General features: G+C 62.3%; 203 protein-coding genes, 2 tRNA genes and 1 riboswitch (1 of these 206 only partly in view). Of the genes, 101 read left to right on the top strand and 104 right to left on the bottom strand.

The window, feature by feature from the left end; all coding sequences use genetic code 11:
• Nucleotides 1-423: 423 nt before the first annotated feature.
• The 5 genes from OKB87_RS08810 to OKB87_RS08790 form a co-directional block, all read right to left on the bottom strand.
• Entirely contained in the window at nt 424-1,014 is a 591-nt protein-coding gene (locus OKB87_RS08810) for a hypothetical protein (RefSeq protein ID WP_270827170.1), read from the bottom strand.
• Between the two features lie 11 nt (nt 1,015-1,025).
• Nucleotides 1,026-2,372, bottom strand: coding sequence for an MATE family efflux transporter (locus OKB87_RS08805; RefSeq protein WP_270827169.1), 1,347 nt, complete (start codon nt 2,370-2,372; stop codon nt 1,026-1,028).
• Nucleotides 2,373-2,518: 146 nt separating this feature from the next.
• Nucleotides 2,519-4,342: a SulP family inorganic anion transporter gene (locus tag OKB87_RS08800; RefSeq protein ID WP_024943826.1), complete on the bottom strand. Its 1,824-nt coding sequence runs from the start codon at nt 4,340-4,342 to the stop codon at nt 2,519-2,521.
• 70 nt (nt 4,343-4,412) lie between these two features.
• The gene (locus OKB87_RS08795) at nt 4,413-5,033 is read right to left on the bottom strand and encodes a nucleotidyltransferase family protein (RefSeq protein WP_270827168.1); all 621 of its coding nucleotides are present in this window, start codon (nt 5,031-5,033) and stop codon (nt 4,413-4,415) included.
• Nucleotides 5,023-5,280, bottom strand: coding sequence for a GNAT family N-acetyltransferase (locus OKB87_RS08790; RefSeq protein WP_011705401.1), 258 nt, complete (start codon nt 5,278-5,280; stop codon nt 5,023-5,025). Before OKB87_RS08790 ends, OKB87_RS08795 begins: the two co-directional genes overlap by 11 nt.
• Before the next feature lie 134 nt (nt 5,281-5,414).
• Between OKB87_RS08790 and cysM the strand changes: the two genes are divergently transcribed.
• Nucleotides 5,415-6,320 carry a cysteine synthase CysM gene (gene cysM / locus OKB87_RS08785; protein ID WP_270827167.1) on the top strand — a complete coding sequence of 302 codons (906 nt, stop codon included), beginning with the start codon at nt 5,415-5,417 and terminating at the stop codon, nt 6,318-6,320.
• Nucleotides 6,321-6,486: 166 nt separating this feature from the next.
• A complete protein-coding gene (locus OKB87_RS08780) occupies nt 6,487-6,768 on the top strand; it encodes a hypothetical protein (RefSeq protein WP_270827166.1) in 282 nt (93 codons plus the stop codon).
• A gap of 33 nt (nt 6,769-6,801) precedes the next feature.
• Here the strand turns inward: OKB87_RS08780 and OKB87_RS08775 are convergent, their stop codons facing one another.
• The 4 genes from OKB87_RS08775 to OKB87_RS08760 are packed head-to-tail and all read right to left on the bottom strand — an operon-like array spanning nt 6,802 to nt 10,543.
• Nucleotides 6,802-7,986, bottom strand: coding sequence for an iron-containing alcohol dehydrogenase (locus tag OKB87_RS08775; protein WP_044799643.1), 1,185 nt, complete (start codon nt 7,984-7,986; stop codon nt 6,802-6,804).
• A gap of 17 nt (nt 7,987-8,003) precedes the next feature.
• Nucleotides 8,004-8,519, bottom strand: a complete 516-nt coding sequence (locus OKB87_RS08770) for an SCP2 sterol-binding domain-containing protein (RefSeq protein WP_101148738.1) — start codon at nt 8,517-8,519, stop codon at nt 8,004-8,006.
• Nucleotides 8,500-9,102 (bottom strand): TetR/AcrR family transcriptional regulator, encoded by a 603-nt coding sequence (locus OKB87_RS08765; protein ID WP_270827164.1) that lies wholly within the window; start codon nt 9,100-9,102, stop codon nt 8,500-8,502. Before OKB87_RS08765 ends, OKB87_RS08770 begins: the two co-directional genes overlap by 20 nt.
• Nucleotides 9,103-9,112: 10 nt before the next feature.
• The gene (locus tag OKB87_RS08760) at nt 9,113-10,543 is read right to left on the bottom strand and encodes a coniferyl aldehyde dehydrogenase (RefSeq protein ID WP_270827163.1); all 1,431 of its coding nucleotides are present in this window, start codon (nt 10,541-10,543) and stop codon (nt 9,113-9,115) included.
• A gap of 211 nt (nt 10,544-10,754) precedes the next feature.
• Here OKB87_RS08760 and OKB87_RS08755 point away from each other — a divergent pair, with 211 nt between their 5' ends.
• The gene (locus OKB87_RS08755; RefSeq protein WP_005299095.1) at nt 10,755-11,048 is read left to right on the top strand and encodes a hypothetical protein; all 294 of its coding nucleotides are present in this window, start codon (nt 10,755-10,757) and stop codon (nt 11,046-11,048) included.
• Between the two features lie 59 nt (nt 11,049-11,107).
• Here OKB87_RS08755 and OKB87_RS08750 read toward each other — a convergent pair whose 3' ends face one another.
• Nucleotides 11,108-11,557 (bottom strand): C40 family peptidase, encoded by a 450-nt coding sequence (locus tag OKB87_RS08750; protein ID WP_011705408.1) that lies wholly within the window; start codon nt 11,555-11,557, stop codon nt 11,108-11,110.
• 854 nt (nt 11,558-12,411) lie between these two features.
• On the opposite strand from OKB87_RS08750, the gene ahh1 reads away from it, so the two are divergent.
• Complete coding sequence (gene ahh1, locus OKB87_RS08745; RefSeq protein WP_270827162.1) at nt 12,412-14,277, top strand: hemolysin Ahh1; 1,866 nt, start codon at nt 12,412-12,414, stop codon at nt 14,275-14,277.
• A gap of 66 nt (nt 14,278-14,343) precedes the next feature.
• On the opposite strand, the gene OKB87_RS08740 is transcribed toward ahh1, so the two are convergent.
• Nucleotides 14,344-15,252 carry a hydrogen peroxide-inducible genes activator gene (locus OKB87_RS08740; protein ID WP_011705410.1) on the bottom strand — a complete coding sequence of 303 codons (909 nt, stop codon included), beginning with the start codon at nt 15,250-15,252 and terminating at the stop codon, nt 14,344-14,346.
• 146 nt (nt 15,253-15,398) lie between these two features.
• On the opposite strand from OKB87_RS08740, the gene OKB87_RS08735 reads away from it, so the two are divergent.
• Entirely contained in the window at nt 15,399-16,001 is a 603-nt protein-coding gene (locus tag OKB87_RS08735) for a peroxiredoxin C (protein ID WP_005299113.1), read from the top strand.
• Nucleotides 16,002-16,181: 180 nt separating this feature from the next.
• Here the strand turns inward: OKB87_RS08735 and OKB87_RS08730 are convergent, their stop codons facing one another.
• From OKB87_RS08730 to OKB87_RS08705, 6 genes are all read right to left on the bottom strand, one after another.
• Nucleotides 16,182-17,147: an alpha-L-glutamate ligase-like protein gene (locus OKB87_RS08730; RefSeq protein WP_011705412.1), complete on the bottom strand. Its 966-nt coding sequence runs from the start codon at nt 17,145-17,147 to the stop codon at nt 16,182-16,184.
• A gap of 3 nt (nt 17,148-17,150) precedes the next feature.
• The gene (locus OKB87_RS08725) at nt 17,151-18,689 is read right to left on the bottom strand and encodes an inactive transglutaminase family protein (protein WP_011705413.1); all 1,539 of its coding nucleotides are present in this window, start codon (nt 18,687-18,689) and stop codon (nt 17,151-17,153) included.
• Between the two features lie 3 nt (nt 18,690-18,692).
• The gene (locus tag OKB87_RS08720; protein WP_039213166.1) at nt 18,693-19,481 is read right to left on the bottom strand and encodes an ATP-dependent zinc protease family protein; all 789 of its coding nucleotides are present in this window, start codon (nt 19,479-19,481) and stop codon (nt 18,693-18,695) included.
• A gap of 52 nt (nt 19,482-19,533) precedes the next feature.
• Nucleotides 19,534-20,511: a tRNA 5-methoxyuridine(34)/uridine 5-oxyacetic acid(34) synthase CmoB gene (cmoB, locus tag OKB87_RS08715; RefSeq protein ID WP_270827161.1), complete on the bottom strand. Its 978-nt coding sequence runs from the start codon at nt 20,509-20,511 to the stop codon at nt 19,534-19,536.
• Nucleotides 20,508-21,257, bottom strand: a complete 750-nt coding sequence (cmoA, locus tag OKB87_RS08710) for a carboxy-S-adenosyl-L-methionine synthase CmoA (protein ID WP_270827160.1) — start codon at nt 21,255-21,257, stop codon at nt 20,508-20,510. Before cmoA ends, cmoB begins: the two co-directional genes overlap by 4 nt.
• A gap of 393 nt (nt 21,258-21,650) precedes the next feature.
• Nucleotides 21,651-22,499 (bottom strand): DUF72 domain-containing protein, encoded by an 849-nt coding sequence (locus tag OKB87_RS08705; protein ID WP_270827159.1) that lies wholly within the window; start codon nt 22,497-22,499, stop codon nt 21,651-21,653.
• Nucleotides 22,500-22,931: 432 nt separating this feature from the next.
• Here OKB87_RS08705 and aspS point away from each other — a divergent pair, with 432 nt between their 5' ends.
• The 3 genes from aspS (at nt 22,932) to OKB87_RS08690 (ending at nt 27,432) form a co-directional block, all read left to right on the top strand.
• On the top strand, nt 22,932-24,698 hold the full coding sequence (gene aspS, locus OKB87_RS08700) for an aspartate--tRNA ligase (protein ID WP_211067287.1): 1,767 nt from the start codon (nt 22,932-22,934) through the stop codon (nt 24,696-24,698).
• A gap of 95 nt (nt 24,699-24,793) precedes the next feature.
• Nucleotides 24,794-25,534: a YebC/PmpR family DNA-binding transcriptional regulator gene (locus OKB87_RS08695; RefSeq protein ID WP_011705419.1), complete on the top strand. Its 741-nt coding sequence runs from the start codon at nt 24,794-24,796 to the stop codon at nt 25,532-25,534.
• Between the two features lie 281 nt (nt 25,535-25,815).
• Nucleotides 25,816-27,432 (top strand): phosphoethanolamine transferase, encoded by a 1,617-nt coding sequence (locus tag OKB87_RS08690; RefSeq protein WP_270827157.1) that lies wholly within the window; start codon nt 25,816-25,818, stop codon nt 27,430-27,432.
• Nucleotides 27,433-27,500: 68 nt separating this feature from the next.
• Here OKB87_RS08690 and nagC read toward each other — a convergent pair whose 3' ends face one another.
• The 3 genes from nagC to nagB are packed head-to-tail and all read right to left on the bottom strand — an operon-like array spanning nt 27,501 to nt 30,675.
• A complete protein-coding gene (gene nagC, locus OKB87_RS08685) occupies nt 27,501-28,715 on the bottom strand; it encodes a DNA-binding transcriptional regulator NagC (RefSeq protein ID WP_016350209.1) in 1,215 nt (404 codons plus the stop codon).
• Nucleotides 28,716-28,719: 4 nt separating this feature from the next.
• On the bottom strand, nt 28,720-29,865 hold the full coding sequence (gene nagA, locus OKB87_RS08680) for an N-acetylglucosamine-6-phosphate deacetylase (protein ID WP_270827156.1): 1,146 nt from the start codon (nt 29,863-29,865) through the stop codon (nt 28,720-28,722).
• A gap of 9 nt (nt 29,866-29,874) precedes the next feature.
• The gene (nagB, locus tag OKB87_RS08675; protein ID WP_011705423.1) at nt 29,875-30,675 is read right to left on the bottom strand and encodes a glucosamine-6-phosphate deaminase; all 801 of its coding nucleotides are present in this window, start codon (nt 30,673-30,675) and stop codon (nt 29,875-29,877) included.
• Between the two features lie 273 nt (nt 30,676-30,948).
• Between nagB and nagE the strand changes: the two genes are divergently transcribed.
• The 3 genes from nagE (at nt 30,949) to glnS (ending at nt 37,223) form a co-directional block, all read left to right on the top strand.
• On the top strand, nt 30,949-32,427 hold the full coding sequence (nagE, locus tag OKB87_RS08670) for an N-acetylglucosamine-specific PTS transporter subunit IIBC (RefSeq protein ID WP_016350212.1): 1,479 nt from the start codon (nt 30,949-30,951) through the stop codon (nt 32,425-32,427).
• A 122-nt stretch (nt 32,428-32,549) separates the two neighbouring features.
• The gene (locus OKB87_RS08665) at nt 32,550-35,213 is read left to right on the top strand and encodes a beta-N-acetylhexosaminidase (RefSeq protein WP_270827155.1); all 2,664 of its coding nucleotides are present in this window, start codon (nt 32,550-32,552) and stop codon (nt 35,211-35,213) included.
• 348 nt (nt 35,214-35,561) lie between these two features.
• Entirely contained in the window at nt 35,562-37,223 is a 1,662-nt protein-coding gene (glnS, locus tag OKB87_RS08660; protein WP_016350214.1) for a glutamine--tRNA ligase, read from the top strand.
• Nucleotides 37,224-37,468: 245 nt separating this feature from the next.
• Here glnS and fur read toward each other — a convergent pair whose 3' ends face one another.
• The gene (gene fur / locus OKB87_RS08655; protein WP_011705427.1) at nt 37,469-37,897 is read right to left on the bottom strand and encodes a ferric iron uptake transcriptional regulator; all 429 of its coding nucleotides are present in this window, start codon (nt 37,895-37,897) and stop codon (nt 37,469-37,471) included.
• A gap of 244 nt (nt 37,898-38,141) precedes the next feature.
• Here fur and OKB87_RS08650 point away from each other — a divergent pair, with 244 nt between their 5' ends.
• The gene (locus tag OKB87_RS08650; RefSeq protein WP_016350215.1) at nt 38,142-38,624 is read left to right on the top strand and encodes a DUF4442 domain-containing protein; all 483 of its coding nucleotides are present in this window, start codon (nt 38,142-38,144) and stop codon (nt 38,622-38,624) included.
• Between the two features lie 60 nt (nt 38,625-38,684).
• Here OKB87_RS08650 and fldA read toward each other — a convergent pair whose 3' ends face one another.
• The 4 genes from fldA to OKB87_RS08630 are packed head-to-tail and all read right to left on the bottom strand — an operon-like array spanning nt 38,685 to nt 40,607.
• A complete protein-coding gene (fldA, locus tag OKB87_RS08645) occupies nt 38,685-39,209 on the bottom strand; it encodes a flavodoxin FldA (protein WP_011705429.1) in 525 nt (174 codons plus the stop codon).
• Between the two features lie 39 nt (nt 39,210-39,248).
• Nucleotides 39,249-39,545, bottom strand: coding sequence for a LexA regulated protein (ybfE, locus tag OKB87_RS08640; protein WP_011705430.1), 297 nt, complete (start codon nt 39,543-39,545; stop codon nt 39,249-39,251).
• A gap of 20 nt (nt 39,546-39,565) precedes the next feature.
• Nucleotides 39,566-39,787, bottom strand: coding sequence for a DUF2788 domain-containing protein (locus OKB87_RS08635; RefSeq protein ID WP_011705431.1), 222 nt, complete (start codon nt 39,785-39,787; stop codon nt 39,566-39,568).
• A 55-nt stretch (nt 39,788-39,842) separates the two neighbouring features.
• Nucleotides 39,843-40,607 carry an alpha/beta fold hydrolase gene (locus tag OKB87_RS08630; RefSeq protein WP_270827171.1) on the bottom strand — a complete coding sequence of 255 codons (765 nt, stop codon included), beginning with the start codon at nt 40,605-40,607 and terminating at the stop codon, nt 39,843-39,845.
• A gap of 292 nt (nt 40,608-40,899) precedes the next feature.
• On the opposite strand from OKB87_RS08630, the gene seqA reads away from it, so the two are divergent.
• Together seqA and pgm are read left to right on the top strand one after the other, a co-directional pair.
• On the top strand, nt 40,900-41,409 hold the full coding sequence (seqA, locus tag OKB87_RS08625; protein ID WP_270798557.1) for a replication initiation negative regulator SeqA: 510 nt from the start codon (nt 40,900-40,902) through the stop codon (nt 41,407-41,409).
• Nucleotides 41,410-41,466: 57 nt separating this feature from the next.
• Complete coding sequence (gene pgm / locus OKB87_RS08620; RefSeq protein ID WP_041216614.1) at nt 41,467-43,116, top strand: phosphoglucomutase (alpha-D-glucose-1,6-bisphosphate-dependent); 1,650 nt, start codon at nt 41,467-41,469, stop codon at nt 43,114-43,116.
• 84 nt (nt 43,117-43,200) lie between these two features.
• Here pgm and OKB87_RS08615 read toward each other — a convergent pair whose 3' ends face one another.
• A complete protein-coding gene (locus tag OKB87_RS08615; protein WP_270827154.1) occupies nt 43,201-44,079 on the bottom strand; it encodes a DMT family transporter in 879 nt (292 codons plus the stop codon).
• A 96-nt stretch (nt 44,080-44,175) separates the two neighbouring features.
• Here OKB87_RS08615 and OKB87_RS08610 point away from each other — a divergent pair, with 96 nt between their 5' ends.
• On the top strand, nt 44,176-44,658 hold the full coding sequence (locus tag OKB87_RS08610) for a MarR family winged helix-turn-helix transcriptional regulator (protein WP_042066627.1): 483 nt from the start codon (nt 44,176-44,178) through the stop codon (nt 44,656-44,658).
• Between the two features lie 45 nt (nt 44,659-44,703).
• On the opposite strand, the gene mltB is transcribed toward OKB87_RS08610, so the two are convergent.
• From mltB to OKB87_RS08570, 8 genes are all read right to left on the bottom strand, one after another.
• On the bottom strand, nt 44,704-45,795 hold the full coding sequence (gene mltB, locus OKB87_RS08605; protein ID WP_270827153.1) for a lytic murein transglycosylase B: 1,092 nt from the start codon (nt 45,793-45,795) through the stop codon (nt 44,704-44,706).
• Between the two features lie 132 nt (nt 45,796-45,927).
• Nucleotides 45,928-46,542, bottom strand: coding sequence for a CDP-alcohol phosphatidyltransferase family protein (locus tag OKB87_RS08600; protein ID WP_270827152.1), 615 nt, complete (start codon nt 46,540-46,542; stop codon nt 45,928-45,930).
• A gap of 14 nt (nt 46,543-46,556) precedes the next feature.
• A complete protein-coding gene (locus OKB87_RS08595; protein ID WP_270827151.1) occupies nt 46,557-47,195 on the bottom strand; it encodes an ATP-binding cassette domain-containing protein in 639 nt (212 codons plus the stop codon).
• Nucleotides 47,196-47,218: 23 nt separating this feature from the next.
• A complete protein-coding gene (locus OKB87_RS08590; protein WP_270827150.1) occupies nt 47,219-48,901 on the bottom strand; it encodes an ABC transporter permease in 1,683 nt (560 codons plus the stop codon).
• Nucleotides 48,901-50,085 carry an ABC transporter substrate-binding protein gene (locus tag OKB87_RS08585; protein WP_270827149.1) on the bottom strand — a complete coding sequence of 395 codons (1,185 nt, stop codon included), beginning with the start codon at nt 50,083-50,085 and terminating at the stop codon, nt 48,901-48,903. The genes OKB87_RS08590 and OKB87_RS08585 overlap by 1 nt, the downstream gene beginning before the upstream one ends.
• Before the next feature lie 20 nt (nt 50,086-50,105).
• Nucleotides 50,106-52,259, bottom strand: a complete 2,154-nt coding sequence (locus OKB87_RS08580) for an FAD-dependent oxidoreductase (protein ID WP_270827148.1) — start codon at nt 52,257-52,259, stop codon at nt 50,106-50,108.
• Nucleotides 52,259-52,840, bottom strand: a complete 582-nt coding sequence (locus OKB87_RS08575; protein WP_270827147.1) for a carboxymuconolactone decarboxylase family protein — start codon at nt 52,838-52,840, stop codon at nt 52,259-52,261. The genes OKB87_RS08580 and OKB87_RS08575 overlap by 1 nt, the downstream gene beginning before the upstream one ends.
• Before the next feature lie 11 nt (nt 52,841-52,851).
• Nucleotides 52,852-53,526: a DUF1499 domain-containing protein gene (locus tag OKB87_RS08570; protein ID WP_270827146.1), complete on the bottom strand. Its 675-nt coding sequence runs from the start codon at nt 53,524-53,526 to the stop codon at nt 52,852-52,854.
• Nucleotides 53,527-53,577: 51 nt separating this feature from the next.
• Here OKB87_RS08570 and OKB87_RS08565 point away from each other — a divergent pair, with 51 nt between their 5' ends.
• The 3 genes from OKB87_RS08565 (at nt 53,578) to OKB87_RS08555 (ending at nt 56,324) form a co-directional block, all read left to right on the top strand.
• Nucleotides 53,578-54,138 carry a peptide-methionine (S)-S-oxide reductase gene (locus tag OKB87_RS08565; RefSeq protein WP_270827145.1) on the top strand — a complete coding sequence of 187 codons (561 nt, stop codon included), beginning with the start codon at nt 53,578-53,580 and terminating at the stop codon, nt 54,136-54,138.
• A gap of 274 nt (nt 54,139-54,412) precedes the next feature.
• Entirely contained in the window at nt 54,413-55,654 is a 1,242-nt protein-coding gene (locus tag OKB87_RS08560; protein WP_270827144.1) for an AAA family ATPase, read from the top strand.
• Nucleotide 55,655: 1 nt separating this feature from the next.
• Nucleotides 55,656-56,324: an HNH endonuclease gene (locus OKB87_RS08555; protein ID WP_270827143.1), complete on the top strand. Its 669-nt coding sequence runs from the start codon at nt 55,656-55,658 to the stop codon at nt 56,322-56,324.
• Nucleotides 56,325-56,363: 39 nt separating this feature from the next.
• Here OKB87_RS08555 and OKB87_RS08550 read toward each other — a convergent pair whose 3' ends face one another.
• Both OKB87_RS08550 and OKB87_RS08545 read right to left on the bottom strand, forming a co-directional pair.
• Nucleotides 56,364-56,642 (bottom strand): peptidylprolyl isomerase, encoded by a 279-nt coding sequence (locus OKB87_RS08550; RefSeq protein WP_011705448.1) that lies wholly within the window; start codon nt 56,640-56,642, stop codon nt 56,364-56,366.
• 81 nt (nt 56,643-56,723) lie between these two features.
• Nucleotides 56,724-57,098 carry a hypothetical protein gene (locus tag OKB87_RS08545; RefSeq protein ID WP_270827142.1) on the bottom strand — a complete coding sequence of 125 codons (375 nt, stop codon included), beginning with the start codon at nt 57,096-57,098 and terminating at the stop codon, nt 56,724-56,726.
• 574 nt (nt 57,099-57,672) lie between these two features.
• Between OKB87_RS08545 and tamA the strand changes: the two genes are divergently transcribed.
• Together tamA and tamB are read left to right on the top strand one after the other, a co-directional pair.
• Nucleotides 57,673-59,448, top strand: a complete 1,776-nt coding sequence (tamA, locus tag OKB87_RS08540) for an autotransporter assembly complex protein TamA (protein ID WP_024943793.1) — start codon at nt 57,673-57,675, stop codon at nt 59,446-59,448.
• Between the two features lie 209 nt (nt 59,449-59,657).
• Nucleotides 59,658-63,443, top strand: coding sequence for an autotransporter assembly complex protein TamB (gene tamB, locus OKB87_RS08535; protein ID WP_270827141.1), 3,786 nt, complete (start codon nt 59,658-59,660; stop codon nt 63,441-63,443).
• Nucleotides 63,444-63,571: 128 nt separating this feature from the next.
• Here the strand turns inward: tamB and OKB87_RS08530 are convergent.
• A tRNA-Tyr gene (locus OKB87_RS08530) sits at nt 63,572-63,656 on the bottom strand.
• A gap of 52 nt (nt 63,657-63,708) precedes the next feature.
• Nucleotides 63,709-63,793, bottom strand: a tRNA-Tyr gene (locus OKB87_RS08525).
• 125 nt (nt 63,794-63,918) lie between these two features.
• Here OKB87_RS08525 and OKB87_RS08520 point away from each other — a divergent pair.
• Nucleotides 63,919-64,434, top strand: coding sequence for a VC2046/SO_2500 family protein (locus OKB87_RS08520; RefSeq protein WP_270827140.1), 516 nt, complete (start codon nt 63,919-63,921; stop codon nt 64,432-64,434).
• Between the two features lie 81 nt (nt 64,435-64,515).
• On the opposite strand, the gene hpf is transcribed toward OKB87_RS08520, so the two are convergent.
• On the bottom strand, nt 64,516-64,854 hold the full coding sequence (hpf, locus tag OKB87_RS08515) for a ribosome hibernation-promoting factor, HPF/YfiA family (protein ID WP_016350234.1): 339 nt from the start codon (nt 64,852-64,854) through the stop codon (nt 64,516-64,518).
• 371 nt (nt 64,855-65,225) lie between these two features.
• Here hpf and OKB87_RS08510 point away from each other — a divergent pair, with 371 nt between their 5' ends.
• The 5 genes from OKB87_RS08510 (at nt 65,226) to yciA (ending at nt 72,517) form a co-directional block, all read left to right on the top strand.
• Complete coding sequence (locus tag OKB87_RS08510; protein WP_065478308.1) at nt 65,226-67,742, top strand: putative bifunctional diguanylate cyclase/phosphodiesterase; 2,517 nt, start codon at nt 65,226-65,228, stop codon at nt 67,740-67,742.
• Between the two features lie 84 nt (nt 67,743-67,826).
• Nucleotides 67,827-69,743 carry a transglycosylase SLT domain-containing protein gene (locus tag OKB87_RS08505; protein WP_270827138.1) on the top strand — a complete coding sequence of 639 codons (1,917 nt, stop codon included), beginning with the start codon at nt 67,827-67,829 and terminating at the stop codon, nt 69,741-69,743.
• Between the two features lie 179 nt (nt 69,744-69,922).
• Nucleotides 69,923-70,921, top strand: coding sequence for a LacI family DNA-binding transcriptional regulator (locus OKB87_RS08500; RefSeq protein ID WP_017409836.1), 999 nt, complete (start codon nt 69,923-69,925; stop codon nt 70,919-70,921).
• Between the two features lie 258 nt (nt 70,922-71,179).
• On the top strand, nt 71,180-71,992 hold the full coding sequence (locus tag OKB87_RS08495) for an NAD-dependent epimerase/dehydratase family protein (RefSeq protein WP_270827137.1): 813 nt from the start codon (nt 71,180-71,182) through the stop codon (nt 71,990-71,992).
• 129 nt (nt 71,993-72,121) lie between these two features.
• Nucleotides 72,122-72,517, top strand: a complete 396-nt coding sequence (gene yciA, locus OKB87_RS08490) for an acyl-CoA thioester hydrolase YciA (RefSeq protein ID WP_005299258.1) — start codon at nt 72,122-72,124, stop codon at nt 72,515-72,517.
• 6 nt (nt 72,518-72,523) lie between these two features.
• Here yciA and OKB87_RS08485 read toward each other — a convergent pair whose 3' ends face one another.
• Nucleotides 72,524-72,748: a hypothetical protein gene (locus OKB87_RS08485; protein ID WP_005299261.1), complete on the bottom strand. Its 225-nt coding sequence runs from the start codon at nt 72,746-72,748 to the stop codon at nt 72,524-72,526.
• Nucleotides 72,749-72,859: 111 nt separating this feature from the next.
• Here OKB87_RS08485 and OKB87_RS08480 point away from each other — a divergent pair, with 111 nt between their 5' ends.
• Nucleotides 72,860-73,705, top strand: a complete 846-nt coding sequence (locus tag OKB87_RS08480) for an endonuclease/exonuclease/phosphatase family protein (RefSeq protein ID WP_270827136.1) — start codon at nt 72,860-72,862, stop codon at nt 73,703-73,705.
• Between the two features lie 85 nt (nt 73,706-73,790).
• Here OKB87_RS08480 and OKB87_RS08475 read toward each other — a convergent pair whose 3' ends face one another.
• Together OKB87_RS08475 and gloB are read right to left on the bottom strand one after the other, a co-directional pair.
• A complete protein-coding gene (locus tag OKB87_RS08475; RefSeq protein WP_011705461.1) occupies nt 73,791-75,338 on the bottom strand; it encodes a LysM peptidoglycan-binding domain-containing protein in 1,548 nt (515 codons plus the stop codon).
• 70 nt (nt 75,339-75,408) lie between these two features.
• A complete protein-coding gene (gloB, locus tag OKB87_RS08470; protein WP_270827135.1) occupies nt 75,409-76,173 on the bottom strand; it encodes a hydroxyacylglutathione hydrolase in 765 nt (254 codons plus the stop codon).
• Nucleotides 76,174-76,244: 71 nt separating this feature from the next.
• Between gloB and OKB87_RS08465 the strand changes: the two genes are divergently transcribed.
• Nucleotides 76,245-76,967, top strand: a complete 723-nt coding sequence (locus OKB87_RS08465) for a class I SAM-dependent methyltransferase (RefSeq protein ID WP_016350242.1) — start codon at nt 76,245-76,247, stop codon at nt 76,965-76,967.
• A 55-nt stretch (nt 76,968-77,022) separates the two neighbouring features.
• Here OKB87_RS08465 and rnhA read toward each other — a convergent pair whose 3' ends face one another.
• Nucleotides 77,023-77,487: a ribonuclease HI gene (rnhA, locus tag OKB87_RS08460; RefSeq protein ID WP_135320153.1), complete on the bottom strand. Its 465-nt coding sequence runs from the start codon at nt 77,485-77,487 to the stop codon at nt 77,023-77,025.
• A 52-nt stretch (nt 77,488-77,539) separates the two neighbouring features.
• On the opposite strand from rnhA, the gene dnaQ reads away from it, so the two are divergent.
• Nucleotides 77,540-78,274: a DNA polymerase III subunit epsilon gene (gene dnaQ / locus OKB87_RS08455; protein ID WP_011705465.1), complete on the top strand. Its 735-nt coding sequence runs from the start codon at nt 77,540-77,542 to the stop codon at nt 78,272-78,274.
• Nucleotides 78,271-79,536 (top strand): TIGR03503 family protein, encoded by a 1,266-nt coding sequence (locus tag OKB87_RS08450; protein ID WP_065478297.1) that lies wholly within the window; start codon nt 78,271-78,273, stop codon nt 79,534-79,536. The genes dnaQ and OKB87_RS08450 overlap by 4 nt, the downstream gene beginning before the upstream one ends.
• Before the next feature lie 81 nt (nt 79,537-79,617).
• Here the strand turns inward: OKB87_RS08450 and OKB87_RS08445 are convergent, their stop codons facing one another.
• Both OKB87_RS08445 and fadE read right to left on the bottom strand, forming a co-directional pair.
• Nucleotides 79,618-81,135 (bottom strand): HD domain-containing phosphohydrolase, encoded by a 1,518-nt coding sequence (locus OKB87_RS08445; RefSeq protein WP_011705467.1) that lies wholly within the window; start codon nt 81,133-81,135, stop codon nt 79,618-79,620.
• A 165-nt stretch (nt 81,136-81,300) separates the two neighbouring features.
• Complete coding sequence (fadE, locus tag OKB87_RS08440; protein WP_049048830.1) at nt 81,301-83,757, bottom strand: acyl-CoA dehydrogenase FadE; 2,457 nt, start codon at nt 83,755-83,757, stop codon at nt 81,301-81,303.
• A gap of 244 nt (nt 83,758-84,001) precedes the next feature.
• Here fadE and lpcA point away from each other — a divergent pair, with 244 nt between their 5' ends.
• From lpcA to OKB87_RS08425, 3 genes are all read left to right on the top strand, one after another.
• Nucleotides 84,002-84,580: a D-sedoheptulose 7-phosphate isomerase gene (gene lpcA / locus OKB87_RS08435; protein ID WP_270827132.1), complete on the top strand. Its 579-nt coding sequence runs from the start codon at nt 84,002-84,004 to the stop codon at nt 84,578-84,580.
• A 141-nt stretch (nt 84,581-84,721) separates the two neighbouring features.
• A complete protein-coding gene (locus tag OKB87_RS08430) occupies nt 84,722-85,501 on the top strand; it encodes a class II glutamine amidotransferase (protein ID WP_146061384.1) in 780 nt (259 codons plus the stop codon).
• Between the two features lie 321 nt (nt 85,502-85,822).
• Entirely contained in the window at nt 85,823-86,158 is a 336-nt protein-coding gene (locus tag OKB87_RS08425; protein ID WP_017410426.1) for an Hpt domain-containing protein, read from the top strand.
• 51 nt (nt 86,159-86,209) lie between these two features.
• Here OKB87_RS08425 and OKB87_RS08420 read toward each other — a convergent pair whose 3' ends face one another.
• Nucleotides 86,210-87,121, bottom strand: coding sequence for a gluconeogenesis factor YvcK family protein (locus OKB87_RS08420; RefSeq protein ID WP_039213739.1), 912 nt, complete (start codon nt 87,119-87,121; stop codon nt 86,210-86,212).
• Between the two features lie 113 nt (nt 87,122-87,234).
• On the opposite strand from OKB87_RS08420, the gene OKB87_RS08415 reads away from it, so the two are divergent.
• Both OKB87_RS08415 and OKB87_RS08410 read left to right on the top strand, forming a co-directional pair.
• Complete coding sequence (locus tag OKB87_RS08415; protein ID WP_201903164.1) at nt 87,235-88,419, top strand: FIST signal transduction protein; 1,185 nt, start codon at nt 87,235-87,237, stop codon at nt 88,417-88,419.
• A gap of 18 nt (nt 88,420-88,437) precedes the next feature.
• A complete protein-coding gene (locus OKB87_RS08410; RefSeq protein ID WP_270827131.1) occupies nt 88,438-90,534 on the top strand; it encodes an ATP-binding protein in 2,097 nt (698 codons plus the stop codon).
• A 227-nt stretch (nt 90,535-90,761) separates the two neighbouring features.
• Here OKB87_RS08410 and OKB87_RS08405 read toward each other — a convergent pair whose 3' ends face one another.
• The 3 genes from OKB87_RS08405 to narQ form a co-directional block, all read right to left on the bottom strand.
• Entirely contained in the window at nt 90,762-91,337 is a 576-nt protein-coding gene (locus OKB87_RS08405; protein WP_011705475.1) for an LON peptidase substrate-binding domain-containing protein, read from the bottom strand.
• Nucleotides 91,338-91,440: 103 nt separating this feature from the next.
• A complete protein-coding gene (narL, locus tag OKB87_RS08400; protein ID WP_011705476.1) occupies nt 91,441-92,079 on the bottom strand; it encodes a two-component system response regulator NarL in 639 nt (212 codons plus the stop codon).
• The gene (gene narQ / locus OKB87_RS08395) at nt 92,079-93,791 is read right to left on the bottom strand and encodes a nitrate/nitrite two-component system sensor histidine kinase NarQ (protein ID WP_102989072.1); all 1,713 of its coding nucleotides are present in this window, start codon (nt 93,789-93,791) and stop codon (nt 92,079-92,081) included. Before narQ ends, narL begins: the two co-directional genes overlap by 1 nt.
• Nucleotides 93,792-93,870: 79 nt before the next feature.
• Nucleotides 93,871-94,010: riboswitch (molybdenum cofactor riboswitch) on the top strand.
• On the opposite strand from narQ, the gene moaA reads away from it, so the two are divergent.
• The 16 genes from moaA (at nt 93,998) to OKB87_RS08315 (ending at nt 107,034) form a co-directional block, all read left to right on the top strand.
• Nucleotides 93,998-94,993, top strand: coding sequence for a GTP 3',8-cyclase MoaA (gene moaA / locus OKB87_RS08390; protein ID WP_270827130.1), 996 nt, complete (start codon nt 93,998-94,000; stop codon nt 94,991-94,993). (Overlaps the previous riboswitch by 13 nt.)
• 249 nt (nt 94,994-95,242) lie before the next feature.
• Nucleotides 95,243-95,752 carry a ferredoxin-type protein NapF gene (gene napF / locus OKB87_RS08385; protein ID WP_270827129.1) on the top strand — a complete coding sequence of 170 codons (510 nt, stop codon included), beginning with the start codon at nt 95,243-95,245 and terminating at the stop codon, nt 95,750-95,752.
• Between the two features lie 29 nt (nt 95,753-95,781).
• Nucleotides 95,782-96,045, top strand: coding sequence for a chaperone NapD (locus OKB87_RS08380; protein WP_024943776.1), 264 nt, complete (start codon nt 95,782-95,784; stop codon nt 96,043-96,045).
• 148 nt (nt 96,046-96,193) lie between these two features.
• Nucleotides 96,194-98,683 carry a nitrate reductase catalytic subunit NapA gene (gene napA, locus OKB87_RS08375; RefSeq protein WP_077095558.1) on the top strand — a complete coding sequence of 830 codons (2,490 nt, stop codon included), beginning with the start codon at nt 96,194-96,196 and terminating at the stop codon, nt 98,681-98,683.
• A 16-nt stretch (nt 98,684-98,699) separates the two neighbouring features.
• Nucleotides 98,700-99,434 (top strand): ferredoxin-type protein NapG, encoded by a 735-nt coding sequence (gene napG, locus OKB87_RS08370; RefSeq protein WP_077095557.1) that lies wholly within the window; start codon nt 98,700-98,702, stop codon nt 99,432-99,434.
• Nucleotides 99,431-100,306, top strand: coding sequence for a quinol dehydrogenase ferredoxin subunit NapH (napH, locus tag OKB87_RS08365; protein WP_011705483.1), 876 nt, complete (start codon nt 99,431-99,433; stop codon nt 100,304-100,306). The genes napG and napH overlap by 4 nt, the downstream gene beginning before the upstream one ends.
• A complete protein-coding gene (locus OKB87_RS08360; protein ID WP_005299342.1) occupies nt 100,306-100,761 on the top strand; it encodes a nitrate reductase cytochrome c-type subunit in 456 nt (151 codons plus the stop codon). Before napH ends, OKB87_RS08360 begins: the two co-directional genes overlap by 1 nt.
• 11 nt (nt 100,762-100,772) lie before the next feature.
• Nucleotides 100,773-101,363 carry a cytochrome c3 family protein gene (locus OKB87_RS08355; protein WP_011705485.1) on the top strand — a complete coding sequence of 197 codons (591 nt, stop codon included), beginning with the start codon at nt 100,773-100,775 and terminating at the stop codon, nt 101,361-101,363.
• Between the two features lie 262 nt (nt 101,364-101,625).
• A complete protein-coding gene (gene moaB, locus OKB87_RS08350) occupies nt 101,626-102,132 on the top strand; it encodes a molybdenum cofactor biosynthesis protein B (protein WP_011705486.1) in 507 nt (168 codons plus the stop codon).
• A 9-nt stretch (nt 102,133-102,141) separates the two neighbouring features.
• The gene (moaC, locus tag OKB87_RS08345; protein ID WP_011705487.1) at nt 102,142-102,666 is read left to right on the top strand and encodes a cyclic pyranopterin monophosphate synthase MoaC; all 525 of its coding nucleotides are present in this window, start codon (nt 102,142-102,144) and stop codon (nt 102,664-102,666) included.
• Nucleotides 102,663-102,908, top strand: coding sequence for a molybdopterin synthase sulfur carrier subunit (gene moaD, locus OKB87_RS08340; protein WP_016350256.1), 246 nt, complete (start codon nt 102,663-102,665; stop codon nt 102,906-102,908). The genes moaC and moaD overlap by 4 nt, the downstream gene beginning before the upstream one ends.
• A gap of 2 nt (nt 102,909-102,910) precedes the next feature.
• The gene (gene moaE, locus OKB87_RS08335; RefSeq protein WP_011705489.1) at nt 102,911-103,384 is read left to right on the top strand and encodes a molybdopterin synthase catalytic subunit MoaE; all 474 of its coding nucleotides are present in this window, start codon (nt 102,911-102,913) and stop codon (nt 103,382-103,384) included.
• Nucleotides 103,385-103,487: 103 nt separating this feature from the next.
• Entirely contained in the window at nt 103,488-104,216 is a 729-nt protein-coding gene (gene modA, locus OKB87_RS08330; protein ID WP_270827127.1) for a molybdate ABC transporter substrate-binding protein, read from the top strand.
• A 223-nt stretch (nt 104,217-104,439) separates the two neighbouring features.
• Nucleotides 104,440-105,120 carry a molybdate ABC transporter permease subunit gene (gene modB / locus OKB87_RS08325; protein ID WP_017410444.1) on the top strand — a complete coding sequence of 227 codons (681 nt, stop codon included), beginning with the start codon at nt 104,440-104,442 and terminating at the stop codon, nt 105,118-105,120.
• Complete coding sequence (gene modC, locus OKB87_RS08320) at nt 105,117-106,193, top strand: molybdenum ABC transporter ATP-binding protein (protein ID WP_270827123.1); 1,077 nt, start codon at nt 105,117-105,119, stop codon at nt 106,191-106,193. Before modB ends, modC begins: the two co-directional genes overlap by 4 nt.
• A gap of 64 nt (nt 106,194-106,257) precedes the next feature.
• Nucleotides 106,258-107,034 (top strand): alpha/beta fold hydrolase, encoded by a 777-nt coding sequence (locus OKB87_RS08315; protein ID WP_270827121.1) that lies wholly within the window; start codon nt 106,258-106,260, stop codon nt 107,032-107,034.
• A gap of 81 nt (nt 107,035-107,115) precedes the next feature.
• On the opposite strand, the gene moeB is transcribed toward OKB87_RS08315, so the two are convergent.
• Both moeB and moeA read right to left on the bottom strand, forming a co-directional pair.
• Entirely contained in the window at nt 107,116-107,871 is a 756-nt protein-coding gene (gene moeB, locus OKB87_RS08310) for a molybdopterin-synthase adenylyltransferase MoeB (protein WP_270827119.1), read from the bottom strand.
• Nucleotides 107,868-109,094 carry a molybdopterin molybdotransferase MoeA gene (gene moeA, locus OKB87_RS08305; RefSeq protein WP_270827117.1) on the bottom strand — a complete coding sequence of 409 codons (1,227 nt, stop codon included), beginning with the start codon at nt 109,092-109,094 and terminating at the stop codon, nt 107,868-107,870. The genes moeB and moeA overlap by 4 nt, the downstream gene beginning before the upstream one ends.
• Nucleotides 109,095-109,399: 305 nt before the next feature.
• On the opposite strand from moeA, the gene folE reads away from it, so the two are divergent.
• Both folE and OKB87_RS08295 read left to right on the top strand, forming a co-directional pair.
• Nucleotides 109,400-110,056, top strand: coding sequence for a GTP cyclohydrolase I FolE (folE, locus tag OKB87_RS08300; RefSeq protein WP_011705496.1), 657 nt, complete (start codon nt 109,400-109,402; stop codon nt 110,054-110,056).
• Nucleotides 110,057-110,478: 422 nt separating this feature from the next.
• Nucleotides 110,479-112,134, top strand: coding sequence for a methyl-accepting chemotaxis protein (locus tag OKB87_RS08295; RefSeq protein WP_270827116.1), 1,656 nt, complete (start codon nt 110,479-110,481; stop codon nt 112,132-112,134).
• Nucleotides 112,135-112,374: 240 nt separating this feature from the next.
• On the opposite strand, the gene OKB87_RS08290 is transcribed toward OKB87_RS08295, so the two are convergent.
• On the bottom strand, nt 112,375-114,105 hold the full coding sequence (locus OKB87_RS08290) for a formate--tetrahydrofolate ligase (protein ID WP_270827115.1): 1,731 nt from the start codon (nt 114,103-114,105) through the stop codon (nt 112,375-112,377).
• A gap of 66 nt (nt 114,106-114,171) precedes the next feature.
• Between OKB87_RS08290 and OKB87_RS08285 the strand changes: the two genes are divergently transcribed.
• Entirely contained in the window at nt 114,172-114,588 is a 417-nt protein-coding gene (locus OKB87_RS08285) for a hypothetical protein (RefSeq protein WP_135320140.1), read from the top strand.
• Nucleotides 114,589-114,617: 29 nt separating this feature from the next.
• On the opposite strand, the gene OKB87_RS08280 is transcribed toward OKB87_RS08285, so the two are convergent.
• Nucleotides 114,618-115,520, bottom strand: coding sequence for a LysR family transcriptional regulator (locus tag OKB87_RS08280; RefSeq protein WP_005299405.1), 903 nt, complete (start codon nt 115,518-115,520; stop codon nt 114,618-114,620).
• Between the two features lie 110 nt (nt 115,521-115,630).
• On the opposite strand from OKB87_RS08280, the gene OKB87_RS08275 reads away from it, so the two are divergent.
• The 4 genes from OKB87_RS08275 to OKB87_RS08260 all read left to right on the top strand — a co-directional run bounded on the left by OKB87_RS08275 (nt 115,631) and on the right by OKB87_RS08260 (nt 118,585).
• Nucleotides 115,631-116,191, top strand: coding sequence for a YceI family protein (locus OKB87_RS08275; RefSeq protein ID WP_011705502.1), 561 nt, complete (start codon nt 115,631-115,633; stop codon nt 116,189-116,191).
• Nucleotides 116,191-116,928, top strand: coding sequence for a hypothetical protein (locus OKB87_RS08270; protein WP_270827113.1), 738 nt, complete (start codon nt 116,191-116,193; stop codon nt 116,926-116,928). The genes OKB87_RS08275 and OKB87_RS08270 overlap by 1 nt, the downstream gene beginning before the upstream one ends.
• A gap of 186 nt (nt 116,929-117,114) precedes the next feature.
• Nucleotides 117,115-118,236, top strand: a complete 1,122-nt coding sequence (locus OKB87_RS08265; RefSeq protein WP_215269294.1) for an adenosylhomocysteinase — start codon at nt 117,115-117,117, stop codon at nt 118,234-118,236.
• 37 nt (nt 118,237-118,273) lie between these two features.
• A complete protein-coding gene (locus tag OKB87_RS08260; RefSeq protein ID WP_270827111.1) occupies nt 118,274-118,585 on the top strand; it encodes a SelT/SelW/SelH family protein in 312 nt (103 codons plus the stop codon).
• Nucleotides 118,586-118,647: 62 nt separating this feature from the next.
• Here OKB87_RS08260 and OKB87_RS08255 read toward each other — a convergent pair whose 3' ends face one another.
• From OKB87_RS08255 to OKB87_RS08245, 3 genes are all read right to left on the bottom strand, one after another.
• Nucleotides 118,648-120,372, bottom strand: a complete 1,725-nt coding sequence (locus tag OKB87_RS08255; protein WP_201903145.1) for a lysophospholipid acyltransferase family protein — start codon at nt 120,370-120,372, stop codon at nt 118,648-118,650.
• 141 nt (nt 120,373-120,513) lie between these two features.
• Nucleotides 120,514-121,737: a peptidase T gene (gene pepT / locus OKB87_RS08250; RefSeq protein WP_270827109.1), complete on the bottom strand. Its 1,224-nt coding sequence runs from the start codon at nt 121,735-121,737 to the stop codon at nt 120,514-120,516.
• Between the two features lie 782 nt (nt 121,738-122,519).
• A complete protein-coding gene (locus OKB87_RS08245) occupies nt 122,520-122,777 on the bottom strand; it encodes a hypothetical protein (protein ID WP_270827108.1) in 258 nt (85 codons plus the stop codon).
• A 27-nt stretch (nt 122,778-122,804) separates the two neighbouring features.
• On the opposite strand from OKB87_RS08245, the gene speA reads away from it, so the two are divergent.
• Nucleotides 122,805-124,706 carry a biosynthetic arginine decarboxylase gene (gene speA / locus OKB87_RS08240; protein ID WP_029301340.1) on the top strand — a complete coding sequence of 634 codons (1,902 nt, stop codon included), beginning with the start codon at nt 122,805-122,807 and terminating at the stop codon, nt 124,704-124,706.
• A 275-nt stretch (nt 124,707-124,981) separates the two neighbouring features.
• Nucleotides 124,982-125,170 carry a hypothetical protein gene (locus OKB87_RS08235; protein WP_043166418.1) on the top strand — a complete coding sequence of 63 codons (189 nt, stop codon included), beginning with the start codon at nt 124,982-124,984 and terminating at the stop codon, nt 125,168-125,170.
• 55 nt (nt 125,171-125,225) lie between these two features.
• Here the strand turns inward: OKB87_RS08235 and OKB87_RS08230 are convergent, their stop codons facing one another.
• From OKB87_RS08230 to OKB87_RS08220, 3 genes are all read right to left on the bottom strand, one after another.
• Nucleotides 125,226-125,516, bottom strand: coding sequence for a hypothetical protein (locus tag OKB87_RS08230; protein ID WP_270827107.1), 291 nt, complete (start codon nt 125,514-125,516; stop codon nt 125,226-125,228).
• Nucleotides 125,517-125,802: 286 nt separating this feature from the next.
• Nucleotides 125,803-127,809: a methyl-accepting chemotaxis protein gene (locus OKB87_RS08225; RefSeq protein WP_270827106.1), complete on the bottom strand. Its 2,007-nt coding sequence runs from the start codon at nt 127,807-127,809 to the stop codon at nt 125,803-125,805.
• A gap of 188 nt (nt 127,810-127,997) precedes the next feature.
• The gene (locus OKB87_RS08220) at nt 127,998-129,293 is read right to left on the bottom strand and encodes an amino acid permease (RefSeq protein ID WP_041218311.1); all 1,296 of its coding nucleotides are present in this window, start codon (nt 129,291-129,293) and stop codon (nt 127,998-128,000) included.
• A gap of 248 nt (nt 129,294-129,541) precedes the next feature.
• Here OKB87_RS08220 and OKB87_RS08215 point away from each other — a divergent pair, with 248 nt between their 5' ends.
• From OKB87_RS08215 to OKB87_RS08200, 4 genes are all read left to right on the top strand, one after another.
• Nucleotides 129,542-129,925, top strand: coding sequence for a Rid family detoxifying hydrolase (locus OKB87_RS08215; protein WP_011705513.1), 384 nt, complete (start codon nt 129,542-129,544; stop codon nt 129,923-129,925).
• A 22-nt stretch (nt 129,926-129,947) separates the two neighbouring features.
• Nucleotides 129,948-131,237, top strand: a complete 1,290-nt coding sequence (locus tag OKB87_RS08210) for an L-cysteine desulfidase family protein (protein ID WP_043166427.1) — start codon at nt 129,948-129,950, stop codon at nt 131,235-131,237.
• 58 nt (nt 131,238-131,295) lie between these two features.
• Nucleotides 131,296-131,949, top strand: coding sequence for a helix-turn-helix transcriptional regulator (locus OKB87_RS08205; protein ID WP_005299461.1), 654 nt, complete (start codon nt 131,296-131,298; stop codon nt 131,947-131,949).
• Between the two features lie 144 nt (nt 131,950-132,093).
• A complete protein-coding gene (locus OKB87_RS08200) occupies nt 132,094-132,681 on the top strand; it encodes a histidine phosphatase family protein (protein ID WP_270827103.1) in 588 nt (195 codons plus the stop codon).
• Nucleotides 132,682-132,735: 54 nt separating this feature from the next.
• Here the strand turns inward: OKB87_RS08200 and OKB87_RS08195 are convergent, their stop codons facing one another.
• Entirely contained in the window at nt 132,736-133,413 is a 678-nt protein-coding gene (locus OKB87_RS08195; RefSeq protein WP_270827102.1) for an HNH endonuclease, read from the bottom strand.
• Nucleotides 133,414-133,669: 256 nt separating this feature from the next.
• Here OKB87_RS08195 and OKB87_RS08190 point away from each other — a divergent pair, with 256 nt between their 5' ends.
• Together OKB87_RS08190 and OKB87_RS08185 are read left to right on the top strand one after the other, a co-directional pair.
• Nucleotides 133,670-134,137 (top strand): hypothetical protein, encoded by a 468-nt coding sequence (locus tag OKB87_RS08190; RefSeq protein ID WP_270827101.1) that lies wholly within the window; start codon nt 133,670-133,672, stop codon nt 134,135-134,137.
• A 153-nt stretch (nt 134,138-134,290) separates the two neighbouring features.
• On the top strand, nt 134,291-134,659 hold the full coding sequence (locus OKB87_RS08185) for a VOC family protein (RefSeq protein WP_269383705.1): 369 nt from the start codon (nt 134,291-134,293) through the stop codon (nt 134,657-134,659).
• Nucleotides 134,660-134,782: 123 nt separating this feature from the next.
• Here the strand turns inward: OKB87_RS08185 and OKB87_RS08180 are convergent, their stop codons facing one another.
• Both OKB87_RS08180 and gdhA read right to left on the bottom strand, forming a co-directional pair.
• Entirely contained in the window at nt 134,783-136,366 is a 1,584-nt protein-coding gene (locus tag OKB87_RS08180) for an alpha/beta hydrolase (protein WP_270827100.1), read from the bottom strand.
• A gap of 198 nt (nt 136,367-136,564) precedes the next feature.
• A complete protein-coding gene (gene gdhA / locus OKB87_RS08175) occupies nt 136,565-137,911 on the bottom strand; it encodes an NADP-specific glutamate dehydrogenase (RefSeq protein ID WP_270827099.1) in 1,347 nt (448 codons plus the stop codon).
• 619 nt (nt 137,912-138,530) lie between these two features.
• On the opposite strand from gdhA, the gene rluF reads away from it, so the two are divergent.
• Complete coding sequence (gene rluF, locus OKB87_RS08170; protein ID WP_270827098.1) at nt 138,531-139,565, top strand: 23S rRNA pseudouridine(2604) synthase RluF; 1,035 nt, start codon at nt 138,531-138,533, stop codon at nt 139,563-139,565.
• A 73-nt stretch (nt 139,566-139,638) separates the two neighbouring features.
• Here rluF and OKB87_RS08165 read toward each other — a convergent pair whose 3' ends face one another.
• A complete protein-coding gene (locus OKB87_RS08165) occupies nt 139,639-140,874 on the bottom strand; it encodes a cyanate transporter (RefSeq protein ID WP_270827097.1) in 1,236 nt (411 codons plus the stop codon).
• Nucleotides 140,867-141,370, bottom strand: a complete 504-nt coding sequence (locus OKB87_RS08160; protein WP_024943740.1) for a nucleoside deaminase — start codon at nt 141,368-141,370, stop codon at nt 140,867-140,869. Before OKB87_RS08160 ends, OKB87_RS08165 begins: the two co-directional genes overlap by 8 nt.
• Nucleotides 141,371-141,475: 105 nt before the next feature.
• Here OKB87_RS08160 and OKB87_RS08155 point away from each other — a divergent pair, with 105 nt between their 5' ends.
• Nucleotides 141,476-142,324: a LysR family transcriptional regulator gene (locus OKB87_RS08155; protein WP_043166442.1), complete on the top strand. Its 849-nt coding sequence runs from the start codon at nt 141,476-141,478 to the stop codon at nt 142,322-142,324.
• 22 nt (nt 142,325-142,346) lie between these two features.
• On the opposite strand, the gene OKB87_RS08150 is transcribed toward OKB87_RS08155, so the two are convergent.
• The 5 genes from OKB87_RS08150 to OKB87_RS08130 form a co-directional block, all read right to left on the bottom strand.
• Nucleotides 142,347-143,546 (bottom strand): MFS transporter, encoded by a 1,200-nt coding sequence (locus tag OKB87_RS08150; protein WP_270827096.1) that lies wholly within the window; start codon nt 143,544-143,546, stop codon nt 142,347-142,349.
• Nucleotides 143,547-143,657: 111 nt separating this feature from the next.
• A complete protein-coding gene (locus OKB87_RS08145; RefSeq protein WP_270827095.1) occupies nt 143,658-144,125 on the bottom strand; it encodes a GyrI-like domain-containing protein in 468 nt (155 codons plus the stop codon).
• Between the two features lie 39 nt (nt 144,126-144,164).
• Nucleotides 144,165-144,320, bottom strand: a complete 156-nt coding sequence (rsmS, locus tag OKB87_RS08140; protein WP_005299504.1) for a pleiotropic regulatory protein RsmS — start codon at nt 144,318-144,320, stop codon at nt 144,165-144,167.
• A gap of 81 nt (nt 144,321-144,401) precedes the next feature.
• On the bottom strand, nt 144,402-144,872 hold the full coding sequence (locus tag OKB87_RS08135; RefSeq protein WP_270827094.1) for an acyl-CoA thioesterase: 471 nt from the start codon (nt 144,870-144,872) through the stop codon (nt 144,402-144,404).
• Between the two features lie 20 nt (nt 144,873-144,892).
• Nucleotides 144,893-145,204, bottom strand: a complete 312-nt coding sequence (locus tag OKB87_RS08130; protein WP_270827093.1) for a hypothetical protein — start codon at nt 145,202-145,204, stop codon at nt 144,893-144,895.
• A 141-nt stretch (nt 145,205-145,345) separates the two neighbouring features.
• Between OKB87_RS08130 and OKB87_RS08125 the strand changes: the two genes are divergently transcribed.
• The 3 genes from OKB87_RS08125 to OKB87_RS08115 all read left to right on the top strand — a co-directional run bounded on the left by OKB87_RS08125 (nt 145,346) and on the right by OKB87_RS08115 (nt 147,403).
• On the top strand, nt 145,346-145,996 hold the full coding sequence (locus OKB87_RS08125) for a tellurite resistance TerB family protein (RefSeq protein ID WP_270827092.1): 651 nt from the start codon (nt 145,346-145,348) through the stop codon (nt 145,994-145,996).
• A 195-nt stretch (nt 145,997-146,191) separates the two neighbouring features.
• The gene (locus OKB87_RS08120) at nt 146,192-146,650 is read left to right on the top strand and encodes a GNAT family N-acetyltransferase (protein ID WP_270827091.1); all 459 of its coding nucleotides are present in this window, start codon (nt 146,192-146,194) and stop codon (nt 146,648-146,650) included.
• 372 nt (nt 146,651-147,022) lie between these two features.
• Nucleotides 147,023-147,403 (top strand): DUF4354 family protein, encoded by a 381-nt coding sequence (locus tag OKB87_RS08115; protein ID WP_270827090.1) that lies wholly within the window; start codon nt 147,023-147,025, stop codon nt 147,401-147,403.
• A gap of 96 nt (nt 147,404-147,499) precedes the next feature.
• Here OKB87_RS08115 and OKB87_RS08110 read toward each other — a convergent pair whose 3' ends face one another.
• Nucleotides 147,500-148,927: an aminotransferase-like domain-containing protein gene (locus OKB87_RS08110; RefSeq protein WP_270827089.1), complete on the bottom strand. Its 1,428-nt coding sequence runs from the start codon at nt 148,925-148,927 to the stop codon at nt 147,500-147,502.
• Nucleotides 148,928-149,046: 119 nt separating this feature from the next.
• Between OKB87_RS08110 and OKB87_RS08105 the strand changes: the two genes are divergently transcribed.
• Genes OKB87_RS08105 through cydX form a run of 3 tightly spaced genes read left to right on the top strand, consistent with a single transcriptional unit; the run spans nt 149,047 to nt 151,886 of the window.
• Nucleotides 149,047-150,618, top strand: a complete 1,572-nt coding sequence (locus OKB87_RS08105; RefSeq protein ID WP_252376892.1) for a cytochrome ubiquinol oxidase subunit I — start codon at nt 149,047-149,049, stop codon at nt 150,616-150,618.
• Complete coding sequence (gene cydB / locus OKB87_RS08100; RefSeq protein ID WP_011705533.1) at nt 150,618-151,745, top strand: cytochrome d ubiquinol oxidase subunit II; 1,128 nt, start codon at nt 150,618-150,620, stop codon at nt 151,743-151,745. The genes OKB87_RS08105 and cydB overlap by 1 nt, the downstream gene beginning before the upstream one ends.
• A gap of 27 nt (nt 151,746-151,772) precedes the next feature.
• Complete coding sequence (gene cydX, locus OKB87_RS08095; protein ID WP_005310033.1) at nt 151,773-151,886, top strand: cytochrome bd-I oxidase subunit CydX; 114 nt, start codon at nt 151,773-151,775, stop codon at nt 151,884-151,886.
• 62 nt (nt 151,887-151,948) lie between these two features.
• Here the strand turns inward: cydX and OKB87_RS08090 are convergent, their stop codons facing one another.
• The 5 genes from OKB87_RS08090 to OKB87_RS08070 all read right to left on the bottom strand — a co-directional run bounded on the left by OKB87_RS08090 (nt 151,949) and on the right by OKB87_RS08070 (nt 155,566).
• Entirely contained in the window at nt 151,949-153,121 is a 1,173-nt protein-coding gene (locus OKB87_RS08090) for an MFS transporter (RefSeq protein WP_270827088.1), read from the bottom strand.
• Nucleotides 153,122-153,495: 374 nt separating this feature from the next.
• Entirely contained in the window at nt 153,496-154,299 is an 804-nt protein-coding gene (dkgB, locus tag OKB87_RS08085; RefSeq protein ID WP_270827087.1) for a 2,5-didehydrogluconate reductase DkgB, read from the bottom strand.
• A 47-nt stretch (nt 154,300-154,346) separates the two neighbouring features.
• A complete protein-coding gene (locus OKB87_RS08080; protein ID WP_029301317.1) occupies nt 154,347-154,643 on the bottom strand; it encodes a putative quinol monooxygenase in 297 nt (98 codons plus the stop codon).
• A 175-nt stretch (nt 154,644-154,818) separates the two neighbouring features.
• Entirely contained in the window at nt 154,819-155,181 is a 363-nt protein-coding gene (locus OKB87_RS08075; RefSeq protein ID WP_049048765.1) for a VOC family protein, read from the bottom strand.
• Nucleotides 155,168-155,566: a DUF6404 family protein gene (locus tag OKB87_RS08070; RefSeq protein WP_270827086.1), complete on the bottom strand. Its 399-nt coding sequence runs from the start codon at nt 155,564-155,566 to the stop codon at nt 155,168-155,170. The genes OKB87_RS08075 and OKB87_RS08070 overlap by 14 nt, the downstream gene beginning before the upstream one ends.
• A gap of 194 nt (nt 155,567-155,760) precedes the next feature.
• Between OKB87_RS08070 and OKB87_RS08065 the strand changes: the two genes are divergently transcribed.
• Nucleotides 155,761-156,663 (top strand): LysR substrate-binding domain-containing protein, encoded by a 903-nt coding sequence (locus tag OKB87_RS08065; protein ID WP_270827085.1) that lies wholly within the window; start codon nt 155,761-155,763, stop codon nt 156,661-156,663.
• 166 nt (nt 156,664-156,829) lie between these two features.
• On the opposite strand, the gene glpK is transcribed toward OKB87_RS08065, so the two are convergent.
• Both glpK and OKB87_RS08055 read right to left on the bottom strand, forming a co-directional pair.
• The gene (gene glpK / locus OKB87_RS08060) at nt 156,830-158,332 is read right to left on the bottom strand and encodes a glycerol kinase GlpK (protein ID WP_270827083.1); all 1,503 of its coding nucleotides are present in this window, start codon (nt 158,330-158,332) and stop codon (nt 156,830-156,832) included.
• A 54-nt stretch (nt 158,333-158,386) separates the two neighbouring features.
• Nucleotides 158,387-159,235, bottom strand: a complete 849-nt coding sequence (locus OKB87_RS08055) for an MIP/aquaporin family protein (RefSeq protein ID WP_029301314.1) — start codon at nt 159,233-159,235, stop codon at nt 158,387-158,389.
• Nucleotides 159,236-159,722: 487 nt separating this feature from the next.
• Here OKB87_RS08055 and glpT point away from each other — a divergent pair, with 487 nt between their 5' ends.
• Together glpT and OKB87_RS08045 are read left to right on the top strand one after the other, a co-directional pair.
• Nucleotides 159,723-161,078 carry a glycerol-3-phosphate transporter gene (gene glpT, locus OKB87_RS08050; RefSeq protein ID WP_011705541.1) on the top strand — a complete coding sequence of 452 codons (1,356 nt, stop codon included), beginning with the start codon at nt 159,723-159,725 and terminating at the stop codon, nt 161,076-161,078.
• A 101-nt stretch (nt 161,079-161,179) separates the two neighbouring features.
• Nucleotides 161,180-161,938, top strand: a complete 759-nt coding sequence (locus tag OKB87_RS08045; protein ID WP_011705542.1) for a DeoR/GlpR family transcriptional regulator — start codon at nt 161,180-161,182, stop codon at nt 161,936-161,938.
• Between the two features lie 7 nt (nt 161,939-161,945).
• Here the strand turns inward: OKB87_RS08045 and OKB87_RS08040 are convergent, their stop codons facing one another.
• Nucleotides 161,946-162,155: a hypothetical protein gene (locus tag OKB87_RS08040; RefSeq protein ID WP_270827081.1), complete on the bottom strand. Its 210-nt coding sequence runs from the start codon at nt 162,153-162,155 to the stop codon at nt 161,946-161,948.
• A gap of 104 nt (nt 162,156-162,259) precedes the next feature.
• Between OKB87_RS08040 and glpD the strand changes: the two genes are divergently transcribed.
• The 4 genes from glpD (at nt 162,260) to tyrA (ending at nt 167,579) form a co-directional block, all read left to right on the top strand.
• Nucleotides 162,260-163,747, top strand: a complete 1,488-nt coding sequence (gene glpD, locus OKB87_RS08035; RefSeq protein WP_270827080.1) for a glycerol-3-phosphate dehydrogenase — start codon at nt 162,260-162,262, stop codon at nt 163,745-163,747.
• A 101-nt stretch (nt 163,748-163,848) separates the two neighbouring features.
• A complete protein-coding gene (gene glpQ / locus OKB87_RS08030) occupies nt 163,849-164,928 on the top strand; it encodes a glycerophosphodiester phosphodiesterase (protein WP_270827079.1) in 1,080 nt (359 codons plus the stop codon).
• Between the two features lie 319 nt (nt 164,929-165,247).
• Entirely contained in the window at nt 165,248-166,321 is a 1,074-nt protein-coding gene (locus OKB87_RS08025) for a 3-deoxy-7-phosphoheptulonate synthase (RefSeq protein WP_011705545.1), read from the top strand.
• 118 nt (nt 166,322-166,439) lie between these two features.
• The gene (gene tyrA / locus OKB87_RS08020) at nt 166,440-167,579 is read left to right on the top strand and encodes a bifunctional chorismate mutase/prephenate dehydrogenase (protein WP_076359821.1); all 1,140 of its coding nucleotides are present in this window, start codon (nt 166,440-166,442) and stop codon (nt 167,577-167,579) included.
• A 72-nt stretch (nt 167,580-167,651) separates the two neighbouring features.
• Here tyrA and hdfR read toward each other — a convergent pair whose 3' ends face one another.
• From hdfR to OKB87_RS07970, 10 genes are all read right to left on the bottom strand, one after another.
• Entirely contained in the window at nt 167,652-168,527 is an 876-nt protein-coding gene (gene hdfR, locus OKB87_RS08015; RefSeq protein ID WP_201903123.1) for an HTH-type transcriptional regulator HdfR, read from the bottom strand.
• Nucleotides 168,527-168,889 carry a DUF413 domain-containing protein gene (maoP, locus tag OKB87_RS08010; protein WP_270827078.1) on the bottom strand — a complete coding sequence of 121 codons (363 nt, stop codon included), beginning with the start codon at nt 168,887-168,889 and terminating at the stop codon, nt 168,527-168,529. Before maoP ends, hdfR begins: the two co-directional genes overlap by 1 nt.
• Nucleotides 168,890-169,191: 302 nt before the next feature.
• Nucleotides 169,192-169,674 (bottom strand): serine protease inhibitor ecotin, encoded by a 483-nt coding sequence (gene eco / locus OKB87_RS08005; protein ID WP_005299572.1) that lies wholly within the window; start codon nt 169,672-169,674, stop codon nt 169,192-169,194.
• A 231-nt stretch (nt 169,675-169,905) separates the two neighbouring features.
• Entirely contained in the window at nt 169,906-170,463 is a 558-nt protein-coding gene (locus OKB87_RS08000; protein ID WP_215783101.1) for an Lcl C-terminal domain-containing protein, read from the bottom strand.
• On the bottom strand, nt 170,460-171,833 hold the full coding sequence (locus OKB87_RS07995) for an Lcl C-terminal domain-containing protein (protein ID WP_270827077.1): 1,374 nt from the start codon (nt 171,831-171,833) through the stop codon (nt 170,460-170,462). The genes OKB87_RS08000 and OKB87_RS07995 overlap by 4 nt, the downstream gene beginning before the upstream one ends.
• Nucleotides 171,834-171,892: 59 nt before the next feature.
• Entirely contained in the window at nt 171,893-174,307 is a 2,415-nt protein-coding gene (locus OKB87_RS07990) for a proprotein convertase P-domain-containing protein (protein WP_270827076.1), read from the bottom strand.
• A gap of 30 nt (nt 174,308-174,337) precedes the next feature.
• The gene (locus tag OKB87_RS07985; RefSeq protein ID WP_270827075.1) at nt 174,338-176,416 is read right to left on the bottom strand and encodes a prolyl oligopeptidase family serine peptidase; all 2,079 of its coding nucleotides are present in this window, start codon (nt 176,414-176,416) and stop codon (nt 174,338-174,340) included.
• A complete protein-coding gene (locus OKB87_RS07980; RefSeq protein WP_270827074.1) occupies nt 176,416-178,578 on the bottom strand; it encodes a TonB-dependent hemoglobin/transferrin/lactoferrin family receptor in 2,163 nt (720 codons plus the stop codon). The genes OKB87_RS07985 and OKB87_RS07980 overlap by 1 nt, the downstream gene beginning before the upstream one ends.
• A gap of 307 nt (nt 178,579-178,885) precedes the next feature.
• A complete protein-coding gene (locus tag OKB87_RS07975; RefSeq protein ID WP_016350314.1) occupies nt 178,886-180,736 on the bottom strand; it encodes a DUF3413 domain-containing protein in 1,851 nt (616 codons plus the stop codon).
• Between the two features lie 43 nt (nt 180,737-180,779).
• The gene (locus OKB87_RS07970) at nt 180,780-181,007 is read right to left on the bottom strand and encodes a DUF1414 domain-containing protein (RefSeq protein ID WP_011705556.1); all 228 of its coding nucleotides are present in this window, start codon (nt 181,005-181,007) and stop codon (nt 180,780-180,782) included.
• A 73-nt stretch (nt 181,008-181,080) separates the two neighbouring features.
• Here OKB87_RS07970 and yejK point away from each other — a divergent pair, with 73 nt between their 5' ends.
• The 5 genes from yejK (at nt 181,081) to OKB87_RS07945 (ending at nt 187,544) form a co-directional block, all read left to right on the top strand.
• Nucleotides 181,081-182,130 (top strand): nucleoid-associated protein YejK, encoded by a 1,050-nt coding sequence (yejK, locus tag OKB87_RS07965; protein ID WP_270827073.1) that lies wholly within the window; start codon nt 181,081-181,083, stop codon nt 182,128-182,130.
• Between the two features lie 395 nt (nt 182,131-182,525).
• A complete protein-coding gene (gene malE, locus OKB87_RS07960; RefSeq protein WP_011705558.1) occupies nt 182,526-183,707 on the top strand; it encodes a maltose/maltodextrin ABC transporter substrate-binding protein MalE in 1,182 nt (393 codons plus the stop codon).
• Between the two features lie 75 nt (nt 183,708-183,782).
• Entirely contained in the window at nt 183,783-185,435 is a 1,653-nt protein-coding gene (gene malF, locus OKB87_RS07955; protein ID WP_270827072.1) for a maltose ABC transporter permease MalF, read from the top strand.
• A gap of 12 nt (nt 185,436-185,447) precedes the next feature.
• Complete coding sequence (gene malG, locus OKB87_RS07950; RefSeq protein ID WP_005299600.1) at nt 185,448-186,338, top strand: maltose ABC transporter permease MalG; 891 nt, start codon at nt 185,448-185,450, stop codon at nt 186,336-186,338.
• Nucleotides 186,339-186,407: 69 nt separating this feature from the next.
• The gene (locus OKB87_RS07945) at nt 186,408-187,544 is read left to right on the top strand and encodes an ABC transporter ATP-binding protein (protein WP_201903118.1); all 1,137 of its coding nucleotides are present in this window, start codon (nt 186,408-186,410) and stop codon (nt 187,542-187,544) included.
• A 115-nt stretch (nt 187,545-187,659) separates the two neighbouring features.
• Here the strand turns inward: OKB87_RS07945 and ppk2 are convergent, their stop codons facing one another.
• A complete protein-coding gene (gene ppk2, locus OKB87_RS07940) occupies nt 187,660-188,475 on the bottom strand; it encodes a polyphosphate kinase 2 (RefSeq protein WP_270827071.1) in 816 nt (271 codons plus the stop codon).
• 112 nt (nt 188,476-188,587) lie between these two features.
• On the opposite strand from ppk2, the gene OKB87_RS07935 reads away from it, so the two are divergent.
• Complete coding sequence (locus tag OKB87_RS07935) at nt 188,588-189,388, top strand: alpha/beta fold hydrolase (RefSeq protein ID WP_252376901.1); 801 nt, start codon at nt 188,588-188,590, stop codon at nt 189,386-189,388.
• Between the two features lie 83 nt (nt 189,389-189,471).
• Here the strand turns inward: OKB87_RS07935 and OKB87_RS07930 are convergent, their stop codons facing one another.
• Genes OKB87_RS07930 through OKB87_RS07920 form a run of 3 tightly spaced genes read right to left on the bottom strand, consistent with a single transcriptional unit; the run spans nt 189,472 to nt 191,643 of the window.
• Nucleotides 189,472-190,275 (bottom strand): MipA/OmpV family protein, encoded by an 804-nt coding sequence (locus OKB87_RS07930; RefSeq protein ID WP_270827070.1) that lies wholly within the window; start codon nt 190,273-190,275, stop codon nt 189,472-189,474.
• A gap of 39 nt (nt 190,276-190,314) precedes the next feature.
• The gene (locus OKB87_RS07925) at nt 190,315-191,385 is read right to left on the bottom strand and encodes an AI-2E family transporter (protein WP_029301299.1); all 1,071 of its coding nucleotides are present in this window, start codon (nt 191,383-191,385) and stop codon (nt 190,315-190,317) included.
• A 15-nt stretch (nt 191,386-191,400) separates the two neighbouring features.
• Nucleotides 191,401-191,643, bottom strand: a complete 243-nt coding sequence (locus tag OKB87_RS07920; RefSeq protein WP_206819746.1) for a sulfurtransferase TusA family protein — start codon at nt 191,641-191,643, stop codon at nt 191,401-191,403.
• A 128-nt stretch (nt 191,644-191,771) separates the two neighbouring features.
• On the opposite strand from OKB87_RS07920, the gene OKB87_RS07915 reads away from it, so the two are divergent.
• The gene (locus tag OKB87_RS07915; protein WP_348981351.1) at nt 191,772-193,226 is read left to right on the top strand and encodes a beta-barrel assembly-enhancing protease; all 1,455 of its coding nucleotides are present in this window, start codon (nt 191,772-191,774) and stop codon (nt 193,224-193,226) included.
• A gap of 119 nt (nt 193,227-193,345) precedes the next feature.
• Here the strand turns inward: OKB87_RS07915 and OKB87_RS07910 are convergent, their stop codons facing one another.
• Nucleotides 193,346-193,828: a TlpA family protein disulfide reductase gene (locus OKB87_RS07910; RefSeq protein ID WP_270827069.1), complete on the bottom strand. Its 483-nt coding sequence runs from the start codon at nt 193,826-193,828 to the stop codon at nt 193,346-193,348.
• Between the two features lie 60 nt (nt 193,829-193,888).
• Here OKB87_RS07910 and arsC point away from each other — a divergent pair, with 60 nt between their 5' ends.
• From arsC to OKB87_RS07895, 3 genes are all read left to right on the top strand, one after another.
• Nucleotides 193,889-194,239 carry an arsenate reductase (glutaredoxin) gene (arsC, locus tag OKB87_RS07905; RefSeq protein WP_270827068.1) on the top strand — a complete coding sequence of 117 codons (351 nt, stop codon included), beginning with the start codon at nt 193,889-193,891 and terminating at the stop codon, nt 194,237-194,239.
• Nucleotides 194,236-194,631, top strand: a complete 396-nt coding sequence (locus tag OKB87_RS07900; protein WP_016350325.1) for a DUF2069 domain-containing protein — start codon at nt 194,236-194,238, stop codon at nt 194,629-194,631. Before arsC ends, OKB87_RS07900 begins: the two co-directional genes overlap by 4 nt.
• Before the next feature lie 294 nt (nt 194,632-194,925).
• The gene (locus tag OKB87_RS07895; RefSeq protein WP_270827067.1) at nt 194,926-195,996 is read left to right on the top strand and encodes a linear amide C-N hydrolase; all 1,071 of its coding nucleotides are present in this window, start codon (nt 194,926-194,928) and stop codon (nt 195,994-195,996) included.
• Nucleotides 195,997-196,032: 36 nt separating this feature from the next.
• Here the strand turns inward: OKB87_RS07895 and OKB87_RS07890 are convergent, their stop codons facing one another.
• Entirely contained in the window at nt 196,033-196,653 is a 621-nt protein-coding gene (locus OKB87_RS07890) for an acyl carrier protein phosphodiesterase (protein ID WP_270827066.1), read from the bottom strand.
• Nucleotides 196,654-196,829: 176 nt separating this feature from the next.
• Between OKB87_RS07890 and iadA the strand changes: the two genes are divergently transcribed.
• Nucleotides 196,830-197,960, top strand: coding sequence for a beta-aspartyl-peptidase (gene iadA / locus OKB87_RS07885; protein WP_270827065.1), 1,131 nt, complete (start codon nt 196,830-196,832; stop codon nt 197,958-197,960).
• Nucleotides 197,961-198,069: 109 nt separating this feature from the next.
• On the opposite strand, the gene OKB87_RS07880 is transcribed toward iadA, so the two are convergent.
• Entirely contained in the window at nt 198,070-198,972 is a 903-nt protein-coding gene (locus OKB87_RS07880; RefSeq protein WP_043119622.1) for a lysine exporter LysO family protein, read from the bottom strand.
• A 533-nt stretch (nt 198,973-199,505) separates the two neighbouring features.
• Here OKB87_RS07880 and OKB87_RS07875 point away from each other — a divergent pair.
• The 4 genes from OKB87_RS07875 to OKB87_RS07860 all read left to right on the top strand — a co-directional run bounded on the left by OKB87_RS07875 (nt 199,506) and on the right by OKB87_RS07860 (nt 202,756).
• Nucleotides 199,506-200,276 (top strand): ABC transporter ATP-binding protein, encoded by a 771-nt coding sequence (locus OKB87_RS07875; RefSeq protein WP_011705574.1) that lies wholly within the window; start codon nt 199,506-199,508, stop codon nt 200,274-200,276.
• Nucleotides 200,277-200,341: 65 nt separating this feature from the next.
• Nucleotides 200,342-201,115, top strand: coding sequence for an ABC transporter substrate-binding protein (locus OKB87_RS07870; RefSeq protein ID WP_011705575.1), 774 nt, complete (start codon nt 200,342-200,344; stop codon nt 201,113-201,115).
• A gap of 204 nt (nt 201,116-201,319) precedes the next feature.
• Complete coding sequence (locus tag OKB87_RS07865; RefSeq protein ID WP_011705576.1) at nt 201,320-202,060, top strand: ABC transporter permease; 741 nt, start codon at nt 201,320-201,322, stop codon at nt 202,058-202,060.
• A gap of 3 nt (nt 202,061-202,063) precedes the next feature.
• Nucleotides 202,064-202,756, top strand: a complete 693-nt coding sequence (locus tag OKB87_RS07860; RefSeq protein ID WP_011705577.1) for an ABC transporter permease — start codon at nt 202,064-202,066, stop codon at nt 202,754-202,756.
• A gap of 50 nt (nt 202,757-202,806) precedes the next feature.
• Here OKB87_RS07860 and OKB87_RS07855 read toward each other — a convergent pair whose 3' ends face one another.
• The 3 genes from OKB87_RS07855 to OKB87_RS07845 form a co-directional block, all read right to left on the bottom strand.
• Complete coding sequence (locus tag OKB87_RS07855) at nt 202,807-203,448, bottom strand: energy-coupling factor ABC transporter permease (protein ID WP_270827064.1); 642 nt, start codon at nt 203,446-203,448, stop codon at nt 202,807-202,809.
• Nucleotides 203,449-203,534: 86 nt separating this feature from the next.
• Nucleotides 203,535-204,353 (bottom strand): pyruvate formate lyase 1-activating protein, encoded by an 819-nt coding sequence (gene pflA, locus OKB87_RS07850; RefSeq protein ID WP_011705579.1) that lies wholly within the window; start codon nt 204,351-204,353, stop codon nt 203,535-203,537.
• 65 nt (nt 204,354-204,418) lie between these two features.
• Entirely contained in the window at nt 204,419-207,358 is a 2,940-nt protein-coding gene (locus tag OKB87_RS07845; RefSeq protein ID WP_270827063.1) for a sensor domain-containing phosphodiesterase, read from the bottom strand.
• A 134-nt stretch (nt 207,359-207,492) separates the two neighbouring features.
• Here OKB87_RS07845 and OKB87_RS07840 point away from each other — a divergent pair, with 134 nt between their 5' ends.
• Nucleotides 207,493-209,181 (top strand): FAD-dependent oxidoreductase, encoded by a 1,689-nt coding sequence (locus OKB87_RS07840; protein ID WP_270827062.1) that lies wholly within the window; start codon nt 207,493-207,495, stop codon nt 209,179-209,181.
• 89 nt (nt 209,182-209,270) lie between these two features.
• Here OKB87_RS07840 and OKB87_RS07835 read toward each other — a convergent pair whose 3' ends face one another.
• The 5 genes from OKB87_RS07835 to OKB87_RS07815 are packed head-to-tail and all read right to left on the bottom strand — an operon-like array spanning nt 209,271 to nt 214,455.
• On the bottom strand, nt 209,271-209,699 hold the full coding sequence (locus OKB87_RS07835) for an ion channel (RefSeq protein ID WP_016350335.1): 429 nt from the start codon (nt 209,697-209,699) through the stop codon (nt 209,271-209,273).
• A 1-nt stretch (nt 209,700) separates the two neighbouring features.
• Nucleotides 209,701-210,729 carry a hypothetical protein gene (locus tag OKB87_RS07830; protein WP_270827061.1) on the bottom strand — a complete coding sequence of 343 codons (1,029 nt, stop codon included), beginning with the start codon at nt 210,727-210,729 and terminating at the stop codon, nt 209,701-209,703.
• A gap of 7 nt (nt 210,730-210,736) precedes the next feature.
• Nucleotides 210,737-211,843, bottom strand: coding sequence for an HlyD family secretion protein (locus OKB87_RS07825; RefSeq protein WP_270827060.1), 1,107 nt, complete (start codon nt 211,841-211,843; stop codon nt 210,737-210,739).
• Nucleotides 211,836-213,356 (bottom strand): efflux transporter outer membrane subunit, encoded by a 1,521-nt coding sequence (locus OKB87_RS07820; protein ID WP_270827059.1) that lies wholly within the window; start codon nt 213,354-213,356, stop codon nt 211,836-211,838. The genes OKB87_RS07825 and OKB87_RS07820 overlap by 8 nt, the downstream gene beginning before the upstream one ends.
• Nucleotides 213,357-213,360: 4 nt before the next feature.
• Entirely contained in the window at nt 213,361-214,455 is a 1,095-nt protein-coding gene (locus OKB87_RS07815; protein WP_270827058.1) for an AI-2E family transporter, read from the bottom strand.
• An 806-nt stretch (nt 214,456-215,261) separates the two neighbouring features.
• Here OKB87_RS07815 and OKB87_RS07810 point away from each other — a divergent pair.
• The 3 genes from OKB87_RS07810 (at nt 215,262) to pbpC (ending at nt 224,146) form a co-directional block, all read left to right on the top strand.
• Entirely contained in the window at nt 215,262-216,659 is a 1,398-nt protein-coding gene (locus OKB87_RS07810) for an amidohydrolase (protein ID WP_024943695.1), read from the top strand.
• 187 nt (nt 216,660-216,846) lie between these two features.
• Entirely contained in the window at nt 216,847-221,736 is a 4,890-nt protein-coding gene (locus tag OKB87_RS07805) for an alpha-2-macroglobulin family protein (RefSeq protein ID WP_429075710.1), read from the top strand.
• A gap of 10 nt (nt 221,737-221,746) precedes the next feature.
• The gene (pbpC, locus tag OKB87_RS07800; RefSeq protein WP_270827056.1) at nt 221,747-224,146 is read left to right on the top strand and encodes a penicillin-binding protein 1C; all 2,400 of its coding nucleotides are present in this window, start codon (nt 221,747-221,749) and stop codon (nt 224,144-224,146) included.
• A gap of 101 nt (nt 224,147-224,247) precedes the next feature.
• Here the strand turns inward: pbpC and OKB87_RS07795 are convergent, their stop codons facing one another.
• Nucleotides 224,248-225,207 carry a hypothetical protein gene (locus OKB87_RS07795; protein WP_270827055.1) on the bottom strand — a complete coding sequence of 320 codons (960 nt, stop codon included), beginning with the start codon at nt 225,205-225,207 and terminating at the stop codon, nt 224,248-224,250.
• 178 nt (nt 225,208-225,385) lie between these two features.
• Between OKB87_RS07795 and thiI the strand changes: the two genes are divergently transcribed.
• Nucleotides 225,386-226,820, top strand: partial view of a tRNA uracil 4-sulfurtransferase ThiI gene (thiI, locus tag OKB87_RS07790; protein WP_270827054.1) — the 5' portion only. Its footprint extends 14 nt past the window's final position; 1,435 of the gene's 1,449 nt are visible here — the first part of the coding sequence; its start codon is at nt 225,386-225,388; the stop codon falls past the right edge of the window.

Raw genomic sequence — 226,820 nt, 5'->3', positions numbered from 1 at the left:
TGATCTCGCACCTCGATAACTGTACGTAAGATCAGTATAGTTCGTGGTAACTGACTGCTAATCATGGGTAATCAGGTTTGGAAATGGACATCACTGCTCTTCAGTTGCGAGATGAGCTCTCTGTACTCTGGGAACATGTAATGCGGCCTCCTTGGTTTCGTTTGATTGTGCCTGCAAGACCAAACTACCGCGTCCCCCGCGAGATAAATGTGATCCGGCTCCAATTCGGGACCAATGATTTGCTGCATGGGATGGGCGATTTTTAACTGTTTGAATCACAAGCTGATAAGACTTTTATCGGTAAGCAGAGAGTCTGAAAAGTGCCGGATGGATCACAATTGTGACGACCGGATGACAGCTTGTGGCCGCCGGGCGGGCAGCAAAAAGGGGCGCAGGGCCCCTTCTTGGTAACAGGTGCAGCGTTTACTCTTTTTTCTTTTTCTTCTCGGGCAGCGGCTTGCCATCGCGGGCGATCACCTTGCCCACCTCGAAGCCGATCTGCGCCGCCAGCTCTTCCAGATCCGCGGCCTTGGCTTCGTTGCCGATGGCGTACTGGTAGTTGGCGATGGTGATCCGGTCGGCCACCGGGGTACCCGGGACGATGGGCTCACGCCAGCCCTGACCCACATGGGCCACCAGGGTGCCGTTCATGATGAGTTCGCCGACGATCTCCTGGGTGGGGATGCCCTTGCCGTAGGTGAGGCCCTGCGGGTGCTTCTTGCCGACCAGCGGCTCTTGGCTTGCGGGCATCAGCTTGGTGCGGATCAGCCACTTGGGCGATTTGCTCTTGCCCACCGCCTTGCCGGTCTGGTACTCGTTGATCTTGATGGTCTTGATCATCTGGGCCATGAAGTCCTTGGTCAGCGCTTTTTGCGCTTCGCTGGTTTCATCGATGGCGATGGGGGCCACATACCAGGTCTGGGCCGCCTGTGCCTTGGGGGCGGCGGGGGCGGTTTGCGCCATGGCGAGCGGGCTGAGCAGGATGGCCGCCAACAAGAGTCCTATCTTCTTCATTGTGATTCCGCTTATGTTTCAACAAGAATTTTGTTTTGCCAGCGACGACTGCGCCAGCGCCAGAACATGGCCAGACCGCGCACCCACTCGTCGCAGGCGAGCGCCAACCAGATACCGACCAGTCCATAACCCTGCATGATACCAAGGAAATAGGCCAGTGGAACGGCAATCCCCCACATGGAGACGAGCGCCATGTAGAGCGGGAAACGGGCGTCCCCGGTGGCGCGCAGGGCGTTGATCACCACCAGATTGAAGGTTCGGCCGGGTTCCAGAATGAGGCTTATCAAGAACAGCTGCGCCACCTGGGTGATGATGTCGGCATCATCGGTGAACAGGCTGATGATGGTGCGGCCGTTGAGGGCCGCCAGCAAGGCGATGAAGGCGGTGACGACGAGCCCCAGCTTCAGGCTTTTGAGCAACTGGCGGTAGGCCTGCTCGAAGCGGCGGGCCCCTGCCAGATGGCCGATGATGATCTCGTTGCCAAGGCCGATGGAGAGGCCGAACAGCAGGATGAACAGGCAGATCTGGAAGAAGTAGGACTGGGTTGCCAGCGCCTTGTCGCCGAGCAGGCCGACGAAGGCGGTCACCACCATGAACTGCAGCATCCAGGAGAGGTTCTCGCCGGCGGCCGGCAGGCCGATGTGCAGCACCTTGCCCAGCATCAACCGGCTGGGTTTGACGATCTCCGGCAGGCGCAACCGGATGCCGGTCTTGCGCGCCACCAGCCATATCAGCAGTACCACCCCGACGATGCGACCCGCCACCGTGCTGATGGCGACCCCGGCCACCCCGAGCTGGGGCAGGCCGAACCAGCCGTAGAGCAGCAGCAGGTTGCCGACGAAGGTGATGAGGTTGACGATGAGGGTCACGTACATCGCCTGACGGGTGTGGCCGTGGGCGCGCAGGGTGGCGGCCAGGCAGAGCGCCGCCGCTTCCGGCAGCAGGCACAGGCCGATGATCTGCAGGTAGAGGGTGGCATCGCTCATCAGGTTGGCGGGCAGGTTCATCAGCGCCAGCATGGTACTGGCCCCGGCGATGACGCCGACGGCGGCCACCAGCCCTACCAGCAGGTTGAAACCGATGGCGGTGTGGATGACGATGCGGGCCTTCTCCTTGTCACCGGCTCCCAGATACTGGGTGATCACCACGCTGGTGCCGATGCTGACGAAGCTGAACAAGGTGATGGCGAGATCGAACACCTGGTTGCCGACCGCGAGTGCTGCCACCCCCTGATAGGAGACGTGACCCACCATGAAGGTGTTGAGGGCCCCGGTCAGAAAGTGCAGGGCGAGATCGATAAACAGTGGCCAGGTCAGGGAGAAGAGGGTGCCCGGACCTGCGTGGGATTGAGTTTGCATGGGGTGTCCAAATACTGGGGATGGCCCTCGTCAGCGCCATCTGGACGGGCATTTAACACCAAGCGGGTGCGAGGCGCAATCGTGGCGGTGACCAAGAGGGGGAAGAGAGCGGGGGCCCTGCCACCATGGGCAGGGCCCGCTCGGGATCAGGCCGGGGTGGCGCCCGCCTCCTGTTCGCTGGGCAGGGTGAGGCGCGCCGAATCGGGCAGGGCGTCATCCTGGGGCCAGTGGGAGAGGATGGCCTCGGTGGTGCTCTCCACCACCTCGTCATCCTTGAACACCGGCTCGCGGTAGCAGCGGGTCATCCGCAGCGCCTGATACATGTCGGGGCAGAGGATGATCCCCTCGTCGCCGACCCGGATCCCGGCCTGCTTGAGCCACAGGCTCATCTGGCCGTGGCGGCCGGCCATCACCATGTGGATGCCGCGCCGTTTCAGATCCTTGTGCAGCTCCCCCAGCATGCTCATCACGCTGATGTCCTGATGGGTGAAGCAGGCCACCGCATCCACCACCAGGCATTTGGGGCTGTGGGGATCCTGCACCAGCAGCGCCAGCACCCGCCGTTTGAAGTAGGGGGCGTTGAAGTAGGTGAGCGGCGAGTTGAAGCGATAGACCAGGATGCCGGGAATGGCCTTGGCCTGCTCGTTGTCCCCCAGGGTGCGCACCACGCCCTCGTCGTCCATGCCGAGCAGCTGGTCGGTGGGGCGCATCACGTTGCGTAGGAACTGGAACAGCCCCAGCAGCACCGCGAGGGTGATGCCCGGAATGACCCCCATGGCCAGCACGCTGATGAAGGTGATGAGCGCCAGCCAGAAGGCGGAGCGATCGGAGTGGCGCAGGGCCCACAGGCCGCGAAAGTCGGTGAGGGACAAAGAGGCCATCACCAGCACTACACCGAGGGCGGCGGTGGGGATGTATTGCAGCGGCGCCGTCAGGTAGAAGGTGACCAGGGCGATGACGGCGGCGGCGATGATGGAGACCAGCTGGCTCTTGCCGCCGTTGGCGTCGTTGACCGCAGTGCGCGAATCCGCGCCGCTGATGGCAAAGCCCTGGGAGGCCGCCGCCGCCAGGTTGGCCATGCCGAGGGCCCGGAACTCCTTGTCCGCATCGATCTCGTAGCCGTTCTTGGCGGCAAAGCTGCGGGCGGTCAGCATCATGGAGACGAAGCTCACCATGGCCAGGTTGAGCGCCGGCAGCACCAGTTCCCGCATCAGGCCGGGGGGAAACTCCGGCATCTGGAAGGCGGGCAGGCCCGAGCCGATGGCGCCCAGGGTAGCGATGCCGAACTGGCCCAGATCGAGCGCCCACACCAGCCCCGCCGTCACCACCATGGCCACCATGGAGGAGGGCCAGGCCGGCTTGAAGCGCTTGGCCAGCAGCAGGGTGAGCAGGGCGGTCAGGCTCATGGCCAGGGTGGGCAGATGGGTCTGGGTGATGTAGCTGGCACCGCCGGCGATCCGCTCGATGAGGTAGCGTTCGCTGAAGGTGAAGCCGAAGATCTTGGAGAGCTGGCCCACCATGATGGTGATGGCCACCCCGTTGAGCAGCCCCATCAGGATCGGGCGAGAGAGAAAGTCCGCCAGCACTCCCAGCTTGAAGCGGCTGGCGATGAGGCACCAGAAGCCGGTCATGGCGGTCATGGTCATCACCAGTTGCCAGTGGCGGGTGGCATCCCCGGCGGCGAGCGGGGTCACCACGGCGGCGATCACCGCGCAGGTGGCGGCGTCCGGGCCGACGATGAGCTGGCGGGAGGTACCGAACAGGGCGTACACCAGCATGGGCAGGATACAGGAGTAGAGGCCGACCAGCGGCCCCACGCCGGCCAGCTCCGCATAGGCGATGGCCACGGGCAGAGCCACGGCGGCCACCGACAATCCAGCGCGCATATCCGGCATCAGCCAGGCCCGCTGGTATTGCAGCAGGGCGGCGAGGCCCGGTAGCCAGCGTTCGAGTGAGAAGAAGTCGCGCATTATTTAACCCATTGAGTTACAAACAGCTTTTCCTTAGTGTGCCCAAGGTTATCGAAACATTGCAATCAGGTTATGGCCAGTTCACCACCAGGTCAGGCCACAGCCGTTGCCACTCCTTGGCCTTGACCCGCTCGGTAAAGACCCGGCGCTCCTGGCGGCAGCGCGGGTTGGGATCCACCTGCAGGGACCAGTTGGGGGCAAAGCCGTAGGGGGCCAGCCACTCGAATGAATCGTCTGCCAACAGCCGGACTCCGATGCAGGTGGGCACCTCCACCCAGTGGCTGAGGGCCGAGAGCGAGCTGGTGAACGGGGGCACCAGCTGGCGCACATGCATGCGGGCCTGGTTGCGCACCTCCCACTGCTGGCTCGGCATCTTGGCGGCGAGCCAAGCTTCGTGTTCGGCCTCCTGCAATCCAGTGGGGTCAGCACTGTCCAGATAGATAAGGTCGATGTCGTTGAGGGCGGTCGGCACCGCTTTGTGGTGCAGGTGATCCCAGATGAGGTTGCGGATAAAACCGGCCCCCAGCGCCCAGTCGGGCAGTGCCAGTTCACGGGCTGCCCGCAGGCAATCCATGCGCTGATCATCGGCCCGCAACAGGGCTTCGGTCTGTGCCTGCAGGTCGGCTTCCAGGGCGCTCTGGCGAGCGTGCGAGGCTGACGTGCTGTGACGCGTCTGGGGGTCAGCCGGCATTGCGGCGCAACCAGACGTCGATGTAGCTGCAGCTCGGCACTATGGTGAGCCCTTCTGCCTGGGTCCAGCTGTAGAAGGTGCGAGCCAGCTGATCGGCGATCCCCTGCACCCTGAGCTCGGGCGGGACGAAGGTGCTGTAGGCGTCGATGGTCTTGGCGTCTAGCCGCCGGTAACGCAGCCTGGACTCCTTGCCATCCACCACACAGATGAATTGCTGCTGGTTGGCCTGATGAATGATCTCGCTCATGCTTGCTCCTCGGTACGGGGGATGGGGTTATCTGACCATGTTGGCGCCCCTTTGCCAACTGTTCGGGGTCGCTTACACTGCGAGCCCGGCCGGGTACATACCCGCTAGCCAAGGTATAGAACAGTTCACGAAGGATGGATCCCATTATGGCTTTTGCCACGCTGGAAGAGTTGATCGGCAATACCCCCCTGCTGGCGCTGCGTCGCATCAATCCCCACCCCGGTGTCACCCTGCTGGTCAAGCTGGAGGGCAACAACCCGGCCGGCTCGGTCAAGGACAGGCCGGCGCTGAACCTCATCAAGTGCGCGGAGGCGAGCGGTCACTTAGCGCCAGGGGCGCGGCTCATAGAGGCCACCTCCGGCAACACCGGCATCGCGCTGGCCATGGTGGCGGCGGCGCGGGGCTACCGGATGCGGCTCATTATGCCACATACCATGAGCCAGGAGCGGCGCGATGCCATGCAGGCCTATGGCGCCGAGCTGGTGCTGGTGGAGGGCGGCATGGAGGCCGCGCGCGACCTCGCCCTGGCGATGCAGGCACGGGGCGAGGGGCTGGTGCTCGATCAGTTCAACAACCCGGCCAACCCGGATGCCCATTACCTCTCCACCGGCCCCGAGATCTGGCGCCAGAGCGAGGGTGCGGTCACTCACTTCGTCTCGGCCATGGGCACCACGGGGACCATCATGGGGGTCTCCCGCTACCTCAAGGAGCAGAACCCGGTGGTGCAGGTGATCGGCCTGCAACCGGCCGAGGGGAGCCAGATCCCGGGGATCCGGCGCTGGCCTGCGGCCTATCTGCCGGCCATTTTCGAGCCTGCCCGGGTCGATCGGGTGCTGGACGTGACCCAGCAGGAGGCACTCGTCATGATGCGCCGGCTGGCGCGGGAGGAGGGGATCTGCTGCGGGGTCAGCTCGGGGGGCGCCGTGGCCGGCGCGCTGCGGGTGGCGGCAGAGATCAAACAGGGGGTGGTGGTGGCCATCATCTGCGATCGGGGAGATCGCTACCTCTCCACCGGGGTGTTCAGCGACGAGCAGGCGTAAGAGCGCTGCGCCAGCGCGATGATTAACGTGATATGTATCAACAGCTTGCTGATACATTGCACTGTGTACCCCTTGTAACAATCAACACCGTTGGCAGGGTTGATTCCATTTGCCTCCTGTTTGACACTCGGCGCCCTTGGTTGACCGATGCAAACAGGAGCGTCCCATGATCTTGCCTTCCTCTCTTCGTCTTTCTCTGTTTGGCCTCTGTCTGGCCACGGCGGGTTGTACCGTCGAACCCTACGCCTATCAGTGCGGCGACAAACAGTGCTCTGTGATGGATCACCAGGGAAAGAAACACGAGCGGCCGCTGGACGAGGTGAAGCCCGTCTGGGAACGCAATCAGGAGCGGGAAGAGGCCGTGCGCCGCAACAAGGAGTCCATCTGGCGCGAAAAAACGCCCGAGGAGCGCGGCAACTACGGCGCCGGCGCCACCATCAGCTGGTAACAGGAGGCCCCGCGATGCGGGGCCTCTGTCTGATTACTCCCAGGCCAGCTCGAGCAGGCCGAGCAGTTGGGTGCGGTCGGCATCCTTGCGGTTGTAGAGCAGGGCGCCGTCGTTGATGGCGAGATCGCGGATCTCGGGCAGCAGCGCCTTGTCGGTGACGCCAGCCTCGCGCAGGGTGCGCGGCAGCTTCACCGCCTGCCACAGGGTATCGCGCAGCGCCTGCAACGCCTCGATGGCGGCCTGGGCCCGTGCGGCGGCCGGGGTCGCGGCAAAACGCTCGGCCCCCACCAGCGGCAACAGCAGGCGGGCCAGCTCGGGATCGATGCCCGGCCGGTTGTAGTCGAGCACGGTGGGCAGGAAGAGGTTCATGCACAGGCCGTGAGGCAGGTGGCAGCGGGCCCCCAGGCTGTGGCCGAGGGCGTGCACCAGCCCCACCATGGAGTTGGAGAAGGCCATGCCCGCCAGGGTGGAGCCTTCCGCCAGCTGCAGTCGCAGCCGCTTGTCCTGCGGGTTGTTCAGTACCTGTGGCAAGGCGCTGGCGATCTTCTCCACCGCCATCAGGGCCAGGGCGTCGCTGACCGGGTTCTTGGCGTTGCCGATGAAGGCCTCGATGGCGTGGGTCATGGCATCCATGGCGGTGGCGGCGGTGATGTTGAGCGGCAGCCCCTGAGTGAGGCGCGGATCCAGCACCGCCAGCTGGGGCAGCAGGAAGGGGGAGGTAAAGGGCACCTTGCGCCCGCTCGCCTCGTCCTTGATCACCGCTACCAGGGTCACTTCCGAGCCGGTGCCCGCCGTGGTGGGCACCACCGCCAGCGGTTGCAGCGGCCGGGTCAGGCAGCCGGCGCCGGCGTAATCCAGCAGCCGCGTCCCCCCCATGGAGGCGAGGATGTTGACCGCCTTGGCGGTGTCGATGACGGAGCCGCCGCCCAGCGCCACCAGGCTGTCACAGCCAAGCTCTCGGTGACGGGCCGCAATCCGCTCCACCACGGCGGTGGAGGAGTCGGCCGGGATCTCGTCCCAGATGGCGGCCACCGGCAGCTCCCCTTCGGCCAGTACCCCGGCCAGCAGGGTGGCGAGGCCAGTGCCGCTGACCCCCTTGTCGGTGAGCAGCAGCGGCCTGCGCGCCCCCAATCCCGCCAGCTCGCCGGCCAGTTGTTCCAGCGCCTGCTCGCCCGCCATCAGTTTGACCGGGCAGAAAAAATCGTAATAGCGACTCATGGTGCTCATCCTCTCGTTCAGCCGGTCAACAGACCCAGGTAGATGTGGCAGGCCCGGCTCAGCTTGTGGCGCGGGTCAGGATAGCGGCGCAGCAAGGGACGGGCGATGAAGGCCGGCAGGATCAGCGCCTGCAGCTGCTCCAGCGCCCGCACCAGGTGCATGGCGACGGTGAGATCCCCCTCCACCAGCAGACGGTTCTCGCTGAACGCCTGATTGACCCCGAGCCGAAAGCTGAGGGCGCGAAAGGCGATGGCGGGATGTTTGAAGCGCACCCGCAGCGGATGCAGCCCGCCGGTGTCGGGTGCGGGGCCGCTCTGCCAGCGGCCGGCCGCCTTGTGAATGGTCAGGCCGTGGGCCATGCCGCTCACCTCCAGCCGGATGGTGAGCCCGTCCGGCAGGGGGGCGAGCTCCTGGCGCACCGCCTCGTCGATGCGGGCGGCGCGGCACAGGGTGCGGCCGATGATCCAGAGCAGGCAGCTGATCCAGAGGCGGCGACCCAGTGCCACCAGGGAATCAAGGTGTCGGTTGTGCATAGGCGTGAACTCCCGAGATGGCGGACCAGAACAGGGCGAAGGCGCTGGCTTGCCAGTGGCCGTCCCGTCCCAGTTCAGGTTGGTCGACAAACAGCGAGGCGCAGGCCAGGAACTGGCCCTGGCACACCTCCAACATCAGGGCCGGTGGAGCTTGCATCAATTCGCCGCTGGCCTGGCCCTGGGCCAGCAGGCGGGGTAAAAAACGCAGGGTGTCGCTCAGGATCTGGCTGCGCAGCGGGCGAGCCAGCAGGGGGGAGTGAAAGAAGCCCAGCACGAACTTGAGCTCGTGGGGGTGGGCCTGCATCCAGGTCATCGCCTGGCTCCAGTAGTGGCGCGCCTGCTCCTGGAGGGGCAGGGCGGCGTCAGCCTCGGTGATGGCGGCGCCAAGGCGCAGCTTGATGTCCTGGTAGAGGCTCTGGATCAGCACCTCCTTGCTGGGAAAGTGGTGAAACAGGGTGCCGTTGGCCACCCCGGCTGCCTTGGCGATGCGGGCGGTGGCGGCGCCCTGCAAGCCATCTTCGGCGCACAGGGCAAGGGCGGCATCCAGGATCTGGCGGCGCTTGTCGGTCACGGGTGTGTGCATGCTGGTCTCGTCAGCGCAAAAACAGGGCCATCATCAGCCGCTGGTGCCAGCGCCGATAGGGAGGGTGCACCATGGTGCCGGTGCTGAAGCGTCCCCGGCTCAGCACGGTCTTGGCCTTGGAGAAGGTAAGAAACCCCTCGTGGCCGTGGTAGTGACCCATGCCGGAGGCACCGATGCCGCCAAAGGGCACGTCGTCGGCGGCCACCTGGAACAGGCTGTCGTTGATGGCCATGCCGCCGGAGTGGGTCTCCCGGATCACCTTGTGCTGCAGGGCGGGATCCAGGCTCATCAGGTAGAAGGCGAGCGGACGGGGCCGCGCGGCTATGTAGGCGAGCGCCTCGTCCAGCGAGTCATAGGGCACGATCGGCAGCAGCGGGCCGAAGATCTCCTGCTGCATCAGCTGGCAGTGGCTGGGCACTTCGGTCAGCAGATGGGGCAGCAGGCGGTGGGTGCCATCGTCCCGGGCCGGGCTGCCACAGGGGTGGATCTGGGCGCCTGCCCGCTCGGCTTCGGCCAGCCAACTGGTGAGCCGTTCATACTGGCGGCCATTGATGATGGAGCCGTAATCCTGGCTCCCCAGCCCCTGGGGATAGAGGCGGGCGAAGTGATCGCGATAGGCCTCGACAAAAGCCAGCTCCTGACCACGCGGCAGCAGCACATAGTCGGGGGCGACACAGATCTGGCCGGCGTTGAGGCTCTTGCCGAAGATCATCCGCTCCACCGCCAGCGCCAGCGGCATGTCGGGGGCGATGAGGCAGGGACTCTTGCCGCCGAGCTCCAGGGTGAGCGGGGTGAGCTGGGGGGCCGCCGCAGCCATCACCAGCCGGCCCACCGCGGTGGAGCCGGTAAACAGCAGGTGATCGAAGGGCAGGGCACTGAAGGCGGCCGCCACCTGGGCGTCGCCTTCAATCACCATCACCTCGCGCTCGTCGAAGACGCCGTCCAGCAGCTCGCGCAGCACCCGGTTGGTGTGCGGGGTGAATTCGGAGAGCTTCAGCATGGCGCGGTTGCCGGCGGCGATGGCGCTGATGAGGGGGCCGAGGCTCAGCATCACCGGGAAGTTCCAGGGCACTATGATGCCGACCACCCCGAGCGGCTGATAGAACACCTCCACCCGGGCCGGCGCCAGCAGCAGGCCGGTGTGGCGGCGGTGCGGGCGCATCCAGCGCTTGATCCGTTTCTGGGTGTAGTTGATCTGCATGACGCAGGGGAGGATGTCGGCAATCATGCTGTCGTAGTCGCTGCGCTGGCCATAGTCTTTGGCCAGGGCATCGCACAGCGGCTGCTTGTGGGCGATCAGGGCACGCTTGAGCTGGCTGAGGTGGGCTCTGCGCTCGCTCAGACTCGGCATGGGATGTTGCTGACAGGCCTCTCTGAGTCTGGCCAGTCTGGCCGGGAGCGACAACTTGTCGGTGGCCTCCTGCAACTGCATCGCTTCCATGGCATACCCCGCTGGTTAGGGACCGACTGATTGGTCGGTCTAAATCTAGCGTCTTGTTAACTGGCTGTAAAGTTTTGCCCGTTGGCTTAGGATGGGGCGCGGATGACTCACCCGGCGACTGTGCTGGCCTCCACACTTTCGTGGATTTGGGGTTGGTAAATTATCCAATAAGGGGTAGTTTTTGGCTATCAACCGACAAGGAGAGAGTGTTATGACCAGGGAACTGAACAGCTTGTTGGCCCGCCTGGAAGATGTGGTCGAGCGGATGCCGGATTGCTTCAATACCTATGAATTTGCCCAGAAGCTGGCGTTGCAGCATCAGCGCGAGTTTTTTGCCGCGGGTCACTCCCTGGCCGAACAGGAGGGGCGCCTGCTGCGGGTGCTGCACGAGAAGATTGCCGAGGCCCTGGCCGGCAGCGACAAGGTGATCGAAGGGGCGCTGTTGCCCTGCGTGACCCCCTGGGGCGAGCGGGCTACCTCGCCGCGCTGGCATCGCAAGCACTGAGCCAATCGGCTGGATCAACAACAACAGGGCCCATCGCGGGCCCTGTTGTTTTATGACGGTTACTGGGTGAGGCGGCGCGCCTGCCAGTAGCGGCTGTTCCAGTAGACGTTGTCGAGGCGTGAGCGGATCACCCCCTTGCTGGTGGAGGCGTGGATAAACTCCCCGCCGCCGGTGTAGACACCGACGTGGTATTGCTGCCAGCCGGTCTTGAAGAAAACCAGATCGCCGTGCTGCAGCCGGTAGCGATCGACCGGCCGGCCCAGATTGGCCTGGGATTCAGTAGTTCTGGGCAGGTTGAAACCCATCACCTGCTGGTAGGCGAGCTGAGTGAAGGCGGAGCAGTCGAGGCCGGCCCGATCCGAGCCGCCCATGCGATAGGGCACGCCGCGCCACTGCTGATAGAAGCCTTCAAAGGCGCTGCTCTGCTGGCGTGGCGGGGCAGGCTCGGGTGTGCTGGAACAGGCGGCCAGCAACAGGGCCAGCAGGGGTAGCAGCCATTTGCAATCCATGGGGGCTCCTTCGAGACGACAACGTCTCCATCATAAACGGGGTTCGGGGCTCGAACATAGCCTTGCTTGCAAGAAACAGCCTCTGGCTACCTCAAAAGAGGCGAAAATGCAGAGGGTTATAATATTGTTTGTATTCATTTGAATAATATTTGGTGATTATCTTGAATGAGTATTTCAATATTAAAGTAGTTATTCCAATCAGCCCTGTCATGAAATGATAATTAACCTTGTTGACGCCGCCCCGTGATCTGTGTCACGTTCTGTATCAGGGTTAATTCGTTATGATGGCGCCATCAAATAAATGGCAAGGGACCCCGCCATTTTCACCGCCAATATGATGGCAGCACCACAAGATATCTCTGGGTATATTCCCGCAACTGGTTCACATAATAATATTCGGCCAATGACTGGCGTCGGCTGACAATATCACCAGACAGAGGAGGGCCATCCCATGATATCCGGTCCATAGCAGTGAGTGTTCCCTCGCACCAGAGAGCCTGCGGCATCAGGCTGTCGCACCATCGTTCAGGCCGATGGGCGCTACTGCCAAGCCAATGGGCACAGTGCGAGATGCAAGGCGCAGTCAGGCGACCTTGAGGGAAGATTGCCATCAGCGCGCGACTCCCGTGTAATAGCATTGGCGCATGCCGAATCATCCACCTTAGATCGCATCGCGGTCCTTGTTCTGTCAACAATAAATGCATTCGCCGCCACGCTGTTAATTTACGGCGAGAATAATGAATGTCATGACAGGCAAGCAGAATAACGCCCCGAAATATAACCGTGAATAATATGGTTATGCCGTATTCGTTCATTGTTTAAATAGCTTGGCGTGATTCGACAAGGAGATAACAATGAAAAACAAAAAACCACGCAAATTCATCACGCAAGCCCCCACTCTCAGTTTGCTCGCGCTGGCCTTGTTGGCAGGCAGCGTGCAAGCCGAAGATATTGGCGAACGTACCGACCAGGGCACCGCCATGCTGGCCAGCCTGCAATCCGAACAGGGTCTGATCTACCTCAATGCCGACGTCTGGCTGAAGGGGCAGGAGGCGACGCCGCTCATGACCCGGGATCAGCTGCGCGAGCGGGTGCTGGCACGGGGCGAGCGTCTGTTCATCGATTTCAGCGCCGTCACCGACAAGAATGAGCGACAGCAGGCCAGAAAGGCCATGGAGCAGCTGGCCGGCATCTCTTTTGATGCAGACTGGGTGCTGGTGTCCGGCTACAAGGGGGAGCTGCTGTTCACCCCGCTGGGAGGCGTCGATGACCCGGCCTTCTATCAGGTGATGGAGCGGGTCGAGAGCCTGGAAGGGCAGGGCAAGCGCCACAAGCGCTCGCTGACCCAGCCGCCCGCCGCCGAGGCCGGCTTGCCCCACGTGGCCTTCTACCTCAACGTCAACCGCAAGATCAGCGATGCCGAGTGTACCTTCCCGCGCTCGCGCACCTGGAGCCGGGGCGATCGGCTGTTCTGCGATTCGCCGAACATCTCGCTGGTCTACCGGGTCAACCTGGAGCGCTCCCTGCAATTTGGCAACACCGGCTCCGCCACGCCGGATGCCAAGATAGTGCGGATCTCGCTGGACGAAGAGTCGGCCGGTGCCGGCATCCAGCTCAACGAGGATCTGAGCTGGAGCGAGAACATCGCGGACTACCTGCTGCTGGACGGCTGGGCCCGCGACTATGCCACCGATGCCATCGCCCAGGATTACCGCTTCAGCATCGAGGCGTCCAACACCAAGGCGGCGGTGCTCAAGAGCCTGCCGACCAACCTCAACAGCAAGTACGAGCATCGCGAGATCTCGGGCTTCGAGGTGGGGGTCACCGGCGGGGTCGAGGTGAACAAGGATGGGCCCAAGGCCAAGCTGGAGGCGTCGGCCAAGTTCAGCCAGCAGCGCCAGCTCGCCTACAACACCCAGGATTACCGGGTCGAACGCTCGGCGCCGAGCGCCCAGAAGGTGAGTTTCAGCTGGGTGCGCGATCAATACGCGACTGCGGAGTCCCTGCTCTCCTCCAAGACGGCCACCGTCTGGGGCATGGGGTACGATGTGGATCACAACCGCATCCAGCCGCTCAGCTACAAGGGGTTCGTGCCGAATCTGGATGTCATCTACAAGGCGGCACCGGACGAGACGGGCAGCACCGAGTTCAAGATCGACTCTTCGGTCAACATCCGTCCCATCTACACCGGCATCTACAAGCACTACTACGTGGTGGGGGCCCATGTCTCCTTCCAGGGCTTCGAAGATACCGACAAGCGCAGACGGGTGACGGCGTCCACCAGCTTCAAGGTGGACTGGAACCACCCGGTGTTTACCGGCGGTCGCCCGGTCAACCTGCAGCTGGGGGGCTTTGACAATCGCTGCCTGAGCGCGGATGCCAACCATGGTCTGAGCGCGGTGACCTGTGACGAGACCTCGGCCGCCCAGTCCTTCATCTATGACCAGTACGGCCGCTATGTCAGCGCGCAGGATACCCGCCGCTGCCTGGATGGCAACAACCTCGGCCAGTTGCAGAGCTGCAGCCTGAGCCTGGGTCAGCGCTGGGAGTGGAAAGCGGACAGCGATGCGCTCAGCAACCTGAGTGCCCATCAGCTGCTGGGTCATGACAAGCAGAGTGGGGCGCTGGGGCTCTACGACGAGAACGGCAATCCGCAGAATGTGAGCGTACGGACCCTGACCTCCTACACCCGTATCTTCGGGCCACCGGCCAGTCACTGACAGAGCAGGGCCTTGCGCCCAAGACAACAACGCCGGCAAGTGCCGGCGTTTTTTATGGAGGAGGGATCAGGCCTTGTTTTCGATGAGCGGGGCGAGCAGCTCCGCCAGCTTGTAGAAGGTCTGCACCCGGGTGGTGCTGGGGCGCCACACCAGCCCTATCTCGCGATAGGGGTGCTCTCCCGGCAGCGGGATGGCCACCAGATCCGTGTTGTCGAGGATGCCGGCATCGATGGCCATCTGCGGCAGGAAGGTGGTGCCGAGCCCGGCGCCGACCATCTGCACCAGGGTGTGCAGGCTGGTGGCAGCAAACGGGTTGATCTTGCTCTTGTCCCGCAGCCGGCAGGCGCTCACCGCGTGTTCGGTGAGGCAGTGTTCCCGCTCCAGCAGGAAGATGCTCTGGTTGGGCAGCTCCTTGTAGTCGAACGGGGTGTGCAGGCTGGCCGCCATGCTGGCGGGCATCACCATGTGGAAGGGATCCTGGCCGACCGTCTTGCAGTGAAAGCCGCCGATCTCCACCGGCAGCGCCAGGATCAGCAGGTCGAGCTGACCCTGCTCCAGCTGCTTGAGCAGGTTGGTGGTGGTGTCTTCACGCAGCAACAATTCCAGCTCAGGATAGGTCTTGCCGCACACCTGCAGCAGCTTGCTGAGCAGGAAGGGGGCGATGGTGGGAATGCAGCCCAGGCGTACCGTGCCGTGCATGACCCCCCCTTGATGCTGGCCGAGTTCCATCAGATCCCGCGCATCGGAGAGCAAATTGCGAGCTCGCTCGACGATTTCCATGCCGACCGGGGTCATAATGAAGCTCTTGTGGTCCCGTTCCACCAGTTGCAGGTTCATCATGTCCTCCAGCGTCTGGATCCCGGTACTCAGGGTCGACTGGCTGACATGACAGGCCTTGGCGGCGCGGTTGAAGTTCTTGTGCTCGTCGAGAGCAACCAGATATTGCAGCTGTTTCAGGCTGGGCCAACGTTGCATAGGAAAACCCGATTAATGCTATCTATTTAATTTGATTTAACTAATCTACCATCGGGGCTATAGTTTGTCGCTTTAATTAGACGGACTTGGCTCTAGGTAGCCTGATCCTGACAGGATTGTTCACTTCACATAAAGAGGAATTGAATATGGTATTGGTAGGCCGTCCCGCACCCGATTTCACCGCTGCTGCCGTTCTGGGCAATGGCCAGATCGTTGACTCCTTCAACCTGGCATCCCACATCAAGGGCAAGGCAGCCGTCCTGTTCTTCTATCCGCTCGATTTCACCTTCGTCTGCCCGTCCGAGCTGATTGCCTTCGATCACCGTCTGGAAGAGTTCAACAAGCGTGGCGTGGAAGTGATCGGTGTCTCCATCGATTCCGAGTTCTCCCACAACGCCTGGCGCAACACCAAGATCGAAGACGGCGGCATCGGCCCGGTCAAGTACCCGCTGGTTGCCGACATCAAGCACGAGATCTGCAAAGCCTATGACGTCGAGCACCCGGAAGCCGGTGTTGCATTCCGCGGCTCCTTCCTGATCGACAAGAACGGTGTCGTTCGTCATCAGGTTGTCAACGATCTGCCGCTGGGCCGCAACATCGACGAGATGCTGCGCATGGTCGACGCCCTGCAGTTCCACGAAGAGCACGGCGAAGTGTGCCCAGCTCAGTGGGAGAAAGGCAAAAAAGGCATGACCGCCTCTCCGGACGGCGTTGCCAAGTACCTGTCCGAGAACGCTGCTTCCCTGTAATCGGGTCAGCAATCCGGATAGTGAAAAACCGATGCCCAGGCATCGGTTTTTTTATGGCCGTTGTTTGGCTGTCTGGTTCAGTAGCATTGCTCAGCTGGATTGTGGTTGCCGGCTACGTGCCGACAAACGGCAGGCATAAAAAAGCGCGCCCTTTGGCGCGCTTTTGTCTGGATGGCCGGACTACTCGTCAAAGATACCGAAGTGATCTTTGGCGAAGTTGACCCGCTGCTCCACGTTCATTTTCACCTGGCCCAGCTTCTCGATGGTCTTGAGGTTGGGCACCAGACCGCGGCCGTTGGCGATCTGGATGGCAAGACCCGGGCGAGCGTTGAGCTCCAGCAGCATGGGGCCGCGGAACTTGTCCAGCACCATGTCGGTCCCGATATAGCCCAGGCCCGACATCTCGTAGCAGGAGGCCGCCAGGGTCAGCAGAGTGTCCCAGTGGGGCACCTTGAGCTCATAGAGATCGAGGCCGGTGTCCGGGTGGTGGCGCAGCGGATTGCCGAACTGCACCGCCCGCAGCGCACGGCCGGTACGCAGGCACAGACCCACCCCCACGGCGCCCTGGTGCAGGTTCGCCTTGCCGTCGGATGCGGCGGTGGAGAGGCGCATCATGGCCATCACCGGGAAGCCCTTGAAGATGATCACCCGGGCATCGGGGACCCCTTCGAACGAGTAGCCGTCGAACACGTCATCGAAGTTGATGAGGCCTTCCACCAGCGCCACGTCGGGCTTGCCGCCCAGCGAATAGAGCCCGGCCAGGATGTTGGAGACATGGCGCTCCAGATCCTGCCCGTTGGAGGCGCTGCCATTGGGCTTGTAGAACAGGCCTTCTTCCTGGCGCAGGATCACCAGGATCCCCTTGCCGCCGGAGCCGCGTGCCGGCTTGATGCAGAAGCCCGGCCAATCCTTCACCAGCTCGGTGATGCGGCTCACGTCGTGCTGGGCACGAATGGTACCGATCAGTTCCGGTACCGTGACGCCGGCATCCAGCGCGATGCGCTTGGTCTGCAGCTTGTCATCCACCAGCGGATAGAGGCTGCGCGGATTGTAGCGGCTGATGTAGGAGTGGTTGCGCTTGTTCATGCCGAGGATGCCTGATTGGGACAGGCTCCACGGGGTGGTGTACTTTTCCCAGAACCACATCTGTTACTTGTCCTTACCCGGAGTGGCACCCGATTTGATCTCGTCCACCAGCGGCTTGAAGCGCTTGAGTTCGCTCAGCTTGTAGCCGGTGTAGTTACCCATCAACAGCACGGTCGCCATCAGCACCAGCTGCAGGCCGAGGAAGTTGAAGGTGAGGTGACGGATCAGCTCGTTATCCATGGCCAGATAGGCGATGACGGCCACCAGCAGAGAGCCGCCACCCTGGCGGAACACCTCTTTCGGACCCTCTTCTTCCCACAGGATGGACATCCGCTCGATGGTCCAGGAGAGGATGATCATCGGGAAGAAGGTGATCTTCATGCCGTCAGTCAGCCCCAGCTTGAAGGCAAAGGCGGAGAAGATACCGATCATCGAGATCACCATGATGATGATGGCCGATATTCGGGCGACCAGCAGCAGGTTGAGCCGCGACAGGTAGGAGCGGATCACCAGACCGGTGCCGACGATCAACAGGAAACCGATGAGACCGGTGACCAGCGAGGTCTGGATGAAGGCAACCGCAATCAGCACCGGCATGAAGGTGCCCGAGGTCTTGATCCCCACCAGTACCCGCAGGAACACCACCATCAGCACGCCGATGGGGATCAGCAGCAAGCCCTTGAACAGGGTCTGCTCTTCCAGCGGCAGGCTGTGGATGGAGAAGTTCATCATCTCCGATTTTTCAAACTTCTGGGCCAGCGCCACGCTGACCGGCTGCTCTTGCTCGATCATCGAGAAGCTGACGCGGGAGTTGTGGCCACCGGTCACGTCCAGCAGGGCGCCGGAGTTGTATTCCCACAGCAGCAGGTTGGCAGGGCGACCCTGTTCACCGGTCTGCGGGTTGAACAGCTTGTAGTCGGTCGGGCTGTTGAACACTTGCAGGTAATCCACCAGCTCCTGACGACGGCGGCCATCTTCCAGGCTCAGCGCGTGCACGACACGGGTCGGCACGTCGGCGTTGTTGAGCAGCTCGGCGATCAGGTTGGCGCGGCTCTTGTGCTTCTTCAGCAGCTCGGCGTTCTGCTCCTGCTTCTCGATCTCCTTGATGATTTCGCGAGTCAGGGTGTAGCCGTCGGCGGAGCGCTCCTGGGCACGTTCCAGGATCTGCTTCATGGCGGTGGCGTAGGGCTCGCTCTCGATCTGCTTCTCGATGGCTGGCGGCAGCGGGTTGGCGGCCGGTTTGGCATGGGCATCGGCCATCATGTCGACGCGGTAGTAGAGCTCCTGACGACCGGAGGCGCTGCGAATGGACCACTCGGCGCGGGCATCGCCATCCTTCTCGACGAAGGAGAGGCCGTAGCCGGGGCTCGCGGCGTTCTCGTTCATCAGGGTGAAACCGGGCTGGGTGCCCGGAATGGCCAGGGAGGCGATCACCGGCTCGCCGGTGGCCTCGAACTCCAGCTTGGCTTCGATGGACCAGATCTGGCGTTTTTCACCCGGCGTGAGCGGTACGTCCAGCGCGATGTGGTGATAGAACGTCATCCCCAGGCCGACAATGTACAGCAGGGCTACCAGCAAATAGAACGGCTTACGGGAAACCATGGATTATTTCACATCCTTGAGCTTGGGTTTGGGTTGGATATATTCGCGGGCCACATCAACCACGGCGATGTCTTTCAAAAACTCACGGCCGAGCAGCACGGGGAAGGCCATGTCGCTGCGGTCCTTCAGGGTAAATTCGGCCTTCTCGGTCATGTCACCGATGCGTACCGCAAGGCGCACCACCGGACGGCGGTCGAGATCGTCGGCGGAGGCCTGACGCACCCGCACGTGGCGCACCAGCGGCGCTTCAATCTGGATCTTGTCGTCCATCTCCTGATGGCTCAGGAAGAAGCGCACCCAGTTCTTGCCGTTGCGCTCGAAGATGGTGATGTCCTGGGCGCTGATGGAGGAGGTGGTGGCACCGGTATCGACCCGCGCCTGGAAGGCGTCGTTGGCCGCGTCAACCCAGATCCACTCCGCCTCGCCGACCAGCAGCTTGCCGTCGACGGTGTGACCCTGGCTGGGGGCCTGGCACTTCTCGGTCGGGATCGCCATGGGCTTGGGCGGCTCGGGCGGCAGGGATTCGAGCTTGCTGCCGACTTTGTTCACGGACTCTTTCATGTTGTTGACATCAGTGTTGAGCTGAACCAGCAGGTGCTGTTGCTGCACATACTGCTTCTGTTGCTGTTCCATGGATGTTTGCAGGCGCTGCTCGCTCAGATTGATCTCGTTGCGAAGCTCGGCCAGCGTCAAGGTAGGTACCGGGGGCGCTTTCTCCATACTGACACACCCGCCGAGACTGAGCAGGGAGAGCAGGGTCATTCCTTTTAATTTGCTTTTCATGTCATTCATTTAACTGTGCTTCCTGGAATTGGGTCAGTGTAACTTCCACAGCCGCCATCGGCTAGTCTTTGGCCTTTCTGGCAATCAGTACGGCACGTTTCGGTGCCGGGTGTCCTTCTACCGTGAGTGCGGGATTGGTTGGATCCAGATAATCACTCAGGGATTCATTAATCATCCAGTCGGTACGACGCTGTTCGTCGGTGCTGGTCATATTCTCGTCGACAATCCGCACATCGGTAAATCCACAGCGCTCGACCCACAGCTTGAGGGCCGCGCTGGAGGGGATGAACCAGACGTTGCGCATCTTGCCGTAGCGATCGGTGGGCACCAGCACGTCGTTGACGTCGCCGTCGATCACCAGGGTCTCCAGCACCAGCTCGCCGTCGTCTTTCAACTGGTTGCGCAGCTGTTCGATGTGCTCGATGGGAGACTTGCGGTGATAGAGCACCCCCATGGAGAAGACGGTGTCAAACGCCCGCAGCTCCGGCAGCTCCTGAATGCCGAGCGGCAGCAGGTGGGCGCGCTGGTCGTTGCCGGCGAAGTGGCGGATGGCCTCGAACTGGCAGAGGAACAGCGGGCTCGGGTCGATGCCGACCGCAAGCCGAGCTCCTTCGCCCACCATGCGCCAGAGGTGGTAACCGCTGCCGCAGCCCACGTCCAGCACGTAGCGGCCGGCAAGCGGGCTGATGTGGGGCAGCACTCGATCCCACTTCCAGTCAGAGCGCCATTCGGTGTCGATGTGGATGCCGTGCACCGTGAACGGCCCCTTGCGCCAGGGCATGAAGTGGCGCAGCAGGCTCTCCACCTTCTTGCGCTCCCCTTCGCCGAGGCTCTCGGCCGAGCCGATTTCGACCCGGCTGTGCAGCTCGATGTGGCCGGGGGCCACCTGCGGTAGCTTGTTGAGGGCGCGGTTCCAGCGCGGCAGATCGCCGTGCTGGTTGTCGTGCTGCCAGGCGTGCAACTGGGCGGGCAGGGTATGCAGCCAGTGGCTCAGCCGATTCTTGGCGATCAGCTGATAGAAGTTGGCAAAGTCGATCATGGCTGGGCAGGCTCGCTCGATTTGATGGCAATCATGGAGCCGAAGTTGAAGCACTGGAACCAGAGATCCTGATGGACGAAGCCGGCCTCCCGCAGGCGGGCCTGATGCACCGGCAGGCTGTCGGTGCGCATCACGTTTTCAAGGGCGGTGCGCTTCTGGCTGATCTCCAGCTCGCTGTAGCCGTTGGCGCGTTTGAAGTCGAGGTGCAGGTCGATGAGCAGCTCGTTGACCGGCGCATCCTCGAAGCGGAACTTTTCGCTCAGGATCAGGATCCCGCCCGGGCACAGCCCATCAAAGATGCGCTGGATCAGGGCGGCCCGCTTCTCGGGCTCGACGAACTGCAGGGTGAAGTTGAGCACCACCACGGAGGCGTTCTCGATGGCGATGTCGCAGATGTCCGCCTCCACCAGCTCCACCGGCACCTCGGACTTGAAGCCAGAGAGGTGGGCGCGGGCGCGCTCGATCATGGGGTGGGAGAGATCCACCGCCGTGATGTGGCAACCGGGCTGGGTGACGTGGCGACGCATCGCCTGGGTGGCGGCGCCGAGCGAGCAGCCGAGGTCGTAGAGCCGGCTCTGTGGCTGGGCGTAACGGGCGGCCATCATGCCGATGGCGGAGATGATGTTGCTGTAACCCGGCACCGAGCGCTGGATCATGTCGGGGAAGACATCGACGACCTGTTCGTCAAAGCAAAAATCCCCCAATCGAGCGATAGGGGCGGCAAAAATCTGATCTTTGGTATGCATGCTGGCGCAACCTGACAGCCGGTGCGCGAACCGACTGTTTTGTTCAATTGAATCGTTGGGTGACACCGGTCCGGGCCGGGTCGTCACCGGTTCACGAACGGGGTGGCGGGCCTTGAGATCCATCGGGCCGGTTCCGTTCGCAATGGACCATCATCCTGGTCCTTTCTGAGGGCGGCACCATCTGCGGCAACGAGTTGCAGCACACTGGCGTCAGGGCCCTGTTTATGGCGCCGGACGCCTGCCTGCATCGGATTGTGCTGGGCTGGCGGTCCGGGTCCTTACTTGGGGCGCTAGTGTAGAGGAAAGGTCGGCGTTTGTCTTGACGCCAAGCCCCGTCCAGCCACAAAAAAACGGCTTTTTTTCGCGGCGGGGAAGACGGGGTGAGGCGGCTGACTAAAAGGGCAGCACGCCCTGCTGCGCGCGATCGTTTTCCCCCGGCCAGGGGGCCATCTCTTCCCCCAGCAGGCGGGCAACCTGACGGGCCAGCTCGGGGGACTGGGCGTTGTCGGCCGTATGTATAAAGAGGTAGAGATCTTTGTCCTCCGCCAGCCACTGGCGCCAGTGGGGAAGCCAGCCTGGCAGGAAGGGGTGGTTGGCGGCCGGATCCGGCAGGCCGATGAGCCGCACCACGGGAGCATTGGCGGTGGCCAGCAGGTGTACTGGCAGCCTCGGCTTCTTGCCCTGGGCATCGATCATGGCTGCCGTGGTGGCTGGCACCGAGAACAGCGGCCGGCTGTCGAGCATGATGCGGTTGATGCCCTTCTCCATCAGCAGCCGGTTCAACTGCCGCTCCGCTTCGCCCTTGGCGAAGAAATCGGGGTGGCGCACCTCGAGGGCATAGCGAAACGCCGGTGGCAGCCGCTCGAAAAAGGCCGCCAGACGGGGCAACCCCTGTGGGCCGAAGCGGGCGGGCAGCTGCAGCTTGAGCAGCCCCAGCTTGTCGTGCAAGGGCTCCAGCAGGCGGATGAAGTCGCTCACTTGCTTGTCGGCGCTCACCAGATTGCTCTGGTGGCTGATGGTTTGCGGAAACTTGAAGCTGAAGCGAAAGTGGGCAGGCACCGCATCGGCCCAGCGCCGGACCGTGTCGGGGGTCGGCGAGGCGTAGAAGGTGGTATTGCCTTCCACCGTGTTGAATACCCGGGCATAGTGGGCGAGGTGCTCGGCGGGCTTGGCGCCCACGCCCAGCAAGTGACCTGGCCAGGCCGGGTGAGACCATTGTGGCAGGCCCAAAAAGAGGCTCATGAGGGATCCTGTCTGCGGGTTTATCTCGTTTTATCCCCCTTTTTTGCCCCGGGATGTAAAAAACAGGGCAAAGGAGGCTGCTGGCCATTTTACCCAAATGGGGGTTTTCCTCTATAATGCCAGCCCTTTTGTTTGCCAATTTGTTGTGACTCACGCCGCTGTACGCATATTGTGACGACGGCAGCGGCCATGATGCGGCCAAACAACAATCGCTTGCCGATGCCCTCCGCCCGACACCCCGGCCGCTTGCCAGCCGCCTCTGGTCGAGCCGATATCGGCGGCAGGTGTCCGATCCCGGCGGTCGGACGGTACGAGACAGATTTCAAACCGGGCAAGAACAGGATCTGGCCAGCTGTGAGACAGACGGTGCTTGCCAGTCGTGCCCGGCGACCCAGGTTAACCGTCTCTCTACAAATTCGAAGGAAGAAGTCCATGCGCTCTATCTATTGCGGACAGGTCAATGAGGCCCATGCAGGGCAGACCATTACATTGTGCGGTTGGGTCCATCGTCGTCGCGATCTGGGCGGCCTCATCTTTATCGACATGCGCGACCGGGAAGGGATCGTGCAGGTGTTCTTCGATCCGGACAAGCCGGACGCCTTTGCCCTGGCCTCCGAACTGCGCGGCGAATTCTGCATTCAGGTCTCCGGCGTGGTGCGCACGCGTCCCGACTCCCAGCGCAACAGCGACATGGCCACCGGTGCCATCGAGGTGTTTGCCCACGAGCTGACCATCATCAACCGTGCCGAGCCGCTGCCGCTGGACTTCAACCAGGTCAACAGCGAAGAGGTGAGCCTCAAGTATCGCTACCTGGACCTGCGTCGCCCCGAGATGGCCAAGTACCTGAAGACCCGCGCCAAGGCCAGTGCCTTCGTGCGCCGCTTCATGGACGAGCACGGCTTCCTCGACATCGAGACCCCGATGCTGACCAAGGCCACCCCGGAAGGGGCTCGTGACTACCTGGTGCCGAGCCGCGTGCACAAGGGCAAGTTCTACGCCCTGCCGCAATCCCCGCAGCTGTTCAAGCAGTTGCTGATGATGTCCGGCTTCGACCGCTACTACCAGATCGTCAAGTGCTTCCGCGACGAAGACCTGCGTGCCGACCGCCAGCCGGAATTCACCCAGATCGACGTGGAGACCTCCTTCATGACCGCACCCCAGGTGCGTGAAATCATGGAAGAGATGATCCGCAAACTGTGGCTGCACATCCTGAACGTGGATCTGGGCGACTTCCCGATCATGACCTTCGACGAAGCCATGCGTCGTTACGGCTCCGACAAGCCGGACCTGCGTCTGCCGATGGAGCTGGTCGATGTGGCTGATCTGCTGACTACGGTCGAGTTCGCCGTGTTTGCCGGCCCCGCCAACGATCCGAAAGGCCGCGTGGCTGCCCTGAAAGTACCGGGCGGCGCCGAGCTCTCTCGCAAGCAGATCGACGAGTACACCAAGTTCGTCGGCATCTATGGTGCCAAGGGCCTGGCCTGGATGAAGGTCAACGAAGCGGCCAACGGCATCGAAGGCGTGCAGTCTCCGGTTGCCAAGTTCCTCTCCGACGCCATCGTGCGCGAGATCCTGGCCCGCACCGGCGCAGCCGACGGCGACATCATCTTCTTCGGCGCCGACTCCAAGAAAGTGGTGTGCGATGCCATGGGCGCCCTGCGCCTGAAAGTGGGCCGCGATCTGGGCCTGCTGGAGAACAGCTGGAAGCCGCTGTGGGTCATCGACTTCCCGATGTTCGAAGAAGATGGCGAAGGCGGTCTGGCTGCCATGCACCACCCGTTCACCGCGCCGAGCGGCCTGAGCCCGGAGCAGCTGAAAGCCAACCCGGTAGGCGCTTACGCCAACGCCTACGACATGGTGATCAACGGCTACGAAGTGGGTGGCGGCTCTGTCCGTATCCACAACAGCGAGATGCAGGCCACCGTGTTCGACATCCTGGGGATTACCCCGGCCGAGCAGCGCCTGAAGTTCGGCTTCCTGCTGGACGCCCTGAAGTACGGTACCCCGCCGCACGCCGGCCTGGCCTTCGGCCTGGACCGTCTGAGCATGCTGCTGACCGGTACTGAAAACATCCGGGACGTGATTGCCTTCCCGAAAACCACGGCGGCCGCCTGTCTGATGACAGACGCCCCCAGCTTTGCCAACGCCGCCCAACTGGGCGAGCTGGCGATTGCGACCACCGTCAAGGGTGATGAATAAGCCGTTACCGGCAGCAAAGGCCGCAGCAATGCGGCCTTTCCCTTGCATTAGTCATGACCAGTGTTACTGAAATTCAAAAATAACGGAGAGTCCCTATGGCAGGTCACAGTAAATGGGCCAACATCAAACACCGCAAGGCGGCGCAAGACGCCAAGCGCGGCAAGATCTTCACCAAGCTGATCCGCGAAATCACCACCTCCGCGCGTCTGGGTGATGCCGATCCTGCCAACAACCCGCGCCTGCGTGCGGCGGTGGCGGCTGCCCTGACCGGCAACATGACCCGCGACACCATCAACCGTGCCATCCAGCGTGGCGCCGGCGGTGGCGATGGCGAACAGCTCGAGACCATCGTGTACGAAGGTTACGGCCCGGCCGGCTCTGCCGTCATGGTGGAGTGCCTGACCGACAACCGCAACCGTACCGTTGCCGAAGTGCGTCACGCCTTCAGCAAGTGCGGTGGCAACCTGGGTACCGATGGCTCTGTTGCCTACCTGTTCAGCAAGAAAGGGCTGCTGACCTTCGTGGGTGTCGATGAAGATGCTCTGATGGATGCCGCCCTGGAAGCCGGTGCCGACGACGTGGTGACCGAAGAGGATGGCTCCATCGAGGTGTATACCACCCCGAACGATTTCGGCACCGTGCTCGATGGTCTGGAAGCCGCCGGCTTCAAGCCCCAGAGCGCCGAAGTGACCATGATCCCGTCCACCGAAGCCGAGCTGGATGCCGAGACCGCGCCCAAGCTGATGCGCCTCATCGACATGCTGGAAGATCTGGACGACGTGCAGGAGGTGTACCACAACGGCTCCATCTCCGACGAAGTCGCCGCGACCCTGTAACCGGGTTCGTGAACACTCCGGTGGCGACGCTCTGTTCGCCCCAGCTAAAACGGCAGCCTCGGCTGCCGTTTTTCTTGTGATGGCCTGACGCCGAAGGCCGTGCCGGCCATGACATTGCCCGCCTTAATTTTCCCTTAAGTTTGGCTTTTTAAGCTGCCTGCCGTGTCCGGGCCTCGCTGCCCCTTGCCGCCATCACCTCGGGAGGAGGGATCGGCAAGCGAGACTGCAACAAGAGGTGCCCTGTGTGGCCCCTGTCCTGCCTGGTTTGTCGGAGTATCGTTATGCGCATCACCCTGGGTGTGATGAAGGTGAATCTGTTGCTGGTGCTGTTGTTTGCACTGGTATTCAACTGGCCCATTTTCCTGCACTTTTACACCATTCTCACCAAGCTGGAACACGTCAAGACGGGCTTCGCCCTCTCGATCCCCTTCGTGCTGCTGGCCGCGCTCAACGCGGTGTTCCTGCTCTTTACCTTTCGCTATCTGCTCAAGCCCTTCTTCGTGCTGCTGATCCTGATGGGATCCGTGGTCAGCTACGCCATGCTGAAATACGGCGTCATCTTCGACGTGAGCATGGTGCAGAACATCGTCGAAACCAACACGGGGGAGGCGACCTCCTACTTCAATGCCTCCATCCTGCTCTGGTTCGTGCTGACCGGCCTGCTGCCGGCGCTGGCCCTGCTGTGGGTGAAGATAGAGTATCCCCGTCCCTGGTATAAGGGGCTGGGCCTGCGGCTTGGCTCCATCGCCCTGTCACTGCTGTTTCTGGTGGGAGTGGCGGCGCTCTATTACCAGGATTACGCCTCGGTCGGGCGCAACAACAAGTCCCTCGGCAAGGAGATAGTGCCCGCCAACTATGTGCACGGCCTCTATCGCTACGCCACCGACATCCTGTTTGCCACTCCGATCCCGTATCAGCAGTTGGGCACGGATGCCAGGGTGGTGGGGCAGGGCGGCAAGCCGACCCTGATGTTTCTGGTGGTGGGGGAGACGGCGCGCAGCCAGAACTACTCCCTCAACGGTTACGGCAAGGCCACCAACAGCTTCACCGCGCGGGAGTCGGGCATGGTCTCATTTCACAACGTGCGCTCCTGCGGCACCGCCACCGCGGTTTCGGTGCCCTGCATGTTCTCCAACCTGACGCGGCGCGGCTATGACGACACCCTGGCCCAGTCCCGCGACGGCATGCTGGATGTGCTGCAGCACGCCGGGGTCTCCGTGCTGTGGAAGGAGAATGACGGCGGTTGCAAGGGAGTGTGCAAGAACGTGCCCACCATCGAGATCGAGGCCAAGGATTTTCCCCAGTACTGCCAGAAGGGTTCCTGCTACGACGAGGTGATGCTGGAGGGGCTGGATCGGCAGATCGCGCAGATGAAGGGCAACAAGCTGGTGGCCTTCCACCTGATGGGCAGCCACGGCCCGACCTACTATCGCCGCTATCCCGCCAGTGAGCGGACCTTCGTGCCGGACTGCCCGCGCAGCGACATCGAAAACTGCACCAATGAAGAGCTGGTCAACACCTATGACAACACCATCCGTTACACCGACAAGGTGGTGGCCCGTCTCATCGACAAGCTCAAGACGCTGGAGCAGGATTACAACGTGGGGCTGGTCTATCTGTCGGATCACGGCGAATCTCTGGGCGCCATGGGGCTCTACCTGCACGGCACCCCCTACAAGTTTGCCCCGGACGATCAGACCCGGGTGCCGCTGATGACCTGGTTTTCCCCCCAGTTGCAGGCCGATCGCCAGCTGGATATGACCTGTCTGCAGCAGGAGGCGGCCAGCAAGCGCTTCTCCCACGACAATCTGTTCCACTCCATGCTCGGCATCATGGATGTGCAGACCCAGGTGTATGACGGAACGCTGGATCTGTTCAAACCGTGCAGGGCGGGGTGAGCCGGCGAAAGTGACCAATAAAAAACGGCAGCCACTGGCTGCCGTTGTTGTTTCGCAAGGCCTCGGCCTTACTTCTGCTCCATGATGATCTGCAGCAGGTCCCCTTCCAGCAGGGCCCGCTTCACCAGCGCGAAACCGCCGACGGTGGGCTGATTCTGGAAGCGTGCCTTCACGATGGGCAGGCCGCGATGGAAGCTTGGCAGCGACTGGTGCTCCACGCAGCGGCGGATGGCCGGGAACAGGATCTCTTCGGCGGCGGTGATTTCGCCCGCGATCAGCACCTTCTGCGGGTTGAACAGGTTGACCGTGATGGCCACCGCCCGTCCCAGATGCTCACCCACGTTCTCGATCACGCTGCGGGCCAGCTCGTCACCGGCCATGGCCGCCTTGCACACCTCCTGGATGGTGATGTGCTTCTCCTGCAGCGAGCTCAGGTGGCCGCGGCTGATGAGCTCCTTCACCTTGTCGACGATGGCCTCGTTGGAGGCGATGGTCTCCAGGCAGCCGAAGTTGCCGCAGTGGCAGCGCTTGCCGAGCGGTTCGACCTGGATGTGGCCGATCTCGCCGACGTTGCGGTTCTGGCCGAGGAATACCTTGCCCTTGGTGATGATGCCCGAGCCCGCCCCCTGGTGGACGCTCACCAGGATGGAGTCCATGCAGTCGCGGGACTCGCCGAAGAAGTGTTCGGCCAGTGCCAGCGAGCGGGTATCGTTGCCCACGTAGCAGGGCAGGTTGAAGTGGTTTTCCAGCAGCTTGGCCAGCGCCAGATTGCGGATCTGGTACTTGGGGGTGTAGATGACCATGCCGGATTCCGGATTGACCAGACCCGGCATGGTCAGCGCGATGCTGATGAGGTTGCGGCTGCGATCCTGCTGGGAGTCGATGAAGGCACCGATCTCCCGCAGCAGCATGTCGACCACCGGCTGTTGCTCGATCTCGGTCACCTGGGTGATGTGCTGATCGAGCTCCTTGCCGTCGAGGTCATACAGGGCGAGCTGCAGGTAGCCGCGGCCGAGCTTGGCGGACACAAACTGGAAGCGATGCTTGATGGTGGTCAGGGAGATGGCGCGCCGTCCGCCGGTGGAGGCTTGCGGCGAGGTCTCCTTGATCAGGCCATGCTCGATCAGTTGCCGGGTTATCTTGGTCACGCTGGCCGGGGCCAGCTGACTCAACTCGGCAATTTTGACCCGCGAGATGGGCCCCTGCAGGTCGATGAGCCGATACACGGCTGCACTGTTGACCTGCTTGATAAGATCTACGTTTGCTATTTGTCCGCCAGTCATAGTGTCACTGTGTTGTGTAGTGTCCGTTAACCACGGTCCCGCAGACCGTGAAGGCCTGATCAAAGACAGTCAGGTTGGCTATTTTTCCGACCTGGATACTACCGAGACGTGAGTCCCATCCAATGGCGCGAGCAGGGTAAAGGGTGGCCATTCTCAGTGCTTCATCGAGCGGTAATCCGACCTGTTTGACCAGATTCTCCACCCCTTCAATCATGGTGAGGGCAGAGCCGCCGAGTGTACCATTCTCGTCGACGCACTGACCATCGCGGAAATAGACGGTTGCGCCACAAAAATCAAACTTCTCAAAGCCTTCCGGTGCCCCTGCCGGTGCGGTCGCGTCGGTGACCAGCACCAGTCGCTCTCCCAGCATCTTGTGCGCAAGGCGCACGTTGGCCCAGTGCACGTGATGACCGTCGACGATGACGCCGGCGTAGACATCCTTGCGATCGTAGATGGCACCGACCACGCCCGGCTCGCGACCGTTCACGGTCGGGGTCATGGCGTTATAGAGGTGGGTGGCAAAGCGGATGCCGTTGTCGAACCCGGCCATGGCCTGGTCATAGTTGGCGGCGGTATGGCCCGCGGAGACCAGAATGCCGGCCTCCACCAGCCGGCGGATGTGCTCCGGCTTGTTGCGCTCCGGCGCCAGGGTGATCTTGGCGATGGCATCCGCGTTGGCGCAGAAGAAGTCGATCATTTCGTCGGCGGGCTGGCGGATCTGCTCGGCTGGGTGGATCCCCTTGCGCTTGAGGTTGGTATAGGGTCCTTCCAGATGGACGCCCAGTACCTCGTTGGGGTGCGCCGCCATGTAGTCGCGGGTGACGGCGACGGCCTGCTTCATGTCTGCATCCGGACTGGTGATCAGGGTCGGCAGGAAGCTGGTGGTACCGGATTTGAGGTTGGCGGCCTGCATGGTCGCCAGGGTCTGGGTGGTGATGTGGCCGTTGAACATGACGCCGCCACAGCCGTTGAGCTGGACGTCGATGAAACCGGCGCTCAGGTTGGCACCCTTGAGATCAATGCGTTCGATGCCGGCCGGCAGTTCGGCCAGGCGGGAGATGGCGACAATCTTGTCGCCCTCGATGACCACCCCGTAACCGGTCAGCACGCAGCTGCCGGTGTAGAGGGTGCAGTTGGTCAATGTGTACATGGTGACTCCTTACAGACGGCCGATGTTGGCGGCTTCGAGCTGCTGGAAGTAACGCACGGTCTTGACCTTGAGCTCCATGGTGGAGGGCTCGTCACACACCATCATTCCCTTCGGATGCAGTTGCAGGGTGGAGATGGTCCACATGTGGTTGACGCTGCCTTCTACCGCGGCCTGCAGGGCCTGGGCCTTGCCGTGACCGGTCACCAGGATCATGATCTCTTCCGCATCCATCAGGGTGCCGACACCTACGGTCAGCGCCAGCTTGGGCACCTGCTCCATGTCGCCGCCAAAGAAGCGGGAGTTGGCGATGCGGGTGTCTTCGGTCAGGGTCTTGACCCGGGTGCGGGAGGAGAGGGATGAGGCCGGTTCGTTGAACGCGATGTGGCCGTCGTTGCCGACGCCGCCCATGAACAGGTGGATCTTGCCGTAGGACTTGATTTTGTCTTCGTAGCGCTTGCACTCGGCCACCAGATCCGGCGCGTTGCCGTTGAGGATGTTGATGTTCTCGGGACGAATGTCGATGTGGCTGAAGAAGTTGTTGTGCATGAAGCTGTGGTAGCTCTCCGGGTGATCTTCCGGCAGGCCGACGTACTCGTCCATGTTGAAGGTAACCACGTTCTGGAAGCTCACTTCACCGGCTTTATGCAGTTCAATCAGGCGCTTGTAAGTGTTGAGCGGGGTGCCGCCAGTGGGCAGGCCCAGTACGAAGGGGCGCTCGGCAGTGGGTTTGAACCCATTGATACGGTCAACGATGTAACGGGCAGACCACAGGCCCACTTGGCTGGCAGATTTCAACGGGATCAGGCGCATTGTAGATACCTCTGTACGGGTTGCTGCCGGGATGTCGGCGGCAAATAGACTGGGACGGATTCAAGTTGTTTTATAGCGTAAATAAAGATTGCGAACTAAGCCACATCTATCCGCCACCTTTATCTCGTTTGGGTGATAATGATCACGATTACAGGTTTATTAATTTGCGCAGCGAAATAAAAGCCCTAGACTGCCAATCAAGCCTTGATGGCTTATGCGTCAAACGTGATAAGCACTTAATTTCTAGAAAAACATTAACTAAGGAGAGGAACCGTGAACATTCTCGGTTATTTGCAAAAGATCGGCCGTGCCCTGATGGTGCCGGTAGCGGTATTGCCTGCCGCCGCGATCCTGATGGGGGTTGGCTACTGGATTGACCCGAATGGTTGGGGTGGTGACAGCGCGCTGGCCGCCTTCCTGATCAAGGCGGGTTCAGCACTGATCGACAACATGTCCACGCTGTTTGCGGTCGGTGTTGCCTATGGTATGTCCAAAGACAAAGACGGTTCTGCCGCGCTGGCCGGTCTGGTCGGTTTCCTGGTGGTGACCACTCTGCTGAGCCCTGGTTCTGTGGCGATGATTAAAGGCATCCCTGTAGAGCAGGTTCCGGCAGCCTTTGCCAAGATCAACAACCAGTTCGTCGGTATCCTGTGTGGTGTCATCGCCGCCGAGCTCTACAACCGCTTCAGCAGCGTAGAACTGCACAAGGCGCTGGCTTTCTTCTCCGGCCGCCGTCTGGTGCCGATCGTAACCTCCGTGGTGATGATCGTCGTCTCCTTCATCCTGATGGCCGTTTGGCCGGTCATTTACGGTGGTCTGGTGAGCTTTGGTGAATCCATCGTCAGCCTGGGCTCCACCGGCGCCGGTATCTACGCCTTCTTCAACCGCCTGCTGATCCCGATTGGTCTGCACCACGCCCTGAACTCCGTGTTCTGGTTCAACGTGGCCGGTATCAACGACATCCCGAACTTCCTGGGTGGTCAGGCTACCATCGATGCCGCTCTGGCTGCAGGCAAGAGCCTGGATCAGGTGAAAGGCGTGGTAGGCATGTACCAAGCTGGCTTCTTCCCGATCATGATGTTTGGTCTGCCGGGCGCCGCACTGGCCATCTACCACTCCGCCAAGAAAGAGAACAAGGACAAAGTTGCATCCATCATGATCGCAGCCGCCTTTGCCTCCTTCTTCACTGGGGTGACCGAGCCGCTCGAGTTCTCCTTCATGTTCGTGGCACCGGTGCTGTACGTCATTCACGCTTTCCTGACCGGTGTTTCCGTGTTCATCGCAGCCTCCATGCACTGGATGGCCGGCTTTGGCTTCAGTGCCGGTCTGGTGGATATGGTGCTCTCCAGCCGCAACCCGCTGGCGACCAACTGGTACATGCTGATCCCGCAAGGTCTGGTGTTCTTCGGTCTCTACTACGTGGTATTCCGCGCTGTCATTGCCAAACTGGGTCTGAAAACTCCGGGTCGTGAAGATGATGAAGCTGCTGCTCCGGCTGCTGCCCAGACCACCGACCGTACCGAACTGGCACGCCAGTATCTGGAAGTGCTGGGTGGTCAGGAGAACCTGGTGACCATCGATGCCTGCATCACCCGTCTGCGTCTGACCCTGAAAGACCGCAGCATCGTTGACGAGCGCAAGCTCAAAGCCCTGGGCGCGGCCGGTGTGGTCAAGCTCGGTGAGCAGAACCTGCAGGTGATTCTGGGCCCATTGGCCGAAATCATCGCCGGTGAGATGAAGGCCCTGCGTTAATCGGGCGCCAAGCTCGCCTCAAGTCTAAGTCCATTGTTGACATAACTAAGGGCCCCGCCTCGGGGCCCCATATAAAAAAAGCCAAGAAAATCCAACCTTTACTTCAAATGAGAGCAGCAGTTATGAACTTGAAACATTCTCTGTTAGCCATTGCCATGTCTACCGTTTTCGTCAGCCAGGTGCAGGCAGCCGATGCCGCCAAGCAAGCCGTGGTCGACGCCCTCGCCAGCAACCTCGTCGTCAAGTACGAAGTCGTCACCAACGATGGTGCCGGCGCCGGCCTTGACTGCCAGGCGTTGGGCTCCGAGTGGGCGAGCTGCGGCGTTGCCAAGCTGCACCTGACCAATACCGGTGCTGACGTTACCTCCAAAGACTGGAGCATCTATGTCTCCTCCATTCGCCGCATCCAGCGGGTGGACAATGACCAGTTCACCATCACCCACCTGACCGGCGACCTTTATCGTTTGACGCCGACCGAGAAGTTCCAGGGCTTTGCCAAGGATGCCACGGTCGAAGTGCCGCTGGTGGTGGAGTACTGGGTATTGTTCGAATCTGACATCATGCCGAACTGGTATGTCGCCAGCGAAGGGGCCGAGCCGAAAGTGCTGGCCAGCATGAGCAACATCGACGATGCCACCACCTACGAGAAGCCGATGCCGGCCGACGGCTGGAAGCGTACCAAGGATGACAACAACATCCTGATGAACAGCGAAACCCGTTTCGCCGCCAACCAGACCAGCAGCTTGCTGCCGGCTGGCAAGGTCGACAACCAGATCCTGCCGACTCCGATGAAGCAGGTGGTCAAGGCCGGCCCGCAGGTCGACTTCTCCACCATCAAACTCAATGCCCTGGACCTGCCGAGCGATCGCGCTGAAGCCCTGAAGGCTCAACTGACCAAGCTGGGTGTTACCCTCTCCGACACCGGCTACCCAGTGATCATCAAGCTCGGCAGCAAGCTCAAGCAGGCCGAAGGCTACGACATGACCATCGGCCAGAAAGGCACTGTGGTGCAGGGTCACGACATCGAAGGCGCCTTCTGGGGGGCCCAGTCCCTGATCTCCCTCCTGGGGGTCAACGACAAGCTGGTCAGCCAGATGCACGTCGAGGATGCGCCGCGCTTTGAATACCGTGGCATGCAGACCGACGTTGCCCGTCACTTCAGAAGCCCTGAGACCCTGAAGAAGCTGGTGGACCAGATGTCCGCCATGAAGCTCAACGTGCTGCACCTGGGGCTGACCAACGATGAAGGCTGGCGTCTGGAGATCCCGGGTCTGCCGGAGCTGACCGACGTCGGTAGCCAGCGTTGCCACGACGAGTCTGAAACCAAGTGCCTGATGCCGCAGCTGGGCTCCGGCCCGACCAGCGACAACCAGGGTTCCGGTTTCTACAGCAAGGCCGACTACATCGACCTGGTACGCTATGCCAAGGCCCGCGGCGTGACCGTGATCCCCGAGATCAACATGCCGGCGCACGCCCGTGCTGCCGTGGTCTCCATGGAAGCGCGTTACAAGCGCCTGATGGCTGAAGGTAAAGAGACCGAAGCCAACCAGTTCCGTCTGACCGACCCGGCCGATACCTCCAACGTCACTTCGGTGCAGTTCTACGACAAGATGTCCTTCATCAACCCCTGCCAGCCGGGCGCCGCTACCTTCGTGGCCAAGGTGATGGACGAAGTGGCCCAGATGCACCAGGCCGCCGGCCAGCCGCTGACCGCCTGGCACTACGGTGGTGATGAGGCGAAGAACATCATGCAGGGCGGTGGTTACCAGGATCCGGCCGTCACCAAGAAAGAAGAGCTGGTCGCCTGGAAGGGCAACGTCGACTCCAGCAAGCAGGACAAGCCGTTCGGCAAGTCCCCGATGTGCCAGAAGATGATCGACGATGGCAAGATCAAGGACGTGGCCGAGCTGCCGGTCTACTTCGCCAAGGAAGTGAGCGAAATGGTCAAGGGCCACGGCTTCTCCACTCTGCAGGCGTGGGAAGATGGTCTGAAGTACGCTACGGATGCCAGCGTGTTCGCCACCGACAAGACCCGGGTCAACTTCTGGGAAACCCTCTACTGGGGTGGCTTCAACGAAGCGATGAAGTGGGCGCACAAGGGCTATGACGTGGTGCTCTCCAACCCGGATTACCTCTACTTCGACTTCCCGAACGAGGTACACCCGGCCGAGCGCGGCTACTACTGGGCTACCCGCTTCAACGACACCCGCAAGGTGTTCGCCTTCGCCCCGGAAAACCTGCCGCAGAACGCCGAGACCTCGGTTGACCGCGACGGCAACGCCTTCGTGGCCAAGGGTGACCAGGAGCCGGTCAAGTTCAAGGGGATCTCCGGTCAGCAGTGGAGCGAAACCGTGCGTACCGACGCGCAATACGAGTACATGGTCTACCCGCGCATCTTCTCCATGGCCGAGCGTGCCTGGCACAAGGGCGGCTTCGAGCTGGACTATGTGAAGAACCGCGAGTTCTCCGGCACCACCAAGTTCGTCAACAAGTCCACCCTGAACAAGGAGTGGAACCAGTTCGCCAACGTACTGGGTCAGCGCGTGCTGCCGAAACTGGACCAGGCCGGGGTGGAATACCGCCTCTCCGTACCGGGCGCCAAGGTGGTGAACGGCGTGCTGGAAGCGAACGTGGATCTGCCGGGTCTGCCCATCCAGTACAGCCTGGATGGCAAGAGCTGGAGCGCCTACGACGCTGCCGCCAAGCCGACCGTGGATGGCAAGGTCTACCTGCGTACCACCAGCTTCGATGGCAAGCGCACCAGCCGCGTCACCGAGCTGAACTGATAGTCCTCAATCCATAACGCAAGGTGGGTCGCAAGACCCGCCTTTCCCAAGGGCGATGGCCATCGGGCTTGGGAAAGGTTGACTGTGCGTGTGAGCCTTTGTTGTGTGTGTATATTGTCTGTTTTTGTTTTTCATCACCTTGAACCCCGCCTCGTGCGGGGTCTTTTTTTTCGCCAGTCAGTCAAACCGGCCACCAGTGCAGGGCGTTTTGCGGCGCCAGTACCCCGAAACGGGCAAATTCAGGTTGAGACAGGGCGCGTAATGAGGGATCATATCCGGCTTGACGGCGGGGGTATGAGGGTGCCAGCCGGCACAACTTCCGCCAGTGACGCATTTTTGAGGTGAGCCATGAGTCAGGCGAACAGCCCAACTAACTTTATTCGTCAGATCATTGATGAAGATCTGGCCAGCGGTAAGCACAGCAGCGTGCATACCCGTTTTCCGCCCGAGCCGAACGGTTATCTCCATATCGGTCACGCCAAGTCCATCTGCCTGAACTTCGGCATCGCCCGCGACTACCAGGGCCAGTGCAACCTGCGCTTCGACGACACCAACCCGGTGAAGGAAGATATCGAGTACGTTGAGTCCATCAAGCAGGACGTGCAGTGGCTCGGCTTCCAGTGGAATGGCGAGATCTGCTACTCCTCCGACTATTTCGACAAGCTGCACGGCTATGCCATCGAGCTCATCGAGAAGGGCCTGGCCTACGTGGACGAACTCTCTGCCGAGCAGATGCGCGAATACCGTGGCACCTTGACTGCGCCGGGCAAGAACAGCCCGTTCCGCGATCGTTCGGTGGCCGAGAACCTGGCCCTGTTCGAGAAGATGAAGAACGGCGAGTTTGCCGAAGGCGCCGCCTGCCTGCGCGCCAAGATCGACATGGCATCCCCCTTCATGGTGATGCGTGATCCGGTTATCTACCGCATCAAGTTTGCCCACCACCACCAGACCGGTGACAAGTGGTGCATCTACCCGATGTATGACTTCACTCACTGCATCTCGGACGCCCTGGAAGGGATCACCCACTCCATCTGTACGCTGGAGTTCCAGGACAACCGTCGCCTGTACGACTGGGTGCTGGACAACATCACCATCGACTGCCACCCCCGTCAGTACGAGTTCTCCCGGCTGAACCTCGAATACACCGTCATGTCCAAGCGCAAGCTGAACCTGCTGGTGACCGAGAAGCACGTGGACGGTTGGGACGATCCTCGCATGCTGACCGTCTCCGGTCTGCGTCGTCGTGGCTACACTCCGGCCTCCATCCGCGAGTTCTGCAAGCGCATCGGCGTGACCAAGCAGGACAACATCGTCGAGATGAGCATGCTGGAAGCCTGCATCCGCGAAGATCTCAACGAGAACGCCCCGCGTGCCATGGCCGTGCTGCACCCGGTCAAGGTGGTGATCGAGAACCTGGCAGCCGACGAAGTGCTGACTGCCCCGGCCCACCCGAACAACGCCGAGATGGGCACCCGCACGCTTCCCTTCACCCGCGAGATCCTCATCGATGAAGCGGACTTCAAAGAAGAAGCCAACAAGCAGTTCAAGCGACTGGTGCTGGGCAAGGAAGTGCGCCTGCGCAATGCCTACGTCATCAAGGCCGAGCGGGTCGAGAAAGATGCCGATGGCAAGGTCACCTGCATCTACTGCTCTTACGATCCCGAGACCCTAGGCAAGGATCCGGCCGATGGTCGCAAGGTGAAAGGGGTGATCCACTGGGTCAGCGCCACTCACTCCCTACCGGCCGAAGTGCGCCTCTACGACCGTCTGTTCAAGGTGCCGAACCCGGGCGCCGAAGAGGACTTCGAAGCGGCTCTGAACCCGGACTCCCTGGTGATCATCGAGGGCGCTCGCGTCGAGGCCTCTTTGAAGAACGCCAAGCCGGAGCAGGCTTACCAGTTCGAGCGTGAAGGTTACTTCTGCGCCGACAACAAGCTCTCCAGCCCGGAGCATCTGGTGTTCAACCGCACCGTGGCGCTGCGCGACGTGTGGGGCAAGGCCGAGGCCTGATAACAGCAGAGGGCAGGGGAGACCCTGCCCTTTCTTGATCTGGGAACCTGTTTAGAGAGGTTGTCAGCAAGGTGAAGAGCAGTACAGGAACCAGACCGTATGGATCGTATAGAGATACGTGAGGTTTTTGAGCAGCAGATGAGCCTTGAGCACGGCCTCGGAGCAAGACCCTAACCGGGTTCTAAATGACGGACACAAAAAAGCCAGCGTGATGCTGGCTTTTTTTATTGTCTCTGCCTGGTGGGTCAATCTTCGTGCTTGCACTCGCCGGCGGCGCAGTGGCCGTACAGATAGAGGCTGTGATTGGTCAGCCGGATGTTGTGCTGCTGGGCGATATCACGCTGGCGCTGTTCGATAACCTCGTCGGAGAACTCGATCACCTTGCCGCAGTCGAGGCAGACCAGGTGGTCGTGGTGTTCCTGGGTGGCCAGTTCGAACACCGACTTGCCCCCTTCGAAGTGGTGACGGGTAACAATACCGGCATCATCAAACTGGTTGAGAACGCGATATACGGTAGCGAGACCAATCTCTTCACCCTGGTCGATCAGTCGTTTGTACAGATCTTCCGCACTGGTGTGCTGGCAGTCCGGCTGTTGCAGGATTTCCAGGATTTTGACACGGGGCAAGGTGATCTTGAGCCCGGCCTTTTTTAACGCTTGGTTGTTGTCTGCCATATTCTATTTATTCGCATTCTCGAAGGTGTGGTTATTCTGATTGACTGCCGCTGGAATGGCAACCACGAACTCGCTTGGCCTGTCATTATAGGTCGTAGCTCACCTAAAAATAAACCCAGTAATTCAAGGGCTTTAGCGCAGATGGCGCCATCCGGCGGAATTGGACGGATTCTCGTGACGGCTTGCTCGTTTGATGAATGTTGATAAAATGTAACCTTCTTCACTCTCTGGTCGGATGAGATCCATGGATTGGCTTTTTGACAATGCGGCCTGGGTGCGCCGCGCCCTCAACGCCTGGCCCCCCTTCTGGGGCGCCGGCATCAAGATAGAGACATTGAGCGATGATTTTCGCTTCTGCCGGGTCACCCTCAAGTCCCGCTGGTGGAACAAGAACGCCAACCGCACCCAGTTTGGTGGCAGCATGTTTGCGATGACCGATCCCATCTATCCGCTGATGCTGATGGGCTATTTCAAGAACCGCTATTACGTCTGGGACAAGGCCGGCAGCATCAACTACATCAAGCCTGGCAAGGGCAAGCTGGTGGCCGAATTCAACCTGACCGACGGCAAGCTGGCTGCCATCGTGGCGGCGACCGACGGCGGAGACAAGCACTTCCCCGAGTTCGAAGTGACGGTGCAGGATCAAAGCGGCGAGCTGGTGGCCCAGGTCAAGCGCACCCTCTATGTGCGGGCCAAACCGGAACACCGAAGTGGCGAGAGAGCATGAGCCAGAAAACAACAAGGGCCCCGCGGGGCCCTTGTTGTCAGAGAGGCTGGCGAGCGCGGATCACTCCAGCTCGGCCAGGCACATCTCTTCGTGCAGCTGCTTGCACCAGCCCTTGACGCGCTCGGCGGTTAGCTCCGGCTGGCGATCTTCGTCGATGCCCAGACCGACGAAGTGCTTGTCGTCCACCAGTGCCTTGGAGGCTTCGAATTCGTAGCCGGCGGTTGGCCAGTTGCCGATGACGATGGCGCCTTTGGCTTCGACGATGTCACGCAGGGTGCCCATGGCGTCGAGGAAGTACTCGGCATAGTCTTCCTGATCGCCGCATCCGAAGATGGCGACCAGCTTGTTGGTGAAGTCGATCTCTTCCAGCTCGGGGAAGAAGTCGTCCCAGTCGGCCTGGGCTTCGCCATAGTACCAAGTCGGGATACCGAACATCAGCAGATCGAAGCTGTCGATGTCGGCCTTGCTGCTCTTGGCAATGTCACGGACTTCAATCAGTTGTTTGCCCAGTTCTTTCTGGATCATCTTGGCGACAGCTTCGGTATTACCGGTATCGCTGCCGAAAAACAGACCTACACTAGCCATAGTGTTTAGTTACCCGTATCTGGTGTTAATGCTTAACGGTCAGATTGTGATGCCTGCAGCATGTGCAGACTCAATCTGTTGCTTCAGGATAGATTGGATCAGCTCGGCTCGGCTGACGTTCTGTTGTAACGCAAGTTGGTTCAGGCGTTCCAGCAACTCGGCCTCCACCTTTAACTCTACCCGCTTCAAACCGTTCTCCCGATCGCGCTTGAGCTGGTTGCGCTTGTTGATCTTGAGCTGGGTCTCGCGGGGGAGTGGGTTGGTCTTTGGCCTGCCGGGGCGCTTCTCATTTGCGAACAGATCCAGTGTTGTTCGATCAGTTTGCTGTTTGGCCATACATCACAGATGAAAATAAGTTAGCCGATGCCTGAGCCTTCCCAGCCCAGTTCGATCAGCCCCTTGGCGACAAAACCTGCACAACCCAGGAAGAGTACCAACCAGACGATGAGTCGGCCAAAACGGGGCACGTTGCCGCGTTTGAGCACGTCCTGAATGGCCAGGCCAATCAATACGAAAATGGCCACAAAGAATAACTTCAGGCCCAGACTCTCAATCAGGTCGATATGTTCACTTAGCATGGATTGCGCACACTCCTTATGACGGGCGCACTATATCACAAAGGATTTGAAACTGTTAACCGCCTGTCGACAGGAAATCCACAACCAGTTTGTTGAACAAAACCGGCTTTTCCGCGTGCAGCCAGTGACCTGTACCAGCGATGACCCGGGCCTTGGCGGCGGGGAATTGTGCCATCACCGTCTCGGTATGCTCGGGCTGCATGTAGTCGGAATCCCCCCCCTTGATGAAGAGCGCAGGGCCCTCGAAGCGGCTCTGTGCATCGGGCCAGCCCATGATGTTGCCGTAGTTGCGCTCAAGGGCCGGGACGTTGAAACGCCAGCCCCAGCCGTGCCCGGCTTTGGCAAACGACTTGAGCAGGAACTGGCGCACGCCGGCTATCTCGATGTGCTGCGCCAGGATGGTTTCCGCCTCGCTGCGGCTTTGCGGAACCTGTTCGAGGGTGGCGTTGAGGCCGGCGAACACATTCTGGTGGCGGGCGTGGGGGTAGGCGACCGGCGCGATATCGGCCACCACCAGCTTGGCAACGCGCGTTGGCGCGAGCTTGGCCAGCTGCATGCCCACCTTGCCCCCCATGGAGTGACCCACGATGGCTACCTGCTCAAGCCCGAGCCGATCCAGCAGGGCGAGCAGATCGGCGGCCTGGGCCGGGTAGCTCATCTCATCGGAGTGAAAGGAGGCGCCGTGGTTGCGCAGATCGACGCTGATGACCCGGTATTGTTCGCTCAGCGGGCGCGCCAGCAGGCCGAGGTTGTCGAGGTTGCCAAACAGCCCGTGGATCAGCACGACGGGCTGGCCCTGGCCCTGCTCCTTGAAGTTCAATAATGGGTTTTGTTGCAAAATGACACCTTGTCGGTCGTGAGTGCGTTGCACGTTGTGATTTAACACACTGGAAAGAAAAGGATTTCACTCATTGTGGAGCAAAAAAGTGTGGTTTTTTTTCTAAAAAAAGTCTGCCAGATCGGCTATCAGTGCGACGGATCACACACTTGGCCCGCTATTATGCCGTATTCTCGATGAGATTCATGCACATCTGTCCGCCCCTTGCTTGGGCTGCCGGGTTTGCCTATGTATAATCGCCGCATCCGAATTTCGACGAGTCCAGCGCATCCCTATGAAAACCATCGAGCTTGATGACGATCTCTACTTCTATATCGCCAGCCAGACCCGGCACATCGGCGAGAGTGCCTCCGATATCCTGCGCCGCCTGCTGGAACAGCCCGCCAACCAGGCAGCCCCGGTTGCCGAGCCGGTGACGACGGCCCAGCCGCACACTGTGGCCGATGCCATGGGGCTGGAGGCGCTGCTCGACTCTGGCGAGCTGCAAAAAGAAGAGAAGTCTATCAACCGCTTCATGCAGGTGCTCAGTACCCTCTACCGGGATGACCCGGTCGGGTTTACCCAGGCCACCGAAATCAAGGGGCGCAAGCGCGTCTATTTCTCGCGGGATCCCGATGCCCTGCGCGCCAGCGGCAGCACCACCAAGCCCAAGCCGGTGCCGGAGACCCCGTTCTGGGTGATCACCAATACCAACACCAGTCGCAAGCAAAACATGGTGGCCCAGCTGATGACCAGCATGGGGTATGGCGACGAGGTGATCGCCCGGGTGTGCGGCGCAATTTAACGGTTCATCAGACTCAGGCCTTGCCGGGCAAGGCCGCCATCAAGCAAGGACAACGCCATGGCACAGCATTCCCACGCCGGTCAGCCGGCCCGTTTGAGCGACCTGACCAACATCCCCCGTCTGGTCAGCGCCTACTACCTCAACAAGCCGGACATGAGTCGTCCCGAGCAGCGGGTTGCCTTCGGCACCTCCGGCCACCGCGGCAGCGCCCTGCACAATGCCTTCACTGAATCCCACATCCTGGCGGTGACCCAGGCGCTGGTGGAGTATCGCCAGCAGGCCGGCATCACGGGCCCGCTGTTTGTCGGCATGGATACCCACGCCCTGTCTGAATCCGCCTTTGCCAGTGCGGTGGAAGTGCTGGCGGCCAACGGCGTCGAGACCCGCATTCAGGCCGGCCTCGGCTTCACGCCGACCCCGGTCATCTCTCACGCCATCCTGCGCCACAACGCGGGCAAACCGGCTGCCCGTGCCGATGGCGTGGTGATCACCCCGTCCCACAACCCGCCGGAAGACGGTGGCTTCAAATACAACCCGCCCCACGGCGGCCCCGCTGAAGGGGAGATCACCAAGTGGGTGGAGGATCGCGCCAACGCGATTCTGGAAGCGGGTCTGGCCGGCGTGAAGCGCATGCCGTTCGCCGAGGCCCTCAAGAGCCCGTTCGTGGCCCTGCACGACTATGTGACTCCCTATGTGGATGACCTGAAGAACGTGCTGGACATGGAGGCCATCAAGCAGGCCGGCATCAAGATCGGTGTCGATCCGCTGGGCGGCTCCGGCGTCGCCTACTGGGACGTCATCGCCAAGACCTATGGTCTGAACATCGAGGTGGTGAACTACAAGGTCGACCCGACCTTCTCCTTCATGACCCTGGATAAAGACGGCAAGATCCGGATGGACTGCTCCAGCCCGTTTGCCATGGCCAGCCTGATTGCCCTCAAGGACAAGTTCGACATCGCCCTTGGCAACGACCCTGACTACGACCGTCACGGCATCGTTACCAAGTCTGGCCTGATGAACCCGAACCACTACTTGGCGGTGGCAATCCAGTATCTGTTTACCCATCGTACCGGCTGGTCCAAAGAGTCTGCGGTCGGCAAGACGCTGGTCTCTTCCTCCATGATCGACCGGGTTGCCGGCGAGATTGGCCGCACCCTCAAAGAGGTGCCGGTCGGCTTCAAGTGGTTCGTGGATGGCCTCTATAGCGGCGAGTTCGGCTTTGGCGGCGAGGAGAGCGCGGGCGCCTCCTTCCTGCGCAAAGACGGCACCGTCTGGACCACCGACAAGGATGGCTTCATCCTAGCGCTGCTGGCAGCGGAAATTCTGGCGGTGACCGGCAAGGATCCGCAGGCCCACTACGACGCGCTGGAAGCCAAGTTCGGTCGCTCCAGCTATCGTCGCATCGATGCCCCGGCCAACAGCGCCCAGAAGGCGGTGCTCTCCAAGCTGGATCCGGCGCTGGTGGAAGCCTCCACCCTAGCCGGTGAGCCCATCGTCGCCAAGCTGACCAAGGCGCCGGGCAACGATGCCGCCATCGGCGGCCTCAAGGTGGTGACCGAGAACGGCTGGTTCGCGGCGCGCCCCTCCGGCACTGAGTCCATCTACAAGATCTACATGGAGAGCTTCAAGGGCGAGGCGCACCTGGACCTCATCCAGCAGGAAGCCCAGCAGATCGTCTCCGCCGCCTTGGCCAAGGCCGGGGTCTGAGTTCGACTCAAACACCTGCGGAATGTGAAAGAGGAGCCTTGATGGCTCCTCTTTTTTATTTCGCTTGAGCTGGATGGTTTGTGCTCACGGCCTGCCGCACTGGCCGGTGCTCGCCCGGCGGGCCTGCCAGCGCTTGAAGAAGGGGCGGGCCGGCAGCTTCATCAGGAAGAGAGAGAGCAGGATCACCCCGATGCCGAGCCATTGGCGAGCATCCAACGTTTCCCCCACCATCAGCACGCCGCAGGAGACCGCCACCATGGGGTTGGTGAGGGCCAGCATGCCCATCACCTCCGGGCCGTGGCGCTTGAGCCCCCACAGCCAGGCCCAGTAGGCCAGCGCCGTGTTGAGCAGGATCAGCCAAAGCAGGCCGGGAGCGCTTGCCGGCAGCGGCAGCGGCATGGGGCCGGCCAGCCACCAGGCGAGCGGGATCAGCATCAGGCCGCCCAGCAGCAGTTGCCAGGCGGTCAGCGCCAGCAGATCGCTCACCGGCCAGCGCTGCATCCAGCGGCTGGACTGGCCGATGAGCAGGGTCGCCAGCAGGGCGCAGGTCACGCCGACAGGGTCCAGATTGGCGGAAGGGTTGAGCAGCAGCAAGACTCCAACCAGCCCCATCAGGCCCAGCAGCCATTTCAGGGACGGCCTGACGCCATCCTGCAGCCAGGCCAGCAACATCAGGACCAGCGGCAGGGTGGCACCCAGGGTGCCCGCCACGGCCCCTGGCAGCCGGAAGGCGGCCACGAACAGCAGAGCAAAAAACGCGGCGATGTTGCAAAACGCCAGCAGACACTGTTTGCCCCAGGGCAGGGGCGGCAGACGCGGGCGTACCAGCAACAGGAGCAACCCGGCCGGCAACGCCCGCCACACCGCCACCCAGTAGGGGGAGTAGTCGGTCAGATAAAGGCTGACGACGGCATAGGTGCTGCCCCAGAGCAGGGGGGCCAGCAGGGCGATCAGCATGGGCATGAACTTGTCTCTTTATGAAGTATCTTTAAGTAAAGATAAATTAGCCTCAAATTGGTTTACCATCAAGTATCTCGATAAAAAGATAAGTGGCCGAAGATGGAATCAGATCATGTAGACCTGCTGCTGGCCCAGTGGGCCCGGCAGCGACCGGATCTCGACTGCTCTCCCATGGGCGTGCTGGGACGGGTGGCGCGAATGGCGGCGATCGCCGGACGGGAGGTGAGCGAGGAGCTCAAGGAGTGCGGCCTGCTAGGCAGTGACTTCGACATTCTGGCGACCCTGCGCCGGGCCGGCGAACCGCTTACCCCGACCGTGCTCTATCAATCCGCCATGTTGAGCTCGGGGGCCATGACCGCCCGGCTCGACAAACTGGCAGAGCGAGGCTTGGTCGAACGCCAGGCCGCCCCGAGCGATCGGCGTAGCCTGTTGGTCTGTCTGACAGACGCGGGCCGCGAAATGGTTGATCGGGCGGTGGAGCGGCACGTGGCCAACGAGCGGCGCCTGCTGGCCCCATTGACCCCGGCCGAGCAGGAGCAGCTGGCCGCCCTGCTCAAACGCTGGCTGCTGGAAAACGAATAAAAAAACGGGCCCGCGGGCCCGTTTTTGGTATTGCCAAGTTTTGGATCAGTAACCGCTGCGGGCATCCTTCACCGCCAGTCCCAGCTGCCACACCGCCATGGCGTAGTGGGTGCTGTGGTTGTAGCGGGTGATGGTGTAGAAGTTGGGCAGGCCGTACCAGTACTGATAGCCGGTGCCCACATCCAGGCGCAGCAGGCTCGCCTCGCTGTGGTTGCCAAGAGGGCTGGTGGGGGTCAGCCCGGCGCGGCGCAGGGAGGCGACCGGGTAGCGGGTCTGGAAACCGTGCTCGTAGCCGGGCAGCTGGCCCTGACCGCGCACCGCCACCGGCTGTCCCTTCTCCCAGCCGTGGGCCTTGAAGTAGTTGGCCACGCTGCCGATGGCATCCACCGGATCCCACAGGTTGGTGTGGCCGTTGCCGTTGAAGTCCACCGCGTAGCGCTGGAAGCTGGAGGGCATGAACTGGCCGTAGCCCATGGCGCCGGCGTAGGAGCCCTTGGGTTCGGTGGGATCCATCCCCTCGTCGCGGGTCATCACCAGGAAGGATTCCAGCTCGCTGGTGAAGAACTCGGCCCGGCGCGGATAGTCGAACGCCAGGGTCGCCAGCGCATCCAGGATGCGGGTCTTGCCCATCACCCGGCCCCAGCGGGTCTCCACCCCGATGATGCCGACGATGATCTCGGGCGGCACTCCGTAGATCTGCTCCGCCCGATTGAGTTCGCTTGCGTATTCGCGCCAGAAGTTGACGCCGTTCTGTACGTTGTCCGGGGTGATGAACTTGGCGCGGTAGCGGTTCCAGGCGCCGGTCGGGCCGGTGGGCTTGGCGGTGGTCGGCGCTTGGGCATCCATCAGACGGATGATCCAGTCGTAGCGCTCTGCCTGCGCCAGCACCTGATGGAGCTGGGTGCTGTCAAAACCGTGCTTCTCGACCATCTTCTGGACGAATCTGTCCACATTGGTGCGATTGGCGAAGTCCCCTTTGCTCACCCCCTGGCTGTAAACGGGGCTGCGCGACGGCGTCTGGTTGATGAAGGCGCTCTTGGGTTGGGGGACGACCACGGGCTTGGCAGCCGGCGTGCTGCTGCAGCCACCGAGCAGAGGAAACAACGACAGAGTGAGAAGAGAGGCAAGGCGACGCATAGGGTTCTCAAGGAGACTGATAAAAGTGCCGCCATGGTAAAACATTGTCATCCGGGCGCAAGTGTTCCGTGCGCCGCACCCATTGCCAATTCATCGCGTGATGGATTAACCCTCCGGTGAGGGCTGCACTGGTTAGCGCTGGTGGGGACGTAGCGTGTGGTAACCGCTCCAGAGCCGGGTCAGGGTGGTGATGGCACAGAGCAGGGCAAAGCCGTAGGCGAGCGGGGCGAAGGCCGCAGGCCACAGGCACATCAGCACGAACAGGGCGATGGTCTCGCTCCCCTCGGTGAGGCCGCCCAGATAGTAGAGGGACTTGTGGTGGTAGACCGGATTGTCGATGCCCCGCTTGCCCGCCATGATGGCAAACGCCAGAAAGCTCGACCCTGTGCCCATAAAGGCAAACAGCAGGGTGGCTGCGGGCAGCGCATTGGCGGGGGCGGCAAGGGCAAAGCCCAGCACCACGGCGGCGTAGAAGATGAAATCCAGCGTGATGTCGAGAAAGCCGCCGCAGTCGGTGATGCCGGTTTCCCGCGCCACGGCGCCATCGAGTCCGTCCAGCAGCCGGTTGAGCAGGATGGCCGTGAGTGCCCATGAATAGCAGCCAAAGGCCAGCAGCGGCAGCGCCAGCATGCCGATGGCAAAGCCGGTGAGGCTTATCTGGTTGGCGCTGATCCCGGCACGGCAGAGCGGTTTGGCGAGCCGAGTGAGGGGGCTGCGGATAACGGGGATCAGGTGGCGGTCAAACAAGGTGAACTCCTCGGTCAAAAACAGGATGCGGTGAGCTGGAGTATGGTGCCCGGCGCGTCGTCTTCGTCGTGGGTCACCAGCATGGCGGGGATGGCCAGTGCCTTGATCTGCGCGAACACCAGCTCGCGAAAGGCGGCCCGCAACGGCTTGTCGAGACGGGAGAAGGGTTCGTCCAACAACAATGCCTCGGGCTCGGCCAGCAGGGCCCGCAACAGGCTGACGCGAGCCTTCTGGCCGCCGGAGAGCGCCCCCGGCAGTTTGTCTGCCTGATCCGCCAGCGCGACCTGCGCCAGCGCGGCCACCGCCTTTTCCCGCCGCGCCCGGTGCCCCTTCACGCTGGCCGGCATGCCGAACATCAGGTTCTCCGCCACCGTCAGGTGGTCGAACAGCAGATCATCCTGAAACAGCATGCCGATGCGCCGCGCCTGGGGCGGCAGCTGGGTGAGCCGGCGCTCGCCAAGGGTCACGTCCCCCTCCAGCCGGAGCGGGCTGCTTGCGGGCAGCACCCCCGCCAGCGCCGCCAACAGCGAGCTCTTGCCACAGCCGCTGGGCCCCATCAGGGTCAATACCTCGCCCGGCGCTACCTGCAGGGCGGGCAGCGAGAGCAGCAGGTTTTCCTCCAGATAGAGGCGAAGAGGCGTGGTGCTCAGCATATGGCTATTTCCATCTTGAGAGTTCATCGTGAGCCGCCCCCATTGAGCGCCGGATTGAGTCGGGCCGGCAGCCAGAGCGCCAGCAGATAGATAACGAGCGGCAGCAGTAGTTGCAGCAGGCCGTAGAGGCCCGCCAGCCGCCGGTTGAGACCGCTGCCGATGGCCACCGCTTCGGTGGTGATGGTGGCGACCCGGCCTGCGCCAAACAGCAGGGTCGGCAGGTATTGGGCCAAACTCACCGCAGTCCCTACCGCAAAGGCAAACAGTAGCGGGCGTGCCAGCAGTGGCGCTTTGACCTGCCACCAGGCTCGCCATGGCGTTGCCCCCAGCAGCAGGGCGCTCTGGGTGATCCGCGGGTCGAACTGGCGATAGGGGCCGTGCAGGCAGAGATAGACATAGGGAGAGACAAACAGCAGCTGGCTCCAGAGCACCCAGCCCCAGCCCCAGCCGATGCCATCGCCCCCCCCCCCGAGGCTGAACCAGTCCACCCCGAGCCGGATACCGAACAGCAGGCTGGCCTGCGGCAGCAGCAGTGGCAGGCAGATGAGCCAGAGCGGCCAGGGGCGGCGGCCCGCCTGCGTCTCCAGACTCAGCACGGCCATCGCCAGCCCTATCGCCCCGCTTGCCAGCGCCAGCAGGATGCTGGTGGCCAGCAGCGGCGACAGGGTCGGCAACAGGTCGAGCCAATAACGGCCGCTCCACTGGCTCGGCCAGAGGGCGGGAAAGGGCCAGCGTCGGGCCAGCGACCAGATCAGCAAGGCCCCCAGCACCGCCAGATTGAGGGCAATCAGGGTCGCCACGCTGCCGGTGGCAAGGGCGCGGCCAAGAGCGCTTGGGTTTGCTCGCCGGCCATCGAGCCAGCCGGGTTTGCCAAGGGTTCGATGGGCCAGCTCCAGCAGCCGCAGCAGAGCCAGCAACAGCGCCGTGATGGCGAGCAGCAACAGGGCGCCGCTGGCGGTGGCGCCGCGCCAGACCAGATCCGGGTCCTGATACCAGAGCCACAGGCGCACAGCCAGCGGAGCGGGGGCATCGGGCCCGAGCAGCTGGGCCAGATCCACCACCGCCACCCCGTAGGCGGCTACCGCATAGAGGGGCAGGCGCAGGGCGGGCCACAGCGCCGGCAGCAGCAGGCGCCACCAGATCTGGGGGGGGCTGAAGCCGAGGCTCGCCCCCAGCCACTGCTGGCGCGCCGCCCTGGCGGGGTCTTGCGCGCCGAGCGCCATCAGCAGCAGGAAGGGGGTCTCCTTGAAGATCAGTGCGAAGATCAGCCCAAGCCCGGCGGGATCGCGCAGGGTCTGCCAGTCGGGGGGCAGCGCGAACCCGGTGAGGGTCGGCGAGAGCAGGCGCAGCAACCAGCCGGAGGGGGCGAGCAGAAAGGCAAAGCCGATGGCAAAGGCGACGTGGGGCAGCGCCAGCAAGGGCGAGAGCAGCCGGCGCAGCCAACCGACGGCCCGGCTGTCGCTGTGGGCCAGCAGCAGGGCGGTCAGCAGCAGGCTGGCCAGGGTCGAGGCGGCGGCAATCCACAGGCTCAGCAGTGCCGAGTGCCACAGGCCCGGCTGGGCCAGCAGCAATTGCAGGTGGGGTCGGGTCAACCCCTCAGCCAGCAGTTGCCAGCCCCCCGCCAGCAGCGGGAGACCAAAAACCAAGGCGCACCCGGCAGTGAACAGGGGGCGCCAATCAAGCAAAGAGCGGCCGAACCGGCTCATCAGTGACCGTAGCGCTCGGCCCAGGCCGCTTCGAGCCTGAGCTGCCAGCTGGGGTGGGGTTCGGCCACCGCCTTGAAGCGCAGCGCCGGCACCGGCTGCTGGGTGGCGGGCAGGGTATCGGCCCGCAGCACGCTGGGATCGCCCCAGAAGGCGGGCTCGGCCTTGCGCGCCTGGGCGGCTGGGCTTAGCAGGAAGTTGGCGACCACCTTGGCGCCGGCGCGGGCGTTGGCATTGAAGGGGATGGCGAGGAAGTGGCTGTTGGTGAGCGCCCCTTTCGCCATGGCCACCGCCATCACGCTGGGGGGCAGGGTGCCATTTTGTACCGCGCTCTGCGCTTCCTGCGGGTTGAAGCTGATGGCCATCGCCAGCTCGCCGTCATCGAGCAGCTGGCGGGTCTCGGCGGCGCTGGTGGGGAACAGCTTGCCCTTGCGCCAGAGTGTCGGGTGCAACTCATCCAGCCAGGCCCAGAGCGGGGCGGTAACCCTGGCAAAATCGCTCTCGGTCGCCTCCCGATAGAGGGGGGCGGGGTCCGGCGTCAGCTCCAGCAAGATCTGCTTGAGGAAGCTGGAGCCGTGAAACTGGGGCGGCTTGGGATAGGTGAAGCGGCCGGGGTGGGCCTTGGTCCAGGCGAGCAGGGCCGCCGCCGAGGTGGGCAACTGTTTGACCTCTTCGCCGTTGACCATCAGGTTGAGCTGGCCGATGCCCCAGGGGGCTTCCAGTCCCTCCACCGGCACGGTGAAGTCCTCACTCACCGGCAGGCTGTTGTCTACCAGTGCCATGTTGGGCAGCTCCCGGGTAAAGGGGGCGCCGAGCAGCCCCTGCTCCTTGAGCGCCTTGAAGTTCTCGCCGTTGACCCAGAGCAGGTCGATGGGGCCGCCACTGCGCTTGCCCGCCTGCTTGTTGGCCAGCAGCTGGCTGACGCTCTGGGCGATGTCGTCCACCTTCACCTGCACCAGTTTGACCTGGTATTCGCGCGCCAGCTCCTGGCCGGCCCACACCAGATAGGCGTTGATCTCCGGGCTGCCGCCCCAGGCGTTGAAGTAGACGGTCTGCCCCTTGGCCTCCTCGAGGGTCTGCTGCCACTGCGGGTTGTCGGCGGCGTTGGCCTGAGTGAAGAGAAGGCTGCCTGCCAGCAGAGGCAGGGTGCGCAACAGTTGTTTGAACGAGGGCAATGAGTGTCGCATCTGGGTTACCTGGAGTTGGGTCAGGCGCCGCGGCGCCAGCGGTGATAACGGGTCAGCAGCGCCAGCAGGGTAGCGGGCTGACGGGCCCGTCGCCACTCGCCCGCCAGATACTTGTTCCCCTCCATCAGGGTGGGGTAGGCGTGAATGGTGGCGAGGATCTTGCCAAGCCCCAGTCGGTGGCGCATGGCGAGCACGAATTCGGCGATCCGCTCGCCTGCGTGAGAGCCCACCAGGGTGGCTCCCAGGATCTGATCCTTGCCGGGCACGGTGAGCACCTCGATAAAGCCCTGACGCTCACCGTCGGCGATGGCCCTGTCCAGCTCGGCCAGCTCGAAGCGGGTCAGCTCGAAGGGGATGCCATGCGCCCTGGCCTCTTTCTGATTGAGGCCGACCCGGGCGATTTCTGGCGTGGTGTAGATGGCGGCCGGCATGACCCGATAGTCGGCCCGAAAGCGCTTGAACGGGCTGAACAGGGCATTGATTGCGGCGTACCAGCCCTGATGGGCGGCGGCATGGGTGAGCTGGTAAGGGCCCGCTACGTCCCCCACCGCCAGAATGCTGGGGTAGTTGGTAGCGAGGAAGCCATCGACCGCCACAGTGCCGCGCGGCGTCAGCTCCACCCCCAGCGCTTCGAGTCCGAAGCCGCTGACGTTGGCGACCCGGCCCAGCGCCAGCAGCAGTTGATCCCCTGCAATGATTTGCGTCTCGTCGCCCCGGCACAGTTGCAGCCGGATGGGCAGATGTTCCTCAGCCGCAGGCAGATAGTCGGCTCGCTCGGCGCGCCAGCCGGTGAGTACCCGCACGCCGTCGCGGGCCAGCTGCTCCGCCAGCAGCGCGGCCACCTCCCGCTCTTCGCGGGGCAGCAGCTGATCCGAGAGTTCCACCAGGGTAACGGGCACCCCAAGCAGGGCAAAACTCTGGGCCAGCTCGCAGCCGATGGGGCCGCCGCCCAGCACCAGCAGCTGGCGCGGTGCGGTGCGCAGTTGCCAGAGGGTGTCGGAGGTGAGCCAAGGCACCTGCTCAAGGCCCGGCAGCGTGGGCACCAGCGGCCGGGCGCCGGTGGCGATAACGATATGGCGGCTGGCAAGGCGCTGGCCGTTCACCTCCACCTCCCAGGGGGAGACAAGCTTTGCCTCCCCTTCGATACACTCCACTCCCAGCCCCTGATAGCGCTCGATGGAGTCGTGGGGTTCGACCTCCTTGATAACGCGGGCGACCCGCTCCATCACGGCGGCGAAATCGGCGCAGGCCTGGCTTGGACCAAAGCCCAGTTCACTGGCCCGGCGCTGCTCGGCGGCAAAGCGTGCACTTCGGATCAGCGCCTTGGAGGGGACGCAGCCGCTGTTGAGGCAATCGCCCCCCATCTTGTGCTTCTCGATGAGCACCACCTTGGCCTTCACCGCCGCAGCGATATAGCTGGTCACCAGGCCGCCGGCGCCGGCGCCAATCACCAGCAGGTTGTAGTCATAGTGCTTTGGCTTGCGGTAGGGGGCGTGCAACCGATGCAGAGCGAGGCGCCGCTGCAGGCCCTTGAGCAGCATCGGCATCAGGCCGAGCAGGGTCAGCGCCACCATCAGGCCGGGGGAGAGGATATTGCCGGTGCTGGTGAGGTTGGCAAGCTCGCTGCCCGCCAGCACGTAGACGAAGGTGCCGGGCAGCATGCCAAGCTGGCTCACCCAGTAGTAGGTGCTGACTCTGATGGGGGTGAGCCCCATCAGCAGGTTGACCAGAAAGAAGGGGAAGATGGGGATGAGGCGCAGGCTCAGCAGATAAAGCGCCCCCTCTTTCTTCATGCCGGCCTGCAAGCTGGCCAGCTTGTCGCCAAAGCGCCGCTCGACCCCGTCGCGCAGCAGAAAGCGGGCGCTGAGAAAGGCCAGGGTCGCGCCAATGCTGCTGGCAAAGGAGACCAGCAGCAGTCCCCAGGCAACGCCGAACACGGCGCTGCCTGCCAGGGTGAGCAGGCTGGCGCCGGGCAGGGAGAGGGCGGTGCTCACCACGTAGACGGCGACGAACAGCAGGGCGGCGCTGACGAAATGGCGGTCGACCAGGGCGGCCAGCTCGGCCTGACGGGCCTGCAGCTGGGGCAGGCTCAGGTAGTGACCAAGGTCGAAGGCGAAAAAGGCGCCGATGAGGCAGCCCATCACCAGCACCAGCAGCAGGCGGGAGCCGCTCATCAGGCGTCCTTGTTATCCGGTTGGGTTGGCCGCTCGGGCTGCACCGGCAGCTGGCAGAAACCCTGCGGGGCGATATCGAGGGCGGCGTTGAACTTGGCCGACATGTTCTGGAAGGCGATGAGGCCGGTGAGCTCCACCATGGCGTCGTCGTCGAACCAGGGCTTGAGGCGGGCAGCCTGCTCATCGCTGACTCCATCAAGCCCCGTCATCGCCTCTGTGTAGTCGAGCACGGCCCGCTCACGCTCATCGAACAAGGGGCTTTCGCGCCAGTTGGCGAGCGCCTCTACCTTCTCGCTGGAGCCCGCCCGCTTGATGAGGGTCATGGCGTTGATGTCGACACAAAAGCGGCACCAGTTGAGCTGGGAGACCCGCACCGTCACCAGGGAGCGCAGCACGGGGTCGATGGGGGAGCGCTTGCGGTTGATGACGCCATAGAGGGTGGCGACGGCGGCAAACAGGCGCGGCGAGCGGCCCCAGCACTTGCCCGGAATGAGCACCTGGCCGTAGTTGCGCTGTTGCAGCCAGAAAAAGGGGCGGATGAACCAGGCATATTCCCGGTCGGCTTTCACCTCGACGCGCATGGATGACCTTCTTATTGCTTCAAATTGGGTTTGTAGGCCTGACCCAGCCGCTCGTTGAGGCGGATCAGAAACTCCTCTATGCGGGCCCGGTTGGTGCCCAGGTCGCTCTGCCCCTGACGGGAGGCGGAGCGCATGTCGATGCGGGTCTCCTTGGGGCCGGCAAAGACCCGCAGCGCCACGTCATCCTGAAAACCGAACCAGCCGGTGGTGACCACCGCCTCGAGGCCATCCGGGCTTGGTCGTACCTGCCAGCCCAGCTCCTGCATCAGCTCCTCAGCCTCGATAACCACCTCTTCGGGGGCGGTATGGGTAAAGAGAGGACCGGGCTTGCCGTCAACTGCTTTCAAGGGGGCCGGATTAATCGGCAGATCCTGCGCCGTTCTGAGCTCGCTGGCCCAGCGCAGATGGGGCGGGTTGTTGGGATCCGTGCTCACATCGTTGACCAGCGGCGTGCGCAGCGCCTGCACCACGAAGGCGAGGGGCAACAGCAGGGGAACAGCGCCCCAGCCATTGGCGCAGCGATTGCGAGACCAGGGCAGGCGAGCCAGCAAGACGAGGGAGACGAGGGCCCCGAGCAGGCAGATGGCAAACCCCAGCCACCAGGGCCAGAGGTGAACACGGCTGCCGAGGGCGCCGGCGAGCGGCAGCAACCAGGCCAGAAGCGGCCACCACAAATATCTGGGCATAACGGGGATCCACTGGTTATGATGGACAAGTGCCCAGAAGGATAAACTTAATTGACTGATAACGTTAGTAAATTTATCTCAATCCTGCTGCTTTTCCCAAGCGTTCCGCTGTGGGCGGACAGCGCCGTGCTGGCGGCGGGGGACATGTGGCGCGCCGAAGCCGTCTACGAGACCCTGCCCGGGGTCAGCCGGGTGGAGCCGGGCTACGTGAGTCAGCTGGCGGCGACGGGGTCGAGCTGGCGGGAAGTGCCGCCGCGGCGCCAGGCGGTGCGCATCGACTATGACCCGGTCAAGGTGGGGTATGGCGATCTGCTCAACCTGTTCTGGCAGCTGGTGGATGGGCGCGATGGCGAGGGCCAGTATTGCAATCGGGGGCTGGCATTTGCGCCAGCCCTGCTGCCGAAGGATGACTATCAGTGGCGCTTGGCCCAGGTGAGCCTGACGCGCTGGCAGGCCCTGCACGGGCGGCCGAGCCGGGTTGCACTCTGGCCGCAGAGCCGGTTCACGCCGGCGCCCGAGATGGAGGACTGGGCGGCGCGCCACCCCTGGCGTTTTGGCTTCTATGCCCGCCGCTGCGGTGGCTGGCCGGTGGCGCTCAGCGCCGAGCCCTGAGCCTTGTCTTGCATTCAGCTGCGGTAGAGCACCTTGATATTGTGTTTTTAAGATAAATTCTGATTCGCCTAAATTCGGAAAAATATGAGTACATTGCAGTCAACGCTCAACAATGGACGGCTAATGTTCTAACACAGTGTCTTGTGATTTTAAAAGCGTAGGAAAATGATCTCCTAGCATGAAATTTGTCAATGATCTCTCATTTTAAGATGCTAGATCTACAAAAAAATCATAATATTCAATATAGTGACTAAAAAACAATTGAGGTTGTTATATGTCTGGCTATTTAATGAAAATTAAAACGAAAATACCTTATTCTGATAAGGGAGTAGATATTGATGTCGGAGGGAAAACACTGATCTTGACGGGGAGTAATGGTTGCGGTAAAACTCAATTGATGGATTTGTTATTCACAAAACTTAAAGAATCTATAATTGAAAGGAAGAATTATTCCATTGTACAACTTAAGCAAAATCTTGCCTCATATCAACACCAACTCAATGATCTTGGACCTGCGAGCCAGAATTATCATCATTTCAAAGAACAAATAGACCTTACAAAAGAAAAAATAACAGAGAGTGAAAATCCGCCAATTCAGATAAATAACCTTGATGAGTTTGTCGTAAAATGTCAGGCTTTTCAAGCCATCCTAACCTCATTTGAGGCCATGCGAAAATCTGATATAGCCAAACCATCATCGGTGACAAGTCTTAATGCGTTGCGCTCAAAAGAAAGCGGGCCTAGAAACATAAGGCGTAATAACACTGCAGCGATATTTGAGGAATTCCTCGTTACTAACATCGCCAATCAAGCATTCTCCGAATCAAAAAAAATAAATGACAATCAAGAAGAAGCTATGCGTATTGCAAAGTGGTTTAAAAAGCTAGAAGTGGACTTGCAAGATCTCTTCGAAGATAAAATGCTAAAATTGGTTTTTAAGTCTGATTCATTTTCTTTCGAAATCCATCAATCACATAAAGAACCATATACGTTTCAAACACTATCTTCGGGCTTCTCTTCAATTATGGCCGTATATGCAGATCTGATTACGAAAGTATCTTTACGTTCAATAGAACCGGATGAATTAACTGGAATCGTTTTTATTGATGAAATTGATGCACACCTACACGTTTCATTACAAAAGAAAATTCTCACTTTTTTAAAGAAAGCATTTCCTAAAGTACAGTTTATTGTTAGTACACATTCGCCATTTGTCGTCTCATCGGTTGATGATGCGGTGATCTATGACCTATCACGTCTTGAGCAGGTTAACGATCTCTCAATGTACTCCTATGAAGCTGTATTAGAAGGGTTGTTTGGCGTACTCCCTATATCCAGTCTACTTCAAAAAAATATAGAGAAATTAGCGGCCTTATTGAAAACATCACCTCTTGATGTGGATGGAATACAAGCGCTACTAAACCTACTGCCATCTGATGATACAACCTTGGATGATGAGTCTTTATATTTTGTCAAATCGGCTAAAATTGCGCTTAGCAAGGCAAAGAGGTCGTAATATGTTCAATGTTGTTAGAAATGAACCGGCCCCAGCTTCGCTTTCTAATAAAGTGGAGTATGATTCACAGGATGTATGGGATGCTTTGAATCGGGTATTCCATAAGAAATGCTATATTTGTGAGACGAAAGAACCACAAGATATAAATGTGGAGCATTTTATTCCACACAAAGGTGATGAAGATTTAAAGTTTGATTGGAACAACCTCTATTTTTCATGCGGGCGATGTAATAATATAAAGTTGACTAAATATGATAGCCTTATTGACTGTTGTGATACCAACGTTGATGTTTTAAGAGCGATCAAGCATGTTCCACCTGTAACTCCATATGCAAAAAAACTTCAAATAGAAGCTCAACTTAATAATGCAAAAACAAATTTAACTTCAGAGTTGCTCGACAAGATATTTAATAGCACCCATACACCGAATAAAACTGTTTCTGCATCATTCTTAAGAAAGAAAGTTTTCTCACAATACAATCTGTTGCTAGACCTTCTAGACGAATATTATAGCGATACGGTATTGCCACAAGAAAAAGAAATTGCTTTGGAAAGAATGAAGCTATTAGTTAAACCGTCAGCACCCTACAGCGCATTTCTCAGTTGGTGCATACTTGAGGATGACGAGCTTGGTCCTTTATTGAATGACTTTATTGGTGTTGCTGAGTAGCAAGAAAAAGAGCTGGCGTATACGCCAGCTCTTTTTCTCTCAATTCCGATATAAAACCTTGATAAGGTGGAAGCCAAACTTGGTGCGCACCGGGCCGAGCACGGTCAGCAGCTCGCCCTTGAACACGGCATCGTCAAACGCCTTGACCATGTCGCCTTTCGAAAACTCCCCCAGATCGCCGAAGCGCTTGCTGGAGGCGCAGGTGGAGAAGCGCTTGGCCATCTGGCCGAAGTCGGCTCCCTTGGCAATCTTCTCCTTGATCTCCAGACACTCTTTCTCGGTCTTGACCAGGATGTGCTGGGCACAGGCTTTTCTCATCGGGACGCTCCTCGGCGGTGGGCAAATCGGGGGCGCAAAGAGTACTCCAATTCCTGCCGCGCGTCAGCCGTCATGGCAAATTCAGCTGCGGGCACGGACAGCAAGCCGGGTTCTGGGCCGTGCCTGCCAGAGGATCTCCAGCCCGAGCAGGGCATGCAGGCTCCAGATGGCCAGCGGATTGAGCCAGTTGCCCCCCAGTTGCAGGGTCGCCAGGGCGCTGCCCGCCAGCAGCAAGGTGATGCCCGGCAGGCGCCAGTGGGTCGGCAGCGGCGCCAGCATGGCCATGCCCAACAGGATGGCGAGCCCGAACGGCAGGTTCAGCGCGGTGAAGGCCAGCGCCTGCTGGCCGTTCATGCCGGTCAGCAGGGCCAGCAGGGCGCTGCAACAGGCGAGAAAGGTGATGAATTCGAGTCGGTCGGCGATGTAGTCCGCCATCTGTTCGCTGCGTGCGTGCATGCGGTGTCTCCTCTGGTGGGATGCGAGCCTTGGTGCAATGACCCTAGTGTGGGCGAGAAGTGAGCAGGGGGGCAGCGGGATAAATCGATTGGGTTGAACGAGGCTTTGATTGCGTGATGGCAACTGTTTGATCCTGCAAGATAAAATACACTACCTCTGCAGGCCTGGGGCAAGGCGGGCGGCCCTGTGGCAACCAGGATGCAGCTGACGGGCCCGGTGAGAGAGGGAATTGCCGCTATCTTGACCAGTTGCCGACAGTTGATGTCGCGCCCATCGGCAAACAAGGGATGACGCGATACCGGGCCGGATGGGCTGGCAGGGGCCATCTGGCATGGCCGTGCTGGTCATGGATTGCCCTTTTTGGCCCGCAGTGGCATAAGTCTGCGGGGGAAAGTGTGAATAATGCGCGGCCTGCGCGGGCAAAGGCTTCAATAATATGGCGAAATTCGGTGTCACCCCGCTCTGATGTCGGGCCGGGGATATGCTAGGATGAGGCGCGTTTGCGATCGAGTGAGCCTCATATTCGTTCTGAATATCGCATTATTTTAATCATGTTCTTCGGGGAAATTGACGTTTGACAGGATGCAATCCGCCCCTGCCTGCAGGGATCTCACCGCCCGCACGGGCCTTTCGTCGTGGGCTTCGCGCGCTGGGACTGAGCCTCTGTCTGCTGCTGTTCGTCACGCCCGCCATGGCGGCCAAACTCACCTATCAGATCAAGGGACTGAAGGGGGAGAACAAGGACAACGTCGAGGCTTACCTCAACGCCCTGCCGGTCTATCAGGAGCGCCAGTACCGTCCGGCCCGCGCCAAGATCACCGAGAGCGTGCAAAAGGCGCTGCAGGTCTATGGCTACTACCAGCCCAAGATCACCCTGAGCCGCGACAAGAAAGCGCCCGCCAAAGTGATCATCGAGGTGGAGCCGGGCAAGCCGGTCATCATCTCCCGTCTCGACATCCTGCTGGAAGGGGATGCCAGCAGCGACGAGCTCTACAGCGAGCTGTTGGACAAGCTGCCCCTGAAAGAGGGGGATCCCCTCAACCACGGCAAATACGAATCCATCAAGGCGGATCTGGGCAGTCTGGGGCTGGCGCGCGGCTACTTCGACGCCAAGATCAGCAAGAGCCAGGTCAAGGTGTTCCCGGATCAGGGCACCGCCGAGATCTACATCCTGTTTCGCTCCGGCCCGCGTTACCACTTCGGCGAGATCCACTACGACGCCACGCCGGAGGCGCTGCGCCTCATCCGTCCGCTTATCAACATCAAGAGCGGCGACCCCTATCTGGCGATCCGGCTGGCGGAGATGTCGCAGGATGTCTCCTCCACCAAGCTGTTCAAGCAGGTGGACATCAAGCCGCTCATCAGTCAGGCCGAGGGCAACCGGGTGCCGGTGCAGGTGACTCTTTCCAACCGGGTCGATCACGAGATTGAAACGGGTATCGGCTATGCCACCGACGTGGGGCCGCGCATGAGCGCCACCTGGGAGAAGCCCTGGGTCAACCGCTACGGCCACCGGCTCAACGCCACCGCCAAGGTCTCCCAGCCCGAGGCCGAGCTCAGCTTCGACTACCAGATCCCGGTAGGCAATCCGCTGCGGGACTACTACTCGCTGCAGGCCGGTTATCAATACAAGGACAACAACGATACCCGCTCCGACCTGACCACCCTCAGCGTGCACCGCTGGAAGCGGCGGCCGGAGAGCTGGGACCGGGACGTGTTCATCCGGCTGGAGAACGAGATCTATACCCAGGGCGCCGACGAGGGCAACAGCTTGCTGCTGATCCCAGGCGTCTCCTGGTCGCGGCTGCGGGTGCGCGGTGGTCTGGTGCCCGACTGGGGCGATCGCCAACAGCTCACCCTGGAGTTTTCCGATCCCTATTGGGGCTCCGACATCAGCTTCGTGCGGGTGTGGGGGCGCAGCAAGTGGCTGCGCACTTTGGGGGAAGATCACCGCTTCCTGCTGCGGGCCGAACAGGGGGCCATCATAGGGGACAGCTTCTCGCTGGTGCCGCCTTCTCTGCGCTTCTTCACCGGTGGTGACCAGACGGTGCGCGGCTACGGCTACGAGACCATCTCGCCGCGCGGCAGCGACGGCAAGCTGCTGGGGGGCCGCTACGTGAGCGTCGCCAGTGCCGAGTACAACTACCGCTTCAGCGACAAGTGGCTGGGGGCCCTGTTCGTCGACAGCGGTACCGCCACGGTCGACTACAGCGAGGCCTGGAAGATAGGCACCGGGGTCGGCGTGCGCTGGGTGACCCCCATCGGTCAGGTCAGGCTCGACCTGGCGGTGGGCATTTCGGAGGAGGAGAAGCCGCTGCGACTCCACTTCGCGCTGGGGCCTGAACTATGATCCGGCCGCTTCCCACTCCTCTTCTCTTCTGTTCTCCTGACCGGCCGCTGCGGCTGCATCTTTCGCGGGGGTCTGCACTGTGATCTGGGTAAAACGCATCTTTCTCTGGCCGCTGCGGCTGCGTCTTTCGCGGGGGTCTGCACTGTGATCTGGGTAAAACGTATTTTTCTCTGGCCGCTGCGGCTGCATCTTTCGCGGGGGTCTGTGCTGTGATCTGGGTAAAACGCATCTTTCTCTGGCTGATGGGGCTCATCTTCCTGCTGCTCATCGGCGTCAGCCTGCTGGGTTTCACCCATCAGGGCAACAAGTGGCTGTGGCAGCAGGCCAGGGCCGCCCTGCCTTCCCTCAAGGGGGAGCTGGTGGCGGGCCAGCTCGGCTATGGCTGGACCCTGGAAGGGGTCGGCTGGCAGGACGAGCTGGTGGACGTCACGGTGGATCGCGCCGTGCTGGACTGGGATCTGGGCAAATTGCTGCAGGGCAAGCTCTGGATCAAATCCCTTAACGTCACCCACCCGGTGGTCAAGGTCGCCGACTCCGAGCCGACCCCGGAAGAGCCGTCAGAGCCCTTCGTCTGGCACCCGCTGCCCCTGAAAATTCAGGTCGACAGCCTCCAAGTGGCAGATCTCGATGTGACGGTGCCCGGGGTGGGGGTGAGCCTCAAGTCCCTCGATATCGGCGCCACCCTCAGCCGCAAGGGGCTGATCGTGCAGGGGCCCGTGCTGGACGGCCTCAAGGTGACCCTGGCCGAGACGCAGGCCACCGAGGCTGCCAAACCAGCTGCCGCCAAGGCAAGCTCCCAAGACAAGGCTGCGGCCAAGTCGCCTGTCATCGCCAAGGCGAAGCCGGCGGATGAGCGCAAGGCGCAGCAGGCAACCAAGGCGGCCTCCATCGAGCTGCCCGTCATCCGGCTGCCTTTCCCCATCCAGCTGGAAGGGTTGCAGGTGACGGCGTTTCGCTATCAGCAGGGTGAATTGATTGAAGGGCTCGACAAGCTGCTGCTGTCGGCCAGTGCCGAGGGGAGCGACATCACACTGCGCGAGCTATCCCTGCGCCATGCCATGGCGGATCTGGCGCTCAAGGGCAAGATCCAGCTCAAAGAGGATTATCCGCTCGCCCTGACTCTGGATGCCAAGGCCCGCAAGGGGTTGCTGGATGGCGAACTGCAGGGGCAGCAGGCCAGCCTGACCCTCGGCGGTTCGGTGGGCAAGCTGGCATTGTCGCTGCAAGCCAAGGGGCCGGTGGCCGCCAGCCTCAAGGGCTCTCTGGCAGCCCTCGACCCCGACTTGCCCTTTGATGCGGGGCTGGAGTGGAAGAGCCTGGGTTGGCCGCTGCACAAGCCCGCCAAAGATGAACCCAGCTACCGGCTGGACAAGGGCAGTTTGAGTGCCAAGGGCAAGCTCTCCGGCTACCAGTTTGCCTTGAATACCGCCGGCAAGGGCACGGATGTGCCCCCTTTCAAGCTGGCGCTGACGGGCAAGGGGGATCTGACGCAGCTGAACCAGATCAACCTGCTGCTCAACGCCCTCAAGGGGGAGCTCAAGCTGGACGGCAAGCTCGCCTGGGACAAGGGGGTACGCTGGCAGGGCACCACGGAATTCAAGGGGATCAACCCGGCCGAGCTGGTGCCCGAGCTCAAGGGGGCGCTGGCGGGCAAGATTGCCAGCCGTTTCGAGCTCGATGAGGCGGGTCACTGGCAACTGCAACTGCCGGAGCTGAAGGTGGACGGCAAGCTCAACCAGTATCCGCTGGCCATCAAGGGCAGCGCGAGCGGCAACGACAAGATGGAGTGGACCATCCCGGCGCTGGCGCTGCAAAGCGGCCCCAACCAGCTGCAGGCCAAGGGCAGCCTGAGCCAGCAGGCGTGGAAGCTGGATGCGGATCTCAACGCCCCCAACCTGGCCGGGCTCTACCCCGGCCTCAAGGGCGACATCAAGGGGCAGGTGCGCCTGACCGGCAATCAGCAGGCGCCGCGGGTCACCACAGAGCTGGCTGCCAGCCGCCTCTATTATGCCGGCACCGATCTGAAGGGGATCGCCATCAAGGGCAATGCCCTGGTCGGTGACAAGCCGGCAGGGGAAGTGGCCCTGACGGTGGCCAGCCTGGTGCAGGGGGCGACCAGCCTCAGCCAGCTGGCGCTCAACCTGAGCGGCGATCTCAACCAGCACGCCCTGTCGCTCACCATGAAGGGCGATCCGGTGGCAGCCAACCTCAAGCTGAGCGGCGGTCTGCGCGGGGAGCGCTGGCGCGGCGCCCTCAGCGAGCTCAAGTTGAAGACGCCGCTGCGGCGCTGGGAGCTGAGCGCGCCCTGGGCCCTCGACCTCTATCTGCCGCGCCAGCGGCTGACCATGGGGGATCTCTGTCTCGGCTCCCAGGGGGCCAGCCTCTGCGTCAAGGGCAGCCAGGTGTCGGCCCAGCAGGGCAGCCTGGAGTTTGCCCTCAACCAGTTTGACCTCAAGCGCCTGCGGCCCTGGCTGCCGGACAACTTCCGCTGGCAGGCGGTGCTCTCCGCCGACGGGCGGGCCAGCTGGCGCGGCAATCAGCCGACCCTGCACGCCACAGTGCGCACCACGCCGGGCACCTTCGTGGCCGACGAGCTCAAGACCGACTATCAGCGCCTCGAGCTCGGGGTGGACTTCGAACGCCAGCAGGCGGCCATCCGGCTCGACTTTGCCTCCGAGCAGATCGGCAACATCGACACCAAGCTCTATATCCGGGATCCGTCCGGTCGCGGCAATCTCTCCGGCCAGCTCAAGTTTGACGACCTCAAACTGACCACCTTCGCCCCGCTCATCCCCGAGGTGCGCTCCCTGCAGGGGGTCATCTCGGCCGATGCCCGTTTCGACGGTACCCTGGCCTCGCCGCTGCTGTTTGGCCAGCTCAACCTGCTGGATGGGGAGGTGCAGACCCACTCCGACATGGTGACCCTCTCCAAGCTGGTGACCCGCCTCAAGATTGAAGGCAACCGGGCCGAGCTCGATGGCACCATGCTGGTGGGCAAAGGGCCGTTGGCACTGGGGGGCTGGCTGAGCTGGGCACAGCTGCCGGTCACCGGCAGCCTCACCATCCAGGGCAAGGAGCTGGAAGCCCAGTATCCAGGCATGGGCCGGGTGCGGGTCTCCCCGGACATCGCCATCTCGCTGGGGGAGGAGACCCGGATCACCGGTCAGGTGGACATCCCCTGGGCGCGGATCCTGGTCAAGAGCCTGCCCGAGAGCGCGGTGGCCGTCTCCGACGACGTGACCGTGGTCTACGACGATCTGCCGCCGGTGCCCAAGGCGGCGCCGCTGCCGATGGCGATCAAGCTGGCCATCCGGCTGGGTGACGACGTGCGGCTGGAGGCGATGGGGCTCAAGACCAAGGTGGGGGGCGGCATCAACATCCGCCAGGATCCCTCGCGGCCGCTGGCGGGCAACGGTCAGCTGGTACTCAACGACGGGCGCTTCAAGGCCTATGGCCAGAACCTCATCATCAAGGATGGCCGCATCCTCTTCTCCGGCCCCCTGGACCAGCCGTTCCTCAACATAGAGGCGTATCGGGATCCCGATACCATCGAGGACAAGGTGACGGTGGGGGTGCGGGTGACCGGGCCGGCCAGCAAGCCCAAGATCACCGTCTACTCGGAGCCGCAGCTGGCCCAGTCCGAGCAGCTCTCCTACTTGCTGCGCGGCAAGGGGCTGCAGACCAGTGGCGAGGATGGCGGCTTCAACGGCCTGCTGGTGGCGGGCGCGGTCAGCCAGGCCAACGGCGTGGTCTCCAGTCTGGGGGAATCCCTCGGCATGAGCGACGTGGCGCTCGACACCGCCGGCAGTGGCGACAACACCCAGGTGACCCTGTCGGCCTATCTGCTGCCGGGGCTGCAGTTCCAGTACGGGGTCGGGGTGTTCAGCCCCATCGCCGAGTTCAAGCTGCGCTACGAGCTGATGCCCAGGCTCTACCTGCAGGCCATGAGCGGGGTGGCCCAGGCGGTGGATATCTTCTATCGCTTCACCCTGTAGCGGGCAGGAAGAGACAAAAACGGGAGGCACAAGCCTCCCGTTTTTATGGGCGATATTTATGCTGCTGATTAACATAGGGGGGGGCTGAAAAGCGAAAACCCGGCGCTAGGCCGGGTTTTCTTGAATGATGGTGGAGGGAGAAGGATTCGAACCTTCGAAGGCAGAGCCGTCAGATTTACAGTCTGATCCCTTTGGCCGCTCGGGAACCCCTCCACGGGGTATTGCCAATTTTTGTCCACGGCGGGAGCCGTGATTGCACTTGAAATGGTGGAGGGAGAAGGATTCGAACCTTCGAAGGCAGAGCCGTCAGATTTACAGTCTGATCCCTTTGGCCACTCGGGAACCCCTCCACAAGTGCGAGGCGCATACTAACAGATCTGCCGGGGTTGTGAACCCCTTGGCGGGATTTTTCCTGCTTAAAGGATCGGATTTGCGGCCGATAAAGGATGAAACCACCGTTTCCAAGAGTTATCTCATGCTACCCAGCGCCATTCGTGAGCAGTGGCTGGTGGACGAGGCCCAGCTGGGGCAACGTCTCAACCAGGATCTCCAGTACGGAGACAGGGCTGACTTTCGCCTGCATCTGGCCCTGCTGACCGATGCGGTGGAAGAGCAGCCCTGGTTCGACCCCAGGCAGCCAGCAAAGGCTGAGAGCCGGGTCTGGCGCAGCCGCTTTGAGCTGCCGCCAGCCACGCCCCTGCAGGGCAGGGCAAATGATGAAGAGGCAGCTCAAGTCAACGAGCGGCTGCAACAGGGGGGCTCCATGGTGGATGTGCGGCTCTGGCTGGCGCTGCGCTCACCGCCGCTGCTCGGCGCCCCGCCTGCGCTGGAGCCCGCCGTCTATGACAACCTCTCGCCGCTTGGACGGGAGCGTTGGCAGGGTAAGCTGGCGGATCAGCCCAGACGCGACGATCCCCTGCTGATGCTGCCGATCCTCGATACGCTCAAGGCGGGGGTGGATGCCAGGCTGCACTGGCTCAGTGGTTGCTGAAGGCGGCAAGCGCCGGCATTCGGGCAGCAAAAAGGCGGGGAGATCCCGCCTTTGTCGTTGTTGGCTGTGCCGTGGCGCAGTTTATGCGTCGGCTTCATCCTCTTGTGGCACTTCCTTGCCAGCCGCTGCGGCGCGACGGGCGATGGGTTTTTCGGTGTGGCGGTTGATCTGGCGCTCCAGCTTTTGCCCCAGTTCGGTGATGGCGGCGTATAAGTCCTCATGTTCTGCCTGGGCAAACAGCTTGCCGTTGGGGATGCCAGCAGTGGCTTCAACGATGAACATCAGACGCTCTTTGGAGACAATCACATGGGGTGTGATAAGAGGCACCTGAAGACGCTCGAGCTTGTCAAAACGGGATTCAATGCGCTCGCGGATAGCCGGGGTGATGTCGATGATTTTGCTGGTAATTTCGATTTTCATATTGGCCCCCTTCGGGTCGTCTTGCTTGTGTCTTCACCTTCAGATTACTCATGGCTGAACATTAAAATGTGATCTGTGTCACGAACTGTGGCCTTGCTTCCGAGGGGAGGAATAAATTGTGATCTTTTCCCGTTCTGCACCAAAAAGCGCTTGAGCTCCACGAAACTGGCAGGCAGTATGGAGAAACTTGGATCGTTTCTGTCCCTTCGTGGCAGCGCCGCATGTCGACCTCATGTCCGGTTCTCACCGCTTAGTCTCGCATCTTTTGCACTTTCTCCCCGCACCGCCCTTGCCGACGTGCGCGCTGTGAATGTGGGCGCTGCCAAGTCGTCAGGGACTTGAACGTGGTTGTTGTGGTGTTGGAGTAGTACATGAAACAGCAGGCCACTCAGATGATGTGGTTTTATGATCGGCAACACGCCCAGTGGAGTCTGTCCGATCATGCCTCCTACCAGCTCTGGCAAGGAGAGGGGCCTCACCCCTGGTTCGGGCAATTGGCGGCAGATGACGAGGCCGGCTTTGCCGACTTTCTCGCCAGACTTTACCACTCACAGCAACCGGCCCAGTTCATCGGTCACCTCTGCGAGGAGGGGGGCGAGGTGCGCCATGTGCTCTGGAGCGGCCAGTACGTGCCGGCCCAGCAGATGTGCTGCGGCTGGATTGCGCCGCTCGACACCACCCGCAGCACCCAGCTGCCTGCCGACCTCTCCCAGCAACTGCCGCTGCTGCAAGACCCCTTGTTGACCCAGCTGGCGCAGGCACTCTCTGCCCGGACCGGGCTCGATTTCTTCAATACCCTGGTCAACCAGCTCGCCCACATCCTGGTGGCGGACGCGGTCTGGCTGGCGGAGCGCACCGGCAGCGGACGGCTCAAGGTACTGGCCTGCCACGGGATCGATCTCAAGGAGTATGAACTCGACGGCATGCCCTGCCAGCAGGTCTATCTGGCGGGGGAGGCCTGCGTCATTCCGCTGGCGAACGAGCTGCCCTCCTGTGCCGGTTTCAAGGCTGGGCAGGGCTACTACGGCCTGCCGCTGTATGATCGCAACGGCCAGATCCTGGGCCACCTGGCGCTGCTTTTCTCCGATCAGAGTGCGATCCCCAATCTGGGCTCGGTGCTGACCACCTTCTCCATGCGCATGGTGGCGGAGCTGGAACGGCTGCAGAGCGATGCCCAGTTGCGCCTGTCGGCAGTGGCGTTTGAAACCCATGAAGGGATCATCATCACCGACCCCGATTTCAAGATTTTGCGGGTCAACCACGCCTTCAGCCAGATCACCGGCTTTGACAGCCAGCGGGTGATCGGCCTGCATCTGGGCAACGATCTCTGGTGCGGGCTGGGGGGGCTGGGCTACGAGCTCGGCACCCTGAGCCGCTGGCAGGGGGAGACCCAACGGCTGCATGCGGACGGCTACCCCTATCCGCAGTGGGAGATAGTCACCCCGGTGCAGGATGACAGGGGGGAGATCAGCCACTTCGTCATCTGCTTCGAGGATATCTCCGAGCGCAAGGAGGCCGAGCGCCGCATCCAGGATCTCGCCTACTATGACGAGCTGACCGGCCTGCCCAACCGCCGCCAGCTGCACGAAACCCTGGCCCACGCCTTTGGCGAGGCGAGCCGCGACTATCTGATCGGCGCCCTGCTGTTCATCGACCTGGATCACTTCAAGACCATCAACGACTCCCTCGGCCACGCCACCGGCGACTGGCTGCTCAAGGAGGTCGCCAGCCGGCTCAAGCGATTGGTTCGGCAGGGGGATTGTCTGGCGCGACTCGGCGGCGACGAGTTCGTGCTGCTGCTGCCCTCGCTCTCGGCGAGCCCGCCCCAGGCGGAGATGCAAGCCGACCTCATCGCCGAGCGGCTCATCAGCGAGATTGCGGCTCCCTACAACCATGCGGGCCAGGTGCTGCATATCGGCGCCAGCGTCGGCATCACCCTCTTCCCCGGCCGGGAGCAGGGGGTGGACGATCTGCTCAAGCAGGCGGACACCGCCATGTATCAGGCCAAGTCGGCCGGTCGCAAGACCCGGCGCTTCTTCGATGCCTCCATGCAGTTGCAGGCGGATCGCCGGCTGCTCATCCACAACGAGCTGCGCAGCGCCCTTAACCAGCAGGAGCTGACCCTCTACTACCAGCCTCAGCACATGGTGGAGGGGGGCGACATCATCGGCGTCGAGGCGCTGATCCGCTGGCAGCCGCCCGGCCGGGCCCTGGTGTCGCCCGCCGAGTTCATCCCCATCGCCGAGGAGACGGACCTTATCGTCGACATCGGCAACTGGGTGTTGTACGAAGCCTGCGCCCAGTACGTACGCTGGGAGGAGAACGGCATTCACATCCCGCAGCTGTCGGTCAACGTCAGTGCCAAGCAGTTTCACGCCACCGATTTCGTCGACCGGATCCACGACGTGCTGGCCTCCACCGGCATGGACCCCGCCAGCCTGAATCTGGAGATCACTGAATCCGTGGTGCTGGGTCATGCGGAAGACACCATCAGCAAGATGAGCGAGCTCAAGGCGCTCGGCATCAGCTTTGCCATCGATGACTTCGGCGCCGGTTACTCCTCCCTGAGCTACCTCAAGCGGTTGCCGGCGGACGAGCTCAAGATCGATCGCTCCTTCATCCAGGACATCCCGCGCGATGGCGACAACATGGCCATCGTCGAGGCGGTGATCGCCATGGCGCGCCACATGGGCTTCAACGTGACGGCAGAAGGGGTGGAGTCGCGTCAGCAACTGGAGTTTCTGCAGGCCCAGGGTTGCCACTTCTACCAGGGCTACCTGGCTTCCAAGCCGCTGCCGGTGCCCTATCTGGAGCGCTACGTGCAGCGTCTTGCCCGCAGCGAAAGCCCGCTGGCCGGGGGTAAAAATAGTCTCGCCGGCGAGCTGTAGCCCCTCGGGTTAACGGGTAGAATGAGGGAATATGACACCACCGCCAGCGGGCGGTGGCATTGCCTCTCAATGGAGACGTCTCTCGTGAAAGCCGTGCAGGGAATCATTTTATCGGCGCTGTGCGTGCCGGGGCTGCTGACGCAGGTTGCGGCGCAGACTCTGGAACAATCTCTCTATCGCCAGGCTTATGACGCGGTGCGGGCCGACGATCAGGCCCGTTTTCAGCAAATTCGTGCCCGTTTGACCCATTATCCGCTACTACCCTATCTCGATTACTACCAGTTGGCCTTTCGGCCCGGGGCGGCGGAGTATGACGACGTGACCCGCTTCATCCGCGAGCACGGCGACACCCCCCAATCCAACCGGCTGGAGCGTAGCTACCTCACCTATCTGGCCCAGAGCCAGCAGTGGTCCCAGTTCCTGCGCTTCTATCCGGCCAAGCCGAACTCCACCGATCTGCTCTGCATGCACTATCAGGCGCGCTACTACACCGGCCAGCAGAGCCAGGCACTGCAGGAGGCGGGCAAGCTCTGGCTGAGTGGCCAGTCTCGCCCCGATGCCTGCGATCCCCTGTTCCAGCTCTGGCAACAGGCCGGCTTGCGTACCCAGGAGAAGATCTGGACCCGCATGACCTTGGCCTTCGAGGCGGAGAACCCGAATCTTATCCGCCACCTCGGCGCCCAGCTCGGCAGCGGCATGAAGGCGTACGGGGATCAGATGATTACCCTGTTCGAGCAGCCCGCCAAGGCGATGAACACGGCTTATTTCACTACCGCCGCCCCCTCCAAAAAGTTGCTGCTGCTGGGGCTGGCCCGCTATGCCAACCAGCAGCCGGAAGCGGTGCTGGGACAGCTCGGCTATCTGCGCTCGCGTTTCGCGCTGAGCGCGGCCGAGCTCAAGCCGATGGAACGGGCGGTGGCCAGACGGCTGCTGCTGGATCGCTCAACCGCCCAGCGCAGCTGGCTGGATGCTACCGTGGTGCGCCAGGCCGACCCGGATCTGCTGGAGCTGCGGGCCCGACTCGCCATCTGGGAGCAGGACTGGAAAGGGCTCTCCGGCTGGGTCAAGCGGATGCCCATGGCCCTGCAGAAGGAGGATCGCTGGCGCTACTGGCTGGCGCGCTCGCTGGAGGTACAGGGTCAGCAGAAACCGGCGCGGGATCTCTATCTGGAGACCGCCAATCTGCGTGGCTTCTATGGCTTCATGGCAGCGCAGCGCAGCGGCGTGCCCTATCGGATGAAGAATCAGAGCGTGGCGAAGAAGGTGCCGGACTGGCGCACCGCCAGCAGCCGCTGGCCCTTCCTGCTGCGGGTGCGCGAGTTGCTCGACATGAACGAGATCACGGCGGCGCGGGCGGAGTGGATCCACAACATGGATCGCAATCCGGTGGCCCAGCGCCTCGAGTTCGGCCACATCGCCCTCAACCAGGGCTGGCATGAACTGGCCATTCTGGCCAGCATCCGGGCCGAGGCCTGGGATGCCCTCGATTTGCGCTTCCCGCTGCCGCTCAAGCACACCTTCTCCCAGATGGCGCAGGAGCGGACCATGAACACCAGCCTGCTCTACGCCATTTCCCGGCAGGAGAGTGCGCTCTACCCGCTGGCACAGTCGCCGGTCGGGGCGAGGGGACTGATGCAGCTGATGCCGACCACTGCCAAGGAGACGGCCAGCAAGCTGGGGGTACCCTATCGCAACGAGCAGCAGCTGTTTGATCCCGCCATGAACATCCGCCTTGGCAGCGCCTATCTCAAGCGGCTGCTGGATGTGTACGACGGCAACCGGATCCTGGCGGCGGCGGCCTACAACGCCGGTCCCGGTCGGGTCAAACGCTGGCGCGATCAGAGTGCGGACAAGCCGATGGATGTCTGGGTCGAGAGCATCCCCTACAAGGAGACGCGCAACTATGTGCAGAACGTGCTGTCGTTCGATCTCATCTATCAGCACAAGCTGCAGCAGCCGTTGCGCTTCATGTCCGAGCGCGAGCTGAGTCACGCTTATTGAGACGGCTGCCGCCCTGGCGGCAGCCGGATTCCCATTCCCTCCCCAAAATGGTTATTATCCCATAAGGTTTTGTTACAAAAGGAAACCTGCCAGGTGATCGGGCGCCATCTCTTGGTCTGGCAGGTTCGTTATAATCGCCCGTTCAACACAGACAGGCTCCCCCAACAAAGGAATTGATAGTGGCAACGATTAAAGACGTTTCCCGGTTGGCTAATGTGTCCATTTCAACTGTGTCGCGAGTCATCAACAACACGGCGCAGGTGGCACCAGAAAAGCGTGAGGCCGTCATGGCGGCCATGAAGGAACTCAATTTTCGTCCCAACAGCTTTGCCCAGGCGCTGGTCAGCAAGCGCTCCAACTGCATCGGTGTGCTGGTGGGGGATCTGTGTGGTGGCCCCTTCTTCGCCCAGATGATGCGCGGCATCGAGAGCGTGGTGGACAAGGCGGACAAGTTCACCATCGTCATGTCCGGCAATCACGACGAGGTGCGCGAGCGTCACGCCATCCAGGCGCTGCTGCAGCGCCAGTGCGATGCATTGATCCTGCACAGCAAGGCGCTGCCCGACGAGGAGCTGAGTGAGCTGGTGGCGGGCAGCACCCCGGTGGTCTTCATCAACCGCCAGGTGCCGGGTGCCGAAGATCGCTGCGTCTGGCTGGACAACCAGGCCGGCATCACCACCGCCTGCCAGCACCTGCTGGATGCGGGCCATCGCAAGATCGCCTTTGTCACCTCGGACGATGAAGAGTTCGTCGATGGCCAGCAGCGGATGGCAGGCTATCATCACGCCTTGAAGCGAGCCGGTATCGCTCTTGATCCTGCTCTCATCGGCCGCGCCTTTGCCGACGAGAACGGCGGTTACGTGGCGATGGGCGAGCTGCTGGATCGGGGGGTTGAGTTTACCGCCGTGCTCGGTTTCAACGACGCCATGGTGGCGGGGGCCATCTCCTGTCTGCTGGAGCGGGGATACAAGATCCCGCAGCAGATCTCGGTGGTGGGCTTCGATGACATTCCCTATGCCCGCTACATCTACCCCAAGCTCACCACGGTGCGCTACCCCATCGAAGAGATGGGCGGCCGGGCTGCCGAGCTGGCGCTGAGCCTGCTGGATCACAAGCCGGCCGAGGGGCTGGAGCTCAAGTTCGAGGCCGAGCTGGTCAGACGGGAATCCGTTGCCTGAGTAGCCGACATTGGCCCTGAATGGGCCAATGTTGCTTCCCTGTTTTGCGGAAAAATTGAAAGCGTTTTCAGAAATCCTTTTCAACTGTGATCCGCTTCAAAGCTTTTTGGACTGCCTGCCACTAGCATAGGCCCCACGAATTAGGAGCCTGCGCTCCCGATTTTCCCGCTGTGGGAGGTAACTGGTTAATCCAGCTATTTCCTTCGTTACTTTCGACGGTCATCATGGATGGCCGTTTTTTTTTGCCAGGATTTTGTCATGACAACAAAGAGTGAATACGAGACGGGGATCGTGGGCGCTGGCTGGCTGGGGTTGCCGCTGGCCCGGGTGCTGCAGGCCGAGGGTCGCCAGGTGGCGGTGACGGTCAGCTCGGCCCAGAAAGCCGCGCAGCTGACCGCAGAGGGGCTGCAAGCCTGGCCGCTGCAACTGGGCACCGGGCTGACCTCCCTGCCGTTTCGCTGCCGCGAGCTGGTGATCTGCGTGCCGCCGAGCAAGGTCGAGGATTACCCGGCCGCCATCGGGCGGGTGGCCGAGCTGGCGCAGGCCGCCGGCGTGCAGCGGTTGCTGTTCGTGAGTGCCACCTCGGTCTGGGCGCCGGGACAGGGGGAGGATGAACACCCCATGCCTGCTCACGAGCGCGGGATGCGGATGTTGGCCGCCGAGCAGGCGGCGATGGGGGCCTGCATTCCCTGTGCCATGGTGCTGCGCCCGGCCGGGCTGTACGGACCACAACGCCATCCCGGCCGCTTCCTGGCGGGCAAGACCCTGGAAGGGGGCGGTCAGGCGGTGAACCTGGTGCACCTGGATGACGTGGTGGCCGCCTGCCAGCTGCTGCTGGCGCAGGGAAAGGATGGCGATGCCTACAACCTGAGTGCACCGGTGCACCCGCGCCGGGAGCAGTTCTATCCCTTTGCCGCACGTCAGCTGGGCCTGCCGGCCCCGGTCTTCATCGAGCCGGCCGGCCGGTTTCTCCCCGTCGAGGGGCTGCGCATCTGCGAGCAGCTCGGCTTTGTCTATCGCTGGCCCGATCCGGCGCACTGGTTTGCCGAGCTGGCGGCCCGGGGTCACTGAGCATTCCGCACTGTGCTATAGAGTGGGGCACAGGTGGCTCCAATGGGGTGGCGCGGCGGGCAATTGAGGTTTGCCAAGGGGGGGCTCGCCCCCTATCATGCCGCCATCCATAAAGAGAGAGCGGTAAAGATGGTAGATACAAGACGTCACCCCGATGGGGAACTGTTGCTGAGAACCCTGGCAATGCCAGCCGATACCAACCCCAATGGCGATATCTTCGGGGGCTGGATCATGTCCCAGATGGATATAGGTGGGGGCATCATGGCCAAGGAGCTGGCAAAAGGACGTATTTGTACCGTATCCGTTGAGGGCATGACCTTTCACAGCCCGGTCAAGGTGGGCGACGTGGTGTGTTGCTACGGGCGCTGCCTGAAGATCGGTCGCAGCTCCATGCGGCTGAAGCTGGAGGTGTGGGTCAAGCCGGTGCTGCGTGAAAACGAGGCCCAGCGTTACTGCGTGACCGAAGGGATCTTCACCTATGTCGCCATCGACGAACAGGGAAAATCCCGTCCGGTACCGGTCTGATCCGGCTCAGATAAGCCGGGCGTTGATGATGGATATTTCCTGCTCAAACCCGGTTTTTTGCCGTATCATGCGTTCCAGCATCTCTTCCGAGCCGACGCACTGCTGGGTGTCGAACAGGCAGAGATCGCACTGGGGATCCCGTCTGATCTGATAGACGGTGGAAAGCTCCACTTGATGACAATTTCCTTGTTGATCATAAAATGTCACGCGGTACTGGTGCTGTCTCGCCATCGTTGAATTCCTTCTGGATGAGCCGGGCCGGACACGAGCTATCAGCCTAGTCGGCAGCGATGACATTTGTGATGGTCAGGACACAATGCAGAGGCAGGTGGTTGTTAGCCAATGAAAAATAGTTATCGCATTCTGGGTACGTCGCTGCTGACGTTGGGACTGGTCGGCTGTTTCGAGGTGCCGGATCAGGATCACCTGGTCACGGCGCAGGGCATCATTCCCGGCGCCAATTGCCAGAAGCCGCCGCTGGTGGCGCTGGCCTCCACCGCCTTGCCACGCGAGTTCGGCATTACCGTCTGGAATCTCTACAAGGGTCAGCGTAAAAACTGGCGCGAGGGGCTGGACGAGTATGCCAAATCCCAGGATCTGGTACTGCTGCAGGAGTCGGCGACCCGCCCCGACATGCTGGAATGGCTGAAGGCCGGTGATTTCCAGTGGCAGCAATTGCAAGCCTTTACCCAGGGCGGTGTCTCCTTCGGCGTGATGACGGTCGCCAAGACGCCCCAGGCGTTCGTGTGCGGCGTGCGCTCACCCGAGCCGTTGCTGCGCATCCCTAAATCCGGTCTGGTTAGCCTCTACCCCTTGCAGGGGGATCCTGACGGCGTGCTGGTGGTGAACCTGCATGCGGTGAACTTCGAGCTGGGGATGGCGACCTTTCGCGAGCAGCTCAACGATCTGACCGCCCTTATCCATCGCCACCAGGGCCCGGTCATTCTGGCCGGGGATTTCAACACCTGGAGCGACAAGCGTGAATTCTGGCTGAACAAGCTGGTAGGCGAACTGGGGCTGCAGGAGGCGATCCCGGTGCCGGATCTGCGCCGGACCGCGTTCGGCCGACCGCTCGATCACCTCTACTACCGCAACCTGGACCTGGTGGATGTGAGCAGCCCGGCGACCGATGCGTCGGATCACAACCCCATCATGGCCCGTTTCGCGGCTCAGGCCATCACCCCCTGAATCCGTACTGGCCGCCACGGTGGCCTGTGCCAGATAAAAAAATACCCCGCTTTTGGCGGGGTATTTTTTATGAAGCGATGAACGATCAGCTGTTGTTCTTCACGAACAGGGTCAGCTCCTGACCCGGCTTGAGGTAATCGCTCTTGCCCAGCTGATTCCAGCGCATCACATCCATCACGGCAACCTGAAAACGGGCGGCGATGGAGGAGAGGGAATCACCGCGGCGTACCTGATAGACCATGGACTTGTTGCTGCTCTTGCCCTGCTTGGGCCAGACCACCAGCTTCATGCCCGGCTTCAAGGCCGACTTGGCGTTGAGACCGTTCCACTTGGCCAGCTCGTCATGGGTAACCCCATGCGCCTGGCTGATGCTCCACAGATTGTCACCGGCACGCACCTTGTACTGGATCTTGCCGGCACTGCGGCTGGCGAGCTGCTGTGGCTTGCTCTGGGCGCTCTGACTGACCACCGGCTTGCTGCCGCTGGTCGGGATCATCAGGGTCTGGCCACGGCGCAGGTGGTTGCCACTCAGGTTGTTGGCCAGCTTGAGCTGCTGCACGCTCACCCCGTGATTCTGGGCAATGCGGGAGAGGGTGTCGCCGCTGGTGACCTGATAGGAGCGGGTGCGGATGCGCTCGCTCTGGGGCAGATCGGCCAGGGCCAGCTCCAGGGTATCGGCATACTCGACCGGTACCAGCAGGCGATAGGGCCCCTTGGGTGAGGTCGACCAGCGCGTCAGGGCCGGATTGACCTCTTTCAGCTGAGCCGGACGCAGGCCTGCCAGCTGGGCTGCCACGTTCAGATCGATCTGGCCACCGGTGTTGACCACCCGCAGCTGAGGCTTGTTGGCCAGTACCGGCAGGGTGACATTGTACTTGTCCGCATTGCGGATCATGTCGGCCATGGCCAGGATTTTAGGCACATACATCCGGGTTTCGCGGGGCAGATCGAGTGACCAGTAGTCGGTCGGTCGGCCTGCCTTCTGATTGCGGGTGATGGCGTTGCGCACCCGTCCTTCACCGGCATTGTAAGCCGCCAGCGTCTGCAGCCAGTCGCCGTCAAAGAAACGGTTCAGGTACTCCAGATAATCCAGTGCGGCGTTGGTGGAGGCCAGTACATCGCGGCGGCCGTCGTACCAGTTGTCGTGGCGCAGGCCGAAGTTCTTGCCGGTCGCAGGAACGAACTGCCACAGACCCACCGCATTGCTGCGGGAACGGGCGTGGGGATCGAACATGCTCTCGATCATGGGGATGGTAATAAGCTCCATTGGCAGCTCACGCCGTTCGATTTCCTCTACCATCAGATACAGGTAGGGCTCAGCCCGGCTGGCAATGGTCGCCAGATGCTTATCATTGCGCAGCAACCAATCACGCTGCTGGCGGACACGGTCGTTCTCCTGCGGATCAAACTGCATATCATCGCTGATACGCACCCACAGGTTATCGGTGTCATCCAGTTCGTCGATCTGTTCGTCTCCGAACAGGAAGCGCGCCGAATGTTTTTTATACGCTTTTTTGTTGACTTGGGGGGACTTGATCGGCTCGATTGCCGTTAGCGCCCGGTCATCCTGATGGCTCAGGTTTTGGCAGCCGCTGAGAAACAGCGCCGCCAATAAGGCCGTTCGTACCTTCATCTCGCTCAGGTCATCTTTAGGAAAAACAGCTCGCATCATAAGGGGCAATGGCCCCCTGATCAAGGTTTGTTCAAAAAACGTCCTTCCAGGATCGCAGCACGGTGAAGGTATCCTCTGGATTTTCCAAGCATTTTAAGGCGTGTTTCTCAGCAGAAAATTTCACGGAATCCTGTTCGCATCGCAGAAAAACGTTGAACTCCCGCTCATCCCCCAGTCGTGATGGCAGACTCGGCAGACCCTGCTGGCGCAGCTTGCTGATCAGCCCGATCCGTTGCTGGATCGCCTGGTTGTCCGGCTCGACCGCGTAGGCGAAGCGCAGGTTGGAGAGGGTGTACTCATGGGCACAATAAATGAGGGTGTCGTCGGGCAGGGTGGCGAGTCGTTGCAGTGAGGCGTGCATCTGGGCCGGGGTACCTTCGAATAGACGGCCGCAACCGGCACTGAAGAGGGTATCGCCACAAAACAGCATGCCATGGCCGTAATAGGTGATGTGGCCATGGGTATGGCCGGGCACATGGATCACCTCGAGACTCAGGCCATGCCAGTTGATCTGATCCCCGTCATCGAGCCACTGGCCGTGATGAGCGGGCATGGGGTCAAGTTTGGGGCCATAGAGTCTGGCGTGGGGGAAGTGGCCGAGCAGGGCGGTGACGCCTCCCACATGATCGTGGTGGTGATGGGTCAGCAGAATTGCGTCGAGCTGCAGATCCAGTGCGGCCAGTCGCTCCAGCACGGGTTCGGCATCGCCTGGGTCGACGACCAGGCAGTGATTTTCGTGTCGGATCAACCAGATGTAGTTGTCGTTAAAGGCAGGAACTGTGATCACTGGATACATGAGTCTGCTTCTCTTTATGGAGGGTATCTTATATAACTGGATGGCGTTCGAACCCCAAGTTGAGCCCTATTATGCAGGTGGCACGTACCGAACAACAAATCGAGATCCCGACCAGCTGGTCGGCACTGCCCATGGGGGACTGGGTAGCGGCCGAGATCCAGGAACGGCTCGACAGCTGGTGCCCACATCTGTTTGGTTATCATCTGCTTAAAGTCGGGGCACTGAGCGCCGAACTCTCCTGCGGCTGCTCTTCCATTCGCCATCAGATAGGAGTCGCCCCCAGTGGCAGATTGCTGGATCTCAAGGGCGATCCACTGGCCTTGCCGGTGCGCACCGGCAGCGTGGATGCCTGCCTGCTGGCCCACTGTCTCGACTTTTCGCCAGACCCCCACCAGGTGCTGCGCGAGGCGGAGCGGGTGCTGACCGACGATGGCTGGCTCATTGTCAGTGGCTACAATCCGCTCAGCCTGGTCGGCATCGGCCACTGCCTGCCTTTCCTGCGTCAACATCTGCCCTGGTCGGCCCGCATGTTCACTCCGGCGCGGGTCACCGACTGGCTGCAGCTGCTCGGGTGTGAAGTGATGTTTGATGAGCGCTTTGGCTACTCGTTCATGGGCAAGCAGAGCCGGATCGGCTGGTGGCGGGAGAGTGTGGGGCGGGATTATTGCAGGCCGTTTGCGTCCGTCTACGTGATAGCGGCGCGCAAACGGCGCTTTCCGTTGACGCCGGTGCGCCGCCGCTGGCGCTTGCCCGAGTCGATAGCGACGCCGGGCATGGCGCGCCAGGGCTGGTAGCCTGTCTCGGGCGCCCTGGCTGGCGAGCGACCCTGACGGGTGAGACTGACCGGGATCAGGGCTGGTAACCGGTATCCTCGGCCAGCTGCTTGCCGCTGGCGGCCTCGCGGGCCAGCTCGTCACAGCGTTCGTTTTCCGGGTGACCGGAGTGCCCCTTGACCCAGAGCCATTCGATTTGATGGCGCGCCACTTCCGCATCCAATGCCTGCCAGAGATCGACGTTCTTGACCGGCTGGCGGCTGGCAGTCATCCACCCTTTCTTCTTCCAGCCGATGATCCACTGGGTGATCCCCTGGCGCACATACTGGCTGTCGGTGGTGAGTCTGACCTGGCAGGGCTCGTTCAGGGTGCGCAGCCCCATGATGGCGGCCATCAGCTCCATCCGGTTGTTGGTGGTGAGGCGAAAACCGGCGGCGAGCTCCTTGCGGTGCTTGCCATAGACCATGACGGCACCATAGCCGCCAGGACCCGGGTTGCCGAGACAGGAACCATCCGTATACAAATCGATCTTTTTTAGCATGAGTCTTGGGGTAAACTAGCGGGTAAAGCCGAAGTTTGACATAGATTGGATCATGAACACACCCCAACTGAATCGCCAGATCATTCTGGATACTGAAACCACAGGTATGAACACCGCCGGTGGCCCCGTCTATCTGGGACACCGCATCATCGAGATCGGCTGTGTGGAGGTGATCAACCGCAAGCTGACCGGTAACCACTTCCACGTCTACATCAAGCCGGATCGGCTGGTGGACCCCGAGGCCATTCAGGTGCACGGCATCACCGACGAGTTCCTGCGTGACAAGCCGTCGTTCAGCCAGATAGCCGACGAGTTCATCGAGTTCATCCGCGGTGCCGAGCTGATTGCCCACAACGCGCCGTTTGACGTGAGCTTCATGGACTATGAGTTCGGCAAGCTCGGCCTCAATTTCAAGACTGCCGACATCTGCGGCATCACGGATACCCTGGCGATGGCGCGGGACCTGTTCCCGGGCAAGCGCAACAACCTCGATGTGCTGTGCGATCGCTACGGCATCGACAACTCGCACCGTACCCTGCACGGGGCTTTGCTCGATGCGGAGATCCTGGCGGACGTCTACCTGCTGATGACGGGTGGCCAGACCAAGTTGAATCTGGCTACCGAGAGCAGTGAGAATGAGAGCAACCAGGACACCAGCATCCGCCGGCTGGAGAGCAATCGCCCACCGCTCAAGGTGATCCGTGCCAGCGCCGAGATTGAGGCGGTGCACGAAGCGCGGCTGGATCTGGTGCAGAAAAAGGGAGGAGCCTGCCTGTGGCGGCAATGAGCAAGCTATGGAGTGGCCTGCTGTTATTGGCCTCGCTGACGGCCTCGGCCAACGAGGTGTTTGCCCCCTCCGACATTCCCCTGCTCGACAATCGCTTTCGCATCGATTACGGGGTGAAAGAGATCACCTTCATCGTGACGCGCAAGCCGGGCACCCCGTCGGTGATCCTGGTGCGTCCGGACGGCAGCAAGCTCTATGTGGGCAAGGTGACGCCCCCCGATGTGGGCTGGCTGGCGCTCAAGGATCAGGATCTCATCACCATCCGTGATCCCATGCCGGGCCCCTGGCAGGCCATCGGCGAAGTGGATCCGGACAACCGGGTGCGCCTGCTGTCGAACATCAGGCTGGAAACCGATCAACTGCCGACCCAGCTCTATCAGGGAGAAAGGGTCAAGCTCAAGTCCTGGCTGCTGATCGACGATGCACCGCCCAAGGCCGGTTATTACCTCACCGACCTTGGCATGACGGTGCGATTGCAACGTTTCAACGACGCCAAGCAGGAGGGGGAGCCCATCGTTGACGAAGTGCTCGGCCACTATCGTGACGATGGCAAGGGGCTCGACGAGGTGCCGGGTGACGGCATCATGACCGCCGAGGCGGTGCTGGATGTGGCTGCTGGCAAATACCGGGCCATGTATAGCACGGGCAATCAGGTGTTCTCCCGCGCTCGCTATCAGGACGTGCTGATCTACCCGTTGCCGGTCAGCTATACCCTGGCGCCTCCCTCGCAGGAGTTTGGCGCCAAGCTCTCCTTCCTGATCGATGCCGATGAGCTGGATCCGGCCTCCGTGGTCATTGAGGGCAAGGCGACCAACACGGTGGGAGCCAGCATGGCGTTCAATGCGGTGGCGACCGAACCCCGGGTGGAAGTGGATCTCTCCGCCATCAAGGAGGTTGGCCAGTATGAGGTGAACGCCACCCTGTTTGGCACGACTCGGCTGGGCCGCGAGATCCAGGTCACGCTGCCGGTGAAATCGTTCAATATCTTCCCGGTGCTGGCGGCTGAGCCATCGGCGGCCTCTGCGGCTTCTGAAACCTCGGCTGCAGTGCCCAACCAGGTGAAATTCGAGGAAAAACAGAGCAGCGGCTGGCTGATCTGGTTGCTCGGTGGGGTCGGCATCCTGCTGGTCTTGCTGGGCGGCGTCGGTTTCATCTTGCTGCAAAAGCGGCGGGCACTGAAAAAAGCGATGGCGGCGCAGAAGGCCGAGAGCGAAAGCGCCAAGCCGGAAGCCAAGCTGGATCTGAATCTGCCGGAACAATAACCGGGTAACCGCATGAAAAAGCCGCCCATCGAGGCGGCTTTGTTATTTATGGGGAAGCAGGTTAGCAGCAACCCTTCTGCATCAATGTTCCCCGACGTAGATGTCTTTGTGTTGATCGCGGATCTCGAGGAATTTGTCAAGGTTGGCCAGCATCAGTTCTACCAACTGGGGATCGAAGTGCTGACCTTTCTCCTCCTGGATCAGCGCCAGTACCTTGTCCAACGGCCAGGCCTTCTTGTAGCAGCGATCCGAGCCGAGCGCATCAAACACGTCAGCCAGCGCCACCACCCGTCCTTCCAGCGGAATGGCATCACCCTTGAGGCCACGGGGATAGCCGCTGCCATTCCACTTTTCATGGTGGTTGCCGGCGATGGTGGCGCCAATCTGGAACAGCGCCAGATCGCTGCCGGAGAGCATGTCCTGCCCCAGCTGGGCGTGGGTCTTCATTATTTCCCACTCCTCGGGGGTCAGCTTGCCCGGTTTGTGGAGGATGGCATCCGGAATGCCCACCTTGCCGATGTCGTGCAGCGGGGAGGCGCGCTTGATGAGCTCGCTCTGCTCCTCGCTCATGCCAAGCAGCTGGCAGAACAGCTCGGTGTAGAGGGCGACCCGTTTCACGTGCAGGCCGGACTCCTTGGAGCGGGTCTCCACCAGCTCGCCGATCCGATAGATGATCTCGCGCTGGTTGTCGGCGATGACCTCGTTGAGCCGGATGTTCTCCAGCGCCACTATGATGTTTTCGGTAAACAGGCTGAGCAGCCCCATGTCCATCTGGCTGAGCTGACGAGTGGTCTCGATATGAAACAGCAGGTGATGGCGGGGGTTCTGGCAGTAGAGCACCATCTGGTTGCCATCATAGACGTTGGCACGATTGGCCATGGCCTGGCGCAGGATAGAGGGTGCATCTGCCAGTCGCAGTGACGGGTGGCCCGGCAGCAGAGGCTCCAGAATTTGATCCCGCACTTCGTAGGCGAACTGCTTCACATCGTAGATTTGAGACTCTTCCAGACTGAGCAGGGCTCCGAGCTGTTCTTGAGCCCCTTCGACAAACTGGCGTAGCGCCCGTTTCTCGAAGATCCCCTTGGAGGCCTCGATGACTTTTTCCAGCCCTTGGCGATTGCTCTCCAGCGTGCGGATATCGCGATATGAACGCAGGCTGGCCCGCAGCAGGGTGCGCAGCTTCTGGGAGGTGAGCTCGGTCTTGTCCTTGTAGTCGTTGATGTCGTAGTTGGTGACCACGTCATCTTCCGGGGCCTGACCGGGTTGGCCGGTGCGCAGCACGATGCGCACCATCTTGTTTTGCAGATCCTCGCGCACGAATTTGACCACATCGAGGCCGGCGTGATCGACCTCCATGACCACGTCCAGCAGCAGCAGTGCTACGTCCGGGGTCTTGGCGAGCAGCTCCCTGGCCTGGGCGGCTGAATAAGCATGCAAAAATTCAATGGGTCTGTTATCGAATTCAAACTTGCTCAGGGTGATCTTGGTGATGCGATGAACCTCGGGTTCATCGTCCACAATCATCACCTTCCATCCAGCCTGCTGGTCATCGAGAAGGGGCAGATCGTCATCGTCAATAATCAGGATTTGGTCATCCATCATGCAATCCTGTTTGGGATCCTGTGCTTACATTAACTGCTTCACTAAGGATAGGAAACTTATTGAGAAATAAAATTTGATCTGTGAAATCTCTTTGTCGTCATCCTGTTGCAGCCCCATAAAAAACGCCTCCACATGGGAGGCGTTTGACTATCAATGTGTCTGTCAGGCGGCTCTGTGATAGGCCGATGGCTCGAACAGCGCCTTGTTGGCCACCAGGTCGATGGGATCAAAATCATCGACGTTGATGGTGCGCAGGCGACTCTCTTCGGCGCGGCGCAGCAGGTCCGCTTCGGTCTGGTTGAGTACTCCCTGCGCCAGGCCGATCTCTGCCACCTTGTCCAGTTGCATAAACGGACGCTTGATGCCGTCAGCCTTGCATACTTTCTCAAACAGCGGCTCGGCAGAGAGCACGTCGTCCAGTGCCTGCTCCAGCAGGCCGAAGGGGTTGCCCTCTTCGCGGGTGAGATACTGCCCTTGGGCCAGACGGCTGCGGGTTTCGCTCGGGGTCTGCAACAGGCGGGCAACCTGGCTGTCCAGCTTGTCGCTAGGGCGTTTCAGGTCGCGACCCAGCGGCAGCACGATGACGCGCAGGGCAAGACCAATCCAGCGATTCGGGAAGTTGCGCAGCAACTCGTCGATGGCTTCCTGCGCCTTGAACAGGGCATCTTGCAGCGCCCAGTGCAGCAGCGGCAGATCGGCGTGTTGACGACCCTCATCCTGATAGCGCTTGAGGGCGCTGGAGGCCAGATAGAGCTGGCTCAGTACATCGCCAAGACGAGCAGAGACCCGCTCCTTGCGCTTGAGCTCGCCACCCAGGGTACCCATCGCCATGTCTGACAGGAAGGCCAGGTTGGCAGAGAGGCGGGAGAGCTGCTGGTAGTAGCCTTTGGTCTGATCCTTGAACGGCGCGGCGGCGAAGCGGGCACCGGTTAACCCTAACCAGAAGCTGCGCACCAGATTGCTGATGGCAAAGCCGACGTGGCTGAACATCGCCTTGTCAAAGTCCTTGAGGGCCTGTTCCTGATCCGGGTGGCTGGCGGCCAGCATCTCCGGCAGCACGTACGGGTGGCAGCGGATGGCGCCCTGACCGTAGATGATCATGCTGCGGGTCAGGATGTTGGCCCCTTCCACCGTGACGGCGATGGGGGCACCCTGATAGCCGCGGGCCAGATAGTTGTTGGGGCCCATGCAGATGGCCTTGCCGCCGTGGATGTCCATGGCATCGATGATGCACTTCTGGGCGCGGTCGGTGAGGTGGTATTTGACGATGGCGGAGATGACCGAGGGTTTCTCGCCCAGGTCGATGCCGGTCACGGTCAGGTTGGCGGCGGCCCCCATGATGTAGGCGTTGCCACCGAGACGGGCCAGCGGCTCTTCAATCCCTTCCATTTTGCCGATGGGCAGCTTGAACTGGCGACGGATACGGCTGTAGGCGCCGGTCGCCAGGGCCAGCATCTTGACGCCGCCGGTGCTGTTGGAGGGCAGAGTGATACCGCGTCCGACTGAGAGGCACTCCACCAGCATGCGCCAGCCCTGACCGGCCATGGCCGGGCCGCCTATGATGAAGTCGAGCGGGACGAACACGTCCTTGCCGCGGGTCGGACCGTTCTGGAACGGCACGTTGAGCGGGAAGTGGCGGCGACCGATTTCGACCCCCTTGATGTGGGTCGGAATGAGGGCGCAGGTGATGCCAAGCTCTTCTTCGTCACCCAGCAGGTGATCCGGGTCGCGCAGTTTGAAGGCCAGACCGAGAACGGTGGCAATCGGGGCGAGGGTGATGTAGCGCTTGTTCCAGGTGAGGCGCATGCCAAGCACCTCTTCCCCTTCCCATTCACCCTTGGCGATGATACCGAAGTCGGGGATGGAGCCGGCGTCTGAACCCGCTTCCGGACTGGTCAGGGCGAAGCAGGGGATCTCCTTGCCGACCGCCAGACGGGGCAGGTAGTAATCCTTCTGTTCGTCGGTGCCATAGTGTTGCAGCAGCTCACCCGGGCCCAGCGAGTTGGGTACGCCAACGGTGGAGGCCAGCACGGCGCTGGCGCCGCACAGCTTTTGCAGCACGCAGGATTGGGCATAGGCGGAGAATTCCAGCCCGCCATATTTCTTCTTGATGATCATGGCGAAGAATTTGTGGTCCTTCAGGTATTGCCACACTTCGGGAGAGAGGTCGGCTCGTTCGTGGGTCACTTCCCAGTCGTTGACCATGCGGCACACTTCTTCAACCGGACCGTCCATAAACGCCTGCTCTTCGGCAGACAGCGTGCTGACCGGAATGGCGTGCAGCTTCTTCCAGTTCGGGTTGCCGGCAAACAGGTCTGCTTCCCACCAGGTAGTGCCCGCTTCAATGGCCTCTTTCTCGGTGCGGGACATTTCCGGCATGATGGATTTGTAGAGTTTGAACAGCGGCTTGGTCAGCTGGTTGCGACGAAAATCTACCAGGTTGAGGGGGATGGCGATCACGGCAAACAGCGCCCAGACCAGCAGGGGGACGTGGCCATAGAGGGTGCCGACAATCAGGGCTGCCGCGGTGGCAAGCGTGGAGGTGAACAGAGACGCCCGGCGATAAGCCATGGCGCCGATCACCAGGATCACTCCGAGCAGAGTGAGGGTCGTCGTCATTTTTCGCTCCTTGCATGAGTTGCCGAAGTTGGGGGAATATGGTTGAACTGATCCAGAGGTCTGACCTGTTGGATATGGTCCCTGTTGTAATTCATACGCACAAACTTATCAAGCTGTTTACAAGCTTGTTACCTTGGCTCTGTGATCGGCATAACGTCCTGCAGAGGGGCTCTTGACGGGCAGGGGGCGACTCCGGGATTGGCTTGTGCGACAATGGCGCGGCCCATATTTTGGAAGAGACATCATGTACCAAGAACTGATCCGCAATGAATTGACCGAAGCTGCCAGCGTGCTCCAGGCGTTCCTGGCAGATGAGCAAAATCTCAAGGACATCGAAGCGGCCGCCAAGCTGCTCGCTGACTCCTTCAAGCAGGAAGGCAAGGTACTCTCCTGTGGCAACGGTGGCTCCCACTGCGACGCCATGCACTTTGCCGAAGAGCTGACCGGCCGTTATCGCGAGAACCGCCCCGGTTATGCCGGTATCGCCATCTCCGATCCCAGCCATCTCTCCTGTGTGTCCAACGACTTTGGCTATGACTACGTCTTCTCCCGCTACGTGGAAGCAGTTGGCCGTTGCGGTGACGTGCTGCTCGGCATCTCCACCAGCGGCAACTCCGGCAATATCCTGAAAGCCATTGAAGCCGCCCATGCCAAAGGCATGAAGGTGATTGCGCTGACTGGCAAGGATGGCGGCAAGATGGCCGGTCTGGCCGATGTCGAGATCCGGGTGCCGCACTTTGGTTACGCCGACCGCATTCAGGAAGTGCACATCAAGGTGATCCACATCCTGATCCAGCTGGTCGAAAAAGAGATGGCCAAGTAAGGCAGGGATCTCGAGCCGGGATAGTCGTGCCTTGTCTGGCCGTGTCCCGGCGGGATCTTGCGCAAGCGGCCGGTGTCAGCGCAGGCTGAGCCGGCCGAGTGGCAAAATGAGATGGTCAAGTCAGCAAGGAGCCTGCAGCCTATGTGCGAACTGCTCGGCATGAGTGCCAATGTGCCGACCGATATCTGCTTCAGCTTTACCGGTCTGATGCTGCGCGGCGGCAAGACCGGGCCTCATAAGGATGGCTGGGGCATCACTTTTTACGAAGGGAAAGGCTTTCGTACCTTCAAGGATCCCGAGCCCAGTGCCCAGTCGCCGATTGCCAGGCTGGTGCAGGCGCTGCCCATCAAGAGCCGCGCCGTGGTCAGCCATATTCGGCAGGCCAACCGCGGCTGCGTCTCGCTGGAGAATACCCACCCCTTTACCCGCGAGCTGTGGGGTCGTTACTGGACCTTTGCCCACAATGGCCAGTTGACGGGTTACAAAGGGTTGGCCACCGGCCGCCATCGACCGGTGGGCGACACCGACAGCGAACATGCCTTCTGCTGGCTGCTCGATCGGCTGGAACAGAAATATCCCCGACGCCCTGCCAACTTCCCCGCCATGTTTCGCTACCTGGCGACCCTGTGCGACGAGCTGCGCGGCCTGGGGGTATTCAACATGTTGCTGTCGGATGGGGAATTCGTGATGACCTACTGCAGCAACAACCTCTACTGGTTGACCCGGCGAGCTCCGTTCGGGGAGGCCCGTCTGCTGGATGAAGATGTCGCCATCGACTTTCAGAGCGAGACGACACCGGACGATGTGGTGACCCTGATTGCGACTAGGCCGCTGACCGGTAATGAAAACTGGGTAAAAATGGCGCCGGGCGAGTTCAGTCTGTTTCGACTGGGCGAGCGGGTGGGTGCCAATCAGCTGTGATAATCAGCTGATCCAGAGATAAAAAAATACCAGGGTAGAATCCTACCCTGGTTCTTCGCAGCAGCCATACAGGCAAAAGGGATGAGAGAGGTGTTGCTGAGTCGCATCATTCTCACGGCTGCCATTGTTATTTAATTGTTAATTTCATGGCAACATTTATGTTGCAACTCGGCCATCTATTGTCTGGTTAGGCGATCCTGATCACGCTTTTCTGATTCACGTCCCGTTTGAGTTCGATTTTCTGACGGCGATGAGACGTGACTGAGTCGTGTCGGGCATCTATAGTATGGTCTGTTTGAATACCATAAGGAGGATGACGGAATGGAGTGGCTGGATCAGAAGGTGTTGCGACAGCTGGCGGAAGACATCGGCCAGGAGATGATGCCGGTGGTGATCTCGGTCTTCATCGAAGAGGTGGGGGAACAGCTTGCCCAGCTGCGCCCGCTCTATGAACAGCAGGACTGGCCCGCACTGGCCCGGCTTGCCCATAGCATGAAGTCCTCCTGCGGCAGCTATGGTGCCCAGCTCAGCTACCAACAGGTGGTGGCGCTGGAACAGGCCTGCAAACATGAAGATGGCGAGCAAGTCGCCCGTTTGCTGGCCGAGCTGGAGCAATCCCTGCCCCAGGTGCTCTCCCACCTCGCCAACTATCACTGAGCCCCTGCAGCCGGCGCATCGGCGCCGGATTTGCCATCCTCTACCCGCCGATTAGCGTTGATTGACCAGTTGCTGGATAACCCTGTCCAGTGCCAGTTTCAATTTCAGGCGATCGTGCCGATGGGGAAGGGCGGCCTCACCCAGCTCGGCCAGGATCAATCGGCCAGCCAGCTCTGCTGGGTATTCCCCCGCCGGGGCCAGAATGGCATCGACCCGACCCGCTCCGACCCGTGATTCCAGCCAGCGCCACTGATTGTGCAGGCTGAGCTGGCTGGCAGGACCGTTTTCGGCGACCAGATTGCAGATGAACACCAGCATGGCATCGCTCTCGTTGATGGCTTGGGCCACCTCAGCCAGCAGCAGGGGCGGCATGATGGAGGTAAGAAAGCTGCCGGGGCCCAGAATGATCATGTCGGCCTGTGCCAATGCCTGCACCGCCTCGCGGGTGGCCGGTACCTCCGGGCTCAGGCTGAGGGAGAGCGGCGGGGTGTCGAGCTGATCGATGGAGACTTCCCCCAGGATCTGGTTGCCACAGGCCGTGTGGGCGCACAGGTCGGTGGGAAATTCAGACATGGGTAACAATTGTGACTCTATTTTCAGCATGTCGCTGATGAGCTTGATAGCATCTAGAGGGCGCACGCAGAGGTTGTCGAGCGCCAGCAGCATCAGATTGCCGAGGTTGTGGCCCGCCAGTTCGCCGCGACCAGCGAACCGATATTCGAACAGCAGGCTGCCGATACTGGGATCGGTCACCAGTTGATTAAGGCAGTTGCGCAGATCTCCCCAGGCGATACACTCCTGGCTCTTGCGCAGTCGTCCGGTAGAGCCGCCATCGTCGGTGGTGGTGACGATGCCGGTCAGGCGCGATCCCAGAAACGAGAGTGAAGAGAGCACACGGCCCATGCCGTGGCCGCCACCGATGGCGACGACCCGGTCAAAATCATTGATGTTCTTCTGCCACATGCCGTTTTCCTGTGGTTGGGCTCAATTGAATGTGATTCTAATCGATAAGACGGGATAATTGTTTGATTAAGGTATGATTTTTGCTTACCCCCAGCATCATGAACAACTAGGAGATGGTGTTGAACTTCCTGACGGCTCACTCTCTTGAAGAGACCTCCCTGCTGGCTGCCCGGCAGGTCAGTGAGCGGCTGCTCGCTCAATCACCTCATTCCCCTTCGCTGTTACTGGTCTATTTTACTCAGGCTCACGATGCCGAGGAACTGCGCCATCACTTCAAACAGCAGTTCCCGTCGTCTCGAATGATCGGTTGCAGCTCCTGTGGTGGGGTCATGACCCAGACCGGCCATCATGCCCGTCAGGGGATCGGGCTGGCAGTGGCGGCCATCTACGATGAGAAGGGGGCCTACGGCGTGGCGGGCCAGGCGGGGGATGCAGTGGATGTGCGCCAGCTGCTGCGCAGTGCCATCGCCGATGGGGGGCGCCCCGGCGAACTGCCACAACTCATCTTGCTGCATGCAAGCCCGGGCCAGGAGGAGGCGATGCTGGAGAGCATCGAAGCCGAGCTGGGCACGACGGTCCCGGTCGTCGGGGGCTCCGCCGCCGACAACAGCGTCAGCGGTGACTGGCAGCTGTGCTGGGATGAGGGCAGTACCCGCGAGGGCGTCGCACTGGCCGTGCTCTATCCCGATTGCCAGCTGGCGTTCCAGTTTCACTCCGGCTATGTCCCCACCGAATATCGCGGCACCATCACGGCCCTGTCGGGACGGGAGATCCTCACCATCGATCATGAGCCGGCAGCCGAGGTCTACGCTCGCTGGAGCGGACGGACAACCCCCTGGCCGGTGGGTCCCATCCTGCGGGAGACCACCCTGTCGCCGCTGGCCAGACAGGTCGGCACCCTGGATGACATGCCCTATTACAAGCTCTCCCACCCGGAGGCCGTGACAGAAGGTGGCGGATTGCGCCTCTTTACCGATACTCAGGTCGGGGAGCGGTTGTTGCTGATGTACAGCAGCCAGGAGGGCTTGCTGCAACGCAGTCTGAATGCAACCCGCATCGAACCCGAGTACGGCATGACCACCGAGATGCAGCCGTTTGGCGCCCTTGTGATTTTTTGTGCTGGTTGTCGCTTGGCTCTTGGTGATAGCTTATGCCAATTTGTCGATCAATTTCATACCCGGCTGGGGGATATCCCCTTCATCACCCCGTTCACCTTCGGCGAGCAGGGCCGCCTGCCCCATGGTGAGCTGGCGCACGGCAACCTGATGGTCTCGAGCGTGATCTTCCTCGACAGCTGACATTGCGCTGGAAACAAGATGATAGGTAACACGGAACTGGAAGCCCTCGGCGACAAACTGCAGACCACCCTGGTGGAGCTGGTGCGTTGCCGGGAACGCGAGGCCAAATACCGCCAGGAGTCGCAAACCCTGTTGTGCGGGGTGGCGACGCTGGCCGATGCCCAGACGCTGGAACAGGTGCTGGACAGCCTCATTCAGGTGCTCAAGCCCTTCATCGGCTTCGAACATGCGGATGTGGTGGCCTGGGAGGGAGAGGGCGGCATCACCCACCTCAGCACCCAGGATGGCGAAGTGGGGCGCAGCTGGCAGCTGACCCCGCTCTTCTCTCGCGCCATCGAGGGAGAGACTCTGGTCATCTATGATCCGACCCAGTTGCCGGAACTGGCGCCGTTGGCCGATGTTGAAGGCTGGGCCAGCGTGATGATGACGGGCTTGCGCGCCCCCGGTTTTTCCGGCGTGCTCATCTGCCGTCACGCCGTGATGGGGACCTTCGATCTCAAGAGCAAGGCGGCCATGCAGCGCTGTCGTCCGCTCATCTCCCAGGCGCTGGTCAACATCGCCTATCGAGCCCGCCTGCAGGAACAGGTCGAGCTGAAAACGCTGGCCCTGCAAGCGGGCGAACAGCGTTTTCGCAGCTTTGCCGGCATGGCGTCCGACTGGTTCTGGGAGACGGATACCGAGCACCGGCTGAGCTATGTATCGGCCCCCGGCCAGCAGGGGGATATGCTGGTGCATCAACCCGGCCAGAGCCTCTACGATTACGCTCATGACAGGCGCGACCCCGAATGGGGCAAGTATCGCCGGCTCATCGGTCTGCACCTGCCGGTGCGGGCGGTGCGGGCACAGGTCAGCCTGGCCAATGGGCCGCGCTGGATGGAGATCAACGCCGAGCCCTGTTTCGATTCGGCCGGCGTCTTCATCGGTTATCGCGGCACGGCGCGGGATGTGGGCAACCAGATCCGCCGTGAGCAAGAGCTGGCCAGAGCGCGGGACGAAGCGGAAGCGGCCAACCGTGCCAAGTCGCAGTTTCTGGCCATGATGACCCACGAGATCCGCTCTCCCATGAACGCGGTGCTGGGCATGCTGGATCTGCTGCAACACGCCCAGCTCGAACCCCAGCAACAGACGCTGCTGGGCCACGCCACCCATGCCGCGCGTCTCTTGCAGACCATCATCGACGACGTGCTCGATTTCTCGAAGATTGAATCCCATACCCTGGAGTTTCACTGCGAAACGTTGCAGCCGGCCCAGCTTTGTCAGTCTCTCATCGAGCCGCTGCTGGCGCAGGCGGGCAGCAAGGGTATCGACCTTGATTGGCGAGTTGACGACGCCGTACCCGCCCAGCTGCAGGGGGACCCGGTGCGCCTCTCCCAGGTGATCAGCAACCTGCTCGGCAATGCGGTGAAGTTCACCAGTCGTGGCAGCGTATTGCTGCAACTGAGCTGGCATGAGCAGCAGTTGAGGGTCTCGGTGACCGACAGCGGGATCGGTATCTCGGCCGAGGATCAGGCGCTGCTGTTTGAACCCTTCTCTCAGGTCGACAGCTCAGCCACCCGCCGCTTCTCGGGCACCGGGCTGGGACTGGCCATCAGCAAGCGGCTGGTGGAGTTGATGGGCGGCAGCATTCAGTTGCGCAGTGCCCCCGGTGAGGGGAGCTGCTTCTGGTTCGATTTGCCGGGCATGGCGCTGCCATGCGAATGCAGCAGCCGGCCCGAGCCGGATCAGCAGCCGATTCAGGATCTGGATGTGCTGGTGGTGGAAGACAGTCCGGTCAATCAGCTGGTGGTATCGCTCATGCTGCAAAAGCTGGTGAGCCGGGTCAGAGTCGCGGCCAACGGGTTGGAGGCGCTGGCCCAGGTAGCGGAGCAACGACCGGATCTCATCCTGATGGACATGCGGATGCCGCAGATGGATGGACTGGAGGCGACCCGGCGTCTGCGAGAACTGGGTTGTAGCGTGCCCATCGTGGCGCTGACGGCCAATGCCATGGCGGAAGACAGGGCTCGTTGCCTGGCCCAGGGGATGGATGACTTTCTGGCCAAACCGATAAGCCTGATGCGGCTGCGGGAGTGTCTGCAACGCCATTTTCAGCCTACAGCGCCGGATCGCAGCTAAAAAAAATGGTCAACCTGGGTGGTTGACCAATTCTTCAGCAAATACTGAAGAGAGCACGGGATAAATCGGGTTGTACGATTCTATATGAAAAAGTCGTGCCAACTTTTCAGAACCAGTTTATGCGGCTTGCAGCGCGGTTATTGATTTTTATTGGGCGCTTTATTTGCAAAATGCGAAAACCTTGTTTTCATTATCGGAATATTCGCATTTTGCAATACACTTCTGACTCACTGTGCGATCAGTCGGCGCAAGAATTGACGGGCCGCTTCGCTATTTTGTTTCGCAATCAACATCTGCTTTTCATAGATCGGCATCGGCAGGATTTCGAGCCAGCGTTGGCAGAGCCAGGCCGCATCGTCAAACTGCTTGTCCGGATAAAGTTCATCCAGTTCCGGATACTGTTCAAATACTTCCCGCAGCCGGGTCACCAGCGGTTTGTCACTGAAGTCTGAATGGGTGCTCGGCCAGTTGGGCAGCGCTTCGACTCTGGCCCGGCGCAGACCGAGCTCGTCCGTTTCCATCTCGTGGATGCAGAAACGTTCCATGCCGAGTACGGTAACGCCGAGCAGGCCGTCATTCAGAGTGTAAAAGTCGGTGACTTTGACCCGGGTGCCGACTGGCAGGATCCGCCCGGACTTGCCAGTCGTTGTCGCCTCTTCCATCACGATGCCGAAGCCCTGGTCATCGATGAATGACTCTTTGAGCATCTGCAGGTGGCGCGGTTCAAACAAACGCAGAGGAAGCTTGCCACCAGGCAGTATGTGGGAAGGCAAGGGGAACAGTGCCAAGGGTTGAAGTTTCATGTTCCATCCTCCATTGAGTAGTTGCTGAATAGGACAATGCAGCGACTGTGCCAGAGAATGAAAAAAGCCACCGGAAGGTGGCTTTTTGCTGGCTGGGGGGCGTTTAGTTGCGCTGCTCCAGGTACATGACAGCAGCTTCCACGCGGCTTTGCGCCTCGAGCTTCTTGAGCAGACTCTTGACGTGTACCTTGACCGTGCCTTCGGAAATATGGAGCACGGAGGCGACCTGTTTGTTGGAGAGGCCCTTTGCAATTTCGCGCAGGATTTGCATTTCGCGACGCGTTAAGCTCTCCAGCTTCTGCTGCAGGTGATCCAGCTCGTAGATGTTCTCGAGGTAGGGACGCAGCGGCTCGCTCAGGATCTGCTTGCCGGTCATCACGTCCGCCAGTTGGGCCAGCAGCATCTCTGGCTCGGTATCCTTGAGCAGGTAGCCATCGGCGCCGGCCTTGAGCAGCGCCACTACGTCCTGACGGGCGTCGGACACGGTCAGGATCACCACCCGGGAGGTCACTTCTTCGGTGCGCAGCGCCTTGAGGGTGTCCAGACCGGAGAGGCCTTTCATGTTGAGGTCGAGCAGGATCAGATCCGGTTCGGACTCCTTGGCCATGGCGACGGCATCGGTACCGTTGGAAGCTTCACCGACGACTTCGATGTTCTCCTCCAGAGCCAGCAGCTGCACAATCCCTTTGCGCATGAGGGGATGGTCATCCACGACCAGAACACTATATTTCATCTCGTCCATCAGGCATCTCTTGTTAGGCTGGTGGGAAAGGTCAGATGTACGCAGGTGCCTCTGGGCGGCCTTTCGCTGATGGTCAGCAGACCATGCAGCTTGCTGGCACGCTCGTTCATGATGCTCAGGCCATAGTGGTTGACCGCCGAGCTTGCGATCCCTATTCCGACACCATCATCTGAAATCTGAACCTGGATGTTACCATCGGCGAGGGTCTCACAGCTAACATCAATCACTTGCGCACTGGCATGTTTGATGGCATTGAGCACTGCCTCACGGATCAGCTGCAAGATGTGGATATGCTGACCGGCTTCGAGATCGGTATCGGCCAGACCGTAATGGAGCCTGATGTCGGCCTGGGTCTGCGGCTTGAGCTGCTCCAGCATCACCTTGATGGCTTCACCGAGATTGGCGTCGCCAATGCTGAGGCGGAAGGTACCGAGCAGCTCGCGCAACTGGGTATAGGCGCTGCCAAGCCCCTCGTCGATCTGCTGCATGGCGGCTTCGGCTTTGGCCGTATCCCCCTTGGCGAAGGAGCGCTTGAGCAGGGTTGACTGGATTTTGAGATAGGAGAGGGCCTGGGCCAGCGAGTCGTGCAGCTCGCGGGCGATGACGGCCCGCTCTTCCATCAGCAGCAGGCGCTGGTGTTGCAGCAGGGTTTGATCCTTATGTAGGACCTGAGCCAGCAGCATGGAGAAGTTCTTCATCAGCCGCTCGTCGATGGGGTGGCTGCTGATGACGTCGAGCCGGCCATACTCCTGCTCGTCCATCTGCAGATAGAAGCTGACCACGGCATCCAGATCGCCGGGCCAGCCCTTGCGGCCGGTGATGTAGTCCGGCATGGCATTGTGCTCGAAGCGGGTCAGCCGGATGTAGTCGATGTGCTGGTGGGCCGCCGCCCGCTCCAGCAGCTTGAGCAGAGTACGCCGGCTCAGCGGCGCCGCGTGCAGCTTCTGGGCGGTGCTGTAGAGGAAGGAGAGGGTGTCGTTGGCCTGTTGCAGCTTGGCGGTCTTCTCTTCGACCTTGCTCTCCAGCTCCCGGTAGAGCTTGCCGAGCTCGTCGGCCATGGTGACGAAAGCCCCCGACAGCTCCCCCAGTTCGTTTTCGCAGTGGGGGGGCAGGGTCAGGTCGAACTCCTGGCGCTGGATCTGGCGGGCGCAATAGACCAGTTGGTTGAGCGGAGCCACCACCTGCTGGCGGGTAAAGCGCACCGTGAACCAGGCGATGGTGATGATGGAGAGCAGCCCCAGCCCTTCGGCCAGCGCCAGCATGCGCACCTTGAACTCCACGTGGTACTGCATCTGGTTGACGAAGTCGTCGATGGCCGCGACGAACTGCTCGGTGTTGTCGGTGTAGCGCCGCGGGGTGGCGTTCTCGATGTGTTCGCGCATCACCTGCCACTGCTGCAGCACCTCACCATAGGTGCGGCGCAGGGAGGCGGGGGTGATCCAGCGCTGGGTCTCCTGCAGCTCGGCGGCGTGCAGGGTCTGCTCGAACTGATCGAGCCGGCTCAGCACCTGCTGGCCCTGTTCAATCTCGTAGGCCATCCGGTAGGCCTGCATCCGCAGGGAGCCGGAGAGGTTGATCGCCTTGGCGTCAGGCACCGAATAGAACAGGGTCACCATGGCCACCACGGCGATCAGGCTTGCCATGAACAGGATGAGCACCATGGAGCGCCCGATGGCGCTGCTGACCGAATGTACCTTGAACCACTTTCCCATGCCGGCTCTCTTCCCTCACTTCAGACAATAACCCCACAAAGTAGCATGGGAGTGTACTCCAACTTGTGCTAGCATCGAAAAACTAGATGAACTCCGAGCGGTTTTGCCTAAGTCCTCATGATAGGGGGAAACCGCCGTCAGCCGATGTTCGAGCTGTAAGGGTCAGGAAAGAAATGCCCTGGCCTCCCGTATTTGGAAAGGTGTTTATGTCGCCACTGCAAGATGGTTTTTCCCGTCGTTTCTACTATTTGCGCCTGTCGATCACCGATGTGTGCAATTTTCGCTGTACCTATTGCCTGCCCGATGGTTACCGCCCACCGGCCGGTGACAAGGCGGGGCGCCAGCCCTTCCTCTCTCTGGAAGAGATCCGCCGCGTCGTGTCCGGATTTGCCGCCATGGGCACCCGCAAGGTACGCCTGACCGGTGGGGAGCCCTCCCTGCGCCGGGACTTCACTGCCATCATAGAGACGGTGGCCAATACCCCCGGCATCGAGAAGGTGGCCATGACCACCAATGGTTATCGTTTGAAAGAGCGAGCCCAGGAGTGGTTCGATGCGGGCCTGACCGCCCTCAACGTCAGTGTCGACAGCCTGGATCCACGCCAGTTTCACCAGATCACTGGTGAGAACAAGCTGGCGGAGGTGATGGATGGCATCGAAGCGGCGCTGGTCGCCGGCTTCAAGTCGGTCAAGATCAATGCCGTGCTGCTCAAGGGGCTCAACGATCATCAGCTGGATGCGTTTCTGGCCTGGATCCGGCACAAGCCCATCGAGCTGCGTTTCATCGAGCTGATGCAGACCGGCGAGATGGATACCCTGTTTCGCGATCATCACGCCAGCGGGGCGCTCATCAAGCAGCGCCTGCTCGATGCCGGTTGGCTGCAGCAGCTGCGCGGTGCCGATGATGGCCCCGCCCAGGTATTCATGCACCCGGAGTCGATGGGCGGGGTAGGGCTCATCATGCCCTACAGCAAGGATTTCTGTGCCGGTTGCAACCGGCTGCGGGTCTCTTCCCTCGGCAAGCTGCACCTCTGTTTGTTCGGCGACCACGGGGTGGAGCTGCGGGATCTGTTGACGGCCGACGGCCAGCAGGATGAATTGCAGCAGCGGATCCGCAGCGCCCTTGCCGGCAAGGCGGCGACCCATCGACTGCACGAAGGCAATGCCGGCATGACCCCGCATCTGGCCTCCATCGGCGGCTGATCCACGGTAGCCGACAAAAATAGCCATCGATTAATAAGCAATCCTCAAATGGGGGTATTTTGCCTTGCCCCCGTTGTTCTTTATTGCGCCAAGGGTTTGATCCAGCGCAAGAATCCCCCCTGATTATCTCCCTGGTGGTATATCCCTGAACTTGTCAGGGCCGCAATATACACCCACTCTTATAATAGGTATTGAAAATACCTGTCATGGGACTCACTCGTGCGCCATTACCAGCAGCAAGGAGCCGTTATGCCGGATGGGGTCAACCTGTCGCGTCGCAGTCTGTTTCGGGGTCGTCTGACATCGAATGAGCCTCGGGTGCAACTGCCATGGTCCGTCACCTGGTCTGATTTTGCCGCCGACTGCACTCGCTGCGGTGACTGCCTCACGGCTTGCCCGGAGCAGATCCTGGTCAAGGGCGATGGTGGTTTTCCTAGCGTGGATTTTCTGCGCGGCGAGTGCACTTTTTGCGGGGAATGTGTCGCCGCTTGCAAAGTGCCGATATTTCGCCCGACCACGGAGGCACCCTGGCAATACATCGCCCATATTGAAGCCAACTGTCTGGCCCATGGCCAGGTATTCTGCCAGCGCTGCCAGGACAGCTGTGAACCCCGGGCGATCCGGTTCTCCCCCGTGCTGGGCCGGGTGCCGACCCCCAGCATCGAGGCGGCAGCCTGCACCGGTTGCGGTGCCTGCGTGATGGATTGTCCGGTGGGCAGCATCCGGGTGGGGGCCCCCGCTGGCGAGGAGTCCAGATGAAGCAGGATCTGTGTGAAGCAGGAGTCACAATGAAACAAGAGTTCCATGTATCGAGCCTGGTGGTGCTGACCCAGCCCTCCTTGCGTCACCAGCTCGCAGACGAGATCGCGACCCTCGAGGGGGCCGAGATCCATGCCGTCAGTGATGAGGGCAAGCTGGTGGTGACCCTGGAAGGTCCGAGCCAGCGTCCCATCATGGCGGCCATCGACGCCATCAATGCGATGCCGGGCGTATTGTCCGCCGCCCTGATTTACCACCAGTTTGATGAGCTCGAGGCCCAGTGCAAGGAGTAGCGCCATGAGGCCGAGCCTGCGTGACTCATCGTAATGGCCGCCATGGATGCAAAGATAAAGCGATGCCGGGGTACGAGTTCGCCGCCCTGAGCCAAAACCAGTTCGATACACTCGACAACTTACGCGATAAGCAATGTGAGGATATGCCATGAAGCTGAGTCGACGCGACTTTATGAAGGCCAACGCGGTGGCGGCAGCCGCTGCCGTTGCTGGTGTCAGTGCCCCTACGCTGGCGGCCAATCTGATCACCAGTACCGACAAGACCGCCATCACCTGGGACAAGGCACCGTGCCGTTTCTGCGGTACCGGCTGTTCCGTGCTGGTGGGTTCCCAGGATGGGCGCGTCGTGGCGACCCAGGGCGATCCCGATGCACCGGTCAACCGCGGTCTTAACTGCATCAAGGGTTACTTCCTGTCCAAGATCATGTATGGCCAGGACAGGCTGACCCAGCCCATGCTGCGCATGACGGACGGCAAGTTCGACAAGAACGGCAACTTCGCTCCCATCAGCTGGGATCAGGCCTTCGACATCATGGCCGAGAAGTTCAAGGCCACCCTCAAAGAGAAGGGCCCGACCGCCGTCGGCATGTTCGGCTCCGGCCAGTGGACCGTGTGGGAAGGCTATGCCGCCGCCAAGCTGATGAAGGCAGGTCTGCGTACCAACAACCTGGATCCCAATGCCCGTCACTGCATGGCTTCCGCGGTAGTGGGCTTCATGCGTACCTTCGGCATGGATGAACCCATGGGCTGCTACGACGACATCGAGCAGGCCGACGCCTTCGTGCTGTGGGGCTCCAACATGGCTGAGATGCACCCCATCCTCTGGTCGCGCATCTCCGATCGCCGTCTGTCCCACCAGGATGTGCAGGTGCACGTGCTCTCCACCTTCGAGCACCGCAGCTTCGAGCTGGCGGACAACGGCATGGTGTTCACCCCGCAGACCGATTTGGCGATCCTCAACTACATCGCCAACTACATCATCCAGAACGACAAGGTGAACTGGGAGTTCGTCAACAAGCACACCCAGTTCCGCAAAGGGGTGACCGACATCGGCTACGGCCTGCGTCCTACCAACCCGCTGCAGCAGAAGGCCAAGAACCCGGACAGCGGTGACTCCACTCCGATGAGCTTCGACGACTTCGCCAAGTTCGTGGCGGATTACGATCTGGAGTCCGTTTCCAAGCTCTCCGGCGTGCCGAAGGACAAGCTCGAGAAGCTGGCCCAGCTCTATGCCGATCCGAGCAAGAAGGTGGTCTCCTACTGGACCATGGGCTTCAACCAGCATACCCGCGGTGTCTGGGCCAACAACCTCTGCTACAACATCCACCTGCTGACCGGCAAGATCTCTACCCCGGGCTCGGGTCCGTTCTCCCTGACCGGTCAGCCCTCCGCCTGCGGTACCGCCCGTGAAGTGGGTACCTTCGCCCACCGTCTGCCGGCCGACATGGTGGTGACCGAACCCAAGCACCGCGCCATCGCCGAGAAGATCTGGAAGCTGCCGGAAGGTACCATCCCGGAGCAGGTGGGCTACCACGCCGTGCTGCAAAACCGCATGCTCAAGGACGGCAAGCTCAACGCCTACTGGGTGATGTGCAACAACAACATGCAAGCCGGTCCGAACATGAACGAAGAGGGGCTGCCCGGTTATCGCAACCCGGCCAACTTCATCGTGGTGTCCGACCCTTATCCGACCGTGACCGCCCAGGCGGCCGACCTCATCCTACCGACCGCCATGTGGGTGGAGAAAGAGGGGGCCTACGGCAACGCCGAGCGCCGTACCCAGTTCTGGCACCAGCAGGTCAAGCCGCCGGAAGGGGCCAAGTCCGACCTGTGGCAGCTGATGGAGTTCTCCAAGCGCTTCAAGGTGGAAGAGGTGTGGCCAGCCGAACTCATCGCCAAGATGCCGGAAGTGAAAGGCAAGACCCTGTTCGACGTGCTCTATGCCAACGGCCAGGTCAACCAGTTCCCGAAAGAGCAGAGCAAGGGGGTCCTGAACGACGAGGCCGAGCACTTTGGTTTCTACGTCCAGAAGGGGCTGTTCGAAGAGTACGCCACCTTCGGTCGCGGCCATGGCCACGATCTGGCGCCGTTCGATCAGTATCACGAAGCCCGCGGCCTGCGCTGGCCGGTGGTGGACGGCAAGGAGACCCTGTGGCGCTATCGCGAAGGGTTCGACCCTTATGTGAAAGCGGGCGAAGGGGTGCGCTTCTACGGCAAGCCCGATGGCAAGGCGGTGATCTTCGCGCTGCCCTATGAGCCGGCTGCCGAAGCTCCGGACAAAGAGTACGACATGTGGCTCTCGACCGGTCGCGTGCTGGAGCACTGGCACACCGGCACCATGACCCGTCGGGTCCCCGAGCTCTATCGCGCCTTCCCGGATGCGGTGCTGTTCATGCACCCGGAAGATGCCAAGGCTCGTGGCGTGCGCCGTGGTGAAGAGGTGATCGTCTCCTCCCGCCGGGGCGAGGTGAAGACCCGGGTCGAGACTCGTGGCCGCAACCGTCCGCCCAAGGGACTGGTGTTCATGCCCTTCTTCGACGCGAGCCAGCTGGTCAACAAGCTGACCCTGGACGCCACCGATCCGCTCTCCAAAGAGACGGATTACAAGAAGTGCGCCGTCAAGGTCGTCAAGGCATAAGGCGGGGGAGCGCGAGATGAGTCGTAGTCGGCGCCAGTTTCTGGCCGACATGGCCAAGGGGGCCTGCGGTGTGGGCCTGCTTGGCGTGGGGCTCGGCGGCATGGCGCGCCAGCAGGTGCAGGCCGTACCTGCCCAGGCGCTGCGCCCGCCGGCCGCCCTCGACGAGGCGCAGTTCCTCAGCGCCTGCGTGCGCTGCGGGCTCTGCGTCGAGGCCTGCCCCTACGACACTCTCAAGCTCGCCCGGCTGTTTGAACCCGTGACCACCGGCACCCCCTACTTCAAGGCGCGCGCCGTCCCGTGCGAGATGTGTGAAGACATCCCCTGCGTGGTGGCCTGCCCGAGCGGGGCGCTGGATCAGACCATGACCGACATCGATCAGGTGCGGATGGGAGTGGCAGTGCTCATCGATCACGAGACCTGCCTCAACTACCTGGGGCTGCGCTGCGACGTCTGCTACCGGGTCTGTCCACTGATCGACAAGGCGATCACCCTGGAGCTGCAGCACAACCAGCGCACCGGCAAGCACGCCATGTTCCTGCCCACGGTGCACAGCGATGTCTGCACCGGTTGTGGCAAGTGCGAGCATGCCTGCGTGCTGGAGGAGGCGGCCATCAAGGTGGTGCCTCGGCAGCTCGCCAAGGGGGAGATCGGCCACCACTACCGGCTCGGCTGGGAAGAGAAGGCGAAGGCGGGCAAATCGCTCATCGGCGACAGGCTCACCCTGCCGACCCGCAAACCGGAGGGGCTATGAGTCGTTATCCGGGAGCCGAGGCCACCGCTAGGCTGGGCTGGTGGCGGTCACACCGCTTCCTGCTGCTGCGCCGGCTCTGCCAGTTTGGTGTGCTGACGCTGTTCCTGCTGGGGCCGCTGGCGGGCATCTGGATCCTCAAGGGCAATCTCTCCAGCTCGCTGTTGCTGGAGACGGTGCCACTCACGGATCCGCTGACCCTGCTGCAGTCGTTGGCGGCGGGCCATTGGCCCATCCCCACCCTCTGGCTGGGGGCCGTCATCGTGCTGCTGGGTTACTGGCTGGTCGGGGGACGGGTGTTCTGCTCCTGGGTCTGTCCGGTCAACCTGGTCACCGATGCCGCCGCTTGGTTGCGGGGTCGTCTTGGCCTCAAGGGCAACGGTCAGTTCAGCCGCACTACCCGCTACTGGCTGCTGGCCATGGTGCTGGTGGCACCGGCCATCGCTGGGGTGCTGGTGTGGGAGCTGGTCAATCCGGTGTCGCTCACCCTGCGCGGCCTGTTGTTTGGCATGGGGGCGGGCTGGGCCTTGCTGGCGGTGTTGTTCCTGTTCGACCTCTTTGTGGTGGAGCGGGGCTGGTGCGGTCACCTCTGTCCGGTGGGGGCTTTCTATGCCCTGGTCAACCGGGTCGGGTTCATCAAGATTTCTGCCAAGGGGCGCGAGCGGTGCAGCAACTGCATGGATTGTTATGCGGTCTGCCCGGAACGTCCTATCCTGCGCGGCCCCGTTCACGGTGCCAAGCGTGGTCACGGGCCCTTGATTGTGGCTCAGGAGTGTACCAACTGCGGCCGTTGCATCGATGTCTGCGCGGAGCAAGTTTTTGAAATCACTGTAGGTTTTGCCGTCAAGGCAGAGAAAACGTCGGAGAACACATAATGAAGAAGCTGATTGGAGCAATGCTGGCCTGTCTGATGGCAGGTTCCTTGATGGCGGCAGTCCCCGAGATCACCAACAGCACGGGGGGCATCAAATCGGAGCGGGGGAGCACGGATCTGGTGACGGATGCCGATGCGGCTCCCATGAAGAACTTTCGCAAGGATGGTGACCTCTACGATCGCCAGTACATGCATCAGCCCCCGCTGATCCCCCACGACACCCGCAACTATGAAGTGGACAACAAGGTCAACAAGTGTCTGGCCTGTCACAGCTTCAAGAACGCCAGCGCCATGAAGGCACCCAAGATCAGCCCGACTCACTTCGAGACCCGTGACGGCATGACCCTGGGCGAGGTCTCGCCGCGTCGCTACTTCTGCCTGCAGTGCCACGTGCCGCAAGCGGATGCCAAGCCGCTGGTGGAAAATACGTTTAAACCAGTTGAAGCGCTGAACTGAGGAGCCCATAGATGAAATTACCCGGTTTTGTGCAGCGTCTGTGGACCACCTTCAAGTCTCCCTCGAAGGCCGCCCTCTGGGTGCTGCTGTTGATGGGATTCTTCGGCGGGGTCATCTTCTGGGGCGGTTTCAACACCGCCATGGAAGCCTCCAATACCGAGAAGTTCTGTACCGGTTGCCACGAGATGAAGGACAACGTGTTCGTGGAGTACCGCGACACCATCCACTACGCCAACCGTTCCGGCGTGCGCGCCAGCTGCCCGGATTGCCACGTGCCGCATGAATGGACCTACAAGATCATTCGCAAGGTGCAGGCGTCCAAGGAGCTGTGGGGCATGCTGACCGGCAAGGTGGATACCCGCGAGAAGTTCGAGTCGCACCGGCGCGAGATGGCCGAGCGGGAGTGGAAGCGGATGAAGGACACGGATTCGAGGGAGTGCCGCAACTGCCATAACTTCGAATACATGGACTTCTCCCTGCAAGGCAAGCGGGGTGCCCAGATGCACTCCACCAGTCTGGCCAGCGGCGAGAGCACCTGTATCGACTGTCACAAGGGTATCGCTCACCAGCTGCCCGACATGACGGGCGTGAAGGGCTTCTAAGCCCACCTGATGCAGGCCGGGTTCGCCCGGCCTGTTCATATTCCGCCCGGTCAGGGCAAAAGCGCCACCGTGCGCCCTTTTAATCCCCCCTCTGGCGCGAGTTTTGGTAGAATCGGCCCGCCGTGAGTCGCAGCGCGTGACCGACTGGTCAAGGTTTGGTCCTGACGGACACGAGCCTCTCCTCGCAATCGAGCGCTGCCAGCCGGGATCCTGGCCACTTTTCTTCTCTTTGCTCACGGTCCTTTGCCATCAGGAGCTGCCCATGGGACAGAAAAACAACGCATTCATTCCCCTCAAGATCGCCGTGCTGACGGTCTCCGACAGCCGTACCGCCGCCGATGACAGTGCGGGCGACTATCTGGTTTCTGCCCTGACCGATGCCGGCCACGTGCTGGCCGACCGGGCGCTCTGCCCCGACAATCTGTTCCGTATCCGCGCTCAGGTGAGCGACTGGATCGCCGATGAGGGGGTGCAGGTGGTGCTCATCAACGGCGGCACCGGCTTCAACGAACAAAACCGGGTGCCCGAGGCGGTCGGCGTGCTGTTCGAGCGCACCGTGCAGGGCTTTGGCGAACTGTTCCGCCAGCTCTCCTTTGCCGAAATCAAGGGCTCCGCCATGCAGAGCCGCGCACTGGCCGGGTTGGCCAATCGCACCCTGATCTGCTGTCTGCCAGGCTCCCCCGGCGCCTGCCAGCTGGGATGGGAGAAGCTTGTCCAGGATCAGCTCGATGCCCGCACCAAGCCGTGCAACTTTGTCTCCCATCTTTGAGGGCCTGTGATGAACCCGACCGAACCCAAGCAGACTCAGCCCAACCTGACCCATCTCAACCAGAGCGGCGAAGCCCACATGGTGGATGTGACCGACAAGCAGGTGACCGAGCGTGAGGCTCGCGCCGAGGCGTTTGTCACCATGGCTCCTGCGACCCTGGCCCTGATCCTGAGCGGTCAGCACCACAAGGGGGACGTGTTCGCCACCGCCCGCATCGCCGGCATCATGGCGGCCAAGAAGACCTCGGATCTCATTCCCCTCTGCCATCCACTGGCCCTTACCCGGGTGGAGGTAGAGATAGAACCTCAGGCGGAGCAAAATAGGGTCCACATTCGCACCCTCTGCAAGCTGGCCGGCAAGACCGGGGTCGAGATGGAGGCGCTGACCGCCGCCTCGGTAGCGGCGCTGACCATCTACGACATGTGCAAGGCGGTGCAAAAGGACATGGTGATCGAACAGGTGCGGCTGGTGGAGAAAAAGGGCGGCAAGTCCGGCCATTTTCAGCTGGGTGTGACTGACGGAGAGCAAGCATGATCAAGGTACTCTTTTTTGCCCAGGTGAGAGAGCTGGTGGCCTGCGACGAGCTGAGCCTGCCGTGCGACTACGCGACTGCCGAGCAGCTGCGCAGCGCCTTGAGCGAGCGCGGCGACAAGTGGGCGTTGGCGTTGGAAGCGGGCAAGCTGCTGGTGGCGGTCAATCAGACCCTGGTGCCGCTGGATACGCCCCTTCATGATGGCGATGAGGTCGCCTTCTTCCCGCCGGTGACCGGAGGTTAAGGATGAGCGAGGCAACCATGACCGATCGCATTCTGGTGCAGCGGGATGACTTCTCGCTGGCCGACGAATATGCCCGCCTCGCCGCCCGGCAGGATACCGGCGCCGTGGTCAGCTTTGTCGGCAAGGTACGCGACTTCAATCAGGGGGAGCAGGTGAAGGGGCTGGCCCTCGAGCACTACCCCGGCATGACCGAGAAGGCGCTGACGGACATAGTGGCCGAGGCTCGCAGCCGCTGGCCGCTGCAGGAGTGCACCCTGATCCACCGCATCGGCGAGCTGCTGCTCGGCGATCAGATCGTGCTGGTGGTGGTGAGCAGTGCTCACCGTGAGGCGGCCTTCGAGGCCTGCCACTTCATCATGGATTTCTTGAAAACCCGGGCGCCGTTCTGGAAAAAAGAGCTGACCGCCGAAGGGGTACAACGCTGGGTCGAGGCCAAGGAGAGCGACAATACTGCCGCTGCCCGCTGGCAAGCTTGACCTGTTCAAGGGGGCTGGCTCATCGGGAGCCGCGGCCCCTGTTTTCGGGGCCGCCCCCTTGTCTGGGGATACATAAAAGCGGCCCCAGTCAGGAGGTAAAGGAATGAAACCGCTGTTATCCGTTGTTATCGCCGGGGTCTGCGCCAGTGCGCTGCAGGCAGGTGCCGTGCAGGCCGACGAGGTCAAGGTGGCCGTGGCCGCCAACTTCAAGGGCACCATAGAGCGCATCGGCAAGGAGTTCACCGCCAAGACCGGCCACACCCTGGCCATCTCCTCCGCCGCGACCGGGGTGCTCTACACCCAGATCAGCCACGGCGCCCCGTTCGATCTCTTCCTCTCCGCCGACGTGAAAACCCCGCAGAAGCTGGAGCAGGAGGGCAAGGGGAGCGAGCGTTTCACCTACGCCATCGGCCAGCTGGGTCTGTGGCAGAAGGGCGGGCCTGCTCCTGACGAGGCAACCCTGCGCAGCTGGAAGGGCAACCTCGCCATTGCCAACCCGAAAACCGCTCCCTACGGTACCGCTGCCATGGCGACCCTCGACCATCTCAAGATCGATCCCAAGCAGTACCGCCTGCTGACCGGCACCAACATCGGCCAGACCTGGCAGTTTGTCGACACCGGCAACGCCGAACTGGGTTTCGTCGCCTGGGCCAACCTGGTGGAAGCGGGCAAGACCGGCGAAGCCTGGGCCGTGCCGGTCGACTTCTATCCGCCCATCGAGCAGCAGGGTCTGGTATTGAAGAAAGGGGCGGCGGTCGAGGCGCTGGTGGCCTGGCTCAAGGGGCCGGGTCAGGCACAGATCAAGGCGGCGGGTTATGCGCTGCCCCACTGATGGTGCAACTACACACCTGCCTGATGAGTGGCCGACCCTCGGGTCGGCCCACTTTTGCGATAAGGATGCGCACCATGCCGTTGCCTGAACTGACCCTGGAGGTGGGCGATGAGTATTGAAAGAGATCTGCTGGCAATGACTCGTCTCACTCGGGATCAGCGCTACCGGGAGTGCGGCTCATTCGCCGTGTCTGGTGCTGGAGCTGCCGTTGGGAGTGAGTTCGATGAGTGAAGGGGATCTGCTGGCGGTCTGGCTCACCCTGAGACTGGCAGCCAGCACCACCGCCATCCTGCTGCTGCTCTCGCCGCCGTTGGCCTGGTGGCTGTCGCGCAGCCAGCACAGGCTCAGACCCGTGGTGGAGGCCCTGGTGGCGCTGCCGCTGGTACTGCCGCCAACAGTGCTCGGTTTCTATCTGCTGCTCGCCTTCTCCCCCTCCTACGGCCTGGGTGCCTGGTGGCGCGACACCTTCGGGGCGCCGCTCGCCTTCAGCTTTACCGGCTTGCTGCTCGCCTCCATTCTCTACTCGCTTCCTTTCGTGGTGCAGCCCCTCACCTCCGCCTTCGTCAACATGGGCAACAAGGAGCTGGAGGCCGCCGCCACCCTGGGGTTCGGGCCGGTTGAGCGCTTCTTTCACATCATCTTGCCGATGACGCTGCCCAGCTTCGTGATGGCGGCGGCGCTCGGTTTTGCCCACACCCTGGGGGAGTTCGGGGTGGTGCTGATGATTGGCGGCAATATCCCGGGCGAAACCCAGGTGCTCTCCATCGCCCTGTTTGATCATGTAGAGACGATGGACTATCAAAATGCCCACCTGCTGGCGGGTGGCCTGATGGGCTTCTCGCTGGTGATGCTGGTGCTGGTGTACGGCGTGCTGCAGCGCCGGCAACGGAGGCTGTTCGGATGAGCGACACCCACAAGGCGCAACCGTTGCTGCTCAAGTCGAAGCGGGCGTTTGGCGCCTTTACCCTCGACTGTGAACTGTCACTGGAACTGGGGGGCATCCTCGGTCTGTTCGGCCCCTCCGGCTGCGGCAAGAGCAGCCTGCTGCGCATCATCGCCGGGCTGGACAGGGCGCCGGGCGACAAGCTGAACTGGCAGGGCCGGGCGCTGAGCGAGCTGCTGCCCGAGGCGCGCCGCATCGGGCTGGTGTTTCAGGATTCGCGCCTCTTCCCCCATCTGAGCGTGCTCGGCAACCTGCAACTGGCGGCTCGCAAGGGGCGAGGGCGTTGGCAACCCGAGGCGCTGGCGACCCGGCTCGGCTTTGCCGAACTGCTGCCCCAGCCGGCCCACGGCCTTTCCGGCGGCCAGCGCCAGCGGGTGGCATTGGCCCGGGCCCTGTTGGCCGAGCCCGATCTGCTGCTGCTGGATGAACCTTTTTCTGCGCTGGACAGGCGCAGCCGCATCCATCAGGCCCATGTGCTCAAGGGCTTGCAGCAGGAGAGCGGCATCCCGATGATCTTCGTCAGCCACGCCATGGAGGAGGTGAGCCTGCTCTGCGATCAGCTGGTGCTGCTGGCGGATGGCCGGGTGGAGGCGCAAGGCCGGCCGAGCGAGATCTTCGCCCGCACCGATCTGTCGCTCGCCAGTCGCGACGACGCCGGGGTGATGCTGGCGGCGACCCTCTCTCACTACGATGACGACGAGCAGATGGCGACCCTGCAGCTCGGCGAGCAGCAGTTGCGGGTCACCATGACCCAGGTGCCGGATGATGGCGGCCCCTTGCAGATCAAGGTGGCCGGGCGGGACGTGGTGATCGCCACCGCCCCCATCGAACACTCCAGCCTCTCCAACTGTCTCACCACCCGATTGTTGGCCGAACGCGAAGTGCGCCCCGGCCAGACCCTGTTGCAGTTGGCGCTGGGTCAGCAGATACTGCTGGCCCGGATCACCAGCCGCTCCGCCAGACGGCTGGTACTCGCCCCGAACCAGCAGATCTACGCCTACATCAAGGCGGTGAGCCTGGTCAGCGAAGGTTGAGCGGATTGCAGAAGAGGCAGAAAATCAGGATGGTTCAGCGGATGAGTCGAGAGGCAATGAACTGATGCGCCGCAATCAGGTGATGAAATCCAACGGTCTTGCCCTGCGCAGCGCGGGGGAGGGCCCCTTGTTGTTGTTGCTGCACGGGCTGGGCTCCTCCAGCCTCGACTGGCAGGCGCAGATCGAACGCTTTTCCGAGCACTACCGGGTGGTTGCGCTGGATCTGCGCGGCCACGGCCAGAGCATGCAGGAGGGGCCGTTCGACGTGGCGACCCTGGCGGCGGACGTGGTGAACTGGCTCGATGAACAGCCTGAGCCCGCCTGGGTGGTGGGATTGTCATTGGGGGCCATGGTGGCGCTGGAGCTGGCGCTGCAACTGCCGCACAAGGTGCAGGGGCTGGTGCTGGTCAACGGCTTCAGCGAGTTTCTGCTGGAGACGCCAAAAGAGCAGGAGCGCTTTGCCCAGCGCCTCAAGTGGCTGCGCTGGTTCGGCCTGCGGCCGCTCGCCTGGTGGCTTGGCCGCGAGCTCTTTCCCGGCCCCGACCTTGCCCAGGTGCGCCACACCTTCCGGCTGCGTTTCGTGCGCAACAAGAAGAAAACCTACAAGGCGCTGCTGGAGGCGCTACCCGGCTGGTCGGTGCGCGCCCGGCTCGGCAACATCTGGCAGCCGGTGGCCATCATCTCCACCAATCACGACTATCTGCCGCTTGCCAAACGGGTGGAGCAGTTCGCCTCCCTGCCCAACGCGACCATCCACACCCCCAACGGCCACCACGCCTGGCCGGCGGAAGATCCCTCCGGCTTCAATCATCTGTTGCAGCGGATCCTCTCAACTCATTGAGGGGGGAGACAGCAAAGGTGGATAAAAAAGCCGACCCAAGGGTCGGCTTTTTTTGTTGGCGCAAAGGCTGGCTGGGGTGATTCACCCGTGCGAGCAGACCGGGCAGTCGGGGCGCTTTGGCAGCTTCATTTCGCGAAAGGTGCCGCCAAGGCCGTCGATCATCAGCAGGCGGCCGCTGTAACTGCGGCCCATCCCCGCCAATAGCTTGATGGCTTCGAGCGCCTGCAGGCTGCCCACCAGACCCACCACAGGTGCCAGCACCCCCGCCTCGACGCAGGTGAGTGCCTGCTCGCCAAACAGGGCACTGAGGCAGGCGTAGCAGGGTTCCCCCTCCTGCCAGGTGAAGCTGCAGACTTGTCCCTCCAGCCGGATGGCGGCGCCGCTGACCAGCGGCACGCCGTGCTGGCGGGCTTTTTGGTTGAGCAGGTTGCGAATGGCCAGGTTGTCGGTGCAATCCAATACCAGCTGGTGCTGTGGCAACAGGGTATCGAGCAGCGCCTCGTCGGCCACGGCGGCGTGGGTCTCCACGTTGAGCCAGGGGGTGAGGGCGCGCAGGGACTGGGCGGCGGAGTCTACCTTGTAGTGGCCGATGCGCTCATCGGTGTGCAGCACCTGGCGCTGCAGGTTGGAGAGCTCCACCCGATCGAAATCGACCAGGGTGAGCTGGCCGACCCCGGCCACCGCCAGATACTGGCTGGCGGCGCAGCCGAGGCCACCGGCGCCGATCACCAGCACCTTGGCCTGTTTGAGCGCCTCCTGCCCCTCGAAGTCGAAGGACTTGAGGATGATCTGGCGGTTGTAGCGCAAGAGCTCGGCGTCGCTCAGGATCTCGCTCACAGCAGCAATCCCCCGAACGGTTCGACGGTGACCGTCTCGCCTGCCGCGACACGCCCCCGCTCGCGCTCAAGGACGATGTAACAGTTGGCCCGCGACAGGGAGCTGAACACGGCGGAGTCCTGCGAGCCGGTGCTGCGCACCTCCAGGCCGTTCGGCCCCTGAGTCAGGATGCCGCGCTGGAAGTCGAGTCGGCCCGGTGCCTTCTTGAGTGGCTCAGCGGCAATGGCTTGCAGTTGAAGCGGGCGCTCGAAGCGTTGGCCCGCCAGTTTGGCCAGCGCCGGTTGCACCAGCTGATCGAAGGTGACCATGGCGGAGACCGGGTTGCCCGGCAGGCCGAAGAACCAGGCGTGGGGCAGGCGACCGAAGGCAAACGGCTTGCCCGGCTTGATGGCCAGCTTCCAGAAGCCGATTTCGCCGAGCTCCTCCAGCAGCTGTTTGGTGAAGTCCGCTTCCCCCACCGAGACGCCGCCGGTGGTGATGAGGGCGTCGGCCTCGCGATCGGCCTTCAGAAAGGCGGCGCGCAGCTGGGTCGGATCGTCCGGGATGATGCCAAGGTCGAGGCAGTCGCAGCCCATGCGATCCAGCATGGCCCGCACGCCGTAGCGGTTGGAGTCGTAGATGTCGCCGTGAGCGAGCGGGGTGCCGATTGGCTTGAGCTCGTCACCGGTACTGAAGATGGCCACTTTGAGCGGCCGACGTACCGACACGCTGGCAATGCCGAGGGAGGCCAGCAGCGGCATCTCCCGGGCGGTGAGGCGAGTACCGGCAGCGAGCACGCTGGCGCCCTCGCAGATGTCTTCGCCGCGGCGGCGAATGTTCTGGCCGGGCACCGGCGTGGTCAAAAAGGTGATCCTGTCGCCGTCGGCCTGCGTTTCTTCTTGCATCACCACCGCATCCGTCCCAGCGGGCACCGGGGCGCCGGTCATGATGCGCACGCAGTGGCCGGCGGGCCACTCGCCCTGATAGGGCTGACCGGCAAAGGCCTTGCCCGCCATGATGAGGGGGGCGCCGCCGGCGAGATCCGCCAGCCGCACCGCGTAACCATCCATGGCGGAGTTGTCGAACGGGGGCACAGAGAGAGGGGAGGCGATATCCATGGCGAGTACCCGGCCAAGGGCCTCTGGCAGGGGCAGCTGTTCGCTGTCGCAGCAGCCATCAAGCTGTGCCAGCATGCCCTGCAGGGCGTCGCTCAGGGGGAGTAGTCCGCTGGTATCAAATCCCATGTCATGACCTCATTGTGTGATGGAGGGGGAGTAGAGGGCGGATTATCCCAAAAATCCTGCTGGATGGGCAGGTTGCCGCGGTATAAAACCGACTGGCTGCGCAGATAGGCAGCGGCCGGAGCGAAAGGGTACCCCCGTATGGGGAGCGCCGGCGGGGTAAAATTCGCCGGATTGGCATAAAGTCAGGGAACAGGCTTGAGTTAGCTTGAATTATGACAATAATCGCCGTTTACTATTGCGCCAAAACAGAATGCCGTCATAGACAAGGCGGCCATCACAGTCCCTGAGCGTGGGAGAGGAACAAGATGACGAGCTTAAGTCGGGAAGCCCTGTTGGTCAGGGCAGCCCTCGAGGCCGAGGGCCTCGAAACACCTCTGGTGGCCAATGCACTGGACGGTCAGCAGAAGCGGGAGAAGATCGAAGGCCACATGCGCGCCATCATGGAGACGCTGGGGCTGGATCTGGCCGATGACAGTCTGGCGGAGACGCCGCACCGCATCGCCAAGATGTACGTCAATGAGATCTTCTCCGGCCTCGATTACGCCACTTTCCCCAAGGTGACGGTGATCGAGAACAAGATGAAGGTGGACGAGATGATCATGGTGCGGGACATCAGCCTCACCAGCACCTGCGAGCACCACTTCGTCACCATCGACGGGTTGGCCCACGTGGCCTACATCCCCCGTGGCAAGGTGATCGGGCTCTCCAAGATCAACCGCATCGTGCAGTTCTTTGCCCGGCGTCCCCAGGTGCAGGAGCGACTGACCCAGCAGATCCTGCTGGCGCTGCAGACCCTGCTCGGCACCAAGGATGTGGCCATCAGCATCAAGGCGACCCACTTCTGCGTGAAGGCCCGCGGCGTGATGGACTCCACCTCCTACACCACCACCACCTCCCTCGGTGGGGTGTTCAAGACCCAGCCCGATACCCGCGCCGAATTCCTGGCTGGCCTGAAGCGCTGATCTACTTGGAGACGTGCCGCCGCTGCGGCATGTCTCCTCGCTTTCCCCTCCCTTATTTCTTCCCTTGACCGCCCGCTGGCTATCAGACGGTCGCCCCGACGATTTTCCTCAAGGGATTGGCAGGCCCGGTCGATATATCGTTTCATGGCTTGAGTGCGCTCCTGGGGAGTGCAGGCAAGCCGGCAAGGTGCCTGTTCCGGCGGCTCTCTCGACCGGGTCTTGCTGCCGTTTCCCTGCCATGCGCCATCGCGGCTTGGGCTCGGTTGTTGGGCAGATCGGCACTTTGGCAACACTGTTCGCCTCGTTCATGCAAGGACATAGATTCATCAAGGCTGGATGAGCCGCCATGGAGGCGGTGACCGCGGATCGTATCGCTACGGTCCAGACGAGCGTTATCTGTTCACTCATATCCAGGACATGCCATGAATACCAGTACCATGACCATTGGCAAGAAACTCACCGCCGGCTTTGCCGTGCTCGGCCTGATGATGGCCTTTATCGGCGGTTTCTCGTTGCTGCAGTTTGGCAACATGAACCGGGCGGCCATCGGCTTTACCGACAGCATACTGCCCGCCGTGGTGCGCACCAGCACTCTTGGTGAGACCATCAACACTCTGCGCCGCTATGAACTGGATGTGTTTCTGGTGGCGGCCGATCCGCAGCAGCGAGCCCACTATCGGGCTCTCAGCGAGCAGAGCCTGCAAGAGGTTGCCCGGCAGGTCAAAGCCCACGACGCCACCATCTGGGCAGAGGATGTGGAGGAGCGTCGCACCTTCGATATCGTCAAGCAGGATTGGGACAAGTACGTCGCCCTGCACCAGCGCGTGCGGTTGATGCAGGATGGCGGCCAGCTGGCCGAGGCCCAGCAGCTGTTCATGAGCGAGGGGATCACCCTCTATACCAATCTGGCCAAGTCGGTGGCGGACCTGATCCGCATCAACCACGGCTACTCCGTCAACTCCCGTGCCCAGGTGGTGGAGGCGTTTGACAGCGCCAAGCTGAGCATCATCATCGCCCTGCTGCTGGGTCTGGGGCTGGCGGCCGTGCTCTCCACCGTGCTGACCCGCCAGATCCGCGATCCCTTGGTGATGCTGGCCCGTCAGGCGCAGCGCATCGCGAGCGGTGATTTGGGCAAGGGTGAACTGCAGGAGTGGATCCGCGGCAGTCGCTTCAAGCGTGACGAGCTGGGTCAGCTCGGCGCCGCCATCGATCGCATGCAGGGTTCGCTTGCGGATCTGGTGAGCGAGATCGCCGGCTCGGTGAGCCAGCTCAGCAGCGCGGTGGAGGAGGTGAGCGCCATCTCCGAGCAATCCGCCACCGGCATGGCTCGCCAGCAGAGCGAGGTTTCCCAGGTCGCCACCGCCATGAACGAGATGCAGTCCACCGTCAACGAGGTGGCCCGCAACACCACGGACGCCATGAGCGCCGCCAAGGATGCCTCCCGCACCTCGACCCAGGGCAACCAGGTGGTGCGCAGCGCCATCAGCAGCATTGAGGAGGTGTCGGTCAAGATTGAGCAGGCAGGCGCCGTGGTGCAGCAGCTGGAGCAGGACAGCAACAACATCAGCATGGTGCTGGACGTCATTCGCGGTATCGCCGAGCAGACCAACCTGCTGGCGCTCAACGCGGCCATCGAGGCGGCCCGTGCCGGCGAGCAGGGTCGCGGCTTCGCGGTCGTTGCCGACGAGGTGCGTTCCCTGGCCCAGCGCACCCAGAACTCCACCGCCGAGATCAGCAAGATGATCGAGGTGTTGCAGGAGCGTACCGCCGAGGCGGGCAGCGCCATGCAGCTGAGTCGCCAGCAGATGCAGGAGAGCGTGGGGCTGGCCCGGGAAGCGGGCAGCAGCATCGACACCATCAACGGTGCCGTCACCCAGATCACCGACATGAACACCCTGATCGCCACCGCCACCGAGGAGCAGAACGCGGTGACCGAGGAGCTCAACCGCAGCATCGTCAACATCCACAATGCGGCCGACGAGAACGCCCTGGGGGCCCAGCAGACCGCCCAGGCCTGCGTGGAGCTGAGCAAGCTGGCCAATACGCTGCACCATATGACCCAGCGTTTTACCCTCTAAGGCTGACCCTTGGTCACAGATAACAGAAGGCCCCGCCAATCGGCGGGGCCTTGTTGTTTCTGGCAGGTTTGGTGATCGCAGGGTCGATGAGCGCAGCGCCATCGGCCGGCGCCAGACCCTTTATTCGACCATTTAGCTCAACCCGACTATATGGCCGTTATCGTCGATATCGATATGACGGTAGGCCGGCAGGCTGTCGAGGCGGTGGCTTGGCCTGCTGCTGCCACTCACCATCAACCATCAGCTCAGCCCGACTATCTCGCCGTTATCGTCGATATCGATATGACGGTAGGCCGGCAGACTGCCAAGGCCCGGCATGGTCATGATGGGGCCCGCCAGGGCATAGACGAAGCCGGCACCGGCGCACAGCTTCACCTCCTCGATGGGCACCTCGAAATCGGTCGGCACCCCCTTGAGGGCGGGGTCATGGCTGATGGAGAGCGGCGTCTTGGCCACGCAGACTGGCAAGTGATCCCACCCCTCGGCAGAGAGTTGTGCCAGCTGCCGGCGCGCTTTATCGGAAAGCTGCACGCCGCGCCCGCCATAACCGCACTCCACCAGGGTTGCCAGCTTGGCGCCCAGGCTCGCCTCGTCGGGGTAGAGCAGTTTGACCTTGCCCGGTTGCTCACAGGCGGCCACCACCGCCTGGGCCAGCTCGCTGGCACCGGCCCCGCCCTGGGCAAAGGCGCTGGAGATGGCGCTGCCACAAGCGCCGGCCTGCAGCGCCGCGCGGGCCAGCAAGGCCAGTTCGGCTTCACTGTCGGTGGGGAAGCGGTTGATGGCGACCACCACCGGCACCCCGTAGCGGCGGGCATTGGCGATGTGCCAGCCGAGGTTGGCGCAGCCCTGCTCAAGGGTCGGCAGATCCTCGCGCAGCAGGCTTTCCGGCAGCGGCTGGCCCGGGCGGATGTCGAGCAGACCGCTGTTGGCCTTGAGGCCGCGCACCGTCGCCACCAGCACCACGCAGGCCGGCGTGATGCCGGACTGGCGGTGCTTGATGTTGAAGAACTTCTCCAGCCCCATGTCGGAGCCAAAGCCCGCCTCGGTCACCACGTAATCGGTGAGGCCGAGGGCCATGCGATCGGCGATCACCGAGGAGTTGCCGTGGGCAATGTTGGCAAAGGGGCCGGCGTGCACCAGCACCGGGGTCTGCTCGGTGGTCTGCATCAGGGTTGGCTGCAGGGCCTCTTTGAGCAGCACCGTCATGGCGCCCGCCACTTCCAGCTGCTCGGCGGTGATGGGCCTGCCGTGCAGGTCGCGGGCCAGCTGGATGCGGCCGATGCGCTGGCGCAGGTCTTTCAGATCGCTCGCCAGCGCCAGAATGGCCATCAGCTCGGAGGCGGCGGTGATGACGAAGCGATCCTGGCGTTCGACGCCATCGGCGGCGCCCCCTTGTCCAATCGTGAGGTGGCGCAGGGCGCGGTCATTCATGTCGAGGGTGCGCGGCCAGAGGATGTTGTCTGCATCGATATCGAGCCGCGCCAGGCCGGTTCTGGCGCTGAACTGGTCGCCGAGTTTGCGCTCATGGAACAGGCGGGCATCGAGGGCCGCCGCCGCCAGGTTGTGGGCGGCGGTGAGGGCGTGAAAGTCACCGGTGAGGTGCAGGTTCATCTCTTCCATCGGCACCACCTGGGCATGACCGCCACCGGCGGCGCCCCCCTTGACCCCGAACACCGGGCCCAGGCTCGGCTGGCGGATGGTGGCGATGCTGGGCTGGCCGATATGGTTGAGCCCCATGGAGAGGCCGAGGGTGGTCACCGTCTTGCCCTCGCCAAGCGGGGTGGGAGTGATGGCGCTCACCAGCACCAGCTTGCCCGCCGGTTTGGGGAGAGACTTGAGCAGCTCGAGGCTGAGTTTACCCTTGTAGTGACCGTAAGGATGGAGCTGGTGCGAAGGGATGGCGAGGCGTTCGGCCAGCGCGTGAATGGGGAGACGGGGGGACTGGCGGGAGATCTCGATATCGCTTAGCATCAGCACCTCGTTGGCATGTCAGGTCAAATATGCGGCGCAGTCTAGTGGAATCAACAGGGTTATCCAATGAGTAATAATATTTTGTCCGGCAATCGTGAGCTGCATCTAACGCCCATCGAGCTGGATCTCAACGCCCTCTATCACCCGCCCAAACAGCCGTTGACCGCGTTGGGGGTCGTCAGCGCCTTCATTCCGCTGTTTGGTTATGGCTGGCAGGCGATGACTCAGGATCCCGAGACCCATTTTCGCCACGAACTGGGCAAGCGCATCAACAAGCACAAGACCGACGAGGCCAATCTCATCCTGACCCTGCAGCTGGCCGGCATGCTCGACTGCCACTGCCTGCACATCACCTTGCCCTATGCCTTTGACGAGGCGCAGCTGGCGACCCTGCGCCAGCGCTTGCCGCGCTGGCAGCTGAGCCTGCGCGACTTGCTGCTGGTGGCCGAGCTGCCGCTGCCTGCCGATAGCGCCGCCTCTTAGCCATCCCGTCACCTCGGCTGCGGCAAGACTTAAGCCTTGCGATCCCAGTAGTGGGGGGCGAGATAGCGCTCCTGCACGAATTCGATGAAACAGCGCACCTTGGCCGAGACGAAACGGCGGTGCGGATAGAGGGCATAGAGCCCCACCTGCCCCTTCTCCCACTCCGGCAGCAGTGACACCAGGGCGCCGGAGCGCAGCGCATCGCCGACGATGAAGGTGGGCTGCAAGATGATGCCCTGATCGTCGCAGGCCGCCCGGGTCAGGGCCACCCCGTTGTTGGCCCGCAGCGGCCCCTGCGGACGCACGCTCAGCTGCTCGCCATCCCGTTTGAACACCCAGTCCGGCTGGGTCAGGGTGTAGAGCAGGCAGTCGTGCTGCTTGAGATCCTCCGGGGTGTTTGGCGTCCCCCGACGGGCCAGATAGGCCGGGCTGGCGCACACCTCCAGCCGCATCATGGCCAGCGGCTTGGCCACCAGGGAGGAGTCCGGCAGGTTGCCGATGCGCAGCGCCAGGTCGAACCCCTCTTCTACCAGCGCCACCCGCCGGTCGCTGTACTCTATCTCCAGCTTCAGATCCGGGTAGCGTTCGCGAAACAGCGGCAGGGCGGGGGAGAGGTGCAGGTAGCCGAAATCCATCGGCACCGATAGCTTGAGGGTGCCCTGGGGTTGCTGGTTGTTGCGGGTCAGCTGGCTGTGGGTCTCTTCGAGCTCCGCCAGCAGCGCCTGGGAGCGCTGGTAGTAGAACTGGCCGGCCTCGGTGGGGTTGACCTGACGGGTAGTGCGCGACAGCAACCGGGTGGAGAGCGACTCCTCCAACTGCTGCATCAGCTTGGAGGTCATGGCGACCGAGATGCCGAGCTGGTTGGCGGCCTTGGTAAAACTTTGACACTCCACCACCTTGATGAAGGTGCGCATGGCGGCTATCTGGTCCATCTTTCACTCTCAGTTGATAATTATTTTAATAAATCGCTGATTATCTATTCCGATATGGAGGTTAGCATCTTGGCTGTTGTTGTGAACCCCCAATATGAAGGAACGAACGGATGAAAATGACCAAGGCCCTGCTGGCCTCCTGCCTGTTTATGGCGGCTCCCCTGATGGCAGCCGATTACGACGTCGATGCGGCGCACACCACGGTGCAGTTCAAGGTGGGTCACCTCGGCTTCTCCGAACTGGTGGGCCGTTTCAATACCTTCAGCGGTACCTTCAGCATGGACGACGCCAACCCGGCGGCGGCCAAGGCGAGCTTCGAGATCGATGCCGCCAGCGTGGATTCCAACCACGAGCCGCGCGACAAACACCTGCGCAGCCCCGATTTCCTCGACGTGAAGCAGTTCCCCAAGATGACCTTCGTCAGCTCCGGCTATGAGGGCACCAAGGATAAGGGCGTACTGAAAGGCACCCTGACCCTGCATGGCGTCTCCAAGGAAGTGGCCTTCGATCTGGTCCACATCGGTGAAGGCAAGGATCCCTGGGGTGGCTACCGCAGCGGCTTCAACGCCACCACCACCATCAAGCGCAGCGATTTTGGCGTGAACTACATGGTGCCGAACATCCCCGACGAGATGAGCATCAATCTGTTCGTCGAAGGCGTGCGCAAGTAATGGGCGCGGCACTCCTGCTGCAAACCCTGGCGGCTCCTTTGGGAGCCGCTTTGCTGTCGTGGCGCTGGCCGCGGTTGGGGTATCTGTGGGGCGCCCTGGCGCTCTGGTTGGTGGGCTGTCTGCTGGGCGGAGCCTACGGGCTGCCGGTCAAGGCGTGGCAGTGGCTGCCGCTGACTCTGCTGGTGCCCGCCCTGGCGGCGCAACTGGCCGACCAGCGGGCCACGCTTGCGCTGTTTGCCGCTCTGGGGGCGCTGGTGTGGTGGCAGGGGCTGGCCTCTGTGCTGGCGAGCGAGCCTGCCATCTGGCTGGCGTTGCTGCCTGCCATCGCCTGGCTGGGATGGACCGGGCTGCGCGGTGACAGCCGCGAGGGGCTCGGCTTTGCCCTCGGCTTCATCTGGCTGGCGCTGGTGATCGGCATCGACGGCAGCCTGCTGATTGCCCAGCTGGCAGGCTCGCTGGCGGCGTTTGCCGGTTTCCGCGCTCTGCTCGGGGCCTTTGCCGGCAGTCAGGTGGCGCCCGCGGCGCTCGGGTTGGCGCTGGCCTTTGTCCAGATGCTCGCCTGGCAATACGTGGAAGTGCCGCTGCTGGTGCTGCTGCCGGTCTGGCTGTTGCCGCTGCTGGAGTGGACCTTGCGCAGCAAGCCCTGGATCCAGCGCTGGGCCCTGCTGATCCTGCTGGCGGGGATAGGAGCCGGACTCAGTCTCTGGAAGGTGTGGCCGGAAGCCTCGTTGTACTGATTTTTAGCATAAAAAACAGACAATTAACCCAAAAGTTGCCGACTTCGTCATAGTCTGCACAGATAAAGATTGAGCCCCATAGTGCTTTCATATAAAAAGGTTTTTCAATTATCTGGACACACACAGAACCCGGTCTGACCGGGTTCTGTTTGCCTGCTTGTTTGCGGCGCGCTAAGGAGGCCACAGTTGCGCAGTCAAGGATCTGAGCATCTGTTTTTTCGCCATTTCACCGAGCAGGGACGTCTCGACGGGCTCTGCATCCTGCTGGTTACCCATCTGCTTCCCGATCGCCCCCAGTTTATCCAGGCCCTCGATCAAATCGGGCGGATTGGCGCCATCCTGCCCAAACCCAAGTCGGTGCATGGACCGACCCTGACCTGGGCCCAGCAGCACTATCCGGTACTGCCCCTCAATCGCCAGTGGACCAACACACCGCAGGGGGTGATCGAGCACATAGCCCCGCTGGTGGCGCCCCATGAGCGGCTGATCATCCTCGATATCGGGGGCTATTTCGCCAGAACCCAGGCCACCCTCAGCGAGTATTTCGGCCCCCGCTTCCTCGGGGTGGTGGAGATGACCGAAAACGGCCATCAGCGCTACGAGCAGGAGGTGCTGGCCACCCCGGTCATCTCGGTGGCGCGCAGCCCCCTCAAGCAGGCCGAGGATATCCAGATTGGTCTGAGCGTGGTCTACTCCGCCGAATCCCTGGCCCGCACCCTCAACCGTACTTTCAATGTCTGCCAGGCCGCCCTGTTCGGCTACGGCAAGGTGGGCCGCAGCATCGCCCGCGAGCTCAGGTGCCGCAACCTGCACCTGGAGCTGGTGGAGACCGACGTGCTGCGCCAGGTGGAGGCGCTCTCCCACGGCTTCAAGCTAGTGGGCAAGGCCGAGGCCCTCGGCCGGGCCGAGCTGGTGATCTGCTCCACCGGCAACGGGGCGCTGGACTTGGCGGATCTGCAGCAGCTGCGCCCCGGCACCATGGTCGCCTCGGTCACCTCGGCGGACGACGAGTTTGCGTTCTGCCTCGCCCAGCTGCCCTGGCCGAGCGAGGAGGTGTGCCCCCACGTGCTGGCACTGACTCGCCCCGACGGCAGCACCATCTTCCTGCTCAACCGGGGCGAGGCGGTCAACTTTGTCCACGGCGCCGTCATCGGCGAATATGTCTATCTGGTGCTGGCGGAGATCATCGAAGGGGTGCGTCAGCTGGCGCTGCAGCCGCTGGCCCCCGGCCTGTTCGACCTGCCGCAATCGACCATGCGCACCATTGCCCGCCACTGGCTGGCCGACTTCCACGGGGTTGCCCAGTGAGTGCCTTTTTCTTAGCCGCCATTGATGGAGTGACGACATGAGCGACACGACGCTTTACAGCCCCAAACCTCGCATCGAGATCCGCTACTGCACCCTCTGTCGCTGGATGCTGCGCGCCGCCTGGCTGGCCCAGGAGCTGCTCTCCACCTTCGACAGCGATCTGGGTGAGGTAGCGCTGGTGCCGGCCAGCAAGGGGGAGTTTCGCATCCTGGTGGACGGGGTGCTGGTGTGGGATCGGGTGGCCGACGATGGTTTCCCCGAGGCCAAGGAGATCAAGCAGCGGGTACGCGATGTCATCGCCCCCGAACGCGACCTCGGCCATGCCGATCGCAAGTCGGTCGCCGAGTAGGCCACAGCATCAATGACAAAGAGAGGGAGGCGCAGGCCTCCCTCTCTCGTTGCGGCGCCCGCTCAACGGTCGGCAGCTGTACCCGACTCATCTTCGGCGGGGAGGCCGATATAGCGGGCCCGCTTGTGGGGCTTGAGTCGGCTCACATCCACCCACACCAGGCCGTCGATGCAGTGGTTGAAGTCGGGGTCGATACCGAAATCCATGAACTGCACGCCGCCGGGCTCGCACAGCTCGGAGTACTGCTTGTAGAGGGTAGGGATGGCACAACCCAGGTTGTCGAGGCGGGCCTTGAGCTCCCGCAGATCGGCGCCGTAATCCAGCCCGGCAAACAGCGGCGGTGTGGCGGGGTAGGGGCGGCGCGACGGGGCGAGCGCGAGCTCGGGGGCATAGTGCTGGCGATAGAAGCTCACCAGCAGATCCTTGGCCGCCGCCGGCAGGCTGCCGGAGAGCGACACCGGGCCGAACAGGTAGCGATAGCGGGGATAGCGCGCCAGATAGGCGCCGATGCCGAACCAGAGGTAATCGAGCCCCCGTTTGCCCCAATAGGCGGGCTGGATGAAGCTGCGGCCAAGCTCGATGGCAAGTTCCAGCCTGGGCAGCAATTTCTCTTCAAAGCCGAACAGGGTGTGGCTGTAGAGGCCATCGAGCCCCTTGCTGGCCAGCAACTCGGCCACCGGAGCGAAACGATAGGCGCCGATGATCTCGAGCCGGGCAGGATCCCAGAGAATGAGGTGGTGGTAGTCATCGTCGAAGGCGTCGAGATCCCGCCGCCTGCCGGAACCTTCCCCCACCGCCCGAAAGGCGATTTCCCGCAGGCGCCCCAGTTCGCGCAGGATCACCGAATGACTCAGCTCGTGGCGTCGGTAGAGGTAGATCCCCTGGCCATCCGGGGTATGGCCGAGCGCCTCGCAGGCGTCGATGGCCTGTTTGAGCTGACGGCGCTCCTCCGGCAGGGCGATGGGGGCCTCGGTGGCCAGCAAACCCCGCTTGCCGCGCCCGACTCGGTAGAGGTGGCTGCGCACCAGCCGGGCCGCGCTCTTGGCGGGCAGCTCCTGCACTCCGCTCACCGGAATGCGGGCGCCGATGGTGACGCCGATGCGTTTCCCTTGCTGGCGAAACAGCTGCTTGACCAGCAACAGCCCCGCCCAGTCGTTGTGGAGCCAGGCGGCGAGATAGAAGGAGAGACCATTGCGCCCGTCCAGGTGGATGGGCACCAGCGGGGTGCGGGTGCGCTGGGCCAGCTTGATGAAGCCCGCCTGCCAGGGGCCGTCCTTGACCCCCTTGGGGCCGAGACGCGACACCTCGCCGGCGGGAAAAATCACCAGCGCCCCTTCGCTCGCCAGGTGTTCTCCCATCGCCAGAATGGCGCGCCGGTCGGTCTTGCCGCCCAGGTTGTCCACCGGCAGCAGCAGGGGGCGCAGCGGCGTCAGCTGGGCCAGCAGCTGATTGGCCACTATCTTGACGTCCGGCCGGATGCGGCCGAGCAGGCGCAGCAGGGCCAGCCCGTCGAGGGAGCCGATGGGGTGATTGGCGACGATGATGACCCGGCCGCTGGCCGGAATGTGCTCGAGCTGGGCTTCGCTCACCCGGTAGTCGAAGTCGAGCTCGGTCAGCGCCTGCTCGACGAAGTCGAGTCCGCGCAGGTGAGGATGACTCGTGGCGAAGCGTTGAAACGCCTGCTCGTGCAGCAGCCAGCGCAGCCCTTGCCGGAGCAGGGGGCGCAGCAGGCCGTGGGCCGAGAGGCGGGGCAGGTGTTGTTGTAGCAGGGCATCGACACTGAACATGGGCTGGGCTCCGATGAGTCGTTACCCTAGCGTGACGCCCTTCTGTTCCCGCCCCATGGCAGTGGCATGACAGTTTGATGGCAAAGAGGGGCGCCGGTTAACCGGCGCCCCTCTTTGGTCATGGCGGTGACGATGGCCGGTCTAGCCGCGCCAGGCCGAAGTCAGGCGCACCAGCTCCACCAGGGTGGTGACCGCTTTTTCCATGGATTGCAGCGGGATGAACTCGTGCTTGCCGTGGAAGTTGTGGCCGCCGGTAAACAGGTTGGGGCAGGGCAGCCCCATAAAGGAGAGCCGCGCGCCGTCGGTACCGCCGCGAATGGGTTTGATCCTCGGGGTGACGTCGGCGGCCAGCATGGCGGCCTTGGCCAGCTCGACGATGTGCATGTGCGGCTCGATCTGGCTGCGCATGTTGCGATAGCTGTCGGTCAGGGTGAGCTCGATGCGCGCCCTTGGGGCCTCCAGCTGCAGCGAGGCGACCCGCTCCTTGAGCTGGGCCTTGCGGGCGGCGAAGCCCTCGTCGTCGAAGTCGCGGATGATGTAGTGCAGACTGGTCTCTTCCACTGTGCCGTTCATCTGGGCCAGGTGGAAGAAGCCCTGATAGCCGTCGGTCGCCTCCGGGGTCTGCTCGGCGGGCATGGCGGTGTGGAAGCGGGCGGCCAGGGTCTGGCTGTTGATCATGCTGCCCTTGGCGGTGCCGGGGTGCACGTTGTTGCCGATAAAGCGCACGGTGGCGCCGGCGGCGTTGAAGTTCTCGTACTCGAGCTCACCCAGCTCGCCGCCGTCTACCGTATAGGCCCATTTGGCCGGGAAGCGGTCCAGCGGGAAGCGGTCAGCGCCGCGGCCTATCTCCTCGTCCGGGGTAAAACCGACCCAGACATCGCCACGGGGGATCTCGGGATGGGCCAGCAGGTGGTCGATGGCGGTGAGGATCTCGGCGATGCCCGCCTTGTCGTCAGCCCCCAGCAGGGTGCTGCCGTCGGTGGTGATGAGATCCTGCCCCAGGTAGTTTTTCAGGAAGCGGTAATCGCGAATGGCCAGCACCTCATCCCCCTTGCCCAGACAGATGTCGCCGCCCTGATAGTTTTCGATGATCTGGGGCACCACGTGCGCCGCCTCGTAGTCGGCGGTATCCATGTGGGCGATGAGGCCGATGGCCGGCGCGTCCGGCTGGTTGCCCGGCAGGCAGGCGGTGAGGTAGCCGTATTGGTCCAGGGTGACCCGGCTCAGTCCCATCTGCTGCATCTCGTCGCACAAGGCGCGGGCGAAGACGAGCTGTCCCTCGCTGCTGGGACAGGCGGGATTGGTCGCATCGGAGCGGGTATGAAAAGTCACGTAACGCAGAAAACGCTCAAGCAAGGTATCCATTGGCAAGCCTCGTACCGGTGGGGAGGGGCCATTGTGGCCAATCTAGCGGCGCGGCTTTTTGCGTCAGCGCAGTTTTTGCCGCATTTTTTGGCGAAGATCTGGCTGTAAACGTGTAAGGTGGTTCAGGCTGTGGTTGTTGATATCAAACGCAGCATAAAATATCTAATTGCTGACATTTTTAAGCGGCTTGTGATGTGGCCAGACAGGCGCTCAGCACTGAGGGGGTCGGGGGCGACAACGGATGGCGCAAACCGGCGTTATTTTCAGGGTGGAAAAGAGGGGATAGACGGACTTCTTCCCCCGCGTGCCAGGCCTGCTGGCAGCAAGATTTGATCGCCTTATTAAAAGCAGTTTTTGAACACTATTTTTTATTGTCACCGCTGGCGGTAAGTGTGTACACTCCGCGCCGATCCAAGGGTAACCCTGAGCAGGCAGAGGCCGCCAGACTCCCGGAAGATCAGACGCCTATAGGGCGAGGCACGCAGCAACGACAGACACTGCTAGGGTATGGTTTCTTTAATACCGGTTAGGCTCCGGTATCAGGGAGAACAACGGACACTCAATGTCCAGCTGACCGAGTGAGCCAACGGCTCATCATCTTCCCTTGTCATGGGCGGTCACTGGTGCTGAGCTGGCTGTGGTTGTTGTCGTCTATCAACACGCACGCGTGCTGACGCCTTCGCTTCTCTTCCTTGAAACCTTCCCTTGCTGTCGTGATGGCTGCCGAATGATGAACGGACCGCGTGGCTGATGCTGTCCGTCATCAAAGTACCGCGGCGCTGTTAGCGCAGCACCGCATACCGTTGAGCTTGATGTAAAGCCACCAGCCCCACATCAAGACTCGTTACTTCCCCAAGATCCACCAGGCAGCCTAGGCTTGCCGCGATGTGCAAGGGATGTGACGGAAGGGCCCGGGTCAACCCGCCGCGTAGTGCGCGCAGGTTGCAGGCGTCGCCCTTCCCGAGCCGGCAGGCCGCCTCGGCGCGCCGCACCTTGTCATCGATGGTCTGGATGTGATTGAGGGTAACGAAGGCGGCCACCGGCCGCTCATTTGCGAGGCATAGCCCATGACTAACTGGTCCAGCAAGGACTCCTTGAAGGTCTACAACGTTCCCTACTGGGGTGCGGGTTTTTTCAACATCAATGACGCCGGTCATGTGACCGTCGCTCCCGACAAATCACGCCCTGATGCACAGATCGTGCTCTCCGACGCCATCGAACAGTTGCGTCAATCCGGGCTGACCACTCCGGTACTGCTGCGTTTCCCCGACATCCTCAAGAGTCGGGTCGATGCGCTGTTCAACGCCTTCGGTCAGGCCATCGAGAAGTCAGGCTATGAAGGGGACTACCTGTGCGTTTACCCGATCAAGGTAAACCAGCAGCGTCGCGTCATCGAGACCATCAGCCAGTCCTACAGCGACAAGCCCCGGCTTGGCCTGGAAGCTGGTTCCAAACCGGAACTGCTGGCCGTGCTGTCCCATCACCATGAGCAAGGCTCGGTGATCGTCTGCAACGGTTACAAAGACCGCGAATATATCCGCCACGCCCTGCTGGGCAACCTGATGGGCCACAAGGTCTACATCGTGGTGGAGAAGCCCTCCGAGCTGGAAATGGTGCTGGACGAGTCAGCTCGTCTCAACATCAAGCCCAACATCGGGGTGCGTGCCAAGCTCGCTTCCACTGGCTCCGGCATGTGGGAATCGAGCGGTGGCTCCATGTCCAAATTCGGTCTGTCCGCCTCCCAGATCCTGGCGCTGATCGAGCGTCTGCGCGGGCTGGGCAAGCTGGACTGCCTGCAACTGCTGCACTTCCACCTGGGTTCCCAGATCGCCAACATCCGCGATATTCAGGGCGGCATCCGCGAGTGCGGCCGTTTCTACGCCGAACTGCGTCGCCTCGGTGCCAACATCGAAGTGGTTGACGTCGGTGGCGGCCTGGGGGTGGACTACGAGGGAACCCGTTCCCAGAGCCACTGCTCCGCCAACTACAGCCTCTCCGAGTACGCCAACAACGTGGTGTGGGGCATCGGCGATGTCTGCCGCGAGTTCGATTTGCCACATCCGACCATCATCAGCGAGTCCGGCCGTGCCCTGACCGCTCACCACGCCGTGCTGGTTACCAACATCATTGGTGCCGAAGGGGTGGAGATGAACGACATCAGCGCTCCGGACGAGGATGCGCCCACCATTCTGCAGAACATGTGGAAAGGCTGGCTGGACCTGCGCAGCGAAGATCCCTCCCTGCTGGAGATCTTCCACGACTCGGTGGCTGACCTCGGTGACGTCAACACCCAGTACACCATGGGCCTGCTCAATCTGGAGCAACGCGCCTGGGCCGAGATGCTGCACCAGAACACCTGTCTGGCGCTCAAAGAGCTGCTCAACCCGGTCAACCGCAACCACCGTGCGCTGGCTGACGAGCTCTCCGAGAAACTGGCTGATAAGTGCTTTGCCAACTTCTCCCTGTTCCAGTCCCTGCCGGATGCCTGGGGTATCGGTCAGGTGTTCCCGGTGATGCCGCTGGCCGGCCTCGAGCGTCCGCTCACGCGCCGTGGCATCCTGATGGACATCACCTGTGACTCCGACGGTCAGGTCGAGCACTACGTCGACGGTCTGGGGGTCGAGAGCACTCTGCCGATGCCGGTCTACGGCGAGCACGAAGAGTGCCACGTCGGCTTCTTCCTGGTGGGTGCCTATCAGGAGATCCTGGGGGATCTGCACAACCTGTTCGGTGACACCCACTGCGCGGAAGTGTGGCTCGATGACGAAGGCAAGATGGACATTCGCAACGTGGTGCGCGGCGACACCGTCGACCAGCTGCTGCGTTACGTCAACATCGACCCGTCCGTCATCCGCGAGAACTACCAGCGCATCGTCTCCCACCCGGCGCTGGACGACGCGACCCGCAAGGCCCTGCTCGACGAGCTGGAGCTGGGTCTGCAAGGCTACGCCTACCTGGAAGACGAATAAGCCCAAGGCTTGTTCACCCGCACCGCGAGACCACGTGGCGCGGAGATAAAAAACGGCGCCTGCGGGCGCCGTTTTTGTTGCGCACGATCCGCCGCAGCAGGCGCTGGTGGGGTGAGTCTTTGGCTGGGGCGGATGACGGTTTTGGTCCCATGGGCCGCAGATCCGGCAGATATCCGGGGCGGCCGTCGCTTCCCTTGATCTGCATCAAGTTTGCCGCGGCCCGGTTATCTTACGGTCAGAGTGATGTTGAAGGGATGTAACAAAAGGATGTGCGTATGGAACTTGAAAGGGACCCGAGATGCTACACCGACGTCTGTATCGACGGTAAGTGGTATCACTACGATCACTGCAGCACCCACGTCTACATGTTGATGGGGGGCGCCGCACCGAGCCTGCAGCTCGCTTATGAGCCCAGCAGCGAAGAGGAGCTTATCGAGATGCTCCGCCAGCTCGCCTGCGGTTGAACCATATTGCTGCGGCCATCGGCAGCTTGCCGATGGCCGCGCTTCATTTATCAGCTCAATTGCCCCGCTTCTGCCCCAGCAGTCCCTTGCCGAGCTCTTGCAGGGCGATGGCCGCGGCGTAACCGGCGTCCGACTTGCCTATCTCATCGGCCACGTAGAGGAAGTTGGAGCGATACTTCTCCATCGCCTCGCGCGGGGTGGCCGCGTCGATGAAATCCTCTTCCACCTCGAACCCCTGCGCCAGCAGCGCCTCTTTCTCGGGCAGGAAGGTGGGGGAGGCCATGTCGATAAAGGTGTACTGCTGCCGGTTGGAGGCCGGGATAGAGAAAAACTGGTACTTCGCCATTTGCGATACCTCGCCTGAACGGTTGTGTCGTGATGCGAGCTTCCTCTCGCCGAACTTTCGTCGCACTGTTTCTCGGGCGTCGAACTGATCCCCGGGCCTGTTGCAGGCAATAAAGGTAACGTTCGAATCTTGTTGTGGCTGAAGATTACCCCGCTTTATCCTCATCGCACAATGGGTAGTCGATACTTTTTTCGCCAAGAAAAACAACGCTGCCCGATCGTCTGAATTGGCAAAAAAAACCAGCCCCGGCAGGGGGCTGGCGATGGCGTGGGTGACGGGCGCTGGCTCAGAGCACGAAGCTTTGCACCATGGCACGCAGCTGCTCGGTGAGCTGGTGGATCTGGCGGGCGGCGTCGCGGGCGGCGTTGGCCACCTGCAGCGCCTCGTCGCTGCCATCGGAGATGCGCACCACGTTGCGCTCTATCTCGTTGACCACGGCCCCCTGCTGCTCGATGGCGCTGGCGATCACCGAGTTGGTGTCGACCATGAAGCCCACCCGCTCGGTGATGGCGCCAAAGGCCTGCTGGGCCTCCTGGGCCAGACCGACCCCCTCCTGCGCCTCGCGGCTGGCCGCCGACATGGCGCTGACCGAGGCGCGGGCGCCGGTTTGCAACTGCTCGATCATCTGCTGGATCTCGACCGTGGCCCCCTGGGTGCGGTTGGCCAGAGAGCGCACCTCGTCGGCCACTACCGCGAAGCCGCGCCCCTGCTCGCCGGCGCGGGCCGCCTCGATGGCGGCGTTGAGCGCCAGCAGGTTGGTCTGCTCGGCGATGCCGCGGATCACCCCGATGACGCCACCAATCTGGCTGCACTGCTGCTCCAGCTGGCCGATGGTCTCGGCGGTGCGCAGCACCTCGCGGTTGATGTGGTCGATGGCCTTGATGGTACGCTCGACCACCGCCTCGCCCTGACCCACCACAGCCTGCGCTTCCTGGGTCATGCGGGCGGCCTGCTGGGCGTTGCCTGCCATGTCGTGGGAGGTGGCGGCCAGCTCCTTGATGGCGGTGGCCACCTGATGGGTCTCCCCTTGCTGATCGGCGATCACCTCCTGGGAGCGGCAGGTCCGCGCTTCGATTTCGGTGGCGCTCTCCACCACGCTGACGCCGTTCTCCCGCACCCGCAGCATCAGGGTGCGCAGGGTCTGCAGAGTCACGTTGTAATCCCGGCTGATGGCGGCCAGCTCATCCTGGCCGACGATCTCGATCTGCTGGCTGAGATCCTGGGCGTTGACCCTGGCGGCGATCTCCCGCACCCGGCCCACGGTGCCGCGCAAGGAGAGGTAGGCGCCGATCATCAGGTAGAGATAGACCAGCAGGATGGCGGTCAGCGGCCCGGTCACCCACCAGAAGTGACGCTGGTTGGCGGTCATGCGCTGGTGCAGATCCGCCTCCAGCCGCTGGCGCACCTGACCGGCCAGCGCCGTGATGGCGGCATCCAGCCCATCCCCCAGCGCCAGCACCTCCTTGCTGGAGAGCTGCACCTGCTGATCCTTCATCATCTTGTTTTCCAGGGTATCGACCCCCTGATGGGCCTGCTGCAGCAGGGCGTCGGTCTGCTGGCCGAGCTCGCTGCGATAGGCGGGCGCCATTTCATAGAGCAGGGTCAGGTCGGCCTCCAGCTCCTGCAGGGTGGCGTTGATGAGGTCGAGGCGAAAGCGCAGGGCGCTATACCCTTGGGCCTGAAACAGGCCGAAGTCGGCGATGGTGGCGGCCCGATCCCGCACCTGGGCCAGCAGATCGCGCAGCTGGGGTAGCCGCTCGCTGGCGAGCACCACCATGTAGTAGGTGCCGAGCGCGGGATCCTGCACCAGGCTGCTGGCGGCGGTGATGCTCTTGTAGAGGTGGCGCACCTCGGTCAGCAGCTTGTCGTGGCGCAGGTTGCTCTGATCCACCTCGAGCCCGAGCGCCTCGCTTTGCAGGCTGGACCACTCCTGGGCGAGGGTATCGAACACGGGGTTTTGCTGTTTGGTGGCGGCGAAGGCGGCCAGGCTTGCATCGACGGCCCGGGCCGCGGCCTTGACCTCCTCTTCGCCGACCGGGTTTTGCTCATAGCCGTGCCGGGTGACCAGGTTGCGATGGGTCAGCAGGGCCTGCTCGATGGCGGGCAGCGGCGCCAGCTTGACCACGCCGGCCAGCTCCTTGCGGGCCTGGGCGTTGTCATCCTGCAGCCGACCCAGCAGGTTGGTCATGCTGTAGGCGAGCGGCAGCAGCATCAGGCAGGACCAGAGCAAAAACTTGTATTTGAAGGAGAGCTGATTGCCGAGCCGGATGGCGGGCGTGAATATCCATTTCATATGAAGCCTCGGGCCCCGACGGGGCGTGTAGCGGGATGGCAGGATATTACTCCTCGCCGGGTGGCTCGGCTGAGGGCGGGGTGGAAGTTGTGATCCCCTTGGCTTTTTCCCGTGGCGAGGGGGCTGAATGGGTCAGAAAAACGGGCCACCCTGAGGGTAGCCCGTTGCCGATGGGAGAAGGTCGCGGCTCAGTTGAACGCCAGGAAGGGCGAGACGCAGAGCAGCAGGCCGGTGACAATGATGATGTAGAGGGAGACCCCCTTGTACTTGTGCAGCGCCGGTACCTGATAGACCAGATAGGCCGGGATAAGGCACCCCACCATGCCGAAGATGGGGCTGCAGATGGAGGTGAAGCTCAGCACCGGGGCGTTGAGCACGATGGCCCCCCAGGAGAGCAGCACGGTGAACAGCATGATGCCCTTGCCCACCAGCCCCTTGTTGATGCGATCTTCCGGCATCACCCGGCGCAGCAGGTTCATCGCCAGTCCCTGGCAGGCTTCACGAAAGCCCAGGTAGACGCCGAAGTAGGCGGTCATCACCGCGAAGATGTTGAGGGTGAGGCTGAGCAGCTTGAGGGTCTGGCCCGGCATGCCCTGGGCCACCATGGCCAGCGCCGAGATGTTCTCCTCGGAGGCCTTGACCGCCTGCTCGTGGCCCATGGCCAGGGTGAAGGAGACGGCGTAGAAAAAGACCACCACGAACAGGATGCCAAAGGCGATGTTCATGGCGCGCATCGCCTTGAAGCGGGCCACTTCCAGGGATTTTTCCCGCGAGCGGTAGGAGATCACCATGGGGCTCAGACTCTGGATGAAGAGAATGGAGGTGAGGGTGAAGGGGAGCATGACGATGGCATCCTTCAGCCAGTCACCGCTGGCCGGCATGGCGGTGATGTTGGCGGCATCCCACTTGCCCACCATCATCAGGCCGAGCACGGCCACCACGCTGATCTTGGTCAGCACCATGAAGGTGGAGATCTTGAACAGCAGGTTTTCGCCGCGCGAGGCCAGCGCCACCAGGGCGCAGATCAGTACCAGCCCGTAGAAGGGATTCTCGGAGAGCAGTTGCTGGGTGACCCCGAAGCTTTGCAGGAAGGAGGCGCTGTCATTGGTGATGGCGGTGGAGTAGACGAATACCCAGATCACCAGCATCACGAAGTAGAGGGCGCCAAGCAGCACGCCCCAGTTTTTGCCGAGGTAGCCGCTGATGACGCTGGGGTAGTCCTTGCACTCGGGCGAGGTGGCCAGGGTATTGATGAAGAGGCGCTGGAACATGTACATGGCCGGGTAGCCGATCACCGCCGACAGCAGAAACACCCACAGCCCCATCAGTCCCACCTGCACCGGCAAAAAGACGATCCCCGCCCCGATGGCCATGCCGATGCTCATGATGACCCAGCCCCAGTCGGTGCTGTCAAAACGAACCGCTTCTTTCCATTCCAGCGTGCCCATCACGGGCCGGGTGAGTGTCGTACTGTGCGCGTCCATAAAATACCTTGTTTTTGTAGGGGTAAAAATCAGGCGCAAATATAGTTGAATGAAAAGCGGCAAAACAATGCTTTTTATCGCTCTTCTACCTAAAGAGGGAGACAGATCACGCTTTCAATTTGCGCCTGCTACCGAATTTATCGCTGTTTTTGCAGGTTTTAGTTGAATGGAATGCCTAATAAGCAAATAATGTTGAACAAGACGAGACTATTGATTGCAAAAATAATTGCATTTTAAGGAGTGGCAATATGAAAAAGATCATCGTGGCAGAAGCCGCACCCGATGCCATCGGTCCCTACAGCCATGGCACTGCCTATGGCGACCTCATCTTTACCTCCGGCCAGCTGCCGGTGTGCAAGCAGCAGGGCGGCGTGGTGGAAGGGGGCATCGAAGCCCAGAGCCGTCAGGCGCTGGAGAACCTCAAGCATGTCTTGGAGGCCGCCGGCGGCAACCTGGATACCGTGCTCAAGACTACCTGCTATCTCGCCGAGATCAGTGACTTTGCCGCGTTCAACGAGGTTTATAAACGCTATTTCCTGAAAGATTGCCCGGCCCGCAGCTGCTTTGCGGTGAAGGATCTGCCGATGGGTGTCAGGGTGGAAGTGGAAGCGATCGCTCACATCGCTGGTTAATGTTGATAGAAAGGGTGTTCTGATGAAGCAAGCGTGGCAGCAGTATCTGCAGATTATTCAACAGGTTGTCAAACCGGCGCTGGGTTGTACCGAGCCCATCGCCGCCGCTTATGCCGCCGCCGTCGCCGCTCGGCAACTGGGCTGCAAGCCCGTCCGGCTGGAGGTGGTGGTGTCGGACAACCTCTACAAGAACTCCATGGGGGTCTATGTGCCGGGCACCGGCAAGATCGGGCTGGCCATTGCCGCTGCCGCCGGCGCCATCGGTGGTAACGCCGAGGCCGGGCTGGAGGTGCTGGCCGCCATCACGCCGGCCCAGGTCGCAGAGGCGCAGGAGCTGATCGATGCAGGCCAGGTACAGGTGAGCCGCACCTCGGCCCCCGAGTTCATCTATTGCCGGGTCCGCTTGTTGGGCCTTGATGCAGAGGGCACCGAGCACAGCGCCGAGGTGACCCTGTGTGGCGGCCATACCCGCATCGTCGAGCAGCGCCGCAATGATGAAGTGACCTTCACGGCCGAGCAGGGCCAGGGCGGCGCCACCGGTGCCATCTGCGACGGGGTCGACATCAGCATCGCCGCCATTCATGAGTTCGCCACCCAGGTGGAGTTCGAGCAGATCCGCTTTATCCTGCAGGCCTCCGAGCTCAACGGCAAACTCTCCGACGAGGGGATGAACAACCCCTACGGCCTCGAGATCGGCCGCACCATGCAGCAGAACATCCAGGCCGGCCTCATCGGCGAGGACGTGATGAACCGCATCGTGATGCGCACCGCGGCGGCCTCCGATGCCCGCATGGGGGGCGCCAGCCTGCCAGCCATGAGCAACTTTGGCAGCGGCAACCAGGGCATCGCCGCCACCATCCCGGTGGTGGTCATCGCCGAGCGCTTCGGCGCCAGCGAAGAGCAGCTGGCCCGCGCCCTCATCATGAGCCACCTGGGGGCCATCTACATCAAGTCCCACTATCCGCCGTTGTCGGCCTTTTGCGGCAACACTGTCACCAGCGCGGCGGCGGCCATGGCCATGGTCTATCTGGCGGGCGGCAGTTTCGAGCAATCCTGCCACGCCATCCAGAACGTATTGAGCGACAGCGCCGGCATGGTGTGCGATGGCGCCAAGGCCTCCTGCGCCATGAAGGTGAGCACCTCCTCCGGGGCGGCGGTGCGCGGCTTCCTGATGGCGCTCAACAGCCATGCGGTATCGGGGCAGGGGATCGTGGCGGGCAACGTGGAGCAGACCATTCGCAACGTGGGCCAGATGGTCAAAGACGGCATGTCTGCCACAGACAGCACCATTATTGATATCATGTCCGCCTGAGTGTCCCTGTCGGCTGCCGCCCTTGCCCGGGTCGGCGGCCCTTTTATAAGGTTTCAATGTGAAGCTGCAAGAGCTGAGTCAGACCGATTTCGAGATCCTCAAGGCGATGGAGATCATCGTGGACGGCATCGCCGCCATGTATGGTCAGCACACCGAGGTGCTGTTGCACAGCCTGGATGCGCGCAATCCGTCGATCATCAAGATTGCCAACGGCCATATCACGGGGCGCAGCGTCGGTGCCCCCATCACCAACCTGGCGATGATGAAACTCAAGAGCGGGCAGGATATCTCCAGCCCCTACATGACCAAGTGCGCCACCGGCAAGACCCTGCGCTCGCTCACCACCGTCATTCGCAATGGCGAGGGGCAGGCCATCGGTCTGCTCTGCATCAACACCGACATGGATGCCCCGCTGCAATCCGTGCTGCGCACCATGATGCCGGAGTGCCTGCACGGCCACGATGGTCATGCCACCCCGGAGGTGTTTGCCCGCAACATCGACGAGGCCCTCAACAGCACCATCGACACCGTCAGTGCCGAGGTGCGCGGCAACGAGGCGGTGCCCCCGTCCCAGAAGACCCGGGTCATGGTCAACCAGCTGCACGAGCTCGGCATCTTCGAGCTCAAAGACAGCGCCCAGATAGCGGCCCGCCAGCTCGGCATCTCGGTTCACTCCATCTACCGCTATCTGCGGGAGATCAAGAAGGGCTGAGCGCGCGGCGCCAGCCAGCATTAACGGGTCAGCATTGACCCGTTTTGTTTTTTTACGCCCCCCGCCCGCGCCTTGGCTGCCTCTGTGCATCTGTTATCATGCCTCTTCTGTTTTTGTTATCTCATTGAACCTGCTGGAGAAACCATGTCCCGTACCCTCTATCTGCTGCGCCACGGCCAGACCCGTTACAACGCCGAACTGCGGCTGCAGGGGCGCTGCAACTCCGAACTGACCGCCAAGGGGGAAGCCCAGGCCCTCGCCATGGGAGCTCGTCTGGCCAAGCTGCTGGTCGAGCCCGCCGACTGGACCCTTTACGCCAGCCCCCTTGGTCGGGCGCGCCAGACCGCGGAGCGGGTGTGCCAGCAACTTGGCCTGGACCAAGCGCATATCGTCTGGGACGAGCGGCTGGTGGAGTTGGGGATGGGAGAGTGGGAGAGTCGCCGGGTGCCCGAGCTGCTGGCGGCCCACCCTGAGCTCGATCTGGAGCAGCCAGACTGGTATCTGCAGGCCCCCGAGGGGGAGAGTTCTCAGAGCATTCAAGGCCGGGCGCTGAGCTGGCTGCAGGATGAGCGTATCGCCGAGCGCGCCATCGTGGTCTCCCACGGGTTGTTTGGGGCCATGCTGCGCGGCGCCTATGCGGAACTGGACTACACCACCACCTGGCTGCAGGAGCTGCCGCAGGATGCCTTCTTCAAACTGAGCGGTGGCCGCATCGAGCGGATCCCCTGCTGACCCCAAAACAGCTCGCCATCGGCGAGCCGTTTTTTTATGAGCGAAGCAGGCGCGTTATTCTCGCACCAGCCTGGGCAGCGCCTGGTAAAGGGCCTCACGCTTTTGTGCCTGGTTGACGCCATAGTGCAGCTCACGGTGGCAATTAGGGCAGAGCGCCACCGTGTTGCTAATGGTATCCGAACCCCCTTCGGCGAGTGTGCGCAGATGATGCACCTCTAAGAAGGCGTCCCCTGTGGTGGCATGAAAAGGGGCCGGTTGGGCGCAGCTTTCGCAGTGGCCCGCCGCCGTCATCAATACCCAAGCCTTCACCTTTGGATCCCGCCCATAGCTAGGGTTGGCTCCATAACGCTGCTGTGGTTCTTGGATGCCGATGGGCGTGGGGAGTACTGGCTTGATCTTGTAGCGGCTCACTTGATGCTCAAAGGCAGCCTTGCCGGTATAGGGTTGGCCATCGAGTTCACAGAGCAGGCGCTCTATGATGGGGGCATTGTGGGGGCCCACGTTTTTAGCCGGCTTGAGACCAGATACCCAGGTCCGTCCTAGCAGGGCGCAGATATAGGAGATGTTCTGCATTCGATACTCGAATGCCTTCTCGGTGCGGCCAAACTGGTTAGCGAGTTCGGTGTAATAGCGCTTTTTGACGAAGGGGACGCCATTTTGCTCCATGGTGCGCATCGCCAGATAGGCGCTGACCGTTGCCCTTAGTTCCTCTTCTGTCCATGTCCCGCGCAAAACTGGCTCCTCAGCCCTGTTTCTCGGTCGCCTCAAGCCCCGATTTGATCGGGATGGCCCCATCCGAGTTACCTGATATGGCGCGCATCTTAATCCAATCGACACCTTATTTCAGCTGTGTTGGCACAATAATGTGTGCATCATCAAGCAATTAGCTGATAGTAAGCAGTAGGCTAGAGTGGGTCCTTTCGTTGAGGACTTAGAGTAGGGGAGTTACAAACGTCAATTCACCCAGGTCAACCACAAGGAGGTGGTGATGGATCCGGTTTCTTATCTTTTCTCGGCTTATCTCAATCTGGTACAGCAGCAGGTATCGGATATTTATGGCACTGAGCTCAAGTCGCTGGTGGTGGAGTATGAGGGGGAACAAATCCCCTTTGCCTTCCAGTTTTGGCAGCTGCAGCCGAAAAGCGTCTGCCGCAGCTACGAGCAGGATGCACGGCGCTTCAGCCAATGCACCGTCAAGGCGGCAGCGCTATTTAGCAAGCTGTGTGATCAGTTGTCGCGCCAGGACGACAGCCACTCGCAGCAGCCTCAGTATCGCGCCATGTATTGCGCAGCTTCAGTTAACTACCGCCCCATGATCGCCGACATTCGCGAGAGTAAACCGGATGCTGCCCGGCAGGCCGAACGCGCCTGCAATCAGGCCATTCTGGCTGCGATGGACAGTGATGATGAAACCCTGCTGGCCCAGCGTGATCAGGCGTGTCGCACCCAACAGTGAAAGCCACCGCCGCCTTCACTCAGCTAGCGGCTTTACTCGGCCATCTTTGCGCCATTCGGCACAGTTGCCAGGTGGGCACTTGGGTATGATGAGGGTGCCCACAGACCCGTCTGCCGGGCCAGCGTTATCGACACACATCAGCCAGGAGGGGACATGATCAGCCATATCGACCATCTGGTATTGACGGTCAATGATATCGAGCGAGCCGTCGGGTTTTACAGCTCAGTGCTCAACATGGAAGCCATCACCTTCGGGGCAGGGCGCCGGGCCCTGCGCTTTGGCAACCAGAAGATCAATCTGCAACTGCTGGGGCAGGAGCCGCGCAACCGGGCGCAGGTGGGCTCGGGGGATCTCTGCCTCATCACCCGCTGGCCGCTGGAACAGGTCATCGCCCAGCTCCATTGCCACGGGGTGGAGATAGTAGAGGGGCCGGTAACCAAGAGCGGGGCCTGCGGCCCCATCGAGTCGGTCTACTGCTTGGATCCGGATCAGAACCTGATTGAGATCAGCCGCTATCCCTGATGGCGCTTGGCATTGGGTGACGGCCGGTGGATACCGCCCTGCCGGGGCGATTGGGGCAAGTGGTGAGAGGCCCCGTGCTGGCCCCATCCTGACGCACAGGCGCAACGGGTCCTGGCAAGGGCTCTAGAAGGGAGCTTCGCTCTCCTGCACATCCTGTAGAAACTGTTCCCGCTCCGCCTGATAGGCGGCTTCGTCTTCGCTGTCCCAGACCGGGGTTGGCTGCTTGCCCGCCGGCGGTTGGGCTGGCGCGGTCAGCGTCTCTATCACCTTCTGCTGCAGATAGGGGAAGAAGGGGTTGGAGGAGGTACGGGTGAGGGCGCCGGGGTTGACGATCAGCACCCCGCGCTCACCGCGCAGGGCCAACCCTCCCAGATTGATGCCGTATTGCTCGCGCTGCTCGGGCCTTGGCGCCATGCCGTAGAGGGGGTCATCCATCGGAAAGGGCAGGGCCACGTGGGAGAGGGAGTAGATCTCCCTGGGGTAGTCGATGTCGAGGGGCTGGATCTGCTCAGGTCCGCCACCGGCCGGCAAACTGCTGGCCTGGGTGCGGGTGCTGGCGGGCGCCTGGTTGCCCACCACCGTCAGCCGGTAGGAGAGCGGCGGGCGCGGCAGCAGGTGGCTCAGCGCCAGCTCGGAGGCGCTGCTCAGCAGCGGGCCGAACAGGGTGCCACGGTTGATGTCGAACAGCACCAGCTCGCTGCCGTTGGCAGGCAGAAAGTGATAGAGATCGGCGATGATGGAGCGGGTACTGACGGTGTAGTCCATCACCGACTGGAAGGTGAGGGTGGGCGGGAAGGCCGCCAACTCGCCGCTGGCGGCCTGCTCACGCACCTGCTGCTGGATGGCGTGGGTCAGCCGGTAAGACTGGCGCGCGCCGTTGACCGGAAACGAGTTGTACTTGAAGGGGTTGAACTCCGGCATGGTGTCGAGCCAGGCGGCGCTGGCAAAGGCGGGCAGCAGGGCGGGCACCGCCTTGAGGCCGGCGAAGCGGGCAAAGCGGGTGACCCCTATCATGGGGGAGATAAGCACCAGCCGATCGGGCCTTGCCAGTGCCCCTGTCTTGTCACCTTCCGCATCGAGCGCATATTTTACCGCCAGCGCGCCGCCGTTGGAAAACCCCACCAGATGCAGCGGCAGCGGGCTTGGCGCCAGTACCCTGGCCTCGCGCACCGCCAGCCGGGTGGCGGCCAGCCAGGTCTCCCAGTCGATGTCGATCAGCCCGGCCGGCACGGTGCCGTGGCCCGGAATGCGCAGCCCCAGGGCGATGAAGCCCTGCTCGCGGTAGCGCTGGGCCAGGTGGCGCAGGCTGTAGGGGGAGTCGGTCAAACCGTGCAGGAACACCGCCACCCCTTTTACCTCGCCGCTTGGCCGCAGCAGATAGGAGCGGTTCCAGTCGGTTGCAAAATGAGCCGGATTGATGGGGGCATCCTGATAGTAGCGATTGCTGTCGAGCTGCTGCTCCGGCGGCGTTCTGGCGATCACCTCCTTGGTCACCAGCTCGAACAGCTGCTGCTCGTGGGCCAGATAGGCCTGCCAGTCGCTGTTATCGAGCTGCTCGGCGCTGAGCTCGGGTGGCACCAGGGTGTGCCAGGGCTGCAGCGGCGCTGCCTGCCAGGCGAAGTAGGCTACCAGGGCCCAGCCGAGCAACAGCAAGCCCAGCAGGCTGAGAAGAAGGCGGCGAACGAGGCGGCGGGTGCGAGCCAGCATGGGAGAGTCCTTGGCACTGATAAAAGAGGGGCGACCCCGCGTCCACGGCGGCTGTACTAAGGGTCGAAAGCTGGCTTAAAGCCTAATGGAAACAAGGTGATAAGTACAGACAGTGAGCAGTTCATCCAATCAAACAGAGGGCAGCTCCTGGGCTGCCCTCTGTGGTACGTGGATCCGTCCGTGCGGTCGCTGACGGCGTCAGCAGACCCCCTGGGCCAACATGGCGTCGGCCACCTTGACGAAGCCGGCGATGTTGGCGCCGCTTTCGTAGTTCACGTGACCCGTCTCATCCTGGCCATAGTGCACGCAGGTGGCGTGGATGCTGGTCATGATCCCCTTGAGGCGGGCATCCACCTCCTCCCGGCTCCAGCAGAGGCGCTGGGCATTCTGGCTCATCTCGAGGCCCGAGGTGGCGACCCCGCCGGCGTTGGCGGCCTTGCCCGGGGCAAACAGCACCTTGGCCTCGTGCAGGCGGCGGATGGCGGCGGCGCTGCTCGGCATGTTGGCCCCCTCGGCCACCAGTTGCACACCATTGGCAATCAAGGTGACGGCGTCCGACTCATCCAGCTCGTTCTGGGTGGCGCAGGGCAGGGCGACGTCCGTCGGCAGATGCCAGGGGGTGCGGCCGTTGAAAAACTCCAGCCCCTCTTCGTGGGCGTAATCGGCGATGCGTTTGCGCTGCTCGTTTTTGAGCACCATCAGCCGCGCCAGCTTCTCGGGGGTAAAGCCCGCCGGATCGTAGACGGTGCCGCCAGAGTCGGAGGCGGTGATGACCCGGGCGCCGAGGGCCATCGCCTTCTCGATGGCGTACTGGGCCACGTTGCCTGAGCCCGACACAGAGACCGTCATGCCATCCAGGGATTGTCCCCGGTTGGCCAGCATGGCCTCGACGAAATAGAGCAGGCCGTAACCGGTGGCTTCCGGGCGGATCAGGCTGCCGCCAAAGGAGAGCCCCTTGCCGGTAAAGACGCACTCGGCGCTGTTGGTGAGCTTCTTCATCATGCCCGCCATGTAGCTCACCTCGCGCCCGCCCACCCCGATGTCGCCGGCCGGTACGTCGGTGTCGGCGCCGAGGTGGCGATGCAGCTCCAGCATCAGCGCCTGGCAAAAGCGCATCACCTCACCCTCGCTCTTGCCCTTGGGATCAAAATCGCTGCCCCCCTTGCCGCCGCCCATGGGCAAGGTGGTGAGGGCATTCTTGAAGGTCTGCTCGAAGGCGAGGAACTTGAGCACCGAGGTATCCACCGAGGGGTGAAAGCGCATCCCCCCCTTGAAGGGACCGATGGCGGAGCTGTGCTGTACCCGGTAGCCCCGGTTCACCTGCACCTGGCCTCGATCATCCACCCAGCTCACCCGAAACTGGATCAGCCGCTCCGGCTCCACCAGCCGCTCCAGCAGGCCGTGCTGCAGGTAGCGGGGGTGGCGCGTCACATAAGGCCAGATGGAGGCGATCACCTCGCTCACGGCCTGAATGAACTCCGGTTGATGGGGGTTGCGGCTGGCGACCTGGGCCAGAAAATCCGCCTGGGAGAGGGAATGACTCATCTGTAACTCCTGTAGTGAAGGGTAAAAGTGGCCTCTTGCCAGAGAAAAGTGCACACCCTGCAGCCAAATTTATGGTTTTTGTCAGGCCTGGATGCAGGTGAATATTTGGTGTTTTTCGCAATTGGGCGAAAATTGTTGTGCGAATCGCCGAAAACAGCAGAAAAGAGCGCCGGAAGGGGCAGATAATTCGCGCGAATCAAAATCTTTTTATGCATTTTTGATTAATAAATAGCAAGAAAATGTTGCTGTCATTTGGCTTGGGTTATCGTTTCTTGCATATTTCATGCATCTTTATAGCGTAGCGAGAGAACCCCGCACAACGGCGGAAGTGGCCAGTGCCAGGCTGACTTCGGCGGTGCTGGCGGCAATCGAATGGTCATGCAATTCTGGGGGCTGGCCGCGTGACAGGGGGCGCATTTTGCGAGAAGGGTATGGGCCGAGTGCAACTATCCGGCGTGTGTCAGGGGGCAATATGTTAATGTGTCGGCGCTTTTTGCCGGACAGGTCGGTAGCGGCCTTTTTTGAAGATGGAATGATATGCACAATTTTGAGTTAGTGAACCGGCAGCGTGCCGCCCTGATGACCCGGATCCAGGCCGCAGGCCAGTGGCAGGTGACCCATGCTGGCTGATGAATCCATGCGCCTGAACAAATACATCAGCGAGAGCGGCATCTGCTCGCGCCGCGAGGCCGACCGCTTTATCGAGCAGGGCAACGTCTTCATCAACGGCAAGCGGGCCGGGGTGGGGGATCAGGTGTTTGCCGGGGATCTGGTCAAGGTCAACGGCCAGGTGATCGAGCCGCGCGAGGCGGACAGCCTGGTCTTCATCGTCCTGAACAAGCCGGTGGGCATCGTCTCCACCACCGAGGCGGGCGAGAAGGACAACATCGTCGACTTCGTCAACCACAGTACCCGTATCTTCCCCATCGGCCGGCTCGACAAGGACTCCCAGGGACTCATCTTCCTGACCAACCACGGCGATCTGGTCAACAAGATCCTGCGGGCGGGCAACGATCACGAGAAAGAGTATCTGGTGACCGTGGACAAGCCGGTCACCGACGAGTTTATCCGGGGCATGGGCGCCGGGGTGCCGATCCTGGGTGCCGTCACCAAGAAGTGCAAGGTGAAGAAAGAGGCGCCGTTCGTGTTTCGCATCACGCTGGTGCAGGGGCTGAACCGCCAGATCCGCCGCATGTGCGAGCACTTCGGCTTCGAGGTGACCAAGCTCGAGCGCATCCGCATCATGAACGTCAGCCTCAAGGGGCTGCCGGTGGGCGAGTGGCGGGATCTCACCGACGACGAGCTGATCGAACTGTTCAAGCTGATTGAAGACTCCTCCTCCGAGGTGAAACCGGCCAAAGGCGGGCAAGCTGCCGCCGGGCAGGGCGGTAAACCCAAGGCGTCCACCGCGCAAGCTGGCAAGTCGGCACCGGGCAAAAAACCGCGCCGGGATGATGACCACGAGATTGGCGGGCGTCCCAACGTGCCGGGGCCGTCGGCATTTGAAAGCAAGAGCCCGGCCGGCAAGGGTGCTGCCGGCAAAGGCGGCTCGGCCAAAGGTAGCGCAGGCAAAGGTGCCCCGAGCAAGGGGGCCAAACCGGCCGCCGGCAAACCGCGCGCCGGTCAGGGTGGGCGGCAGAAGAAGGGGCGCTAAGCCCCCTCTCACTCCCCGCGTTGACAGTAAAAAACACCGGCCACAGGCCGGTGTTTTTGTTTTGGCGACTGAGCTAGGCGGAAGGGGTGTTCCGCGTCAGCGGGGCAGTAGTTTCGTTGCTGGATTGTCGCATCGCCCTCGGGTAGTAACGCGGGTCGAGGCGCAAGACCAGCAGGCTCATCAGCATCAGGCCGGCCAGCTGCCACTGCCAGGAGGCGGCGAAGTCACCGCTCAGGTGATGCAGGCGGGCCGCTACCCAGGGGCCGGTGGCCGCCAGCATGAAGCCGAATCCCTGCATCAGGGCGCTGAGGGTGCCGGCGCGGCGCGGATCCGGCAGGTGATCGAGCGCGATGACCATGATGAGGGAGAAGCTGCCGCCAAGCCCGGCGCCGCACAGCATGCACCAGAGGATGGGGGCGGCAGTCGGCGCCAGCCAGAGGCCGCCAAAGCCGGCCAGTTGCATGGCGATGGCCAATCCCATCCAGGGTCGGCGGTCGAGCCGACGGGCGGCCAGCAGCGGCAGGCCGAGGCCGCTCACGGTCTGGGCCAGCGCCAGCCAGGCCACCAGTTCGCCCCCCTGCTGGGGGCTCCAGCCCTGCGCCATGTAGGCTGGCGCCAGCCAGGCCACGACGATGCCGTAACCGCTGTTGATGATGCCAAAGCAGCTTATCAGCAGCCAGCTGCGGGGCAGGCTGATGAGGCGCTGCTCGCCGCCGCCGGACACAGCCACCGGCGCTGCGGGCAGCCGTACCCGCCAGCCGAGCCAGCCCATGGCCAGCAGCACCGGCAGGCTCCACAGCGCCAGCGCCTGGGACCAGTCGAGCCGGGCGGCGAGCTGCGGGGTGAGGCTGGCACCCAGCGCCCCGCCCCCCATCATGCAGGCCGAGAAGATACCCATCACCAGCGGCACCTTCTGCGCAAACGCCTGCTTGATGAGGCCGGGCAGTACCCCCTGCACCAGGGCTGAACCCAGTCCGCAGAGGGCGGCACTGGCGATGAGCAGGGCGCCGCTGCCTGCTTCGAAGCGCATGGCGCTGCCCAGTCCCAGCAGCAGCAGGGCCGCACCCAGCAGCTGACGCGGCCCGGTGCGACTGCGCAGGGCCGGGGTGAGCAGCACGCCGCCGCCGATGAGCCAGAGCGGCAGCAGGGTCAGCCAGGCCAGGGTGTCCATGCCAAGCCCGAGCGCTTCGGCAATGTCGCGGCTCAAGGGGCCGATGGCGGTGAGAAACGGCCGCAGGTTGAGCCCAATCAGGATCACCAGCACCAGCAGGGCCTGCTGCTGGCGCGCATCGACGCGGGCCTCAACCATGGTCTGGTGCACCGTAGAGCTCGGCGGCGGCCAGCGGGCTCGGCAGCTTGATAAGCGGCAGGGGGGCTGGCGCGAGGGGCAGGCCCAGCTTGTGGTAGGCGGCCGTGCTGTCAAAGCCGAACGGGGCCGCATCCTCGTTATCGAAGGCATAATAGACGGCGGCAATGCCGTTCATCACCAGGGCGCTCAGGCACATGGGGCAGGGGTGACCGCTGGCGTAGACGATGGCGCCCGCCAGAGGCCCGACCTGGCTGGCCTGGCGCAGGGCTTCCAGCTCGGCGTGGCGGGTGGGGTCGCCATCCTGGTGCATGCCGTTGACGGCGCTGGTCACCAGCTGGTTGTCTCGCACCAGCAGGGCGGCAAAGGGGCGGCCTCCTTGCTGGCGGTTATGAAGGGCCAGTTGCAGCGCCTGCTCCAGCCACTCCTGATGGCTGGGGTTGGCGGTCAGCGACGCGATCAGGCGTGAGCCGGCGGGTTCGGCAAGGGAGTGGGGCATGACGGATCCTCGAGGCAAGGGGAGGAGACCAGCCTAGCGGGGGAATCAGTCATGGGGAAATTAAATGATAGAATGGCATCCAGTGGTTTTGTAAATGGAGTCGCCATGCTGGATCCCCTCTTGCTGCGCAGCTTTGTCGCCATCGTCGACAGCGGCAGTTTTACCCGCGCCGGTGAACGGGTACACCTCACCCAGTCCACCATCAGCCAGCAGATGCGGCGCCTCGAACAGCAGCTCGGCTGCCCGCTGCTGGACCGCTCCGGTCGCCAGGTGGTGACCACGGCAGAGGGGGAGAAGCTGCTGGGGCTGGCCCGCAGCATCCTGGCCCTGCTGGCCCGGGCCGAGGAGCAGGTGGCCGAGGCCAGCCTGCAACTGAGCCTGGGGGTACCGGAGGATTTTGCCGCCGGCGCCATCGCCCCGGTGCTGGCAGCCTTTGCCCGCGATTACCCGCAGGTGCGGCTGGAGGTGCACAGCGGCCTCAGTCACGAGATCTGGCAGCGCTTCGAGGCCGGCGAGCTGGATCTGGCGCTGGTCAAACAGGCGCGGGGACAGGGGGCGCCGCGCGCCTGCTGGCGCGAGCCGCTGGCCTGGGTCGACAGCCGTGCCTGGCCCGCCAGCGAGCGGGATCCCTTGCCGCTGGTGGTGTTCCCGAGCGAAGGGCTCTATCGGCGGCAGGTGACCGAGGCACTCGACGGGATGGGGCGGCGCTGGCGCATCGCCTACGTCAGCGCCAGCCTGGCCAGCCTGCAGGGGGCGGTGAGCGCCGGGATCGGGGTCAGCCTGCTGCCCCGGCGCTTGCTGCAGCCGGATCAGCAGGAGCTGACCCACTGGCCGGCGGTGGCGCCGGTGGAGCTGGCGCTGCATCTGGGGGCGGAGCGCGGCGAGCCGCTCACGCGCCTCTGCGAGGCCCTTATCAGCCTGTGCGATCGGGTGATGGGGCCCGCTGAGCGGTGAGGGGACGCAGGCAGGGGCCTGCTTAGCGCACCCTGGTGCGCACGATGAGCAGGGTGATGAGCGCCAGGGTGAAGACGAGCGGGGCCCAGGCACCGTGATGGCTCACCAGGGTCGCGCCGGCGGCAGCCACCCCGGCCACCCCCTGCTGCAGGAAGCCGCATAGGGCCATGGCGTAGGCGCCGTGCTCGCGGCCATCGCTCACTGCCAGCGCCATGCTGTTGGGAAAGAGCACCGCCTGCCCGAAGATGATGAGGCAGTAGCAGGTCATCATGGCCACCAATCCACCGCTGCCCTGCAGGGCGCCCAGTGCCCAGAGCAGCAGCATGCCACTAGCCGCCAGCAGTATGAGTGCGGCCCCCTGGCGCATCAGCTGGCGGCCTCCCACCCGGGCGACCCGCCGGTTGACCGTCATGGCGCCGGCGAAGTAGGCGATACCGATCAGCAATCCCAGGCTGCCGAAGGTAGTGACCTCGAGGGCAAACCCCTGCTGCAGCACGAAGGGGCTCACCTCCTGCAGGGTCACCGTGATGGCAAAGCCGATGCCACCGGCGCAGGCCGGCCAGAAAAAGCCGGGGCGGCGCAGCAGGCTGGCGTAACGGGCCCACATGCCGCCGCCCGTCGCCGCCGGATTGGGCCCCTGCAGCGGCAGGCTGCTCATCAAGAGCAGCGCCAGCACACCAACCCCGGCCATCAGCACGAATCCCAGCTGCCAATGGGCATAACGGCTGATGAGGCCGCCTATCCACTGACCACCGCCGAGGGCGGTAATGAAGGCGATGGAGAGCACCGAGAGGCGGCGCGCCAGCTCATCGCCGTGCCAGTGATCCCGCACCAGGATGCGGGCGATGATGGCCGCCCCGCCGGCCGCCACCCCTTGCAGGGTACGCAGGATCAAGAGCAGCGGCCCCTGGCTGGTGGTGGCCAGCAGCAGGCTGAGGCCGACAAACAGCAAGAGTGACAGGGCGAGGGGCAGCCGGCGACCGTAGCGATCGGCGGCGGCGCCCCAGAACAGCACCGGCAGGGCGGCGCCGATGACGAACAGCGAGATGGAGAGCTCGGCCCCTTGCCGGGTCATGGCGAGATCCGTCATCACAACGGGCAGGGAGGGGAGGTAAACGGTGGTGGCCATCTGGGCCATGAAGACGATGAGGCAGGCCAGCGTCATGATGCGGGCGGAGCGGCTCCAGAGACCGGCCTGGTCGAGACATTCCTGGTTATCCATAACAACTCTCGGGCAGTAAGGGAGCCATATCCTTGCACTGCCCGAGCGCCGAGTCAGCCCCTCGTCTGGGTTAAACCGTGCCGGTTTATCAGGGCAGAGAGCGCGGGATGCTCAGGCGATGGCCTGGCGCGGCAGCACGGCGAGCCAGAGTTCGACCTCGCCGCTGCCGGTGTCCGGGTCAAAGGCGGCGCCATAGCGCTCGAAATCGGGCTTGTGGGCCGACTGGTAAGCGGACTGCGCCAGCCAGTCCAGCGCCTGCTGCCAGGTGTGCGGCATGGTCGAGACATGCCCCTGATGCAGGAAAACGGCATAGGTCTGGGGCTCGATGCGCATCCGCCCCAGCGTCTTGGGCAGCACCTCCAGCGCGGCGACCTCCACCGCACACATGTATTCGCACTCGGTGGCGGTCACGCCGCAGATGACGCCATAGGCATGCTCGCCCAGCTGGCCCGGCAGCGGGCCGAGGGCGCTGAAATCGCGCCATTGGCCGCCGAAGTCGGCGTGGGCGAAGGCATGGTGACGACGCAGGCCGCCAAGCAGCATGGGGCGGCCGGTTTCAATACGGATGGGATCTGTCATGACACCTCCTGTGCAGGATGGGGTAGCAGCGCTGCGCGCTCAGCACTCTTTGCCTTCGTTGAGCTTGCGCTGATAGTCCGCGGAGACGATGGCCAGCGCCGCCAGGGCGAGGGCCGGCTCAATCCGGTTGGTCTCCAGCAGTTCGATGAGATCCACCGCGAGCTGGACCTCGGGCGGGGCAGTTTCCAATGACATGACAGACTCCATAGCGGGGAAAACGCCATTATACAGGGCCGCTGCCGGATGGGGACCTGTCTGGTGTTGCGGGCGACCCGGCTAGAGGTGCTGGCGCATCTCCAGCTCGATCTGCTCACGCAGGGCCATCAATTTGAGGGCGTACTGCTGCAACTGCCGATCGCTCTCGTTTTGCGGTTGCCACTGGGGCACCGGAGTCGGTTTGCCGCTCTCGTCCATGGCCACGAAGATGATGATGCAGTGGGTGGTCTTGTGGCGCTCCCGGCTGGCCGGATGGCGGCTGTAGACATCCACCGCCAGGTGCATGCTGGTGGTGCCGGTGTGGATCACCTGGGCGTGCACCTCCACCAGCTGGCCTATCTGGATGGGGCGCAGAAAACGGATCCCCCCCACGTAGACGGTCACCGCGTAGCCGCCGCACCAGCCGGCGGCGCAGGCGTAACCCGCCTGATCGATCCACTTCATCACCATGCCGCCGTGTACCTTGCCGCCGAAGTTGACGTCGGCGGGCTCGGCCAGAAACTGCAGGGTCAGCTCGCGGGGTGGGGTCATGGGTGCTCCTTGATTGAGGGTCATTGCCGGTAGCTCTTGCGATAGGCGTCAGCCTGCTGGCAGGGGGCCAGGTTGTTGAGATCGGGTCGCTTGTTGCCCTCGCGCTGACCAAAACTGGCGAACTCCTGCTGGCATTTGGCGGCCTTGCCGCCCGCCTTGATGCAGGCGTCGATCCGCTGTTGCTTGCCCTGCTCGACCAGCTGCTGCTGGGCCTGCTGGCAGGCGGCATCCAGCTTGGCTTGCTGGGCCGGGCGATCGAGCTCGCTGGCGGCATGGGCGGGACCGAACAGCAGGGCCAGGCCGAGGGGGATCCATGGGGTGAGGGTGCGCATCCGGTTGCTCCTTGTTGACCTGTTTCAGGTATACTGCGAATGGCGACGGGATGCACAGGCTCTGCTGAGATAATGGGCTCTCATTCACTCTTGGTTCATCGGCTCGGCGCAAGCATGGGGAGTCAATAGCGAGGAGTCATGATGAAACAGATGCTTGATCAGTTGTTGGGCGCTGGCAAAGGCTGGCTCAACGAAGGCGGCGACAGCCGCAAGGCGCAGATGAAGGGGATGGCGCAAGGGGGCCTGGCGGCCGGCGCCATGGCCCTGCTGCTTGGCAACAAGAAGATGCGCAAATATGGCGGCAAGGTGGCGGCGGTGGGCGGCGCGGCGGCGCTCGGCGGGCTGGCCTACAAGCTCTATCAGGATTGGCAGGCCCAGCAGTCAAGCCCGGCCCAGCCGACCCAGCCCCTCGATACCCTGCAGGGCAATGCGCTGGATGCCAGAGCCGCCCTGCTGGTGCGCGCCATGGTGGCGGCTGCTCGGGCCGACGGTCATATCGACGGCGACGAGCGCCAGAAGATCCAGCAGTACCTGACCGAACAGGGCCAGAGCGATGCGGCCCGCTGGATCGATGCCGAACTGGCCCGCCCGCTCGACCCCCATGCCCTGGCGCGGGAGGTGACCGACATGGAGCTGGCGACCGAGGTCTACCTCGCCTCCCTGCTCGCCATCGAGGTGGATCACTTTATGGAGCGCGGTTATCTGGACGAGCTGGCGCGCGCCCTCAAGCTCGATGACAACCTCAAAGGCAGCATAGAGCGGCAGGTGGCCCAGCTGGTGCAGCCGGTCTGAACCCCGTCAGGGACAAGGATTGTCGATGAGGCCCCGTCACGGGGCCTTGTTGTGTCTGGTCACTGGTCACGGCACTTCTTATTGGCGCGGGCAGCCACTATGATGGCTCTTCGGCCAAAAGGGAGCAGATGAGACCGTCTCATCGCCAGGGCACATCATCGATCATCGCCAGGACACAGAGGCAAGGAGCATTGATTGGAAATACGCAAGGCACAAGAGCAGGACATCGACGCCATCCTCGAGCTAAACCGGCAGATAGGAGAGATCCACTTCGAGCAGGCCCCGCAGGTCTTTTGTCCTCCGTCCCCCGAGGAGCGGACTTTCTTGCTGGCGGCCATCGCCGCCGAAGGACGGCTGTTTTGTGTTTCCGAGCAGGAGGGGGCCGTGGTGGGCTTTTTGACCGCCCGCATCGACATCAACGAGACCATCCCGTTTCTCTGCAAAGAGCCCATCTGCCGCATCGGCACCGTGGTGGTCGATGAGGGGCGCCGCTCCCAAGGCATCGGCAAGGCGCTGATCGCCCATTGTGACGAATGGGGCAAGGCGCACGGTGCCCACCAGATCCGGCTGGAGGTGATGTCGTTCAACGAACGGGCCAAGGCACTCTACGAGGCGTTGGGGTTCAAGATGTTGTCACAGACCATGGCCAGATAAGCCAGGTTATCTCCCAAACAGAGGCCCGTTATGGGCCTCTGTTGTTTGCTCTTGTCACCGAATTATTTTCTGTCGTTCTTTGGTCATCGGTTGCCAATATTGAGTGAAACAATATTATTTTGCTGCGTAGTCATTGATGGCGAAATTGCGTTGCAAGTCAGGCTTGTCATATTTAGCAACAACTTGTGCAATTGTAAGTAAATGTAATTTCACCCTTTACTCCGGGTCGGTGAAGATTATATTTTGAAAATGTACTTAACCCGTCATGGTGGCGATTTAATAAAGTAGGCCATGGTGACAAATAATATTGACTGATGACCTTTCTGTTTTTTATAAGGCGGGTCTATTTGCATTTTTTATCAGGAGATTGAAATGAAAAACTCTATTGTCGCAGCCACTCTGGTACTGGCTGGTTCCGGTTTCGCTGCCAATGCGGCCACGGTTGGGGATATCGCCGTGTATGCCACAGAAAAATCGCACGGTTCTATATCGATAGGAACCAACAACGCGTACACAAAAACCTTTGATATTGCCTTGGCCAAACTATCAGGTGGTGATATTGATTTATCAAAGATGTGTTTGAAAGCATACGGCAGAAATAATCAGGTGTTCAACGCTGACACTGTGGATGAAGCCCTGCTGTCAGGTGTTCTCAAGCAGGGGGGAATGGTAAAGGGGATTGCTGTCTTTGCCGATAATAATGACGCTGTCCTTGACGCCACTCTGGTGAAAATATCTGACAACTGCCATTAAATGGCACTCCTTATCGGTGGCTGGGTAAATGCCTGTTCCCATATGCAGGGGGCAAGCGCACTTCCCACTCGGGTCATGTGTTATTAAGCCAGAGCTCTATTCATGTGACGCGCTCTGTTTGAGTGTGGCGTCGATAAGCCCGGCCAGTTTGATCAGGGCCGCCTCCAACTGCTCGCTCCAGGGATGGGAGCTGTTGAGGCGCAGACAGTGGTTGTGCAGCCCCTTGCTGGAGAAGAGGGCGCCGGGGGCCAGTGAGAAGCCGCTGGCCAGCGCCTGGGCGTGCAGGGCGCGGCTGTCGAGGCGCGGATCAAACTCGAGCCAGAGAAAATAGCCGCCATCGGGGGAGGAGATGCTCACTTCCCCCGGCAGCAGGCGCAGCAGGGCGGCCCGCATCTGCTGCTGGCGCTGGGCCAGGGTGTGGCGCAGCCGGCGAAAGTGGGCATCCACGCCACCCTGGCGCAGCATCTCGGCCAGCGCCAGCTGGCTTGGCACATTGGTGGAGAGGGTCGACATCAGCTGCAGTCGCTGCACCCGCTCGGCGTGGCGACCGGCCACCACCCAGCCGACCCGAAAGCCGGGCGCCAGGCATTTGGAAAAGGAGCTGCACAGCAGGCTGTCGCCACTGGTATCCCAATACTTGATGGGCCTTGGCCGCTCGCGGCCGAAGTAGACCTCGGCATAGACGTCGTCCTCCACCAGCGCGACCCCGCGCCGGTTGAGCAGGGCCATCAGCGCCTGCTTGTGGTCATCCGGCATGGTGTGACCGAGCGGGTGCTGGACATTGCCCATCAGCCAGCACGCCTTGATGGGGCGCTGGGCGAGGGCCTCCTCCAGCAGGGCGAGATCGATGCCCACCCCCGGGATCACCGGGATCTCCACCGCATTGAGCTTGAGTCGCTCGATGGCCTGCAGGGCGCCGTAGAAGGTGGGGGACTCCACCACCACCCAGTCGCCCGGCTCGGTCAGCACCTGCAGGCTGAGGGAGAGTGCCTCCATGGCGCCGGTGGTGATGATGATCTGCTGGGGATCTACCGCCAGCCCCTCGCCGGCGTAGCGCTGGGCGATGGCGCGGCGCAGCGCCTCGTTGCCGGGGGGCAAGTCTGCCACCGTGCTGAAGGGGTCGAGCCGGCGCATGCTGCTGGCCAGCGCCCGGCCGAGCTGGGGGTGGGGGAACAGGGTGGGATCGGCCACCGCCATGCCGAGCGGCACCAGTTCCCGCGACTTGCTCGCCTGCAACACCTCGAACACCAGATCGTTGATGTCTACCGAGCCGCTGTAGTGCGCCTGCTGGGGCAGGCTGGCGGCCGGGCGGGAGGGGGCCGCCTTGACGTAGTAGCCGGACTGGGGCCGTGCCAGGATGAGGCCGCGGCTCTCCAGCAGTTGGTAGGCCTGCAGCACCGTCATGGGGCTGAGGCCATGGGTCTTGCAGCTCTGGCGGATGGAGGGAATGCGCTCCCCCGGCTGCCAGAGGCCGCTCGTTATCTGCTGTTGCAGCTGATCTGCCAGCTGGCCGTATAGGGACATGGGATTGTTAAACTGTTATAGGTGTATTTCACTATAACTGCATCTGTTATAGGTGTCATGGACCGTGATGTACTTAACGGGCGAAACCTGTCTGTTAAATGCAACATAGAGAGTCATGCATGATAAGCCTGGATGATGTGGTCAGCCTCTCCCGAATGCAGTTCGGGGCGACGGCGATGTTCCACTTTCTGTTTGTGCCCCTTACCCTGGGGCTGTCCTGGATCCTGGTGATCGCCGAGTCGGCCTACGTGATGACCGGCAAGGTGATCTACAAAGACATTACCCGTTTCTGGGGCAAGCTGTTTGGCATCAACTTCGTGATGGGGGTGACCACCGGCATTACCCTGGAGTTCCAGTTTGGCACCAACTGGGCCTACTACTCCCACTATGTCGGCGACATCTTCGGCACGCCGCTGGCGGTGGAGGGGCTGATGGCCTTCTTCCTCGAGTCCACCCTGGTGGGTCTGTTCTTCTTCGGCTGGGACAAGCTCTCCCGCGGTCAGCACCTGCTGGTGACCATGCTGGTGGCGCTCGGCTCCAACCTCTCCGCGCTCTGGATCCTCATCGCCAACGGCTGGATGCAAAACCCGGTCGGCGCCGAGTTCAACCCCATGACCATGCGCATGGAGCTGGTGGACGTGGCTGCGGTGATCTTCAACCCGGTGGCCCAGGTCAAGTTCGTGCACACGGTGGCGGCGGGTTATGTGGCGGCCTCCCTGTTCGTGATGGGGGTGAGCAGCTGGTATCTGCTGCGCCGCATGGAGGTGCGCTTCGCCCTGCGCTCCTTTGCCATCGCCTCGGGCTTTGGTCTGGCGGCCATCCTCTCGGTCATCGTGCTGGGCGACGAGTCGGGCTATCGCACCGGTGAGGTGCAGCAGGTGAAGCTGGCCGCCATCGAGGCGGAGTGGCACACCGAGCCGGCGCCCGCCTCCTTCACCCTGTTCGGCTTTCCGGATCAGGCCGCCGAGACCACCCATGCCGCGGTGAAGATCCCCTATCTGATGGGCATCATCGCCACCCGCTCCCTCGATGAACAGGTGACGGGCCTCAAAGATCTCAAGGCGCGGCACGAGGAGCGCATTCGCAGCGGCATGCTGGCCCACGAGGCGCTCGAAGCGATGCGGGCAGATGGCAACAATCAGGCGGCGCGAGCCACCTTCGAGCGTCATCGCCAGGATCTGGGCTACGGCCTCTTGCTCACCCCCTATGCCAAGGAGATTGGCAAGGCGGACGAGGCGGCCATCGCCAAGGCGGTGGCGGACTCCATCCCCCAGGTGGCGCCGCTGTTCTGGAGCTTCAGGCTGATGGTGGGCATCGGCGTGGTGCTGCTGGCGCTGTTTGCTGCCGCCTTCCTGCAGTTGTGCCGGGGCAAGCTGGTGCAATCCCCGCGTCTGCTCAAGGCCCTGTTCTGGTCTATTCCGCTGCCCTGGATTGCCATCGAGGCGGGCTGGTTCGTGGCCGAGTTCGGTCGCCAGCCGTGGACCATCAGCGACGTGCTGCCGGTGTCGGCGTCCGTCTCCTTGCTGACCCCGGGCCAGCTCTGGTTCAGCCTGATCTCCATCTGTCTCATCTACACCAGCCTGCTGGTGGTGGAGTTGTTCTTGTTGCGTCATGTGATCCGCAAAGGGCCCGCCAGCCTGCAGACGGGTCGCTATCAAGGTGAAGTGTTGCAAAACGGGAGTCCTGCCTGATGGATTACGAAACTCTGAAATTGATCTGGTGGGGGCTGGTGCTGTTCATGCTGGTCGGCTTCGTGGTGATGGATGGCTTCGATCTCGGCGTGGCCATGCTGCTGCCGGTGGTGGCCAAGAACGACGAGGAGCGGCGGGTGCTGCTCAACAGCGTGGGGCCGGTGTGGGAGGGCAACCAGGTGTGGCTCATCGCCGGGGCCGGCGCCCTGTTCGCCGCCTGGCCGCTGGTCTATGCCGCCGCCTTCTCGGCGCTCTACGTGCCCTTCATGTTCCTGCTGTTCGGCCTGTTCCTGCGCCCGGTGGGCTTTGACTATCGCAGCAAGCTGGCGGACCCGGTCTGGCGCCGCTGGTGGGATCGCGCCCTAGTGGTGGGCGGCCTGCTGCCGACCCTGGTGTTTGGCGCCACCTTGGGCTTTCTGCTGCAGGGGCTGCCGTTTCGCTTCGATGCGGCCCTGCGCATCCACTACGGTGCCTTTGACTTCCACTGGCCGCTGCTGTTGACCTGCATGGGGACGGCGCTGGCTCTGTTGTTGCTGCACGGCGCCAGCTTCCTGCAGTGCAAGACCCAGGGGGAGATCGCCCGGCGCTGCGCCCGCCAGAGCCTCTGGCTCGGCCCGCTGGCGAGCGGCCTGTTTGCCCTGGGCGGCGTCTGGCTCAGCCAGATGGCCGGCTACCGGGTGCTGGAGATAGGGGATATCAACGGGGCGCTCACCCCGCTGATGAAGGAGGTGGGGGTGGCCCAGCAGGGCTGGCTTGCCAACTTCGTCGCCCATCCCTGGCTCTGGTGCGTGCCGGCGCTCGGCCTGGTGCTGCCCATGGTGAGCAGCCTGGCCAGCGCCCGCGAGCTGCCGCGCACGGCCCTGCTCGCCAGCGGCGGCGCCTGCGCCAGCATGATGCTGACCATCGCCATCGCCCTGTTCCCGTTCGTGCTGCCTTCGTCGCTGGATCCGTCCAGCAGCCTGACCCTGTGGGACAGCACCTCCAGCGAGCGCACCCTCTTCATCATGCTGGGGATTGTCGGGGTGCTGATGCCCATCAACATCGGCTACACCCTCTGGGTCTACCGGGTGGTGCGCGGCAAGATGAGCGCCCAGCAGATCCGCCAGCACGGCCACAGCCTCTACTAACCCTCTTCAACCAAAGGATCATGCGATATGTGGTATTTCACCTGGATTCTGGGACTGGGCTTCGCCCTGTTGTGCGGGCTGGTCAACCTGCTCTGGCTGGAGGCGCGCTGGGCCGCCGATGAGGATCTCAAGGAGTCTTGAGACGCAGCCATGAAAAGGCCGACACAGGTGTCGGCCTTTTTGCATCCTGCTGGAGGGTTAGCTTAGGCGGGGAGGGCGACCCGGGCGGCCTGCCGCTCGCTGACATGAGTGAGGCCGTAGGCCAGCAGCACGATCAGCGCGCCGATCCAGGGGGTGTGCATCAACCCCAGGTGTTCCACCACCAGACCGCCGACGACGGAGCCGAGCGCAATGCCGACGTTGAAGGCGGCGATGTTGAGGCCCGATGCCACGTCCACCGCCCTGGGGGTGTGCTGCTCGGCCTGTTTCACCACCAGCACCTGCAGACCCGGCACGTTGCCAAAAGCAAAGGCGCCCCACACCAGCACGGTCAGTACCGCCAGCACCGGGTGCGGCGCGGTGAAGGTGAGCACCAGCAACACCAATGCGAGACCGGCAAACAGCAGCTTCAGCGCAGGCAGCGGGCCCATCTTGTCGGCCAGCTTGCCGCCCCAGATATTGCCGACGGCGACCGATACCCCGTACACAAGCAGAATGAGGCTCACCGCGCCGGCACTAAAGCCGCTCACCTGCTGCAGGATGGGGGCGAGGAAGGTAAAGGCGGTGAAGGCACCGCCGTAACCAAGGGCGGTTTTGGCGTAGACCAGCAGCAGCGGCTTCTTGGTCAGTACCGAGAGTTGCTCGCGGATGGTGGAGGCCTCCCCCTTGGGCAGGTTGTTCGGGATCAGCAGCAGGCTGCCCACCATGGCGACGAGGCCGAGCAGGCTTACCGCCAGAAAGGTTTCACGCCAGCCAAAGACCTGACCAATCCAGGTGCCGAGCGGTACGCCGGTCACCAGCGCCACAGTGAGGCCGCTGAACATGATGGCGATAGCGCTCGCCGCTTTCTCTTTGGCCACAAGACCCGTGGCGATGGTGCTACCCACCGAGAAGAAGACCCCGTGGGCCAGCCCGGTCAGGATGCGGGCCACAATCAGACTCTCGTAACCCGGGGCCTGCCAGGCCAGCAGGTTGCCGGCGGTGAAGAGCGCCATCAGCCCCACCAGCAACCACTTGCGCGGCACCTTGCCGGTCAGTGCCGTCAGCACGGGGGCGCCGATGGCCACGCCAAGGGCATAGAGGCTGACCAAGAGGCCTGCGGAGGGGAGCGAGACATTCAGCTGCTCGGCGATGGTGGGGATAAGCCCCACGATCACGAATTCGGTGGTGCCGATCGCATAGGCACTCAGGGTGAGGGCAAATAACGCCAGTGGCATAACAACTCCTTGGATAGGGACTCCCGACGGGAGAATGGCGCCAGTATGCCGAGGGCGTTTGTTGGTAAAAATGACGGTGACATCAAATTACTTTTGCCAAATCAGCAGCAATCATCGCGATGGCTCGGGTCTTGTCGGGCGGGGAATTGTGTGAGTGGTGCACAAAACCAAAAAAAGCGGGAGGCACAGTGCCTCCCGCTAGGGGTTGGAGAAATATCCCGGATCGTTATTGCCTCCTTTCTCCCTTGGCGGGAGAAGGGTCGGGGATGAGGGGCATTCTGTATATGCAGCAAAACTAGCCGAGGGTAGCCTGCTATACCCTCACCCTAGCCCTCTCCCATGGGGAGAGGGAACAATCCAGTTGAACCTGCTTATTAGTCCCAATCTGGCGCAAAATCCGGGTTGGCGCAGCGCTCGCCCCGCTCCAGGGTAGCGATGGCGGCCATCTCCTCGCGACTGAGTTGCACCTTCAGCGCTGCCAGGTTGGCGGCCAGATTCTCCCGTTTGGTGGAGCTCGGGATCACCGTCATGCCCTGGGCCAGCAGCCAGGCCAGCGACACCTGGGCCGCCGAGACGCCGTGGCGCTTGCCGATCTCCATCAGCAGCGGCTCGGTGAGCACCTTGCCATAGGCGAGCGGCATATAGGCGGTGATGGCGATGCCATGGGCCTGGCAGAATTCCACCACCTTGCGGTTTTGCAGCAGCGGGTGGATCTCCACCTGCTGATGGGCGATGACGCCCGGCCCCAGAATATCGATGGCTTCTTTAAGCTGGGCCACGGTGAAGTTGGAGACCCCGATCTCGCGGGCCAGACCCCGGGTTTTGGCCTCGGCCAGCTGCTCCAGATAGACCGCCATCGGCACCTCATCCTTGGGGGAGGGCCAGTGAATAAGCGCTAGATCCAGATAGTCGGTGCCGAGTTTTTCCAGGCTCACCTCCAGGCTTGGGAGCAGCTTGCCCGGGCCGAACTCGCTGGTCCACACCTTGGTGGTCAGGTAGATATCCTGGCGGGGCACGCCGCTCTCGCTCATCAGCTGGCCCACTTCGGCCTCGTTGGCGTAGATCTGGGCGGTGTCGATATGGCGGTAGCCAAGCTCGAGCCCTTGCAGCAGGGAGTCGCGCAGGGGTTGGCCGGTCAGGCGAAAGGTTCCAAGACCCAGGTTGGGCATCTTCATCATGTTATTCCTCAAATAGGTTGCAAAAGGGCGCTCAGCGGCGCGGAAAATCAGGCGTCCAGCGGCTGATAGCGGCGAATGGTGCTGCCGGCAAACCAGGGCTCGGCCTTGGCGACAAATTCGGTAAAGTGGGGCTGGCCCTGATGGGCGCGGAGGGCGGCCTCGCTCTCCCACACCTCGTAGAGCATCCAGCTGTGGGGATTGTCCAAATCCTGATGCAGCTGGTAGCGCAGGCAGCCGGCCTCCTGCAAGGTGGCGGCGATCAGCGGATCGAGGGCGGCACGAAACTGGGGGGCGAATTCGGGTTTGGCTTCAAGCTGGGCAATCACAATCACGGGGGATGACATCTGAACCTCCTCGTTAAGACGGGAGTCAGTATGCCCACCGTGACTTGCCCGAAACAGGGCCGCAGTCGCAAAACACTATTGAGATAAGAGCAGCAATGAAGGGACCGGGGCGAGGTGGTGGTGAGGAAGTCAGGGCGGTAAAAGGAGCAGGGAGCGCCGGGGCGCCCCCTTGTCATCAGGCATTGGCCGGCTCGGACCAGACCGCAAATTCATTGCCGCTGGGCTCGACGAAGTGGAAGCGGCGGCCACCGGGAAAGTCGAACAGGGGGCGAACTATGGTGCCCCCGGCGCCGGCTACCTTGCTCTGAGTCGCTTCAATATCGGCGCTGTAGAACACCATCAGGGCGCCGCCTTGCGCGCTCTGGCTGCACAGATCGGCGCGATAGAAGCCGCCATCCAGCCCTTCCCCCTCGAAGGCGCAATAATCGGGGCCATAATCGGCAAATTGCCAGCCGAAAGCGGCCTGAAAGAAGGCCTTGGTGGCGGCAAGATCTCTGGCTGCAAACTCCACATAGTTCAGTTTTTCATGGGCTTTCATTCAGTTCGTCTCTCTCATCATCAGCATCGGTGGGCTCAGCAAGTTGCTCCCACGGGGTCAGTTTAAGCTGCTTGTGCCGTAGCCAGAGCAAAGATGCCATGGTCAGGCCGAACAATCCTGCAAATAGCGCGATTTGGCGCAGGGCAAATAACGATTCGGTTCCCATAGGCCACCAGCTGAAAAACCACATCATCATGCCCCAGACAAGACCAAAGCTGATACCGAATGCCAGAGAGTTGGTTAGCCAACCTTCATAGTGAGGCGGTTTGACGGGATAACCGAACCTGCGCAGCAGTCTGCACAGAGGGGGATTGTAGTTGGCATGCCATACCCCTTTGCTCTCCAGTTCCTGATGGGCGGCGGTCAGCCGCTCTTCAAATGTCATGGTATTCATCCTTGTGAAATGAGAGGTGTCATACGGTGCTTTTCTGGCTGCATTGTACTGACAAATCGCCAGTTTGATGTGGGCTCGCGGTCACGTTCTTTCTCTGTAGAAAAAAGCACTGTCCTCACCGTACACTTGCCAACCCACAGCGGCTACGCCTATAAAGACCCATTACTCTTGTCTGGATTGCAGCAATGAAGACCCATTCTGATGAACTGACCCTGTTTGTGGCGGTGGTGGAGGCGGGCAGTTTTCGCCAGGCGGCGGAGAACCTCGGCATGGATAATTCGGTGGTGAGCCGCGGCATCAAGCGGCTGGAAGAGAAGCTCTCGACCGTGCTGCTCAACCGCACCACGAGGCGGGTCAGCCTGACCGAGGAGGGGAGCTGGTTCTATCAGCGGGCGGTGAAGATCCTGACCGAGATGAGCGAGGCGGAGGGGCTGCTGCTGATGCGCCGCGAGCAGCCGGAGGGGGTATTGCGGGTCGATGCCGCCACCCCCTTCATCCTGCACCGGCTGGTGCCCATCATCGGCGAGTTTCGCCGCCGCTATCCCGCCATCGAGCTGCAACTGCACAGCTCCGAGGGCTTCATCAACCTGATGGAGCGGCGGGTGGACATGGCCATTCGCATCGGCGAGCTGACAGATTCCTCCCTGCGGGCGCTGCCGCTGGGCCGCTCGCGGCTGCGGCTGCTGGCGTCCCCCGACTATTTGCGCGAGCGCGGCACTCCGCGCCAGCCGATGGATCTGCTGAGCGGGCACGAGCTGCTCGGTTTTTTGCACCCCGATCACCTCAACCACTGGCCGCTGCTGAGTCAGGAGCAGGGAGACCGCTTTCCCATCACCCCGACCCTGCGCGCCAGCAGCGGTGAAACCCTGCGCCAGCTGGCACTGCGGGGGCAGGGGATCGTCTGTCTGTCGGATTTCATGACCGGCCAGGATCGGATGAGCGGGGCCCTGGTGGAGGTGCTGGCCCGCAGCAACAGCGGTGCCTCGCGCCCCATCAACGCGGTGTTCTACTCCGATGCCCAGCGCGACATCCGGCTGCGGATCTGGCTCGATTTCCTCAAAGAGCATCTCGGCAGCGAGATGCTCTAGTCCCCGCGCTCTGACCTGGCTGCCCGCCAGAAAGGGCCCGCCGTGCTTGGGGTGCCTGCCGAGGCAGGATAGGGGGCGTCATCATGGGAGCTGCGCTAAAAAAGAGAGGCCGACATCGCTGTCGGCCTCTCACGTTTTTCAGCTCAAGACTGTGTCGGTTGCCCGATCACTCCTCTTCTGCCCAGCGGCGTGAACGTTCCACTGCCTTCTTCCAGCCGTTGTAACGCTTGGCGCGATCGTCGCGGTCCATCTGCGGGATGAACTCGCGGTCCACGCTGAACTTGTCTTCCAGCTCTTCCGAGCTCTTCCAGAAGCCGACGGCCAGGCCAGCCAGGAAGGCGGCGCCCATGGCGGTGGTCTCGATCCGGGTCGGACGTACTACCGGGGTGTGCATCATGTCGGCCTGGAACTGCATCAGGAAGTCGTTGGCTACCGCGCCACCGTCTACCTTGAGGGCGGCCAGCTTGATGCCGGAGTCTTGCTGCATCGCATCCAGCACATCGCGGCTCTGATAGGCGATGGATTCCAGCGCGGCACGGATGATGTGGTTGCGGTTGGCGCCACGGGTCAGACCGACCATGGTGCCGCGAGCATACGGATCCCAGTAGGGGGCACCCAGACCGACGAAGGCCGGTACCAGATAGACGCCGTTGGTGTCGCCAACCTTGGAGGCGAAGTAGTCGGTATCGCGGGCATCGTGAATGATCTTCAGCTCGTCACGCAGCCACTGGATGGTGGCGCCACCCATAAATACCGCACCCTCGAGGGCATAATTCACTTCCCCTTTCGGGCCGATGGCGACCGTGGTCAGCAGGCCGTTGTTGGAGCGAACCGGCTCGGTGCCGGTGTTCATCAGCATGAAGCAGCCGGTGCCGTAGGTGTTCTTGGCCATCCCTTTCTCGAAGCAGAGCTGGCCGAACAGGGCAGACTGCTGGTCACCGGCGATACCGGCGATGGGGATGCGGGAGCCGCCGCCACGGGTGGTGTAGCCGTACACTTCGGAAGAGGGTTTTACTTGTGGCAGCATGGACATGGGGATGCCCAGCTCGTCCAGCATCTTCTGATCCCACTTCAGGTCGCGGATGTTGTAGAGCATGGTACGGGAGGCGTTGGTCGGGTCGGTGACGTGCACTTCGCCGTTGGTCATCTTCCATACCAGCCAGGTGTCGATGGTGCCGAACAGCAGCTCGCCGTTCATCGCCTTCTCGCGGGCCCCTTCGACGTTGTCGAGGATCCACTTCACCTTGGTACCGGAGAAGTAGGCGTCCAGCACCAGACCGGTGTTTTCACGGACGTACTCTTCCAGGCCGCGCGCTTTCAGTTCTTCACAGATGGCCGCGGTGCGGCGGCACTGCCAGACGATGGCGTTGTAAATGGGTTTGCCGGTGGCCTTTTCCCATACCACTGTGGTTTCACGCTGGTTGGTGATGCCGATGGCGGCGATCTCTTCGCTGCGAAGGCCGCTCTTGGCCAGCACTTCGGTGAAGACGGAGGACTGGGTCGCCCAGATCTCCATCGGGTCGTGCTCCACCCAGCCCGCTTTCGGGTAGTGCTGGGTGAATTCGCGCTGGGAGGTCGCGACTATATTCGCATCCTGATCAAACACGATGGCACGGGAAGAGGTAGTTCCCTGGTCCAGAGCGACGACATATTTCTTTTCAGCAGACATGATGTTCTCCACGTTTTTATTTTCCACGTTTTTACACGTTGGGGAGGGCCGCTCTTAAGCGGCGGCCTCTTCTTTGGCGGTTTGGGCTGCTTGCTCGGTGGCGGCAACACGGTTGCCCGGCACACAGGGAGCCAACACTTTTACATAAAGAGCAGTACCGATCTGGGCACCGACGATGGGGCCGAGGATGGGAACCCAGAAGTAGGGGTTGTCACGACCACCGGTCATGGCCACGTCACCCCAGCCGGCCAGGAAGGCGAACAGTTTGGGGCCGAAATCACGGGCCGGGTTCATGGCGAAACCGGTTAACGGGCCAAGGGAGGCGCCGATCACCGCGATCAGGATACCGATCAGCAGGGCGGCGGCGAAGCCTTTGGGGGCACCGTTGTTGTTGTCACCCAGTGCCATGATGCCCAGCATCAGCACGGCGGTGATCACCATCTCGACTGCGAAGGCCTGCATGTTGGAGAGCAGGGCATTGGGGTAGGTAGAGAAGATGCCGGCGCTGCCGAGGCTCTCGACGCTGCCGCGCACCACGTTGTGGGTCACTTCCCACTGGGTGAAAAGGTTACCATAGAGGAAGTAGACCAGCGCCGCGAAGCAGAAGGCGCCGGCAACCTGGGCGATGATGTAGGGCACCACTTTGCGCTTGTCGAACCCGCAGAAGGTCATCAGCGCCAGGGTCACGGCCGGGTTGAGGTGGGCACCGGAGATACCGCCGGTGACATAGATGGCGATGGCGACGCCCAGACCCCAGGTAATGGAAATTTCCCATTGCCCGAAGTTGGCTCCCGCCAGCACCAGTGCGGCCACGCAGCCGACGCCGAAAAATATCAGCAGGCCGGTTCCGATAAACTCGGCAATGCATTCGCCAAGCAGGGTATTGGGTCTTTGTATGCTCATACCGTTATTCCTTATATCCACCCAGAGTAGGTTTGATGTTCCGTTTTGTTGTTTTTCATTCCCATTATTGCGTCCGAAAACGTTTCTTCTTGTTTTTTGAGCTGACGCAAACGTTATGCTCGTTTGCGCTCGTTCTCGGACGAGAGAGAAAATAAACCTAAATCGCCCATTCACCACTCCCTCCCCGCAGGAAATGTGGACAAGATCCCACTCATTGCTAAAAAAATGTGACGGAAAGCAAGTTGATACAGTGGTTATACCACTTAGTGGGTAGCCAAAAGCCTTGCTACATAAGGGATTGCGGCTGATGAGTGATTGCTCATTTGACACTTTCTTTTGTAATAAAACTGCAATATTTCAGCCTCCATCACAGATTAAATGTTCACATATGAGCACAATAGGCTCGCTTTCGAATCAGGACTCATCTGATTGGTCAGCATGGACAGGGCACCCTCAACCGCCCACAACAACAATAAGGAAGCAGAACATGCTTAGTCTCTTCAGGCCTGCACCACACATAGACAGGCTCCCGGCCGACAAGGTCGACCCCTTCTACAAACGCATGCGTTGGCAGGTGTTTTTCGGGATCTTCTTCGGTTATGCCGGTTACTACCTGGTACGGAAAAACTTCAGTCTGGCGATGCCCTATCTGATCGAACAGGGCTTCTCCCGCGGTGATCTGGGTCTGGCGCTGTCTGGCGTCTCCATTGCCTATGGTCTCTCCAAGTTCCTGATGGGGAACGTGTCGGACCGCTCCAACGCCCGCTACTTCCTCTCCGCCGGTCTGCTGTTGTCGGCCGGCATCATGTTCATGATGGGGACCATGCACTGGGCCACCTCCAGCATCGCCATCATGTTCGTGCTGTTGTTCCTGAACGGCTGGGCACAGGGCATGGGCTGGCCGCCCTGCGGTCGCACCATGGTGCACTGGTGGTCACAGAAAGAGCGCGGCGAAGTGGTCGCGGTCTGGAACGTGGCCCACAACGTGGGTGGCGGCATGATAGGCCCGCTGTTCATTCTGGGGATGGGCTGGTTCAACGACTGGCGCAGTGCCTTCTATGTGCCGGCTGCCGCCGCCGCTGCCATCGCGGTGATCGCCTTCTTCGTGATGCGTGACACCCCGCAATCGGTCGGTCTGCCTCCCATCGAAGAGCACAAGAACGACTATCCGAAGGACTACAACGAAAGCCACGAGCAGGAGTTTTCCGCCAAGGAGATCTTCGTCAAGTACGTGCTGCACAACAAGCTGCTGTGGTACATCGCCATTGCCAACGCCTTCGTTTATCTCATTCGCTACGGTGTGCTGGACTGGGCGCCGACCTACCTGAAAGAGGCCAAGGACTTCAGCGTCGACAACTCCTCCTGGGCGTACTTCCTGTACGAGTGGGCGGGTATTCCGGGCACCCTGCTGTGCGGCTGGATCTCTGACAAGATGTTCCAGGGCCGCCGTGCGCCGGCCGGCATCCTGTTCATGGTGTTGGTGACCGTGGCCGTGCTGGTCTACTGGTTCAACCCGGCCGGCAACCCGACCGTCGACATGATGGCGCTGGTGGCTATCGGCTTCCTGATCTACGGCCCCGTCATGCTGATCGGCCTCTATGCCCTGGAGCTGGCGCCGAAGAAGGCCGCCGGTACTGCGGCAGGCTTCACCGGTCTGTTCGGTTATCTGGGTGGCGCGGTCGCGGCCAACGCCATGCTGGGCTACACCGTTGACCACTTCGGCTGGGATGGCGGCTTCATGGTGCTGACCGCTTCCTGCGTGCTCTCCATCATCCTGTTGGCGATGACCCTCAAGCACGAGAACCAGTCGATTGCCGCCAAAGCGGCTGCCCATAAGGCATAAAACGTGATCCTGCCCTTATCGATTGGAAAAGGGATCAGGTAAACTCCCCAAGGCCCCGCATCTGCCGGGGCCTTTTTTCGTCTCATCATCGGAGTTCAAGCGTGAAGCAAACCCAACGACATCTGGAGATCCTGGACGTCCTGACGCGGCAGGGCTTTGTCTCGACCGAGGATCTGGTGACCCACTTTGACGTCAGCCCCCAGACCATTCGCCGGGATCTCAACGATCTCGCCGAGCAGAACAAGATCCGGCGCCACCATGGCGGGGCCTCCCTGCATTCGAGTACCGTCAACACCGCCTACAGCGCCCGCAAGGTGATGCAGCTCAAGGAGAAAGAGCGTATCGCCCGTGAGGTGGCCGCCAATATTCCCGACGGCTCGTCGCTGTTCATCGACATCGGCACCACCACCGAAGCCATCGCCCGCGCCCTGCTTGATCACCGGGAGCTGCGCATCGTCACCAACAACCTCAACGTGGCCAGCATCCTCACCGCCAAGGATGACTTCACCGTCATCATCGCCGGCGGCGAAATTCGCAACCGGGACGGCGGCATCGTGGGGGAGGCGACCCGCGACTTCATCGGCCAGTTTCGCATGGACTACGGCGTCATCGGCATCTCGGGCATCGACAGCGACGGCTCATTGCTCGACTTCGACTACCACGAGGTGAAGATTGCCCAGGCCATCATTGCCCACTCCCGTCAGGTGTTCCTGGCCGCCGACCACACCAAGTTCGGTCGCAACGCCATGGTCAACCTCGGCAACCTCAGCCAGATCCACGCCCTGTTCACCGATCAGGAGCCGCCGGAGAAGCTGATGCGGCTGATGTCCCAGCATCAGATCGAGTGCCACATCTGCTGAGTTGCCGTTAACCCGTTCCAGCACCAGGCCGCCATCGGGCGGCCGCTTCGTTTTCAGCCTTCCCGCGTTTATGCCCGCCCTCATCCCACCGCCAATGTCGTGCTGATGTCCCCAAAAGCGCGATCTCGCTCACAGCCTTGCCTCCGCTTCCTGCAGGCTGCGCCGCTTTATCACCGACCGGCAGCATTTTTAGCATTGCCAAAACAATCGCGATCACATTTTCTCCATAAAATGTTCGTTTATCATTTTTTCATGCTCTAATATGAGCGAAATCAAACATTGCGACGGTTTCGCAAGGTCAAAATAAGAAAGTAGGTGAACATGAGCGAACATTATGATCTGGTCGTCGTTGGCGGCGGCATCAACGGGGTAGGCATTGCGGCTGATGCAGCGGGGCGGGGTCTGAAGGTTGCCCTGTTCGAGGCGCGCGATCTCGCCTCTGCCACCTCTTCCAACTCCAGCAAACTGATCCACGGCGGCCTGCGCTACCTCGAACACTACGAATTCCGGCTGGTGAAAGAGGCGCTGGCGGAGCGGGAGGTGCTGCTCGGCATGGCCCCCCACATCGCCCGTCCCATGCGTTTCCGGCTGCCCCATCGCCCGCACCTGCGCCCGGCCTGGATGATCCGCGCCGGCCTGTTCCTCTATGACAACCTGGCCAAGCGCGACAAGCTCAAGGGCAGCTGCGGCGTGCGCTTCCTGCCGCAGGATGGCCTCACCGCCGGCATCAGCAAGGGGTTCGAGTATTCGGACGCCTGGGTCGACGACGCCCGGCTGGTGGTGCTCAACGCCATGATGGCGCGCGACAAGGGCGCCGATGTGCAGACCCGCACCCGCTGCGTCAAGGCGGTGCGCGGCTCCAAACACTGGACCCTGACCCTGGAGCGGGAAGGGGGCAAGCAGTTCAACGTCACTTGCCGCGGTCTGGTCAATGCGGCCGGCCCCTGGGTCAAGACCTTCTATGACGAGAGCCTGCACGAGAAATCTCCGCGCGGCATTCGCCTCATCAAGGGCAGCCACATGATAGTGCCGCGCATCCATGAGCGCGAAGAGGCCTACATCCTGCAAAACGAGGACAACCGCATCGTCTTCGTCATCCCTTATCAGCAGGACTACTCCCTGATCGGCACCACGGACGTGGAGCACAAGGGCAGCCCGCGCGAAGCCAAGATCAGCGACGCCGAGATCAACTACCTGTGCAAGGTGGTCAACGCCCACTTTACCCGTCAGATCGCCCCCAAAGACGTGATCTGGACCTACGCCGGGGTGCGCCCGCTGTGCGACGACGAGTCCGATTCGCCGCAGGCGGTGACCCGCGACTACACCCTCGAACTGTCCGGCGAATCCGACGGTGCGCCGCTGTTGTCAGTGTTTGGCGGCAAGCTCACCACCTATCGCAAGCTGGCCCAGGCTGCCTGCAACAAGCTCAAGCCCTGGTTCAGCCAGATGGGGGATGACTGGACCGCCAACAGCCGGCTGCCCGGTGGCGAGTTCGACTGCTCGGTTCGCGAGCTGGCGCGCGCCTTTGCGCTGGAATTTGACTGGCTCGATGATCGCAGTGCCCTGCGCATTGCCGAGGCCTATGGCGCCCATGCCCGTCTCTGGCTGCATCAGGATCGTGGTCAGCACTTTGGTGCCGGACTGTACGAATCTGAGGTACGCTACCTTATCGAGCGGGAGTGGGCCTGCAGCCTGGAAGACATTCTGTGGCGCCGCAGCAAGCTGGGGCTGCGTCTGTCCGAAGCCGAGCAGCAGCAACTGGCTGCCTGGCTCAGCGAACACCACCACGCCCTGCCCGAAGCCTGCTGATCACCCCCGGTGGGCGGCCCTGGCCGCCCGCCGTAAAAATGCAAAAACCTCTGTTATAACAATAACCTACATCCCATAAACAATAACAAAGAGCACCGCGCATGAAAAAACACACTCTCTCCCTGCTTGCCCTTGGTCTGGGGGCCGCCCTGGCATTGCCCGCACTGGCGGCCGATGAAGGCAAGATAGTGATCGCTCACCGGGGGGCCTCCGGCTACCTGCCCGAGCACACCCTGGAGTCCAAGGCATTGGCCTATGGCATGGGGGCCGACTATCTGGAGCAGGATCTGGTGATGACCAAGGATGACCAGCTGGTGGTGATGCACGATCACTTCCTCGATGGCATCACCGATGTGGCCGAACGCTTCCCCGGCCGGGCCCGCCCGGATGGTCGCTACTATGTGGTGGATTTCACCCTGGACGAGGTGCGCTCCCTGCGCATGACCGAGCCGTTCCAGCTGGTGGACGGCAAGCAGGTGCCGGTCTATCCGGCCCGCTTCCCGCTGTGGAAGTCGAGCTTCAAGATCCATACCTTCCAGGAAGAGATCGAGATGATCCAGGGGCTCAACAAGAGCACCGGCAAGAACATCGGTATCTACCCGGAGATAAAGGCCCCCTGGCTGTTCCGCCACGAGGGCAAGGACATCTCCAAGGCGGTACTCAAGGTGCTGAAGGAGTACGGCTACACCAGCAAGAACGACAAGGTCTATCTGCAGTGTTTCGATACCAACGAGCTCAAGCGCATCAACAGTGAACTGATGCCTGCCATGGGCATGGACTTGAAGTTGGTGCAGCTGATGGCCGAGACCGACTGGAATGAGACCATGGTCTATGACGCCAAGGGCAAGGCGACCCCCTACAGCTATGACTGGATGTTCAAGCCGGGCGCCATGAAGGAGATTGCCGGCTATGCCGAGGGGATCGGCCCCTGGAAGCCGATGATAGTGCCGGAGCCGGGGACCCCGGGCAAACCGACCTTCACCGGCATGGTGAAAGAGGCCCACGCGGCTGGCCTCAAAGTGCATCCTTATACCTTCCGTCAGGATGAGGGCCAGATCCCGGCCTATGCGAAAGACTTCACCGATCTGCTCAACATCTTCCTCTATCAGGCCGATGTGGACGGGGTATTCAGCGACTTCCCCGACAAGGCGGTCGAGGTGATCAAGGCTCACGGCAAATAATAAAAGAAGAGCAACACGGGAATGCAAGCGGGGCCAGGTGCCCCGCTTTTTTATGTCGGTGGGCAAGGAAAGACAAAAGAGGTGTAATTATATGTTTACGATTTTGGTGTGTAGAGTATGTGTGGATCGCTACTTTCTGGCCGAAAGGCTCTCTTTTGTGGTCATTTATCCATCTATTAGCGAATAGGTCCACTGGTTTCACTTGATTGTTTGTTTTTAATTGGTAAGGTGAGGGCGGTTGCGTAACAAGGCGCTGACTTGTGTAAACAAAAATGAACGGTCGGCGCAATTGGCTTGAAACAGTAGAGAGAATGAGAACATGCAAAGAGATCCCCTGAACAACATCCATATCCAGTCCGAACAAGTGATGATCACGCCTGCCCAGCTCAAGGAGAAACTGCCCATCTCCGATCGCGCGCTGGCATTCGTGCAAGGGGCCCGCAATACCATCGCCGACATCATCCACCGTCGCGATCACCGCTTGCTGGTGATCTGTGGTCCCTGCTCCATCCACGACATGGACGCCGCCAAAGAGTACGCAACCAGACTCAAAGCGCTGCATGACGCCTATCAGGACTCTCTCTACATTGTCATGCGGGTCTACTTTGAGAAGCCGCGCACCACGGTCGGCTGGAAGGGCTTTATCAACGATCCGAACCTGGATGGCACCTTCGACGTGGAACTGGGGCTGCACCGTGCCCGCGAGCTGCTCTGCTGGCTGGCCGAGCTGGAGTTGCCGCTGGCCACCGAGGCGCTCGACCCCATCAGCCCGCAGTACCTGGCAGAGCTCTTCTCCTGGTCGGCCATCGGTGCCCGCACCACCGAATCCCAGACCCACAGGGAGATGGCCTCCGGCCTCTCCATGCCGGTCGGCTTCAAGAACGGCACCGACGGCAACCTGGGCACCGCCATCAATGCGCTGCAGGCGGCCTCCAGCCCCCACGCCTTCATGGGGATCAACCAGCAGGGCCAGGTCGCGTTGCTGCAGACCCAGGGCAACCCGGATGGTCATGTGATCCTGCGCGGCGGCAAGCATCCGAACTACGACTCGGTCAATGTGTCGCTGGCGGAAGAGGCGTTGGAGAAGGCGGGCCTGCTGCCCGGTCTGGTGGTGGATTGCAGCCATGGCAACTCCAGCAAGGATCACCGCCTGCAGCCCAAGGTGGCGGACAACGTGATCCACCAGATCCAGGAAGGCAACCGCTCCATCATCGGGGTGATGCTCGAATCCAACCTGTTCGAAGGCAACCAGTCCAGCGAGCAGCCCAAGTGCGAGATGCGCTACGGCGTCTCCATCACCGATGCCTGCATCGACTGGGAGACCACGGATGCGCTGCTGGCCCGCTGCCACAGCCAGCTGGCGGCACCACTTTTGGCCAGAACCAAGGCATAAGCCGTGGTATCTTGTCAGCACTGATTGAACAATCGAGGTGTCACCGGCCGAGGCGGTGGCACCTCGTTGCCTCTTGAATCACAGGGCGTCGCTGCGGGCGGCGCCGCAGGGACCGGATATGGCTGAAGAGTTGAATGCCCTCAGGGACAAAATCGATGCGGTGGACAAGCAGCTGATTGATCTGCTGGCTGCCCGTCTCGCCCTGGTAGGGGAAGTGGGGGAAGTGAAGAGCCGGCACGGCCTGCCCATCTATGCACCGGATCGGGAGGCGAGCATGCTGGCTCGCCGCCGCGCCGAGGCCGAGGCACTGGGGGTGCCGGGAGATCTCATCGAAGACGTGCTGCGCCGGGTGATGCGCGAATCCTATATTCTGGAGTCCGCCAGCGACAAGGAGCACCACTTCAAGTGTATGAAGCCTGAGCTCGGCAAGGTGGTGATCATCGGTGGCGAGGGGCAGCTTGGCCGCCTGTTTGGCAACCTGTTCAGCCTCTCGGGCTACCGGGTCGAGACCCTGGGTCAGGCCGACTGGCCGCGGGCCGACGAGATCCTGCACGGGGCCGGGCTGGTGATGGTGGCGGTGCCCATCGATGTCACCTGCGAGGTGATCGATCGGCTCGGCAACCTGCCGGCGGACTGCCTGCTGGTGGACGTGACCAGCGTCAAGAGTGAACCGCTTGCCCATATGCTGGCGGTACACCAGGGGCCGGTGCTGGGGCTGCACCCCATGTTTGGGCCGGATGTGGCGAGCCTCGCCAAGCAGGTGATCGTCTGCTGTCAGGGGCGCGAGCCCGCCGCCAGCCAGTGGCTGCTGGAGCAGATGACCATCTGGGGGGCGCGTTTGCAGCAGGTGGAGGCCAAGGCCCACGACGAGGCGATGACCTTTATCCAGGCGCTGCGCCACTTTGCCACCTTTGCCTACGGCTGGCATCTCTCTCGCGAGCAGGCCAACATCGATCGCCTGCTGGCGTTGAGCTCCCCCATCTACCGGCTGGAGCTGGCCATGGTGGGACGGCTGTTCGCCCAGGATCCCCACCTCTACGCCGACATCATACTGTCGTCGCCGCAGAATCTGGCGATGATCCGCCGCTACTACCAGAACTTCGGCGAGGCGCTGGGCCTGCTGGAGCGGGGGGACCGGGAGGGTTTCATCGAGGCCTTCAGCCAGGTCTCCGGCTTCTTCGGCGAGCGGGCGGACGAATTCCTGCGCGAAAGCCGCACCCTGCTGGCGCAGGCCAACGATCGTCGTCATCACGGCTGAGAATAACTAAAAGCAAAAGGGGCCTGTCGGCCCCTTTTGCTTTTGCACTCCCGCTTGTGCGCTGCGGCGCTTTTATTCTGGCTGCGGCAAGCGCAGATCAGCGCCATCCCAGCCCAGCGGCAGGGTCAGCAACTGATCGATCAGCTCCCGCCGATCGGATTTTTCCAGATAGGCGAGGTAGAGCGGACGGCTCAAGGCTTGGGCACCTTCCACCAGGTGCAGGCGCCCCTGCTCGAGGAAGGGGCTCACCATGCGCCTTGGCAGATAGGCGGCGCCGCCGTTGGCCAGCACGAACTGCAGCGCCATGTTGGCGGAGCTTGAGTGCAGCACCGGGGTCTTTTGCAGGCTCTGCAACCGGCTGGGCTGGGGCTCAAAACTGGTGCCCCAATCCAGATGAATGTGCGGCATCTGCATCAGGCTGTCGGCGTTGGCGGCGGGATCCCGGCTCACCAGCTCGAACACCAGCTCGCCGATGGGGTGCAGGGCAATCTCGTCGATCTTGGTCGGCTCTGAGAGCAGGGCGAGATCGAGGGAGCGCTCCAGCAACTGGCGGCACAGGTGCTCGCGGGAGGCGGTTTCGAGCCGCACCGCAAGGCCGGGGGCCAGGGCATAGACATGGTTGAGCCAGTCGTTGAAGTCGAGCTCCCAGAACACCGCAGGAGCACCGATGGCGAGCTGCTGGCTGAAACCGGGGGAGAGGGCCACATCCTGCTTGGCGCGGCCCAGGGTATGCAAGATGGCGTCTGCGTAGGGCAGCAGACGCTCACCGGAGGCGGTCAGGCGGATGTTGTTGCGATGGCGGGCAAACAGACTGACCCCGAGTTGCTGTTCGAGCTGGCGGATCCGAAAGCTCACTGCCGACTGGGTCAGGTAGAGATTTTCAGCTGCCCGGCCGAAGTGCCGGGTCTTGCTGACCTCGATAAACGTCCGAAGCAGTTCGGTATCCATTAATCGATGGACTCGTCGCTGCCACCACCGCTGCCACCTTCAAAGCCGCCACCGCCGGTCTCCTCGTTGGCACCGCCGGCGACGGTGCACAGCCGGTGCACGCGCTTGGGACCGATCACCTTCAGATACTTGAACCACACCTTGGCGTGGGGGTTGCTGCCGGCGGCGCCGGATTTGACCTGTTCGATAAAGGCGCTTTCTACGTCATCGCGCGGGGTCAGGTTGCCCTGATAGAGCGCGAGCATGGCGGTGCCGTATTTTTCCAGACTGTCCGCTTCGGCCACAGTGAATTCGCCACTGCGACGCAGGCCACGGGGAAAATGTTTGAAGTCGTTGAAACGCTTGTCTGATTCGAAGCTCATAGTGCTCTTTTTCTGGTTAGTTTGACCTTTGCGGGCAAGTATCATCAGGCCGTCGCAGAGTGCAAAATCAATTTTTTCACTATATGGATAAATATCTTTAATCGAAAGCGGTTTAGCCATGATCCAGTGGGTCTGAGCCGGGGGGAAGGGCAAAAAAGTGAGAAAAAAAGCGGAGTTATGTCAGGTTCTGTAAAGGTTGGAGCCTCTGGTCAGACGACATTTGGCTAAAAATAAAGCGCCATTCGGCGCTCTATTTTGTTGTATTCATGAACCAAAGCGGGAGGTTTGGTCTCGATGGAGACTCACTCTATCATGGCTGGCTGAGCCAGGGTGTCGGCACGCCACAGACGGTAGCGCACTTCATACTCCTGCGGTACGTAGAGCACGAACGGCAGCTTGGAGTTGTAGTTCACGAAGAAGCCCTGACCGTAGATCTGGACGAAGGTCTCTTTCTTCTGGCCATCCGGGCAGGCCATCAGGGTGCTGATGGGATCGGACACCTTGCCGAGCATCAGGTAGTTGTAGCCCCAGCCTTTGACGCTGTGCTGTTCCAGGTTGCCGGCAAAACGCGGCACATTGCAATCGACCATCATTTTCTTGCCGACCTGCAGCTCGACCATCATGTCGGCTTCGTTCTCGACTTCCGGCAGGCGGATCACCACACGTTCCTGGTTCACTTCGGCGGCCGGGAACATGCTGATATCAAATTTTTTCGGTTCGGCGGCGAAGGCATGGCCGCCCAGCAACAAGGCGCCCAGCAGGCTAAAACGCAATACGGTTTTCATCTGTACCTCATGGGGTTGGTTCAACGCCGCTAGACTAACCGCTCTGCCCGTTTCATGCCAGCGATCTGCTACGTAAAAACTGCGTAAAATGACGCAGATCCGGCACACAATGACGTGTTCTGGCTATTTTCTGACAGGACGGAAGAGAGGCTAAGCGACAGGCCGGGTACCAAATGCGGGTGGCCAGCCGGGATCCTGTGCTCATCGGGATCCCCTGGCCACCCGGCTTCATCAGCGCACCAGCAACACCTGCTTGGCCCAGGCGCCGGGCGCTCGCATGCCGACGGCGCCGCTAGTGATATCCAGATAGGCGACCCCCTTGCTGGCCGGTACCGGGGTGGAGGACCAGAGGTAGACGTAGCCGTCGTTCACCTCTTTTCCTTCGCCGGCCATGGCGCGGGGGAAGATGGTTTCGTTGAGCGCCGGCTTGTAGCAGGCGGACTCCAGCACGCTGGCCAGCTCCTTGATGGTGGGCAGCCGCCAGCCGCCGTGGCCGCCGAAGTTGTAGAGGGCATGGCTCGGCTCGGTGCGGATCCGCTCGGCGGTCAGCAGGGCCTGCTGCCAGTAAAGCCGGGTCGGCTCGCCTTGGCAGCTCTGGTTGCGCCAGGTCTGGCCGAGCTGGCAGCGCATCCAGGTCAGGCCGGTGGAGCGATCCGTGACGGTGCCGTTGCCGTGGTCGATGAAGCGGGCGGTGGGGCTGGTTCTGGGCATGTTGTCATCACAGATGGCGGTGGCCAGGGCGAGGGGGCTGCCAAGGGTCAGCAGCAGGGTCAACATCAAGCGGTTCATCGGGTTACCTCCGCCACCAGCCGCAGTTGCAGACCGTTGGCATCATCGCTGTTTTGAACTGTGGTGGCGTAGTCGGTGCCGGCGTCATCGCCAAGGAAGATGTGGGCGATGGCGCTGATGGGAGCGCTCTCCAGCCGGCGCGAAGGGGTCAGGGTCTGGCTCCAGTAGTAGCCGCTGAAATCCTTGCTGGTGGTGCCGACATCGGGGAAGTAGCGCACGTCCATGCTCACCGGCTGGCCGTCCTGGCGGGCGAGGGAGCCGTAGTGCTGCAGGCTCATCAGCTCGCGCGAGTGGGGCATGCGCCAGCTGGTGATGCCGCACAGCTGCTGGGCGTTGAGCCACTGGCGGTACTGCTCAGTAGTGCAGATGGCTTCGCCATCCGGGCAGGCGTAGTCACGTTCCTCCTGGGTGGGGTGATAGTCACCAAGCTCCCAGGCGAAGGTGCGGTGCAGGTCGCGCGGGCTGGCGGGATCATCGAGCTTCTTCTCCCAGACCAGGCCGGTATTGAGATCCTCCACGCACTCCCAGGCGGGGGCGTCATCGGCCAGCGGCTGCCCCTGGCCGTCGAGCTTGCGATAGCGCAGCGGCGCCTTGTTGAGGCTGGCCTCCTGCCCCGGGTGATCGGCGGGCTCCTGGGTGAGCAGGTAATCGACCCCGTCCGTGTAGGTGGTGACGCCACTGCCGGTGATCAGTGGATGGGAGTGCTGTTGCCGCAGCCGGGCGCGGACGCGCTCCTGCTGGCTGGCCAGCTCGTCGTGAAGAGCAAAGTGGCTGGCCAGCTCGGGCAGCAGGCTGCCGATGGCAGGCCACACCAGCATATGCAGGGTGGCGGTCGAGAAGCCCTCCTGCGCCTGTAGATCGGTCTCGACGATCGCCTGCAGCAACTGACCCAGCGCCAGGTTGAAGTCGCTCAGCCGGGAGAGGGCGGCCAGCTCCTGGCCCGGTTGCAGCGGCGCCAGCGCACTCAACAGCTGGTCGAGGGCCTGCCTCGGGGGCTGCCCCTCGGCGATGCGGTATTGCAGCAGGGTGCTGAGCGGGCTGGGGGTGAGGTGCTGGTCATCGAGCCGGGCGGCGGGGTGCAGCAGCACGGGGGCGGCCGGGTTGCTTGGCAAGAACAGCAAGGTACTGGTCAACAGCGCCGGGGCGCTGCCGTTCAACCGGTGAGTACCGGCCGCACCGCTGACACTGGGCTCCCCCGCATCACAAGATGCATTCTGGTTGAGGTTGACGCACAGGGTGCCGGCTTCGGGCAGGGTCACGGTCAGGCTGTAGTCGGGGACGGCCAGCGGCGCCTCGTCCGAGCCGCCACCGCCACAGGCGGTGAGCAGGGGGGCCAGCAGGCAGGCCAGGCGGGAGTAATGTGGTGTCATCTCTTGTCCTTGGGCAAGGGGGCCTTGGCCCCCTCTTCTTATATATGGATGGGGTGGATTCAGGTGCGCTGGCGCAGGCGGCGCCAGAGCGTCAGCGGCAGCAACCAGAGCAGGTTGGCTGCCCCGCCGCCGCTGCCGTCGTCCACCTGAAAGTGGATAATGCCGTCATCGGGGGGAGTGATCGGCTTGCTGCACTGGGCGCCGGTGCGCTGGCTGATGCTCCAACCGTTGATGCGGCCCCGATTGCCGGGCTTGCTGTCCACTATCTCCAGGGTCCAGCGGCCAGCCAGCGGCTCCCCTTCCAGCGCGCTGAAGGGCTGCAGGGGCAGCAACTCGGTGGGGAACACCCCCTTGAGGAGCGGCAATGGGCTGTAGCCCTTGTTCCAAATCTGGATGCGGGTGCCGGAGGGGGAGTTGAGCCAGATCTCCAGCTCATCGAGCGCCGGGTGTTGCAGATCCAGGTTCAGTTGCAGCCGGTCGCTCACCCTGTCCTCGCTGCTCTCTATCAGCAGGCTGGTTTCACTGAGACCACGCACCTCGTCGTTCATGGCATCGCTCAAGGTCAGCGGCTGGCCGCTGGCACGGCTGACGATGGGGGCACCGATGGGCAGGGTCAGCGACTGCTGCCACTGGCGCTCGGTCGGGCTGGTGCCGCTCATGGCGAGGCTCACCGGCAGCGCCACCTCGTCGCCACAGGCGAGCGGGCTCTGGGCCAGCAGGCGCAGGGTGGTGGTCATGCTGGCACCCGCTGCAAGGGTCGCCGGTTGCCAGCGGTAAGGATCGGCCTGCAATCCGGTTGGCAGGGTGAGGGCCAGCTCATTGAGGGTCACCGGCGCCTTGCCCTGGTTGGTGAGGGTCAGCTGCACCGACTGGCGCTGCCCCAGCTCGATGACGCTGCCATCACTGAGGCCGATATTGACCGGTGCCTGCAACAGGCCGTGCTGGCGAAACGCCTGCTCCAGCAGCCTGGCATAGGGGCGCGCCGGGTAGAGCCGGGCGGCGGTATCCACCGTGATGCGGGCCAGTTGCGGCATGCGGATGGCCGGGCCGAGACCGAAGTGGGACTCGATGATCAGGCGATCAAACTCGTCCCGCACCCCTTCGCCCTGCTCGGCGACCGCGGCCAGCAGCGCCTGGAACAGCGGGGTGCCCCACAGCTGATCGCCATTGCTGCCGTTGATGGTGCGGTGGGCCGGGTAGTTGTAATCCGGGTGGTAGCGGGCACGCAGATCGTCCAGCTGACGCGGGGTTCGGTCGGTGAAGCGGGCATCCCAGTTGAACACCATGGCGGGTTCGAACTGGCGGCCGGCTTCGCTACGCTGGCGGTGGCTGGCGGCCAGGTAGTCGCTGAAGCCCTCGCCGATGGCGCCCCAGTCCGCCTCGTCCCCCAGATCCGGCACTATATGATGCTGCACCGCGTGGCCGAACTCGTGCCAGATGACCATGGGATCCTCGGCATCGGGCACGCCGCTGCGACCCAGCTCCAGCCGGCGCTCGAACGGATCGTAGAGGGAGTTGTCCTGATAGCCGGCCTCGGTGTCGATGTCGAGCGCCCCCGGGATGAGATCGACAAAGCCGAGGCGCTTGAGGTGGCGCTGGGCCAGATCCAGGTGGTAGTAGGCGTTGATGTCGGCAAAGCCACGATCATCGCGGGTGAGGCGAAACGCCTGCGGGTTGTCGGCGCTGAAGGGGGCGGTGTCCGGCTCCATGGCATCCACCACCCTGGCGTGGGGGCCGCTCAGCAGATAGCGTCCGCCCGCCAGGGTGACCGGCAACGGCACCTTGTCCTGATAGGCGGCATCCGCCAGTTGCAGGGCTTCGTGCCAGACCAGGCTGGCGTCGCGCAGCTGGGTACGGGGATCCGGATCGAATACCCGAGCCTCCAGCTGGGTGTCGCCGGCGTCGGCGACGCGGCTGGCCTGAGTGGTGGCCGCATCCATCCAGCGACCGAGCTCGCGGCTGCCGTCACAGCTGGCGAAGAGCTGCACATAGCTGGCCTTGGCGTTGCCCGCCTGATGCTCGCGTACCCGTTGGCGCAGCGCCGGCACCAGGGTGTCACCGTCGCGCCAATACCAGGCCTCGACCGGACCAAGGGTGTCGATGTCGCTGCCACCATCGCGCAGCTGCTCCAGCAGGGGATCCAGAGTGCCGGCGGCGTCGCAGCCGGGTTCGCTGCTCTGCAGCGGCCGGCTGTTGTGATAGATGCGCCAGGGCTTGCCTGTTTGATCGACGCTGACGGCGGCCTGGATGGTGGCCACCGGCAGGCCGTTGACCAGCTGACGGAAGCTGTAGTGATGACCGAGCAGACTGGCCCGCTCGTAGTCGGGGGCCAGGCTCACACCAAGGCGCTGTTCGAGCCAGAGCTTCGGCGTGGTGGTCAGCGGTTGTTCATCGACAAACTGCAGCTCGGCCGCCAGCAGCGGCTGGGAGAGCAGGGTTGCCGCAAGCCAGAGGGCCAGGGAAGAGGGTTTCATGGTTTACTCCAACACAAAAATGAAAAGGGATCACCGGCGGGCGCCCGCCAGGGTGAGCAGGAAGGCGTACTCGCGGGCCGCCTGCTGGCGCGCGTTGCCCGGGCTGGTGCGGTGGCCGCCGTCGAGGGCCGTGCTGAGCAGATAGGGGCCCGCTCCCGTGCTGTGTTCCCGCAGGCGGGCCACCCACTTGAGCGGCTCCCAGTAGGGCACCTGACTGTCGTGCAGCCCGGCCGTCACATAGACGGGGGGATAGGGGGCCGCGTGCAGGTTGTCGTAAGGGCTCAGACGGCGCATGGCGGCGTAATCGGCGGCAATGGCCGGGTTGCCCCATTCGGCGTACTCCTGACGGGTGAGCGGCAGTTCGGGATCGCTCATGGTGCCGATGAGATCGACGAAGGGCACCTGCAACACGGCCCCGGCGAAGCGGGTCGGCGCCTGGTTGAGGGCCGCCGCCACCAGCAGGCCACCGGCGCTGCCGCCCATGGCAAACAGCCGGGCGGGGTCGATGGCGGGATCCCGGGCCAGCGCATCGGCCACGGTCAGGAAGTCGTCCACGCTGCGCTGCTTGTGGCGACCGCGCCCCGCCAGATACCACGCATCCCCCAGCATGCCGCCGCCGCGCACGTGGGCGATGGCGTAGACGAAACCGCGATCCAGCAGGCTCAGCACCTGCGGCTGGTAGTAGGGGCGCATGGGGGTACCGTAGGCACCATAGCCGTAGAGCAGCAGGGCCTTGGGGGTGTGGATGTCCTTGCGCCACACCAGGGAGATCGGCACCTTGACGCCATCCTTGCCCACTACCCAGCGGCGCTCGCTCTGGTAGGGGGAAGGGAGGGCGGCCCGGGTGTCCGGCAGCCAGCGGCCGCTGGCGAGATCGAGCAGGCGCTGGTGCGGCGGCTCGGCCATGCCCTGGCGGCGGATCAGGATCTGCCCGCTGGCGGGGTCGTGGGTGCCCTGGATCCAGGCCGTGCCGGCCCCCTCGGTCAGCAGCAGGCGATGGCTGAGCCGGCCGCGGCCATCCAGCACATCGAGCCAGTCATCCCCGTGATGGCGATACTGCAGCACCGTGTAGCCGGCAAACAGGCGCCACTTCTCGAGGCTCCTCTCTTCGCCAGACCAGAGCGGCTGCCACTCTCCCTTGGCCACCTGGCTCAGGTCGGCCACCTGATAGAGGCCGAGGGCACCGTCCCGGTTGCTCTTGAGCAGTACCCGCTCCCCCTGGGTATCCAGATAGTACTCAAGGCCAGCCTGACGAGCCTTGAGCAGAGCCGGTGTGCCCTCGTCCAGCAGGTACTGCTCGGCGCTGTCGTGGTTGTTGCTCTGCAGCAGCAGGTGGCGCCGATCCGTGGTGCGATAGAGGCTCAGCAGCCAGGCGGGGTCCGCCTCCTGATGGATTTGTTGCTCCTTGCCACCCTGCCAGGCCCACAGCTGCCAGGGGCGCAGGGTGCGGGGTTCGTTGGCGATGGTGTAGAGGGTCTTGCCGTCCAGGCTCCAGAGCAGATCGCTGGCCCGGTGGGTCAGGGTGGCCAGGGGCTTGCCGTCGGCCAGGTCGAGCAGGGTGATGCGGTAATCCCGATCGCCCTGCAGATCTTCGGCCAGGGCCAGCCAGCGCCCGTTCGGGTGCAGGGCCCAGCTGGCGAGCTCGTAGTAGCCGCTGGCCGGCTGGCGGGCTGCCAGCCGTTGGCGGGGCTCAGCCTGCTCGCCGTCTCGCTGCCACAGGCTGCCGTCGGCTTCCATCCGCCACTGGCTGCCTGCCTCGCGCAGCCACTCTTGCGGCATGGGTTCACCGCGTGCCTGCGCCTGCCACTCGGCCTGCAGGGCCTGCTCCAGCGGCCGCTGCGCGGCGAGCTGCTGCTCGGTCCAGCGGTTCTGCTCGCCCAGCAGGGCCAGCGGGGCGGGATCCTGGCGGCTGTCGTCGCGCCAGCCGCCATAGGGATCGAGCCGGGCCCGCTCTCCCGGCATCGGTAGCGGGCGGTGAGGAATAAGCGGGGCCACGAGCGGCGCCGAGGTGGCGACGGACTGGCTCTGGGTATCGGCAGTCGCAAGAGCGGCAGGCTGGGCCGGCACCGGATTGGCCAGCAGGCTGGCCAGCATCAGGAGTGCATGCATCAGAGCCCCACGAAGGTGTAGCGCAGGCTGGCGCTCAGGGAGCGGCCCGTCTGGGTGTAGAGGCCCGCATCCGTGCCCGCTTCCAGCCCGGCCACATCCTGATAGCGGGTGTAACGGGTGTCGAGCAGGTTGTCGAGCTTGAGGTTGGCCTTGAGGGCATCGGTGATCTGCCAGTCGGCGGTCAGGGCGAAGCTGAGCCAGCCGGCGGTTTTCAGACACTCGCCCTGCTGCTGGGTCAGGCTGTTGCCGCAGCTGGGTACCCGGCTCATGGCGGCGGCGTAGTCGGCCTGCAGCCCCAGGCTCCAGTCGTTGGCCTGATAGCTGAGGCGGGTGTTGCCCTCGAGCGGCGTGAGGTTGCGCGGCGATTCGCCCTGGCTGGTCTTGCCGTCGACCCAGCCCAGCTTGGTGGCCAGCTGCCACTGCTGGGTCAGCCAGTAGCTGGTGGCGATCTCGGCGCCCCAGGTTTCAGACTTGGCGACGTTGCGGTATTGACGGAGCATGACCCCGTCACTCAGGCGAAAGCCCACCTGGCGCCAGTCGACGAAGTTGTAGTAGCGGTTGTAAAAGAGCGCCGGCTTGATGCTCCACTCATCCCCTTCGCCGCTCACCCCCCACTCGAAGCTGTGGCTGGTCTCCTCCTTGAGGTTAGGGTTGGCGATGATCTCGAACGGCGGCAGGGCAAAGTAGTGGGGAATGTTGCCGTACACCTTGTCGTAGGAGGGGGCGCTGAAGCCGTTGGCGTAGCTCAGCCAGCTGCGCCACTGCTCGTTGAAGCGGTAGCTGGTGGCCAGGCTTGGCGAGATATGCCAGCTGTGGTTGCTCTCGCCCCGGCCATCCTGCGGGCTCAGCCACTGCTGATCCATGCGCAGGGTCGGAGTGAACTGCCACTGGCCCAGGGTCGCCACGTCTCCCAGCCAGATGCCGGCCCGATCGGTGCGGGCGCTGCTGAAGGGGGCGGACTGGGTGGGCTGGGGAATGCCGGCTTCCAGCATCAGCTTCTCCACCGGTCGCTCGTGCCGGGTGCGCGCCAGCTCGATGCCGTAGCTCAGCTTGTGCTCGATGGGGCCGGTGACCAGATCGCGGCGGATATCCAGCTCGCTGCCGATCAGCTGTTCGGTGAAGGTGGCCAGCTCCCGCTCGCTGCGATAGCGGGGGTAGCCGCTCAGCTCGTCATTTTGCAGCAGGCTGCGCTTGTTGGCGGTGTTCTTGGCGTAGTTGCCGTGCAGGTTCCAGGTAAAGCGGTCGGCCAGCGGGTGGCCGAGATCCTGCGCCTCCCAGCTCAGCTTGCCGCCTTGGGAGCGCTGGGTGCCGTTCTCGTGATACTGGCGCACCTGCCACTTGCCGTCGGGCTGGGGAATTTCGCGCGGCCCCTGATCCCGCTTGGCATTGTCTTCGAAGTAGTCGAGCTCGAGGCGCAGCAGATGCTGTTCATTGAGGGTCAGGCTGGAGCTGGTGGAAGCGCTCAGGCCATCGAGATCCGCCGGGATGCGGTTCTGGTCGTAGTTGGCGGTCTCGTGCCCCTGCCAGCCGGAGAGACGCAGCAGGTGGGCGCTCTCGCCCCAGCGGGCGGCGCCGGTGGCGCTCAGTTTCTGCTTGTCGCTGCTGCCATCGTGCAGCACCTTGCTGCTGAGGTAGGCATCCTGCCCCTGCAGGTAATCTTCCGGCTGCTTGGTAGTGATGACCACGGTGCCGCCGATGGCGTCCGAGCCGTGCAGGGCGGAGCCGGCCCCCTTTGCCACCTCGATCTGCTTGACGTCATCGAGATCGAAGCTGAAACGGCCCACCTTGTCGTTGAGGTCGTCGGCGCCGAAGCCGTCGCTGACCCGGACCCCGTCCTTGATGATCAACACCCGGTTGCCACCGATGCCGCGGATGCTGATGTTTTGCGGCCGGCCCGCCGAGCCGGTCACCGAGACGCCGGGTTCGTTCTTGAACACGTCGGTGAGCTCGGTGGCGATCTGGCGCTCCAGATCCTCTTCGGTGATGACGGTGATGGAGCCCGAGATGTCGGACAGTTTCTGTTCGACCCGCTGACCCTTGACGACTATGGTCTCTCGCGCCTTGGGCGGGGTGGTGCCGGAGGTGTCTATGCCGGCGGGATCGCCGGCGGCCAGCGCTGTACCGGACAGCAGCATGGGCCAGTAGTGAAGCAGTGTTTTCATGTTGAGAATAATTATTATTTAAGCCTGAAGGCCGCGGATTATTGCAGAGAGGTCCAGTCAGATCAACGATTGATAATCATTATCATTTTGTTTTTATGATCCTGATCAGACTGCATTTTTTGATGAAGGCATCAGTAGCAACGCGGGCCAACGTTTGCGCCTGCATGGTGCTGGGCGGGCAGACAGGGGATGAAACGGGGGAGGGTGGCAAGGTGTTGGCTGAGGGCTTGGCAGCTGATGCCAAGGTGATATCGGCAATAAAAAAACCCGCTGCAGGAGCGGGTTTTCAAGGGGCAGGAGGCGGCTATCAGGGGGCGCGATAGAAGCGGTTCAGCTCGTTCATCACCTGGATCATGACACCCATGTCGGGGGTGCCGTGCTTGATGGGGCGGTAGCTGTTTCGCTCCAGCAGCTCGAAGTCACCCTGCTTGTTGAAGTGGGTGATGGTGTTGCCCTGATAGATGGCAAAGTCGCGCTGATCCCCCGCCAGCAGCCAGTTGCGCGGGCTGGTGTCGAACAGGTTGCGGCCGATGCTGTAGTCCCGCGGCGCATTGCGCACTCCCAGCATGCTTTGCATCAGGGTCGGCACCAGATCCAGGTGGCTGCTCACCGGGCTCGTCGGCAGGGTATCGTTGCCCGGCCAGGCCAGCACGAACGGTACCTGCACCTGATAGGGCGAGTAGTTGGTGCCATAGCCCCAGCTGTTGTTCTGGGTCTCGTTGAACTCCTGACCATGGTTGGCGGTGACCACGACGATGGTCTGCTCGCCGAGCCCCTGCTGTTGCAGCTGGGCCAGCATCTGTTCCAGCAACTGGTCGGTATAGAAGACCGCATTCTTGTAGCGGTTCTCCAGCTTCACCAGATTCTCGGCCTGATAGGCGGTGGCCGGGTTGAACTTGGTGAGCTCCGGCTGGAAGGGCCCCTTCACGTTGGCCGGCAGCTGGTAGTCACCCGGGCTCGACAGATAGACCAGCGAGAACCAGGGCCGGTCTGGCGAGCGCTTGGCGAGCCACTGCTGCCAGTCGCCGATGAGCTGGGTGTCATCGGTCTGCTCGGAGACGAACACCTGCTTGCGCAGGCCGGAGAGGATGCTCTGACGGTACTTCTGGGCATCCTCCAGCGCGCCGAACAGGCCGAACTGGTAGTCCTGGCGCAGCATCTCGTCGAACAGCACCGGTGGCGTCTTGTCGTTGCGAATGTCGTCGTAGTAGTGGCCCGGCAGGCCGTAGAACAGGCTGAACATCCCCATCACATCGTCGTTGCCGCCGCTCATGTGGTTGGCAAAGTTGAGGTGCTGATCCGCATAGCGCTGCAGATTGGGCATGTTGATGTTGTTGAGCATGTCGGCCCGCAGGGAGTCGACCACCACGATCAGCAGGTTCTTGTGGGTCAGCGGAGCGTTGACGCTGAGCGGGCGCAGCGGGTAGCGCAAGCGGCTCGCATTGTCACCATCCTGTGATTCGGCCTTCTTCTCGTACTGATCCAGATCCAGCCAGCCGTGCTTGGCGAGGAAGCTCTTGGCGGTCATCGGGTAGGAGAGCGGGAAGTTGGCGCGCTGCATGGTGATGGGCTGATACAGGGTGGCATCGGCCCAGCTGTTGACCACGTGGGTCAGAATGAAGCAGACCAGCAGGGCCAGCCCCACCTGATTGCCGTACTGACGGCGCTTGCGCTTGTTGATCTTGCGCCAGACATAGGCCGACAGCAGCAGCTGCACCAGGAAGATGGTGGGCACGGCAACGAAGATGATGCTCCAGATCGAGCCCTCCTCGGTCTGGGCCTGATCCAGCAGCAACTGCCACACCTGGCCGTTGAGGTGGAACTTGAACAGCTGGAACACCTGGGTGTCGATGAGCAGCAGCACCAGCGCCAGGGTGGCGATGATGGCCGAGATGAAGCGCAGCGGCTTCTCTTTGGGCAGCACGAAACTCAGGGGGAAGATCGTCAACAGATAGGTGACAAAGCTCAGAAACGAGAAGTGACCGATCCAGCTGATGATGAGATAGGTCACGCCGAGCGTGGTCGACGGCCAGCTGATCGCCCCCAGGTAGCGGGTGGCAATCAGCATGGCCAGAATGATGTTGAAGAAGGAGAACCAATGCCCCCAGGTGATCAGGCGAGAAACATTATCACGATAGGGGTTGCCGGTTTCGACCATAGTGATCCATCTGCTTGAAAAACATCAAAGAATGCGAAGAGACTCAGTGAGCATCGTGGCGATGATCCACCGAGGCGGTGAGCGCCTGGATGTATTTTTCGGTGATCGCCTGACGCTGGGCCGGGGCCATGCCATTGATGATATTGGTGGTCAGGTTGCCGAGCACCATCAGACTCAGATCCACCGGCGCCTTGTGCTTCTCCAGGGCGGTGATCAGGTCGTTCATCAGGGCGTCAAACTGCTCGTTATTGTACTTTGATACGATGGGCATAATCTTGGGTTCATCTCGGTTCAAAGCGCCTTATAATACTTCACCCTTTCGGCTAACACTATGGCTTTGTGACATGAGTCTCGATATCGACAAGATCATTCTTCACTCCTTGCGCCAGGGCGGCGATGGTCAACCTCACGCCGACACCCGCAGCCAGCTTCTGCCTGCCGATGAGGCGGTACAGGGGCTGATGGCGGAGCTGCATCGCATTTACAACGGCAAGGGGGGCAAGGGCTTCGGCTTCTTTGCCGACCCCGAGGCCGCCGTCGCCGAGCTGGCGGAGGGGGAGAGCGCCCCCAAACAACCTTCTCTGCTCTTTCGCATCGCCCTCGAACGGCTGCTCGGCGAACAGACCGACTTCGTCCCCTTTTCGGTCGAGATGACCCAGTTGCTGGTCAAGCAGCTGGTGGAGCACGCCCTCGACGAGCAGGGGGTGCTGCTGTTTGCCAAATACAACTACGTGGGGGTGGATTATCTGATGATCGCCCTGCTGGAGGGCAAGGAGAGCGTCACCGTCAGCGAGGCACTGGAGCTGCGTCACATCCAGTATCTGGATATCGGCAAATTGAACCTGGTGGCCCGCATCGATCTGACCGAATGGAAAACCCAGCCGGATTCACGCCGTTATATCACTTTCAGCAAGGGCCGGGTCGGTCGCAAGCTGGGTGACTTTTTCATGGATTTACTGGGTGCCCGCGAGGGGATGGATGCCAAGATCCAGAATAAGGGGCTGCTGCAGGCGGTGGACGATTATTGCGACAGCCGCCAGCTCGAGCCGGCCGAGCGCAACGACTACAAGAAACAGGTCTTCAAATATTGCACCGAGCAGGCCAGCGCCGGTGAAGAGATCGAGATCAAGGAGCTGTCGGCGGAATTGCCGGGCGATGGCGATCTCGATTTTTACAGCTTCATCGGTCAGGAGTATGAACTGGAAGATCGCTTCCCGGCCGACCGTTCGACCCTGCGCGGCTTGACCAAGTTCGTCGGCTCCGGTGGCGGGCTGACTTTGAGCTTCGAGCAGAAGCTGCTCAACAGCCGGGTGTTCTACGATCCCCAGACCGATACCCTGACCATCAAGGGGGTCCCGCCCAACCTCAAGGATCAGCTGCTGCGCCAGTCGTAATGTGATCTGCTTTCCAGTTTTGGCAAAAAGACACCGCACTTCGCTGCGGTGTCTTTTTATTTAACGGGGTAGGCAGCAGCGAAACCAACTCGGTGCTTTGTTAACAAATTAAACAGAATAATCCCCGTGAAAGGGTTTTCAGTGAGGTGAAAACCCTTTCATTCATGTTTTTTTATTTCTCTTTGGTAATTTAATTTCTTAATTTGGCGATAAATATGCCAATAAATGGCGATAACCCCCTGAAATAAGAAAATGTTTTCAGAACTTTCTGGAAGAAAATACGTAATTGCGTTTCAAAAATGCGAGTTGCGTCATGTGAGGCGGTAACGGCTTGGGATAATATTCATCTCGCACACAATGCTCTTACAGCGCGGAACTAATACAAGGAAAGGCTCATGAAAAAGAAATTGCTGTCATCCCTGATCGGTCTGGCTACTCTGGGCGTGGCTTGCTCTGCCACTGCCGCCATTGACGAAGGTCAACTGACCATCTGGATTAACGGTGACAAGGGATACAATGGTCTGGCCGAAGTAGGTAAGAAGTTTGAAGCCGAAACCGGCATCAAGGTGACGGTTGCGCACCCTGATCAGGTGGAAGTGAAATTCCAGCAAGCCGCTGCCACCGGCAACGGTCCGGACATCTTCTTCTGGGCTCACGACCGTTACGGTGAGTGGGTCAAGGCCGGTCTGCTGGTCCCCGTGACCCCGAATGCAGCCACCAAAGCCAAGTTTGAACAGTTCGCCTGGGATGCCATGACCGTCGATGGCAAGACCTACGGCTACCCGGTTGCCGTGGAAGCGGTCAGCCTGATTTACAACAAGGATCTGCTGCCGGAGCCGCCGAAGACCTTCGAAGAGATCGCCAAGATTGACGAGACTCTGAAGAAGAACGGCAAGCGCGCCATCATGTGGGCCTATGACACCCCCTATTTCAGCTACCCGCTGGTGGCTGCCAACGGTGGTTATGCCTTCAAGAAAACCGCTACCGGTTATGACGTGAAAGACACCGGCGTGGCCAACGCGGGTGCCAAGGCCGGTGTCGGCTACATCTCCGAGATGATCAAGTCCGGTCACCTGGAAAAAGGCATCGACTACGGTGTGATGGACGCCAAGTTCAACAAGGGCGAAGTGGCCATGATGATCAACGGTCCCTGGGCCTGGAGCAACCTGGACAAGAGCGGCATCAAGTACGGCGTAGCGCCGCTGCCGACCCTGAAGGGTAAACCGGCCAAGGCCTTCGTCGGCGTGCTGGGTGCCACCATCAACGCCGCCAGCCCGAACAAGGATCTGGCCATCGAGTTCCTGGAAAACTACCTGCTGACCGACGCCGGTCTGGCACCGGTCAACGCCGACAAGCCGCTGGGCGCCGTGGCGCTGAAGTCCTTCCAGAAGACCCTGGAATCCGATCCGCACATCAAGGCAACCATGCAAAACGCCCAGAATGGCGAGCCGATGCCGTCCGTACCTGAGATGAGCCGTTTCTGGTCCTCCTTCGAAACTGCCCTCAAGAACGTAACCTCCGGCCGTCAGAGCGTTGACGAAGCCCTGGATACCGCTGCCAAGCGTATCGTTCAGTAAGCACGCACTACCCGGGAGGCCGCAACGGCCTCCCACTCTCTCAAATCTCTCTTGGCGTTATAAAGGTTAATTGGCATGGAAGTAGTACCTTCTATTGAATCCTATGCCGGTCCGAAGGATAAGCACACCTGGCTTAAGTGGACCATTGCTGCTCTGGTAGCCATCCTCAACGGTTATGCAGCCGTGATGATGTACGCCAGCGGTGAGTGGGTATTCGCTCTGCTGGATCTGGTGGTGGTCTCCGTCGGTCTGTATGTCTTCATGAACAAGAAGACCTATGCCCACCGCTATATCTTCCCCGGTGTGGCCGGCATGGTTGTTTTTATCATCTTCCCTCTTGCCTACACGATCGGCATCGCCTTCACCAACTATTCGGGATCCAACCTGCTCTCCATCGAACAGGCGCGGGATTACCATCTGAAAAAAACCTACAAGGTGGCGGGCGGTGAATTCGATTTCACCCTCTTGGGTGGTGAGAACAATCAGTTTCAGCTGCTGCTGAAACAGGACGACCAATCCTTTATCAGTCAACCCGTTACCCTGATGAGCAACAAGGCCCGTGAACTGGCTGTCCGCGAGGGCAGAGTCCATGAACCGGTGCAGGTTGTTCAGCTGCAACCCCTGGCAGGGGAGGCCGTGGACAAGGTGGCTCCCATCCGGGCCATCGTCGACCATCGCATCCACCTGAGCGCACTCGATCTGGTGCTGCCGGATGGCGGAACCCACCTGACCCTGAGCAGCCTGCGCAAGTTCGCTGCCCAGAAGCAGCAGTACACCCGTCTGCTGGACGGTGCCGTGCTCAAGTCCGGGGTGGTGATCAAAGACAGCAACCTGCTGCGTGACAACCAGAGCGGCGAGCTGATGCTGCCCAACGGCGACACCGGCTTCTATCAATACATCGACGAGCAGGGCCAGTTTGTCGGCAAGAGCGTGGCACCAGGCTTCGTGGTGAGCGTGGGCTGGAAGAACTTCGCCCGCATCGTCACCGATCCGGGTATCCAGGCACCGTTCCTGCAGATCTTCGTCTGGACCGTGATCTTCTCCGCCTGTTCGGTGGGCTTCACCCTGGCCATCGGCATGGTGCTGGCCTGTCTGGTGCAGTGGGAGTCCCTCAAGGGGCGCGGTTTCTACCGGGTCATGCTGATCCTGCCCTATGCCATCCCGGCGTTCATCTCCATCCTGGTGTTCAAGGGCTTGTTCAACCAGAACTTCGGTGAGATCAACCTGTTCCTGGAAGCGGCGTTCGGCATCAAGCCGGACTGGTATACCAACCCCTTCCTGGCCAAGGTGATGATCCTCATCGTCAATACCTGGCTTGGCTACCCCTACATGATGATCCTCTGCATGGGGCTGCTCAAAGCCATTCCGGAAGATCTCTATGAAGCGTCTGCCATGGACGGTGCCGGTCCGGTGCAGAACTTCTTCAAGATCACAGTGCCGCTCTTGATGAAGCCGCTGACACCGCTGTTGATTGCCTCGTTCGCCTTCAACTTCAACAACTTCGTGCTCATCCAGTTGTTGACCAACGGCGCGCCGGACATCATAGGCGCCAGCACCCCGGCCGGTACCACCGACCTGCTGGTGAGCTACACCTACCGGATCGCGTTCCAGGGCTCGGGTGGTCAGGACTACGGTCTGGCCAGTGCCATCGCCACCGCCATCTTCCTCATCGTGGGTGCGCTGGCCTTGCTCAACCTGAAATTGTCCAAAGCCGACAAGCAACTGTAAGGAGGCTTCAACATGGCAATCGTACAACCCAAATCAGTCAAATACCGGGTGTGGGCAACCCACCTGGTGATGTGGGGCTTCCTGGCACTGATCATCTTCCCGCTGATCATGGTCATCGCCATCTCGTTTAGAAACGGCAACTTCGCGGTAGGGGAGATCATCCCCTCCAACCCGACCCTGGATCACTGGAAGCTGGCGCTGGGCATGTCCATCACCAACGCCGACGGCAGCATCACGCCGCCGCCGTTCCCGGTGCTGACCTGGTTGTGGAACTCCATCAAGATCGCAGGCATCACCGCCCTGATGATCGTGGTGCTCTCCACCACCTGTGCCTACGCCTTCGCCCGCCTGCGTTTTCGTGGCAAGTCCACCATCCTGCAGGGCATGCTGATTTTCCAGATGTTCCCGGCGGTGCTGGCACTGGTGGCCATCTATGCGCTCTTCAACAAGATTGGTGACTACATCCCCTGGCTGGGTCTCAACACCCACGGTGGCCTGATCCTGGCCTACATGGGTGGCATCGCCCTGCACGTCTGGACCATCAAGGGTTACTTCGAGACCATCGACTCCTCCCTGGAGGAGGCGGCGGCCATCGACGGTGCCACCCCATGGCAGGCATTCCGCCTGATCCTGTTGCCCCTGTCGGTGCCCATCCTGGCGGTGGTGTTCATCCTGGCCTTCATCGGTTCCATTACCGAGGTGCCCATGGCCTCCATCCTGCTGCAGGATGTGAACAATCTGACCCTGGCGGTCGGGGCCCAGCAGTACCTCTATCCGCAGAACTACCTGTGGGGCGACTTTGCCGCGGCGGCCGTGCTGTCGGGCTTCCCCATCACAGTGGTGTTCCTGCTCGCACAGCGCTGGCTGGTAGGTGGTCTCACTGCCGGCGGCGTGAAAGGTTAAGGTTCATGGCCGGGGGAGCCGACTCCCCCCGCCATCACGATTTGCAAAGATTCAAGAGCGGAGCTCGACATGGCTGAAGTAGTACTCAACAACGTTCGCAAAAATTACGACCCGGCTGTTCACAAGGACACCCTGCGCAATATCAACCTGGCCATCAAGGAAGGGGAGTTCATCGTCTTCGTCGGTCCGTCCGGTTGCGGCAAGTCCACCCTGCTGCGGATGATCGCGGGTCTGGAAGACATCACCAGCGGCGAGCTGACCATCGGTGGTCGCTACATGAACGACGTGCCGCCGGTAGAGCGCAACGTGGGCATGGTGTTCCAGTCCTACGCCCTCTATCCGCACATGAACATCTACGAGAACATGGCCTTCGGTCTGAAGCTCAAGAAGATGGACAAGGAGAACATCCACAAGCGGGTGATGCGCGCCGCCGAGATCCTGGGTCTCGAGCCGCTGCTGGACCGCAAGCCCAAGGCACTCTCCGGCGGTCAGCGTCAGCGGGTCGCCATCGGTCGCTCCATCGTCCAGCAGCCACAGGTGTTCCTGTTTGACGAACCCCTGTCCAACCTGGATGCCGCCCTGCGGGTCAAGATGCGCATCGAGATCGCCAAGCTGCACAAGGAGCTCAACTCCACCATCATCTACGTGACCCACGACCAGGTGGAGGCCATGACCCTGGCCAACCGCATCGTGGTGCTGAGCCCGCTCAAGGGCGAGGCGACCACCAACCTGGAGCAGTTCGGTACTCCGCTCGAGCTCTATCACAACCCGGACAACAAGTTCGTGGCCGGTTTCATCGGCTCTCCCAAGATGAACTTCCTGGCCGGTGAGCTGGTGGAGATTGGCGAGCAGGAGTGCGTGGTCAAGCTGACCACCGGCGATACCGTGCGTGCCCGGGTCGATGCCCGCAGCGGCGCGGTCGGCGACAAGGTGGAGCTGGGCATTCGTCCCGAGCACCTGGTGCCGCTGGATCACCCCCATGCCGACAGCAAGGTGAGCGGGGTGGTGCAGGTGGCCGAACACCTGGGGGCCGAATCCTTCGTCTACATGGACGTGGCTGGGCACGACTTCACCGTCAAGGCCAGCTCCGACGTGGATGTGGCCACCGGTCAGGAGTATAGCGTCGGCATTCCGGCCGAAGCCTGCTACCTGTTCGATGCCAAGGAGCAAGCCTTCCCGCGCACGGCCAAATACATCCGCACCTGACCAGGGGCGGCTGCCGAGGTTTTCCTTTCTTTAGATTCAATGCCTTTTTGCCGGTCGCAAGACCGGCTTTTTATTGCCTGCCGTTTGGCGAGAACGGCAGGCGAGGTGGCAGGGCTCAACCCTCGAGTGCGGCGGTAATATCGGGCACGAAGTGCTGGTTGGTCAGCGGCGGGCGCTCGTAACCCTCGGTGTTGATGGGGGGCAGGGTGATGGGCTCGTAGTGGATCGCCTCATAGGGCACCTTGCCCAGCAGGTGGGAGATGCAGTTGAGGCGGGCGCGGCGCTTGTCGTCCGCCTCCACCACGAACCAGGGACAATCCTCGGTGTCGGTGTAGGTGAACATGTCGTCCTTGGCGCGGGAGTACTCCACCCAGCGCGAGCGGGACTGCAGGTCCATCGGGCTGAACTTCCAGCGCTTGATGGGGGTGTTGATCCGCTCCTTGAACCGTTTTTCCTGCTCCTCGTCGCTGACCGAGAACCAGTATTTGATCACCGTGATGCCAGAGCGGATCAGCATCCGCTCGAACTCGGGGCAGGCCCGCAAAAACTCGCGATACTCGTTGTCGCTGCAAAAGCCCATCACCCGTTCGACCCCGGCCCGGTTGTACCAGGAGCGGTCGAACAGCACCATCTCGCCGGCGGCGGGCAGGTGGGCCACGTAGCGCTGAAAGTACCACTGGGAGCGCTCGCGATCCGAGGGGGCGGGCAGCGCCGTGACCCGGCAGACCCGGGGGTTCAGAGGCTCGGTGATCGCCTTGATGACGCCCCCCTTGCCGGCGGCGTCGCGGCCCTCGAACAGCACCACTACTTTCAGCCCCTCCTGCTTGACCCACTCCTGCAGCTTGACCAGCTCCTCCTGCAGATGGGCGAGGTGGTGCTCGTAGGTCTTCTTGTCCAGGCGCGGGCGTTTCTTGCTCTTGTCCTTCGGCATGTTCTTCTCCTTATTGACACTTTTCCAGATTGCACCAGGCAGGCGTCACTGCCAAGAGGGTCGTGCTACACTGCCGCCCCGTCAATAGTCGGCACCAGAAACAGGAGAAAACATGAAGCAATTTATGGAGATCGCGGGCCGCCAAATGGCCTATCTGGACGAGGGGCAGGGCCCGGTACTGTTGTTTGGTCACAGCTACCTGTGGGACAGCGCCATGTGGGCGCCGCAAATCGAGGCCCTCAAGGGGCAGTATCGCTGCATCGTGCCCGAGCTGTGGGGCCACGGCGATTCCGACGCGCTGCCCGAGGGGGCCTGCACCCTGGCAACCCTGGCGCGCGATCATCTGGCGCTGCTCGATGCGCTCGGCATCGATGAGTTCGTGCTGGTGGGTCTCTCCATCGGCGGCATGTGGGGCGTCGAGCTGGCACGCATGGCTCCCGCGCGCCTCAAGGGCCTGGTGCTGATGGACAGCTTCGTCGGTCTCGAGCCGCAGATCACCTGCGAGCGCTACCTCGGCATGCTGGCGATGATCGAGCAGCTTGGCACCATCCCGGCCCCCATCGTCGAGCAGGTGGCGCCGCTGTTCTTTGCCGATCAGCCGGATGCCGACCTGATGAGCGGTTTCAAGGCGCGCCTCGCCGCCTGGCCGGCCGACAAGGTGGCCGCCATGGTGGCGGTGGGCCGCAGCTTCGTGACCCGCGAGGATCGTATCGAGTGGCTGGAAGAGATCAGCGTGCCTGCGCTGGTGATGACCGGCAGTCAGGACAAGGCACGGCCGGTGCTGGAAGGCTACCTGATGGCCGAGGTGCTGGGTTGTCCGTTCAAGGAGGTGCCGGCGGCCGGCCACATCGCCTCGCTGGAGAACCCCGCCTTCGTCAATGAGCAGCTCGGCGCGTTTCTGGCTGCGCTGTAAGGCGTGCGCCGCAAAACAAAAAGGGAGCCGATGGCTCCCTTTTTGTTTTGCGCGTGTGGTCTTGTCGTTGCCTGCTATGCCGACTACCAGATATAGCCGATCCCCACGCCGGCATAGAGTTCGCCAGTGTGCTGGACCAGCGGGCTGTGCTCGATGTCGCCGTCGTACCATTCGTAGTTCATGGCAAACATGCCAATCCAGTTGGGGCTGAAGCGATAGCTGGTGATGAGCGCCGCCATGGGGGAGAGGGTTGACCCCGTATCCCAGGCCGGGCGCTGGGCGGTGGCCTCGCTTTCGGAGATGCCGCCGAAGTAGTAGTTGGCCATCTTGTCGCTGCGCAGCATCAGCCCCATCCCCGGCATGATCAGCAGCTTGTCACGCAGGATGGGAAAATCGGCCCACAGCAGCAGCTCCTGACCCTTGCTGCGGCCGCTGATGTCGCTGCTGGCCCGCACGGTCAAGAGGGCGTAGGGCGTGATGAGGTTGCCACCGATCCCGCCTTCCAGCTGCCCCTTGCGCTCGTCCATGCCGGTAAACGCCGGTTCATCGGCGGGATCCAGGTTGCCAAAGCGCACCCGGCCATAACCGTAGAGGGCGACGCGCTCATCCTTGTGCAGGTAGTAGCGGGCTCGGTCTCCCAGGTACATGAATTGCTCGCCGAAATAGAGAAAGCCCGGGATGGGGTAGAGGGTGTTGTCCTGTGCCTGATAGCGGGCCTGCCCGCCAAGGAGGACAGCGCCGCCCACCAGCCCCCGCGGCACCGGGCTGCTGGGGTTGGCACTGGAGAGCAGATCCAGCGAGCCGAGGTCAATGTCGGCCCGAGCTGGCAGCACGGTGAGGAGCAGGGCCGCCAGCCCTGCCCGTTTGATGGATTGCAATACGCGCATGGACACTCCGTTGTCACTGATGATGGGACGACTATCGCACTATTTGGTCGCGGCGGGCAGCTCTTCGCGCTTGGGCCAGGCGTTGAGCACCGCCTTGACCAGGGTGGCGAGGGGAATGGCGAAGAAGACCCCCCAGAATCCCCACAGGCCGCCGAACACCAGCACGGCGATGATGATGGCCACCGGATGGAGGTTGAGCGCCTCGGAGAAGAGGATGGGCTCCAGCACGTTGCCGGTGAGCACCTGAATAACGGTGTAGACCACCATCAGCCAGGTGAACTCCGGGGTCAGTCCCCACTGGAACAGGGCCACCATGGCCACCGGTACCGTCACCGCCGCGGCACCTATGTAGGGGATCAGCACCGAGAAGCCGACCGCCACCGCCAGCAGCACCGAGTAGCGCAGCCCCAGCATGGCGAAGGCCACATAGCTGATCACCCCGACGATCAGGATCTCGATGACCTTGCCACGGATGTAGTTGAGGATCTGCTCGTTCATCTCCACCCAGACCCGGTTGACCAGGGTGCGGTTGCGCGGCAGGAAGCGGCGCAGCCCGCCCATCAGGATCTGCTTGTCCTTGAGCATGAAGAACACCATCAGCGGCACCAGGATGGCGTAGATGAGGATGGCCACCACGTTGATGAGGGAGCTGAGGGAGGCGCTCACCAGCTGCTCGCCACCGGTCAGGATGCGCTGGCGGATGTTGTCGATGATGGTCTCCACCAGGGTGACGTTGATGAGCTCGGGGTACTGCTCCGGCAGGGTGCGCACATAGTCCTGGGCATGGGAAAGCATGGCCGGCGACTCCTTGGCCAGATTCAGCCCCTGGCTCGCCAGGGTCGGGATGAGCCCGAGGAACGCCATGGCGGTGAGGGCGATGAACAACAGCAGGATGAGGCTGGTGGCCAGGGTACGGGAGAGCCCGGCCCGCTGCAGCCGGCTCACCGGCCACTCCAGCAGGTAGGCCATCACCAGCGCCACCAAGAGCGGCGCCAAGAGATCACCGAACAGCCAGAGCACGGCGAAACAGGCCACCAGCAGCAGGAACAGGGTGACGGCATCGGGATCGGAGAAACGGGTCTGATACCAGCGCTTGATGACTTCTAACATGGCGACATCCTTAGGTTACTGGGGCTTGCCGTAGTGCTTTGCCCCGACCACCAACTGCAAAGAGAGGGTATTGTCTGGCGCCTCCTGCAACGTGAAGGCATGACCCTGGCGTTGCAGATAGGCGGGAATGTCCTGCCGGGAGCCGGCATCGGCCAGCCGGATGGACAGGGATTGACCGGCGTTGGCCTGACGCAGCCAGAGCTTGAGCCGGATCAGCGGCTCGGGGCAGCGCCAGGGGGTCAGGTCGAGGTATTCCATGGAGGCTCCATCGCGCGTGAGGCGGCTATTATGGCCGTGATGAGAGCGCGAAACAACGCTTGTAGCCCTTGATGGGCAAGGGTATTCTGCCGGTGTCCCGGTAGGGTCTGATTGGAGATAGAGATAACGTGGCACGCTTTTCCCCCCTGATGGCATCGCTCCCCCTGCTGGCTTCCCTGATGGGTGCCACTTTCCATGCCCAGGCCAACAACCAGCTTCCCGACATCGGCACCGCCGGGGTGGCCGCCCTGCCCATCGAGCAGGAGGTGCGCTACGGCAACGCCTTCATGCGCTTTGCCCGGGCCGGCTTGCCGATCATCGATGATCCCGTCTTGAGCCAGTACATCGACGATCTGGGCCAGCGGCTGCTCTCCAACGCCGACGGTGTGCGTTTCCCGTTTACCTTCTTCCTCATCAACGACCCCAGCATCAACGCGGCCGCCTTCCTCGGCGGGCGGGTCAAGGTGCACACCGGCCTGTTTCTCTATGCCGACAGCGAGAGCGAGCTCGCCTCGGTACTGGCGCACGAAATCACCCACGTGACCCAGCGCCACATCGCCCGCTACATGGAAGCGCAGGCGAGCAGCTCCGCCATGACCCTGGCCGGGCTGGTGGGCTCCATCGCGCTGGCGGTGATCAACCCCACCGCGGGCATCGCCGCGCTGCAGACCACGCTCGGTCTCTCCATGCAGTCGGCCATCAACTACACCCGCGACAACGAATACGAAGCGGACCGGATCGGCATGAAAACCCTCTACGACGCCGGCTTCGATCCCATGGGCATGGCCAACTTCTTCCAGAAGCTGGCGGCCGAGTATCGCTACGCCAGCAAGCCGCCTGAGATGCTGCTGACTCACCCGCTGCCGGAGACCCGGATCAGCGAGGCGCGCGCCCGGGCGGGCAGCTATGGCCGCCGGGATCTGCCGCCGAGCCTCGACTTCTGGCTGGCCAAGGTGCGCATCCAGGTGCGTTTTGGCACCGAGAGCCCGCAGGCCCTGCTCACCTATTTTGACAACCGCCTGCAGAAGGGGGACTACCCGCTCAAGGATGCGGCCACCTACGGCAAGGCGCTGGCGCTGCTGCAGCTCAAGCGCACTGACGAGGCCGATGCCCTGATGCAGGAGCTGGCGACTCGCCACCCCGAAGATCTGTTCGTGGTGGATGCCCTCACTGACATCGACTTGGCCAAGGGGCGCAGCGCCCAGGCCATCGCCCGGCTCGAGAAGTTCCGCACCCGGATGCCGGACAACGAGGTGGTGGTGGTGAACCTTGGCAACGCCTATCTGGAAGGGGGCAACTACAAGAAGTCCATCGCCATTCTCGACCCCTATGCCCGCGAGCACGAAGAGAACAACCTGGCCTGGAGCCTGCTCTCCGATGCCTATCGCAAGGCGGGCAGGATGACCGATCTGCACATGGCGCGGGCCGAGATGCTCTCCCTGCGCGGTGACTACCAGGCAGCCATCGACGAGCTGATCGTGGCGCGTGGCACCACCAACGACAAGTTGACCCTGGCCAGGCTGGAGGCGCGCATCACCGAGCTGGAGCGGGCCAAGAAGGATCTCGACAGTCTCAAGGGCTGACGGGCCAGCGGCTCTCACTCATGACAAGGGCGCACCTCGGTGCGCCCTTGTCGTTTTATGATGGCGAAGTGAATGGCGGGAACGTCAGCGGGCTGGCTTTTTCGCAAGGATTTGGGTGCTCAGTGGCCCACTGGTTTGACGGATGCCCTGAGGGCCTCGAGCCGCGATGGGTTGAGCTCGCCCACCAGGGTCAGCTGGAGCTTGCCCTCGCCATCGAGCAGATAGCTGGTAGGCAGCCCGGCGGGGCGGGGGAAGGGGAGGCTCGCCTCCTGCCGGGCGATGAGCAGCGGCACCTTGATGCGGTACTGCCCGGCCAGTTTGGCGAGCTCGGCCGGCGTGGCCGGGTCGTAGTTGACCATCACCACGGCAGTTTGCCCCTCCCGCGCCAACGCCTCCAGCAGCGGTATCTCCCGCAGGCAGGGGGCACACCAGGGGGCGAAGTAGTTGACCAACAGCGGCTTGCCGGCAAAGTCGGCCAGGGCCACCGGCTGGTTCTGGCTTCCGGTGAATTGGGGAGCCGGGCTGCAGGCCGTCAGCAGGCCGGCCACAATCAGCCAACAAATTCGTTTCAATTCCTGCACTCTCGCGCTTACCCTGACCATCAGTTTCCCCTACAATAGCGCCGTTTCTTGTCCCATCTTGCGATTAATCAGGGAGTTATCATGAGCGAGACCCAAATCTACCACAATCCGCGCTGCTCCAAGAGCCGTGAAACCCTGGCCTTGCTGGAACAGCACGGGATCGCCCCGGATGTGGTGCTCTATCTGGAGCAGGCCCCGAGCGAGGCAGAGATCCGCACCCTGCTGAGCCAGCTGGGGTTCAGCGATCCGCGTCAGCTGATGCGCACCAAGGAAGATCTCTACAAGGAGCTGGGGCTTGGCGAGGTGAGCGGCGATGATCTCATTCACGCCATGCACCAGTATCCCAAGCTCATCGAGCGGCCCATCGTCATCAAGAACGGCCAGGCCCGCATCGGCCGTCCGCCCGAGCAGGTGCTGGAGATCCTCAAGTGAGCACCCGCTTCGCCCGCCTGCTGACCCTGGTCGGCTTCTTCGGCCTGCTGGGCTGGGTCATCCTCTGGCATCTGTGGCTCTCGCCCCACCCGGATCTCAACCCCTGGCTGCTGCCGGTGATCTGGACGGTACCGCTGCTGTTCCCGCTCAAGGGGATCGTGCAGGGCAACCCCTACACCCATGCCTGGGGCAACTTCGTGCTGATGCCCTACTTCCTGCACGCCCTGACCCTGATCACCACGGATGAGGGGGAGCGCTGGCTGGCGGTGGTGGAGCTGGTGTTCACCGTGCTCGCCTTCATCGGTACCATCTATTACGCCCGCCTGCGCGGCCGCGAGCTGGGCCTGAGCATTCGCAAGAAAAAGGGTGAGCCTTCGGCGCAAGACCACTGAGGCCAGCGTCAGCGCGCCTGCTCTGTGCAAACCGGACCTGGAGTCCGGTTTTTTTATGGATGCGCTGCCCGGCATGACACGACCGGAATCGACGCAACAGAGGGTGGGCCAAGGGCTTGCTGGCAACGCAGATGTCCGCTGTATCTCGCTGATCTTGCAGCCACTATGTCGATGTGATCACATCTTGGCCGCAGCGAGGTGGGAGCGTGGCAGGCGGCTGACTATCCTCATTAAGCTCCCATACAGCGGCCGCCGTTAGCCTGTCCATTTCACCAGCCTTGAGTGATGCATCCTATGAAACGCCAATCCAGCCCCTTGTTCCAGAAAACCCTGTTGGCCTTGACCATGGCCCTGTCGGTCAGCTCGCTGGCCGATGCCTGCACCCGCGCCGTTTATCAGGGCGATGGCGGTCTGGTGGTGACCGGCCGCACCATGGATTGGCGCGCCGCCATGCCGACCAACCTCTGGGCTTTGCCGCGCGGCATCGAACGGAGCGGGGCGGCCGGGCCGCACTCCATGACGTGGAACGCGCGCTATGGCTCCCTGGTCGCCGCGGGGTTTGACGCGGGTACCGCCGATGGCATGAACGAAAAGGGGCTGGTGGCCAACCTGCTCTATCTGACCGAGTCGGAGTATGTGACTCCGAGCGACAAGGATCCGCGCAAGACGCTCTCCATCTCCCTCTGGGCCCAGTATGTGCTGGACAATTTTGCCACCGTCAGCGAGGCGGTTGCCGCCCTGTCGAAGGACGAGTTCTATGTGGTGACCACCCTGACGCCGGATGGCAAGCCGGGCCAGCTGCACCTCTCCATCTCGGATGCCAGCGGCGACTCGGCCATTTTCCAGTACGTGGATGGCAAGTTGCAGATCCACCACGACCGCAGCTATCAGGTGATGACCAACTCCCCCGTGTTCGACAAGCAGCTGGCACTCAACGAGTACTGGGAGGAGATAGGCGGGCTTACCATGCTGCCGGGCACCAACCGGTCGGCGGATCGTTTCGCCCGGGCCTCTTTTTATATCAAGACCCTGCCCAGGACGGATCAGGCCAATGAGGCCGTGGCCGGTGTGATGAGCGTGATGCGCAACGTCTCGGTGCCCATGGGGATCAGCACTCCGGATCAACCCAACATCTCCACCACCCTGTGGCGCAGCGTGTCGGATCAACAGCATCGCCGCTACTTCTTCGAGCTGACCCATCTGCCCAACACCTTCTGGGTGAGCATGGACCAGCTGGACTTGAGTGTGGGCGCCCCGGTCAAGAAACTCCCGCTGACCGAGCGTCAGCTCTATGCGGGGGAAACGGCGGACAAGTTTGTGCCGGCCAAGGCGTTCACCTTCCTGCCAGCCACGCCAGGGGCCTGATAAAGAGCCCAGAGAAGGCCCCTCACGGGGCCTTTTTTATGGCCGCAAGCCGGCGTGGCCGCCAGTCTCGCGATAGTGGGCCAGCTGCTGCACGCTGTGGCTCATCAGCTGGGGGTAGAAGCGCAGAAAGCCCGCCTCGCATCCTTGCCATTGCACTTGCTTGAGGGTGAGCAGCGCATCGCCGAGCGGCAGGGGGCGACGCAGCCGGCGGCCGATGCCGTTGAGGGCCTGCGCCAGCCCCTCTTTGTGCTGATAGGAGGCGATCCAGTTCTGCTCCGCCATCCGTCGGAGGGGCAGCGGCAACCCATCCGGCAGGCGGTCCGCTTCCACCAGCAGGTGCCGGTAACTCTGCTGCAGGAAGCGGGGCAGGGCTTCGTCATGAAACTGCGGCCAGTGCAGGCTGAGCCAGTGGTCGTAGAGCATGTCCACCAGGATGCCGCCAAAGCGGCGCCAGGGGGCCTCGAAGCAGGCCACCGCCGCCCTGTGTTCGGGGTGGCTGTCGGTGAAGGCGTCTATCTTGCGGTGCAGCCAGATCCCCTCGTCGAGTTCGGTGCCGAGCGTGCTCGGCAGGGTGCCCTTGACGAAATCCCCCAGCAGGTTGCCGGTGAGGGAGCTGTGGGTATGGGCTGCCAGATGCAGGTGAGCCAGATAGTTCATGAAGGGTGACGTCAGCCAGGGGGGATTGTCGCTGAGCCTAGCGGATCCGGCGGCCCTTGCCTACGGGAACAGGCACTTGGCCGTGAGGAAGTGCTTCCCACCATGACCGCCGACTGGGTAGAGTGCAGCATGGCTGGCGCTTTGTGGCGCCCATCATCATCACGAGGAGCATGCAGATGTTGACCCTGATCGAGGGCGCCGAACTCTACGGCCCGACTGCGCTGGGCCGCCAGGATCTGCTGGTGGCCGATGGCCGTATAGCTTGGATGGGCCGGGGCTTGTCAGTCCCCGCCGACTGGCCGCTGGCGCGGGTGGACGGCCGTGGCCGCTATCTGGTGCCCGGGCTGGTGGATCCGCTGGCCCACATCACTGGCGGTGGCGGCGAGGGGGGCTTTGTTTTTCGCACGCCGGAGCTGGCGGCAAGGGAGGCGCTGAGCGCAGGGGTCACCACCCTGGTGGCGGCGCTCGGTACCGACAGCCTGACTCGCAGCCCGGCCCAGGTGCTCGGCAAGGTGCGCGAGTTTCGCGCCGCCGGGGTGAGCGCCTTCATGTATACCGGCTCCTACCATCTGCCGGTCAAGACCCTCACCGGCACGGTGGAGTCCGACATCATGCTCATTCCCGAGGTGCTGGGGGTGGGGGAGGTGGCCATCAGCGATCACAGATCCAGTGCGCCGACCCACGACGAGCTGGCCCGTCTGGTGAGCGAGGCGCGGGTGGCCGGGCTGCTTGCCGGCAAGAGCGGGGTCAGCTTCTTTCATCTGGGGGACGGGCGCGGGGCGCTGGCGCCGCTGCGGGCTTTGCGCGATGGCACCGACATCCCGCTGCGCCAGCTCTATCCCACCCACTGCAACCGCAACCCCTGGCTGTTTGCCGAGGCCATCGAGTGGGGGCGGGCCGGCGGCTGGGTCGATCTCACCACCTCGAGCTTCCCGGACTTGCTGGACGATGGCGAGCGGCTGGCGGCCGACGCCCTGGTGGAGCTGCTGGCGGCCGGGGTACCCGCCGATCGTATCAGCTTCAGCTCGGACGCCAACGCCAGCCTGCCGCGCTTCGATGGCGAGGGGCGTCTCATCGAGCTGCGCTGCGGCCAGATCGGCAGTCTGTGGCAGGCGCTGGTGGAGAGTTGCGGCAAGGGGGTTGCGCTGGAGGTGGCGCTGGCGGTGGTGACGGCCAATCCGGCCAGGGCACTGGGGCTGGCGACCAAGGGCACGCTGACGGTGGGGCAGGATGCGGATCTGCTGCTGATCGACCCCGATACGCTTACCATCGAGCGGGTGATGAGCGGCGGCCGCTGGCGCACCTGAAGGCCGCTAGTTGACGGCGGGGCTGTCACGCCCGCGCCCCTCTTTTAAACGACAAGCCCGGCAGCAGTGCCGGGCTTGTCGTTGTTGGCGGTAGGTGGCTCAGGGGCAATCAGATGGCCAGGAAGCCCAGGATCAGGATGGGGCCGAGCAGGCTCAGGATGAAGCCGGAGACGATGGCCACCGGCACCACCTGGATGCCGCCGGATTTCTGGATGACCGGCAGGGTGAAGTCCAGCGCCGTGGCGCCGCCATAGCCGATGGCGGCGGAGGGGTGGCGGCGCATCAGCATCGGAATGATCAGGATGGCGATGAGCTCGCGCCCCAGATCGTTGATGAAGGCGGCGGAGCCCAGCACCGGCCCCAGCTTGTCGGCCACCAGGATGCCGGAGAGCGAATACCAGCCGAAGCTGGAGCTGAGGGCGAGGCCGTGGGTCAGCGGCATGCCGAGCAACTGGGCGGCCAGCAGGCTGCCCAGCCAGCTGCTGAGGATGACGGTGACAGCGATCTTCATGCCCCAGGGGTTGAGCAGGATCTGGCGCAGCCGCATGCCGGAGTTGCGCATCTGCACCCCGATGAGAAACAGCAGCAGCATCAGCGCCCACTCGCTCCACTTGTCGATGGGCAGGGCACGCAGGTCGACCAGCAGCCCCAGCAAGACGCCGCCCAGCACCACGAAACAGAGCTGCAGCGACTCCCACAGCAGGTGCAGCTTGCTCGGCATCTGACCGTCGCTGGCCTCATGAGTGGGAGGGGAGCGCCTGTCCAGCCACCAGAGGGCCAGCAGGTTGCACAGGGTAATGGCGGCGAGCATCACCCCGGCCACCTTGAAGATCACCGCCAGATTGCTGCCCAGGTTCTCCACATAGGCGAGCCCCAGCCCCATCAGGAACAAAATGAGATAGACCATCTTGCCCAGCGATTGATTGACCAGCTTGATCAAACGGGCAGAGGAGAGGGGTACCAGATAGCCGATTACCAGCGGCAGCAGGATCAGCAACACATTGAGCAACATCGGGGCCTCGATCACAAAAACTGACAAAAATGACACCTTATCATCACTTATTGGGCCTGTGTCACATATTTGTGTGTTTGCCTGCTCCATCCGGAGCTTTTTTATCAATATGTTATGTTTTTGGTGCGAAACGAGGCCCGCTGTTGGGGCGCTGGCCCATTCTGGTGCAGCCAGAATGGGGTCTGACAGGCCCATTTTTCAACAGGATGCGCGTACTGCATGGTTGAATAAAGTAAAACGGGGTGACTTGCGGCCAAAACGTAGGAATCTTCTTGCCAGCCTTGCGCTGTGGGTATAAAAAGGCGGTGTCGTCAGGCAGGGTGGATTAGCGTTTTATGCAGACAAAGTGCTGAAAAATACCTGTTTGGCCAATAAAAATACAGACAAAACACCAAAGACCTCGGTTCTGTATTGTTTTTTAACTATCCGAGTGATATTTTCGCTGAAGGTTGCCATCGGTTAACTTTTTGTTAAATAAGCGATGGCGTGAGTCACGCCCCAGCGGCGTCTAGGGACAGACAAGGTTGTAATGGATGAGCGACGTTGCCGCACTGGAAGTTCGTGATCTGCACAAGTATTTCGGCACCCACGAAGTGCTCAAGGGCATCGATATGACCGCCCACAAGGGGGATGTCATCTCCCTTATCGGCTCCTCCGGTTCGGGGAAGTCGACCTTTCTTCGTTGTATCAATTTGCTGGAAACACCCTCTTCCGGCACGGTTTCCCTCCATGGCGAACTTATTCGCATGAAAACCAACCGGGCCGGTGAACGGTTGCCGGAGGACGTGCGTCAGGTGGAGCGCATTCGCAGCCGCTTGGCCATGGTGTTTCAAAGCTTCAATCTCTGGTCCCACATGACCATCATGCAGAACATCATCGAGGTGCCGATCCAGGTGCTCAAGGTGCCCCGCGCCGAGGCGATGGCCAAGGCGGAACACCTGCTCAACCGGGTGGGACTGTGGGAGCGGCGCGACTACTACCCAGGTCACCTCTCCGGCGGCCAGCAGCAGCGGGCGGCCATTGCCCGGGCGCTGGCGGTGGAGCCCGAGGTGATGCTGTTTGACGAACCCACCTCGGCGCTCGATCCCGAGCTGGTGGGCGAAGTGCTCGGCCTGATGCGCGAGCTGGCCGAAGAGGGGCGCACCATGCTGGTGGTGACCCATGAGATGTCGTTTGCCCGCGATGTGTCGAACAAGGTAATGTTTTTGCATCAGGGCCGTGTGGAGGAGGAGGGCAATCCCAAGGAGATCTTCGCCCATCCCAAGTCCGAGCGGTTCAAGCAATTCATCTCCTCCATCTATTGATGGCCGGGGCTGATCCCCAATAATCTGCAATTGCAACAGTCGATGATTTTATCAAGGAGAGATACATGAACAAGCTGATGCTGGCGACCGCCATAGTCACTGCCCTGTCTTCCGGCAGCCTGATGGCCAAGGAGTGGAAAGAGGTGCGGATCGGGGTGGAAGGTGCCTATCCCCCCTTCTCCTGGACCGAGCCGAGCGGCGAGGTGAAAGGTTTTGACATCGACATCGCCAACGCCCTGTGCGAGGAGATGAAGGTGAAGTGCACCCTGATCAAGCAGGACTGGGACGGCATCATTCCGGCGCTGCTGTCACGCAAGTATGACGCCATCATCGCCACCATGGACATCACCGAAGAGCGCAAGAAGAAGGTGGACTTCACCCAGAAGTACCAGCACATTCCGGCCCGCTTCGCCGCCAAGAAGGGCACCGAGATCAAGCTCGACAAGGAGTTCATGAGTGGCAAGACAGTGGCCGTGCAACGCGCCACCTCCATGGACACCTACATCACCGACAACTTCCCCAACGCCACCATCAAGCGTTATGGCACCGCAGACGAGGCCTATCTCGATCTGAAATCCGGCCGGGTTGACTACGTGATGGCCGACTCCGCCGCCATCAGCGACGGCCTGCTCAAGAAAGAGGGTGGCGATGCGTTCGAGTTCATCGGCCCGAAACTGACCGATCCCAAGTGGTTTGGCGAGGGTGCCGGCATCGCGGTGCGCAAGGCCGACAAGGATCTGAAAGAGAAATTCAACGCCGCCATCCTGGCGCTGCGTGCCAACGGCAAGTACAAGGCGATCAACGACAAGTACTTCGACTTCGACGTGTACGGCGAGTAATCCCGAAGGCGCGCTACCCCGGTAGCCGCCGGCGCAATTGCGGCGAATCATCACGACAGGTTGACCCTAGTCTGTAGTCATCGGGCCCGTTGTCTCTCGCAAGGGAGCGATGGGCCCGCTTAGTTGCAATGGAGCTGCATGTGTTTGGTTTGAAAGGATATTGGGACGGGAGATCCCGCTCAATGAGTTGCAATGGAGCCGCATATGTTTGATTTGAAAGGATACGAAACCTCCCTGCTGGAGGGGGCCTGGGTCACCCTGGAAGTGGCGCTGGCCTCCCTGCTGCTGGCGCTGGTGCTCGGCATGCTGGGGGCGCTGGCCAAGCTCTCCCCTTATAAATGGGCCCGCGGTTTTGCCACCGCCTATACCACCGTCATTCGCGGCATCCCCGATCTGGTGCTGATGATGCTGCTGTTCTTCGGCGGCCAGGTGCTCATCAACAACCTCTGTACCTGGGTCAACGAGAGCTACAACAACTACCTGCTGGCGAGCAATCCCAACCAGGAGTGGGTCTCCCTGCTGCCCGATTACATCGACATCAGCCCGTTTGCGGCCGGGGTGGCCACCATCGGCTTCATCTTCGGCGCCTACATGACCGAGACCTTCCGCGGCGCCATTCTGGCGGTAGACAAGGGCGAGCTGGAAGCGGCCCGGGCCTTTGGAATGCGGGCAACCCAGGTGTTTGTGCGGATCCTGTTTCCCCAGATGATGCGCCACGCCCTGCCGGGGTTTGGCAACAACTGGCTGGTCTTGCTGAAAACCACGGCGCTGGTCTCCATCATCGGGCTTGATGACATGGTGCGCAAAGCGTCCCTGGCGGCGGGTTCGACCCAGCTGCCCTTCACCTTCTACATGGCGGTGGCCCTGATCTTCCTGATCTTCACTGCGGTCTCCACCTCGGCACTGAAATGGGCCGAGCGTCACTATGCGATAAAGACGAGGTAAGCCATGGATTTCTCAATCATTCTCACCGAATGGCCCACCTACTGGCAGGGCCTCTACACCACGGTGCTGCTGGTGGCGGCTTCCCTGATCCTCGGGCTGATGCTGGCGGTGCCGCTCGGCATACTGCGCAACAGCCGCAACTGGCTGATCAAGGGGCCGATCTGGGCCTATATCTACTTCTTTCGTGGCACCCCGCTGCTGGTGCAGCTGTTCATCATCTACTACGGCGCCGCCCAGTGGGAGTGGCTGAAAAATAGCGTCGCCTGGGATCTGTTCGCCGAAGCCTGGTTCTGCGCTCTGCTGGCGTTTACCTTGAACACCGGGGCCTACACCGCCGAGATCGTGCGCGGCGCCGTGCTCAACATGCCCAAGGGGCAGATTGAAGCGGCCAACGCCTTCGGCATGACCCGCTGGCAGACCCTGACCCGGATCATTTTGCCCAACTCGTTTCGCCGGGCACTGCCGGCCTACAGCAACGAGGTGATCTTCATGCTGCAGGGCTCGGCGGTGGCGGGCATCATCACCATCGTCGATCTGACCGGCGCCGCGCGGATCATCAACTCCCGCTACTACAGCCCGTTCGAGGCGTTTTTGACCGCCGGCCTGCTCTACATGCTGCTGACTTTCGTCATCGTCTGGCTGTTCAAGAAATGGGAAGCTCGCTGGCACGCCCACCTGCGCCCCCGCACCGTGTAAACGCCATAAAAAAGCCCGCAATCGCGGGCTTTTTTGTCGCTGCCTGCCGCTTAGCGGCCCAGGTATTCCCGGTCGAAGAAGGTGTTGACCCAATGGGGGCGGTAGATGGCGAGCAGGGTCATGATCATGCCGTTGAGCAGCGCTTCGGGGAAGAGCAGCAGCGGCCAGATGGAAAGGTAGTCGGCGCTGATGGTGTACCAGGGATAGGTGTCGCTAAGGCCCATCAGAAGGGCGCTGGCCACCACCTTGACCGAGATGGAGAGGGCGCCGCCAAGAAAGGCCACCACGAACAGGTAGACGAACAGATGGCGCGGCAGCCAGGCCCAGCTGGCCAGAAACAGCAGCCAGGTGGTGGCGACCGGCAGGGCCACGCCGATGAGGGCCTGCCAGCCGATCTCGGCCAGTGGGATGACGCCAAAATAGCTGAGCACCAGCAGGGTGAGGCAGGGGGCGAGCAGGGCGAGACGCCAGCCCAGCAGCAGGGTGAGGCTGGTGAGGCCGAGAAAGTGCACGTCCAGCCCCTCGTGCAGGCCGGCCCGCAGGGTCCAGAGCGGTACCAGCACGATGGCGCCACCGAGGCAGAGATGCTGATAGAGCGGATTGTGGTAGAGGGTGCGCAGCAAGGTGCCGCGCAGGCTGAATATGAGCAGCAGTACCCAGAGCAGCAGGGCGGCGGCTTGTCCTTCACTCATGGCAGATCCTTGTCCGGTGACGGCATGCAGGTGGGCGAAGCCCGATGTGAAAGGGGCCGGCGTTTTCCCGGCCAGCCCCTGAGCTATCAGTATTTGACGTTGTTGTGGTACTTGGCGAGGATGCCCTGGACGCGGTCCATGGTCTCCTTGCTGGGCGGCTTGATCCCGTTGAGATCATAGGTGTCGCCCAGTACGTCCCACTTGTGCTTGCCAAGTTCGTGGTAGGGCAGCAGCTCCACCTTCTCGACGCATTCTCCCAGTTCGGCGATGAACTGGCCGAGCCCTTCGGCACTCTCGTCGTCGTCCGACCAGGTCGGTACCACCACGTAGCGGATCCACATGGTCTTGCCCTTGGCGGCCAGATAGCGGGCAAACTCCAGGGTGTACTTGTTGCTGACGTGGGTCAGCGGAATGTGCTTGTCGTCGTTGATCTGCTTGATGTCGAGCAGCACCAGATCGGTATTGTCGAGCACCTTGTCGAGCTGCTCGTCGTAGTGGCGCACGAAGCCGTTGGTGTCGAGGCAGGTGTGGATGCCCTTCTCTTTGCAGGCGGCGAACAGTTCGGCGATGAAATTTTGCTGCAGCATGGCTTCGCCACCGGAGGCGGTGACGCCACCGCCCGAGGCATTCATGAAGTGACGATAGCTGGTGATGTCGCTCATCAACTCCGGCACTGTCACCTCGCGGCCGCCTTGGGTGTCCCAGGTGTCGCGGTTGTGGCAGTACTTGCAGCGCATCAGGCAGCCCTGCATGAACACGATGAAGCGTATTCCGGGGCCATCGACGGTGCCGCAGGTTTCAACGGAATGGATCCGGCCAATGACCCCGGATGCATCGGCGGTCACACTGGTTTCAGCGGCGGTGGCGCTGACTTCGACAGCGGGGATCCGATTAATGACAGACATAGACGACTCCAATGATTCGAGCAGGCCGTTATTTTATTACATAAAGCCCTATAAATCCTACATGTTTAGCCCGGTACCGGGGCACCCAGCAGGCTCTCGAGGGCTTTGGCGGTGAGTGGCCGGCTGGTCAGGAAGCCTTGATAATGCTGGCATCCAAGGGATTTGAGGATGGCAAGCTGCTCTTCATCCTCCACCCCTTCGGCGGTGACGGTAAAACGAAAAACCTTGGCCAGTTCCAGGATCGCCTTGACGATGGCCTTGTCCTGCTCGCTGTGTACGAGGGTCTGGATGAAGCTTCTGTCGAGCTTCACCTCGTCCGCCGGCAGGTCGCGCAGATAGGCGAGCGACGAGTAGCCGGTGCCGAAATCATCGATGGAGAGCAGGATGCCGAGCTCCTTGAGCTGGCGCATTCTGGCGATGCTCTCCAGCCGGTTCTCCAGCACCACGGATTCGGTCACCTCCAGCAGCAGGCGGGAGGGGGGCACCCCGGTATCGCGCAGTATGTATTCCACTTGCTGCACGAAGCCGACGGTGTGGAACTGGCGGGCGCTGACGTTGACCGACAGATGGGGAATGGCCAGCCCGCGGTTGAGCCAGAAGCTGTACTGGGCGCAGGCGGTCTTCATCACCCAGTAGCCGATGTCCTGGATGAGGCTGGTCTCCTCGGCGATGGGAATGAACTCCGCCGGTGGCACCATGCTGCCATCGCTGCGCTGCCAGCGCAGCAGCGCCTCGATGCCGGACAGTGCGCCGTTGTCGACCCGGTATTGCGGCTGATAGTGCAGTTGCAGCTCGTGGTGGCGCAGGGCGTCGCGCAGCTGGTTGTTGAGCGCCAGCTTGCTCTTCTCTTTTTCGGCCATCGCCTCGCTGAAGAACACATAGTTGCCCTGGCCGGATCGCTTGGCCATGTGGGTGGCGGTGTCGGCCTGCTGCATCAGCACCAGGTGATCCTTGTCCTCGCTGGAGAAGAGGCTGATCCCCACCGAGGCGCTGCAGTGCAGCTTGTGATCCTCGATGTCGAACGGAATGCGAAACAGCCCCATCAGCTCGCGGGCGAAGTGCTCGGCGAGGATCTTGGCGGTGACATAGCCCTGGCCCAGGGCGGTGAACAGCAGGGCGAATTCGTCCCCCGAGATGCGGGCCAGCACCAGGTTGTCCTGCGGCAGCCCCTTGAGCCGCTCCACCACCGCCTGCAGCAGCAGATCGCCGCAGGCATGGCCGAGGGAGTCGTTGATCGACTTGAAGTTGTCCAGATCCACCAGCAGCAGGGCGCCCCACTGGCCGCTGGCCTCCTGCAGGGTACGCTGCATGATGTCGTTGAGACTGCGGCGGTTGTAGAGACCGCACAGATCGTCGTAATAGGCGAGCTGCTCGATGTGGCGCGCCGCCTCCTTCTCCTTGCTGATGTCGTAGAAGCTGCAGACGTAGTGGCTGATCTCGCCGTGCTCGTCCTGCACTCCGCTCACCATCAAGCGGACCGGGAACAGGTGGCCATCCTTGTGCAGGCAGCGCTCTTCCCCCATCCAGAACTCCTGGGCCGCCACGGCCTGGCGCACATCCTGTTTCAGGTGATCGCCATAGTAGGTGGGCCTGAGCCGGACGATATGCTGGCCGATCATCTCATCGTCGGCAAAACCGGTAATGCGGACAAAGGAGCGGTTGACCTTGAGGATGATCCCCTTGTGATCCATCACCAGCAGGCCGTCGTGGGTGTTGAAGGCCACCTCGGCCAGCCGCAGTGCATCGTCGGCTGCCAATCGTTGCAACTCGACGGCAGCCCGCTCGTGCTGGCTGCTGAGGGCGTCGAGCAGCGGCATGGGGTCGGCCAGCGGCGTGTCGAGCAACAGGGTGAGCTGGCCGATGGGGGCACCGGGCTGGCCGTGCAGCGGAATGCCGACATAGACGGGGGCATTGAGTGCCAGCAGCTGGCTGGCCTGGGGATAGCGCAGGGGCAGGTCTTCCACATAGACCGCCTGGCCGTGCTGGAACAGCTCCTGGCCGGGGCCCGGGTCCATCTGGATGGGTTTGAGCACCGAGAAGGTCTCCCCCTCCAGCACGCAGCGCGGGATCATCCACAGCTCCTGGCCGCGCGGCTGGTACTCGCCGATCCAGCCGATACGGGCGCCACTGACGCTCATGCCCCAGCGCACCAGCGCGCGGCAATAGGCGATGCCGGTCAGCAGGGTGAGCTCGGCCGGCAGGGCCAGCACTGGGTTGTGCACCGGTTCGGGGAGCGGTTGCCAGTGGCCGAGCAGCTGGGCGCTGTGCCGCACCAGTTGCAGCATCTCCTCGCTGAGCGGGGTGGCGTTGAGGTATTCAAGGCTCAGCACGCCGATGAGTTTTTCCTGCTCCAGCAACGCGCCGTCGAGGCGCGAGCTCACCCCCGCATTGGCCAGGTAGTAGTGCTGGCTCAGCATGGGCTGGTGCGCCGCCTCCGAAAAGCTCAGGGACTTGCGGGTGCGCAGGGCGCGGATGTAGCGGCTGTCGCCGCGAATGGCGGCCACTTCGTCGGCCCCCAGGGTGAAGACCGGGGTCAGCTGCTCGCTGCCGAGGGGGCCGTTGGCCTGATAGTGCCAGAGAATGAGGCGATCGGCCCCCAGGCTCTCCTTGAGGGTCTCCAGCATGGCGGCAAACTGCTGCTGGCTCGCCATCTGGCTCAGGCGCGGCAGGTGCAGCGCCAGATCGGCCACTGGCTCCTGGCGGAGGGTCTGCAGGCAGATGAGCCAGAAGGCATCTTGTTCGTGGGAGAGGGCGACGTGCCACTGCTGGCCGGCAAAGCGCAGCACCAGCTTGCCGCCCTGGCCGCTGGTGAGCGCCTGCTCGATGGGCAGGCGCAGCGCATCCGGCAACTGGGCCGGCCAGGGGCCTCTGGGCTCATCTAGCCAGTAGAGCGGGGTTTGCATCACATCGGTCAGCGCGACCAGCCGCTGGCTGCGCACGTCCAGACGAAAGAACAGCGGTGTCTGGCTGGCAGAAGAAAGGTGACTGAGCGCGGTTGACGACATGAACTGATAACATCCTGTTGAACGACTGTCGGGTGGCAAGAATACTGCAAAATCGGTACAAACAAAATTTCATTGAATTCTAAATTAGAAAATACTAATTTAACGGCAATCTGTCGTTGACTGGAGTCTTGCTGATGAAACGGATCCTGATTGTAGGCGGTGTGGCCGGTGGTGCCTCTGCGGCGGCCAGAGCCCGCCGTCTGAGCGAAGAAGCGGAAATTGTGATGTTCGAGCGGGGCGAGTTCGTCAGCTTCGCCAACTGCGGGCTGCCTTATCACATCGGTGGCGACATCCCCAACCGGGATGCCCTGCTGTTGCAGACCCCCCAGAGCTTCAAGCGCCGCTTCAACGTGGATGTACGGGTCTTTCACGACGTCATCGAGATAGACAAGGCCGGCAAGAGTCTGCTGGTGCGCAACCTGCTGACCGGCGAAGAGCGCCGTGAAGCCTATGACGTGCTGCTGCTGAGCCCGGGCGCGGCTCCCATCCGGCCTCCGTTCCCCGGTATCGACAGCCCGGGTGTGCACACCTTGCGCAATATTCCCGACATGGATCGCATTCTGGCGGCGCTGGCGCACGATCAGCCGCGCCATGTCACCGTGGTAGGGGGCGGTTTCATCGGGCTGGAGATGATGGAGGCGTTGCACCAGCGTAAGCTGGCGGTCACCCTGCTGGAGCTCTCCGATCAGGTGATGGCACCGGTGGATAAAGAGATGGCCAACATGCTCCATGCCCGCATCCGGGAGGAGGGGATCGATCTGCGTTTGCGCACCGGCCTCTCTGCCATCGAGAGCCTGGATGTGCCAGCCGAGAAGACCTCGGCGGTGGCGACTGCGCAGCGGGGCGGACTGCGGCTGACCCTGAGCGATGGCTCCCGGCTCGATACCGGCCTGCTGATCCTCGCCATCGGCGTCAAGCCCGAGACCCTGCTCGCCGCCAAGGCGGGGCTGGAGTTGGGGCCGCGTGGCGGCATCAAGGTGGACGCCGGCATGCGAACCTCGGATCCCTTTATCTATGCGGTGGGGGATGCGGTGGAGGAGACCGACTTCGTCACCGGCGAGTCTGTGTTGATCCCGCTGGCGGGCCCCGCCAACCGGCAGGGGCGCATCGCCGCCGACAACATGCTGGGGCGCAGCGAAACCTACAAGAAGACCCAGGGCACCGCCATCTGCAAGCTGTTCGATCTGGCGGTGGCCAGCACCGGTCTCAACGAGAAGCGGCTGCTGCAGCTGGGGCTGCCGTTCGAGAAGGCCTATGTCTACCCGGGCAGCCACGCCGGTTACTACCCCGGTGCCCACCCGGTCAGCCTCAAGCTGCTGTTTGCCCCCGATGGCAAGATTTACGGCGCCCAGGCCATCGGCAAGGACGGGGTCGACAAGCGCATCGACGTGCTGGCGGTGGCCCAGCGCGCCGGTCTCACCGTGTTTGATCTGCAGGATCTGGAGCTCACCTATGCGCCGCCCTTCGGCTCGGCCAAGGACGTGATCAACATGGCCGGCTTCGTGGCCAGCAACCATTTGAAGGGGGATACCCTGCTCTGCCACGCAGCTGAGGTCGAGGCCCGTCACCCCCATCAGCAGGTGCTGGACGTGCGCAATGGTCCCGAACTCGACAAGCTGGGTCGCATCCCGGGCGCCCTGCACATCCCCCTCGATGAACTGCGCGGCCGGCTCCATGAGCTGCCCAGGGATAAAGAGCTGCTCATCAGCTGCCAGGTGGGCTTGCGCGGTCATGTGGCCTGTCGCCTGCTGAGCCAGCACGGCTTCAAGGTCAAGAACCTCTCCGGCGGCTTCAAGACTTGGCAGATGGCCACCGCCGAATAGCGTTGGCCGAGGAGGGCATCAGGGGCAATGCCAGCCAAAGGCCACTCGGGAGAGTGGCTTTTTGTTTTCATTGCTTAACGGATGGATGGCTAGTGCGGCGTGTTGCCCAGTTGCTTGCGAACATGGTGTTGCAGGATCGCCAGCATGCAGGCACCGGAGAGGCCTATCATCAGGGCGCCATTGACCGCCTCGAGCGGCCCGAGCAGCTTCCACTGCGCACTCATGACGATGTCGCCATAGCCCAGGGTGGCGAAGTTGACGCCTGAGTGATAGACGGCCTCCTGCAGCGTGTTGAACTCGCCCAGCCACAGGAACAGGGCGCCCCAGATGCCGATCTGCACCAGGTTGCCCAGCATCACCAGGGTGATGATGCCAAACAGCGCCAGCACCCCGGCCAGCATGCCTTCCCGTTCGCTGAACCGCTTGACGTAGAAGCGGATGCACCAGACGGACATCAGGGATTGCAGCAGCATGTTGGCCAGGATCACCGGGATGCCGACCAGAAAAATGGAAAACATATCACTCTCCTATTGATGCTTGTGTCAGTGGTCGGCCGACGGGCCAGCACTGTTCAAGCAGCCAGATACAGAGCCAGCCGTAGCTGGCCACCAACAGATAGAGGCCGCAGCGCATCGCGGCTGCCAGCCAGACATCCTTGCCGATGGCACTGTCCTCGATCGCCGGACCAAACAGGATCAGCGCGGTGATCCAGGCGTTGCTCCAGAACGAGGGGGGAAAGCGACTTGGCACCAGTCGCACCAGCCGTCTTGCCAGCCAGAGGGTCATCAGGACCAGCAGCAGCACCAGCATCAACAGCGAGGGCCAGAGGCCGAGTCCCTGCCAGAGCAGGAACGCCAGCAGGGCGCCCGTCAGGGTCGACAGCACCAGCTCCTTGCCCGCCTCTTTGGCAGTGAGCGAGCTGCTCTGCTGGGCCAGCATCACCGTCTTCATCACTGCCGGGATATAGAAGGCTGGATTGCCGAGCGCCAGCAGCCACACCGGCAGCACGATGGCCACGGCCCGTAGCGCGAGTCGCTCCGGACGTTCGGGGCGCTGAGGCGTGGCCCTAGTCTGGGTTCCCGTCACCGGCTGGGGCGGGAACAGGCTGTGGGCCAGCCGGTTGACCAGGGTGCCTATCAGGATCCCCAGCGCCATCAGCTGGGCAAGGGCGATGGCAAGTGCCTGCTCGATGAGGCCGGCCACCGGGAGCACTGTGATGGCCGTGATGAGCAGCATGGCGGCCGCTCCCTTGCCCGTCAGCGCCTGTTGCATCAGACCATGGAGCAGCAGTGCGACGAGCAGCACCGCCGCCAGCGCATAGTGGGTCAGCAGGGGCACCAGCAGCACGCCGCCGACCATCACGGCCAGCAGCAGGGCGCCACCCAGCAACCCTTTGCCAAGGCTGAGCGGCTCGCCGGGGCGACACAGCACCACCCAGGCCATGATGACACCGAGGTGGGGCATGGGCAGCGCCAGCCCGTAGCAGATCAGGGTTGCCAGTGCGATGCCGGTGCCAATGCGCAGTACTGTCCTGTCGGCGTTATGCATGGGTGCCTCAGTAGAGGAAGGAGCAGAGGCTCATCAGCCGGATATGGAGCGAGCCCAGCAGGTTCATCACCCAGCTGCCGCCGGCATTCCCACCGGTATAGACCAGCACGTCGGCCTGACCGCCGACCCGCAGCGCCTCGACCGGGGGGAAGTCAGCGGCCTTGAAGGCGATCTTGACCGGGAAGCGCTGAGCCTGGCGCAGCCAGTCGCGGTTGTTGTCCACGCTCGGCAAGGTGCCCGCCGGTTGACTCTTGCCGTCGCTCACCCCGTAGCCGATGCTGTGCACCTCCCCCTCGAACAGGCGGCCGGGCAGGCTGTCGAGCAGGATGGCGACCCTGTCACCGGCGTGAATGTTGCCGAGGTTGTTCTCCGTCAGATCCGCCGACACCCAGACGTCGTGGATGGCGATCAGGGTCATGGCCGGGGCACCGGCGCCGATGAACTGGCCTGCATCCGTGTGAAGATCCGTGATGAGACCGCGGCCCGGTGCCACCACCCGGGTGTTCTGGCGATCCAGCTCGGCCTTGTGTACCGCCGCACGGGCGCTGAGCAACTGGGAGTTGTGATCGCCGCTCGCCCCGGCGGCCTCGATGGCGCGGCGCACGTCGGCCTGGGCTGCCGCCACCTGGCTCCTGGCCGTCTCGCGGCTGGCCTGGGCCACCTCGAGGCGACGTACCGAGATGGCGCCCGGATCTTCCCGATAGAGCCGCTCCTGCCGTTCGGCGTCCTTGGCCGCGTTGTCGTAGGCGGCGCGCATGGCCATCAGGGCCGCTTCGGCCGCCTTGACCCCTTCGCTATTTGCTCTGACACCGCTCAACACCGTCTGGTAATCGGAGCGCGCCTTGGCCAGCGCGATGTCATAGGGTTCGGCATCGATCTCGAACAAGGGGGCGCCGGCTTCCACGTCCTGATTGTCGCGTACATATACCTGCTTGATCTGGCCGGATACCTCGGCGGCGACGGGAACCACGAAGGCCTGCACGCGAGCCTGGGAGCTGTAGGGGGTCAGCCGGTCAGCCAGCAGATACCAGATGAGCAGCAGGAGGATGAGTACCAGCAACCCGAGCGTGGCGCGGCGGCTGGCCTGGCCGGGGGAAGCGGAGCTGTCAGTCATTCGAGGTTACCTTTCGGGCAGAGGATGAGGGGGGGGCGGCGTCGAGCTGCGGGGCCCAGTCGGCGCGCTGGCGCAAGCGGGCTTCCACTGCCGGGGTGACCAGAGGACGTTCTCGCCCCTGTTCCCAACCACCACCCAGTGCCTTGTAGAGGGTGATGAGGTCGCGCATCCGGGCACCACGGCTGTTGACCAGCCGCTCTTGCTGATTGAACAGGGCGCGCTGGGAGTCGAGTACCCGCTGGAAGTCCGCCATCCCCTCGCGATACTGGGTGTTGGCGATGTCCAGAGAGCGGCGGGCGGCCTCGCCGGTCTGGGTCAGCAGGGCGATCTCGTCCTGGCCGTTGGCGTAGGCCACGGCCGCGTCGTCCACCTCTCTGGCCGCTTTGAACACGCTGTCGCGATAGCGTTCGTGCAGCTGCTGGAAGCGGGCGTCCTGCACCAGGATCTGGTTGCCGAGCCGCCCCTGATCGAGCAGGTTCCAGCTCAGCGACGGCCCGGCGGCCCAGGAGAAGGTGCCGCTCTCCCCGCTGGTAGCGCTGATGCCCAGGGTACCGAGCAGGGTGATGGAGGGGTAGAGTTCGCTCTCGGCCACGCCGATCAGCGCCGACTGGGCGGCCAGCTGTCGCTCCGCCACCCGCACATCGGGGCGACGGCGCAGCAGATCGGCCGGCAGTTCGGTGACCAGTGCCAGCTCGCCCCGGGGGATCTTGCCGGTATCTGCATTCATCTCGGGCAGGGGCCCCGGGGCTCTGGCGAGCAGGGTCGAAAGAGCATTCTGGCTCTGGCGCAGGCTGGTTTCGAGCTGCGGAATGCCGGAGAGGGTGCCCAGGTACTGGGTCTTGGCCTGCTGCACGTCCAGTTCGGCGCTGTTGCCGCTCTTGAACAGCCGTTCGGTGATCTCCAGGCTGCGCTGCTGGATACGCGCATTCTCACGAGCGATCTGCAGTCTGGCCTCGACGGTGCGAATGCTCACATAGAGCTGGGCCACCTGGGCCGCCAGCAGGACCTGGATGTCATCATATTGCGCCAGGGTGGCGAAGTAGTTGGCATCCGCCGCCTCGATCCCGCGCTGGAACTTGCCCCAGAAGTCGAGTTCCCAACCGAGGTTGAAGCCGGCGCCATAGCTGCTGCCCGAGCTGCTGTGGCCGTTGCGGGTCTGGCCCGCCTGCAGCAGCTCGGCGGTGCCGATGGTGGCCTGGGGGCCGAGCAGGCTCTCGGCGATGCCGAGCTGGGCCCGGGCCTCGAGGATCCGCAACCCCGCTATCCGCACATCCGGGTTCTTGATAAATGCCTCTTCCACCAGCGTGCTCAGCACGGGGTCGTGCAACCGGGTCCACCACTGGCGATAGTCGGTGGCCGAAGATACCTGCTGGCCCGTGCTGGCGGGGTGCCAGCCGGCCATCTCCTCGACGCGGGGCGCCTGATAGTCAGGGCCAAGCAGGGTGCAGGCACTCAACAGCAGGCATACGCCCCCCGTGAGCAGAGGGCGCATGGTATGACGCTGGACGGCCATGGGGCTATTTTTCCGCAGTAGCCAGACCTTCGTTGACCCAGGCCATGAAGATGCGATAACCGATGGAGAGCAGGGTGGCCCCGATGAACATGCCGAGGATGCCGCTGGTGGCCATGCCGCCAAGGGCCCCCAGCAATACTACCGGCATGGGCGCATCGACCCCGCGCCCGAGCAGCAGCGGTTTGAGCACGTTGTCGGCCATGCCGGCGACGATCAGCAGGACGCTGTAGAAGATGTTCAGCAGGGTGCCGTGATCGCCTGCGCTCCACATGTAGGCGATGGCGGGCCCCGTTACCAGGATCATGGGCACCTGGGCGATACCGAGGATCAGCGCCAGGACGAAGAAGATGCCGACCGCCGGGATCCCTGCCAGCATCATGACGATCCCCGCCAGCAGGGCCTGGATGAAGGCCACTCCGATGACCCCCATGGCCACGGCCCGGATGGTGCTGGTGCACAACTTGGTCAGCGACAATCCCTTGCGTTCATCCGTGATGCGCATGGCGATGCGATCGGCGCTCAGGGCGCCCGGAGCCCCCCAGGCCATCATGATGCCGGCCACGATGAAGGAGACGACGAAACCCAGCAGTCCGCCCCCCATGCTGGCCAGCATGCCGACCACCTGCTTGGCGAGATCGCCGAGTTGCGGCTTGTAGCTGATGAGGAGGCTGGGCAAGTCCACCGATGCCTTCAGCCAGAGGGCGTGGAGCTTGGTGCCGATCAGCGGGAGGCTGGCGATGTCGGCGGAAGGCGCCGGGATCTGCAGGGTGTTGCTGTCCATTCGCTCCATCAGGGCGCTGACGCTGTCACCCAGGGAACTCAGCATGGCCACGGTGGGAACCACGATCAGCAGGATGCCCAGCAAGACCAGCAGGGTGGAGGCCCGCCCCTGTTTTCCCCCCAGCCGCACGGCAAAGCGCTGGTGGAGAGGATAGAGAGTGACGGCCAGGATCAGGGCCCACAACATCATGTTCATGAAGGGGGAGAACACGGTGAAGCAGAAAGAGCCCAACGCCAGGATCAGGCCGAACTTGATGAACATATCCAGGAACCGGGCAACCAATCGCTTTTCGACGATGGACAGATCGTTATTTTCCATTCTGGTATGACTCCAACGAGGGACGAGCACACAACCGTGCTTGTCTGACGTGAAGGACTGCCCAGCAAGCGGGTTGTACGGTAATAAATAGACTGAGTTCAGAGTGTAGGGGGTATTTCGAGGTTGCCCCCGGTTTATTTGTTGTGCCGACAATCCATGTTTAATAAATATTTAACTGATTGATATCTGGTCGATTGGTTCAATGGCGCTGATGAGGCTGGGTAATAAGGAGTCTGATCACCTGCGGCACCAGAGAACAGTTGTTTCCAGTCTAGTCAGCAGCCGGAAAACGGGGCGGATTTGCCTATATAAAATAGCGTCGACAGCGTGCGCAGTAGAATGGCGGATATTGCGGCCCTGTCATGGCTGGATATTTCTGTTGCCACAGATGGCGGTGATGAAGACGTGTCCGCAGCCAGATGCTCGATGTTGACAGTTGGACATTGACAGGAAGCATGCTGACGGCGTCCATGTGTTGATGTGTACCAAGCCGGTGCTTGTCATATTTTGAAACATGTTTTCCGCCGGTTTGCCGTTACAGATTAAACCCCGGTACAGCTTGCGGTGGTTATAACCCTGTCAACGTGAAGACAATACCGCCATTGGTAGGGTAGGTCTCACTGCGAACACTAACCGGCTTGTGGCGACTCGAACGCAACTTATTTCTCGCTGAGGTTGTTTGCCTGTGCCATGCTGGCAATCGCCATCCAGGGCGTTGCTTGGCGCGGGCTACCAGCACTGGCATCTACACGTGTCTTCCGCCCTTGACGGTTCACCCCGTTTTCATCTCATGCAAGGGGATCTGAATGAACAAATCCACATGTTGCCAGGGGCTCTCCATCGCCGCCATGCTGGCCCTTTCCTCGGCCATCACGCCGGTAACGAATGCAAGAGAGAGTTTGCCGACGCAGGCCCATCTTCTCTCCAGCCAGCTGCTGACCCAGCTTAATGATACAGTGGCAAGTGACAGCGAGCGTCTGATCGCGCTTTACAAGGACTTGCACCAGCATCCCGAAATTGGCTACACGGAGGTGCGCACCGCCGGTATCGTCAGTCAGCAGTTACGCGAGTTGGGGTTCGACGTCACCGAAGGGATCGCCAAGACCGGGGTGGTCGGGGTGCTCAGAAACGGGGACGGTCCGACGGTCTGGTATCGGGCTGACATGGATGCGCTGCAGGTACGGGAGGCGACTGGGTTCGATTATGCCGCCAAGACCAAACAACGCCTGGCAGATGGCAGCGAGATCGATGTGATGCATGCTTGTGGTCACGATGCCCATGTCACCTGGTTGCTTGGCATGGCCAAGGCCATGGTCGCGCTCAAGCCCGCCTGGTCAGGTACCCTGGTGGTATATGCCCAGCCTGCGGAAGAGCCGGGGACCGGGGCGCAGAGTATGGTGGATGACGGTCTGTGGCAGCGCGGTTTCCCCAAGCCGGATTACGCCTTTGGTGCCCACGTGGTACCTGGCCCCACCGGGCTGGTTGCCAGCGCGGCGGGAGTGCGGATGGCGGGGGTCGATCAGCTCGACATTACTTTTCACGGGGTAGGCGGTCACGGTTCGACCCCCGAGCTGACGCTGGATCCCGTGGTGATGGCGGCCCAGGCTGTGCTGGCCTATCAGACCATCATCAGCCGCAATCTCGATCCCCAGCAACCAGCGGTGCTGACGGTGGGTGCCATCGAGGCGGGGCGTGACAACAACGTGATCCCGGCCAGTGCCGTGCTCAAGCTCAATCTGCGCTGGTTCAGCCACGAAGTGCGTGAACTGCTGCTGCGGCGTATCGACGAGGTCAACCGGGGCATCGCCATCGCTGCCGGGGTACCGGATGACAAGTTGCCGACCCGGCTGATGAAAGGCAGTGCCGGTGCCGTGGTCAATGATGCCGAGTTGATGAGCCGAGTCACGCCTGTCTTGCGTCAGCTGCTGGGGGAGCAGAACGTGATCAGTGATTTCCCCTCTGCCATGGGCTCAGAAGATTTTGCCGAAGCCTTCAAGGGGATGAATGTCCCTTATGCCTATCAATTCATCGGAGTGGCACCGCCCGCGGTATTTGCCAAGGCCAGGGCGGAGGGAAAAACCTTCCCTTATGGGTTGCACAATCCCGACTTCTTCGTGGATCTGGCCGCCATTCCGGTCGGGGCCAGGGTCAATACGGCGACCGCGCTTAGCGTACTGGCCAAATCGGCGGGTCCGGCACAATAGCTGCGTTGAGCATTGACTACGGGTAAATAAAGGCAGGGTGTCTCGCGAGAGCACCCTGTTGTCATAGTGGCAGTTACCTCCTGTGTTGTCGCAAACATGGCAATGAGTTTTGTGTCAAGCGAGCCTGATCCCTTATCCTGTTGGCTATTGCGCTGCACTGGCAGCGAGCCAATCAGGGATGACATTTATGCGCCGCGTCGACTCTCACCCTCGCTTCTCTTGTTCCTCACCGCAACAGATGACCGCCCCGGGGCGCCGCTGGCCAGCCCTGCTGCTGGCGGGATTCACGGCACTGCTGCTGAGCGGCTGCGGCCCCGACAAGCCTGTGGCCAATACACCAACTACTCAACCCGCTGCCGGGCAGGAGGCTGGGGCGCCGAGTTCAGTTGTGCAGGCCAATGCCCGTCAATATCGCGATGCCCCGGCGCTGGCGCTGGTCTTCTCCGGCCCCTTGGCACCCAAGGCGAACTGGCAGAGCTGGCTTTCGGTCAGTGAGGGGGGCAAGCAGGTGCAGGGGGAGTGGATCCTGGCCGACGATGGCCGCACCCTCTATTTCCCGAACGTACAGCCCGACAAGAGCTATGAGGTGAGCCTCAAGGCGGGGCTGGGCCCATCCCCCCAGAGCTGGACTCTCAAGACCCGGCCGCTGGAGGCGGGGGCTTCGTTTACCGCCAGTGGCATGGTGTTGCCGCTGCGCGACGAGCTGCGCCTGCCCATCAGCGCGGTCAACGTGGACGAGGTCAATATCGATTTCTTCCGGGTCGATGCGGAATATCTGCCCCGTTTTCTGGCCGAGTATCGTCCCGGTGCCGGCATGGGCAACTGGGAGCTTGAACAGATCACCAAGCGGGCCAAGCGGGTGTTCAGCGGCCGCTACGCGCTGGAACTCGATGCCAACCGGCGCGAGACCCGCCTTATCAATGTGAAGGAGCCGCAGCTGGCCGAAGCTGGCGTCTACTTTGCGGTGATGTCGCCCCTTGGCAACTACGACTGGCGCAAGGAGACCACCTATTTTGCGGTGAGCGACATGGGGCTCAGTGCCCGCCGTTACCGCGATCAGCTGGAGGTGTTCGTCAGCTCCCTGGCCAGCGCCGACCCGCTCAAGGATGTGCAGCTCTCCCTGCTCGACGAGAAGGGCAACCGGCTGCAGGTGCAAACCACGGATCCGCAGGGCCATCGCCGCTTCGATCAGGTGCAGGGGGCTCGTCTGCTGCTGGCCGAGCAGGGCAACCATCTGGCGGTGCTGCGCCTCGATGGGGCGGCGCTCGATCTCTCCACCTTCGATCTCGGTACACAGCCCTGGCAGGCCCAGCAGCTCTATCTGTTCAGCGGGCGCGACCTCTATCGCCCCGGCGAGCGGCTCGACAGCGAGATCCTGCTCAAGGGGCAGGATGGCCAGCTGCTGCCGGGCATGGCGGTGGAGCTGGAGGTGAAACAGCCGGACGGCCAGCTGCTCGAGCAGAAACGGCTGCTGCCGGACAACCTTGGCGCCGCCCATTACGGCCTGCGTTTGCCTGACGATGCGCCGCTCGGGCGCTGGACCATCAACCTCAAGACCGCCGCCGGTAGCCGCTTCGAGTGGCCTTTTCTGGTGGAGGAATTTCTGCCTGAGCGCTTGAAACTGCAGCTTGGCAAGGGGCCGGATGGGGAAGTCATGGATCTGGACGCCGCCCTGACGTTGCCACTGCAAGGCGACTATCTCTACGGTGCGCCGGCGAGTGCCACCAAGGCCAAGGCGGAGGTAAAGATCAGCCGCGCCACCATGCCTTTTACCCAGTGGCAGGAGTTCACTCTGGGTGACGTGCTGCTTGCCGAGCAGGCCAAGGATCTCGAGCCTCTCAATCTCACCCTCGATGCGCAGGGGCAGGGGACTTTTTCGTTAGCTGATGAGCTCGATGGGGGGGGCGCCCTCGGGCCGCTGGAGGTGGCCTATCGGGTGTCGCTCTCCGAGCCCGGCGGCCGAGCCGTCAATCGCAGCCGCACCCAGTATGGCTGGCCCGCGGGCAGCCAGTGGCCGGCGCTCAAGGCCGACTTCGTGGCGGATCGGGTAGAGGGGGGTAAGCCGCTCCCCTTTCAGATCCTCAACCTCGATGACAAGGGCCAACCGGTGGCGGGGGCGGTGAAAGTGCGCCTTATCAACGAGTACCGCGACTACTACTGGCACTACGCCGATGGCGAGGGGTGGAAGTACGAGTTCAACAGCCAGCCCTATCTGGAGCAGGAGCAGACCCTGCAGCTGGATGGCAAGGGGCCGACCCCGCTCACGCTGCAACTGGCGGCGGGCTGGTATCGGTTGGAGGTGGAGAACAGTCAGGGCCATCAATCGAGCCTGCGGGTGGAGATCGGCAGTTACGCCTGGGGCGGTGGTGGCGAGCAGGCGCGGCCTGACAAGATTGCCATCACCCTCGACAAGCGCGCCTATCAGGCGGGTGACAAGGCCAAAGTGACCCTGGTGGCCCCGCGCCCCGGCAAGGGCTTGCTGCTGGTGGAAGATGGCGACGGCCTGCGCTGGTGGCAGCGTATCGAGCTCAAGGGGGCCGGTGGCGGTGCCAAGGATGCCCGTGGCGAGTTCGAGATCCCGGTCAGCCCCGAGTGGCAGCGTCATGACCTGCATATCTCGGCCCAGATCGCCGCGCCAGACAGCGCGTCCAAACCGGCTGGCAAGCAGCAGGGGCAGACTCTGCGCTCGGTCGGGCTGGTGCCGCTCACCCTGGATCGGGAAGCGCGCCGTCTGCCGCTTACCCTGAGCGCGCCTGATAAAGCGGTGCCGCTCACCCGACTGGAGGTGACCGCCACCTCCACCCCCAACAGTCAGGGGCGGGTGGTGCTGGCGGCGGTGGATCGGGGCGTGCTCAACATCAGCGACTACCAGCCCCTCGACCCGTTCGAGATCTTCTTTGGCCGCAAGCGCTTCGCCCAAGATTTGTTCGACAACTATGGCCAGGTGATCCCGCCGCAAGATGGCAAGCTGGCCCGCCTCAACTATGGGGGGGACCGGGCGCCGCTGAAAAAGGGCGGCGCGCTGGAGAGCCGGGTCGAGATCGCAGCGCTGTGGAGCGGCGAGGTGAGTTTTGATGAGAGCGGCAAGGCGGTGATCCCGCTCGATCTACCCAACTTCAACGGCGAGCTGGCGCTGATGGCGCTGGCCTGGAACGAACAGCAGGTGGGTGAGGCCGAGCGCGCCATCAAGGTGGTGGCGCCCCTGGTGGCCGAGATCGGCTGGCCGCGCTTTGGCGCCAGAGGGGATGAGACCCGGGCGCTGGTGCAACTGCGCAACATGAGCGGTGAGGATCAGACCCTCTCCCTTGTGTGGACTCTCAATGGCGGGCTCAAGGCACACGGCGAGCTGCCCGGCACCCTTTCCCTTAAAAGCGGCGAGGAGCAGTGGCTGACCCTGCCGCTCACCGTGACCGGGGCGAGCGGCGTGGCAAGCCTGCAGTTGGTGGCCCGCGGCAAGGATTTTGCCATCAGCCGCGACTGGACTCTGCCATTGCGCTCCCCCTGGCCTGCCGAGACTCGCCAGCGCTACCAGATGCTGGCCCCCGGCCAACAGATGGCTTTTGCGCAAGGTGAGCTGGCTGGGCTGGATCGCGCTAACCTGCAGGGGCTGCTCAGCCTCTCCGGCACTCCCCCTTGGGATCCGGCAGCCCAGTGGCAGGCGCTGGCTGACTACCCCTACGCCTGTCTGGAGCAGACCTTGTCCCGTGCCTGGCCTTACTTGCTGACCACGGCGGATGAGCGCACCGCCTGGAGCAAACCCATCGATGGCAACAAACCGGCGAGCGAGGCGGATGTGCAACGCGCCCTGCTGCAACGGCTGCAGCGGTTGCAACTGCCAAGCGGCGGCTTTGGCCTCTGGGATGGTCGCTCCGACGAGGAGCAGTGGCTTACCGCCTATGCCGCCGACTACCTGCTGGCGCGCAAGGAGGCGGGCGACGCCGTGCCGGAGGCGATGCTCAATCAGGCGCTGAACCGGCTGCAAAGCTATCTCACCGACAGCCAGTATGGCGAGCGCTGGAGCAGTGCCCCCGAGCACAGCCGGTTGGCCTATCAGGCCTACAGCGCCTATGTGCTGGCCCGGGTGGGCAAGGCGCCGCTTGCTACCCTGCGCCTTGTCTGGGAGCAGCAGGCCGATCACGCCAGATCCGGTTTGCCGCTGCTCCACCTCTCGCTGGCGCTCTCGGCCATGGGGGATGAGCAGAACGCCGCCAAGGCCCTCAGCCGGGCATTGGCGACCGAGCGCGGTGACGACTATCTGGGGGATTACGGCTCGCCGCTGCGCGACCAAGCCCTTGAGCTCTCCCTGCTGCGCCAGCACAAGCTGGCTGCGGAGCGCTGGCCAGCCCTCAGTGCCAAGGTGGCCGACACCCTGGCTCACCGTCAGTGGCTCAGCACTCAGGAGCGGCTCGCCTTGCTGCGACTCGCCCGCTTCGATCCGGCCGTCGACTGGCAGGCCAGGGTAACTTCCTCTCTTGGCAGTGGACCCCTGAGCGGTTCGGCTCCGCTGCAGCAGGGCACCCTCGAGGCACTGGCGGCGAGCACCGTCACCAACGAGGGCAAGGGCTCGCTCTATGTGCAGCGCACTCTGGTAGGTTACCCCGAACAGGCTCCTGCCCGGTTGAGTCAGGGGATAAGCGTGACCCGCAGCTGGTTCAACAGCGACGGTCAGCGTTTTGACCCCGCCAAGGTGAAGGTGGGCGATCTGGTGGTGGTGCGGCTCAACGTCAGCAGCGAATCGGCGGTGCCCGATGCCCTGCTGGTGGAGATGGTGCCCGCCGGCTTCGAGCTGGAGAACCCGGCGCTTGGCAACAGCATCAAGCTCGAAGAGCTCTCGATTGAAGGGAAACCGGCGTGGCAGAGCGAGTGGAACGACTACCTCAAGCATCAGGAGTTTCGCGACGACCGCTACACGGCGGCGCTGGATCTGAGCGAGAGGAGCAACCAGCAACTGGTCTACCTGATGCGGGCGGTGACGCCGGGCCGCTATCAGGTGCCGCCGACCCAGGTGGAGGATATGTACCGGCCCGAGCTGCGGGCCGTGGGTGAGGATATCCATGAGGTAACGATTTCTGAGTAGCTGGCGCTTGATGAGTCGCAGACGCCCTCTGAGCAACGTTTCTTCCAGTGAGCGGGTTCGCCCGCTCACTTTCTGGCAGCTTGGCTGGCTGAGGCTAAGTCGCAGCGGCCGCGCTGGCTGGCGCTGGCTTGGCCATCTGCCACGCTGGCTGCGTTTCTCGGTGCTGGGCGTTGTAGCACTGCTCCTTTCATTGCTGGCGCTGGATCGACTCTTCCCGCCGCCGCCACTCGACCCGGCCTATGCGCGGGTGGTGCTCGACATGAAGGGGCGGCCGCTGCGGGCCTTTGCCGATACCAGTGGCGTGTGGCGCTATCCTGTGACCCTGGAGCAGGTCTCCCCCCGCTATATCGAGGCATTGCTTGGCTACGAGGATCGCCATTTCTGGCGCCATCCCGGGGTCAACCCGGTGGCCATGGTGCGCGGGGTCTGGCAGTGGCTGCGTTACGGGCGGGCCGTGTCGGGCGGTTCGACCCTCACCATGCAGGTGGCGCGTCTTATCGAGCCCTACCACAGGAGCGTGCCCGGCAAGCTGCGCCAGATGGCCCGTGCGCTGCAGCTGGAGTGGCACTATGACAAGCGCACCCTGCTCACCGTCTACCTCAACCGGGCGCCCTTTGGCGGCAACCTGGAGGGGGTGCAGGCGGCAAGTTTTGCCTATCTTGGCAAGAGCGCCGCCAAGCTGACCTATGCCGAGGCTGCGCTGTTGGCGGTACTGCCGCAGGCTCCCAGCCGCAACCGGCCGGACCGGCATCCCGAACGGGCTCGCACCGCCCGCGACAAGGTGATGCAGCGGCTGGTGGCACAGGGTGTCTGGCCCGAACAGGTGTGGCTGGAGGGGCGCATCGAGCCGGTGCTGGCCCGCGGTCACTTCACGCCGATGGAGGCTCCGCTGTTTGCCCGCCTTGCCGCCGACAATCAGGCGGGAGCGCTGGTGCACACCACCATTGACGGCGATCTGCAGCGCTGGCTGGAGGGGCGGGTGGCGAGTTATATCCGTCGCTTCCCCGAGCAGACCTCCGCGGCGTTGCTCTTGGTAGATAACAAAACCATGGCGGTGCGTGCCTACGTGGGCAGCGCCGAGTATGGCAATTTGCGCCGCCACGGTTACCTCGACATGGTGCAGGCGATCCGCTCCCCCGGCTCTACGCTGAAGCCCTTTATCTACGGTCTGGCCATGGACGAGGGGTTGGTGCACTCGGCCTCTCTGCTCTCCGATGCGCCAAGGCTGGGCTCGGACTATCGCCCCGCCAACTTCTCCGGCGCCTTTCAGGGGCCGGTGACCTTGGCCCAGGCGCTGCAACAATCCCTCAACGTGCCGGCGGTGCAGGTGCTGGAGGCGCTGGGGCCCGACAAACTGGTCAGCCGTCTCGACAACGCCGGGGTGAGGCTGGCGCTCTCCGACAAACCCAATCCTGCCATCGCGCTGGGGGCGGCGGGCATTCGGCTCGAGCAGCTGGTGGCGCTCTACAGTGCGCTGACCCGGGAGGGGCAGGTGGCGATGCCGGTCTGGTTGGCGGGGCAGCAGGCGGTGTCGCGCCCCTTGCTGAGCCCGGGGGCCGCCTGGATCATCTGGCAAATATTGAGCGCGCAGGGGCGCTCAGATCAGCCCTTTGCCAGCGAAGCGACCGGCCGGGTCAACCGACTGGCTTGGAAGACCGGCACCAGCTATGGCTATCGCGACAGCTGGGCGATGGGGGTCTCAGGTCGCTGGACCATCGGCGTCTGGTTGGGTCGCCCGGATGGTACCCCTATGCCCGGTTTCTACGGCCAGAGCGCGGCGGTGCCGCTGCTGCTCTCGGTATACTCGCGATTGGCTGACAACAGCCCTCTGCCGGTGCAGCCCAACACGGTGAGCGAGGCCGAAGTGTGCTGGCCGCTGGGGCGCAAGGCGAGCGCGACCTGGCCGCAGACGTGTTTGCAGCGCCAGAGCGCCTGGTTGCTGGAAGGGCGCGATCCTCCCACCTTGCCGGATCCCATGGACTGGCCGTCGCCGCTGCGCCAGGTTGCACTGACCGCCGGGGGCAAGCCGACCCTGACCCGTTGCCAGGATGCGGCGCAATCCGGTTTTAGGGCGCTCTGGCCATTGTCGCTGGAGCCGTGGCGGGGGCCCGGTGAGCGGCGGCAGGCGCTGCTGGCCAGCGGCTGCGCGGGGGAGGGGCAGAGCGCCGAGCTGCAGGCCCCGATTCGCATCGTGGCGCTGGGGGAGGGCAATCTTATCCGCAGCCAGCGTTACCGGCTGCAGCCCAAGGTGTTGGGCGGTGTTGGCAAGCCGGCCTGGTTTCTCAACGGCCAGCGGCTGCGCTGGGACGGGGATCAGGTGCTGAGCGAGGCGGGTCGTTATCAGCTGGTGGTGGTAGATGAGGCGGGCAACAGCGATCGCATCGAGTTTCGGCTGGAAAATCCCTCCTGAGGGGAGGCGCCTCTCTTCGGCGTGTCAGAATATTGACGACATCGGGGGATGGCTCCGATGCCGTCAGCGGATTGTCGATTTCCCGACAGGGCGTCGCGGAGTCAGGGCTTGACCTGACCCAGCCGGGTGAAAAAGTGCTGACTCTTGCGCTGGTGGAAGTGGCTCTTCTTGATGGAGTGAAACACCAGGTTGCTGTCCGGATGGCTCGCCTTGAGGCGATGGATCATCGCCATGGCAGGCAGGCCGGTACTCACCAGGGTAGTGAGCGGCAGGCTCTGGGTCTGCGGCCCCAGCAGCTGGTTGAGCCCCTGCTGGGCCTGCTCGAAGCGAGTCAGCACGGCGGGCTCGGCGTAGCCGCTGCCCAGCATGGCGAGCAGGGCATCGAGCGCCTGATTAAACTCGGCCAGCTGCTGGCGAAAGCCGCTGCGACTGCGCAGGGCGATCAACTCCTCGAACGGGATATCGCTCAAGTGAGTGGGCACTTGCAGCGGGATCTCGAGGTGGAAGCAATCCTGGCCACCGCGGTTGTGATAGCGGGATTCGAGCAGGTGGAGCAGCCGGTCCAGATAGTCGTGATCGGTGATGAGGGCCCCCTCATTGGCGAGTGCCCACTCGCGGGCGAGCCGCATGGAGAGCAGATTGGCAAAGCGGCGCGCCATCCTGAACCCGCCCTCCTCCCGGCTGGCAAAACCGTGAGTCAGGCAAAAGCCGTGCAGCCGCTCCAGCCCCGCCTGGGCCGGGCAGAAACAGTCGTGGTTGGCCGGCGTGCGCCAGCGCCCGATCAACTCCTTGTTGCCAAACACCTTGTGGCGCACGAAGTCGGGGGCGAGCAGGCTGCTCAGCTGGCTCTCCAGCTGGGGAGTGATGGCGGCAAAGAAGGCGGCATCCGGCCGCTCGGCCAGCAGATCCGTCTCCTGCTCGAGGGTTTGCAGCAGGGCGGTGAGGCCGCTCTTCTCATTGACGGTGAAGACGAAGGCGAGCCGCTCCAGATAGAGCAGGGCAAACTTGAGCCACAGCTCGTCGCGCACTTCCATGCCGGGGTAGTAGATGTAGGTCTTCATCGAATGGGTCTGTGGTCAGGAATGTTGCCGGGACGCAGGTTCGGGAATATACGCAAGATTGCCTCGCTGCGGCAAACATTGCGTGGGGGAATGTGAGCAAACGCTCATCCAGTAGGCGCTGGCCACAAAGTTCTGATATAATTCGCGCCCTTAAATCAAGGTCACCCGAGTCATTACCATGAAGTTCATTATCAAGCTGTTCCCGGAAATCACCATCAAGAGCAAGTCGGTTCGCCAGCGCTTTATCAAGATCCTGCAGGGCAATATCCGCAACGTCCTGCGCCGCTTCGACGACGATGCCCGGGTACGGATGGATTGGGACAAGCTGATCGTGAGCTCCCGCAATGACCAGTTCCGTGAACAGGCCATCGAAGCCCTGGCCTGCATTCCCGGCATTCAGGCTTTCCTCGAGGTGCAGGCCAGCAAGTTTACCGACCTGCACGACATCTTCGAGCAGGTGAAAGCTGTGTGGGGTGACCAGCTCGAGGGCAAGACCTTCTGCGTGCGCGCCAAGCGCCACGGCAAGCACGAGTTCTCCTCCCTCGAAGTGGAGCGCTACGTGGGCGGTGGCCTGAATCAGCACTGCGTGAGCAACGGCGTGCGTCTCAAGAATCCGGATGTGAAGATTAACCTCGAGATCGACGGCGAGGAGCTCTTCATCGTCAGTGCCATCCACCAGGGCCTGAGCGGCATGCCCATCGCCACCCAGGAAGACGTGCTGAGCCTTATTTCCGGCGGTTTTGACTCCGGTGTTGCCTCCTTCCAGTTCATCAAGCGCGGCTGCCGGGTGCACTACTGCTTCTTCAATCTGGGTGGGGCCGCTCACGAGATTGGCGTCAAGCAGGTGGCCTATCACCTGTGGAACCGCTTCGGCTCTTCCCACCGGGTGCGTTTCACCGCGGTGGACTTCGAGCCGGTGGTGGCCGAGATCCTCGAGAAGATCGACAACGGCCAGATGGGCGTGGTGCTCAAGCGGATGATGATGCGTGCCGCCGCCAAGGTGGCCGACGAGTTCCAGATCCCGGCGCTGGTGACCGGCGAGTGCGTGGGTCAGGTTTCCAGCCAGACCCTCACCAACCTGAACGTTATCGACCGGGTGACCGACAAGGTAATCCTGCGCCCGCTCATCACCTGGGACAAGCCGGACATCATCAGCGAAGCCCGTCGCATCGGCACCCTGGAGTTCGCCGAGACCATGCCGGAGTACTGCGGTGTCATCTCCAAGAAGCCGACCGTGAAGGCCGAGCTCTCCCGCATCGAGGCGGAAGAGGAGAACTTCGACTTCGCCATTCTGGACAAGGTGGTGGCCGAGGCCCGTTACCTCGATATCCGTCGCATCGGTGAAGAGACCACTGCCGAGGTGCAGGAAGTGGAGACTACCGCCGAGAGCGGCGACAACGAGGTGATCCTCGATATCCGCTCCATGGACGAGCACGACGAGAAGCCGTTGCAGGTAGAAGGGCGTGAGGTCATGCATATCCCCTTCTTCAAGCTGGCCACCGCCTTTGGCGATCTGCCCAAGGAGAAGACCTACCTGCTCTACTGCGATCGCGGCGTAATGAGCAAGCTGCAGGCGCTCTATCTGAAAGAGAAGGGCTTTGCCAACGTCAAGG

This window comes from Aeromonas sp. Y318-1 (assembly GCF_027706125.1).
Taxonomy (GTDB): Bacteria; Pseudomonadota; Gammaproteobacteria; order Enterobacterales; family Aeromonadaceae; genus Aeromonas; species Aeromonas hydrophila.
This window is presented reverse-complemented; position numbering and strand designations above follow the sequence as displayed.

Bases quoted from the DNA above. Each gene is read 5' to 3' on its own strand.
- OKB87_RS08810 (WP_270827170.1), bottom strand. From the start codon at position 1,014: ATGAAGAAGATAGGACTCTTGTTGGCGGCCATCCTGCTCAGCCCGCTC.
- OKB87_RS08805 (WP_270827169.1), bottom strand. From the start codon at position 2,372: ATGCAAACTCAATCCCACGCAGGTCCGGGCACCCTCTTCTCCCTGACC.
- OKB87_RS08800 (WP_024943826.1), bottom strand. From the start codon at position 4,342: ATGCGCGACTTCTTCTCACTCGAACGCTGGCTACCGGGCCTCGCCGCC.
- OKB87_RS08795 (WP_270827168.1), bottom strand. From the start codon at position 5,033: ATGCCGGCTGACCCCCAGACGCGTCACAGCACGTCAGCCTCGCACGCT.
- OKB87_RS08790 (WP_011705401.1), bottom strand. From the start codon at position 5,280: ATGAGCGAGATCATTCATCAGGCCAACCAGCAGCAATTCATCTGTGTG.
- cysM (WP_270827167.1), top strand. From the start codon at position 5,415: ATGGATCCCATTATGGCTTTTGCCACGCTGGAAGAGTTGATCGGCAAT.
- OKB87_RS08780 (WP_270827166.1), top strand. From the start codon at position 6,487: ATGATCTTGCCTTCCTCTCTTCGTCTTTCTCTGTTTGGCCTCTGTCTG.
- OKB87_RS08775 (WP_044799643.1), bottom strand. From the start codon at position 7,986: ATGAGTCGCTATTACGATTTTTTCTGCCCGGTCAAACTGATGGCGGGC.
- OKB87_RS08770 (WP_101148738.1), bottom strand. From the start codon at position 8,519: ATGCACAACCGACACCTTGATTCCCTGGTGGCACTGGGTCGCCGCCTC.
- OKB87_RS08765 (WP_270827164.1), bottom strand. From the start codon at position 9,102: ATGCACACACCCGTGACCGACAAGCGCCGCCAGATCCTGGATGCCGCC.
- OKB87_RS08760 (WP_270827163.1), bottom strand. From the start codon at position 10,543: ATGGAAGCGATGCAGTTGCAGGAGGCCACCGACAAGTTGTCGCTCCCG.
- OKB87_RS08755 (WP_005299095.1), top strand. From the start codon at position 10,755: ATGACCAGGGAACTGAACAGCTTGTTGGCCCGCCTGGAAGATGTGGTC.
- OKB87_RS08750 (WP_011705408.1), bottom strand. From the start codon at position 11,557: ATGGATTGCAAATGGCTGCTACCCCTGCTGGCCCTGTTGCTGGCCGCC.
- ahh1 (WP_270827162.1), top strand. From the start codon at position 12,412: ATGAAAAACAAAAAACCACGCAAATTCATCACGCAAGCCCCCACTCTC.
- OKB87_RS08740 (WP_011705410.1), bottom strand. From the start codon at position 15,252: ATGCAACGTTGGCCCAGCCTGAAACAGCTGCAATATCTGGTTGCTCTC.
- OKB87_RS08735 (WP_005299113.1), top strand. From the start codon at position 15,399: ATGGTATTGGTAGGCCGTCCCGCACCCGATTTCACCGCTGCTGCCGTT.
- OKB87_RS08730 (WP_011705412.1), bottom strand. From the start codon at position 17,147: ATGTGGTTCTGGGAAAAGTACACCACCCCGTGGAGCCTGTCCCAATCA.
- OKB87_RS08725 (WP_011705413.1), bottom strand. From the start codon at position 18,689: ATGGTTTCCCGTAAGCCGTTCTATTTGCTGGTAGCCCTGCTGTACATT.
- OKB87_RS08720 (WP_039213166.1), bottom strand. From the start codon at position 19,481: ATGAATGACATGAAAAGCAAATTAAAAGGAATGACCCTGCTCTCCCTG.
- cmoB (WP_270827161.1), bottom strand. From the start codon at position 20,511: ATGATCGACTTTGCCAACTTCTATCAGCTGATCGCCAAGAATCGGCTG.
- cmoA (WP_270827160.1), bottom strand. From the start codon at position 21,257: ATGCATACCAAAGATCAGATTTTTGCCGCCCCTATCGCTCGATTGGGG.
- OKB87_RS08705 (WP_270827159.1), bottom strand. From the start codon at position 22,499: ATGAGCCTCTTTTTGGGCCTGCCACAATGGTCTCACCCGGCCTGGCCA.
- aspS (WP_211067287.1), top strand. From the start codon at position 22,932: ATGCGCTCTATCTATTGCGGACAGGTCAATGAGGCCCATGCAGGGCAG.
- OKB87_RS08695 (WP_011705419.1), top strand. From the start codon at position 24,794: ATGGCAGGTCACAGTAAATGGGCCAACATCAAACACCGCAAGGCGGCG.
- OKB87_RS08690 (WP_270827157.1), top strand. From the start codon at position 25,816: ATGCGCATCACCCTGGGTGTGATGAAGGTGAATCTGTTGCTGGTGCTG.
- nagC (WP_016350209.1), bottom strand. From the start codon at position 28,715: ATGACTGGCGGACAAATAGCAAACGTAGATCTTATCAAGCAGGTCAAC.
- nagA (WP_270827156.1), bottom strand. From the start codon at position 29,865: ATGTACACATTGACCAACTGCACCCTCTACACCGGCAGCTGCGTGCTG.
- nagB (WP_011705423.1), bottom strand. From the start codon at position 30,675: ATGCGCCTGATCCCGTTGAAATCTGCCAGCCAAGTGGGCCTGTGGTCT.
- OKB87_RS08665 (WP_270827155.1), top strand. From the start codon at position 32,550: ATGAACTTGAAACATTCTCTGTTAGCCATTGCCATGTCTACCGTTTTC.
- glnS (WP_016350214.1), top strand. From the start codon at position 35,562: ATGAGTCAGGCGAACAGCCCAACTAACTTTATTCGTCAGATCATTGAT.
- fur (WP_011705427.1), bottom strand. From the start codon at position 37,897: ATGGCAGACAACAACCAAGCGTTAAAAAAGGCCGGGCTCAAGATCACC.
- OKB87_RS08650 (WP_016350215.1), top strand. From the start codon at position 38,142: ATGGATTGGCTTTTTGACAATGCGGCCTGGGTGCGCCGCGCCCTCAAC.
- fldA (WP_011705429.1), bottom strand. From the start codon at position 39,209: ATGGCTAGTGTAGGTCTGTTTTTCGGCAGCGATACCGGTAATACCGAA.
- ybfE (WP_011705430.1), bottom strand. From the start codon at position 39,545: ATGGCCAAACAGCAAACTGATCGAACAACACTGGATCTGTTCGCAAAT.
- OKB87_RS08635 (WP_011705431.1), bottom strand. From the start codon at position 39,787: ATGCTAAGTGAACATATCGACCTGATTGAGAGTCTGGGCCTGAAGTTA.
- seqA (WP_270798557.1), top strand. From the start codon at position 40,900: ATGAAAACCATCGAGCTTGATGACGATCTCTACTTCTATATCGCCAGC.
- pgm (WP_041216614.1), top strand. From the start codon at position 41,467: ATGGCACAGCATTCCCACGCCGGTCAGCCGGCCCGTTTGAGCGACCTG.
- OKB87_RS08615 (WP_270827154.1), bottom strand. From the start codon at position 44,079: ATGCCCATGCTGATCGCCCTGCTGGCCCCCCTGCTCTGGGGCAGCACC.
- OKB87_RS08610 (WP_042066627.1), top strand. From the start codon at position 44,176: ATGGAATCAGATCATGTAGACCTGCTGCTGGCCCAGTGGGCCCGGCAG.
- mltB (WP_270827153.1), bottom strand. From the start codon at position 45,795: ATGCGTCGCCTTGCCTCTCTTCTCACTCTGTCGTTGTTTCCTCTGCTC.
- OKB87_RS08595 (WP_270827151.1), bottom strand. From the start codon at position 47,195: ATGCTGAGCACCACGCCTCTTCGCCTCTATCTGGAGGAAAACCTGCTG.
- OKB87_RS08590 (WP_270827150.1), bottom strand. From the start codon at position 48,901: ATGAGCCGGTTCGGCCGCTCTTTGCTTGATTGGCGCCCCCTGTTCACT.
- OKB87_RS08585 (WP_270827149.1), bottom strand. From the start codon at position 50,085: ATGCGACACTCATTGCCCTCGTTCAAACAACTGTTGCGCACCCTGCCT.
- OKB87_RS08580 (WP_270827148.1), bottom strand. From the start codon at position 52,259: ATGAGCGGCTCCCGCCTGCTGCTGGTGCTGGTGATGGGCTGCCTCATC.
- OKB87_RS08575 (WP_270827147.1), bottom strand. From the start codon at position 52,840: ATGCGCGTCGAGGTGAAAGCCGACCGGGAATATGCCTGGTTCATCCGC.
- OKB87_RS08570 (WP_270827146.1), bottom strand. From the start codon at position 53,526: ATGCCCAGATATTTGTGGTGGCCGCTTCTGGCCTGGTTGCTGCCGCTC.
- OKB87_RS08560 (WP_270827144.1), top strand. From the start codon at position 54,413: ATGTCTGGCTATTTAATGAAAATTAAAACGAAAATACCTTATTCTGAT.
- OKB87_RS08555 (WP_270827143.1), top strand. From the start codon at position 55,656: ATGTTCAATGTTGTTAGAAATGAACCGGCCCCAGCTTCGCTTTCTAAT.
- OKB87_RS08550 (WP_011705448.1), bottom strand. From the start codon at position 56,642: ATGAGAAAAGCCTGTGCCCAGCACATCCTGGTCAAGACCGAGAAAGAG.
- OKB87_RS08545 (WP_270827142.1), bottom strand. From the start codon at position 57,098: ATGCACGCACGCAGCGAACAGATGGCGGACTACATCGCCGACCGACTC.
- OKB87_RS08520 (WP_270827140.1), top strand. From the start codon at position 63,919: ATGCTACCCAGCGCCATTCGTGAGCAGTGGCTGGTGGACGAGGCCCAG.
- hpf (WP_016350234.1), bottom strand. From the start codon at position 64,854: ATGAAAATCGAAATTACCAGCAAAATCATCGACATCACCCCGGCTATC.
- OKB87_RS08510 (WP_065478308.1), top strand. From the start codon at position 65,226: ATGAAACAGCAGGCCACTCAGATGATGTGGTTTTATGATCGGCAACAC.
- OKB87_RS08495 (WP_270827137.1), top strand. From the start codon at position 71,180: ATGACAACAAAGAGTGAATACGAGACGGGGATCGTGGGCGCTGGCTGG.
- yciA (WP_005299258.1), top strand. From the start codon at position 72,122: ATGGTAGATACAAGACGTCACCCCGATGGGGAACTGTTGCTGAGAACC.
- OKB87_RS08485 (WP_005299261.1), bottom strand. From the start codon at position 72,748: ATGGCGAGACAGCACCAGTACCGCGTGACATTTTATGATCAACAAGGA.
- OKB87_RS08480 (WP_270827136.1), top strand. From the start codon at position 72,860: ATGAAAAATAGTTATCGCATTCTGGGTACGTCGCTGCTGACGTTGGGA.
- OKB87_RS08475 (WP_011705461.1), bottom strand. From the start codon at position 75,338: ATGAAGGTACGAACGGCCTTATTGGCGGCGCTGTTTCTCAGCGGCTGC.
- gloB (WP_270827135.1), bottom strand. From the start codon at position 76,173: ATGTATCCAGTGATCACAGTTCCTGCCTTTAACGACAACTACATCTGG.
- OKB87_RS08465 (WP_016350242.1), top strand. From the start codon at position 76,245: ATGCAGGTGGCACGTACCGAACAACAAATCGAGATCCCGACCAGCTGG.
- rnhA (WP_135320153.1), bottom strand. From the start codon at position 77,487: ATGCTAAAAAAGATCGATTTGTATACGGATGGTTCCTGTCTCGGCAAC.
- dnaQ (WP_011705465.1), top strand. From the start codon at position 77,540: ATGAACACACCCCAACTGAATCGCCAGATCATTCTGGATACTGAAACC.
- OKB87_RS08450 (WP_065478297.1), top strand. From the start codon at position 78,271: ATGAGCAAGCTATGGAGTGGCCTGCTGTTATTGGCCTCGCTGACGGCC.
- OKB87_RS08445 (WP_011705467.1), bottom strand. From the start codon at position 81,135: ATGGATGACCAAATCCTGATTATTGACGATGACGATCTGCCCCTTCTC.
- fadE (WP_049048830.1), bottom strand. From the start codon at position 83,757: ATGACGACGACCCTCACTCTGCTCGGAGTGATCCTGGTGATCGGCGCC.
- lpcA (WP_270827132.1), top strand. From the start codon at position 84,002: ATGTACCAAGAACTGATCCGCAATGAATTGACCGAAGCTGCCAGCGTG.
- OKB87_RS08430 (WP_146061384.1), top strand. From the start codon at position 84,722: ATGTGCGAACTGCTCGGCATGAGTGCCAATGTGCCGACCGATATCTGC.
- OKB87_RS08425 (WP_017410426.1), top strand. From the start codon at position 85,823: ATGGAGTGGCTGGATCAGAAGGTGTTGCGACAGCTGGCGGAAGACATC.
- OKB87_RS08420 (WP_039213739.1), bottom strand. From the start codon at position 87,121: ATGTGGCAGAAGAACATCAATGATTTTGACCGGGTCGTCGCCATCGGT.
- OKB87_RS08415 (WP_201903164.1), top strand. From the start codon at position 87,235: ATGGTGTTGAACTTCCTGACGGCTCACTCTCTTGAAGAGACCTCCCTG.
- OKB87_RS08410 (WP_270827131.1), top strand. From the start codon at position 88,438: ATGATAGGTAACACGGAACTGGAAGCCCTCGGCGACAAACTGCAGACC.
- OKB87_RS08405 (WP_011705475.1), bottom strand. From the start codon at position 91,337: ATGAAACTTCAACCCTTGGCACTGTTCCCCTTGCCTTCCCACATACTG.
- narL (WP_011705476.1), bottom strand. From the start codon at position 92,079: ATGGACGAGATGAAATATAGTGTTCTGGTCGTGGATGACCATCCCCTC.
- narQ (WP_102989072.1), bottom strand. From the start codon at position 93,791: ATGGGAAAGTGGTTCAAGGTACATTCGGTCAGCAGCGCCATCGGGCGC.
- moaA (WP_270827130.1), top strand. From the start codon at position 93,998: ATGTCGCCACTGCAAGATGGTTTTTCCCGTCGTTTCTACTATTTGCGC.
- napF (WP_270827129.1), top strand. From the start codon at position 95,243: ATGCCGGATGGGGTCAACCTGTCGCGTCGCAGTCTGTTTCGGGGTCGT.
- OKB87_RS08380 (WP_024943776.1), top strand. From the start codon at position 95,782: ATGAAACAAGAGTTCCATGTATCGAGCCTGGTGGTGCTGACCCAGCCC.
- napA (WP_077095558.1), top strand. From the start codon at position 96,194: ATGAAGCTGAGTCGACGCGACTTTATGAAGGCCAACGCGGTGGCGGCA.
- napG (WP_077095557.1), top strand. From the start codon at position 98,700: ATGAGTCGTAGTCGGCGCCAGTTTCTGGCCGACATGGCCAAGGGGGCC.
- napH (WP_011705483.1), top strand. From the start codon at position 99,431: ATGAGTCGTTATCCGGGAGCCGAGGCCACCGCTAGGCTGGGCTGGTGG.
- OKB87_RS08360 (WP_005299342.1), top strand. From the start codon at position 100,306: ATGAAGAAGCTGATTGGAGCAATGCTGGCCTGTCTGATGGCAGGTTCC.
- OKB87_RS08355 (WP_011705485.1), top strand. From the start codon at position 100,773: ATGAAATTACCCGGTTTTGTGCAGCGTCTGTGGACCACCTTCAAGTCT.
- moaB (WP_011705486.1), top strand. From the start codon at position 101,626: ATGGGACAGAAAAACAACGCATTCATTCCCCTCAAGATCGCCGTGCTG.
- moaC (WP_011705487.1), top strand. From the start codon at position 102,142: ATGAACCCGACCGAACCCAAGCAGACTCAGCCCAACCTGACCCATCTC.
- moaD (WP_016350256.1), top strand. From the start codon at position 102,663: ATGATCAAGGTACTCTTTTTTGCCCAGGTGAGAGAGCTGGTGGCCTGC.
- moaE (WP_011705489.1), top strand. From the start codon at position 102,911: ATGAGCGAGGCAACCATGACCGATCGCATTCTGGTGCAGCGGGATGAC.
- modA (WP_270827127.1), top strand. From the start codon at position 103,488: ATGAAACCGCTGTTATCCGTTGTTATCGCCGGGGTCTGCGCCAGTGCG.
- modB (WP_017410444.1), top strand. From the start codon at position 104,440: ATGAGTGAAGGGGATCTGCTGGCGGTCTGGCTCACCCTGAGACTGGCA.
- modC (WP_270827123.1), top strand. From the start codon at position 105,117: ATGAGCGACACCCACAAGGCGCAACCGTTGCTGCTCAAGTCGAAGCGG.
- OKB87_RS08315 (WP_270827121.1), top strand. From the start codon at position 106,258: ATGCGCCGCAATCAGGTGATGAAATCCAACGGTCTTGCCCTGCGCAGC.
- moeA (WP_270827117.1), bottom strand. From the start codon at position 109,094: ATGGGATTTGATACCAGCGGACTACTCCCCCTGAGCGACGCCCTGCAG.
- folE (WP_011705496.1), top strand. From the start codon at position 109,400: ATGACGAGCTTAAGTCGGGAAGCCCTGTTGGTCAGGGCAGCCCTCGAG.
- OKB87_RS08295 (WP_270827116.1), top strand. From the start codon at position 110,479: ATGAATACCAGTACCATGACCATTGGCAAGAAACTCACCGCCGGCTTT.
- OKB87_RS08290 (WP_270827115.1), bottom strand. From the start codon at position 114,105: ATGCTAAGCGATATCGAGATCTCCCGCCAGTCCCCCCGTCTCCCCATT.
- OKB87_RS08285 (WP_135320140.1), top strand. From the start codon at position 114,172: ATGAGTAATAATATTTTGTCCGGCAATCGTGAGCTGCATCTAACGCCC.
- OKB87_RS08280 (WP_005299405.1), bottom strand. From the start codon at position 115,520: ATGGACCAGATAGCCGCCATGCGCACCTTCATCAAGGTGGTGGAGTGT.
- OKB87_RS08275 (WP_011705502.1), top strand. From the start codon at position 115,631: ATGAAAATGACCAAGGCCCTGCTGGCCTCCTGCCTGTTTATGGCGGCT.
- OKB87_RS08270 (WP_270827113.1), top strand. From the start codon at position 116,191: ATGGGCGCGGCACTCCTGCTGCAAACCCTGGCGGCTCCTTTGGGAGCC.
- OKB87_RS08260 (WP_270827111.1), top strand. From the start codon at position 118,274: ATGAGCGACACGACGCTTTACAGCCCCAAACCTCGCATCGAGATCCGC.
- OKB87_RS08255 (WP_201903145.1), bottom strand. From the start codon at position 120,372: ATGTTCAGTGTCGATGCCCTGCTACAACAACACCTGCCCCGCCTCTCG.
- pepT (WP_270827109.1), bottom strand. From the start codon at position 121,737: ATGGATACCTTGCTTGAGCGTTTTCTGCGTTACGTGACTTTTCATACC.
- speA (WP_029301340.1), top strand. From the start codon at position 122,805: ATGACTAACTGGTCCAGCAAGGACTCCTTGAAGGTCTACAACGTTCCC.
- OKB87_RS08235 (WP_043166418.1), top strand. From the start codon at position 124,982: ATGGAACTTGAAAGGGACCCGAGATGCTACACCGACGTCTGTATCGAC.
- OKB87_RS08230 (WP_270827107.1), bottom strand. From the start codon at position 125,516: ATGGCGAAGTACCAGTTTTTCTCTATCCCGGCCTCCAACCGGCAGCAG.
- OKB87_RS08225 (WP_270827106.1), bottom strand. From the start codon at position 127,809: ATGAAATGGATATTCACGCCCGCCATCCGGCTCGGCAATCAGCTCTCC.
- OKB87_RS08220 (WP_041218311.1), bottom strand. From the start codon at position 129,293: ATGGACGCGCACAGTACGACACTCACCCGGCCCGTGATGGGCACGCTG.
- OKB87_RS08215 (WP_011705513.1), top strand. From the start codon at position 129,542: ATGAAAAAGATCATCGTGGCAGAAGCCGCACCCGATGCCATCGGTCCC.
- OKB87_RS08210 (WP_043166427.1), top strand. From the start codon at position 129,948: ATGAAGCAAGCGTGGCAGCAGTATCTGCAGATTATTCAACAGGTTGTC.
- OKB87_RS08200 (WP_270827103.1), top strand. From the start codon at position 132,094: ATGTCCCGTACCCTCTATCTGCTGCGCCACGGCCAGACCCGTTACAAC.
- OKB87_RS08190 (WP_270827101.1), top strand. From the start codon at position 133,670: ATGGATCCGGTTTCTTATCTTTTCTCGGCTTATCTCAATCTGGTACAG.
- OKB87_RS08185 (WP_269383705.1), top strand. From the start codon at position 134,291: ATGATCAGCCATATCGACCATCTGGTATTGACGGTCAATGATATCGAG.
- OKB87_RS08180 (WP_270827100.1), bottom strand. From the start codon at position 136,366: ATGCTGGCTCGCACCCGCCGCCTCGTTCGCCGCCTTCTTCTCAGCCTG.
- gdhA (WP_270827099.1), bottom strand. From the start codon at position 137,911: ATGAGTCATTCCCTCTCCCAGGCGGATTTTCTGGCCCAGGTCGCCAGC.
- rluF (WP_270827098.1), top strand. From the start codon at position 138,531: ATGCTGGCTGATGAATCCATGCGCCTGAACAAATACATCAGCGAGAGC.
- OKB87_RS08165 (WP_270827097.1), bottom strand. From the start codon at position 140,874: ATGGTTGAGGCCCGCGTCGATGCGCGCCAGCAGCAGGCCCTGCTGGTG.
- OKB87_RS08160 (WP_024943740.1), bottom strand. From the start codon at position 141,370: ATGCCCCACTCCCTTGCCGAACCCGCCGGCTCACGCCTGATCGCGTCG.
- OKB87_RS08155 (WP_043166442.1), top strand. From the start codon at position 141,476: ATGCTGGATCCCCTCTTGCTGCGCAGCTTTGTCGCCATCGTCGACAGC.
- OKB87_RS08150 (WP_270827096.1), bottom strand. From the start codon at position 143,546: ATGGATAACCAGGAATGTCTCGACCAGGCCGGTCTCTGGAGCCGCTCC.
- OKB87_RS08145 (WP_270827095.1), bottom strand. From the start codon at position 144,125: ATGACAGATCCCATCCGTATTGAAACCGGCCGCCCCATGCTGCTTGGC.
- rsmS (WP_005299504.1), bottom strand. From the start codon at position 144,320: ATGTCATTGGAAACTGCCCCGCCCGAGGTCCAGCTCGCGGTGGATCTC.
- OKB87_RS08135 (WP_270827094.1), bottom strand. From the start codon at position 144,872: ATGACCCCACCCCGCGAGCTGACCCTGCAGTTTCTGGCCGAGCCCGCC.
- OKB87_RS08130 (WP_270827093.1), bottom strand. From the start codon at position 145,204: ATGCGCACCCTCACCCCATGGATCCCCCTCGGCCTGGCCCTGCTGTTC.
- OKB87_RS08125 (WP_270827092.1), top strand. From the start codon at position 145,346: ATGAAACAGATGCTTGATCAGTTGTTGGGCGCTGGCAAAGGCTGGCTC.
- OKB87_RS08115 (WP_270827090.1), top strand. From the start codon at position 147,023: ATGAAAAACTCTATTGTCGCAGCCACTCTGGTACTGGCTGGTTCCGGT.
- OKB87_RS08110 (WP_270827089.1), bottom strand. From the start codon at position 148,927: ATGTCCCTATACGGCCAGCTGGCAGATCAGCTGCAACAGCAGATAACG.
- OKB87_RS08105 (WP_252376892.1), top strand. From the start codon at position 149,047: ATGATAAGCCTGGATGATGTGGTCAGCCTCTCCCGAATGCAGTTCGGG.
- cydB (WP_011705533.1), top strand. From the start codon at position 150,618: ATGGATTACGAAACTCTGAAATTGATCTGGTGGGGGCTGGTGCTGTTC.
- cydX (WP_005310033.1), top strand. From the start codon at position 151,773: ATGTGGTATTTCACCTGGATTCTGGGACTGGGCTTCGCCCTGTTGTGC.
- OKB87_RS08090 (WP_270827088.1), bottom strand. From the start codon at position 153,121: ATGCCACTGGCGTTATTTGCCCTCACCCTGAGTGCCTATGCGATCGGC.
- dkgB (WP_270827087.1), bottom strand. From the start codon at position 154,299: ATGATGAAGATGCCCAACCTGGGTCTTGGAACCTTTCGCCTGACCGGC.
- OKB87_RS08080 (WP_029301317.1), bottom strand. From the start codon at position 154,643: ATGTCATCCCCCGTGATTGTGATTGCCCAGCTTGAAGCCAAACCCGAA.
- OKB87_RS08075 (WP_049048765.1), bottom strand. From the start codon at position 155,181: ATGAAAGCCCATGAAAAACTGAACTATGTGGAGTTTGCAGCCAGAGAT.
- OKB87_RS08070 (WP_270827086.1), bottom strand. From the start codon at position 155,566: ATGACATTTGAAGAGCGGCTGACCGCCGCCCATCAGGAACTGGAGAGC.
- OKB87_RS08065 (WP_270827085.1), top strand. From the start codon at position 155,761: ATGAAGACCCATTCTGATGAACTGACCCTGTTTGTGGCGGTGGTGGAG.
- glpK (WP_270827083.1), bottom strand. From the start codon at position 158,332: ATGTCTGCTGAAAAGAAATATGTCGTCGCTCTGGACCAGGGAACTACC.
- OKB87_RS08055 (WP_029301314.1), bottom strand. From the start codon at position 159,235: ATGAGCATACAAAGACCCAATACCCTGCTTGGCGAATGCATTGCCGAG.
- glpT (WP_011705541.1), top strand. From the start codon at position 159,723: ATGCTTAGTCTCTTCAGGCCTGCACCACACATAGACAGGCTCCCGGCC.
- glpD (WP_270827080.1), top strand. From the start codon at position 162,260: ATGAGCGAACATTATGATCTGGTCGTCGTTGGCGGCGGCATCAACGGG.
- glpQ (WP_270827079.1), top strand. From the start codon at position 163,849: ATGAAAAAACACACTCTCTCCCTGCTTGCCCTTGGTCTGGGGGCCGCC.
- OKB87_RS08025 (WP_011705545.1), top strand. From the start codon at position 165,248: ATGCAAAGAGATCCCCTGAACAACATCCATATCCAGTCCGAACAAGTG.
- tyrA (WP_076359821.1), top strand. From the start codon at position 166,440: ATGGCTGAAGAGTTGAATGCCCTCAGGGACAAAATCGATGCGGTGGAC.
- hdfR (WP_201903123.1), bottom strand. From the start codon at position 168,527: ATGGATACCGAACTGCTTCGGACGTTTATCGAGGTCAGCAAGACCCGG.
- maoP (WP_270827078.1), bottom strand. From the start codon at position 168,889: ATGAGCTTCGAATCAGACAAGCGTTTCAACGACTTCAAACATTTTCCC.
- eco (WP_005299572.1), bottom strand. From the start codon at position 169,674: ATGAAAACCGTATTGCGTTTTAGCCTGCTGGGCGCCTTGTTGCTGGGC.
- OKB87_RS08000 (WP_215783101.1), bottom strand. From the start codon at position 170,463: ATGAACCGCTTGATGTTGACCCTGCTGCTGACCCTTGGCAGCCCCCTC.
- OKB87_RS07995 (WP_270827077.1), bottom strand. From the start codon at position 171,833: ATGACACCACATTACTCCCGCCTGGCCTGCCTGCTGGCCCCCCTGCTC.
- OKB87_RS07990 (WP_270827076.1), bottom strand. From the start codon at position 174,307: ATGAAACCCTCTTCCCTGGCCCTCTGGCTTGCGGCAACCCTGCTCTCC.
- OKB87_RS07985 (WP_270827075.1), bottom strand. From the start codon at position 176,416: ATGCATGCACTCCTGATGCTGGCCAGCCTGCTGGCCAATCCGGTGCCG.
- OKB87_RS07980 (WP_270827074.1), bottom strand. From the start codon at position 178,578: ATGAAAACACTGCTTCACTACTGGCCCATGCTGCTGTCCGGTACAGCG.
- OKB87_RS07975 (WP_016350314.1), bottom strand. From the start codon at position 180,736: ATGGTCGAAACCGGCAACCCCTATCGTGATAATGTTTCTCGCCTGATC.
- OKB87_RS07970 (WP_011705556.1), bottom strand. From the start codon at position 181,007: ATGCCCATCGTATCAAAGTACAATAACGAGCAGTTTGACGCCCTGATG.
- yejK (WP_270827073.1), top strand. From the start codon at position 181,081: ATGAGTCTCGATATCGACAAGATCATTCTTCACTCCTTGCGCCAGGGC.
- malE (WP_011705558.1), top strand. From the start codon at position 182,526: ATGAAAAAGAAATTGCTGTCATCCCTGATCGGTCTGGCTACTCTGGGC.
- malF (WP_270827072.1), top strand. From the start codon at position 183,783: ATGGAAGTAGTACCTTCTATTGAATCCTATGCCGGTCCGAAGGATAAG.
- malG (WP_005299600.1), top strand. From the start codon at position 185,448: ATGGCAATCGTACAACCCAAATCAGTCAAATACCGGGTGTGGGCAACC.
- OKB87_RS07945 (WP_201903118.1), top strand. From the start codon at position 186,408: ATGGCTGAAGTAGTACTCAACAACGTTCGCAAAAATTACGACCCGGCT.
- ppk2 (WP_270827071.1), bottom strand. From the start codon at position 188,475: ATGCCGAAGGACAAGAGCAAGAAACGCCCGCGCCTGGACAAGAAGACC.
- OKB87_RS07935 (WP_252376901.1), top strand. From the start codon at position 188,588: ATGAAGCAATTTATGGAGATCGCGGGCCGCCAAATGGCCTATCTGGAC.
- OKB87_RS07930 (WP_270827070.1), bottom strand. From the start codon at position 190,275: ATGCGCGTATTGCAATCCATCAAACGGGCAGGGCTGGCGGCCCTGCTC.
- OKB87_RS07925 (WP_029301299.1), bottom strand. From the start codon at position 191,385: ATGTTAGAAGTCATCAAGCGCTGGTATCAGACCCGTTTCTCCGATCCC.
- OKB87_RS07920 (WP_206819746.1), bottom strand. From the start codon at position 191,643: ATGGAATACCTCGACCTGACCCCCTGGCGCTGCCCCGAGCCGCTGATC.
- OKB87_RS07910 (WP_270827069.1), bottom strand. From the start codon at position 193,828: ATGGTCAGGGTAAGCGCGAGAGTGCAGGAATTGAAACGAATTTGTTGG.
- arsC (WP_270827068.1), top strand. From the start codon at position 193,889: ATGAGCGAGACCCAAATCTACCACAATCCGCGCTGCTCCAAGAGCCGT.
- OKB87_RS07895 (WP_270827067.1), top strand. From the start codon at position 194,926: ATGAAACGCCAATCCAGCCCCTTGTTCCAGAAAACCCTGTTGGCCTTG.
- OKB87_RS07890 (WP_270827066.1), bottom strand. From the start codon at position 196,653: ATGAACTATCTGGCTCACCTGCATCTGGCAGCCCATACCCACAGCTCC.
- iadA (WP_270827065.1), top strand. From the start codon at position 196,830: ATGTTGACCCTGATCGAGGGCGCCGAACTCTACGGCCCGACTGCGCTG.
- OKB87_RS07880 (WP_043119622.1), bottom strand. From the start codon at position 198,972: ATGTTGCTCAATGTGTTGCTGATCCTGCTGCCGCTGGTAATCGGCTAT.
- OKB87_RS07875 (WP_011705574.1), top strand. From the start codon at position 199,506: ATGAGCGACGTTGCCGCACTGGAAGTTCGTGATCTGCACAAGTATTTC.
- OKB87_RS07870 (WP_011705575.1), top strand. From the start codon at position 200,342: ATGAACAAGCTGATGCTGGCGACCGCCATAGTCACTGCCCTGTCTTCC.
- OKB87_RS07865 (WP_011705576.1), top strand. From the start codon at position 201,320: ATGTTTGATTTGAAAGGATACGAAACCTCCCTGCTGGAGGGGGCCTGG.
- OKB87_RS07860 (WP_011705577.1), top strand. From the start codon at position 202,064: ATGGATTTCTCAATCATTCTCACCGAATGGCCCACCTACTGGCAGGGC.
- OKB87_RS07855 (WP_270827064.1), bottom strand. From the start codon at position 203,448: ATGAGTGAAGGACAAGCCGCCGCCCTGCTGCTCTGGGTACTGCTGCTC.
- pflA (WP_011705579.1), bottom strand. From the start codon at position 204,353: ATGTCTGTCATTAATCGGATCCCCGCTGTCGAAGTCAGCGCCACCGCC.
- OKB87_RS07845 (WP_270827063.1), bottom strand. From the start codon at position 207,358: ATGTCGTCAACCGCGCTCAGTCACCTTTCTTCTGCCAGCCAGACACCG.
- OKB87_RS07840 (WP_270827062.1), top strand. From the start codon at position 207,493: ATGAAACGGATCCTGATTGTAGGCGGTGTGGCCGGTGGTGCCTCTGCG.
- OKB87_RS07835 (WP_016350335.1), bottom strand. From the start codon at position 209,699: ATGTTTTCCATTTTTCTGGTCGGCATCCCGGTGATCCTGGCCAACATG.
- OKB87_RS07830 (WP_270827061.1), bottom strand. From the start codon at position 210,729: ATGCATAACGCCGACAGGACAGTACTGCGCATTGGCACCGGCATCGCA.
- OKB87_RS07825 (WP_270827060.1), bottom strand. From the start codon at position 211,843: ATGACTGACAGCTCCGCTTCCCCCGGCCAGGCCAGCCGCCGCGCCACG.
- OKB87_RS07820 (WP_270827059.1), bottom strand. From the start codon at position 213,356: ATGGCCGTCCAGCGTCATACCATGCGCCCTCTGCTCACGGGGGGCGTA.
- OKB87_RS07815 (WP_270827058.1), bottom strand. From the start codon at position 214,455: ATGGAAAATAACGATCTGTCCATCGTCGAAAAGCGATTGGTTGCCCGG.
- OKB87_RS07810 (WP_024943695.1), top strand. From the start codon at position 215,262: ATGAACAAATCCACATGTTGCCAGGGGCTCTCCATCGCCGCCATGCTG.
- OKB87_RS07805 (WP_429075710.1), top strand. From the start codon at position 216,847: ATGCGCCGCGTCGACTCTCACCCTCGCTTCTCTTGTTCCTCACCGCAA.
- pbpC (WP_270827056.1), top strand. From the start codon at position 221,747: ATGAGTCGCAGACGCCCTCTGAGCAACGTTTCTTCCAGTGAGCGGGTT.
- OKB87_RS07795 (WP_270827055.1), bottom strand. From the start codon at position 225,207: ATGAAGACCTACATCTACTACCCCGGCATGGAAGTGCGCGACGAGCTG.